The organism is Hymenobacter armeniacus (genome assembly GCF_014699055.1).
Lineage (GTDB): Bacteria > Bacteroidota > Bacteroidia > Cytophagales > Hymenobacteraceae > Hymenobacter > Hymenobacter armeniacus.
In genome coordinates, this window is the sequence record NZ_JACXAC010000001.1 from 56608 (window position 1) to 282489 (window position 225882).

General features: G+C 64.3%; 197 protein-coding genes and 1 riboswitch (2 of these 198 cut by a window edge). Of the genes, 97 read left to right on the forward strand and 100 right to left on the reverse strand.

Annotation, left to right across the window (positions count from 1 at the left end):
* Together IC234_RS00260 and IC234_RS00265 are read right to left on the reverse strand one after the other, a co-directional pair.
* Positions 1–542, reverse strand: partial view of a hypothetical protein gene (locus IC234_RS00260; RefSeq protein ID WP_190921833.1) — the start only. The gene continues 1192 nt to the left of window position 1, outside the view; only the first 542 of its 1734 coding nucleotides appear in the window; its start codon is at positions 540–542; the stop codon falls past the left edge of the window.
* A complete protein-coding gene (locus tag IC234_RS00265; protein WP_190921834.1) occupies positions 539–1111 on the reverse strand; it encodes an RNA polymerase sigma factor in 573 nt (190 codons plus the stop codon). Before IC234_RS00265 ends, IC234_RS00260 begins: the two co-directional genes overlap by 4 nt.
* A gap of 197 nt (positions 1112–1308) precedes the next feature.
* On the opposite strand from IC234_RS00265, the gene IC234_RS00270 reads away from it, so the two are divergent.
* The 3 genes from IC234_RS00270 to IC234_RS00280 all read left to right on the forward strand — a co-directional run bounded on the left by IC234_RS00270 (position 1309) and on the right by IC234_RS00280 (position 3120).
* Positions 1309–2109, forward strand: a complete 801-nt coding sequence (locus IC234_RS00270) for a PhzF family phenazine biosynthesis protein (RefSeq protein WP_190921835.1) — start codon at positions 1309–1311, stop codon at positions 2107–2109.
* A 69-nt stretch (positions 2110–2178) separates the two neighbouring features.
* On the forward strand, positions 2179–2646 hold the full coding sequence (locus IC234_RS00275; RefSeq protein WP_190921836.1) for a hypothetical protein: 468 nt from the start codon (positions 2179–2181) through the stop codon (positions 2644–2646).
* 3 nt (positions 2647–2649) lie between these two features.
* The gene (locus IC234_RS00280) at positions 2650–3120 is read left to right on the forward strand and encodes a hypothetical protein (RefSeq protein ID WP_190921837.1); all 471 of its coding nucleotides are present in this window, start codon (positions 2650–2652) and stop codon (positions 3118–3120) included.
* Between the two features lie 44 nt (positions 3121–3164).
* On the opposite strand, the gene ruvC is transcribed toward IC234_RS00280, so the two are convergent.
* On the reverse strand, positions 3165–3809 hold the full coding sequence (gene ruvC / locus IC234_RS00285) for a crossover junction endodeoxyribonuclease RuvC (protein ID WP_190921838.1): 645 nt from the start codon (positions 3807–3809) through the stop codon (positions 3165–3167).
* Between the two features lie 99 nt (positions 3810–3908).
* Here ruvC and IC234_RS00290 point away from each other — a divergent pair, with 99 nt between their 5' ends.
* The 6 genes from IC234_RS00290 (at position 3909) to IC234_RS00315 (ending at position 9650) form a co-directional block, all read left to right on the forward strand.
* Complete coding sequence (locus IC234_RS00290) at positions 3909–4913, forward strand: lysylphosphatidylglycerol synthase transmembrane domain-containing protein (RefSeq protein ID WP_190921839.1); 1005 nt, start codon at positions 3909–3911, stop codon at positions 4911–4913.
* Positions 4910–6139 (forward strand): glycosyltransferase, encoded by a 1230-nt coding sequence (locus IC234_RS00295; RefSeq protein ID WP_190921840.1) that lies wholly within the window; start codon positions 4910–4912, stop codon positions 6137–6139. The genes IC234_RS00290 and IC234_RS00295 overlap by 4 nt, the downstream gene beginning before the upstream one ends.
* Before the next feature lie 94 nt (positions 6140–6233).
* Positions 6234–6761 carry a cytochrome c gene (locus tag IC234_RS00300; RefSeq protein WP_223827410.1) on the forward strand — a complete coding sequence of 176 codons (528 nt, stop codon included), beginning with the start codon at positions 6234–6236 and terminating at the stop codon, positions 6759–6761.
* Positions 6762–6822: 61 nt separating this feature from the next.
* Positions 6823–7080 carry a hypothetical protein gene (locus IC234_RS00305; protein ID WP_190921841.1) on the forward strand — a complete coding sequence of 86 codons (258 nt, stop codon included), beginning with the start codon at positions 6823–6825 and terminating at the stop codon, positions 7078–7080.
* A 2-nt stretch (positions 7081–7082) separates the two neighbouring features.
* Positions 7083–8288 carry an ABC transporter permease gene (locus IC234_RS00310; RefSeq protein WP_190921842.1) on the forward strand — a complete coding sequence of 402 codons (1206 nt, stop codon included), beginning with the start codon at positions 7083–7085 and terminating at the stop codon, positions 8286–8288.
* 57 nt (positions 8289–8345) lie between these two features.
* On the forward strand, positions 8346–9650 hold the full coding sequence (locus IC234_RS00315) for a PP2C family protein-serine/threonine phosphatase (protein WP_223827411.1): 1305 nt from the start codon (positions 8346–8348) through the stop codon (positions 9648–9650).
* Between the two features lie 24 nt (positions 9651–9674).
* On the opposite strand, the gene IC234_RS00320 is transcribed toward IC234_RS00315, so the two are convergent.
* Complete coding sequence (locus tag IC234_RS00320; protein ID WP_223827412.1) at positions 9675–11138, reverse strand: O-antigen ligase family protein; 1464 nt, start codon at positions 11136–11138, stop codon at positions 9675–9677.
* Between the two features lie 29 nt (positions 11139–11167).
* The gene (locus IC234_RS00325) at positions 11168–12250 is read right to left on the reverse strand and encodes a GumC domain-containing protein (protein WP_190921844.1); all 1083 of its coding nucleotides are present in this window, start codon (positions 12248–12250) and stop codon (positions 11168–11170) included.
* A gap of 208 nt (positions 12251–12458) precedes the next feature.
* Between IC234_RS00325 and IC234_RS22100 the strand changes: the two genes are divergently transcribed.
* The 6 genes from IC234_RS22100 to IC234_RS00355 all read left to right on the forward strand — a co-directional run bounded on the left by IC234_RS22100 (position 12459) and on the right by IC234_RS00355 (position 18431).
* Positions 12459–13862, forward strand: a complete 1404-nt coding sequence (locus IC234_RS22100) for an oligosaccharide flippase family protein (protein ID WP_317173325.1) — start codon at positions 12459–12461, stop codon at positions 13860–13862.
* Between the two features lie 131 nt (positions 13863–13993).
* Complete coding sequence (locus IC234_RS00335) at positions 13994–15157, forward strand: glycosyltransferase family 4 protein (protein ID WP_190921846.1); 1164 nt, start codon at positions 13994–13996, stop codon at positions 15155–15157.
* A 100-nt stretch (positions 15158–15257) separates the two neighbouring features.
* The gene (locus tag IC234_RS00340; protein WP_190921847.1) at positions 15258–15800 is read left to right on the forward strand and encodes a hypothetical protein; all 543 of its coding nucleotides are present in this window, start codon (positions 15258–15260) and stop codon (positions 15798–15800) included.
* Positions 15800–16489: a polysaccharide deacetylase family protein gene (locus tag IC234_RS00345; protein ID WP_223827413.1), complete on the forward strand. Its 690-nt coding sequence runs from the start codon at positions 15800–15802 to the stop codon at positions 16487–16489. The genes IC234_RS00340 and IC234_RS00345 overlap by 1 nt, the downstream gene beginning before the upstream one ends.
* Entirely contained in the window at positions 16486–17592 is a 1107-nt protein-coding gene (locus IC234_RS00350) for a glycosyltransferase (protein WP_190921848.1), read from the forward strand. The genes IC234_RS00345 and IC234_RS00350 overlap by 4 nt, the downstream gene beginning before the upstream one ends.
* Before the next feature lie 71 nt (positions 17593–17663).
* Positions 17664–18431, forward strand: a complete 768-nt coding sequence (locus tag IC234_RS00355; protein ID WP_190921849.1) for a TatD family hydrolase — start codon at positions 17664–17666, stop codon at positions 18429–18431.
* Between the two features lie 60 nt (positions 18432–18491).
* Here IC234_RS00355 and IC234_RS00360 read toward each other — a convergent pair whose 3' ends face one another.
* The 4 genes from IC234_RS00360 to IC234_RS00375 all read right to left on the reverse strand — a co-directional run bounded on the left by IC234_RS00360 (position 18492) and on the right by IC234_RS00375 (position 23563).
* Entirely contained in the window at positions 18492–18851 is a 360-nt protein-coding gene (locus IC234_RS00360) for a hypothetical protein (RefSeq protein WP_190921850.1), read from the reverse strand.
* A gap of 64 nt (positions 18852–18915) precedes the next feature.
* Positions 18916–20217 (reverse strand): PAS domain-containing protein, encoded by a 1302-nt coding sequence (locus tag IC234_RS00365; protein ID WP_190921851.1) that lies wholly within the window; start codon positions 20215–20217, stop codon positions 18916–18918.
* 217 nt (positions 20218–20434) lie between these two features.
* A complete protein-coding gene (locus IC234_RS00370) occupies positions 20435–21115 on the reverse strand; it encodes a response regulator transcription factor (protein ID WP_190921852.1) in 681 nt (226 codons plus the stop codon).
* A 75-nt stretch (positions 21116–21190) separates the two neighbouring features.
* Complete coding sequence (locus IC234_RS00375; protein ID WP_190921853.1) at positions 21191–23563, reverse strand: SulP family inorganic anion transporter; 2373 nt, start codon at positions 23561–23563, stop codon at positions 21191–21193.
* Positions 23564–24266: 703 nt separating this feature from the next.
* On the opposite strand from IC234_RS00375, the gene IC234_RS00380 reads away from it, so the two are divergent.
* The 3 genes from IC234_RS00380 (at position 24267) to IC234_RS00390 (ending at position 28081) form a co-directional block, all read left to right on the forward strand.
* Positions 24267–26501 carry a TonB-dependent receptor gene (locus IC234_RS00380; protein ID WP_190921854.1) on the forward strand — a complete coding sequence of 745 codons (2235 nt, stop codon included), beginning with the start codon at positions 24267–24269 and terminating at the stop codon, positions 26499–26501.
* Positions 26502–26669: 168 nt separating this feature from the next.
* The gene (locus tag IC234_RS00385; protein WP_190921855.1) at positions 26670–26939 is read left to right on the forward strand and encodes a hypothetical protein; all 270 of its coding nucleotides are present in this window, start codon (positions 26670–26672) and stop codon (positions 26937–26939) included.
* Positions 26940–27049: 110 nt separating this feature from the next.
* Positions 27050–28081: a tripartite tricarboxylate transporter TctB family protein gene (locus IC234_RS00390; RefSeq protein ID WP_190921856.1), complete on the forward strand. Its 1032-nt coding sequence runs from the start codon at positions 27050–27052 to the stop codon at positions 28079–28081.
* A gap of 451 nt (positions 28082–28532) precedes the next feature.
* On the opposite strand, the gene IC234_RS00395 is transcribed toward IC234_RS00390, so the two are convergent.
* Positions 28533–29228: an outer membrane beta-barrel protein gene (locus IC234_RS00395; protein ID WP_190921857.1), complete on the reverse strand. Its 696-nt coding sequence runs from the start codon at positions 29226–29228 to the stop codon at positions 28533–28535.
* Between the two features lie 232 nt (positions 29229–29460).
* Here IC234_RS00395 and IC234_RS00400 point away from each other — a divergent pair, with 232 nt between their 5' ends.
* From IC234_RS00400 to IC234_RS00410, 3 genes are all read left to right on the forward strand, one after another.
* Positions 29461–30165, forward strand: a complete 705-nt coding sequence (locus IC234_RS00400) for a hypothetical protein (RefSeq protein ID WP_190921858.1) — start codon at positions 29461–29463, stop codon at positions 30163–30165.
* A gap of 69 nt (positions 30166–30234) precedes the next feature.
* Positions 30235–31347 carry a sensor histidine kinase gene (locus tag IC234_RS00405; protein WP_190921859.1) on the forward strand — a complete coding sequence of 371 codons (1113 nt, stop codon included), beginning with the start codon at positions 30235–30237 and terminating at the stop codon, positions 31345–31347.
* A 20-nt stretch (positions 31348–31367) separates the two neighbouring features.
* The gene (locus IC234_RS00410; protein ID WP_190921860.1) at positions 31368–32168 is read left to right on the forward strand and encodes a LytR/AlgR family response regulator transcription factor; all 801 of its coding nucleotides are present in this window, start codon (positions 31368–31370) and stop codon (positions 32166–32168) included.
* A 135-nt stretch (positions 32169–32303) separates the two neighbouring features.
* Here IC234_RS00410 and IC234_RS00415 read toward each other — a convergent pair whose 3' ends face one another.
* Genes IC234_RS00415 through IC234_RS00435 form a run of 5 tightly spaced genes read right to left on the reverse strand, consistent with a single transcriptional unit; the run spans position 32304 to position 36061 of the window.
* On the reverse strand, positions 32304–33104 hold the full coding sequence (locus tag IC234_RS00415) for a LytR/AlgR family response regulator transcription factor (RefSeq protein WP_190921861.1): 801 nt from the start codon (positions 33102–33104) through the stop codon (positions 32304–32306).
* Positions 33101–34153 carry a sensor histidine kinase gene (locus IC234_RS22015; RefSeq protein WP_190921862.1) on the reverse strand — a complete coding sequence of 351 codons (1053 nt, stop codon included), beginning with the start codon at positions 34151–34153 and terminating at the stop codon, positions 33101–33103. Before IC234_RS22015 ends, IC234_RS00415 begins: the two co-directional genes overlap by 4 nt.
* Positions 34154–34205: 52 nt before the next feature.
* Positions 34206–35063 carry a hypothetical protein gene (locus tag IC234_RS00425; protein ID WP_190921863.1) on the reverse strand — a complete coding sequence of 286 codons (858 nt, stop codon included), beginning with the start codon at positions 35061–35063 and terminating at the stop codon, positions 34206–34208.
* Between the two features lie 44 nt (positions 35064–35107).
* Positions 35108–35587, reverse strand: coding sequence for a DUF1772 domain-containing protein (locus IC234_RS00430; RefSeq protein ID WP_190921864.1), 480 nt, complete (start codon positions 35585–35587; stop codon positions 35108–35110).
* 33 nt (positions 35588–35620) lie between these two features.
* The gene (locus IC234_RS00435; protein ID WP_190921865.1) at positions 35621–36061 is read right to left on the reverse strand and encodes an ABA4-like family protein; all 441 of its coding nucleotides are present in this window, start codon (positions 36059–36061) and stop codon (positions 35621–35623) included.
* A gap of 184 nt (positions 36062–36245) precedes the next feature.
* On the opposite strand from IC234_RS00435, the gene IC234_RS00440 reads away from it, so the two are divergent.
* Together IC234_RS00440 and IC234_RS00445 are read left to right on the forward strand one after the other, a co-directional pair.
* Positions 36246–37652 carry a TlpA family protein disulfide reductase gene (locus IC234_RS00440; RefSeq protein ID WP_190921866.1) on the forward strand — a complete coding sequence of 469 codons (1407 nt, stop codon included), beginning with the start codon at positions 36246–36248 and terminating at the stop codon, positions 37650–37652.
* A 74-nt stretch (positions 37653–37726) separates the two neighbouring features.
* A complete protein-coding gene (locus IC234_RS00445; RefSeq protein ID WP_190921867.1) occupies positions 37727–38425 on the forward strand; it encodes a hypothetical protein in 699 nt (232 codons plus the stop codon).
* A gap of 24 nt (positions 38426–38449) precedes the next feature.
* On the opposite strand, the gene IC234_RS00450 is transcribed toward IC234_RS00445, so the two are convergent.
* Both IC234_RS00450 and IC234_RS00455 read right to left on the reverse strand, forming a co-directional pair.
* Positions 38450–39550, reverse strand: coding sequence for an AMP-binding protein (locus IC234_RS00450; protein ID WP_190921868.1), 1101 nt, complete (start codon positions 39548–39550; stop codon positions 38450–38452).
* Between the two features lie 61 nt (positions 39551–39611).
* On the reverse strand, positions 39612–40061 hold the full coding sequence (locus IC234_RS00455) for a hypothetical protein (RefSeq protein ID WP_190921869.1): 450 nt from the start codon (positions 40059–40061) through the stop codon (positions 39612–39614).
* Positions 40062–40170: 109 nt separating this feature from the next.
* On the opposite strand from IC234_RS00455, the gene IC234_RS00460 reads away from it, so the two are divergent.
* Positions 40171–40359, forward strand: coding sequence for a hypothetical protein (locus IC234_RS00460; RefSeq protein ID WP_190921870.1), 189 nt, complete (start codon positions 40171–40173; stop codon positions 40357–40359).
* Here the strand turns inward: IC234_RS00460 and IC234_RS00465 are convergent.
* The 5 genes from IC234_RS00465 to IC234_RS00485 all read right to left on the reverse strand — a co-directional run bounded on the left by IC234_RS00465 (position 40356) and on the right by IC234_RS00485 (position 45368).
* Complete coding sequence (locus IC234_RS00465) at positions 40356–40757, reverse strand: ribosomal maturation YjgA family protein (protein WP_190921871.1); 402 nt, start codon at positions 40755–40757, stop codon at positions 40356–40358. The genes IC234_RS00460 and IC234_RS00465 overlap by 4 nt on opposite strands.
* A 117-nt stretch (positions 40758–40874) precedes the next feature.
* Positions 40875–41699 carry a 1,4-dihydroxy-2-naphthoyl-CoA synthase gene (gene menB, locus IC234_RS00470; RefSeq protein ID WP_190921872.1) on the reverse strand — a complete coding sequence of 275 codons (825 nt, stop codon included), beginning with the start codon at positions 41697–41699 and terminating at the stop codon, positions 40875–40877.
* A gap of 19 nt (positions 41700–41718) precedes the next feature.
* Complete coding sequence (menD, locus tag IC234_RS00475; RefSeq protein ID WP_190921873.1) at positions 41719–43599, reverse strand: 2-succinyl-5-enolpyruvyl-6-hydroxy-3-cyclohexene-1-carboxylic-acid synthase; 1881 nt, start codon at positions 43597–43599, stop codon at positions 41719–41721.
* Positions 43600–43703: 104 nt separating this feature from the next.
* Positions 43704–44936 (reverse strand): chorismate-binding protein, encoded by a 1233-nt coding sequence (locus IC234_RS00480; protein ID WP_190921874.1) that lies wholly within the window; start codon positions 44934–44936, stop codon positions 43704–43706.
* On the reverse strand, positions 44937–45368 hold the full coding sequence (locus tag IC234_RS00485; RefSeq protein ID WP_190921875.1) for a hotdog fold thioesterase: 432 nt from the start codon (positions 45366–45368) through the stop codon (positions 44937–44939).
* 138 nt (positions 45369–45506) lie between these two features.
* Here IC234_RS00485 and IC234_RS00490 point away from each other — a divergent pair, with 138 nt between their 5' ends.
* From IC234_RS00490 to IC234_RS00505, 4 genes are all read left to right on the forward strand, one after another.
* Complete coding sequence (locus tag IC234_RS00490; protein WP_190921876.1) at positions 45507–46130, forward strand: histidine phosphatase family protein; 624 nt, start codon at positions 45507–45509, stop codon at positions 46128–46130.
* Positions 46131–46297: 167 nt separating this feature from the next.
* The gene (locus tag IC234_RS00495) at positions 46298–48013 is read left to right on the forward strand and encodes a pyruvate dehydrogenase complex dihydrolipoamide acetyltransferase (RefSeq protein WP_190921877.1); all 1716 of its coding nucleotides are present in this window, start codon (positions 46298–46300) and stop codon (positions 48011–48013) included.
* 111 nt (positions 48014–48124) lie between these two features.
* Positions 48125–48664 carry an ATP-dependent protease subunit HslV gene (hslV, locus tag IC234_RS00500; RefSeq protein WP_190921878.1) on the forward strand — a complete coding sequence of 180 codons (540 nt, stop codon included), beginning with the start codon at positions 48125–48127 and terminating at the stop codon, positions 48662–48664.
* Positions 48665–48754: 90 nt separating this feature from the next.
* Positions 48755–49726: a deoxyhypusine synthase family protein gene (locus IC234_RS00505; RefSeq protein WP_190921879.1), complete on the forward strand. Its 972-nt coding sequence runs from the start codon at positions 48755–48757 to the stop codon at positions 49724–49726.
* 101 nt (positions 49727–49827) lie between these two features.
* Here the strand turns inward: IC234_RS00505 and IC234_RS00510 are convergent, their stop codons facing one another.
* The 3 genes from IC234_RS00510 to IC234_RS00520 all read right to left on the reverse strand — a co-directional run bounded on the left by IC234_RS00510 (position 49828) and on the right by IC234_RS00520 (position 52735).
* Positions 49828–50208: a PH domain-containing protein gene (locus tag IC234_RS00510; protein WP_190921880.1), complete on the reverse strand. Its 381-nt coding sequence runs from the start codon at positions 50206–50208 to the stop codon at positions 49828–49830.
* A 163-nt stretch (positions 50209–50371) separates the two neighbouring features.
* The gene (locus IC234_RS00515) at positions 50372–51682 is read right to left on the reverse strand and encodes a cystathionine gamma-synthase family protein (RefSeq protein ID WP_190921881.1); all 1311 of its coding nucleotides are present in this window, start codon (positions 51680–51682) and stop codon (positions 50372–50374) included.
* A 123-nt stretch (positions 51683–51805) separates the two neighbouring features.
* Entirely contained in the window at positions 51806–52735 is a 930-nt protein-coding gene (locus tag IC234_RS00520; RefSeq protein ID WP_190921882.1) for a DUF3667 domain-containing protein, read from the reverse strand.
* A gap of 160 nt (positions 52736–52895) precedes the next feature.
* Between IC234_RS00520 and IC234_RS00525 the strand changes: the two genes are divergently transcribed.
* The gene (locus IC234_RS00525) at positions 52896–53420 is read left to right on the forward strand and encodes an SDR family oxidoreductase (protein WP_190922618.1); all 525 of its coding nucleotides are present in this window, start codon (positions 52896–52898) and stop codon (positions 53418–53420) included.
* Positions 53421–53553: 133 nt separating this feature from the next.
* On the opposite strand, the gene IC234_RS00530 is transcribed toward IC234_RS00525, so the two are convergent.
* From IC234_RS00530 to IC234_RS00545, 4 genes are all read right to left on the reverse strand, one after another.
* Complete coding sequence (locus tag IC234_RS00530) at positions 53554–53724, reverse strand: hypothetical protein (RefSeq protein WP_190921883.1); 171 nt, start codon at positions 53722–53724, stop codon at positions 53554–53556.
* 96 nt (positions 53725–53820) lie between these two features.
* A complete protein-coding gene (locus tag IC234_RS00535) occupies positions 53821–54279 on the reverse strand; it encodes a hypothetical protein (protein ID WP_190921884.1) in 459 nt (152 codons plus the stop codon).
* Positions 54280–54385: 106 nt separating this feature from the next.
* A complete protein-coding gene (locus IC234_RS00540; RefSeq protein ID WP_190921885.1) occupies positions 54386–54610 on the reverse strand; it encodes a hypothetical protein in 225 nt (74 codons plus the stop codon).
* Between the two features lie 47 nt (positions 54611–54657).
* Positions 54658–55575, reverse strand: coding sequence for a DUF58 domain-containing protein (locus IC234_RS00545; RefSeq protein ID WP_190921886.1), 918 nt, complete (start codon positions 55573–55575; stop codon positions 54658–54660).
* A 192-nt stretch (positions 55576–55767) separates the two neighbouring features.
* On the opposite strand from IC234_RS00545, the gene IC234_RS00550 reads away from it, so the two are divergent.
* From IC234_RS00550 to IC234_RS00560, 3 genes are all read left to right on the forward strand, one after another.
* On the forward strand, positions 55768–56136 hold the full coding sequence (locus IC234_RS00550; protein ID WP_190921887.1) for a DUF3276 family protein: 369 nt from the start codon (positions 55768–55770) through the stop codon (positions 56134–56136).
* Between the two features lie 166 nt (positions 56137–56302).
* Positions 56303–57403 (forward strand): redox-regulated ATPase YchF, encoded by a 1101-nt coding sequence (gene ychF / locus IC234_RS00555; protein WP_190921888.1) that lies wholly within the window; start codon positions 56303–56305, stop codon positions 57401–57403.
* 89 nt (positions 57404–57492) lie between these two features.
* Positions 57493–57942: a hypothetical protein gene (locus IC234_RS00560; RefSeq protein WP_190921889.1), complete on the forward strand. Its 450-nt coding sequence runs from the start codon at positions 57493–57495 to the stop codon at positions 57940–57942.
* A gap of 23 nt (positions 57943–57965) precedes the next feature.
* Here IC234_RS00560 and IC234_RS00565 read toward each other — a convergent pair whose 3' ends face one another.
* The 3 genes from IC234_RS00565 to IC234_RS00575 form a co-directional block, all read right to left on the reverse strand.
* Positions 57966–59426: a M48 family metalloprotease gene (locus tag IC234_RS00565; RefSeq protein WP_190921890.1), complete on the reverse strand. Its 1461-nt coding sequence runs from the start codon at positions 59424–59426 to the stop codon at positions 57966–57968.
* A 116-nt stretch (positions 59427–59542) separates the two neighbouring features.
* Complete coding sequence (locus IC234_RS00570; RefSeq protein WP_190921891.1) at positions 59543–61006, reverse strand: M48 family metalloprotease; 1464 nt, start codon at positions 61004–61006, stop codon at positions 59543–59545.
* Positions 61007–61113: 107 nt separating this feature from the next.
* Positions 61114–62448, reverse strand: a complete 1335-nt coding sequence (locus IC234_RS00575) for a type IX secretion system plug protein (RefSeq protein ID WP_190921892.1) — start codon at positions 62446–62448, stop codon at positions 61114–61116.
* A 485-nt stretch (positions 62449–62933) separates the two neighbouring features.
* Between IC234_RS00575 and IC234_RS00580 the strand changes: the two genes are divergently transcribed.
* Positions 62934–63248 (forward strand): MBT domain-containing protein, encoded by a 315-nt coding sequence (locus IC234_RS00580; protein ID WP_190921893.1) that lies wholly within the window; start codon positions 62934–62936, stop codon positions 63246–63248.
* 269 nt (positions 63249–63517) lie between these two features.
* Here IC234_RS00580 and abc-f read toward each other — a convergent pair whose 3' ends face one another.
* Together abc-f and IC234_RS00590 are read right to left on the reverse strand one after the other, a co-directional pair.
* Entirely contained in the window at positions 63518–65428 is a 1911-nt protein-coding gene (abc-f, locus tag IC234_RS00585; RefSeq protein ID WP_190921894.1) for a ribosomal protection-like ABC-F family protein, read from the reverse strand.
* 123 nt (positions 65429–65551) lie between these two features.
* Positions 65552–68239, reverse strand: coding sequence for a hypothetical protein (locus tag IC234_RS00590; protein ID WP_190921895.1), 2688 nt, complete (start codon positions 68237–68239; stop codon positions 65552–65554).
* Between the two features lie 169 nt (positions 68240–68408).
* On the opposite strand from IC234_RS00590, the gene IC234_RS00595 reads away from it, so the two are divergent.
* Together IC234_RS00595 and IC234_RS00600 are read left to right on the forward strand one after the other, a co-directional pair.
* Positions 68409–68966, forward strand: coding sequence for a DUF1572 family protein (locus tag IC234_RS00595; protein WP_190921896.1), 558 nt, complete (start codon positions 68409–68411; stop codon positions 68964–68966).
* Positions 68967–69034: 68 nt separating this feature from the next.
* A complete protein-coding gene (locus IC234_RS00600; RefSeq protein ID WP_190921897.1) occupies positions 69035–69583 on the forward strand; it encodes a 2'-5' RNA ligase family protein in 549 nt (182 codons plus the stop codon).
* A gap of 68 nt (positions 69584–69651) precedes the next feature.
* On the opposite strand, the gene IC234_RS00605 is transcribed toward IC234_RS00600, so the two are convergent.
* From IC234_RS00605 to IC234_RS00620, 4 genes are all read right to left on the reverse strand, one after another.
* Positions 69652–70287 carry a DNA-3-methyladenine glycosylase family protein gene (locus IC234_RS00605; RefSeq protein WP_190921898.1) on the reverse strand — a complete coding sequence of 212 codons (636 nt, stop codon included), beginning with the start codon at positions 70285–70287 and terminating at the stop codon, positions 69652–69654.
* A 30-nt stretch (positions 70288–70317) separates the two neighbouring features.
* A complete protein-coding gene (locus tag IC234_RS00610; RefSeq protein ID WP_190921899.1) occupies positions 70318–70974 on the reverse strand; it encodes a metallophosphoesterase family protein in 657 nt (218 codons plus the stop codon).
* 42 nt (positions 70975–71016) lie between these two features.
* Positions 71017–72309, reverse strand: a complete 1293-nt coding sequence (locus tag IC234_RS00615) for a cation:proton antiporter (RefSeq protein WP_190921900.1) — start codon at positions 72307–72309, stop codon at positions 71017–71019.
* Positions 72310–72373: 64 nt separating this feature from the next.
* Positions 72374–73417, reverse strand: a complete 1044-nt coding sequence (locus tag IC234_RS00620) for a threonine aldolase family protein (RefSeq protein ID WP_190921901.1) — start codon at positions 73415–73417, stop codon at positions 72374–72376.
* A 215-nt stretch (positions 73418–73632) separates the two neighbouring features.
* On the opposite strand from IC234_RS00620, the gene IC234_RS00625 reads away from it, so the two are divergent.
* Positions 73633–74007 (forward strand): hypothetical protein, encoded by a 375-nt coding sequence (locus IC234_RS00625; RefSeq protein ID WP_190922665.1) that lies wholly within the window; start codon positions 73633–73635, stop codon positions 74005–74007.
* 130 nt (positions 74008–74137) lie between these two features.
* Here IC234_RS00625 and IC234_RS00630 read toward each other — a convergent pair whose 3' ends face one another.
* Positions 74138–74641, reverse strand: a complete 504-nt coding sequence (locus IC234_RS00630; protein ID WP_190921902.1) for a metallophosphoesterase family protein — start codon at positions 74639–74641, stop codon at positions 74138–74140.
* 136 nt (positions 74642–74777) lie between these two features.
* On the opposite strand from IC234_RS00630, the gene IC234_RS00635 reads away from it, so the two are divergent.
* Both IC234_RS00635 and IC234_RS00640 read left to right on the forward strand, forming a co-directional pair.
* Entirely contained in the window at positions 74778–75482 is a 705-nt protein-coding gene (locus tag IC234_RS00635) for an NUDIX hydrolase (protein ID WP_190921903.1), read from the forward strand.
* A 58-nt stretch (positions 75483–75540) separates the two neighbouring features.
* The gene (locus IC234_RS00640) at positions 75541–75981 is read left to right on the forward strand and encodes a hypothetical protein (protein ID WP_223827414.1); all 441 of its coding nucleotides are present in this window, start codon (positions 75541–75543) and stop codon (positions 75979–75981) included.
* Positions 75982–75997: 16 nt separating this feature from the next.
* On the opposite strand, the gene coaD is transcribed toward IC234_RS00640, so the two are convergent.
* The 4 genes from coaD to IC234_RS00660 form a co-directional block, all read right to left on the reverse strand.
* Positions 75998–76465 (reverse strand): pantetheine-phosphate adenylyltransferase, encoded by a 468-nt coding sequence (gene coaD / locus IC234_RS00645; protein WP_190921905.1) that lies wholly within the window; start codon positions 76463–76465, stop codon positions 75998–76000.
* Between the two features lie 17 nt (positions 76466–76482).
* A complete protein-coding gene (locus tag IC234_RS00650) occupies positions 76483–77358 on the reverse strand; it encodes a DUF3822 family protein (protein ID WP_190921906.1) in 876 nt (291 codons plus the stop codon).
* 178 nt (positions 77359–77536) lie between these two features.
* Positions 77537–78040 carry an NUDIX domain-containing protein gene (locus IC234_RS00655; RefSeq protein ID WP_190921907.1) on the reverse strand — a complete coding sequence of 168 codons (504 nt, stop codon included), beginning with the start codon at positions 78038–78040 and terminating at the stop codon, positions 77537–77539.
* A gap of 120 nt (positions 78041–78160) precedes the next feature.
* Positions 78161–78745 (reverse strand): DUF4126 domain-containing protein, encoded by a 585-nt coding sequence (locus IC234_RS00660; RefSeq protein ID WP_190921908.1) that lies wholly within the window; start codon positions 78743–78745, stop codon positions 78161–78163.
* 215 nt (positions 78746–78960) lie between these two features.
* Here IC234_RS00660 and IC234_RS00665 point away from each other — a divergent pair, with 215 nt between their 5' ends.
* The 3 genes from IC234_RS00665 to IC234_RS00675 all read left to right on the forward strand — a co-directional run bounded on the left by IC234_RS00665 (position 78961) and on the right by IC234_RS00675 (position 81608).
* The gene (locus tag IC234_RS00665; RefSeq protein WP_317173302.1) at positions 78961–79404 is read left to right on the forward strand and encodes a PaaI family thioesterase; all 444 of its coding nucleotides are present in this window, start codon (positions 78961–78963) and stop codon (positions 79402–79404) included.
* Between the two features lie 46 nt (positions 79405–79450).
* Complete coding sequence (locus tag IC234_RS00670; protein ID WP_190921909.1) at positions 79451–80881, forward strand: ATP-dependent DNA helicase; 1431 nt, start codon at positions 79451–79453, stop codon at positions 80879–80881.
* A 196-nt stretch (positions 80882–81077) separates the two neighbouring features.
* Entirely contained in the window at positions 81078–81608 is a 531-nt protein-coding gene (locus IC234_RS00675; RefSeq protein ID WP_190921910.1) for a DUF1573 domain-containing protein, read from the forward strand.
* A 76-nt stretch (positions 81609–81684) separates the two neighbouring features.
* On the opposite strand, the gene IC234_RS00680 is transcribed toward IC234_RS00675, so the two are convergent.
* The 4 genes from IC234_RS00680 to IC234_RS00695 form a co-directional block, all read right to left on the reverse strand.
* A complete protein-coding gene (locus IC234_RS00680) occupies positions 81685–82062 on the reverse strand; it encodes a DUF423 domain-containing protein (RefSeq protein WP_190921911.1) in 378 nt (125 codons plus the stop codon).
* 62 nt (positions 82063–82124) lie between these two features.
* Positions 82125–83384 carry an aspartyl protease family protein gene (locus IC234_RS00685; protein ID WP_190921912.1) on the reverse strand — a complete coding sequence of 420 codons (1260 nt, stop codon included), beginning with the start codon at positions 83382–83384 and terminating at the stop codon, positions 82125–82127.
* A 66-nt stretch (positions 83385–83450) separates the two neighbouring features.
* Positions 83451–84521 (reverse strand): o-succinylbenzoate synthase, encoded by a 1071-nt coding sequence (locus IC234_RS00690; protein ID WP_190921913.1) that lies wholly within the window; start codon positions 84519–84521, stop codon positions 83451–83453.
* Positions 84522–84574: 53 nt separating this feature from the next.
* Complete coding sequence (locus IC234_RS00695; RefSeq protein ID WP_190921914.1) at positions 84575–84832, reverse strand: KGG domain-containing protein; 258 nt, start codon at positions 84830–84832, stop codon at positions 84575–84577.
* A 288-nt stretch (positions 84833–85120) separates the two neighbouring features.
* Between IC234_RS00695 and egtB the strand changes: the two genes are divergently transcribed.
* From egtB to IC234_RS00725, 6 genes are all read left to right on the forward strand, one after another.
* Complete coding sequence (gene egtB, locus IC234_RS00700) at positions 85121–86416, forward strand: ergothioneine biosynthesis protein EgtB (RefSeq protein ID WP_190921915.1); 1296 nt, start codon at positions 85121–85123, stop codon at positions 86414–86416.
* Between the two features lie 98 nt (positions 86417–86514).
* Positions 86515–87495, forward strand: coding sequence for an L-histidine N(alpha)-methyltransferase (gene egtD / locus IC234_RS00705; protein WP_190921916.1), 981 nt, complete (start codon positions 86515–86517; stop codon positions 87493–87495).
* 6 nt (positions 87496–87501) lie between these two features.
* Positions 87502–88632: a pyridoxal phosphate-dependent aminotransferase gene (locus tag IC234_RS00710; protein ID WP_190921917.1), complete on the forward strand. Its 1131-nt coding sequence runs from the start codon at positions 87502–87504 to the stop codon at positions 88630–88632.
* Positions 88633–88697: 65 nt separating this feature from the next.
* Positions 88698–90065 carry an MATE family efflux transporter gene (locus tag IC234_RS00715; RefSeq protein WP_190921918.1) on the forward strand — a complete coding sequence of 456 codons (1368 nt, stop codon included), beginning with the start codon at positions 88698–88700 and terminating at the stop codon, positions 90063–90065.
* A 114-nt stretch (positions 90066–90179) separates the two neighbouring features.
* Positions 90180–90749, forward strand: a complete 570-nt coding sequence (locus IC234_RS00720) for a DUF922 domain-containing protein (protein ID WP_190921919.1) — start codon at positions 90180–90182, stop codon at positions 90747–90749.
* 27 nt (positions 90750–90776) lie between these two features.
* A complete protein-coding gene (locus IC234_RS00725) occupies positions 90777–91121 on the forward strand; it encodes a tRNA-binding protein (RefSeq protein ID WP_190921920.1) in 345 nt (114 codons plus the stop codon).
* On the opposite strand, the gene IC234_RS00730 is transcribed toward IC234_RS00725, so the two are convergent.
* Positions 91114–91545 carry a DUF4296 domain-containing protein gene (locus tag IC234_RS00730; RefSeq protein WP_190921921.1) on the reverse strand — a complete coding sequence of 144 codons (432 nt, stop codon included), beginning with the start codon at positions 91543–91545 and terminating at the stop codon, positions 91114–91116. The genes IC234_RS00725 and IC234_RS00730 overlap by 8 nt on opposite strands.
* Positions 91546–91726: 181 nt before the next feature.
* Here IC234_RS00730 and IC234_RS00735 point away from each other — a divergent pair, with 181 nt between their 5' ends.
* From IC234_RS00735 to IC234_RS00780, 10 genes are all read left to right on the forward strand, one after another.
* Positions 91727–92617: a DUF58 domain-containing protein gene (locus IC234_RS00735; protein ID WP_190921922.1), complete on the forward strand. Its 891-nt coding sequence runs from the start codon at positions 91727–91729 to the stop codon at positions 92615–92617.
* 52 nt (positions 92618–92669) lie between these two features.
* Entirely contained in the window at positions 92670–93557 is an 888-nt protein-coding gene (locus IC234_RS00740) for a hypothetical protein (protein WP_190921923.1), read from the forward strand.
* 234 nt (positions 93558–93791) lie between these two features.
* Positions 93792–94814, forward strand: a complete 1023-nt coding sequence (locus tag IC234_RS00745; protein WP_223827415.1) for a vWA domain-containing protein — start codon at positions 93792–93794, stop codon at positions 94812–94814.
* 94 nt (positions 94815–94908) lie between these two features.
* A complete protein-coding gene (locus IC234_RS00750; protein WP_190921924.1) occupies positions 94909–95577 on the forward strand; it encodes a YggS family pyridoxal phosphate-dependent enzyme in 669 nt (222 codons plus the stop codon).
* A gap of 115 nt (positions 95578–95692) precedes the next feature.
* Positions 95693–96856: a lysophospholipid acyltransferase family protein gene (locus tag IC234_RS00755; RefSeq protein WP_190921925.1), complete on the forward strand. Its 1164-nt coding sequence runs from the start codon at positions 95693–95695 to the stop codon at positions 96854–96856.
* Positions 96857–96994: 138 nt separating this feature from the next.
* Positions 96995–97978, forward strand: coding sequence for an alpha/beta hydrolase (locus IC234_RS00760; RefSeq protein ID WP_190921926.1), 984 nt, complete (start codon positions 96995–96997; stop codon positions 97976–97978).
* Positions 97979–98220: 242 nt separating this feature from the next.
* Positions 98221–98706 (forward strand): phasin family protein, encoded by a 486-nt coding sequence (locus IC234_RS00765; protein ID WP_190921927.1) that lies wholly within the window; start codon positions 98221–98223, stop codon positions 98704–98706.
* A 116-nt stretch (positions 98707–98822) separates the two neighbouring features.
* Positions 98823–100505: an ABC1 kinase family protein gene (locus IC234_RS00770; RefSeq protein WP_190921928.1), complete on the forward strand. Its 1683-nt coding sequence runs from the start codon at positions 98823–98825 to the stop codon at positions 100503–100505.
* Between the two features lie 258 nt (positions 100506–100763).
* Entirely contained in the window at positions 100764–101855 is a 1092-nt protein-coding gene (locus IC234_RS00775) for a hypothetical protein (RefSeq protein ID WP_190921929.1), read from the forward strand.
* Between the two features lie 245 nt (positions 101856–102100).
* Positions 102101–104203: a hypothetical protein gene (locus IC234_RS00780; protein WP_190921930.1), complete on the forward strand. Its 2103-nt coding sequence runs from the start codon at positions 102101–102103 to the stop codon at positions 104201–104203.
* Between the two features lie 55 nt (positions 104204–104258).
* On the opposite strand, the gene IC234_RS00785 is transcribed toward IC234_RS00780, so the two are convergent.
* The 4 genes from IC234_RS00785 to hppD all read right to left on the reverse strand — a co-directional run bounded on the left by IC234_RS00785 (position 104259) and on the right by hppD (position 109164).
* Positions 104259–104651 carry a GxxExxY protein gene (locus tag IC234_RS00785; protein ID WP_317173303.1) on the reverse strand — a complete coding sequence of 131 codons (393 nt, stop codon included), beginning with the start codon at positions 104649–104651 and terminating at the stop codon, positions 104259–104261.
* 115 nt (positions 104652–104766) lie between these two features.
* A complete protein-coding gene (locus IC234_RS00790; RefSeq protein WP_190921931.1) occupies positions 104767–106503 on the reverse strand; it encodes a phospho-sugar mutase in 1737 nt (578 codons plus the stop codon).
* A 120-nt stretch (positions 106504–106623) separates the two neighbouring features.
* Positions 106624–107874, reverse strand: coding sequence for a T9SS type A sorting domain-containing protein (locus IC234_RS00795; protein WP_190921932.1), 1251 nt, complete (start codon positions 107872–107874; stop codon positions 106624–106626).
* Between the two features lie 156 nt (positions 107875–108030).
* A complete protein-coding gene (gene hppD, locus IC234_RS00800; protein ID WP_190921933.1) occupies positions 108031–109164 on the reverse strand; it encodes a 4-hydroxyphenylpyruvate dioxygenase in 1134 nt (377 codons plus the stop codon).
* Positions 109165–109333: 169 nt separating this feature from the next.
* Here hppD and IC234_RS00805 point away from each other — a divergent pair, with 169 nt between their 5' ends.
* The 4 genes from IC234_RS00805 (at position 109334) to IC234_RS00820 (ending at position 113999) form a co-directional block, all read left to right on the forward strand.
* Positions 109334–109720, forward strand: a complete 387-nt coding sequence (locus IC234_RS00805; RefSeq protein ID WP_190921934.1) for a hypothetical protein — start codon at positions 109334–109336, stop codon at positions 109718–109720.
* A 146-nt stretch (positions 109721–109866) separates the two neighbouring features.
* Positions 109867–110226 carry a DUF952 domain-containing protein gene (locus IC234_RS00810; protein ID WP_190921935.1) on the forward strand — a complete coding sequence of 120 codons (360 nt, stop codon included), beginning with the start codon at positions 109867–109869 and terminating at the stop codon, positions 110224–110226.
* Positions 110227–110305: 79 nt separating this feature from the next.
* Positions 110306–111148 (forward strand): hypothetical protein, encoded by an 843-nt coding sequence (locus IC234_RS00815; protein WP_190921936.1) that lies wholly within the window; start codon positions 110306–110308, stop codon positions 111146–111148.
* A gap of 277 nt (positions 111149–111425) precedes the next feature.
* A complete protein-coding gene (locus tag IC234_RS00820; protein ID WP_190921937.1) occupies positions 111426–113999 on the forward strand; it encodes a pectinesterase family protein in 2574 nt (857 codons plus the stop codon).
* Positions 114000–114145: 146 nt separating this feature from the next.
* Here IC234_RS00820 and IC234_RS00825 read toward each other — a convergent pair whose 3' ends face one another.
* Positions 114146–116065, reverse strand: a complete 1920-nt coding sequence (locus IC234_RS00825; RefSeq protein ID WP_190921938.1) for an ABC-F family ATP-binding cassette domain-containing protein — start codon at positions 116063–116065, stop codon at positions 114146–114148.
* Positions 116066–116224: 159 nt separating this feature from the next.
* Between IC234_RS00825 and IC234_RS00830 the strand changes: the two genes are divergently transcribed.
* Complete coding sequence (locus tag IC234_RS00830; RefSeq protein ID WP_190921939.1) at positions 116225–117121, forward strand: hypothetical protein; 897 nt, start codon at positions 116225–116227, stop codon at positions 117119–117121.
* A 124-nt stretch (positions 117122–117245) separates the two neighbouring features.
* Here the strand turns inward: IC234_RS00830 and IC234_RS00835 are convergent, their stop codons facing one another.
* The 3 genes from IC234_RS00835 to IC234_RS00845 all read right to left on the reverse strand — a co-directional run bounded on the left by IC234_RS00835 (position 117246) and on the right by IC234_RS00845 (position 123383).
* On the reverse strand, positions 117246–117794 hold the full coding sequence (locus IC234_RS00835) for a cupin domain-containing protein (RefSeq protein ID WP_190921940.1): 549 nt from the start codon (positions 117792–117794) through the stop codon (positions 117246–117248).
* A gap of 150 nt (positions 117795–117944) precedes the next feature.
* Positions 117945–120773, reverse strand: coding sequence for an alpha/beta hydrolase family protein (locus IC234_RS00840; protein ID WP_190921941.1), 2829 nt, complete (start codon positions 120771–120773; stop codon positions 117945–117947).
* Between the two features lie 48 nt (positions 120774–120821).
* Positions 120822–123383, reverse strand: a complete 2562-nt coding sequence (locus tag IC234_RS00845; RefSeq protein ID WP_317173305.1) for an ABC transporter permease — start codon at positions 123381–123383, stop codon at positions 120822–120824.
* 219 nt (positions 123384–123602) lie between these two features.
* Between IC234_RS00845 and IC234_RS00850 the strand changes: the two genes are divergently transcribed.
* Complete coding sequence (locus IC234_RS00850) at positions 123603–124568, forward strand: OmpA family protein (protein ID WP_190921942.1); 966 nt, start codon at positions 123603–123605, stop codon at positions 124566–124568.
* Between the two features lie 49 nt (positions 124569–124617).
* Here the strand turns inward: IC234_RS00850 and IC234_RS00855 are convergent, their stop codons facing one another.
* Positions 124618–125295: an ABC transporter ATP-binding protein gene (locus IC234_RS00855; protein ID WP_190921943.1), complete on the reverse strand. Its 678-nt coding sequence runs from the start codon at positions 125293–125295 to the stop codon at positions 124618–124620.
* A 195-nt stretch (positions 125296–125490) separates the two neighbouring features.
* On the opposite strand from IC234_RS00855, the gene IC234_RS00860 reads away from it, so the two are divergent.
* Entirely contained in the window at positions 125491–126186 is a 696-nt protein-coding gene (locus IC234_RS00860; protein WP_190921944.1) for an arylesterase, read from the forward strand.
* A 102-nt stretch (positions 126187–126288) separates the two neighbouring features.
* Here the strand turns inward: IC234_RS00860 and IC234_RS00865 are convergent, their stop codons facing one another.
* Positions 126289–126516, reverse strand: coding sequence for a hypothetical protein (locus tag IC234_RS00865; RefSeq protein WP_190921945.1), 228 nt, complete (start codon positions 126514–126516; stop codon positions 126289–126291).
* Between the two features lie 104 nt (positions 126517–126620).
* On the opposite strand from IC234_RS00865, the gene murI reads away from it, so the two are divergent.
* The 4 genes from murI (at position 126621) to pelA (ending at position 133554) form a co-directional block, all read left to right on the forward strand.
* Complete coding sequence (murI, locus tag IC234_RS00870) at positions 126621–127457, forward strand: glutamate racemase (protein WP_190921946.1); 837 nt, start codon at positions 126621–126623, stop codon at positions 127455–127457.
* 142 nt (positions 127458–127599) lie between these two features.
* Positions 127600–130746 (forward strand): IPT/TIG domain-containing protein, encoded by a 3147-nt coding sequence (locus tag IC234_RS00875; RefSeq protein WP_190921947.1) that lies wholly within the window; start codon positions 127600–127602, stop codon positions 130744–130746.
* Positions 130747–130951: 205 nt separating this feature from the next.
* Positions 130952–131308: a cupin domain-containing protein gene (locus IC234_RS00880; RefSeq protein ID WP_190921948.1), complete on the forward strand. Its 357-nt coding sequence runs from the start codon at positions 130952–130954 to the stop codon at positions 131306–131308.
* Between the two features lie 194 nt (positions 131309–131502).
* Positions 131503–133554: a pectate lyase gene (gene pelA / locus IC234_RS21665; RefSeq protein ID WP_223827416.1), complete on the forward strand. Its 2052-nt coding sequence runs from the start codon at positions 131503–131505 to the stop codon at positions 133552–133554.
* Positions 133555–133695: 141 nt separating this feature from the next.
* Here pelA and IC234_RS00895 read toward each other — a convergent pair whose 3' ends face one another.
* The 6 genes from IC234_RS00895 to IC234_RS00920 form a co-directional block, all read right to left on the reverse strand.
* The gene (locus IC234_RS00895) at positions 133696–135486 is read right to left on the reverse strand and encodes a hypothetical protein (protein ID WP_190921949.1); all 1791 of its coding nucleotides are present in this window, start codon (positions 135484–135486) and stop codon (positions 133696–133698) included.
* A 16-nt stretch (positions 135487–135502) separates the two neighbouring features.
* On the reverse strand, positions 135503–137728 hold the full coding sequence (locus IC234_RS00900; RefSeq protein WP_190921950.1) for a hypothetical protein: 2226 nt from the start codon (positions 137726–137728) through the stop codon (positions 135503–135505).
* A 29-nt stretch (positions 137729–137757) separates the two neighbouring features.
* Positions 137758–139386, reverse strand: coding sequence for a BatA domain-containing protein (locus tag IC234_RS00905; protein ID WP_190921951.1), 1629 nt, complete (start codon positions 139384–139386; stop codon positions 137758–137760).
* 75 nt (positions 139387–139461) lie between these two features.
* Positions 139462–140334: a DUF58 domain-containing protein gene (locus IC234_RS00910; protein WP_190921952.1), complete on the reverse strand. Its 873-nt coding sequence runs from the start codon at positions 140332–140334 to the stop codon at positions 139462–139464.
* Between the two features lie 74 nt (positions 140335–140408).
* The gene (locus IC234_RS00915; RefSeq protein ID WP_190921953.1) at positions 140409–141386 is read right to left on the reverse strand and encodes an AAA family ATPase; all 978 of its coding nucleotides are present in this window, start codon (positions 141384–141386) and stop codon (positions 140409–140411) included.
* A 148-nt stretch (positions 141387–141534) separates the two neighbouring features.
* A complete protein-coding gene (locus tag IC234_RS00920) occupies positions 141535–142158 on the reverse strand; it encodes a DUF4159 domain-containing protein (RefSeq protein WP_190921954.1) in 624 nt (207 codons plus the stop codon).
* Positions 142159–142318: 160 nt separating this feature from the next.
* Here IC234_RS00920 and IC234_RS00925 point away from each other — a divergent pair, with 160 nt between their 5' ends.
* Complete coding sequence (locus IC234_RS00925) at positions 142319–142948, forward strand: porin family protein (RefSeq protein ID WP_190921955.1); 630 nt, start codon at positions 142319–142321, stop codon at positions 142946–142948.
* 34 nt (positions 142949–142982) lie between these two features.
* On the opposite strand, the gene IC234_RS00930 is transcribed toward IC234_RS00925, so the two are convergent.
* The 8 genes from IC234_RS00930 to IC234_RS00965 form a co-directional block, all read right to left on the reverse strand.
* The gene (locus IC234_RS00930; RefSeq protein ID WP_190921956.1) at positions 142983–144317 is read right to left on the reverse strand and encodes a TldD/PmbA family protein; all 1335 of its coding nucleotides are present in this window, start codon (positions 144315–144317) and stop codon (positions 142983–142985) included.
* A 132-nt stretch (positions 144318–144449) separates the two neighbouring features.
* Entirely contained in the window at positions 144450–146102 is a 1653-nt protein-coding gene (locus tag IC234_RS00935; protein ID WP_190921957.1) for a TldD/PmbA family protein, read from the reverse strand.
* Between the two features lie 86 nt (positions 146103–146188).
* On the reverse strand, positions 146189–147508 hold the full coding sequence (locus tag IC234_RS00940) for a TldD/PmbA family protein (protein ID WP_190921958.1): 1320 nt from the start codon (positions 147506–147508) through the stop codon (positions 146189–146191).
* Positions 147509–147521: 13 nt separating this feature from the next.
* Positions 147522–149174 carry a TldD/PmbA family protein gene (locus IC234_RS00945; protein ID WP_190921959.1) on the reverse strand — a complete coding sequence of 551 codons (1653 nt, stop codon included), beginning with the start codon at positions 149172–149174 and terminating at the stop codon, positions 147522–147524.
* A gap of 225 nt (positions 149175–149399) precedes the next feature.
* Positions 149400–150215, reverse strand: coding sequence for a phosphatase PAP2 family protein (locus tag IC234_RS00950; protein WP_190921960.1), 816 nt, complete (start codon positions 150213–150215; stop codon positions 149400–149402).
* A 180-nt stretch (positions 150216–150395) separates the two neighbouring features.
* Positions 150396–151847, reverse strand: a complete 1452-nt coding sequence (locus tag IC234_RS00955; RefSeq protein ID WP_190921961.1) for an efflux transporter outer membrane subunit — start codon at positions 151845–151847, stop codon at positions 150396–150398.
* 144 nt (positions 151848–151991) lie between these two features.
* Entirely contained in the window at positions 151992–153182 is a 1191-nt protein-coding gene (locus tag IC234_RS00960) for an efflux RND transporter periplasmic adaptor subunit (protein WP_190921962.1), read from the reverse strand.
* Between the two features lie 85 nt (positions 153183–153267).
* Complete coding sequence (locus IC234_RS00965; protein ID WP_190921963.1) at positions 153268–156600, reverse strand: efflux RND transporter permease subunit; 3333 nt, start codon at positions 156598–156600, stop codon at positions 153268–153270.
* A 456-nt stretch (positions 156601–157056) separates the two neighbouring features.
* Here IC234_RS00965 and IC234_RS00970 point away from each other — a divergent pair, with 456 nt between their 5' ends.
* The 10 genes from IC234_RS00970 to IC234_RS01015 all read left to right on the forward strand — a co-directional run bounded on the left by IC234_RS00970 (position 157057) and on the right by IC234_RS01015 (position 170089).
* Positions 157057–157524: a DUF6799 domain-containing protein gene (locus tag IC234_RS00970; protein WP_190921964.1), complete on the forward strand. Its 468-nt coding sequence runs from the start codon at positions 157057–157059 to the stop codon at positions 157522–157524.
* 51 nt (positions 157525–157575) lie between these two features.
* Positions 157576–159498, forward strand: a complete 1923-nt coding sequence (locus tag IC234_RS00975; RefSeq protein WP_190921965.1) for a WG repeat-containing protein — start codon at positions 157576–157578, stop codon at positions 159496–159498.
* Positions 159499–159790: 292 nt separating this feature from the next.
* Positions 159791–161221, forward strand: a complete 1431-nt coding sequence (locus IC234_RS00980) for a CoA-acylating methylmalonate-semialdehyde dehydrogenase (RefSeq protein WP_317173306.1) — start codon at positions 159791–159793, stop codon at positions 161219–161221.
* 378 nt (positions 161222–161599) lie between these two features.
* Complete coding sequence (locus IC234_RS00985; protein ID WP_190921966.1) at positions 161600–162952, forward strand: aminotransferase class III-fold pyridoxal phosphate-dependent enzyme; 1353 nt, start codon at positions 161600–161602, stop codon at positions 162950–162952.
* 100 nt (positions 162953–163052) lie between these two features.
* Positions 163053–164426, forward strand: a complete 1374-nt coding sequence (gene hydA, locus IC234_RS00990; protein WP_190921967.1) for a dihydropyrimidinase — start codon at positions 163053–163055, stop codon at positions 164424–164426.
* Positions 164427–164657: 231 nt separating this feature from the next.
* Positions 164658–165524, forward strand: a complete 867-nt coding sequence (locus tag IC234_RS00995) for a nitrilase-related carbon-nitrogen hydrolase (protein ID WP_190921968.1) — start codon at positions 164658–164660, stop codon at positions 165522–165524.
* A 90-nt stretch (positions 165525–165614) separates the two neighbouring features.
* Positions 165615–166940, forward strand: a complete 1326-nt coding sequence (locus tag IC234_RS01000; RefSeq protein WP_190921969.1) for an FAD-dependent oxidoreductase — start codon at positions 165615–165617, stop codon at positions 166938–166940.
* Positions 166941–167075: 135 nt separating this feature from the next.
* Positions 167076–168470, forward strand: a complete 1395-nt coding sequence (gene preA, locus IC234_RS01005) for an NAD-dependent dihydropyrimidine dehydrogenase subunit PreA (RefSeq protein ID WP_190921970.1) — start codon at positions 167076–167078, stop codon at positions 168468–168470.
* Between the two features lie 294 nt (positions 168471–168764).
* Positions 168765–169028, forward strand: coding sequence for a neuropeptide-like protein 29 (locus tag IC234_RS01010; RefSeq protein ID WP_190921971.1), 264 nt, complete (start codon positions 168765–168767; stop codon positions 169026–169028).
* A 140-nt stretch (positions 169029–169168) separates the two neighbouring features.
* Positions 169169–170089, forward strand: coding sequence for a DUF6268 family outer membrane beta-barrel protein (locus IC234_RS01015; protein WP_190921972.1), 921 nt, complete (start codon positions 169169–169171; stop codon positions 170087–170089).
* Between the two features lie 11 nt (positions 170090–170100).
* On the opposite strand, the gene IC234_RS01020 is transcribed toward IC234_RS01015, so the two are convergent.
* Positions 170101–171279 carry an XdhC family protein gene (locus tag IC234_RS01020; protein ID WP_190921973.1) on the reverse strand — a complete coding sequence of 393 codons (1179 nt, stop codon included), beginning with the start codon at positions 171277–171279 and terminating at the stop codon, positions 170101–170103.
* Positions 171280–171402: 123 nt separating this feature from the next.
* Here IC234_RS01020 and IC234_RS01025 point away from each other — a divergent pair, with 123 nt between their 5' ends.
* Complete coding sequence (locus tag IC234_RS01025) at positions 171403–172272, forward strand: AraC family transcriptional regulator (RefSeq protein WP_190921974.1); 870 nt, start codon at positions 171403–171405, stop codon at positions 172270–172272.
* 103 nt (positions 172273–172375) lie between these two features.
* The gene (locus tag IC234_RS01030) at positions 172376–173260 is read left to right on the forward strand and encodes an NAD(P)H-binding protein (RefSeq protein ID WP_190921975.1); all 885 of its coding nucleotides are present in this window, start codon (positions 172376–172378) and stop codon (positions 173258–173260) included.
* 75 nt (positions 173261–173335) lie between these two features.
* Here IC234_RS01030 and IC234_RS01035 read toward each other — a convergent pair whose 3' ends face one another.
* The 3 genes from IC234_RS01035 to IC234_RS01045 are packed head-to-tail and all read right to left on the reverse strand — an operon-like array spanning position 173336 to position 177219.
* Positions 173336–175579, reverse strand: a complete 2244-nt coding sequence (locus IC234_RS01035) for a xanthine dehydrogenase family protein molybdopterin-binding subunit (protein WP_190921976.1) — start codon at positions 175577–175579, stop codon at positions 173336–173338.
* A complete protein-coding gene (locus IC234_RS01040; RefSeq protein ID WP_190921977.1) occupies positions 175576–176601 on the reverse strand; it encodes an FAD binding domain-containing protein in 1026 nt (341 codons plus the stop codon). The genes IC234_RS01035 and IC234_RS01040 overlap by 4 nt, the downstream gene beginning before the upstream one ends.
* 24 nt (positions 176602–176625) lie before the next feature.
* The gene (locus tag IC234_RS01045; protein WP_190921978.1) at positions 176626–177219 is read right to left on the reverse strand and encodes a (2Fe-2S)-binding protein; all 594 of its coding nucleotides are present in this window, start codon (positions 177217–177219) and stop codon (positions 176626–176628) included.
* Between the two features lie 348 nt (positions 177220–177567).
* On the opposite strand from IC234_RS01045, the gene IC234_RS01050 reads away from it, so the two are divergent.
* The 5 genes from IC234_RS01050 to IC234_RS01070 all read left to right on the forward strand — a co-directional run bounded on the left by IC234_RS01050 (position 177568) and on the right by IC234_RS01070 (position 182587).
* Positions 177568–177744 carry a hypothetical protein gene (locus tag IC234_RS01050; RefSeq protein ID WP_190921979.1) on the forward strand — a complete coding sequence of 59 codons (177 nt, stop codon included), beginning with the start codon at positions 177568–177570 and terminating at the stop codon, positions 177742–177744.
* Between the two features lie 59 nt (positions 177745–177803).
* The gene (locus IC234_RS01055; RefSeq protein ID WP_190921980.1) at positions 177804–178481 is read left to right on the forward strand and encodes a response regulator transcription factor; all 678 of its coding nucleotides are present in this window, start codon (positions 177804–177806) and stop codon (positions 178479–178481) included.
* A 123-nt stretch (positions 178482–178604) separates the two neighbouring features.
* Positions 178605–180014 (forward strand): sensor histidine kinase, encoded by a 1410-nt coding sequence (locus IC234_RS01060; protein ID WP_190921981.1) that lies wholly within the window; start codon positions 178605–178607, stop codon positions 180012–180014.
* Between the two features lie 156 nt (positions 180015–180170).
* Complete coding sequence (locus tag IC234_RS01065) at positions 180171–181802, forward strand: SulP family inorganic anion transporter (protein ID WP_190921982.1); 1632 nt, start codon at positions 180171–180173, stop codon at positions 181800–181802.
* An 89-nt stretch (positions 181803–181891) separates the two neighbouring features.
* The gene (locus IC234_RS01070; protein ID WP_190921983.1) at positions 181892–182587 is read left to right on the forward strand and encodes a carbonic anhydrase; all 696 of its coding nucleotides are present in this window, start codon (positions 181892–181894) and stop codon (positions 182585–182587) included.
* Positions 182588–182687: 100 nt separating this feature from the next.
* Here IC234_RS01070 and IC234_RS01075 read toward each other — a convergent pair whose 3' ends face one another.
* Positions 182688–185165 (reverse strand): M1 family aminopeptidase, encoded by a 2478-nt coding sequence (locus IC234_RS01075; RefSeq protein ID WP_190921984.1) that lies wholly within the window; start codon positions 185163–185165, stop codon positions 182688–182690.
* A 202-nt stretch (positions 185166–185367) separates the two neighbouring features.
* Between IC234_RS01075 and IC234_RS01080 the strand changes: the two genes are divergently transcribed.
* The 4 genes from IC234_RS01080 to IC234_RS01095 all read left to right on the forward strand — a co-directional run bounded on the left by IC234_RS01080 (position 185368) and on the right by IC234_RS01095 (position 191685).
* Positions 185368–187347: a TonB-dependent receptor plug domain-containing protein gene (locus IC234_RS01080; RefSeq protein WP_190921985.1), complete on the forward strand. Its 1980-nt coding sequence runs from the start codon at positions 185368–185370 to the stop codon at positions 187345–187347.
* Positions 187348–187450: 103 nt separating this feature from the next.
* Positions 187451–187543, forward strand: a riboswitch (SAM riboswitch).
* Positions 187544–187897: 354 nt separating this feature from the next.
* Complete coding sequence (locus IC234_RS01085; RefSeq protein WP_190921986.1) at positions 187898–188893, forward strand: ATP-grasp domain-containing protein; 996 nt, start codon at positions 187898–187900, stop codon at positions 188891–188893.
* Between the two features lie 140 nt (positions 188894–189033).
* Positions 189034–190053 (forward strand): LLM class flavin-dependent oxidoreductase, encoded by a 1020-nt coding sequence (locus IC234_RS01090; RefSeq protein WP_190921987.1) that lies wholly within the window; start codon positions 189034–189036, stop codon positions 190051–190053.
* A 177-nt stretch (positions 190054–190230) separates the two neighbouring features.
* Positions 190231–191685, forward strand: coding sequence for an amino acid permease (locus tag IC234_RS01095; protein WP_190921988.1), 1455 nt, complete (start codon positions 190231–190233; stop codon positions 191683–191685).
* A 62-nt stretch (positions 191686–191747) separates the two neighbouring features.
* On the opposite strand, the gene IC234_RS01100 is transcribed toward IC234_RS01095, so the two are convergent.
* Positions 191748–192215, reverse strand: coding sequence for a hypothetical protein (locus IC234_RS01100; RefSeq protein WP_190921989.1), 468 nt, complete (start codon positions 192213–192215; stop codon positions 191748–191750).
* Between the two features lie 401 nt (positions 192216–192616).
* On the opposite strand from IC234_RS01100, the gene IC234_RS01105 reads away from it, so the two are divergent.
* Positions 192617–193330, forward strand: a complete 714-nt coding sequence (locus IC234_RS01105) for a GAF domain-containing protein (RefSeq protein ID WP_190921990.1) — start codon at positions 192617–192619, stop codon at positions 193328–193330.
* Between the two features lie 137 nt (positions 193331–193467).
* The gene (locus IC234_RS01110) at positions 193468–196053 is read left to right on the forward strand and encodes a type IA DNA topoisomerase (protein WP_190921991.1); all 2586 of its coding nucleotides are present in this window, start codon (positions 193468–193470) and stop codon (positions 196051–196053) included.
* Positions 196054–196067: 14 nt separating this feature from the next.
* On the opposite strand, the gene IC234_RS01115 is transcribed toward IC234_RS01110, so the two are convergent.
* Both IC234_RS01115 and IC234_RS01120 read right to left on the reverse strand, forming a co-directional pair.
* The gene (locus IC234_RS01115; protein WP_190921992.1) at positions 196068–196892 is read right to left on the reverse strand and encodes a hypothetical protein; all 825 of its coding nucleotides are present in this window, start codon (positions 196890–196892) and stop codon (positions 196068–196070) included.
* Positions 196893–197201: 309 nt separating this feature from the next.
* Complete coding sequence (locus tag IC234_RS01120; RefSeq protein WP_190921993.1) at positions 197202–198704, reverse strand: SDR family oxidoreductase; 1503 nt, start codon at positions 198702–198704, stop codon at positions 197202–197204.
* A gap of 180 nt (positions 198705–198884) precedes the next feature.
* Between IC234_RS01120 and IC234_RS01125 the strand changes: the two genes are divergently transcribed.
* On the forward strand, positions 198885–199742 hold the full coding sequence (locus IC234_RS01125; RefSeq protein WP_190921994.1) for a DUF2911 domain-containing protein: 858 nt from the start codon (positions 198885–198887) through the stop codon (positions 199740–199742).
* A gap of 71 nt (positions 199743–199813) precedes the next feature.
* Here the strand turns inward: IC234_RS01125 and IC234_RS01130 are convergent, their stop codons facing one another.
* The 8 genes from IC234_RS01130 to IC234_RS01165 all read right to left on the reverse strand — a co-directional run bounded on the left by IC234_RS01130 (position 199814) and on the right by IC234_RS01165 (position 207260).
* Positions 199814–201535, reverse strand: a complete 1722-nt coding sequence (locus tag IC234_RS01130; RefSeq protein ID WP_190921995.1) for a T9SS type A sorting domain-containing protein — start codon at positions 201533–201535, stop codon at positions 199814–199816.
* A gap of 172 nt (positions 201536–201707) precedes the next feature.
* Positions 201708–202469: a slipin family protein gene (locus IC234_RS01135; RefSeq protein ID WP_190921996.1), complete on the reverse strand. Its 762-nt coding sequence runs from the start codon at positions 202467–202469 to the stop codon at positions 201708–201710.
* A 161-nt stretch (positions 202470–202630) separates the two neighbouring features.
* Positions 202631–203020: a hypothetical protein gene (locus tag IC234_RS01140; RefSeq protein ID WP_190921997.1), complete on the reverse strand. Its 390-nt coding sequence runs from the start codon at positions 203018–203020 to the stop codon at positions 202631–202633.
* 99 nt (positions 203021–203119) lie between these two features.
* On the reverse strand, positions 203120–204478 hold the full coding sequence (locus tag IC234_RS01145) for a M20/M25/M40 family metallo-hydrolase (RefSeq protein ID WP_190921998.1): 1359 nt from the start codon (positions 204476–204478) through the stop codon (positions 203120–203122).
* Between the two features lie 160 nt (positions 204479–204638).
* The gene (locus IC234_RS01150) at positions 204639–205571 is read right to left on the reverse strand and encodes an enhanced serine sensitivity protein SseB C-terminal domain-containing protein (RefSeq protein WP_190921999.1); all 933 of its coding nucleotides are present in this window, start codon (positions 205569–205571) and stop codon (positions 204639–204641) included.
* Between the two features lie 113 nt (positions 205572–205684).
* A complete protein-coding gene (locus IC234_RS01155) occupies positions 205685–206110 on the reverse strand; it encodes a c-type cytochrome (RefSeq protein WP_190922000.1) in 426 nt (141 codons plus the stop codon).
* Positions 206107–206802 (reverse strand): SCO family protein, encoded by a 696-nt coding sequence (locus IC234_RS01160; RefSeq protein WP_190922001.1) that lies wholly within the window; start codon positions 206800–206802, stop codon positions 206107–206109. Before IC234_RS01160 ends, IC234_RS01155 begins: the two co-directional genes overlap by 4 nt.
* Before the next feature lie 11 nt (positions 206803–206813).
* Positions 206814–207260 (reverse strand): hypothetical protein, encoded by a 447-nt coding sequence (locus tag IC234_RS01165; protein WP_190922002.1) that lies wholly within the window; start codon positions 207258–207260, stop codon positions 206814–206816.
* A 188-nt stretch (positions 207261–207448) separates the two neighbouring features.
* On the opposite strand from IC234_RS01165, the gene IC234_RS01170 reads away from it, so the two are divergent.
* A complete protein-coding gene (locus tag IC234_RS01170; RefSeq protein ID WP_190922003.1) occupies positions 207449–208438 on the forward strand; it encodes an aldo/keto reductase in 990 nt (329 codons plus the stop codon).
* Between the two features lie 152 nt (positions 208439–208590).
* Here the strand turns inward: IC234_RS01170 and IC234_RS01175 are convergent, their stop codons facing one another.
* On the reverse strand, positions 208591–210039 hold the full coding sequence (locus IC234_RS01175) for a diadenylate cyclase (protein WP_190922004.1): 1449 nt from the start codon (positions 210037–210039) through the stop codon (positions 208591–208593).
* A 193-nt stretch (positions 210040–210232) separates the two neighbouring features.
* Here IC234_RS01175 and IC234_RS01180 point away from each other — a divergent pair, with 193 nt between their 5' ends.
* The gene (locus IC234_RS01180) at positions 210233–210493 is read left to right on the forward strand and encodes a hypothetical protein (RefSeq protein ID WP_190922005.1); all 261 of its coding nucleotides are present in this window, start codon (positions 210233–210235) and stop codon (positions 210491–210493) included.
* Positions 210494–210554: 61 nt separating this feature from the next.
* On the opposite strand, the gene IC234_RS01185 is transcribed toward IC234_RS01180, so the two are convergent.
* Positions 210555–211775 (reverse strand): BaiN/RdsA family NAD(P)/FAD-dependent oxidoreductase, encoded by a 1221-nt coding sequence (locus IC234_RS01185; protein ID WP_190922006.1) that lies wholly within the window; start codon positions 211773–211775, stop codon positions 210555–210557.
* A gap of 114 nt (positions 211776–211889) precedes the next feature.
* Here IC234_RS01185 and IC234_RS01190 point away from each other — a divergent pair, with 114 nt between their 5' ends.
* Positions 211890–213083: a cation:proton antiporter domain-containing protein gene (locus IC234_RS01190; protein WP_190922007.1), complete on the forward strand. Its 1194-nt coding sequence runs from the start codon at positions 211890–211892 to the stop codon at positions 213081–213083.
* A gap of 18 nt (positions 213084–213101) precedes the next feature.
* Here the strand turns inward: IC234_RS01190 and IC234_RS01195 are convergent, their stop codons facing one another.
* From IC234_RS01195 to IC234_RS01215, 5 genes are all read right to left on the reverse strand, one after another.
* Positions 213102–214889 carry a chloride channel protein gene (locus IC234_RS01195; RefSeq protein WP_190922008.1) on the reverse strand — a complete coding sequence of 596 codons (1788 nt, stop codon included), beginning with the start codon at positions 214887–214889 and terminating at the stop codon, positions 213102–213104.
* A 186-nt stretch (positions 214890–215075) separates the two neighbouring features.
* Positions 215076–215618, reverse strand: coding sequence for a TetR/AcrR family transcriptional regulator (locus IC234_RS01200; protein WP_190922009.1), 543 nt, complete (start codon positions 215616–215618; stop codon positions 215076–215078).
* A gap of 504 nt (positions 215619–216122) precedes the next feature.
* Positions 216123–216581, reverse strand: a complete 459-nt coding sequence (locus IC234_RS01205) for a nucleoside deaminase (RefSeq protein WP_190922010.1) — start codon at positions 216579–216581, stop codon at positions 216123–216125.
* A gap of 163 nt (positions 216582–216744) precedes the next feature.
* Complete coding sequence (locus IC234_RS01210; RefSeq protein ID WP_190922011.1) at positions 216745–219747, reverse strand: PD-(D/E)XK nuclease family protein; 3003 nt, start codon at positions 219745–219747, stop codon at positions 216745–216747.
* Between the two features lie 113 nt (positions 219748–219860).
* Positions 219861–220316: a BLUF domain-containing protein gene (locus tag IC234_RS01215; RefSeq protein ID WP_190922012.1), complete on the reverse strand. Its 456-nt coding sequence runs from the start codon at positions 220314–220316 to the stop codon at positions 219861–219863.
* 210 nt (positions 220317–220526) lie between these two features.
* Here IC234_RS01215 and IC234_RS01220 point away from each other — a divergent pair, with 210 nt between their 5' ends.
* Complete coding sequence (locus IC234_RS01220; RefSeq protein WP_190922013.1) at positions 220527–221471, forward strand: DUF3078 domain-containing protein; 945 nt, start codon at positions 220527–220529, stop codon at positions 221469–221471.
* A gap of 11 nt (positions 221472–221482) precedes the next feature.
* Here IC234_RS01220 and IC234_RS01225 read toward each other — a convergent pair whose 3' ends face one another.
* The 5 genes from IC234_RS01225 to IC234_RS01245 form a co-directional block, all read right to left on the reverse strand.
* Positions 221483–222301: a polysaccharide deacetylase family protein gene (locus IC234_RS01225; protein ID WP_190922014.1), complete on the reverse strand. Its 819-nt coding sequence runs from the start codon at positions 222299–222301 to the stop codon at positions 221483–221485.
* 117 nt (positions 222302–222418) lie between these two features.
* Entirely contained in the window at positions 222419–223444 is a 1026-nt protein-coding gene (locus tag IC234_RS01230; protein ID WP_190922015.1) for a Gfo/Idh/MocA family protein, read from the reverse strand.
* On the reverse strand, positions 223441–223755 hold the full coding sequence (locus IC234_RS01235) for a hypothetical protein (protein WP_223827418.1): 315 nt from the start codon (positions 223753–223755) through the stop codon (positions 223441–223443). Before IC234_RS01235 ends, IC234_RS01230 begins: the two co-directional genes overlap by 4 nt.
* Positions 223756–223841: 86 nt before the next feature.
* Positions 223842–224984, reverse strand: coding sequence for a DegT/DnrJ/EryC1/StrS family aminotransferase (locus IC234_RS01240; protein WP_223827419.1), 1143 nt, complete (start codon positions 224982–224984; stop codon positions 223842–223844).
* A gap of 41 nt (positions 224985–225025) precedes the next feature.
* On the reverse strand, positions 225026–225882 hold the 3' portion of the coding sequence (locus IC234_RS01245) for a glycosyltransferase family 2 protein (RefSeq protein WP_190922017.1). It continues 37 nt past the right edge of the window; the window shows 857 of its 894 coding nt (coding positions 38–894); the start codon falls outside the window, past its right edge — the gene reads right to left on this strand; it ends in the stop codon at positions 225026–225028.

Sequence of the window (225882 nt, forward strand, 5' to 3'; positions counted from 1 at the left end):
ATAGCGCCGGAAGCGACTACCGCGCCAGTACTACCAGGTCCAGAAACCGGTCCGGTACCATCCCCAGCCACAGCATTCCTTGGCGTAGCCGTTCCCGGCGCCGCTTCCCCGGCCGCTGCAACGGCTGGAGTTGCGGACGTTGGCGCACTGGAAGAGGCTGCATCCGAAGCCGGCGCAACGCCCGCCACGGGCCCCTCGCTGGCTGAGCCTGAGCGCGCGGCATCGGGCGCCTGAGCAGTGCCCGGCTGCACTGTGGCCAGCTGGTTTTGCTGGTCGGCCCGCCTGGCCGCCTGCTGCGCCAGCTCGCGGCGCTGGCCCACGCGCCACCACTGCCAGCCGACCGTTCCCACCACGGCCAGTAGCAGGAGCAGCAGCGCGGCGGCCGTGCGTTTGTGGCTGCGCTTGCGCAGCTGGGGCGCGGCCACCGGCGGCGGAAGCTGCGCCCGAATGTTGGCCCACAGCGGCGCGGGCGGCTCCTGGCCGTGGTCGGCCAAGCGGCGGCGCAAGGCATCGTACAGGTCGTCGGGTTCGCGGTCGGTCATGGCAATTGGGGGTGATGGTGGGCCGCCAGGCGGGATTCGAGCAGGCGGCGGGCCCGGGCCAGCTGCGATTTGCTGGTGCCTTCGGCAATGCCCAGCAGTTCAGCAATTTCCTGGTGCGAGTAGCCCTCCACGGCGTAGAGGTTGAGCACCGTGCGGTAGCCGGGCGGCAGCGTGGCCAGCAGGGCCAGCAGGTCGTCGGCGGCCAGCTGCTCCACGGCCGAGGGCTCGGGGGCGGGCAGGTCGGCCGCTATTTCGTCCAGCGCCTCGCCGCTGGGGCCGGGGTGGCGCAGGCGGTGCTGCTCCAGGGCGTGCAGCGAGGTGGTGACGGCAATGCGCCGGGCCCAGGCTTCGAAGGGGCCCTGGCCGCGGTATTGGTCGAGGCGGGTGAAAATTTTAACGAACGTGTTTTGCAGGGCGTCCTCCGCTTCGGCCCGGTTGGGGCAATAGCGCAGGCACACGCCCATGAGGCCATAGGCGAGGCGTTGATAGAGCCGGTGCTGCGCGGCCGATTCGCCCCGCCGGCACGCCGCCAGCAAGGCCTCATCAACCGGGGCAAGGGAAGGCGGCATGCAGTAAAAGTGTGAAGACGCCGGGCTGTACAGCCCCCGGCATCTGAACCCATGACCGGCGGCCGGCCGGCGCGGTTGCGTGGCCCCTAAGTTATTTTGAAAAATTCACGCGCCGACGCCCCCGAACCATGCGGCCAAGCGCCCGCCGCCGTATTCTTGCCGCACCATTGCTGCCTCGCCTAACCTGCCCCCACGCCATGCGCTACTTCCACGTCGACGCCTTCGCCCAAACGCCCTTCACCGGCAACCCCGCCGGCGTGTGCCCGCTCGAAACTTTCCCGCCGGCCGCGCTCATGCAGCGCATCGCCGCCGAAAACAGCCTGGCCGAAACCGCCTTCATCGTGCCCCGCGCCAGCGCGCCGGCTGAGTACGACATCCGCTGGTTTACGCCGGCCGTGGAAATCGACTTGTGTGGCCACGCCACGCTGGCCTCGGCGCACGTGCTGTTCACGCACCTGGGCTTCTCGGAAGCGCAGGTCACCTTTCACAGCCAGAGCGGCCCTTTGCGGGTGGCCCGCGAAGCCAATGGCCGCCTCACCCTCGACTTCCCCTCGCGCCCGCCGCAGGAGCTGACCAGCCACCCCACCGGGCTGGCGGACGGCCTGCGCGCCACGCCGCTGCACGTGCTGGCCGCCCGCGACCTGCTCGTCGTCTTCAACACCGAAGCCGAAGTACTGGCCCTCCGACCCGACTACGCCCGCATTGCCGCGCTGGAGTACGTGGGCGTCATCGCCACCGCGCCCGGCAGCAATGGCATCGATTTCGTGTCGCGCTTTTTCGCACCCCGCGTGGGCGTGCCCGAAGACCCCGTGACGGGTTCAGCGCACAGCACGCTCATTCCCTACTGGGCCCAGAAGCTAGGCAAAACCGAATTAAGAGCCCGGCAGATTTCGCCTCGTGGCGGGGATTTATGGTGCCGTCTGCGCGGCGATAGGGTGGACATCGGCGGCTACGCGGTGACGTATGCGGCGGGGGCGCTGCTGGTGGAAAACCAGTAGAATTGGCCGTCGGTTGAGGTTCGGACCGTATGGTCTTAAGTTACAACGTTTGTGAAGACGACCTGAGCAATGAAGCCAGTTTTACCCCTGATTTTAATAGCCAACAATGCTGTTATTTTGGTGACGAAAGGTGATGATTTACGCACCGCATCGGCTCGGGAATTGCTGAGGAAAGACCCAATTAACGAGCGATTCTTCGACGCAAGCGGCAGACTGTGGGAGTCGGAAGTTCGTTCCGGTAGTTTCAAGCCTACGCTTTTAAATCGAATTCTGGCCCATACTTTCTACAACCCTACGCTGGAAGTAAGTCGGACTTGGAAACAAGCGGGGACTTACGCGCTGGAAGAGTTGAAGACGCAGATGCAGAACTGCATCGATAAAGACGATGACGTACTAACGCAGTGGGTTGACGCAACGTCGTTGAAAGCCAAATTAGAAAAATGCCGACAGTTTTCGGACATTGTTACCATGTTGTCGGCCTACGTATTTGAGCCGGACGAGGAAAAGATATGGCAGGAATTCCCGCTTGACGAATAGCCCATGAGCATGCTGGTAGACGTGAGAAGGTTCGGTCCTGAAACAATGCCGGAAGAGTTAGTCGAAGCTTCCAAAATCACCAGAAAATGGTTGAGGACGATTGACAATTTCGACCAGTATTTAAACGCCCGGACCCATCAACTTCCCAACGACCTGAACGCCACATTGCTGGCCGACTTTTTTGCATTCATTATAGATGAATTGAATTACCAGGAAATCCTCCACCAGTACTCGGCCAGGCTCTCGGAGAATCGAGAAAGCTTTGTGGTATTGCTGGTGGCGGCTGACCGGGATTGGTTGCTCCGGCAAGTGGCCCGACCCGATTTTCTTGCACGTTTCACCGCGTTTTTGGCGGACTTAAATGGGGAGTATTACGACTACCAAAGCGCTGAAATAGAAGAGGTAATTGCCGGCTTTGAGGCAATGCTTCGCCGCGTTGACGCACAGTCGGGGCTGGTGGTACGCATTGGCTAAGCCCTCAGACTACCAGAAGCTTGCAGCCGGCGTGCGCAAAGGGCTTACCCCTTCGCCGGCGCCTTCTTCTTCGCCACCCCCGTGCTCGCCCCCAGCCGCTCGGGGTTCTCGGCCAGGAACTTGCCCCAGCTTTTGCCGCCGCTCACGGTGGTGTTGTTGCCCTTCATGTAATGGTGGCAGAGGGCCACGGCCAGGGCGTCGGTGGCGTCTAGAAACTTGCTGGCTTCGGCGATGGGCGGCAGCTTCAGGGTCTGGCGCAGCATGTGGGCCACCTGCTCCTTGGTGGCCGAGCCCGAGCCGGTGACGGACTGCTTCACCTTGGTGGGGGCGTACTCCACGTAGGGAATCTGGCGGGAGAGGGCGGCGGCAATGGCCACGCCCTGGGCCCGGCCCAACTTCAACATGCTCTGTACGTTGACGCCGAAAAACGGGGCTTCGATGGCCAGCTCGTCGGGCAGGTACTCGTCGATGAGCTCCAGCATGCGGTCGAAAATCCGCTTTAGCTTTACGGCGTGATTCGACCCCAAGGCCTTCATATTGATAACGTCGTAGCACAGCACGTCGACCCGCTGGCCGCGCACCTCAATCAGGGCGTAGCCCATAATCTGGGTGCCGGGGTCGACGCCCAGAATGATTTTGGGCAGCAGGTCGAGGGCAGGAGCGGGGCGGGGGCGTTGGGGGGCAGGCATCTCTCACAAAGTTACGACCCCGGCCAGCCCGGGGCCGCCGCCGCGGCGCGGTCCCGCTCCAACGCAATACCGGGCCCGGAAGGTCCGCGCGGCCCAAACTTGCCAGAGCCCGCGCCCCGCCGTGCCCGGCAGTGGCGCCGGCTGGTGTTCTGGGGCAAAATTGGGGTCACGCTGCTCACGTTGGGGCTGCTGTACAACAGCATCTTCGCGGCGCCCGACACGGCCGCGGCCTGGCGGCAGCTGCTGGCCACCACGCTCAGCGGGGCCGGGCGCGGCCCGGTGCTGCTGGCCCTGGCGCTGGTGCCCCTCAACTGGGGCCTGGAGGCCTGGAAATGGTACCGCCTGGCCCGGCACCTAGAGCCCGTCACGTTTGGGCGCAGCTTCCGGGCGGTGCTGGTGGGCCTCACGCTGGGCTTTGCCACCCCCAACCGGGTGGGCGACTACGCCGGCCGCATCATCGAGCTCAAAAGCCGCCGCGTGAGTGCGCTGGGGGCTGTTTTTCTGGGGCGCTATTGCCAGCTGGTGGCCACGGTGCTGGCGGGCGTGGCGGGGTTGCTCTATTTTTTGCTTTCGTTTTACCTGCGCGGCTACCCGGCGGCGGGGCTGGGCGTGGTGGGGTCGGCGGTGCTGCTATGCGGGCTGGTGCTGGTGCCGCTGTACCGGTCGCGGCTGCTGCTGGCGGCGCTGGGGCTGTGGCGGCCGCTGCGGCGGTTTCGGCCGGCGCTGGCCATCATGCCCACCTACCCGGCGCGGGCGTTGCACGCGGTGTTGGCCATTTCGGGGCTGCGCTATGGGGTGTTTTGCGCGCAGTTTCTTCTGCTGCTCAGTGCCTACGGAGTGAGCTCGCCGCTGGGGTCGGGGCTGGCGGCGGTAGCAGGCACGTTTTTGCTGAAGTCGTTGGTGCCGTCGCTCAATGCGCTGGCCGACGTGGGCGTGCGGGAGCTGTCGGCCACGCACTTGTTTGGGCTGCTGGGGCAGCCGGCGCTGCCGGTGCTCTCGGCCAGCCTGAGCTTGTGGGTCATCAACATTGCCCTGCCCAGCGCGGCCGGCCTGCTGCTGGTGCCGGGCCTGCGGGTGCTGCGCGAGAAGCGCGCCGGCCGATGATGTGGGCAGAAATGGCGCTGTTGGCGCTGCCGCTGCTGTATGCGGCGCTCATGCTGTGGCTGCGCGGCGGCTGGGAGCAAAATTGGAAAAGGCAGAAGGCAGAAAGCACCAACGTGGCCGCGGCCAGCCCAGCCGCCGGGCGCGGCAATGGAGAAGCTCTTGCGCCCAGTGAAGCCCTTTTCTCAGTTGCTGCTGACGGGTTAACCGACCCGGCGCCGCTCTTCTCCGTGCTCATTGCCGCCCGCAACGAGGCTGCCACGCTACCCCAGCTGCTGCAGGATTTGGCCGCGCAAACGCTGCCAGTCGCCGCGTTCGAAGTCCTCATCGCCGACGACCATTCCACCGATGCCACGGCGGCCTTGGTTACAGCTGCCGCGGCCGAATCAAAATTCCGCTTGCGCCTTGTTTCGCTTGCCGAAGGCCAAACTGGCAAAAAAGCGGCCCTGCAGGCAGCACTGCAAACGGCCCGCGCCCCCTGGCTGGTGTGCACCGATGCCGACTGCCGCCTCGGCCCCCACTGGCTGGCCGCCTACGCCGCCGTGCTCCAGCGGCAGCCGCAAGCCAATTTCATCAGCGGGCCGGTGTTGCTCACGGGCCCCGCTACTTTTTTTAACGACCTCATGGGGCTGGAGTTTGCCGGGCTGGTGGGCGTGGGCGGGGCCTGCCTGGCCCGCCAGCAGCCCACCATGTGCAACGGCGCCAACCTGGCCTACCGCCGCGCCGCCTTCGAGGCCGTGGGCGGCTTCGCCGACAACGCCCACCTAGCCAGCGGCGACGACGAATTCCTGCTTCACAACATCCACCGGGCGTTTCCCGGCACGGCCCTTTTTCTGGCCGATGCCGCGGCCGTGGTGCGCACCGCCGCCCCGCCCACGCTGCGGGCGCTGCTGCGCCAGCGGGTGCGCTGGGCCAGCAAGTGGCGGTACTATCAAAGCCCCGCGTCGCGCCGCCTCGCCGTGCTGGTGCTGGGCGCCAACGTGGCGCTGGCCGCCGGGGTAGGAGTGGGGCTGGCATGGCCGGCGCTCTGGCCGTGGGTGCTGGCGGCCTGGGGGCTCAAGCTGGGCGCCGACGCGTGGTTTCTGGCCCCGGTGCTGCGGTTTCTGGGGCGGCAGAAATGGCTGTGGCTGCTGCTGCCGCTGCAAGTGCTGTACGCGCCGTATGCGCTGGCTGTAGGCGTGGCCGGCCTGCGCGGGGGCTACCAGTGGAAGGGGCGGGCCGTGAGGTAGTTAGCGGCCAAAGAAAAAGGCCGTAAAAAACTGCTTCGGGGGCCTTGGATGGTAAATTTGCCGCATATATATTCCACCTCAACCCCCGGTACTCATGCGGTTCAATTCGGTTGGTTTCGCCCTTTCGGTGGGCATGGCGTTGATTGTCGTGCTGATTGGTTTTACCCTGTTGAGCGCGGCCGGGCTGGCCGGGTTTTCGGCGCAGGACGCGTCGGTTGGCTTGACCGAAAATACCCCGGAAAATATGCCGAGCTGCGGCGTTGTCGATTCGGCAAACGCTTCGGTTGTGGTAGCGGCTTTGTCGCCGGACGAAGCCAAAATAGCTGCCGCGGGCGACGCCCTGTTCAAAAGCAATTGCGCGCAGTGCCACGCCGTGAACGAAGTAGTGGTGGGCCCCGCCCTGGCCGGCATCACCAAGCGCCGGCCCATCTCCTGGCTGATTCCGTGGGTGAAGAACTCCAGCAAAGTGGTGGCCAGCGGCGACGACTACGCGGTGGCGCTGTTCAACAAATTCAACAAGCAGCAGATGCCCTCGTTCAACTTGTCCGATAAAGAAATCAATTCCCTTATGGTTTATATCATCTGGGCAGAAGGCCAGTCGCCACAGGTAGCGGTAAATTAAAAGCGAAGCCGCCCGCCCGGCTTACATTTGCCCAACTACCTTCTCACGCCAGTTCCCATCCGTGACTGACCCCGAATTCGACCTCCTCGACGAGCTGTACTTCGTCACCCCGTTTAGCGCCTTGCTCCAGAAAACCGGCCTGCCGCCGGCCGAGCTCGAAGCCCAGCTGCGCAGCCTGTTGGAGCAAGGACTCATTCGCAGCTATTGGCCCGACGTCGACACCGAGCTGGCTTACGAAACCACCTCGTTCGGCGCCATCGCCCGCGACGCCTCCTACCTGGCCTCGAAGGAAGGCCTGCTGCAGCACAACACCCGCTAACCATGGCCGCAACGGCAGTGACGCCCGCTCCGGCCCCTGCGCCCAGCGCGGCCGCCGTGGCCCGGCCGCCGGGCTACTACGTGCGCCAGCGCCTGTGGCAAAACCGGCCCGCCGTGGCCGGCCTGGCCTTTATTGCGCTGTGCACGCTGGTGGCGCTGCTGGGCTACTGGATACTGCCCGACAACTCGCCCAACGCCAGCCACGGCTTCGTGCAGATTCAGAAAGAGCGGCCCGGCCTGCGCGTGCAACTGCTGCGCCAGCCCTTGCCCGACTCGGCCCGCAACTCGGCCGGCGCCGACAACCTCTTCGCCACCTGGCTGCACGGCCGTGAGCCCGACCTGCAGGAAACGCCCATTGGCGGGTATGAATTTTCGGGCGACTCCATCATCCTGAAGCCGCTGGGCCAGCACTCGGCCGAGGCGGGGCGCCCGCGCCGGCTGGCGCTGGTGGCCGTGACGGGCCACGCCGGCCCGCGCGCCGCCCTGCAGCAGGAAATCCGCGAAAAACACGTCGTCACGCGCAGCTACGTGCTGGGCACCGACAAAGCCGGTCGCGACGAGCTGAGCCGGCTGCTGCTGGGCACGCGCATTTCGCTAGGCATTGGATTGGTGGCGGTGCTCATTTCGCTGGCGCTGGGCATGGCCGTGGGGGCCGTGGCCGGCTACTTCGGCGGCTGGGTCGATTCGTTGCTGCTGGGGCTGATGACGGTGGTATGGAGCATTCCGGGTATCATGCTGGTTATCGCCATTTCCCTGGCGCTCGACAGCAAAGGCGTGTGGGTCAGCTTCGTAGCCGTGGGCCTCACCATGTGGGTCGACGTGGCCCGCGTGGTGCGCGGCCAGATGTTGAGCTTGCGCTCGGCCACTTTTGTGGAAGCCGGCCGCGTGCTGGGCCTGCCCACCTGGCGGCTCATTGCCCAGCATTTGCTGCCCAACATGCGCGGGCCACTCATCGTGCTGGCCACCAGCAACTTTGCGGCGGCTATTTTGCTCGAAGCCGGCCTGAGTTTCCTCGGGCTGGGCGTGCAGCCGCCCGCGCCCAGCTGGGGCCTCATGGTGAAGGAGGGCTACGACCTGCTGGGCACTGAAGCCGGCCTGTGGCTCACGCTGCTGCCCGGCACGGCCATTTCGCTGCTCGTGCTCAGCTTCAACCTGCTGGGCAACGGCCTGCGCGACGCCTACGACCCCAAAACGCCCGTGGCTGCTTAAGTTTGTAGCCCCGTTCGCCTTTCATGCGCGTTTCACACGGGGTGCTTACCTTGCTGTATGGCTTCCGCCCCTCTTTCTTCTGCTGAGCCCCTGGCCGATGCGTTGAGCACCCAGGTCGCCATGCGCGACGACCAAATCAAGCAGTTGCGCCGACAGCTGCTGCTCAAGCAGTTCGAGCTGGATACCGTGCTCGGCGTGGCCCACGACATGACCGCCCGCGACCACACCGTGGACGAGCTTTATCACATGCTGCGCCTCACCCTGCAGGGCCAGCGCAACGTGGTGCAGCTGCTGCTGTTTGCCCGCGAGGAACACGGCTTCCAGGTGCGCGTGGCCCTGGGCTGCGACCTCGCCGACGCCGAAAAGCTGGAGCTGACCCAGCACCTGTGCGACGGCGGCGTGACCCAGCCCCAGGCCGTGGAAGACCTGCACCTCGGCGAGGCCTGGGACCGGTACGAGCTGGTGATTCCAGTGCTGCGCCAGAAGCAGGTGGCGGCCTACGTGTTCGTGGGCGGCCTGCGCGACAACGAGGTGCGCCAGCAGCTCATTCCGTTCCTCGGCTCGCTGGCCAACACCCTGATTGGGGCCGTCGAAAACCGCCGCCTGCAGGCCCAGCGCGTGGCCGATGCCGCCGTGCGCAAAGAGATAGAAATTGCCCAGGAAGTGCAGGCCATGCTGTTTCCGCGCAGCCTGCCCAACGATGCGCACCTAGCCATCGAGCGCAGCTACGTGCCGCACACCGAAATCGGCGGCGACTACTACGACGTGGTCGAAATCGATGCCCACCGCCTGCTGCTGTGCGTGGCCGACGTGAGCGGCAAGGGCGTGCCGGCCTCGCTGCTCATGTCGAACTTCCAGGCCGGGCTGCGCACGCTGCTGCGCCAGGGCGTGGAGCTGGCCACCATCGTGCCGGAGCTCAACCACTTGCTGTTTCGCAACTCCGGCGGCGAGAAATTCATCACGGCTTTCCTGGGCATTTACGACCGCCGCACCCGCCGCCTGCAATACGTGAACGCCGGCCACAACGACCCGCTGCTGCTGCTCGACAACGGCACCGTGAACGCGCTTAAGCACGGCACCGTCATGCTCGGCATCATGGAAGAACTGCCCTTGCTGCGGGTGGGCGAAGTCGAGATTCCGCCGCATTCGCTGCTGCTGCTCTACACCGACGGCCTCACCGAAGTGTTTGACGCGCACAACAATGAGTTTGGCGAAGAGGGCGTGCTCGACGTGTTGCAGCGCAACCGCTACCTGCCGCTGCCCAAGCTGCACCAGGAACTGCTGCGCCGCATCAACGCCTTCAGCGCCCACGACGCGCAGTTTGCCGACGACGTGACCATTCTGAGCTGCCGGTTTAAGTAGCGCGAACCGCCGGTTCGTGCTTCGCTAGGCCCGCAATGCCGGTTGCTTGTCGTCTTCCGCTTCCGCCAGCCAGCTTTCGCTGCGAATGAGCAGGGCGATGCAGATGAAAAACACCGGCCCAATCTTGTCAACTTCCACCAACTCGTTCAGGGTGAGGTGGAACACGATGACCACCAGCGACAACGTGGCCGCCAGCACCACGCGCCGCACCTCGGGCTGCTGCTGCGAGCGGTGATACAGGCGCTCGGCTTTGAGCAAGGCCGTGGCAATGAAGATGACGAACAGCAAAAAGCCCGGGATGCCCTGCTCGGCCAACTGCAGCAGGAAATAGTTGTGCGTGGTCGACTTTTCGGGGTTGTCGCTCACGTAGGTGCGGAAGCTCTTCACCGTGTAGCGCTTATACTCGGGGTAGAACGTGGCGGCGCCGCTGCCCACCAGGGGCTTTTCGGCAATCATGCGGGCGGCCGCCACCCAGCGGTACACCCGCTCCATGCCCGACACGTCCTGCAGCTTGTAGGTGGCTTCGAGGTGCTTCTCGAAGTTTTTGCCGTTGAAGATGGTGCGCTCGTAGTTGGGCGCAAATTCCATGTAGTTGTCGCCCGAGGCAATGTGGGCCACGCTTATGGCCGTGGCGGCGGCCACCAGCACCAGCACCACCCGCGTGAGGCGCAGGCGCATCACCGCAAAATACAGCGCCGCAATGGGCAGCGACAAGATGGACGCCCGCGTGTAAGACGTGAGCAGGCCAAACAGCAGAATGCCCAGTGCCACCCGCCAGGCCAGTCGCGGCCCCGCCTTGGTGGCGGCGCGCTGCGCAAACCAGCAAAACGGAATCAGCAGCGCCAGCATGGTGGCGTAGATGACGTGGTTGCGGAAAAACGGGTGCAGCGCCCAGTTGATGTCGGCGAAGCTGAAGCCTTTGGTGGCGTGCCGGCTCACCACGTAGAGCACGCTCAGGCAGGCCCCGGCGGCGTAGAACCCGGCAAAGCGCCAGGCATTGGCCGGCCGGCGCACCATCAGCAGCGTGCCCAGCAGGAACGGGGTGAGGTACCACACCTTGGCCAGCAGGTACTTGATGGATTTGACCGAGTCGACGGAGAAAAAGCTGTCGACGGCCGTCCACAGCAGCATCAGGGCCAGGATGACGACCAGCGCGTTGAGCCACTCGCGGCGCGGAATCAGGCCGTTGGCGGCCCCCAGCAGCAGGCTCGCGCCCACGCAGCCCGTGAGGGCCAGCATGAGGGGCTCGGAGGGCACGTCCATGCTTAGGCCGCCAAACAGGCCGATTTCCTGGGAGAATGGCAGCAGGAAAAACAGTAAGTAGTATATGCAGCGCCATTCCACCAGGGCCACCAGCAGGGCCACGGCCAGCAAGGCCGGGAGCAGCAGCGCCGGCATGCTCAGCAGGGCCGCCCCGGCGCCGCCCAGCAGCAGCACGCCGATGAAAGCCATGAACAGTAGCTGCGGCCCGTCGAAAGACTGGCGCAAGCGGCTTAGCAGGTTGGGAACCGAGGGGGTCACGCCGGGCGGGCGGCGCTGGGCCGGTTGCGGCGGTAGAGCTCCAGCAGGGCGATGAACATCACCGACAGCACGAACGTGAGCACCACCGACCCCACCACAATCAGCCAGCGCACGGGCTTGATTTTCTTGGTGGCCGGGTAAGCCTTCTGCACCACGTAGATGCTCGAAAGGTGGCCCCGCAGGCTCAATTCGGCGGTTTCGAAGGCCGAGCGGGCGCCGATGAGGCGGCCCTGCAGGTCGGCCACGCGGGTCGTGAACATGCTCAGCGAGTCGGTGCCACGCACGTAGCTTTCCAGGTTGATGAGGTTGCCACCGTCGGCGCGGGTGAGGCCGCGCAACGCGCGCCGCAGGCCGGCCACGTCGCCGCCGCTGGCTTCGGCTTTGCGCAGGGCCGCCTCGGTTTCAATGAGCTGCTTCACCATGTAGCGGCCTTGCATTTCGAGGCCGAAGATGCCGTAGCGCTTGCGGGCGCCCACCAGCTCGCGGCGGCTGCGCTCGAAGCTGGTGCTCAGGTACTCGTAGCGCTGGCGGTATAAGTCAACCACCTTGCGGCGGTTTTCCAGCGTGAGCTGCTGGTTCACCGAGTCGATGGCCTGCACGAGGGCGTTGGCCACCTGCGCGGCCAGCTTTTTGTCTTTATCCATGAACGTGAGCTCGATGGCGTCGCGCTCGTTATGCACAATGGACAGGTTGTCGGAAAATTCCTTCAGCACGAAGTTGTCGGTCTTGTCATCGCCAGGCGCGCCGGCCTCATAGTGCCGATAGAGGTCGAACTTCCGGATGATGAGCTCGGCCACCGGTTGCGACTCGCCGATGGTGATGACGCGGTCCAAGTCCTCGGCCCGGCCGCTGAGCTCCAGCTTGTTGCGCAGCTGCGCGTTTTCTTCCAGCAGGCGGTCGGGGTCGGCGGTCTGGGGGTTGGTGGGAATGAAGATGGCGGTGGAGCGGTACACGTTGGGCAACAGCAGCGCCACCACAATGCTCACGACGGCGGCCAGCGCCACGGCCCCGGCCACTAAGTATTTCCAGCGGTTGATAATGGGCCCCAGGCCCACCAGCGAGAAAGAAGGTGCAGACATACAGAAAAGAAGGTGCCTACGTCCGTTCTTTAAAATGGGGTGGAAGAAGCGGGAGGGCGGCAGGCAAAGATAGCCGGAAAACGGCCCCGTCCGGCACGTTGCGCGGCCAGCCCGGCGCGGTGCGTAGCTTTGCGAGCCCGGCCCCGGGCGCCGGGTATTCTTTCCCGTCCTTAGCTACCTCGTCGGCATCAAACGGTTTTTTGGCAATATCAGCTTCGTCGTCCTGCTCAACCTGCTGGTGAAACCCGGCTGGGTGGTGGTCGAAAACCTGGTGCAGGACCGGCTCGGGCACGCCACGTTCGGGCTGGTCACGGCCCTCTCGGCCCTTACGCTGGTGGTGGCCGCCCTTTCCGACCTCGGCCTCACGCCCTACGCCGTGCAGCGCGTGGCCGCCGAGCCCCGCTTCATGGCCGAAACCTTCCCCACGCTGCTGCCCCTGCGCGGGGCCCTCAACTTTGTGGCGCTGGCGGCCATGGTGGGAGTGGGCTGGGTGCTGGGCTACCGGGGCATGGAACTGGTACTGCTCGGGGCCGTGGGCGGAGCCCTGCTGCTGGCCCAATATGGGCAGTTTTTGCGCGGCACCCTGCAGGCCCACCAGAAATTCAACACCGACGCCGTGCTCTCGGTGCTCGAAAAATTCGTGCTGCTCGGGGCCGTGCTTGTGCTCTTGCCCATCGGCCTCACGCTGCCCAACTACGTGGGCGCCCGGCTGGGCGCCGCGGCCTTCACCGCCGTGCTCACCTACGGGCTGATGACGCGCCTGTTTGGCCGCGTGAAGTACCGCTGGCAGGGCCCCGTGGCCCGCACCGCCCTGCGCGCCAGCCTGCCCTTCGCCCTCATGACGCTGCTGTACGGCGTAAACGAGCGCATCGACATGGTGATGCTCGAACGCCTGGCCTCGCCCACCGAGGCGGGCTACTACGCCGGCGCCTACCGCTGGGTCGACGCCGTGATGATGTACGCCTGGACGGTGCTGCCGCTGTTTTTTGCCAAGTTTGCCAGCGTGCCGAAGGATGCCGGCGCCCAGCGGCAGCTGCTCATGTTCGGGCAGCGCATCGTGACCTTGCCCATGCTGTTCATCGTGGCCTTCGTGCTGTTTAGGGGCGAGGTGGTGTTTTGGCAGTTCAGCCACAGCACCCCGGCCGAGGTGGCGCGCATGACGTTGTGCCTGAAAATATTGTTCCTCAACGTGCTGGTGCACGCCTTTTTCGCCATCTACAGCACCCTGCTCACCAGCACCACCCACGAGCGCGCCGTGAGCTGGCTGGTGGCCCTGAGCATCTTCCTCAACATTGGCCTGAACCTGTTTTTATTGCCCCGCTACGGCGCCGTGGCGGCCTCGCTCGACACGCTGCTGTGCGCCGTGGCCGTGTCGGGGGGCTATCTGGTGCTGGTGGTGCGGCGCACGGGCGTGGGCGTGCCGGTTCGGCTGTTGGCGCGGCTGCTGCTGGCCTTTGGGCTGCTGTGCGGCGCGTGGTACGGGCTCCAATACGGCCTGTATCTGCGCTGGTGGGTGGAGGCCGGCGTGATGGCCGCGGTGTTTGGGCTGATTGTGCTGGGCACCGGCCTGGTGCAGCGCAAAGAGATTGGGCAGTTGATTCCGAAACGATAAGCGGTTCACCGAAAAGGTCGTCATGCTCATCTTGCGTCCGCGCAGCCGAAGCATCTCTACCTTAGTACTATATAATTTACTTGCGCAGTAGAGCTGCTTCGGCTGCGCGAACGCAAGATGAGCATGACGTTTTGAATACTTTAGCCCAACCGCTTCACGTCGCCGTCAACACCCGTTTCCTGCTGCCGGGCGCCCACCTAGAGGGCATCGGGCGCTTCAGCTATGAGACGCTGAGCCGGCTGGTGGCCCGGCACCCGGAGGTCACGTTCCACTTTCTGTTCGACCGGGCGTTTGACGCGCGCTACCTGTTTGGGCCCAACGTGGTGCCGCACGTGCTGCGGCCGCCGGCCCGGCACCCGTTTTTGTTCGTGGCGTGGTTTGAGGGGGCGGTGGCGCTGTGGCTGGCCCGGCACCGCCCGGCCGCGTTCCTGAGCCCGGACGGGTTCACCACGCTGGCCACGGCGGTGCCGCGCGTCACGGTGATGCACGACCTAGCCTTCGAGCACTTTCCGCTCGACGTGGGCCTGCTGCAGCGCAAGTACTACCACTTTTTCATGCCGCGCTTTGCCCGCGCCTCGCAGCAGCTGGTGGCCGTGTCGGAAGCCACCAAGGCCGACCTCGTGCAGACCTACGGCATTCGGCCCGAGAAAATCAGCGTGGCCTACAACGCCCCGGCCGAGCTGTTTCGGCCCCAGCCGGAGGAGGCGCAGCGTGAGGTTCGGCGCCGGTTCAGCCACGGGCAGCCGTATTTCTTGTTCGTGGGCGCCCTGCAGCCGCGCAAAAACCTGGGCAACCTGCTGCGGGCCTTCGACCTGTTCAAGGACCAGCCGGGCACGGCCGAGGCCCAGCTGCTCATCGTGGGGCGCAAGGCCTGGAAAGCCGGGCCCATTCTGGAAGCCTACCAGCAGATGCGACATCAGTCGGCGGTGCATTTCACGGGCCGCGTGGCCGATGCCGAACTGGCCGGCCTGTACGCGGCGGCGCGGGCCACGGTGTACGTGCCGTATTTCGAAGGCTTTGGCATTCCCATCGTGGAGGCGCAAGCCAGCGGCTGCCCGGTGCTTACCTCCAACCTGAGCTCAATGCCCGAAGTGGCCGGGCCGGGCGGCGCCGAGCTCGTGGACCCGCACTCGCCGGCCAGCATTGCGGCCGGGCTGGCCCGCCTGTGGCCCGACGCCGGCCTGCGCCACCAGCTGGCGGCCCAGGGCCGGCAAAACCTGCGCCGCTTCTCGTGGAGCCGCAGCGCCGACGTGCTCTGGGAAGCCGTGTTGCAGGCCATCGGCAGGAAACAGTGAAGGATTGGTAATCAGAGAGACCCGCGCTTAAAATTTCCTTGGCTTTCCGGCCAATTGATTGACAGGCGCGCGCCTCTGCGCGTTACTTTTGTGGCTGCTTATGGCGCGTCTGCATTCCTACAACTTCACCCACGTGCTGCTGCCCCAGCTGGCCTGGCGGCGCCCTGGCTCGGTGCGCACCGAGCTGAGCGACCCCTTCCTGGCCCGGGAGCTGCTGCACTACGTGTGGGACAAAGCCGCCGAAAATCTGCCCGCCGCCGACAAAGTGGCGCCCCGCGGCCTGCGGCTAAGCTGGCACGAAGTGGCCGGCCGCGCCACGGCGCTGTTTCACCTGCCGCCGCCCCAGGCCACCATGGAGGCCTATTTCTCGGCGCTGGTGTACGAAGAAGACGAGCCCGCCGAAACCGAAGCCGAGGAAATCCGGCCCCGCTATTTCACCCTCGAAGCCACGCTGGGCCTGAGCGGCCCGGCCGGCGCGCCCACCGTGGTGAGCGAGTGGGTGGGCGAGGTGCACCGCCAGCTGGGGCGCGGCCCGGCCGCCGGCCAGCCCGGCACGGCCGCGGCGTTTTTGGCGGTGCTGGCGGCCGTGCTGGGGCCCTTGCCCGACACGGAGGTGCCCTTTATGCACATCGTGCGCTCCTGATGAAGATGGGTTCCCGGCTCGAAGCGGCGCTGCTCACGCGGCCTCCCCAACTGCTGCACGCCCTTTTTCCCGGCTGCGAGTGGACCGGGCCGCCCGCCACGCCCGCCGGCGGCCCGGCCATCTACCTGACCTTCGACGACGGCCCCATTCCCGAGGAAACGCCCTGGGTGCTTGAGCAGCTGGCCGAATACCAAGCGAAAGCAGCCTTTTTCTGCGTGGGCGAAAACCTGGGCCGCTACCCCGACATTGCCCGCAGCGCCCTGGGCGCCGGTCACCGCCTCGGCAACCACACGCACCGGCACCGCAGCGCCTGGAGCTTGTCGCGGGCTAACTACCTGGCCGAAGTGGCTGAATGCCAGGCCACCATCCAGGCGCTGATGACAGAGCACGGCGGAGCTGGCGAAAACGCGCCGGCGCCGCTGTTTCGCCCGCCCTACGGCCGGCTCACGCGGCCCTTGCTGCCGGTATTGCAGCAGCAGTATCGGGTCATCATGTGGTCGGTGCTCACCCGCGACTACGACCCCACCCTCGGCCCCGACGACTGCCTGCGCTACACGCTGGCCGCCGTGCGGCCCGGCGACGTGCTGGTGTTTCACGACAGCCGCAAGGCCAGCGCGCGGCTGCGCTTCGTGCTGCCGCGCGTGCTGGCGCACTTTGCCGAGTTGGGCTACCAATTTTTGGCGCCGTGAGCGGCTTGCTGCTGGGCTTTCTGCTGCTGTGGCTGCTGGGGCTGTGCGTTGCCGCCTGGCGGTTTGCTACCCGGCGCGGCGCGCAGCCGGCGGTGCCGCTCCCCAGGCCGCTGCCGCGGGTGAGCGTCCTCATTGCCGCCCGCGACGAGGAAGCGGCCCTGCCGCGCTGCCTGGCCAGTCTGCGCACCCTCAGCTACCCGGCCGAGCTGCTGGAAATACTGGTGGGCGACGACGCCAGCACCGACCGCACCGCCGAAGTAGCCGCGGCGGCCATGCGGGGCTTTGCGGGCCAGTTTCGCGTCATTCCCATCACCGAAAACCTGGGCCAGGCGCGTGGCAAAGCCAACGTGCTGGCCCACCTGGCCCGGCACGCCACCACCAGCTTTTTCTTCATCACCGACGCCGACATTCACTTGCCCGGCGGCTGGATAGAGGCGCTGCTGGGCCACGCGGCGACGGGCGTGGGCACCGTCACGGGCATCACGGCGGTGCGCGGGCCGCGGCTGTTTCATCGGCTGCAGGGCATCGATTGGCTGCTGTCGCTGAGCCTGGTGCAGGTGGTGAGCGAGCAGGGGCGCCCCGTGACGGCCATGGGCAACAACATGCTGGTGACGCGCGCCGCTTACGAAGCCGTTGGCGGCTACGAGGCCGTGCCCTTTTCCGTGACCGAAGACTACGCCCTGTTTCAGGCGGTGGTGGCGCGGGGCTTTGGCTTCCGGCACGTATTCAGCACCGAGGCGCGGGCCGATTCCTTGGCCATGCCGAACTGGGCGGGCTTGCTGCGCCAGCGCCGCCGCTGGCTGCGCGGCGTGGAGGCCCTGCCGCTGCGGCTGCGGCTGGAGCTGCTGTTCTTCAGTGGCTTCTGGCCGGCGCTGGCGGGGCTGGCGTGGGCGGCAGGCGTGGGCCCGGCGCTGGCGGTGTGGGGCACCAAAGTGCTGGTGCAGGGCGCGCTGGCGCACCTGGGGCACCGGCGGGCGGGCCTGCGCCTGGCGTGGTGGTGGTTGCCGCTGTTTGAATGTTACACGCTGGCGCTCACGTTCAGCCTGGTCGGCTTCCGCCTGTTTGGCGGCGCCGTGGTCTGGAAAGGGCGGCGCTATACCTGAATAAAATTGAAGGGTGCCGGACGTTACCACGCCATTTCCACTCATAATTTTTGACGCATAACCTCAATAATATGCACCTCACCGATTCGCACGCTCACCTTTATTCGGAACAGTTCAAGCCCGACCGCCTCGACGCCCTGCGCCGGGCTCAGGACGCGGGCGTGCGCACCATCGTGATGCCCAACGTCGACCACAGCAGCATCGACGCCATGCTGGAGCTGGAGGCGCAAGCCCCCGAAACCTGCTTTGCCATGATGGGCCTGCATCCGTGCTCGGTCACGCGCAGCTTCGAGCAGGATTTGTACGAAGTGGAGGCTTGGCTGGGGCGCCGGCCCTTTGCCGCCGTGGGCGAAGCCGGGCTCGATTTGTACTGGGACAAAACCCTGCTGGCCGAGCAGCAGGAAGCCCTTCGCATTCAGCTGGAAATGGCAAAAAAGCACCAGTTGCCAATCGTGCTGCACACCCGCGAGGCCTTTGCCGAAACTGCGGCGCTGGTGGAAGCCGCCCAGGACGGCACCCTGCGCGGGGTGTTTCACTGCTTCTCGGGCACGGCGGCGGAGGCCGAACGCGTCATCGGCCTGGGCTTTAAGCTGGGCATCGGCGGGGTGTCCACCTTCAAAAACGGCGGGGCCGACCAGTTTCTGCCGGGCATTGACTTGCAGCACCTGCTCCTCGAAACCGACTGCCCTTACCTGGCGCCCGTGCCGCACCGCGGCAAGCGCAACGAGCCGGCTTACCTGCCCCTGGTGCTGCGCCGCGTGGCCGCCCTGCTGGGCCGCCCCGAAGCCGAAGTGGCCGAAGCCACCACCCGCAACGCGGCCGAGCTGTTCAATCTGTAAGCAGCCAAGTAGCGTGCGGGATGGCCGTCATGCTTCGACAAGCGCAGCATGACGTTCTGGCTATGCCTGGGCCACGTCTTTTTCGAGGCGGTGGAGCAGGGTTTCGATGTGGTCGGCGTAGGAATTGATTTGGTCGAGGCCGGCGCGCGACTCCTCAATTTGGCCGCGGCTGTAGCGGGCGGCCAGGTCTTGGCCGGTTTGCAGCATTTGCTGGAGCACGCGCTCTATTTCGCGCACGTCGGAGTTGGCGCCCACGGCGGGCTTCACGGTGCTTTGAAGCCACTGGCCCAGCGGGTTGTCGCGCAGCGAAAACAACTCGGGCTCGGCCTCGCGTACCCCGTAGAGCACCGAGCGCAGCCGCGACTTAAACAACACCTGCTTCACGCGGGCTTGCTGAAAGTCGAAAGAGGAGAGGGCCATGCGGGGAGGGGTAAGCGAAATAAGAAGAAAAGGGAGCGGCCTCAGGCGGCCAGGCTAGGCGAGCCTAGTTGCCGGGGACGTCGTTGAGGCGCTCCAGGGCCTGGCGGGCCAGCACGAAATCGGTCACTTCGAAAGCAAAGACCATGATGCCGGCGGGTTGGTTGTTTTCGCGGAACTGCTGGTAAATGAAGTTGAAATAAGAGTCGCGCAACTCCTTGCTGGCGTCGCGCTCCAGCTGTATTTTCAACTCGTTGCCGAAGTAGGTTTCGCCGGTGCGGTACACGTTGTCGAGCAGGTCGATGAGGCCTAGCTCGCGCACCTCGGGCAGTACTTCTGCCACGCTGTGGCCCACCAGCTCGCGGTGCGGAAACAGCTGCTGGTACTGCGGGTTCACGAACTCGTAGCGGTGTTCGGGGCCGCGCAAGATGCAAATCATGGCCGGCGCCTGCATGAACAGGTTGTGGTAGGTCTCGCGCTGGTTTTCGGCCTTGCGGTACAGCGTGTGGGCCTGCTCCGAGAGCATGCCCTGTTGCTCGTTGGCCTGCAGCAGCTCCTGCACCATCTGGCGCTGCTCGTGGATGTCGGTGGCGCCGCCCACCCACATGCTGATGGTGCCGGCCGCGTCGCGGCGGGGCGTGGCGCGCACCAAAATCCAGCGGTACTGGCCGTCGTGGCGGCGCAGGCGGTATTCTACCTGGTACAGGTCGCCGGTGTCGACGGAGCGCTGCCAGGTGCTGAGCACGCGGCTGCGGTCGTCGGGGTGGATGCTGTCGACCCATTGCACGCCGATTTGCTTTTCCAGCGGGTGGCCCGTGAAGTCCAGCCAGCGCGAGTTGAAGTAGTCGCGCTGCCCCTGGGCGTCGGCGGTCCAGATGAGCACGGGCAGGTTTTCGAGCACGAAGCGGGTGCGGTCCTGCTCCTCGGCCAGCGCGGCCTGGGCCTTGGCGGCTTCCTGAGCAGCGCGTAGCTGCTCGGTCACGTTCTGGGTGCGCTGCAGGATGTACTGCAGCCGGCCCTGCTCGTCGAGCACGGGGTAGTGCGTGGCTTGCCAGTACATCTCCTCGAAGCCGCCGCCCTGCTCGGCGGGCTTGGCCAGGTCGTAGCGAATGACGGGCATGGCGTGGGGCTCCAGGTGCTGGCGCACGTGCTCGTGCGAGGCCGCGATGATGTCGCCCTGGTTCTGGTCGACGGACGGGTAGGCCTCGAACAGGGTGCGCCCCACGGCCTCCTCCCGCGATTTCAGCGACACGGCCACGTGGCCGTCGGTGTTGTCCAGAATGGTCGCGTCGGGCGCCATGAGCAGGAAATTGTCCGGCAGGGAACGGAACAAGCGCTGATAATCAACGGGCGTAGCGGAAGCAGTCATCGTAGCGGGCAGGGGCAGCCTGAGAGCAAAAGTGGACCGGCAGAAATGTGTGCCACATGAACTGCCGAAAAACGTACGTAAAGCTACCGTCTCCGAGCGGAATGCGCATTACTCCCCCGCGGTTTTTTGCTTTCCGACCCCGGCTAAACCCTGCGGCACCAACGCCGTTCGCGCTTTTGTTGTTGTGCTTGGCGCGGGCCCGCGGCCGGGGGGCGCGTCAGGCGGCGCGGTGCTCCAGCACGTAGCCCACGCCGTTGAGCGTATGGATGAGCTTGGGCGAGAAGTGCTTGTCGATTTTGCTGCGCAGGTAGCTCACGTACACGTCCACCACGTTGGTGCCGGTGTCGAAGGCCAGGTCCCACACCTTGCCCACAATTTCGGCCCGCGTGAGGGCGCGGCCCTGGTTGCTCATGAAGTATTCGAGCAGGGCCAGCTCGCGCACCGTGAGGTCGATGCGTTTTTCGCCGCGCTTCACCACTTTGCTGTGGCTGTGCAGCTCCAGGTCGGCCACTTTCAGCACCCGCTCGGCGGGCGTGGTGCCGAAGCGGCGGTGCAGGGCCCGCAGGCGCGCGGCCAGCTCCCGCACTTCGATGGGTTTCACGAGGTAGTCGTCGGCGCCGGCCTCAAAGCCCCGCAGCTTGTGGTGGGTGGCGGCCATGTCGGTGAGCATGAGCACGGGCAGCTTCTCGTATTCGCGCCGGATGCGGGCGCAGAGCTCGAAGCCGTCCATCTCGGGCAGGCGCACGTCGAGGATGACGGCCGAGTAGCGGGCCGTGGCCAGCATTTGCTGCGCGGCGGTGGCGTCGAGGGCCACAGCGGTTTGCATGCCGTAGGCTTCGAGGCCGCTGCGCAGGTAGGAAACGACAGGCAGTTCCTCTTCTACAATCAATACTTTCATCCCAAATCAGGCTAATTGGCCCGCGCCCGCAGGCCGCCGGCCGTGAAAATTCCGGGGAAAAGCGCGGCCCGCGGGCTACGGCACGCCCAGGGCGTCGTCGTTGTCGAAGGGCGGAATGGCGATGACGGCGCCCGGCCCGCCCGCGTGCACGGAGTAGATGGAGGGCGCCTGGTAGAGCTCGCCGGGCAGCTTGCGCAGGCCCTCGGGCACCACCTGGTAGCGGAAAATGGTGTCGTACTCGGCAAAATCCTTGCGCACGTCCACCTCCAGGTCGCGGATGGTGCCGCCGTGGATGTCGTAGACCCAGCCGTGCAGGTGCAGGGGCGCGCCGCGCCGGTGCGCCGCCTGCACGGCGGCGGTCTGGTGCAGGTTGTACACCTGCTCGATGACGTTGAGCTCGACCAGGCGGCGGTAGCGCTCGGGCTCGGTTTCGAGGCTGCCCAGCTCGTGCTGGTGGCGGTGCATCACCTCGCGCACGCTGTTGAGCCAGCTCGTGACCACGCCGGCCTCGGTGTTTTGCATGGCCGTTTTCACGCCCCGGCAGCCGTAGTGCCCGCACACGATGATGTGGCGAATCTGCAGGGTTTCGATGGCGTAGTGCAGCACCGAGAGCAGGTTCAGGTCGGTGCTCACCACCAGGTTGGCCACGTTGCGGTGCACAAACACCTTGCCCGGCGCCGTGCCTGTTATTTCGCTCACCGACACGTGGTTGTCGGAGCAGCCGATGAACAGGAACCGGGGCGCCTGCTGGGCCGCGGCCTCGAAAAAGCGCGGGTTGCGGCGCAGCTTCTCGGCCACCCAGTTGCGGTTGTTGTCGAAGAGCTTGTAGTAGGCCTCGAAGTCGGCTTCCTTGCCGCTCACGTGGGCCTGCTGGGCCACGGTTTGGGCGTAGTCGTCGCCGCGGCGCATGAAAATGAGGTCGATGTTGCGCTGGCGGGCCGTTTCGCGGTAGTTCTCGATGGCGTTTACCACGTCGCGGTCGATGAAGGCCGAGTTGGTCGCGTCGATTTCCACGGTCGAGTCGGCGGGCACGTCCTTCAGCACCGACAAAATGCTGGCCTTGTTCAGAAACGACACGTGCTCGCCCAGGCTGATGCGGGTGTGCTCCTGGCCCTGCACGGTGTAGCGCTGCGCAAAATGGGCGTTGCGGTGGGTTTCGCGCAGAATGAAAAACAGCCCCGCCAGCGCGCCAATGCCGATGCCGATGAGCAAGTCCGTCAGCAGGATGGCCACGATGGTGACCACGAAGGGCAGAAACTCGTTGAGCCCCGCCGCAAAGGTTTCGCGGAACACGCTCACCCGGGCCAGCTTGTAGCCGGTGATGAGCAGGATGGCCGCCAGCGCCGCCCACGGCACCAGGTTGAGCAGGCGGGGCAGCAGCAGCACGCTCAGCAGCAGGAAGGAGCTGTGCACCAGCGCCGCCAGCTTGGTGCGCCCGCCGGCGTTGATGCTCACCGAGCTGCGCACAATGACCGAGGTGAGCGGCAGGCCGCCCAGCAGGCCGCTCACCAGGTTGCCCACGCCCTGGGCCTTCAGCTCGCGGTTGGTGGGGGTTTTGCGCTGCAGCGGGTCCAGCTTGTCGGTGGCTTCGATGGAAAGCAGCGCTTCCACGCTGGCCACCAGCGCAATGGCCACGGCCGAGGTATACACGTTGGGGTTGGTGAGCTGCGAGAAATCGGGCAGCGTGAACAGGCCCGCAAATTCGGCCACGCTGCCCGGCACGGGCAGCTGCACCAGGTGCGAGCCCGACAAGGCAAAGGCCGGGTTCAGGGCCCGCGCCGCTTCGTTGAGCAGCACGCCCAGCACCACGGCCACCAGGGCCGCCGGAATTTTGGACAGCACCGGGTGGGCGCGCAGCCCCGGCCGCTCCCAGGCCAGCAGCACGGCCAGGCTGGCCGCCGCAATGGCCACGGCCGTGCCGTTTATCTGCCCGACGGCGTGCTCGACGAGGGCCGCAATGTTGCCGCCGGTCCACGGAAACAGGGCCAGCGACTCCACGGCGTCGAGGTCGTAGCCCAGCAGGTGGGGCAGCTGCTTCAGGATGAGGATGATGCCGATGGCCGCCAGCATGCCTTTGATGACCGAAGTGGGGATGAAATTGCTGATGAAGCCGGCCCGGGCTACGCCCAGCGCCACCTGCAGCAGGCCGGCCACGCAGATGGCCAGCTGCACGGCTTTGAAGGAGCCCAGCGCGCTCATGCTGCTCACCACCACCAGAATCAGCCCGGCTTCGGGTCCCGAAATGCTGACGGCCGAGCGGCTGAGCACGCCCACCACCAGCCCGCCCACAATGCCCGCGATGATGCCCGCAAACAGCGGCGCCCCCGAGGCCAGCGCAATGCCCAGGCACAGCGGCACGGCCACCAGAAACGACACCAGGCCACCCTGCACGTCACTTTTGAAATAGGAAAAATCCCAGTCGCGGGGAGGGGTGGGGGTGGTGGGCATAGGCTGGAAAAAAGGCAAAGCGGTGCCGGCACTGCCCGAAGGCAGCGAGGCGCAGGATACCGTGGTGAGAAAAGTGGCCGCTGGGAACTGGCGGGCCGAGCGGGGAAGAAGCTTCGGGCGAAAAAAAGACACGTCCGTCTGCCGTTGCAGACGACTAGCTTTCTACGACAAAGGTAGAAGCGGGGTCTACGGCCGGGATTAAAGCCGAATTATAAGTTTATTAGAAGCCGATTAAAGGTTTATTAAATTCTTTTAAGAATCGGCTAATGGGATTAAAACGCGGTTAAGTCCAAAACAATTGGGGTTTCGCCCGGGCCCGCTTCGTCGGTCCCGCCGCCCCCGACGTGGCGCCTCACCCCCGGCCCCTCTCCCAAGGGAGAGGGGAGCCGGACGATTTGCGTTAAAAGGCGCGAATGAAAAGTTAAAAAGGGACGTCTTGGGCCTCCGCGTGCTTTCGGCTCCGCTGTTTTTTAACCCCAAACCTTTGACTCTTAACTGAAGCCGCCTTGGCTCCCCTCTCCCTTGGGAGAGGGGCCGGGGGTGAGGCGCCACGTCGGGGGCGGCGGGACCGGCGGAAACCTCCTGAACGCCCAACCACCCGCTCCGACGGTTCAGCCCTCCGATACGACGCTTCGGCAACAGGAACTTGAGCCGGGGCGGGGCCGCCCGGCACCTTTGGACCAGTACTTACCCGCTGGCTCCCATGAAAACTTCGCTACTCTCGCTGCTGCTGCTGCTCAGCGCCCCCGCCGCTGCCCTGGCCCAAGCCGCACCCACCGAGGCTCGCCCCGCTGCCCACGCCGCCACCCAACTCTCCGGCACGGTGCGCGACGCCGATGGCCAGCCCTTGCCCGGCGTGAACGTGTTTCTGAAAACCACCTTCGACGGGGCCAGCACCGACTCGCTGGGCCGCTTCCGCTTCCGCACCGACCAGCCGGCCGGGCCGCTCACGCTGGTGGCCACCTTCGTCGGCTACGAGCCGCTGGAAGTGCCGGTGGTGCTGGGCCAGGGCGCCGTGGTGCTGCCCGGCCTCAAGCTGAAAGCCAGCCGCGCCGCCCTCGGCGACGTGGTGGTGACGGCCGGCGCCTTCGAGGCCAGCGACGAGAAACGGGCGGCCGTGCTCAAGCCCCTCGACATCGTGACCACGGCCGGCGCCCTCGGCGACATTGCCGGGGCGCTGAACTCGCTGCCCGGCACCACGCGGGTGGGGGAGGAAGGCAAGCTCTTTGTGCGCGGCGGGGCGGCTTCGGAAACCAAAACCTACCTCGACGGGCTGCCCGTGCAAACGCCCTACGGCGGCTCGGTGCCCAACGTGGCCGCGCGGGGGCGGTTTTCGCCCTTCCTTTTCAAAGGCACCGTGTTCAGCACGGGCGGCTACTCGGCCGAGTACGGGCAGGCCCTGAGCGCCGTGGTGGCCCTGAACTCGACCGACTTGGCGCCCGAAACCCAGACCAGCCTCTCGCTGATGAGCGTGGGCGGCAGCCTGGCCCGCACCCAGCGCTGGGCCCGCACCAGCCTGGCCCTCACCGCCGACTACACCAACCTGGCGCCCTACTTCAACCTGGTGCCCCAAACCTTTGGCTGGGAGAAAGCGCCCCAAAGCGCCGGCGGCTCGCTCAAGCTGGCCCACAAAGTAGGGGAGGCCGGCATGCTGAAAGTGTACGGCACCTACAGTCGCCAGCGCTTGGCCCTGCGCCAGCCCGACGCCAACCCCGAGTACGCTGCCGGCCACCCCGTGGCCCTGGCCAACGACAACGCCTACCTCAACGCCAGCTACCGCGCGCCGCTGCGCCGCGGCTGGAGCCTGAACACCGGCCTGGCCCTGACCCAGGACGACAACCGCGTGCGCCCCGATGCCCAGTCCGTGAGCGACCTCGACCGCTCCGCCGTGGCCCGGTTGGTGCTCACCAACGACTCGGCCAGCACCTGGTTCAACCTCAAAATGGGCCTCGAAGGCTACGCCCAGCGCTACCGCCAGCAGTACCAGGCGGCGGCCGAAACGGCCCCGCTGTTCCTGGGCGTGGACGAGCAGCGCGGCAGCGCCTTCCTGGAAAGCGAGCTGGTGCTGAGCCGCAAGCTGGCCGGCCGCGTGGGCCTGCGGGGCGAATACTCGGCCCTGCTGCACCGCTCCAACGCCGCCCCGCGCCTGGGCCTGGCCTACCAAACCGGCCCAAACAGCCAGCTCTCGGCCGCCTGGGGCTATTTCTACCAAAGCCCCACCACCGACCTGCTGCGCATCAGCCACGCGCTGCAGTTTGAGCGCGCCGAGCACCTGCTGCTCACCTACCAGCGCCAGGTGCAGCAGCGCACGCTGCGGGCCGAAATCTACCAGAAGAACTACGCCCAACTCACCACCTTCAGCGCCGCCCAGCCTTACAACCCGGCCACCTACCAGAACGCCGGCAGCGGCTACGCCCGGGGCCTCGACGTGCTGTTTCGGGACCGCACCACCTTCAAAAAGGCTGATTATTGGGTGAGCTACGGCTTCGTGGACACGCGCCGCCAGTTCCGGCAAGACCCCACCGTGGCCGTGCCCACCTTTGCGGCCCGGCACAACCTGAGCGCGGTGGGCAAGTATTGGGTGCAGCGCCTGCACACGCAATTCGGCTTCACCTACAGCTACGGCAGCGGCCGCCGCTACCACGACCCCAACCGGCCCGGCTACAACCAGGCCAGCCTGCCCAGCTACCAGGACCTGAGCTTCAACGCGAGCTACCTCACCAACTGGTTTGGCCAGTTCACCATCGTCTACGTGTCGGCCAGCAACGTGCTGGGGCGCAACAACGTGTACGGCTACAACTTCGCCAGCCAGCCCGACGCCAGCGGCCAGCTCCGCAGTGTGGCCGTGACGCCAGGGGCGCCGAGGATGCTGTTTGTGGGCGTGTTTATTTCCATCAACAAGAGCCGTAAAGTGGACCTGAACGAGCGGCCAGACTGAAGGGAGGGTGGCACGGACGGCCGCCTCACCCCCCTTCTAAACAATCCACTTCTAAACAATCCTCACCCGGCCGCAGAATTATATATCTCCCTTGTAAATAATTCCGCACCCCGCACCCCGCCCCCTGCACGAAGCCGACGCCGTTTTGCTTCCCTGCTGCGCACCGAGTTGGGCCTAACGGTCTCCCTTACCGGCAAACTGGCCCTCACGCAGGAGTGGAAGGCTTGGAGCACGGCCCTGGGCAAAGCCATTGGCTGCCCGCTCAGCCTGCCCGAGAAAGGGGTGTGGCAAGCGCACTTCGAGCAGCATAAGCAGCGCCATGCCGCCGCCCGCCACCGCCTGGCCCGGCTTGATGTCGACCTCGACCAGCTGGTGTACCGGCTTTACCAGTTCACGCCCGCCGAATGTGTGCTGGTGGATGGATTGGCCGGAGCGTAAAGGAGCATCAGGTGATGGTACTCCGGCTGCAAGTTGGAGTCGAATAGATGTAATTCTATATTCGCAACGGGTCGAGCCTGGGCAGACATTTCTTGGGCCGGACTTATGCAATGACGAATAGCCCTTCTACCGAGAAAAAGCGCATAAAATTGCAATTTTGGGTGGGCGCCGGCTTGGTGTGGCTGGGGATAGTGTTGCTCCTGCATCACTACACGATGATGGGCCCTTTAATTGATAAAGCTCTAGCGGATGCTGATAATTCAAGGCTTCAAGCTTGGGTGTTGCCCTTTTTTGTGATGTTCGCCGGAGGGATTGTGATTTTGAAGTGGGGCTTTGGACCCGCTAGCCCTCTTGTCTACGGACACGGCCCTACCTTCTGGTGGTTGACGGCGCTGCTGGCCGTGGTGGTATTCGGGTTTCACTTCGCCTTTACCCGGCTGGCGCTGCCGCACCTAGTCACGGCCTCCGCGGGCACTGCAGTTGAGGGGACCACTGCGGCCGCCGGGGTAAGCGTCAAAGACGCCGCCGAGACTATTGCCAGCTACCTGCAAGCCTTCGCGCTGGTGGCGGCCGGCGTGTATTTCGTTTACCGTATGTACACCGGCTGGTTCATTCTCAACCTGAGCTTGGAACTGGACCTCAAGCGCCACCCCCTCACCGAGCAGCACGACCTGCTTACCGTCACCATCAGGATGGAAAAGGGCAGCGTCGACACGCTATGGCTTACTCGGGTGGATTGCAACGTGATTGTCCTGAACGGGGAATACACCGTGGGCAGGACACCCACTCCAGAACCGGAAGTGGCGACCATGAATCCCCGCGTCGAAGAACTGATTCAAACTGTTGGGAAAAAAAAATCGTCGGTTCTGCAGCCTCATTTGCGCTATGAGCAGGCTCCCCCGGCCACAGAAGATGAACAAGTTAACCCCGAGGATTTTGCCTTGAACATCGCACCCGGCGAAAAATACAGCTACGCCAAGGCATTCCTAGTGCCCGTGGGCTGGGTTTGCCAAATTGAGGCCGTGGTAGCCGGCAAACGGCCACTGCTTGGAGGCAAGCGCCAAGCCCAATGGCGAGCCGTGGCCATATCGGAACCGCGGCCCCTCGAAAAAAAGACAAACGGAAGCCCTGCGGGGGCGTAGGCCATTTGCTAGATATGCCGAAACACCCTACAACTAGCGCAGGGTGTTTTTTGCTTAAGCGTTTTTTTCTTCATGGGTTGCTCATGGGGCGCTCCACCAAGTTTGCTGGTAGTCAGTTGGCGTGGGCACGCGCCCACTACGGCCTGCGCCAGCGCGAACTCGCCGACTTGCTCGGCGTGGCGGATTCGCTGGTGGACCACTTCTAAGCCGGCCGCCGCGCCAACCTGCAGCTGAGCAGTAGCGCCGTGAGCGGCGTCACGGCCTATATCGCCGATGTCGACCAAGTCGACACCCAACTGGCCACCCTCGACGCGGCCATTCAGGCCGTGACGGCCCGCAAAGCCGTCCTGCCCAGTAGGGTGTCCGCAGCCGAGCCTACCGTCCACAAACATGCGGCTGCCCCTATCGGAGGCAAACGCATGTTTGTGGGAAGCCAAGGGCGCTTTTAGAGTTATTTCCCAAACCGGTATTGCACGCCCAGCGCAGCGCTGCCGGTAAACTGATAGTAAGTACCCCAGTGCATGAGGTCGTGGTTGGTGGCGAAATCGAATTTGAGCCCAACATGCGGCGTGAGGCGGTAGCGCAGGCCCAGGCCGGCGGTCAGGAGCAGGTCGTCGAGCGCGCCTCGGTAGGAATAGGGGGCCGTTTGGAAGGTGCCCGATGAGTCGTCGCCCCCGGTGCCGCGGGAATAGTAGCTGCGGTGTATCAGCGTGAGTCCGCCCAGGGCATCGACCTGGAAGCGGTGCTCGGGCTTGCGGGTGAGGGTGTAGCGGGCCAGGGCCGACACGGAGGTGGTGCGCAGCGTGGTGGTGTTGGAATAGGCGTAGGTGTAGTAGGTAGGCCCGGGGCCACCCGCGTTGACAAAGTACTGGGCGTCGTAGGTGAAGGACTGGGTGCTGCCGCTGTAGGCCGCGCCCAGCTCCAGGGCTAGGCGCGGGCGCAGCTGGTAGCCCGCCGTGAGCTGCACCGGCACCCGGAAGCCGGTGTCGCCATTTCGACTGCTGAGCAGGTTCTGATAATTGCTGTGGTAGGCGGCCAGGCCCACGTAGAACCGGGGAGCGGCCGGGGCGGGCTCCGCACTTTGGGCGCGGCTGAGGAGGGGCGCGGCGAGTAGCAGGCCGCTGAGTGCAAGTCGGGGTAATGCCATAAGGGAAACAGTGGAAAGCTGTGGAATTGTCGGTGAGATGCCCGTAACGAACAAAGCGTTGCAAGTAAGGTGCGGAGTCGTTCATTATTTCTGCCGGCGGCCCTGCCCGGCTGTTCCGACGCTTCATCGGTCGCAATCGACGCTTCGGTAAGGAGAATTTTCGGGCGCTGGGCGGCGCGGCCACCTTTGAGCCATTCAATCAGGAAAACCTTCACCAACCCCCCCCGTCATCATGAAAACCGCCCTGCTCACCCTCGCCCTCGCCGCCGCCTCGCTTGCCGCTGTGGCCCAGACCCAGCCCGCGCCTGCCGCCACCGCCGCGCCGGCCGATGCCTACACCGCCATGCTGGGCGCCACCATTGCCGAGCAAAACGCCATCACCCAGAAGGCCGACCTGCCCGCCAACCTGGCCAAGCTGGAGCGCGCCGCCAGCGCCCGGCCCACCGACTGGCTGCCCCGCTACTACCAGGCCCGCGGCTACCTCAAAATGGCCTTCGGCGGCTCCGACAGCGACCAGGCCGACAAGCTCCTCGACCAAGCCGATGCCGCCCTGGCGCAAGCCAAAAAGCTGCCCGGCGCCGACCAGGCCGAAGTGCTGGTGCTGCAGGCCTACATCTACCAGGGCCGCATTCAGGCCGCGCCCATGACGCGCGGCGCCCTCTACACCGGCCGCGTGCACGAGGCCCTCGACCAGGCCCTCAAGCTCAGCCCCGACAACCCGCGCGCCTACCTCGTGCTGGCCAACGACCTGTACTACCGCCCGGCCATGTTCGGTGGCGGCGCCGAGAAGGCCAAGCCGCTGTATGAGAAAGCCAAGGCCTTGTTTGCCGCCTTCAAGCCCGCCACGGCCCTGAGCCCGAACTGGGGCGAGGCCACCGCCACGGCCACGCTGGCCCGCATCAACGGCACCGACACCACCACTGCGGCCACCAAATAGGCCCGGATGCCGGCGCGGACTCGCCGAGTCCGCGCCGCGCGTCTGCTGCCCCACTTATTCCTTACTTTGATGCCGGCTTTCTCCCTCTCCCTGCCCGTGGCCCAGTCCGACACCGTTCCGCAGTTTTCCAACGGCTACCTGCCCGTGCCCAGCTCCCGGGCCGGCATGTGGAAGGCGCTGCGCATCCTGCTGCTCATTTCCACGGTGCTCACGGTGCTGCTCAACCCGGGCTCGCTCACCGATGCCAAACGGCTGGCCATCACCTTCGCCATCACCCTGGCCTACAGCGGCGGGCTGTGGTTTGCGAACGGCTTTGCCGTGGACTGGCTCGACCGGCGCATCAAGTGGGCCGAGCGGCCGTTGCGGCGCCTGCTGCTCACGCTGGCGGTGTCGATGGGCGGGTCGGTGCTGGTCATCCTGCTCATTCAGGCCGTGTTTTTGGTGTCGATGGGCGAGTCGTTGCGGCTGCTGTGGCGCCCGCAGATGTACGGGCAGGTGCTGGTGCCGCTGGCCATCACGCTCATCATCTCGCTGTTCAACCACAGCCGCTCGTTTTTCGTGAACTGGCGCGAAGCCGCCGTGCGCGTCGAACGCCTCGAAAAGGAAACGGCCGTGGCCCGGCTCGACTCGCTGCGCCGGCAGGTCGACCCGCACTTTCTCTTCAATTCGCTCAACGCGCTGACGAGTTTGGTGGAAGAAAACGACCCCGCCCGGGCCGTGCGCTTCATCCGGCAGCTCTCGCAGGTGTACCGCTACGTGCTCGACAGCGAAAGCCAGGAGCTGGTGCCGCTGGCCGACGAGGTGAAGTTTGCCGAAAGCTACCTGTACCTGCAGAAAACCCGCCTCGGCGACGCCCTGGCCGTGGAAATGAACCTGCCGCCCGCCGCCCTGGCCGGTTTCTACGTGCCGCCCCTGGCCCTGCAGCTGCTGCTCGAAAACGTCATCAAGCACAACACCGCCTTCCAGGCCGACCCCTTGCGGGTGAGCGTCGGCCTCGACCCCACCGCCCAGGCCCTGACCGTGCGCAACACCCTGCGCCCGCGCCGCCTGGCCCCGGGCGAGTCGTCGGGGCTGGGGCTGAAAAACCTGGCCGCCCGCTACGCCTTCCTCACCAACCGGCCGCTGGTCGTGCAGCAGGAGCAGGGCGAGTTTGTGGTTTCTTTGCCGCTGCTGTTGCTGTGAACGGCCCCAATAACAACGTCATGCCCCTCCGCGCCCTGCTAGTCGAAGACGAACCCCTGGCCGCCCGCCGCTTGGCCGACCTGCTGGCCCGCCAGCCCGAACCCGTTCAAGTCCTCGGCACCGCCGAATCGGTGACGCAGGCCGTGGCCCTGCTTGCGAGCACCCAGCCCGCGCCCGACGTGCTGTTTCTCGACATTCATCTGGCCGACGGCCTGAGCTTTGAGCTGTTTGAGCGAACCGAGGTGCGCTGCCCCGTCATTTTCACCACCGCCTACGACCAATATGCGCTGCAAGCCTTCAAGGTGAACAGCGTGGACTACCTGCTCAAGCCCATCGACGAGGAAGAGCTGGCCGCCGCCGTGCGCAAGCTGCGCGAGCGCCTGCCCACGGCGCCGCAGCCGGCTCCCGCCCCGGCCTTCGACCCCGCCCTGCTGGCCCAACTGGTGCAGCAGATGCAGCAAACCCCGCCCGCCGCCAGCTACAAATCCCAGTTTGTGGTGCGCGTGGGCGAGCACCTCAAAGTGGTGCCCGTGGAGCAGATTGCCTACTTCTTCAGCCTCGAAAAAGCCACGTTTCTGCAAACCACCGAGGGCCGCAAGTTCGTGGTCGACTACACCATGGACCAGCTGGAGGGCCTGCTCGACCCGCGCCGCTTCTTCCGCCTCAACCGCGCCTACCTGGCCCAGCAGGCCGCCATTCACGACATCATTCACTACACCAACTCCCGGCTGCAAACGGTGCTCAAGCCCACCGCCCCCGATGCCCAGGTGCTGGTGAGCCGCGAAAAAGTGAACGTGTTCAAAAGCTGGCTGGACAGGTAGCTTTAGAGCGAAAAGAACGGTCATGCCGAGCGCAGCCGAGGCATCTTGTTTGGGATGGTATTCCTTTCGCTTGGGTTACTACCTCACGCGAGATGCCTCGGCTGCGCTCGGCATGACGGGCTTATTGCTAGTTGTCTACCCTTCCAGCCAGGCCTTCACGGCGCCGGCTTTCTCGCGGCTCACCAGCACTTCCTCGGCTGGGGCGGGGTGCAGCTCCACCAGCAGCTTGCCGCCAAAATGCGGGTGCAGGCGGCGCACGGCGGGCAAGTGGGCAATGACCTGGCGGTTGAGCCGAAAGAAGTGCGCCGGGTCGAGCAGGCTTTCGAGCTGCTCCAGGGTGTAGTCGAGCACGAAGCGGCGCCCGTCGGCGGCCACCAGCGTCACGGTCTCGTTGCGGCTGACGAACCAGGCCGCCTCGGCCACGGGCAGCGGCAGCAGCTGCTCGCCCTGGCGCACCAAAAACCGCGCTTTGTAGGGCCGGCCGGGGCGGGGCAGGGCGTCCAGGAGGCGCTCCAGGTTGGAGGAGGCCGGCGGAAGGGCGGCGCTGTCAGCTTTGGCCAAGTCCGGGGGCGGCGCAGCGCCGGGCCACTGGCGCAGCTTGGCCAGGGCCGCCTGCAGCTCGGCCAGCTTCACCGGCTTCAGCAAATACGCCACGCTGTTGGCCTGAAACGCCCGAATGGCATACGCATCGAACGCGGTGGTGAAAATGACCGGGCTGGGCACCACGGCCTGCTCCCAGATTTCGAGGCTGAGGCCGTCGGCCAGCTGCATGTCGCTGAGAATGAGGGTGGGCGCGGGGTTGGCGGCCAGCCAGGCCAGGGCGCTGCTCACGGTGTCGAGCACGGCCACCACCCGCGCTTCGGGCGCGGCCTGGGCCACGAGGCGCTGGAGGCGCTCGGCGGCCGGGTATTCGTCTTCGAGCAGCAGAATGGTCATGGCAGGCGGGGGGGCGGGGCGGGCAGCAAGGGCAGGTCTACCACAAAGGTGCCCCCGGCCGCGCGCGTTTCCACCGGCTGCGGGGCCCCCAGCAGGGCGTAGCGGCTGCGCACGTTGGCCAGGCCCGTGCCGGTGCCGGGCGCCAGGCCCGCGGTGCGGGGCCGCCACGTGTTCTCAACGTGCAGCGTGTCGGGCGCTTCGGGGGCGGCGCTGAGGCGCAGGTGCAGCGGGTGCTCGCGCGAGGCCACGTTGTGCTTCAGCGCATTTTCCACCAGCAGCTGCACGCTCAGGGGGGCCACGTGGCGGGCCAGCGCGGCCGGCGTTATCTGCGTTTCCACCACCAGGTTTTCCCGAAAGCGGGCTTTGTGCAGCTCCAGGTAGGTTTCGACGAAGGCCAGCTCCTCGGCCAGGGGCACCGTGGCGCGGCCCTGGGCCAGCAGCACGTAGCGGTACACGTCGGCCAGGTGCTCCACAAACTGCTGGGCCGGCACGTTGTCGGGCTCGATGAGCGCGGCCAGGGTGTTGAGGTTGTTGAACAGAAAATGCGGGTCGAGCTGGCCCTGCAGGGCGTCGAGCTGGGCCTGGGTAGAAGCGCGGGCCAGGTGGTCGGCGCGGTGCAGGTTGGCTTTCCACTGCTCGAAGAAGTACATGGCTTCGTAGAGCGTGAGCACGCCCACGGTGGGCACCAGGCTGAAACGAGTGCCCTGCCACAGCGCGGCCGGCGTGAGCGGAAAGTAGGCGGGCCGCAGCCAGTGCAGGGGCAGCGTGAGTACCACCGTGGCCGCCGACGTGACCAGCAGGGCCAGGCCGGCCAGCACCCAGAGGCGGCGCGGCGTTTGTTCGGGGCTGGGAAAGCGCTCGAGCAGCCACCGCCACAGCTGGTAGTTGCTCAGCCAATAGCCCGTGGTGAAATACAGCGAAATCAGCCAGCTCACCAGCACGTCAGCCCCGCTCTTGTCGGGTTGGCCCACAAGGCTGAAGGCCGTAATCACCGCGCTCAGCAGCGGAATGCCTAGGAGCACAAAACGGCGGTCATTGCGGCGGAGCATGGCGACAAGCGAAAGGCCGGCAAGTGCGGCGCGGGTAAAAATAGCCGGTTTGCTAGTGAGCGGCCCACAGCGGCCGCCCGGCCATTGCCAGGGCAAACGTGCCGGCCACCAGCGCGGCGTAGAGGGCGGCCCCCGTCCAGGTGAGCTGCGGTGCCCAGCGCGGCGCCCAGCTGCTCAGCAGCCAGCCCAGCAGGGGCAAGGCCTGCAGCGCGTGCATACCCAAGAAGTGCGCAATGCGCAGGTCGCCGGCGCGGGTGCTCCAGCCCAGGCCGGGCAGGCCGGGGCCGCCGTCGGGGGCGCCCACGGTGTGCTGCAGGTTGTGAATCATCATGCCACCCAGCACGCTGCCCACCAGAAACACCAGCAGCCCCAGGCGCACGCCCCACACGTAGCCCGCCGGCCCGTGCAGCGGGTGGCGCCACACCAGGTACAGGGCCCACACCGTCATCAGCGTGTTCACCAGAATAAAGATGCCCATCAAGCTGAAGAGCGCGCCATTCAGCGCCGAGTTGGTGTTGTAGTGCGAGGTGGTGCCGCGGGCGGCCTGCCCGAAAATCACGGCCTGCTCCACCAGCATGCTCACGGCCACGCCCCAGCTGAGGTAGAGCACGCTGCGTTGGGCGGCCTGCGGCAAATCGGCCAGCAGCCAGCCCAGCGTCCAGGTAAAGGCGATGATGGACAGCGAGAACTTCAGGGGTTTGAGCCAGGCCGGGGCGCCGGTCACCAAGCGGTGGTCGAGCAGCAGCCCGGCCACGGCCAGCACGGCCAGGGCCACGTTCAGCCAGCCGGTCCAGGAGAGCACGGGGTTCACGCGGTGCAGCACCCGCAGCGCCGAACCCACCGAGGTGAACACGGAATCCGCCGAAGCATCCGACGAAAAGAGCGAGGTTTGAAGCAGAGCAGTTTTCATGATGCGCAGTAAAAATGGAAAGTGAATCTGGAACCAGGGCCGCCTCAGCCAAGGGCGCGCAGCAGCGAGAAAGCGCGCAGTGCCGCCAGCCAGGCCAGCAGGTTGAGGGCCAGGCGCAGGTAGTTCAGCCGCAGCCACCAGCCAATGAGCCGGCTGGGGCTCGCCCCGGGGGCAGCGCGTTGCAGGCGCAGGGCGGTGGGAATGAAAAAGGCGAAGGTGCCCAGGCGCTCCAGCAGCGTGAGCAGGGCCGCGGCCAGCCACCAGGCGCGCAGCGGGGGCGGGGCCTGCCAGCTGGCCACCAGGCTCGCCAGGGTGAGCAAGGTGAGCGGCAGCGTGGTGACCATGCCCCAGAACCGGCGGCCCGTGTCGAGGTCGCGCATGGCGTCGCCGTTCACGGCGTAGCCCGTGGCCGTGCGGCCGAACCATTGCGGCAGCACAATGCGCGTTTCAAACAGGCCGGCGCCGGTGGCAAGGCCCAGGTTCACCACGAACAGCCACAGCAGAATTTCAGAAACAAGACTCATGGAGCGAAATGCAGGGGGACACAAGCAAAAAAATCAGGCCGCGACTTCGGCGGCGGGGTAGAATTGCCGCAGGCCGAAGTATAGCAGCAGCCCCACCGGCCCGAACAGAAACGTGAGCGCTAAGCAGGGAATCAGCAGCCCGTGGGGCACGCCGCGCCGCTGGGCGTCGCGCAGCTCCCAGGCCCCCGTCCACATGTCGAAGCAGAGGTAGTGCACCCAGCCCGCCAGCAGCGCCCACGGGTCGCGAAACAGCGCCGCTACCTCGGCCAGCGAGCCAAAGCCGCCTTCGTGGCCGTGCGGTCCCAGGTAGTGCGCCGTGATGAGCGCGGCGTAGACCAGGGCCAGCAGCAGGGGCAGGGCCCCGCTCAGCACCACGGCGCGGGTGCCGCGCCAGCGCGGGGCCAGCACCAGCAGGGCCCAGCCCAGCAGGGCCACGGGGTTGGCGAGGGAAAACAGGAAGTCGGGCGTGGGCATAAGCGGCTGATGAGTTGCAATAGCTGGCTCAAACTTACGTTTTGGCCGCGCCGCCCACCCGCGCAATCGGGGCGAAACGACGGATTTGGCGGGTCAGGCAGCCGTTGGGTAGGGGCGAAGCAACCCATTGCAAGCCGGCCGAATCCTACCTTTCCAATCCTTTTTCCATCGTCACGCTATTCGCATGCTCCTTTCTCTGCCCGCGCTGGCCATGGGCGCCGCGCTACGCCTGCTTCCCGCGCCACCTACCACGGCCACGCTCAGCGGCCACCTCGCCCACGCCCCGGCCGGCGATTCAATTCGGCTCGAATACCACCAGCACCTCTATCACCAGCGGGTGCGCACGGTGCTCAGCCCCGGCGGCGATTTCAAGGTGACGGTGCCGGATTTGAAAGGCATCACGGGCATTACGTTTTCCTATGCGGGCCAGCGCACCAGCCTCTACCTCGCCCCCGGCGATGATGTGCGCATGACGCTCGACTTCCCGAACTTCGACGAAAGCCTGCAGTACACCGGGCGCGGGGCCAATGCCAGCAACTACATGGCGCAGGCGCTATGGAAATTTGAGTTTAGCCCGGCCCGTGCGCCGCGCCCGGCGTCCACGGCCCGGCCCACGCTCGCCCAGATGCGGCAGGAAACCGACGACAACCGCCAGGCCCGGCGCAGCTTCCTGACCACGTTCGCCAAGGCCCACCCGCTGCCCGCCGATTTCGTGCGCGACCGCACCCTCGACATCGACCTGACCTGGGCCCACCGCCTGCTGCTGTATTCCGGGGGCTACCCCGCCATACCGGCCACGTATTTCGACTTTCTGCAGCAACTGCCCCTGAAAACATTTGACCAGTACCTCGGCGACCGGGGCCTCAACGGCAACATGGCCGTGATGAACTTTCTGACCAACTACAATTACCGCCTCGCGCCTTCGGGCAAACTCAGCACCGACCCCGCCGAATCCCGCCGGCACTACGCCCAGGCCCAGGCCGATTTTGGCCCCAGCACGGCCGCCCTCGACCGGGCCATGTACCAGTTCTACAGCTGGAAGCTCGATACCGACCTCGATGGCGTGCTAGCCGCTTATCCCACTTTCCGCACCCACAACCACGACTCCACCATGGCGCGCGACCTGCGCGTCCTCATCGGCCGGCAGCTGGCGGTGAAGGTGGGCAACCCGGCCCCGGCCTTCGCGCTGCTGAACCACGAGGGCAAAAACGTGTCGCTGGCGGAGCTGCGCGGCAAGGTTATCTACCTCGATTTCTGGGGGACGTGGTGCGGCCCGTGCATGCAGGAAATGCCCGCCAGCAACGAGCTCAAAAAGAAGTTTGAGGGGCGCGACGTGGCCTTCGTCTACATCTCGGTGCGCGACAAAGAAGACAAGTGGCAGCAGGTGCTGGCCGCCGAGCACCTCACCGGCCCCAACAGCATTCACCTGCGCAGTCCCGAGGGCGACGACGTGGCCAACCGCTACCAGGTAACGGGCTACCCCACCTATTGGCTCATCGGGCGCGATGGCCGCATCATCACCCGCTCGGCCCCGCGCCCCAGCGAAGGCCAGAAAGCCGCGGCTGCCATCACCGCCGAGTTGGCCCGATAACCACCGGCCGTCAACGCGGTTACTATCCGGCGGCGGCCGCCACCCGCTGGCCAGTTTTTACGTATTTGGCACCTATGTCTTTGTTTTACTATCTGTTGGGTGGGCTGCTGCTGACTGCGCCAGCGGCATTGGCCCGCCCACCCGCTGCCGTGCCCCGCGACACCATCAAGGGCCGGCCGGCTGTTCCGCGCCTGCCGCGCAACCGGTTTGTGGCGCAGTACGATTCGCGCTACTCCATCATCAACCACCACCTCACCACCATCAACGGCCTGAAGCTGGGCCTGGAGTTCAAGAGCCGTTTCCGCACCGGGGCGGCCATTTATTTCCTGAGCACCGGCGTGCCCACCCGCCAGGCCAAGCCCGACAACGCCGCCGAAGACGCCGACGCCCAGCTTCGTTTTCGCTACCTGGCCGCCTACGCCGGCTACGTGCTGCTCGAAAAGCCCCGCTGGGAAATCAGCGCCAACATGCAGTTGGGCATGGGCTCGGTGTACGTGCTCTACGAGGCCGACGACGGCGACCTCGACAAAACCCCGCGCGACTTTCTGGGCGTGGTAGAGCCCGCCCTGGCGGCGCAGTACCGGCTGCTGCACTGGGCCGGCTTCGGCACGGGGCTGGGGTGGCGGCAGCCAATGTTTGTGCCCCGCGCCGTGCAGAAAGAGCTCAACGGACCGGTGTTCTACCTGCGCGCCAACGTGTTTTTGGGCGAATTGGTGAAGGTGCTAAAGCAAAAGGACCCGCTTTTCTCGCAGGAAGGGCTGCGGCGCGACTAGCCCTGGGCAGTGGCCCTCGCCCGCCTACAAGCTGCGCAGGGTGCCTGCCCGGTCGAGCTTGCCCGTGGCCGTCATCCGGAATTCGGGCACGTAGCGCAGCTGCTTGGGCTGCTCGTAGCGGCCCAGGCGCTCGGCCAGCAGCGTTTGCAGCCGTTGTTCGGCCTTAGGCGCCAGGGCGGGGCCTTCGATGAAGGCCGTTACGGCCTGGCCGAGGCGCTCGTCGGGCTGCCCGGCCACGAAGCAGCGGCGCGACTCCCCGATTTCGGCCAGGGCCACGTCGAGCACCAGCTCCACTTTTTCGGCCGGCACCTTCACGCCACCCGAGTTTATCACAAAATCGGCCCGGCCCAGCCACTCGAAGGTGTGGGCGTCGAGCAGGTTCACCCGGTCGTTGGTGATGATGAGCTGGTCGTCGGTCACGTCGCCGCGCAGCGTGAGGCAGCCGCGCTCGTCCTGCCCCGCCGCAATGCCCGTGAACACCCGGAACGTGTGGCTGGCCTCGGGGCCGCTGAGGCGGCGCAGGGCCACGTGGGAGCAGGTTTCGGTCATGCCATAGGTGAGGTACACCGGCACGCGCAGCGGCTGCACCTCGTGCTGCAGGGTGGCATCGGCGGGCGCGCCGCCTATCAGAATGGCCTTCATCTGGTTGAGACGCGGGGCCAGGCCGGCGGCCAGCACGGCCTTCATCTGCAGGGGCACAAAGGCGGCGAAGTCGAATTCGGCCTCGGCCGCCACGTAGGCAAACGGGTTGGCGTGCGGCTCCACGATGGTCAGGTGCATGTTGCGCTCCAGGCCGCGCACCAGCATCATCATGCCGCCGATGTATTCGCAGTTGAGGCAGACCAGGGCGCGGTCGCCGGGGCCGAGGTCGAAGTAGTCGGCCGTGCGCCGGGCCGAGGCCTCTAGCTGCCGCCGCCGCAGCGTGATGGGCGTGGGCGTGCCCGTGCTGCCCGACGTGGTGAGGCCGAACTCCTGCGTGCCGCTCAGCCACTGCCGCACAAAATCCAGCACCTTGGCTTCGTAGCCATTCACCGGGGCATCGAGCTGGGCGGGGTATTGTTGGATGGCGGCGTAGGCGTATTCGCGGCCGTTGAGCAGGAGGGACGTGGGCAGGGCAGTGGTCATGCGGCAAAACTACTTGCGCGCCGCCGGCTGCCGCGGCACCCGGGCAGAACGTTGCCCGGCCTCAGCTCAGCAGCCACCGCTGGTAGGCGTGGGCCGAAGGCGCCAGCCGCCAGCCCAGGGCCAGCAGCATGGCCGCGCCGGCCGCCAGGTCGAACCACGAATGCGTGAAGGCGTAGGAGCCCAGCATGGGCAGCGCCACCAGCGCGGCCAGGCTGTTGCGCAGGAAAATGCGGCCCAGGTAAATGCGCAGGTTTTCTTCGGCGGGCCGGCGCAGGCTGGGGCGCATGCGCCGGTACAGGGCCACCAGCACCACGGCCAGGGCCGGCACCAGCGCCACCAGGCTCAGCAGGGCGGGCCAGGTAGCCAGCTGTGGCTCGGTGCTGGGCCCCGCGGCGGCGTGCGTGCCGGCTGCCAGCACCGCGCCCGCCATCAGCAGGCCCTGCACCGGGTAGTGCAGCCAGTGCACCCGGCGAACGTAGCGAATGGCGCGGTGGAAGTCGGCGTCGGTCATGGCGGTTGAGGGGGCGCCGCCGTGGGGGAGGCCGCCCCGGGCTGGGGCGAAACACTTGACTTTGCGGCAAATAATGGCTAATATAGGTTCTCCATCAAGCTCTTCCGCCATGAACTCCCACCCGCAAAGCCCGACCCCCGCCGCCCCGGTTTCCAACCCGCAGCCCCAGGCCCTCACGCCGGAGCAGCAGCAAGCCCGCGCCCAGGCCAAGGCCGAAAAAAAAGAGCGCAAGCACGAGCGCCTACGGTTTTTCTTTGGCTGGTGCGAGGGCTGCCGGGCCTTTGGGGAAGGGTTTTAGAGGGACGCCGGTCGCCCGGTCGGCTCGGCGGTGGGCGCGCGAAATCTTTCCACGGCGATGACGGCCACGAAGCCTGCCGCATACGTGAGCAGGTCGAGCCAGGAAAAAGCCGAGCCCAGCACCACCCGGGCCAAGGCCGAATGGTGCAGCCCCAGCCACCGCAACCAGTGAAAATATTGTCCTGCCTCCACCGCGCAGGCCACCAGCAGGGCCAGCCACGCCAGCGGCCACACGCCCGCCTTCAGCACGCTGCGCAACAGGCAATACACCAGCACCACCGCCAGCATATCGCCGACGTACGGCCGGACAACCGCGTCGTGCACGTAGCGCGCAATACCTATTTCAATCAGCAGCACGCCCACGCCCGCCCAGAAATAGCCTTTGCGAAACGTGAGCATGGGTCGGGGCCGTGGTAAGTGGGGCGGCCAGAGCGGCCGCGGCAAATGTAGTTTGCCCACAAAAAAAGGCCCGCACCGAAGTGCAGTCCTTTTTTCTGCATGAGTAATACCCCGCCGCTACGGGAATTTCGGGAATTTCGAGAAGTCCGGCTGGCGCTTTTCCATGTAGGCATTGCGGCCTTCCTTGGCTTCGTCGCTCAGGTAGTAGAGCAGCGTGGCGTTGCCGGCCAGCTCCTGAATGCCGGCCTGCCCGTCGAGCTCGGCGTTGAACGACGACTTGAGCATGCGCAGTGCCAGCGGGCTTTTTTGCAAAATCTTATGGCACCAGGCCACGGTGGTTTCTTCCAGCTGCTCCAGCGGCACCACCTTGTTTACCAGGCCCATGTCGAGGGCTTCCTGGGCGTTGTACTGGTCGCAGAGGAACCAGATTTCGCGGGCTTTTTTCTGGCCCACGATGCGCGCCAGGTAGGAGGCCCCGAAGCCGCCGTCGAACGAGCCCACGTTGGGGCCGGTCTGGCCGAAGCGGGCGTTTTCGGCCGCAATGGTCAGGTCGCACACCACGTGCAGCACGTGGCCGCCGCCAATGGCCCAGCCGGCCACCATGGCCACCACGGGCTTGGGAATGGAGCGGATTTGCTTCTGCAGGTCGAGCACGTTGAGGCGGGGCACGGCGTCGTCGCCCACGTAGCCGCCGTGGCCGCGCACGCTCTGGTCGCCGCCCGAGCAGAAGGCCCGGCCGCCCTCGCCGGTGAGCACCACCACGCCGATGTCGGTGCGGTCGCGGCAGATGTTCATGGCCTCAATCATCTCCTGCACCGTGAGCGGCGTGAAGGCGTTGTGCACCTGCGGCCGGTTGATGCTGATTTTGGCAATGCCGCCGTACTGCGTGAAGAGGATTTCTTTGAACTCCTTTATGGGCGTCCAGCTGATTTGTTCGGGCATGTTAGGTTCGCAGTTGGGGTTAAGAAAAAGCTTGTTTCACCGCGGCGCGGTATTGCTCAAAAAACGCCGCGTTGGTTTTAGAATCCGTGAAGACTTCCAGCACCGCCGCGCCGGTTTCGGCTGCAAAGAAAACCGGCAGCGCGGCTTCAAGTTCAGCAAATGCCGAAACCGGGAAGTAGCGCAGGTTAAAATCGCGCGCCGTGTTCTCGGCCGTGAGGCGCTGGCGGGTTTCGAAAAACTCGTCCAACTCCGGCTGCTGGCGCGGCCCGTCGATGATGCGGAAAATGCCCCCGCCGTGGTTGTTGAACAGCACCACCCGCAGGTTGGGCGTGGGGTAATTGTGCCAGAAGGCGTTGCGGTCGTAGAAAAACGCCACGTCGCCGGTGAGCAGCACCACCGGGCGGCCGGGCTGGGCCAGCGCCGCGCCCACGGCCGTGGAGGTGCAGCCGTCGATGCCGCTGGTGCCGCGGTTGGCAAACACCTCGATGTGCCGGCCGTGCGGCAGCCCCAATATGTTGGCGTAGCGCACGGCCATGCTGTTGGCCAGGTGCAGCGCGGTATAAATAGGCAGCGCGTTTAGGGCCAGTCGAAAGGCCGAAAACTCATTGAACTCTGGCATCGGCCGCGCAAAAAAGTCGGCCAGTAACTGGGTTGCGGCGGCATCGGCCTTGTGCCAGGCATCTCCCAGGCCGGCCGGCCACCCACCTGGCGGAACCGAGGACAACCAGTGCGTGGCACCGGTGGGCGTGCCCGATTCGGTGGAATTGGCCGAAATTTGAATAGCGTAACCGACCTGCTGCGGCACGTCGGCGGGCGGCAGCTCCGCCGTGGCCAGCGCCTGGAAGAACGTGGCTGGTTCCAAGCGAATGATTTTCGTGGTGCGCCGAAACGTGTCCGACGCCGGCCCGCTGGCTTGAACGTGCCAATGCTGCTGGGGGGCTGCACCGCGCAGAAATAGCTTAAGGGCTTTTGAAATCAACGACTGCCCAAATGTAATAAGCAAATCTGGCTGCAACGCGGCTTTTTCATCGGCCGACAAGCCCGCCAGAAACACATCATGCCGATGCAAAGCAAAATCGTAAGCGGGATTTTCGGCGGCCGAACCGTTCAGTATTTCATCATGCAAAAGGTCCTGTTCGCCGCTCACGTTGGCAATGACGTCGGCAATTACCGGGAAGCCATGCTCGGCGGAAAGCGTGCGCAGCGCAACTTCCAAGTCGGCATCGGCTCGGTGTTGGCCGGCCACAATCAGCACGCGGCCGGTGGCTTTGGCGTCCTGCAGTGCCCCTGGCAAGGAAATGCCCGCTGGAAAAGGGTAGTCCGTGTCGCGAATGATTTTCACGTCCTGCTCGTAGTGGGCCTCTTCGCCGGCTTTGGGGTAGAAGGGCTCGCGCAGCGGCACGTTCACTTGCACCGGGCCGGCGGGGTAGGTGCCGGCCAGGTTGATGGCCTCGTTCACCAGGCGCTCGGCGTGCCACTTGGCATCGGCGTGCGTGGTGTCCACGGGGAAATCAAACGCGCCCTTGGCGTGGCGGCCGTAGAGGTTTTGCTGCCGAATGGTTTGGCCGTCGAGCTGGTCTATCCACTCGGGCGGCCGGTCGGCGGTGAGCACCAGCAGCGGCACCTGCTGAAAAAACGCCTCGGCCACGGCCGGCGCGTAGTTCAGCCCCGCCGAGCCGGAGGTGCACACCAGCACCACCGGCCGCCGGGTGGCCTGCGCAATGCCCAGCCCAATGAAGGCCGCGGCGCGCTCATCGGGCACCACCCGCAGCCGGCCCGCAAACGCCGGGTGCCGGGCAAAAGCCAGCGTGAGCGGCGCCGAGCGCGAGCCGGGCGAAAGCACCACATCGGTAATGCCGTGGCGGGCGCAGATTTCGGCGATGTTGTAAACGGCCTGCATAAGGTCAGTTATCAGTTAATAGTTAGCAGTAAGCAGAGGTCAGCGGCAATTTGGCTAGCATGGAGCGGTATTTCTCCAACTGTTCACTGCTCACTAATAACTGTTCACTGTAATACCGTGGCTACGGTTTCCAGCTTCATTTCGGTTTCCTGCCACTCGCGCTCGGGGTCGGAGTCGACGGTGAGGCCGGTGCCGGCGTAGAGGATGGCTTCGTCGTCGCGCAACTGCAGGCAGCGCAGGTTCACGTAGAGGCGGGCCACGCCGGCGGCCCCCACGTTCACGGGGCCCAAGAAGCCGCTGTAGTAGGCGCGGTCGTAGCCTTCGTGCCGCTCAATGAAGTGCATGGCGGCCTGCTTGGGCATGCCACCCACCGCCGAGGTGGGGTGCAGCAGGCGCAGCATGTCGGTGCCCAGGTTGGGGAAGGGCACCTGGCGCAGGTTCACCTCAAAGTCGGTGCGCAGGTGCAGCAGCTGGCCGGCCACCACGGTGCGCGGGCCGGTTTCGTGGTACTCGCGCAGCCGCAGCTGCTTGAAGCAGCTCACGATGTAGCGGGCCACCAGGGCTTGCTCTTCGATTTCCTTTTGGCGCCAGATGGCCGTGCGCGGCGTCACCTCGGCCGTCACGGGCTGGGTGGCGGCCAGCGCCATGGTGTGAAAGGTGCCGTCGGCCGTCACTTCGGCCAGCACCTCGGGCGTGGCGCCCAGCCAGGTGCCCACGCCCGGCACGCTCACCAGCGACACAAACGCCCGCGGGTACTGTTCCGTGAGCTCCAGAAACGCCGCAAACGCATCGAAGCCGGCCGGCAGGGGCCGCCGCGCCGCGCGCGAAGTCACCACCTTCACCACTTCTTTGGCTTCGATGGCAGCCACGCCTTCTTCCACCAGATGCGTGTACTCGGCCTGGGTGGCGGGGTGGGGCGCGGGCTGGGGGCTGCGGTGCCAAGCCAGGTGCTCCAGGGGGGCGGCAGCCAGCCAGGCGGCCAGACCGGGGACGATGTAGCTGGCGGCGGGGGCCACCGTCACGGCGTCGGGCTCGGCCACGTCGTAGCGCACGTCGGCGGGCAGAAACAGGGCCGGGTTGTGGTCGGAGTCTCTAAAAGGAAAAAAGGCGAAGCCGGCCGGCGCCTGGGCGTCCAGGGCCGGGGGCAGGCCGGTGAAGGACGCTTCGAGGCTGCGCGCCACCAGCAGGCGCGGGTGCTCGGCGCCGGGCTCGCGCCACAAGGCCAGCGGCCGCCCGGTGCGCAGCGCACCCGCCGCCAGGTGCCGCAGCCGGGCTCGCGCGTCGAGGCCAGCCGCCGCGGCGGGCCAGCGCAATTGCCGAAGTTCGAGGGCCTGCATCTACGCTTGCTTTTCGCCGCCGGGCAGGTCAATCACGGCCATGGTGATGCGGCTGAGGCACACCAGCGCCCCGGTTTCTTCGTGCGTGATGCGGATTTCCCACACCTGCGTGCTGCGGCCCACGTGCACCGGCGTGGCGCGGCCGCGCACCCAGCCGTCGCGCACGCCCTTGAGGTGGTTGGCGTTGATTTCGAGGCCCACGCAAGCCTGTTTCGTGCGGTCGACGCGCAGGGCGGCGGCGATGCTGCCCAGCGTTTCGGCCAGGGCCACCGAAGCCCCGCCGTGCAGCAGGCCCATGGGCTGGTGGGTGCGGCCGTCCACGGGCATGCGGCCTTCGAGGGCGTCTTCCGACACGGCCGTGATTTCGATGCCAAGGGCGTGGGCCAGGTTGGGCCGCGAGTCCGTCCAGCGCTTCACTTCTTCCAGGGTCATGGGGCAGGGGCAAGGCTGCTCAAAAACGCAAAACGGCCTTCGAACAGCGGGTTGAGGGGTAGGGGGCCAACGGCCGGGGCTAAAACCCCGTACTTTGAACGATTGTTGACGGATTGTACCGCAAAACTACCACGCAACGTGAGGCCCCGGACCATCTTCCTGCTGCGCCACGGCCAGACCGATTTCAACGTGCGCGGCATCGTGCAGGGCAGCGGCGTCGATTCGAGCCTGAACGACACCGGCCGCCGCCAGGCCGCGCAGTTTTTCGCGGCCTACGGGCACGTGCCCTTCGATAAGGTGTATACCTCGGCCCTGCGCCGCACCCACGAGTCGGTGCAGCAGTTCCTCGACCTCGGCCTGCCCCACGAAGCCCATGCCGGCCTCAACGAGATAAGCTGGGGCGTGCGCGAGGGCACCCGCATCACGATGGAAGAAGACGCCGAGTACCGCCAGGTGCTGCACGACTGGGTGAACGGCCGCACCGATGCCCGCCTGACCGGCGGCGAAAGCCCCGACGAAGTAGCCGCCCGCCAGCGCCCCTTCATCGAACTGCTGAAGGCGCGCACCGACGAGCAAACTGTGCTGGTGTGCATGCACGGCCGCGCCATGCGGGTGATGCTGTGCCAACTGCTCAACTACCCGCTCAGCGCCATGGAGGGCTTCGAGCACAGCAACTTATGCCTGTACAAGCTGGAGTACACGGGCACAGTGTTTACGGTGAAGAATTTTCTGGACGTGGCACATTTGCAAGCCGCAGAGTAGAGAGCAAAATTGTTTCGCCAGGCATTGCACTGTCATCCTTGCGAAAGACTCGCGCATTGCCCGGCTAAAAACGAGCATTGTCGTACGGACACTCGCGAGACGCAAACATTGTCTGGCCAACTTTTCGGGCTAATTTTGGCCTCCTCAATCCAAGCGCGACAAATCTGATGGCCGAAATCATAAAAATGCCCAAAATGAGCGACACGATGACCGAAGGGACCATCGCGGCCTGGCTCAAAAAGGTGGGTGATAAAGTTAAATCCGGGGACATCCTGGCCGAAGTCGAGACCGACAAAGCCACCATGGAGCTGGAGAATTACGAAGACGGCACCCTGCTCTACATCGGCCCCAAGGAAAAAGAATCGGTGGCGGTCGATGGCATTCTGGCCATTGTGGGCAAGGAGGGTGAAGACTATTCGGCCCTGTTGTCGGGGGCTCAGGGCGGTGCTGCCGCGCCGGCTCCGGCCGCGGCGCCCGCGCCCGAGGCGCCCAAGGCCGAAGCCCCGGCGGCTCCTGCGCCGGCCCCGGTAGCCCCGGCGCCAGCGGCCACTCCCGCCGCCCCGGCCAATGGCAAAAAGGCCACCGTGGTGCGCATGCCCAAAATGAGCGACACGATGACCGAAGGCACCATTGCCGCCTGGTTGAAAAACGTGGGCGACAAAGTGAAATCGGGCGACGTGCTGGCTGAAGTCGAAACCGACAAAGCCACCATGGAATTAGAAAACTACGAAGACGGCACCCTGCTCTACACCGGCCCCAAAGCCGGCGAAGCCGTGGCCGTGGACGGCATTCTGGCCATCATTGGCGAAGAAGGCGCCGACATTCAGGCCCTGCTGGGCGGCCAGAGCGGCGGTGCCGCCGCCGAAGCTCCCGCACCCGCCGAAGCGGCTGCTCCGGCCCCGGCTGCTGCCCCCGCTGCCCCGGCCCAGCCAGCCGCGGCCGCGCCGTCGGCCAATGGCGGCCGCATCCTGGCCTCGCCGCTGGCCAAAAGCATTGCCAAAGAAAAAGGCATCAACCTAGCCCAGGTAGTGGGCTCCGGCGACAACGGCCGCATCGTGCAGCGCGACGTGGAGAACTTCCAGCCCGGTGCTGCTCCGGCCGCGCAGGCGGCTCCGGCCGCGGCCCCCGCCCCGGCTGCTGCCCCGCAGGCTGCCGCGCCCGCCGCCGCGTCGGCCCCGGCGTCCAGCGCCCCGGCTTCGACCGATGCCTACACCGACACGCCCGTGTCGCAGATGCGCAAGGTGATTGCCAAGCGTCTGTCCGAGAGCTTGTTCACGGCCCCGCATTTCTATCTCACGATGGAAATCAACATGGACAAGGCCATGGAAGCCCGCGTGAAGCTCAACGAACTGTCGCCGGTGAAGCTGAGCTTCAACGACCTGGTGCTGAAATCGGCGGCCATTGCGTTGCGTTCGCACCCCGCGGTGAACTCATCGTGGCTGGGCGACAAAATCCGCCAGAACAAGGTCATCAACATCGGCGTGGCCGTGGCCGTGGACGAAGGCTTGCTGGTGCCCGTGATTCGCAATGCCGACCAGAAAGGCCTCGCTACCATCGCCAACGAGGTGAAAGAGCTGGCCGGCAAAGCCAAGAGCAAGAAGCTGCAGCCGGCCGAGTGGGAGGGCAGCACCTTCACCATCTCGAACCTGGGCATGTTCGGCATCGACGAGTTCACCGCCATCATCAACCCGCCGGATGCCTGCATCCTGGCCGTGGGCGGCATCAAGCAAACCGCCATTGTGAAAGACGGCCAGCTGGCCATCGGCAACATCATGAAGGTGACCTTGAGCTGCGACCACCGCGTGGTGGACGGCGCTACCGGCGCGGCCTTCCTCCAGACGCTGAAAAGCCTGCTGGAAGACCCCATGCGCTTGATGATTTGATTTTTTGGTTGTCAGTTGCTAGTTGTCAGTTGTCAGGTCATCGTAAGCTGGCCCGGCAACTGACTTCTGCTTTTACCAACAACTGACAACCAGCAACTGACAACTAACCTTATGACCAGAATTCGCTCAACAACCGTCCTCGGCATCCGGCACAACGGCGAAATTGCCGTGGGCGCCGACGGCCAGGCCACCATGGACAAGCACGTGGCCAAAAACAACGTGCGCAAAATCCGCAAGCTGGGCGAGGGCAAGGTGGTAACCGGCTTTGCCGGCTCCACGGCCGATGCCTTCATGCTGCTCGACCGCTTCGAGGAGAAGCTGACCAGCTACGGCGGCAACCTCAAACGCGCCGCCATTGAGCTGGCCAAGGACTGGCGCAAAGACCAGTACTTGCGCAAGCTCGAAGCCATGATGGTGGTGGCCGACAAGGACGAGCTGCTCATCGTGAGCGGCACCGGCGACGTGCTGGAGCCCGACTCCGACGTGGCCGCCATCGGCTCCGGCGCCATGTATGCTCAAGCAGCCGCGCTGGCGCTCAAGAAACACGCGCCGCACCTCTCGGCCCGCCAGATGGTGGAAGAGGGCCTGCACATTGCGGCCGACATCTGCATCTACACCAATCATAATTTGATGATTGAGTCGCCGAGCTAGGCGAGCCGTATGAATAACCCGAACGTCATGCCTCGGTTACGCTCGGCATGACGTTCAACCCAATCTCGAAAACAACCCAATTCCCTCGCAATGCACATTACCAACTTCATCCGCCACCATTTCCGCCACTTCAACGCTGCTGCCCTCGTGGACGCGGCCGATGGCTACAACAAGCACCTCGCCGATGGCGGCAAGATGATGATAACCCTGGCCGGCGCCATGAGCACCGCCGAAATGGGCATCCAGCTGGCCGAGCTCATTCGGCAGGACAAGGTGCAGATTATCAGCTGCACCGGCGCCAACCTGGAAGAAGACATCTTCAACCTGGTGGCCCACGACTTCTACGAGCGGGTGCCGCACTACCGCGACCTTACCGCCGCCGACGAGCACGAGCTGCTGAAGCGCCACATGAACCGCGTGACCGATACCTGCATTCCGGAGGAGGAGGCCATGCGCCGCATCGAGCACACCGTGCTCAAGCACTGGGAGAAGGCCGACCAGGCCGGCGAGAGCTATTTCCCGCACGAATTCTTCTACCAAATTCTGAAGTCGGGCGACCTGGAGCAGTACTACCAGATTGACCCCAAAAACTCGTGGATGCTGGCCGCGGCCGAGAAAAACCTGCCCATCATCTGCCCCGGCTGGGAAGATTCCACCCTCGGCAACATCTACGCCGGCCACGTCATTTCGGGCGACATCAAGAACGTGCACACCATGAAGACGGGCATCCAGTACATGATGTACCTGGCCGACTGGTACACCAACACCGCTACGGAGGAAAGCAAAATCGGCTTCTTCCAGATTGGCGGCGGCATTGCCGGCGACTTCCCCATCTGCGTGGTGCCCATGCTGCACCAGGACTTGCAGCGCCACGACGTGCCGCTGTGGGGCTATTTCTGCCAGATTTCGGACTCGACGACCAGCTACGGCAGCTACTCCGGCGCCGTGCCCAACGAGAAAATCACCTGGGGCAAGCTGGGTGAGAAAACCCCGAAATTCATCATCGAATCGGACGCTACCATTGTGGCGCCGCTGGTGTTTGCCATCGTGCTGGGGCAGTAGGCTCTGGTTTCGGCATGCAGAAAAGGGCCTTTCCCATGCGGAAAGGCCCTTTTTGTTTGTAAGGTTTACAACGGGGCGAGCTTGCGCCCTGCGCAGCTCGGTTAGCCAAGTACGTGTTGGGCCAGCACGCGCTGCACGTCGTAAATGTTGACCTGGCTGTTGAATTTGCGCGTGATGCTGGGCAAGGTTTCGCTCGACACCCAGATTTTCAGCTCGGCATCCAGGTCGAGGTGGCCGGCGGTTTCGATGCTGAACCGGGAAATGCTTTTGTATGCCACCGAGAGGTACTCGGCTTTCTTGCCCGTCACGCCCTGCTTGTCCACCATAATCAGGCGTTTGTTGGTGAAGATGAACACGTCGCGCACCAGCTTAAAGCCAATTTCGATGGTTTCGCCGCTGGCCAGCAGCTGCCCGTATTCGTTGGTCAGGTCGGCGGGCTGAACGGTGCCTGCGTTCTCAAGAAGTCCAGAAAAGAAGCCCATGAATGTGAGGAGTGAAAAAGTGGATGAACGGCGGCAAAGGAAGCGAATCCAAGACATTCTCCTGCTTGGGAAATTCGGCAACAGGAGTGAATCAAAAGGAAACCCTGCCCGCGGTTGACCGGCAGGCAGGGTTTTGCGGGAATCATTCCTTCGACTGGCTGAGCTAGGCCATGACCAGCTCGGTAGCTTCCTGTGGCACCTCCACGGCCGCAAACGCCTGCTCCAAATCCAGCATCAAGTCGCGCGGGTCTTCCACGCCGATGCTGAGGCGTATCATTTGGGCGGTGATGCCCATCTCGGCCTGCTCGGGCACCGAGATGTCGGAGTGCGTCATGGTGGCGGGGTGCTCGGCCAGGCTTTCGGTGCCGCCCAGGCTAACGGCCAGTTTGATGAGGCGCAGGGCGTTGAGGAAGCGGAAGGCTTCGGGCTCGCCGCCCTTGATGTCGAAGGAAATCATGGAGCCGGGCGAGAGGCAGTGGCGGCGGTAGATGTCCTGCTGGGAGGGGCAATGCTCGAGGTGGGTGAGGTAGTAGGTGCGCGCCACCAGCGGGTGCTGGCGCAGCCAGTCGGCAATGGTGTGGGCCGACTGGGCGGCGCGCTCCATGCGCAGCTTCAGGGTTTCGAGGGAGCGCATGAGCATCCAGCCGGTGTTGGGGTCGCACATGGTGCCCATGAAGGTGCGCATGGCTTTAATCTCCTTCATGAGGGGCTTGCTGGCCAGGGCCGCGCCGGCGATGAGGTCGGAGTGGCCGCCCAGAAACTTGGTGGCCGAGTAGAGCACCACGTCGGCCCCGTGCTTGAGCGGGTGCTGGAAAACCGGGCCCAGGAAGGTGTTGTCGACCACCAGGCGGATGGGATTTTCCGGGGTGCCGTGCTGGCGGGCCAGGGCGGCGCAGGCTTCCAAATCCACGAGGTGGTTGGTGGGGTTGGCGGGCGTCTCCACAAAAATCATGGCCAGGCGGCCCTGCTCGATGCCGGCCACTTGGGCGGTGAGCTCCTCCGGGGTGGCGGTGGGGCGGAAGCCCACGGCGGTGATGCCGAACTTGGGCAGCACGTTCTTGAGGAAGAAATCGGAGCCGCCGTACACGGGCTCGGAGTGCAGCACCACGTCGCCGGGTTTCAGCAACGCCAAGAGCGTGGTGCTGATGGCGGCCATGCCGCTGGCGAAGCTGGCCGCTTCTTCGGCGCCGTCCCAGAGGGTGAGGCGGTGCTCCAGGATTTCGAGGCTGGGGTTGTTGAGGCGGGAGTAGATGAGGCCCATTTCCTCGTCGGGGTTGGCCTGGCGCAAGCCGTAGGCCAGCTCGAAGTAGGCCTTGCCCTGCTCGGCGCTGCTGAAGACGAAGGTAGACGTCTGGAAAATAGGAGGTTTGATGGCGCCCTCGCTCCAGGCGGGGGTGTAGCCGTAGCTCATCATCAAACTTTCGGGGCGCAGCGGTTGGCCGCCAATGTGGGCGTGGTCGTGGAGGGTGGGCATGAAATGGGGGTTGGGTGGGAGGGAAGATTAGGGCGGCGAAGGTAGGATTTTGTTTTGAGAGGCAACAAAAAGCCCGTCGCTGGGGCAGCGGCGGGCTTTGAGGATTCGGCAGCGGGAAGGGGGCTAGTGCGTGGCGGCCGTGCGCGGCGTTTTGGCCGGTCGCAGGTCCGGCCGCTCGTGGAGCACCTGCACCGTGAGCACGGCGATGCACACCACCGCCGCTACCAGCAGCACCCCGAGCTGCAGCAGCGAGATGCCCAGCGCCCGGCCGTAGCGCCGTGCCGCGGTGAAGGCGGGGGCGGCCAACAGCAGCTGCGCGTTCACCCAGAACGTGTACACCAGCGTTGGGATAAAAACCAGTTGCGAGGCCAGCCCCAGGAACGCCCGGTTGCCGGCCAGCAGCGCAGGCAGCATCACGGCCAGGTTGATGACGGTGAGGGTACCCCCCACGAAGCAATTGGCCAGCAGCACCTCGGCGTAGTTGTAGCCGGCCCGCCGTAGCAGCCACCACGCCACTAGGCTGTTGAGCGGCATGAGCACCAACTGCATTAGGTAAGGGTGCTTCACGGTGATGGAAAGGTAGCGGTCCATTACCACCGACATGAGCGCCTGCGGGGGGGCGCCCGCCGCGGTGGACTGCGCGGCCATCATGGCGTGTTGCAGGTCGAGTTGGAAGGCCGACATGACCAGCGCCGACAGGCCCACCAGCAGCAGCAGGTAGCTCACCGGCCGGAACTGCCGCGTGCGCTGCCCAGCCAAATACCCCCGGATGGTGAGGCCGGGGCGGGTCAGCAGTTGGTAAAACGTATACACCAGCCCCTTGTCGACGTGCCAGATGGAGTGGGGCAAGTCATGAAACAGCAGGTGTTTCAGGGTGATGCGGTGCGTGGCGGCCGCCTGTCCGCAGTGGGCGCAAAACCGGTCGGTGAGGGCCGTGCCGCAATCGAGGCAGTGCGTGGGGTGGGCGTGGCCGGCGGGCAGGGTGGGTGGGGCGGCTTCGGTGGCCGCCACGGCTACCCAGGTAGTCGTGATAGGAGCGGAAGTGAGTTCCATTTTTGCAGGTGGTAAGGCAGTAGGGTGATTCAAAATAAAGCACAAATGGCCGCTGGGGCAAGCACGGAGTGCGTGCAGATTTCGACCAGGCAGCGTATCTGAATGGGCAGGTGCAGGCCATCTGTCTTCATGAGCCTTTTTTGCACAAGTCAGCCGCACGCTGACAGAAACTTTCGGCACCGATAAGTTCAATTTCCTTATCAACAACGCCGGCACTGGCCTCTACGCGCCCTTTGCCGGAACCACCGAGGCGCAGTTCGACGAGGCCATGAACATGCACTTCAAGGGGCCCTTTTTTCTCACGCAACAGGCGCTGCCACTGCTGCGCGACGGCGGCCGCATCATCAACATTTCGTCGGGGCTCACGCGCATCATCAAGCCCAATTCCTCGGCCTACGCCAGCATGAAGGGCGCCATGGAGGTGCTGACCCGCTACCAGGCCAAAGAGCTGGGGGCCCGGGGCATCGCCGTCAACATGGTGGCGCCCGGGGCCATTGCCACCGACTTCGGCGGCGGCCGGGTGCGCGACAACCAGGAACTGCAAAACCACATTGTCTCGCTCACGGCGCTGGGCCGGGTAGGCCTGCCCGACGACATCGGCCCGGTGGTGGCTTTCCTCTGCACCGACGATGCCCGCTGGATAACCGCCCAGCGCCTGGAAGCGTCGGGCGGACAGGCTATTTAGCCCGTCCGTCGTTGGCCTCGCCGCTGTTTTGGCCTAGCGGCGAAGGCCGGCTCATCAGCAAAAAAGCCTTCCTGCGTTGGCGCGGGAAGGCTTTTTTGCTGATGGGTGACGGTAGAGAGGACCGCAGAATGGGCTACTGGCCCATTTTGCGGTGGCGGTAGGAGTCGACCTGCTGCCGCAACACGGCCAGCAGGCTGCCAAAGCGTTGCTGGGCTTCCTTTTTGCTTTCGAGCCGTTGCAGGCGCGTGTTTATCAAATCGGAAAAGTCCTCTACGGTGTAGGTACGTTTCGGCGCGGTAGGCACGGGGCGTGGGTCAATAGATTGCCGGGCAAAATAGCGGAAGGGCTGCGGCTGCGTATGCGCGCAGCCCTTCAAACTTAGCAGGTAAAACCCGAAAACCTAGAAACGGAATAGCGGCCGTTCCGGATTCCAGATGCCCCACGGAATCATAAGCAGCACCAGCAGCAGGGCCACGCCGAAGTAGAGCAGGGCTTTGCGATGCTTCTGGGTGCTGTCGGCGGTTTTCTTGACGGCGATGCGCCCCACCTGGGCCACGATGGCGGCCAGAATCATCACGACCACGTGCTCCATGCCGAAAAAGCGTTTGGTGGGGTCCTGCATCGCCCCGGCCTCCTTCATGGCCTTCAGGCCCCAGGGGCTCAGCCCAAAGTACAGCCCCAGGCCGATGAGGACCTGCAGCCACATGAAGCCCGAAAAAGCGGCGCTCATGCCGTTGTCGGCGCTCACAAAAGGCCGGCGGCCCGAGTAGCCCACGAAAGCGCGGTACACGGCGATGAGGCCGAAAATGACCACGAACCAGCGCGACCAGGAGTGCAGAGAGAGAAGGATTTGGTACATAAAGAGAGAAGAAGGGTGAACAAAACAGGCACAGCGCCGCCGCGAAAGTAGCGCCGGCAGCGGCCGTTTGCCTCAATTGGTGCCCGCAGGGCTGGCACTGCCCGGCTCAGGCCGCCGGTGGCCGCTGGCGCGCCGAAGCCTCCTGTTTTTCCTCGGCGGCCCGCTCGCGCATGGCCACAAACAGCGCCACAAACACCGAGAAAAACGGCACCACCATCCCAAACGCAAACCAGCGCCAGAACGAGCGGCCGTAGTTGTAGGCGATGTAGCCGGTGATGGGCGCAAACACCAGCAGCGAAACCGCGAAAACGAGAACGAAGCGAAGAAACACAGCTCAGGGTTGAATACGGAGTGCAAGCCCGGGGCCCGCCAGAATGTTTAGCGCACCTTGCCGCGCTTCACCAGGTAGGCGTAGAGCACTTTCTCAAACGGCTCGCGCACGTCGACGGGCACGAAATCGATGCGCAGCTGCCCGCAGCGCTGGGCCAGCTCCTGCTCGTAGGCCGTCATGGCGGCCCGGTACTGTTCCCGCACCTGCGAGGGCTGCAGCTTGATTTCCTGGCCGGTTTCCACGTCTTCAAAAATGTAGGGCCGCTCGGCAAAGTCGAAGTCGGCTTCGGTGGCGCGGTCCAGCACGTGGAAGAGCAGCACTTCGTGGTGCTGGTGCTTGAGGTGCTGCAGGGCGGCCAGGGCCGCTTCCTGCTCGGCCGCGCCGCGCCCCAGCATGTCGCTGAAAATGATGACCAAAGAGCGTTTCGGAATCTGTTGGGCAATGGCGTGCACGGTGCCGGCCACGTCGGTGCCGCGCCGGGTGGCGGGCACGGGCGGGCGCTCCAGCAACTGCTGCAGGGCCAGCAGCAGGGTGTGGCGGTGGGTGCTGGTGGAGCGCACCGGCGTCTGGAGCTCCACGGTGTCGGCGAAGGTGACCAAGCCCACGGCGTCGCGCTGGCGCGTGAGCAGGGTGGTGAGCGCCGCCGCGGCCAGAATGCTGAATTTCAGCTTGTCGTGGCCCGGCGCGGGGTAGTACATGCTGGGGCTCACGTCGAGCAGCAGGTGGGCGCGCAGATTGGTTTCCTCTTCGTAGCGCTTCACAAACAGCTTGTCGGTGCGGGCAAACACTTTCCAGTCGATGTGGCGCGTGCTTTCGCCGGGGTTGTAGAGGCGGTGCTCCGAAAACTCCACCGAAAAGCCGTGGTAGGGCGACTGGTGCAGGCCGGTAATGAACCCGTCGACCAGCTGGCGGGCCAGAAATTCGATGTTTTCGAAGGAGCGGATGGCGGCGAGGTCGATGGGCATGGGGTGGCAGGTGGGGGAGTGGGCCGTAAAGAACGTCATGCTTCGCCGTGCGCTGCACGGCGTTCCGTTGTCCCGCTCCTGATAGCAACACCCGGCGCGCCCCCGCCGTTTATCTTTACCGCACAATTCGTAAGTTGGCCGTCACAATCAACCATCGACGCTATTTCCCACCCATACCCCCAACCCATCCCTGTGGACGACCGTCACGACCAGGAAGAAATTTATTCCCAACGCATTAAAGCCGGCAAGCGCACGTATTTCTTCGACGTGAAAGCCACCCGCGGCCAGGACTACTACCTGACCATCACCGAAAGCAAGCGCCGCCAACACGGCGACGACTCGGTGAGCTACGAAAAGCACAAAATATTCCTCTACAAGGAAGATTTCCTCAAGTTTGTGGACGCCCTGCAGGACGCCGTCGACTACGTGCGCGAAGAATTGCTGACCCCCGAAGAGGTAGCCGAGCTCGACCGCCCGCGCGACTACGACGACCGGGACCAGCCCCGCCGCGATTTCGACCGCCCCGCCTTCGACCCCAACCGCAGCGACGACAGCTTCTAAATGGGTGATTAACGGGTAGTGGTTACCGGTTAATCTCTCTACCTTTTTTCAACGGCGCGAATGGATGAACGTCCGTTCGCGCCGTTTTGCTGTAGCAGCGTGCCGTACCTTTGCGGCCGAATGGGCTAATTCCTCATTCTTAATTCTTCATTATTAATTCGAAGCAATGGGCCTCCGCTGCGGTATCGTCGGCTTGCCAAACGTCGGCAAATCGACTCTTTTCAACGCTCTTTCTAACGCCAAGGCCGAATCGGCCAACTACCCGTTCTGCACCATCGAGCCCAACGTGGGCGTCATCACCGTGCCGGATGAGCGCCTGCAAATCCTCGAAGCGCTGGTGAACCCCAAGCGCGTGCTGCCCACCATCATCGAGTTCGTCGACATCGCCGGCCTCGTGAAGGGCGCCAGCAAGGGCGAGGGCCTGGGCAATAAATTCCTGGCCAACATCCGCGAAGTCGACGCCATCATCCACGTGGTGCGCTGCTTCGACGACCCCAACATCGTGCACGTGGCCGGCGGCGTCGACCCCGTCTTCGACAAAGACGTCATCGACACCGAGCTGCAGCTCAAGGACCTGGAGAGCGTGGAAAAGAAGCTGCAGAAGTCGGAGCGCAGCGCCAAAGCCGGCGACGCCGTGGCCAAGAAAGAAGTGGTGTCGCTCCAGAAATTCAAAGCCGCCCTGGAGGCCGGCCAGAACGCCCGCGCCGTGGCCGCTTCCGAAGACGACCTGGCCGCCATTGCCGACCTGCAACTGCTCACCGTCAAGCCCGTGATTTACGTGGCCAACGTGGACGAGGCCAGCATCGCCAGCAACGGCAACCACCACGTGGAGGCCCTGCGCGAGCACGTGAAAGCCGAAGGCGCCCAGGTGGTGCTGGTGTCGGCCGCCATCGAGGCCCAGATTGCCGAGATGGAAGACCCCGAGGAAAAAGCCATGTTCCTGGGCGAATACGGCCTCACCGAGTCGGGCCTGAACAAGCTCATCCGGGCCAGCTACGAGCTGCTGAACCTGATTACCTACTTCACTGCCGGCGTGCAGGAAGTACGGGCCTGGACCATCCACCGCGGCGACAAAGCGCCCGCCGCGGCCGGCGTCATCCACTCCGATTTCGAGAAGGGCTTCATCCGCGCCGAGGTTATCAAGCTACCCGATTACCAGGAATACAAAACCGAAGTAAAAATCAAAGAAGCCGGCAAAATGGCTGTGGAAGGCAAAGACTACGTGGTGCAGGACGGCGACATCATGCACTTCCGGTTTAACGTGTAGGTTGCGCAAGAAGGATTTTATTCTGACGGCGTGCATAATTTAAACGCCCCAACCGGTATTCGGTTGGGGCGTTTTTATGTGTTCAGCGAATGGGATTTAATATCAGCGTATGCGGCGGAGTTGATTCGGGTTGCGAAGGCAGTGATGTTTTCATCAATAGGTCTTACTACAATTTCGTCGCCAGCTACGACCTGTTTGAGGAAGAATCTGTGCTTGTAAAAGCAGGTGAATACGCTGGTTTGGACCTACATCCGCTAACCAACGTGGCTTACCTTGATGGTTTTGAGGAAGGCGACGAAGCAGAAGTTGAGCAAGACGTAGACAAACTGCTCACCCTTGTCAACGCATTCATAGCTAAGGTGAAGAGTGAACCAAGCATGATTGATAAAATCAATTATAAAGCCAAGGCCTTCCAATACAGCATGTGGAAGGACTATTTCCATTCCGGAGGGATATTGGAAGACCTTGAAGCCCTTTCACAAGCCTTAACCCACTACAAAAACGCAGGAGAAAGCAAAGTGTTTTTCGGGGTAGGCTAGTAGTGCTTGCCTGCCCCGAAAAATTATTTCCCCGCCACTTTAAACAACGTCCCCTTCGGCAACTGGTCGGTCGTTTTCATACCGTTGAGAATGGCCATTTCCTCGTAACGCTTGCTGGGGATGCCGTTGGCGGCCAGGGCGGAGGCCAGGGTGGTGTTGCTGGCCGCGGCTTTGATGCGGATGTGCTCGGGCTGGCGGTTCAGCTTGCTGGCGTCGGTGAGGCGGGCGTAGCCCTGGGCGGCGCGCTGGAACTGCGGCGCGTAAGTACCAAAGCTGGAAGCCGCGGCCAGGCCCACGAAGGCATACACGGTTTGGCCGTCCTGAATGAGCTGGGCCAGTACGTGGGCCGGTGTGCTCTGCTGGTCTGAAGCGGCCTGGTCGCCTTCAATCACCATGGCGGGGAAGCCGTTGATGGTGGTTTTCTGGGCCTGAGCCGATTGCAGGCCGATGGATTTGGCCAGCGACTGCGCGGCGGCGTCCAGGGTGCCGTTGCCGGCGCCGAGGAACACCAGCAGGGCTTTGCCGTTGGGCTCGGCCATCTGGAACTGCTGGGGCGAGTTCTGCGACTTCCAGCCCGAGGGGATGGGGAAGCGGAACTTCAGGTCGGGGTGGTAGAACACGCCGCCTTCCACGAAGCCCTGGCGCGGGTCTTCGCCGTAGTTCAGGCCCTCAATGGCTTTCAGGTACTGGTTGCGGTTCACGGCCAGGGCACGGCCGCCGGCCGCCTGCTTGGCTTGGGCGGCCAGGCCTTTCACGCGGGTGTAGCGGTCGGCCGAGTTGGGGTGGGTGCTCAGGAAGGTGGGGATGCTGCTGCCGCTCTGGGCCTCGGTGCGTGAGAGCGTCTGGAAGAAGTCAGCCATGTGGCTGGCGTCGTAGCCAATTTTGGTGGAGTACTTCACGCCCAGGGCGTCGGACTCGTTCTCGTCGTCGCGGCCGTACTTGAGCATGCCCAGGCCCACCACCTGCTGGGCCACGCCGCCCACCGACTGCATCACGCGCGGCGCCAGCACCGAGCCCAGTATCATGCCGATGCCGGCAATGGTACTGCGCGTTTGCTGCTTTTTGCCGTGCTGGGCGGTGATGTGGCCCAACTCGTGGCCGAGCACGCCGGCGAACTGGGCTTCGTCGTTGAAATACGCCATGATGCCGCGCGTGAAGTACACGTGGCCGTCGGGCGTGGCAAAGGCGTTGATGACGGGCGAGTCGACCACCGTGAAGCCGTAGTCGCCGGGGCGGTCCGAAATGGCCGTCATCTGCTTGCCCTTGGCGTCGATGAGGTTTTGCAGCGTGGCGCTGTTGTAGAGGCCAAACTGGGCAATAACGGCCGGGTCGGGCTTGGCGCCCTGCAGGGGCCGGGCGGCGGGGGTGCTGGGAGCGGCCGGCGTGCGCGCGGCCCAATCGGTGAGGCTCGAAGAGCTGGCCAGGGGCAGCAGGAGCAGAAGGGCGGCACCGGTGCGCAGCCCGCGGATAATGGGATTAGGCATGGGAAGAAAATTAACAAATGGAGCCGGCGCCAACGCGACAGCCGAGCTTGCAAACGCAGCAACATATATAGAGTTGCGCAGGCGGCCTGGCCCACTCAATCCAATAGTAATGCCACTTATTTGCCCACCACTTTGATGAGGGAGCCGGCGTTCACCTGCTCGTTGAGCTGCATGCCGTTGAGAATGGCCAGCTCTTCGAGGCGTTTTTCGGTCATGCCGTTGGTGGTGAGGGCCTGGCGCAGGTTGCTGCGCAGCTTCAGCTTCACGATGCGGATGCGCTCGGGCTGGCGGTTGAGCTTGTCGGGGTCGGTGAGGCGCTGGAAGCCTTCGGCTACGCTGCTGAACTGCGGCGCATAGGCGGGGAAGTCGGCCGGGGCCGCCACGCCCAGCAGCGCATACAGGCTTTTGCCGTCCTGAATGATGTGGCCCAGCACGCGTACGCCGGCCACCTGCTGGCCGGTTTGCGGGTCCTGCTGCACCTGGTCGGCCACAAACACCAGGGCCGGGAAGCCGTTGATGGCGGTGCGGCGCGGGGCTTCGCTGGCTTGCAGACTGAGCTGCTTGGCCACGGCCTGGGCGGCTTCCTCGGGGGTGGCGCCGGGGGCAGGCAGCAGGATAAGCAGGCCCTTGCCGGCCGGGTCGGCCATCTGAAACTGCGAGGGCGAGTTCTGCGACTTCCAGCCCGCCGGGATGGGGAAGCGAAATTTCAGCTCGGGGTGATAGAACACGCTGTTTTCGACGAAGCCCTGCTTGGGGTCTTCGCCGTACACTAGGCCGTCGATGAGGCGCAGGTACTGGTCGCGGTTCACGGCCAGCTTGGGGTTGCCGTTGGCCTGCTTCCATTGGTCGGCCAGCTGGTGCACGGTGTTGTACCGGTCTTCGGGGTTGGGGTGGGTGCTCAGGAAATCGGGGATGGCTTCGGCCTTCGACTGCTGCTGCTGGCGGGCCAAGGTCTGGAAGAAGTCGGCCATCTGGCTGGCGTCGTAGCCGATTTTGGACGAGTACTGCACGCCCAGTTCGTCGGACTGCCGCTCGTCGTCGCGCCCGAATTTCAGGAACAGCAGCTGCATGCCCTGCATGGCCTGCTCGCCAAACTGGGCCAGCCGGGGCGAGGCTATCATGGCGCCCATCAGGCCCACCTGGCCGATGATGGAATTGGTTTGCTGCTTGGCCGAGTGGCGGGCCGTGACGTGGCCGATTTCGTGGCCCAGCACCCCCGCAAACTGCGCTTCATTGTTGAAATGCGCCATGATGCCGCGCGTGAAGTACACGTAGCCGCCCGGGATGGCGAAGGCGTTGATGATGGGCGAGTCGACGACCCGAAACTGGTACTCGATGTTGGGGCGGTGCGACACGGCGCCCATCTTCTTGCCCTTCTCGTTGATGAAGGCCTGAATTTTTTTGTCGTCGTAGAGGCCCATCTGGGCCGTCACGGCGGGGTCCGACTGCTGGCCCATGGCCAGCTCCTGGCCTTCGGACACCAGCATGACCTCCTTTTTGCCCGTGACGGGATTGGTGGCGCAGCCGGCAACCCAGAGCAGGGCCGCCGCGCCCAGGGCGACAGGAAAACGTTGTTTCATGGGTGGGAATGGGTAAGGCGTGAGCGCAGCGGCCGGGCAGCGCCTGCGGAAGGGCTGGCGGCGTTAAGGGCTCAAACGCAGCCCACCCGGCGGGGTTATCCGGCGGCCTACTGGCGGCTGTTCATGCCCACGGTCTGGTAGCCAATGAGCAGGTCGGTGCGGGTGCCGGGCGGGCGGTAGTACACCAGCAAGTCGTACTGGTTTTCGGTTTGCTGGTGCGAGCCTTCGAAATACACTTCGTCGGGCGCCGCGCCGCGGGCGCCGGCCACGGCGAAATCGTAGTTGTAGTACCCTTGTTTGAGCAGGGCGTGGCCGGTGTAAAGCTGCTTGGCTTCGTCGTAGGCCAGCCGGAATTCGTCCTTGAGCTGCCAGTCGGTCATCGCCCCGAAGGCGTATACCGGGCCGGGGGCCAGCTGGTCGGCCTTCAGCTGAAAAGTCACGTCGAAATAGTCGGCATTGGTGGCGCCGTTGCCGTACTCGCGGCTCTCGAACACGCGCTGGCCATTGGCGTCCTGGTACTGGTTGTAGGCCAGCTTCTGGCGCGAGGTTTCGGGCTGCAGCTCCACGGCCGTGGGATTGGCGCGCGGGTCGACGTGCAGCACGCCCAAGCCCACGCTCTGCGCCGCGCGGGTGTCGAAGTAGCGGTACTCGCTCAGGCCCGGAAACGCGTTTTCGAAGTTGAAATACTGGTATTCGAGCCGGCGCTCGGCGTCGCGCACGAAGGTGGGGCGCAGGTTGACCTTGGCGTTGTCCCAACGGAAATTCTGGCGCAGTATCACCTTCACTTCGGCCGCCGGGTTCACCAGGTCCACGCCCGCGTAGCCGATGGCGAAGTCGAGCTGCTGCAGGGTGTAGCGCTCCTGCCCGCCCACCACAAAGCCGGGCTTGAGACCCACCTGCACCTGGTTTTCATACACCAGCAGCCGGCGCGACACCACCGGCGCGCCGCCGCTGTTTTGCACCACCAGCAGGTAGTTGCCGCTGATTTTGACGCCCGGCGCCCGCAGGCGGTAGTGGAAATACGGCACCTTGGTGCCCGTGCCCACCCGGTAGTCGGTGATGAGAAACTCGTTTATCTCGTTCAGAAACTGCATGTCGGTCAGCACCGAAGGCTGCCAGTCCACGTCGCAGTGAATGAGCTTGGCCGTGTAGCGCTGGCTCTGGCCGCCCAGCACGTCGAACTCCAACACAATGCCCTGACTCTGGCCCAGCGGCACCACCGGCGGCTGAAACACCTCGTTGGGCTGGCCCGTGCCCACGTAGCACTGCACGCTGCGCACGTCGGGCGAATAGGTGTAGTCCGAGTAGCGCAGGGTTTTGTCGGCGTAGTATTCCGGGGGCTTCTGGGTGCCGGCGCGGCCAGCGTTGGGGTCGGTGATGGGCGTGCCGAGCGGCACACAGGCAGTGGCCAGGAGGAGGGAGGCGAAGGGAAGGAAACGCATGAGGCGAAAGTACGGCGGTCCCACCCGTTGCTGCAGCAGCCGGTTGGGCAAAGCTGTTCATTGTATCGATACACGGCCTCTGTTGCAACCCCAGCGTCGAAAACGGGCGCGTGTTTCCGGCGGGCTGCACCATTCTGGTGCGGACCACGGAAAAATAGCGGGCAGACCCGGCACCGCTTACCGCGTTTCAGACGCATTGCTTCGGCTGCGCCCATCTGCTTATTCTCCCCAGCCTTAGTTTGAAAAAAGCTGAGTGAAATCGCCGAACGGGCAACGCTTTGTATCAACCGTGGGGGCTGGCCGAATTGTAGTGGCGGCCACTCATTGCCTTGAATGGCCGCAATAATTTTGCTGGCACGGCAGCCGGCTTTTAGCTTTGGCGCAAAGCCGACTAGCTTGGCTAGTAGTTGGCTTTCATGTCCCCATCGAGCTTCTCCGCTTTAGCGAGGCGCGATGCATATAAAGTACTTTTAATTTGCCTCCATATGCGCCTGCCCTTACTCCTTGTCTGCGCCCTGTCTTGTACTGCTGCGTTTGGCCAAGCCGGAAATTTTAAAACCGGCGAATTGGTAAGTGTAAATGCGTACGGCGTCTCGTTTGAAGCAACCGTCTTGGAAATTGCTCAGGGCAAATACAAGGTGCATTACGAAGACAGAGATTCACCCGATGAATGGGTGGCGGCTGATAAAATCACCAAGTTCAACGCCGGCAAAACCGCCGGGGGACCGGTCAGGGGCAAATACATCTGCAATTTGCTTTCGCCCACCGGGTGGTATTATTCCGGCACGTTTGAAATATGACAAAAGAACACCTACAAATACCTGACCGGGTTGAAGGGCACCGGCGCGTTCAAGTACGACGAAACCACTCGCAAAATTACCTGGCTCAGCGGCGACCTGAAAAGGCCAGGAATTTCCGGCGAATACACCAATCTGCTCCCGGACGGCCCCCGCATCACCCTAATTTTCCCGAAAGGAAAAAGGGTCGGTGATGTGCAGCAATGCATTTGCAAAGAGCTGTATAAATAGCCTCCAAACGGCCGTGCTTCCAACCCATGCCTGCGGCCTGCTTACACCTCCGCCAGCATTTCCCACCGGTCGTTTAGCTGCGCCAGCTCCTTTTTCACCTGCTCAAATTTCACCGTTGCGTCTTTTAGCTGCGACGCGTTTTCATAAATTTTGGGGTCGGCGAGCTGCTTTTCGTAGCCGGCCAATTCCTTTTCCAATACGTCGATTTTGGCTTCAACCTCGGCCAGCTCTTTCAGGGCTTTTTTCTGGTCGGGCGAAGAGGTTTTGGCGGGCGTGGCGTCGGCTTTTTTCTCCTCCTTGGGCTGGGGTTTGTTGGCCGAAGGCGAGGGCAGGCCGGCTTTTTTGGCGGCTTTCTCGCGGTCTTCCTGCCACTGCTCGTACTCCACGTAGGTGCCGGGGTATTCCTTCAGCTGGTAGTCTTCGATAAACCAGATTTTGGTGGCCACGTTTTCCACGAAGTACCGGTCGTGGCTGATGACGATGAACGTGCCCTCGTACTGCTCCAGGGCCTGGATGAGAATATTTACCGACACCATGTCCAGGTGGTTGGTCGGTTCGTCAAGCAGCAGGAAGTTGGCTTCCGAAATCAGGGTTTTGGCCAGGGCCACGCGGCTTTTCTCGCCGCCGCTCAGCACCTTAATTTTCTTGAAAACTTCCTCGCCCGTGAACAGGAAAGAGCCCAGCACCGAGCGCAATTCCATGTCGTTGCGCTTCGAGCCGGCCTCGCTCATCTCCTGCAAAATCTCGTTGTCGAGCGTCAGGCTTTCCAACTGGTGCTGGGCGTAGAACGACATAATCACGTTGTGGCCCAGCTGGTGCTTGCCCGCCGTGGGCGCCTCGGTGCCCGCCACCAGGCGCATGAGCGTCGATTTGCCCTTGCCGTTGGCCCCAATCAGCGCGATTTTGTCGCCGCGCTCGATGTGCACGTTGGTGTCGCGGAAAATCAGCTTCTGGTCGTACTTCTTCGTCACGTGCTCCATGCGGAGGATGTGGCGGCCGGGCTCGACTTTGAAGGTGAATTTCATGTTGATTTTGGCCGCGTCCTGGGCCACGTCCTCGATGCGCTCCAGCTTGTCCAGCGCCTTCACTCGGCTCTGGGCCTGCTTGGCCTTGCTGGCCTTGGCTTTGAAGCGCTCGATGAACCGCTCGGCCTGCCGAATCTGGGCCTGCTGGTTCTCAAAAGCGCCTTTCTGGATGGCGTTGCGCTCCTCTTTCTCTTCGAGGTAGTAGCTGTAGTTGCCGGCGTAAGGCACCAGTTTGCCGCCCAGCACTTCCACGGTGGTGTTAGTGGTGCGGTCGAGGAAGGCGCGGTCGTGGCTCACGATGATGACGGCGCCCTCGTAGTCGGCCAGGTAGTTCTCAATCCACTTAATGGAGGGCAAGTCCAAGTGGTTGGTGGGTTCGTCAAGGAGCAGGAGGGAGGGCTGCTGCAGCAGGATTTTGGCCAGCATCACGCGCATGCGCCAGCCCCCCGAGAAGCTTTTCAGCGGCTTCTGCAGGTCTTCGGTCGAGAAGCCCAGGCCTTCCAGAATTTCCTCGGCGCGGGCCTGCATGGTGTAGCCGCCCAGCGCCTCAAACCGTTCCTGCATGGTGGCCAGCTTGTCCACCAAGTCATCGGAATAGTCGGTTTCGAACTGCACCAGGATTTCGTCAATCTTCTTCTGCAATTCCAGCGCTTCCTCAAAGGCTTGCATGGCCACGTGCAGGATGCTCTCGTGCGTGTCGTAGCTCAGCAAGTCCTGGTTCAGGAAGCCCAGCGTCACGTCCTTGGCCATCGAAATCGAGCCGCCGTCGGCCTTGTACTCGCCCACCAGCAGGCGCAGCAAGGTCGATTTGCCGGTGCCGTTGAGGCCGATGAGGCCGATTTTGTCTTTGGGCTTGATGTGCAGACTCGCGTTGTCGTAGAGCGTGCGGGAGCCAAAGTGGAAGTCGAGGTCGGAAATGGAAATCATGGGGTCGGGGGTATTCAGGGGCAAAGGTACGGAACCCCGGCCCGGCGTTTTTCGCTCCCGCCCGATTTCTGCCCGCCTTTTCCGGTCGGACGGCTACGCCGTTGGACCGCGAGGGGGCTGGTGCTACTTCGGCAGCGGGGCCTCGTCCTTGCTCTCGCTCAGCTTCTGGGCCAGGGCCTGGGGCACGCCCACGTTGTCGAACAAGCCGCTCACCACGCCCTGCCGCCAGAGCGTGAACACCGAAAAGCGCGGCTCGCGGGTCGAAATCATCTTCCCGGTCACCAGCTCGCCGCGCTTGCGCGGGTTCTGGTCGCGGATGACAATGACGTTGACGGCCTTCGAGATGACGCGCTTGAGCAAGGGCTTCTTGATTTCTTCGTCTTTGTAGCCCAGCAGCCGCAGCTGCAGTCCCGAGTATTCGGCCCACATGGTGCCGGTGGTGCCCCGCCGGCTGGCCTGCATGTCGAAGCGGATGCGGTGCACGTCGCCTTTCTTAAACTCCACCAGCCGCGTGGGCACCGTCATGGAGTTCAGGATGTTGAACTGCCCGGCCCCGAACGTGCCCCACACGCGGTGCCGCCCCAGCGGGTCGAGCGTGTACATCGACACTTGGGCGTCGAGGCGGCACCGGTTTTGCAGGTACGTGGTGGCGCGGCCCGTGAGCGGCGTGGCCGGCGTTTGGCGCTTGGGGTCGTTGCTCAGGTTGAAGAAGCTGCCCGTGAAGCGGTTGATGCTCAAGGTTCCGGGCAGGGGCGTGAGGGGGCTGCGGTACCTCGTGGCAAGGGTGCCGCTCACGATGTCGAGCCGGCGCACGTCCACCGTCATGGGCAGGTTGCGCATTTCTTCGGGCGAAATCTTGGAGCGGTTCGGGTTGATGGGGCCGCGGCCGTCGGAGGCAATGCGCACTTCCGGCCGCTGCACCGTCACGCGGGCCACCCGCACATCGGCGCGCCGCACCAGTCCGGCAAATTCCAGCCCGCTGAAAGTCAGGGAAGGAATTTTCACGCGGACGGCGGGTACCTGGTAGCCCTTGTGCAGGTTCATGCCCACGGGCGAGTATTTGGGGACCAAAGCCATGTTCTCAAACCGAAACGTCTGGGCGTCGGTGTCGAGGCGGGCGCGCTGGCTGCTGGCCCGGTAATAGGGCGGGTCAAACGGCGCCGAAATGAGGCCGGAACTAGCCTTCCAGGCCCGCGCGTAGGCAATGCGCCGCGGTTCCAGCGCCGCCAGCGAGTCGATGCGGATGCCGCGTCCGGTCAGGTCTATGTCGTTGATTTCGGGCGAATGACGCAGGCCGCCAATCTGCAGGAAGCTGCGCCGGATGCGCAACTTGGCCAAATCGGTGCGCCGCACGGCTTTCGAGAGCAGCTTCCACACCGGCGGAGGCGCCTGTTTGGGCGGCGTGAAAATGAGCCGGGCGTTCTCTAACAGCAGCACCGATGCCCGCAGACGTCGCCGCCGCTGCACCTCGGCGGCATCGAAGCCGCGCAGGGCGAGGGTGGGCAGAGTCAGGTCGATGCGCACCGCACCGGGCGTGCCTTGGCCCGGCCCTGGCGGCCGCACGCGCACGGCGCGCAGGGCCAGCGTACCGGCCGAGGTCGACAGCTTTAGCCCGCCCACCTGCACGGCGTGGCCCGCCACCGTGGCGTTGCTGCGGCCCAGCCCCAGCGTCCAGGCCTTGGCAAAAAGCACCCGCCCGGCATTGGGAACGGTGCCGGAATCGACGCGAATGGCAGTTCCGGCCACCTCAATCGTGCGAATAACGGAACGCAGGGCCTCGTCTTTTACCTGCAAAAAGCCCTGGTGCACAACCAAATGTGCCAGGTCAAGCCTGCGGGCAAAAGTACCGAAACCGGCACCGCCCGCAGCTTTTTTAGCCGGGGGCACCACGGTCAGCCGCGGGGCCTGCAGCAGCAGCGAATCGGCGCGAAACGTGTGCTGGTGCAGCAGGCGGGCCGCGTTCAGCCCGGTGAGGCGCAGGCGGGGCATTGCCAGGCTCACGCGCGGCAGGTTGCCCGGCACGGCATTCCCGGGCTGTACTTCCACGGAATCAAGCTGAATTTCCTGGTCGGCGGTGGCCACTAGCAGGCCCTTGAGCTGCAGGCGGTGGCCTTGTGCCAGCCCCTGCGCCTGCTGCAGCTGCAGGCGCCAGGCGGTGGCGTAGGCCAAGCGTTGGGTATCGGCCGCGCCGGCGGGGCTAATGAGCAGGTCGTGCGCGCTCAGGTCGGCGCGGCGCAGGCGGGCGGCGGCCGGCGTGCCGGGCAGGTACTGCGCCTGCGTGTGCAGCAGACCGAGGTAGCCGATTTCCAGCCCTTTCAACTTGAGCGGCAACTGCTCGTGCAGGGGCTTGCCGGCGTTGCGGGTCGGGCGTCGGGCCAGGGCCAGCACCTGAATGGCCACCGAATCAAGCACGATGCTGTCGACGGGCACCACGGCTTTGCGCAGCAGCGCCAGCAGGCCCACGCCCGTAACGTTGAGGCGGGCGGCGTCGAGGCGCAGGCGCGGCAGGGTGTCGGCCACCTGGGCGGCGGGGCGCAGGCGCACGTTCTGCAGGCGCATGGCGCGCTGCCAGAGGCTGGTTTCCAGCGCCCCGATTTGCAGGCGGTACTGGCCGTGGGTTTGGGCAGATACCTGTTGTTCCAGCTGGCGGCGCAGCCAGGGGTCGAGGTAGTGCTGCACCACCAGCGCCGCGCCCAGCAGCAGCGCCACCACGCCCAGCAGCCACCACAGCCACTTCGGGGCCCGTGCGGGCGCGGCCGGGGTCGGCGTAGGCGACGCGGAAGAGGGAGCGGTAACGACGGTTTCGGGCACGAGAGCAGGGCAAAGGGTATCGTAACGCGAAAGGCGCCGGCGAGGATGAGCCGCGGCAGGCGAAGTCGATAAAGACCGGCATTTTGCCGACCGGTGCACTGAGAAGAATGCCGCAACGGCACCAGTTGTTTTGCACCATGGGCTGCCCGCGTGCTGTATTTTTGGCGCCATGGCTACTCCACTTGCTTCCGACGCGTTGGGCACGGCCGTACTGGCCACGGTGCGCCACGGCTTTCAGTCCTCCAAAAGCCTGGCCGACCGGGCGTTGGCCCAAATCTCCGACGCTGAGTGGCTGCACCGCCCTGCGCCCGGGGCCAACAGCGCCGCCGTCATTGTGCAGCACCTGGCCGGCAACCTGCGCTCGCGCTTCACCGATTTTCTGACTTCCGACGGCGAAAAACCAAACCGCCGGCGCGACCAGGAGTTTGAAGAGCCCGCCACGGTGGCGTCCATTGCCCCGCTGCGAGCCGAGTGGGAAGCTGCCTGGCGCGTCCTTTTCGACTTGCTCGACGCCCTGCAGCCCGCCGACCTGCTGCGCCCCGTCACCATTCGGGGCGAGGCGCACACGGTGCTGGCGGCCCTGCAGCGGCAGCTGACGCATTATGCCTACCACACGGGTCAGTTGGTGCAGCTGGCCAAGGGCCTGCGCGGCGCGGCGTTCCAGTCGTTGAGCATCCCGCGCGGGCAGAGTGAACAATTTAACCGGCAAATGCCCCAACACATTTAATGTCAACTGGTTTTCAACAATCGGCCGCGGTTTTCGGCGCGCCGCCGGCTTCCTCCGTACCTACTGCCATGCTTGCCATTACTTCGTTGCTCAGCCCGCCGCACGTGTCGCGCATCAACACCATCATCAAAAGCCTGGAAGAAAAGTTTGGCCTCGACGACGTGCAGGCCACCCTCGACCCGCACCTGACCTACCAGCTGGCCGGTGTCAAAAAGCTGAGCTCCCTGAAGAAAGTGCTGGCCGACGTGGCCGCCACCACCGAGCCGTTTCCGGCCTTCACCACGGGCCTGGGCGTGTTTCCGGGCGAGCGGCCGGTCATCTACATTCCCGTGCTGCGCTCCGATGCCCTCAACGCCCTGCACCGGCGCATCCGCGAAGCCACCGCGCCGCTCTGCCTGCGCACCGACAAGTTCAGCGGGCCCGACTGCTGGCTGCCGCACATCTCGCTGGCCCTGCACGACACCACCCCCGACCTGCTGGGCCCCGTGCTGGCCTACCTCAACCAGGAAACCTACAACCTCAAAATCATCATCGACAACCTCGCCATCCTGCGGCAGGAGGGCGAGCTGTTTGTGCGCGAGGAAGTGTTTGAAATGGGGGCCAAGGTGCTGGCGTAGTCAAGGCTTAAAAACCTGTCATTCTGAGCGCAGCGAAGGATGACAGGTTTGTTGTTGCTCAATCACCGCTACTCTGCCGTGGGCGGAATCTGGGTGCCGTTGTCCAGGCTCTGCCACAGGTATTTGCAGGCCAGGGTGCGGTAGGGGCGCCAGGCTTCGGCAATGGCGAGCATGCGCTTTTGCAGGGCGCGGCCGGTTTCTTCCAGGCCGTAGAGGCGGCGCATGGCGTTCTGCACGCCCAGGTCGCCTTCCGAAAACACGTCGGGCTGGTCGAGGGCAAACATTTGCAGCATCTGGGCCGTCCAGCGGCCCACGCCCCGAATGGCGGTGAGGTGCTGGGTAAAGGCTTCTTCGGAAAGGCCGGTGAGGTGGTCGTAGTCGAGCAGGCCCCGCTCGTTGTATTCGGCAATGGCCTTGAGGTAGCCGGCTTTCTGACGCGAGAGGCCCACGGCGCGCAGCTCGTCCTCGGTCAGGGCCAGCACTTCGCGCGGCTCGGGGTAGCCCTCCGGCGGAAACAGGCTCTGGAAGCGCTTCCAGATGGCCGCCGCGGCTTTGGTTGAAATCTGCTGGCTCACGATGGCGCGCAGCAGGGCCAGGTACAGGTCTTCGTGCGGGCGCGGGTGGATTTCGCGGCCCGCGGCAATCAGGGCGCCCAGCCGCGGGTCGGCGGCGGTGAGGTGTTCGATGGCGGCTTGGTTGAGCATCAACGGCAACGGAATGGTGGAAGTGGAAGACTACTCCAGCAGGTCTTCGGGGTGAACGGGAATCAGGATGATGTCGAGCGGCCGGCCGGTGGGGGAGAGGCGCACGCCCGTCAGGTTGCCGCCAAACACGGCGCCCGTGTCGATGTAGAGGGCGTTGGTGGCTTTGTCGAACTTGGGCTCGCCTTGGGGCATGGGCGTGTGGCCTACCACCTGCAGCTGGGGCAGGCGCCGGAGCGGCGTGCGGGTCCACAGCAGGCCGTCGGAGCTGTCGGGGTTGTAGGCCTGGTCGGAAGTGCCGATGCCGGCGTGGCTCACCAGCACGTGCTCGTTTTCCCAGAAAAGCGGGCGCTGTTCCAGCCAGAGCAAGTGCCAGGCCAGCAATTCGGGCCGGGCGCGGTATTGGTCGGCGGTGCTGCGGCCGCCCCAGCGCAACCAGCCGGGGTAGGGGCCATCGGGCCCGAAATGGTGCAGCAGGGCGTCCTCGTGGTTGCCCATGAGGAAGGTGGTCGAGTCCGGGTATTGTTCGCTCAGGCTGCGGGCCAGCTCCACCGTTTCCGGAATGTAGGCGCCCCGGTCCACCAGGTCGCCCACCTGAATCAGGAACTCGGTGGCGGGGTCCCAGCGCTTCAGCAGTTCCTGAAAGGTGTGGAAGCACCCGTGCACGTCGCCGATGATGAACAAATTCATAAGGTCAGAACGTCAGATGGGTGGTTTGGGTGCCGGGGCTCATCAGTGCGCTTTGGGGGCGACGGCGGCCCCGGTGGCCGGGCTCGGCTGGCCCACGCCCAGCCAGCGCACCAGCGGGCCAATGGTCAGCCCTTGCCCCACAATCGAAAACACCACAATCACATACGTCACGCCCACAATGAGCTCGCGCGGCATGGTGGGCGGCAGGCTCAGCGCCAGGGCCACCGAGAGGCCACCCCGCAGGCCGCCCCAGGTGAGCACGGCCACGCCGTGGTCGGAAGGCCGAAACGTGGGCATCAGCCGCAGAAACACCAGCGGCACCGACACGGCCACCCAGCGCGCCAGCAGCACCACCACAATGGCCGCCAGCCCCACCAGCACCGTGCGCCCCGGAATGTCGAGCACCAGCACTTCCAGCCCCATCAGCACAAACAGCAGCGCGTTCAGCACCTCGTCAATCAGCTCCCAAAACTTGTCCACGTAGTCCTGCGACTCGTTCGACATCACCCCGCGCTGGCGGCTGAAGTGGCCCACCAGCAGGCCCGCCATCACCATGGCCAGCGGCCCCGAGGTGTGCAGGCGGGCCGCCAGCGCCGTGCCGCCGGCCACCAGGGCCAGCGTCAGCAGCACCTCCACCTGGTAGTTGTCGATGGTGCGCAGCAGCCAGGCCGCGCCCAGCCCGAGGGCCGTGCCCAGGGCCAGGCCGCCCAGGGTTTCGCGGGCAAACACGGTCAGCGCGTGCCCCACCGTGAAGTCCTGCGGGCCCAGCAGGGCCACCTCCAGCGTCACCACAAACAGCACCACGCCCACGCCGTCGTTGAACAGCGACTCGCCCACGATTTTGGTTTCCAAGGACTTCGAGATGTTGGCTTTGGTCAGAATGCTGAGCACGGCAATGGGGTCGGTGGGCGAAATGAGCGCCCCAAACAGCAGGCAGTAGATGAAAGGCGTGGGCAGCCCGAACAGCGGCAGCAGAAAAAACATGGCCGTGGCCACCAGCACCGTGCTCACCGGCGTGCCGATGAGTGCCAGGGCGCCCACCGGCCAGCGCAGCTTGCCCAGCCGGCCCGCATCGACGTGAATGGCCCCCGCAAACAGCAGAAAGCCCAGCATCACCTGCATCACAATGCGGCTGAAATCGAGCTTGCCCACCACGCCGGCCAGCTGCAGCACGGGCTGCACGTCAAACTTGGCCAGCAGCACCAGCAGCAGCGACGCCGCCAGGCCCAGCACCATCAGCCCAATGGCCGGCGGCATGCGCAAAAAGCGGTGGTTGAGGTAGGCAAAGCCGGCAGCCGTGACGAGCAGCAGCGCCAACGCGTTGTATAAATCCATCAGCAGTAAGGTAAGTAAAGCCGCAGGCGCCCCGTCGGGGCGAGCGGCGCAACGGGCAACAACATCAACTGCCCAGCGCCCCCAGCGCCGCTTCCACGCGCGCCAGCATGGCATCGTCCACGTCCAGGTGCGTTACGAAGCGAATCCACTGCGGCCCAAAGCTGCTGGCCCGAATGCCCTGCCGCTCCAGCGCCGCCAGAAACTCGGCCGCGGGCTGGCTCTCGTGCAGCCGGAAGATGACGAGGTTGGTTTCGGGCGCCAGCACTTCGGCCACGTAGGGCTGGTCCTGCAGCACCGCCGCCAGGCGAGCGGCCCGCCGGTGGTCGTCGGCCAGGCGCGCCACGTTGTTTTCCAACGCGTAAATGCCCGCCGCGGCCAGGTAGCCGGCCTGCCGCCACCCGCCGCCCATCACCTTGCGGATGCGCTTGCACTTCTTAATAAACGCGGCCGAGCCCAGCAGCACCGAGCCCACCGGCGTGCCCATGCCCTTGGAAAGGCACACCGAAATCGAGTCGAACAACTGCCCGTAGTCCTCGCTGCGCTGCCCCGTGGCCACCAGCGCGTTGAAAATGCGGGCCCCGTCGAGGTGCCGGGCAATGCCGTGCCGCGTGGCCACGTCGCTGATGGCCCGCAGGTCGTCGAGCGAGTAGCAGGTGCCGCCGCCGCGGTTGTGCGTGTTTTCGAGCGAAATGAGGCTGGTGGTGGGGTAATGCACGTTTTCGGGCCGAATGGCGGCTTCCACTTGCGCTGCCGTCACGCGCCCGCGATGCCCCGGCAGCAGCGCCACCGAGGCGCCCGAGTGAAACGCAATGCCGCCCACTTCCCACAAATAAATGTGCGACGTTTGCTCGCAAATCACCTCGCTTAGCGGCTCGGTGTGGGCTTTGATGGCAATCTGGTTAGTCATGGTGCCCGAGGGGCAAAACAGGCCGGCTTCGAGGCCGAAGCGGGCGGCGGCCATTTCTTCGAGGCGGCGCACGGTGGGGTCTTCGTCGTACACGTCGTCGCCCACCGGGGCGGCAAACATGGCTTCCAGCATGGCCGGCGTGGGCCGCGTCACGGTATCGGAGCGCAGGTCGACAAGGGGAAGGGCAGAGGAAACGGTCATGGCAAAGAGTTAGACAGAAAAGCAGAGGTCGGAAAAAACGCGCTGGGTGGGCCACGCAGGCCCGCAGGCAAAAGTAGCCCCCAATCGGCCGGGCCGTTGCCGGGCCCCGAAAGCGCAGTAATCCAGCAAAATGCCTCATGGGCTTGCACTTTCAAAATGAAAGCCCTACTTTTGCCCTCCGTTTCGTAAGCTTAGACTTTAACCATCCCGGCACCATGTCCGTTACCCGCCTCAAGCGCAAGCACCGCAAGAACATTGCCCGCGCTAACAACAAGCAGCACATCATCAAGGAATTGCTCCGCACGCCCGTTCTGAAAAACGTGGACATCGAGGAGCTGAAGTCGCGCTTTGCCACCACCGGTGGCGTGGCCGGTGCCGTGGCTGCCGTGAAGAAAACCGCCACTGCCGCTGCCGAAAAGGTGAAAGAAGTGGTGGCCGACGCCGTTGAAACTGTGAAAGAGGCCGTAACGCCCGCCACCGACGAAACCGCCGCCAACGCCGAAGCTTTCGACGACGCCGAAGCCGTAACCAAGCCCGTGAACGAAGACGGCCAGGAAGGCGAGCACCCCAAGCCCGAAATCGCGCTCTAATACCGCCGCCCGTGCCGAGTGAGCGGAGCCATCCGGCCCGCGTTGCGCGGCCAGTGCCCCATAAGGTGAAAAGCCCCAGCTCTGCAAACGAGCCGGGGCTTTTTGGTTTGCGGGCCGCGCTGGGCCAGCGCTAGCTGGCCCGCTTGCCCAGCTCCACGGCCTGCAGGTCCACCACCCGCCCGGCTTCGATGCCGAAGCGCAGCAGCGTGCGCACTTGGTGGAAGCCGTGCCGTCCGGCCGCGCCCGGGTTCAGGTGCAGCAGGCCCAGCTTTTTATCCGGCATCACCCGCAAAATGTGGGAGTGGCCGGTGATGAACAGGCCCGGCCGTGCCTCGGCCAGCAGGGGCCGGGCGGCGGGCGCGTAGTGGCCCGGGTAGCCGCCAATGTGCGTAATTAGCACCCGAAGCCCTTCTATTTCAAAGCGTTGAACCAGGGGCTGGGTGCGGCGCACGTCCGTGCCGTCGATATTGCCGTACACGCCCCGAAAGCGCGGCGCTAAGGCCTGCAGTTCGTCCACCACGCGGGCATCGCCGAAGTCTCCGGCGTGCCAGATTTCGTCGCAGCCGCGCAGATGATGCGCGATTCGCTCGTCGAGGTAGCCGTGGGTGTCGGAAAGCAGGCCAATGCGTGTCATGGCGCAAAGATGCAGCGCTCCGGCAAATCGGCCGGGCCCCGTATCTTGCGCCCGCTGCCCAAAGCATTCCTCTCAATTTCTTTCTGATTTCGGCGGCCCCGTTGCCCGTTATCGTTTCCCCAAGCCGCTTTTTCCGATGAATATTTTCATCAACGACATTCCGCTGGTCATCAAAAAACTCAGCGAGAAAGTGTACAAGCACAAGTTCGACTTGGTGCTCAATCCCGACGATGACTTCACGTCGAAAGACTTGGTGGGCGACGTGCTGGTGAAAGACGCCGGCCCGCTGTTCATCGACCGCCTTCTGCGCCTGATGGAGGTGAAAAAGCTCAAAAAGCTTAAGTCGCTGACCATGCTGGTCAAAAAGAAAAAGCACGTCATCCTGCACCTGAAAGACCAGTTCAAAATTGCCAAAGCCGGCGGCGGATTGGTGGTGAAAGGCGACCAGGTGCTCATGATTTACCGCCTCGGCAAGTGGGACCTGCCCAAGGGCAAGCTCAAGAGCGACGAGGACACGGCCGCCGGCGCCTTGCGCGAGGTGGAAGAAGAAACCAACATCAAGCTCGAGCTGGGCGAAAAGCTGCCCAGCACCTGGCACAGCTACGCCTACAAAGGCAACAAGATGCTGAAAAAGACCAATTGGTACCTCATGAAGTGTCTCGACGACAGCCTCATGAAGCCCCAAACCGAAGAGTACATCGAGGAAGTGCGCTGGATGTCGCCGCAGGAGGCTCTGGCCAAACTCGAAGATTCCTATGCTTCCATTGCGCTGGTGGTGCGGTATTACCTCAGCCATATGACTGGGAAACAAGCCAAAGAGGCGTCCGCCACCGGAAAATAGCAGTATATTGCGGTCTATGCGACCGATTCTGGCAGGGCTATTGGCTACGGTAATGGGAATGGGCGCTTGTTCGGGCTCGCACGAGCCCCAGCGCGTCGTTGCGTCGCGCGCCCCGGCCGGCGGTCCTACCCAGCCGGGCGTCGACGTGCCCGCCTTGCTCAACCTCAGCATTGATGAGATGAACGCGCGGGTGGGACCGGCGCTGCCGCTGCCCACCGACTTTGTGGACCCCACCGTGACCGCCCAAAGCCAACGCAGCGGCGCTTTAGACTCAATGGCCCTGTTTCGGAGCCGCGGGCTGGCCATGATAGTGGCCTACGACCACCGGTCGCGGGAAGTGAACGACCTGTTGCTGCTGGGCAGCAACGAAAGCGACCTCATGAACCGCGCCCGCCTGCAGCTCGGTGCCGACCGCTACCTCGTGCTGCCGGTTTTCCAGGTGCGGCGGCCCACCCAACTGCTGGGCCTGCGCGTGCTGCCCGTGGCCCTCAATCAGTAGGCCGGTCGGGCAGGCATCAGCGGCCGAGCGGCGGCATGGGGTAGGGCAGAAAAGCATCCACGTTGCCCCCGAAGCGGTGAATGTCGCGGATGATGGTGCTGCTCACCGACCCCAGGGCGGGCGAGGTGAGCAAAAACACGGTTTCCAGGCCGGGATTGACGTGCTGGTTGCCGTAGGCAATGGGCTTTTCGTATTCGAAATCGGGGCTGTTGCGCAGGCCGCGCAGCAGGTAGCGGGCGCCCGTCTCGCGGGCAAATTCCGCGGTGAGGCCCTTGAACGTGCGCACCGATACGCGGGGCTCGTGCTCGAACACCCCTGCGATGAGGCCCACCATCTGCTCCACGGGCAGGTAGCGCTGCTTGCTGCTGTTGGTGCCAATGGCCACGATTACTTCGTCGAAAAGCTCCACGCCGCGGCGCACCACGTCGAGGTGCCCGTTGGTGAAGGGGTCGAAGGAGCCGGGGAAAATGGCAATGCGGGGCATGGAAATTAAGTTGGCGTTCAGCAGAAATGCAGGCTGAACAGGTCGAAATACCGGTACTCGAACACGTCGTTGAGGCGGTAGCTGTACTGCACGTTGCCGGGGCGCGGGCCAAAGCGCACGTTGCGCACGTAGGTGCGCAGCAGGCTGAAAATGGCCGAATCGGGCATGAGCTCGCCCCACACGGTCACCTCGTCCTGGTCGGGGTCGAGGTGCAGCTCCTGCATCACGAGGATGGTGTAGTACACCACGTCTTCAGCCGTGGTGCAGGAAAACACGTTGCAGTACTCCAGGTGCTGGCCCAGCACCACCAGCGTCAGCTCCTGCGGGCCGGGGTTGAGGTAGAGGCGGCGCGGGGCCGCGGCCCCGCGCTGGTGCACCAGGCCGGCCAGCAGGGCGCTGGTGTGGTGCAGCAGGCGGCCGCTGGCGCCGTGCGTGGCCGTCAGCCAGTCGGCCTGGCGCGCATCGGCGGCAAACACGTTCACCAGCTCCAGGCCCGGGTGGGTGGTGTGGCGTACGGTTTCGGTGGGAGAGGGGGCGTGGTGCAGGCGCAGGGCCGCTTCTTCGTCGCCGGGCCGAAACAGCGGGGCGGGCAGCAGCGTGAACCCACGGCCCGTGACGGCGAGGCGCACGGCGTTCCAGCCACGTTGGCCCAGGCAGTCGTGCTGCGCGGCCAGCGCGTCCAGCCCCCCCGCAGCCAGCGGATATTCTTCCAGCAGCACAAACTTGTGGCGCTCCACGTCGACGGCGGCCAGCTGCAGGCGCGTGGGGCTGGCCAGCAAGTACAGGTTGTAGGCCCCCAGATTGCCGGGGTCGAAGGTTTCGTCGCGCAGGCGCAGCAGGGCGCCGGACGTGGCCGCCGAAGCGGAGGAAGCAGAAGAAACGGAGGCAGGCACGAATTCGAAGCGAAACAGGCCCAGTGGCCGGGGCTAAAGATAACGCTTGAGTCGGTGAGGAAGGCAGAATGCGCGCGGAAGAATTGGGGGAAACCCCGTCATTCTGGGTGCAGCGAACGGCCGAGCCACGTTCGCACGAGTCGCGGAGGACAATGGCTGGCGCCACTGCCGTCCTGCCTCACACGAAGCGCACCTGCGGCACAAACACGTCGTCGGTGCTGAGAATGTGCTGCAACACGGGATGCACCTGGGCCGGGGGCAATTGCAGCAGCTGCCGCGGCGTGAGCCAGGCCAGGTCGACGAGCAGTTGCTGGTCGGTGGCGTGCTCGGGGTCGTGCCCGAGCTGGGGCTGGGCGGCGCCGTCGGCCAGCACTTCAAAAAACAGTTCCAGCGCCTGCAGCTTATCGGTGCTGAATTCGTGCAGGTGCAAAAAACGGCCTACCTGCACCGTGAGGCCGGTTTCTTCGTGAAACTCGCGGACGAGCGCCGCCTTCAGGCTTTCGCCAAACTGCCAGCCGCCGCCGGGCGGCGACCAGAATGGGGCGCCGTGGGGCAGCAGGCCCCGGTGGCCCGCCAGCAGCAGGGCCCCGTCGCGGAGCAGCAGCCCGCCAGTCCGCACCCGCACGCGGCCCGCATAAGCAGCCAGCAGGGCGTCGGGGGAGGAGGGAGAAGAATCAAACATGAGCGTGGGGTGGTGCGGGGCGCATCCGAGCGGCAGGAGCGTCTCCGTGTACGGCTAACGCCGACCAACCGACATTGTTTTGGACCTACTCTCAAAAATATTAAGCCCGACAGTGCGGCGCTAGGTGGTGTGGCGGCGCTGGCGCCACCGCCGCAGCCGGCTCAGAATGACGCCGACGAGCACCACCACCAATCCCGCGGCCAGCAACGGCAGCAGCAGCGTGAGCACGACGCCGCCCACGGCCACGGTGTTTTCCACGGTGGCGAGTACCGGGTTGGCCAGGCCGCCCGTGGTGGCCGTGGAGGCGCCGCGCAGCAGGGCCGTGCCGGACTGCACCAGGCCCGCCGTGCCGCCCCCCACCAGCACGCCCAGCGTCCAGCGCAGGGTGGGGTCGAGGTGGGGCAGGGCCGAAGTCATGAGAATGGTGCCGGCCACAAACGACGCCGGCGTGGTGAGCGTGTCGAGCAGGTGGTCGACCACCGGGAGGTAGTACCCGGCTATTTCCACCAGCGTGGCCACGGCCAGGGTGAGCAGCGCGGCCCGGCTACCGAGCCATTCAAACCCGCTGGCCGGCGCCAGGTAGCCGGTGCGGTACGCCACGCTGGCCGCCAGCAGCGGCACAAACACCCGGAAGCCGCTGCACGCCGACAGGCCCAAGCCTAGCGCGACTGCCACCGCATACTGCATTGCCGAAACGTGTTCCATTGTAGGGGCCGCAAAGGGGAAAGGGAAATAAACGCGCCGGGGCAGACCACCGGCCCCAGGCCAGTACCTTTGGCCTGCCAAAGCGCAAAGTGCGGCGTACGCCCTCGCAGAGCTGTTTTATAGTATTAACTAGTTCTAGTGTCAGTGCCAAAGTACAAGGCCGCACAAAACAAGGGCATTCCATTTTTCTTTCAAGCAAACATAGCTTTTTCTTCGTGTCAGTCCACCCTTCTGAAACTTCTGCCGCTGCCCAAGACCTTGAAGCCCGCATTCGCCGCAAGCTCACGCGCCAGCGGTTCATGCACCTCATCGGGGCCGATTTGACGGTGATAATCCCAGGGCGCGTCGAGGCCGAGCTGACCCTGGGCGAGCAGCACCAGCAGCAGCGCGGCTTCGCGCACGGCGGCCTCATCGCCACCATGGCCGATTTGGTGGCCGGTTTTGCCGGCGTCACCCTTATTCCGGACGATTACGGCCTGGTAACCTCCGACTTAAAGATTTCTTACCTGCACCCCGGCGTGGGCCAGAAATTAAAAGCCATCGGTTGGGTGTTGAAAGCCGGGCGCCGCCTCCAGTTCTGCGAAGCGGAAGTGTGGTGCGACGACCTGCTCATCGCCAAAGCCAGCGGCACGATGGTGGTGATTGAGCCGCAAGGCTGAGGCCTCTTTCCGCGGCCGGCGTTTCATTTTAGTAGTTAAAGCATCCATGCTCTCCCTCCGCACCCCCTCGGTCCGCGACTATTTCCCCTACGAACCCACCGAGGACCAAGCCCTGCTGTTCACGCAGCTCGACGCTTTTTTGAAAGACCAACTGCCGGGCCGCAAGATTTTTGTGCTGCGCGGCTACGCCGGCACCGGCAAAACCACCGTGGTGAGCGCCTTGGTGCAGTGGCTGCACAAGCTGCAGCGCAAGTACACGCTCATGGCGCCCACCGGCCGCGCCGCCAAGGTGATGGCGGGCTACGCCGGCGTGCCGGCCAGCACCATCCACAAGAAAATTTACCGCCAAACCTCCGGCGCGCCTTCCGAGCGGCTCAACTTCCAGCGCCAGCCCAACCGCGTGGAGCAAACGCTGTACATCGTGGACGAGGCCTCGATGATTTCGGACGAGAAAGCCTTCGGCGAAAACGGCCTGCTCGATGATTTGATGGGCTTCGTGTTTGAGAAAACCAGCAACAAGCTCCTGCTCATCGGCGACACGGCCCAGCTGCCGCCGGTGGGCCAGCTCCTGAGCCCGGCCCTCGACCCCGACTTGTTGGCACACCGCTTCCGGGCCACGGTGGGCAGCGTGGAGCTGCGCCAGGTAATGCGCCAAGCCCAGCAGTCGGGCATCCTGGTGAACGCCACCGAACTGCGCGAGGAGCTGCGCGAGGAGGCGCCCAACATCCAGCTGCACACCAAGGGCTTCCGCGACATTTTCAAGATGGGCGGCGACAAGCTGGAAGACGGCCTGCGCTGGGCTTACCGCAATTTTGGGCACGAAAACACCACCATCATCTGCCGCTCGAATCGCAACGCCAATCAGTACAACCAGCTCATCCGGCGGGCCTTGTTCGACGCCGAGGAGGAGATTGAGGGCGGCGACTACCTCATGGTGGTGCGCAACAACTACTTCTGGCTGCCCAAGGAATCGGAAATCGGCTTTTTGGCCAACGGCGACTTCCTGGAAATCCGCAAGGTCATTCGGCGCGAGGAGATGTACGGCTTTCATTTTGCGCAGGCTCACGTGCGCCTCGTGGACTACCCCGACGAGCCCGAGATTGAAGTGAAGCTGCTGCTCGACACGCTGCACACCGAAAGCCCCGCCCTGCCGTCGGACCGCAACAACGCCCTCTACCTGGCCGTGAGCGAAGATTACGCCCACCTCAAAACCAAGGCCGAGCGCTACAAGGAAATGCGCAAAGACCCGTACCTGAACGCCCTGCAAATCAAGTTCGCCTACGCCCTGACGTGCCACAAGGCGCAGGGCGGGCAGTGGCAGGCCGTGTTTGTCGACCACGGGTTTCTGAAGCCCGACGAGCCCTTGGCCGGCGAGTTTGCGCGCTGGTTGTACACGGCCATCACGCGGGCCTCGGAGCGGCTCTTTCTGCTCAATTTTCAGCAGAAGCTCATCAGCGACCCCGTGGAGGAAGAGTAGCCGTGGCCGGCATGGCCTCGCCGCGCGTGGTTTTGGGGGCCCGATGGAATGAAACCGTCCGGCTTCGGGTTCCTTCAACTTCATGGGTTCTTCAGGGGACGCGGCTAGTTTGGTCGTAAATTTGTGAGTCCCTGCGAAACCACTAAATTTGTTATAACCCAACCCTTCTCAACCAATCGTTAACAAGCCTCAACTCATGAAAAAAACCTTGCTCCTCGCCCTGAGCCTGACGGCTGCCGCCCTCTCGGCACAAGCCCAGGCCCCGGCCGCCAAAGCTGGCCAAACGGCCGGTCCCGCCATCACGTTCGAAGAGTCGAAGTATGACTTCGGTTCCGTGGTGCAGGGCGGTACCGTGGACCATACCTTCAAGTTCAAGAACACCGGCACCGCGCCCCTCATCATCTCCAACATCGGCGTGAGCTGCGGCTGCACCACCCCGGAGTGGACCAAAGAGCCCGTGGCACCCGGCAAAACCGGCACCATCTCGGCGCACTTCAACTCGACCGGCAAAATGGGCATGCAGAACAAAGTGCTGACCATTGAGTCGAACGCCACCGCCGGTGCCACCACCGTGTCGCTGGTAGGCGAAGTGAAAGACCCCACCGTGGCCTCGAACGCCGCTCCCGGCATGAAAGTAGAAGCTTCGGGCGGCGCCTCGGTGCGCACCGACGCCAAAAAAGTGAAAGAGAAAGCCGGCGACACCAAGGTGAAAGCCAAGGTGAAGTAAGCTTCGCGCTGAACAAAAAAGGGCGGCCCGCATCAGCGGGCCGCCCTTTTTTGTGCCCAACGGCCGGGCTGGATTTCTACAGCTCGCGCACGGCCAGCACCAGGCTCAGCCAGCCGGCCACAAACAGCAGCCCGCCGATGGGGGCCACCGCGCCCAGCTTGGTGATGCCCGTGAAGCACAGCGTGTAGAGCGAGCCGCTGAACAGCACAATGCCGCCCAGCCACAGCCAGCCGGTGGTGCCCAGGCTGCGCAGCTCGGGCCGGGCCGCCCACAGCACGCCCACGGCCAGCAGGGCCAGCACGTGGTAAAACTGATAGCGCACGGCCGTTTCGAAGGTGTCGAGGCGGCCGGCTTTGGCCAGCGTGTCGTGCAGGGCGTGGGCCCCGAAGGCACCAATGGCCACGCCCAAAGCACCAAACACGCCGGCGAGTTGCAACAGAAGTCGAGCAGTCATAATAAGTACAAAAAAGGTAAGCAGAACGAGCCGCAAAGGTACGCCGGGCTGCCGGCGCGGGCTCAGATTTGCCGCTTCAGGCGCAGCGACACGGTGTGGAGGTCGCCGTTTTGCCGGCGCAGCACCATAAAAAGGGAGCGGCCGTCTTCGGACCGCAGCATGCGGCTGAGCTGGGTGAGCGAAAAGCCCTCGGCGGGCAGGAAATTGATGCTGAGCAGCTCCTCGGTGGGTTCGATGCCGGCCACGTAGGCCGGCGAGTTGGGCTCGACGCGCAGCACCACGAAGCGGCGGTAGTCGGGGCCGGTGGCCAGCAGGTCGAGGCCGCACATGTCGTGCTCGAAGGGCTCGTTCAGGCGCACGTTGGGGCGCAGCAGCAGGCGCTGGTGCGGGTAGTCAATGACGAGGGAAAAGCGCTTGAGCAGCTCGTAGCCCACGTTGCCGTTGCGGGGCACGTCCACGCGGCGGTGCACGTCGGCCTCATCAGGGAACGAGGTAAGCACCGACCGGAGCTGGTGCCGGCCCAGCTGCAGGGACGGCACCCGGCCCAGGTAGCCGCGCACCACGCCGCCCAGGCCCTGGCCGAGCTCGGCAGGCAGGCGCCGGGCGGGGCCCCGCAGGCGCGGGTCCGAATCGGTTTCGAGCGAGAGAGCGTGGCTGGCGCCGGTGTCGAGCACCAGCTTCAGGTCCATGGTCAGCGAGTCGTTGAGCTGCACCGGGGCCGTGAAATAGGCCTTGCCTTTTTCCAGCTGCAGCGGCAGGCTGGACCAGCGCCGCCCTTTGGGGGCCTGGTAGGTGGCCGGGTCGCTCAGCACCATGTTGAGCTCTTCGGTGTGCAGGGCCACCACAAAGCTGCGAAACAGCTCGGAGCCCAGAATGCCGTGAATGGGCGTGCCCACGTAGCCCGAGAGGTTGAGCACGTCGCTTTCGAGCACCAGCGGGGCCAGGCAGGGGGCCTCCACGCCGCCGAGGGTCACGCGCACGTCGCTGGTCTGGTAGGCCATCAGGCCAATGTCGGAGCCGCCCGCGCCCACCACCCGGTACCGCTCGCCGTGCTTCAGGCCCAGCGAGTCGGCCACCTGGGGGGCCGTGATGATGGTGGTGGCCACGCCCGTGTCGAGCAGAAAGTTAAAAGGCCCTAGACCGTTGAGCTGGCAGCTCACCACCAGTAGGTTGCGCTGCACCTGGATGGGCACTTTGACTTCGTGCCGTTTGGGGTTGCGAAACACAAACGGCGCGGCGGCTGGCTGCGCGTGCGCAAGCTGGCCCATTTCCCCGCCAAAGACGAGGAAAACCACCAACCAGATGATGCGCGCAACCAGCATGGCCAAATAAGTGCTACCGAGGCGGTAAAGTAAGCGCAAAGACACGCCACCACCGCAACGGCCGCCTCAGCCCGGCAGCTCCCAGGTGCCGGCCGGGTCGTAGCGCAGCGCGCCGCCGCCAATGTGCAGGGGCGCCGCTACGTTGTTGTGGTAGAGCTGGCCCGTGCCCAGGCCCTGCGCAAAGCCGCGCACGTCGTATTCGCCCGTGAGCTGGGCCACGGCGTTGAGGCCGACGTTGGACTCCAGCGCCGACGTAATCCACCAGCCGATGCCGCGCGCCTCGGCCAGCGCAATCCAGCGGCGGGTGGCCGCGTGCCCGCCCAGCAGCGTGGGCTTGAGCACCACGTAGGCGGGGCGCACCGCGTCGAGCAGCGCGGCCTGGCGGGCGGGGTCTTCCACGCCGATGAGCTCTTCGTCGAGCGCAATGGGCAGGGGCGAGGTGCGGCACAGCTCGGCCAGGGCCGCCGGTTGGCCGGCCGCAATGGGCTGCTCGATGGAGTGAATGCCGAAGGCCGCCAACTGCGCCAGCTTGTGCGGGGCATCGGCCGGGGCAAAGGCGCCGTTGGCGTCCACGCGCAGCGTGAGGCGCTCGGGGCCGGCCGCGGCCCGGATTTCGGCCAGCAGATTCAGTTCTGTTGCAAAGTCCAGGCTGCCAATTTTAAGCTTCAGGCAGCGGTAGCCGGCGGCCAGCTTTTGCCGAATCTGCTCGCGCATGAACGGGGCGTCGCCCATCCACACCAGCCCGTTGATGGGCAGCGCGGCCTCGCCCCGGCTGAAGGCGTTGTCGTAGAGCTGCCGGCGGCCGCCGCGGGCCAGGTCGAGCAGGGCTGTTTCGAGGGCAAACACCAGCGACGGCAGCCCCGGGCCCACAAAACCCGGGGCCTCGGCCACGGCGAAGGCCGCAAACGCGCCGGCGTTGAACCGCTCGCAGAGCCGGGCCACGGCGGCCGGAAAATCCGGGCCGTATTCGGGGCTGAGGCCGGCCAGGGGCGCGGCCTCGCCCAGCCCCCCGGCGGCGGGGCGGGCGTCGTCGGTGAGGTGCAGGTACCAGGCCACGTGTTCGGCCAGCGCCCCGCGCGAGGTGCGGGCCGGAAAGTTGAAGCGCAGGGCGCGATGCAAAAAGCGGAGGCGAAGCATGCCGCAAAGATGCGCGACAAGCTTCGCCTCCGCAGTCGGAGAGTGCGTTGCTTTTACTTGGTGGCCGAGGCGTTGGTCTTGCCCCGGCGGCTCACCAGGCCGCCTTTGCGGCCGGCGTCGCGGGCTTCTTCGGTCGAGAAGCGGTGGCCGCGGCCGCTGGCGTGCGAGGCTTTGCCGCCTTCGCTGGCAATGCGGCGCTGGGTTTCGGGGCTCATGGCGGCAAAACCGCGACGGCTTTTGGTGCCCACGCGGTTGGCAGGGCGAGTGGCCGACTTGGTGGCGGCGGGGGCGGAAATGGAAGCTGTTGCCATAGTAGTGGTGTGAGAAAGCAGTGAATGAAAACAATTACCTGACGCAATGGTAGGAATTCATGCGTCGTAATCCTACCCTGATTCAAGGGTTTAGTTGTGATTTAGAGGGTAAAAACATATAAATACCACTTAGTACTGAGGAGCTTCTACGTAGTAATTGGCGGGGCCTGCGTGTTTATGTACGCCGTTGCGGCGAGTCGCCGCGGCCACATTTCGCCGGGGGGCTGCAACCTGAACGGTGCTACGCCGGTTAGTGGACCGGTGCCCTCCTGTGGGCGCCACCGCTTTATGCCCCAACTCGACGTTGCGCCGGTGGCCCCCGTGGCCACTTCCTGGCTGGCCCGCTACCACGCCGTGCGCGCCCAAAGCCAAGCCCTGTGCGCGCCCCTGCTGCCCGAAGACACGGTGGTGCAGCCCATGCTCGACGTGAGCCCGCCGAAGTGGCACCTGGCCCACACCACCTGGTTTTGGGAAACGTTCTTGTTGAAGGAGTACGCGCCCGGCTACCAGCTTTTTCACCCGGATTACGCCTTTCTGTTCAACTCCTATTACAATTCGCTGGGCTCGCGCGTGAACCGTGCCGACCGGGGCACGCTCTCGCGTCCGCCGCTGGCCGACGTGCTGGCCTACCGCGCCCACGTCGACGACGCCCTGAGCACGTTGCTGGACGAGCGCGCCGACGAGCTGCCCGCCGCGTTTTTTGAGTTGCTGGAGCTGGGCCTGCAGCACGAGCAGCAGCACCAGGAGCTGCTGGCCACCGACATCAAATACATTCTGAGCACCAGCCCGCTGGCGCCGGAGTACTTGCCCGCCACGCAGCTGCCGGCGCCTGCGGTGCACGCCGCGCCGGCGGCCTGGCTGCCAGTGCCCGGCGGCATCTACCGGGTTGGCTTTCAGGAGGAAGGGTTTTGCTTTGATAATGAGCTGGCTGCGCACGAGGTGCTGGTGGCGCCTTTCGAGCTACAAAACCGCTTGGTGACCAACGCCGAATACCTGGCCTTCATCGAAGCCGGGGGCTACCGCGACTTCCGCTACTGGATGGGGGAGGGCTGGGACCTGGCCCAGGCGCAGGGCTGGGAGGCCCCGCTGTATTGGGTGCAGAAAGACGGCCAGTGGCACCGCTTCACGCACCACGGCCTGCAGCCCGTGGACGGGGCCGCGCCGGTCACGCACGTCAGCTTCTACGAGGCCGACGCCTACGCCAACTGGGCCGGCGCCCGCCTGCCCACCGAAGCCGAGTGGGAAACCGCGGCCCGGCACTTTGGGGCCACGCCCGCCCGGGGCACCTGGCTTGAAAGCAGCCGCTTCGACCCCCAGCCGCTGCCCGCCGACGCGGACCCCGCGCAGTGCCACCAGCTGCTGGGCGACTGTTGGGAATGGACCTACTCGGCCTACCACGCCTACCCCGGCTACGTGCGCGCCGCCGGCGCCCTGGGCGAGTACAACGGCAAGTTCATGGTGAACCAGCTGGTGCTGCGCGGCGGCTCCTGCGCCACCCCGGAAAGCCACATTCGCGTGAGCTACCGCAATTTTTTCCACGCCGACAAGCGCTGGCAGTTCACCGGCATCCGGCTGGCCCGCTGAGGTAGTACGTGTTTCTTTAGGGCTTCCCTCAAGTGAGGGAGGCCCTTTTGTCCTCCTTGCCCGGCGTCGCCCGGGCGCCCTTGCAATCCTTCTGCTGCATGACCACTTCTTCTCTGTTGAATCCTTCCGTAGCCGAATTGGCGCAGCACGTGGCCGAAGGCCTACGCAAAACGCCCAAGGCCTTGTCGTCGATGTATTTCTACGACGACGCGGGCAGCCGCCTGTTCCAGCAAATCATGGACTTGCCGGAGTATTACCCCACGCGGGCCGAATTTGCCATCTTTCGGGAGCACGGCGCGGCGCTGGCGGCGGCCCTGAGCCCGGGGGCGGGCCAGGCGTTTTCGCTGGTTGAGCTGGGCGCCGGCGACGGGGCCAAGACCAAGCTGCTGCTACGCGAGCTGCTGGCCGCCGGCACCGAGTTCACCTACGCGCCGGTCGACATTTCTTCGGGGGCCATGGCGGGGCTGGTCGACACGTTGCGGCGTGAGCTGCCGGCCCTGCGCGTGGCGCCGGTGGTGGAGGACTACGCCACGGCCCTCACGCAGCTGCGCACCTGGCCCGGCAGCAAGGCGGTGCTGTTTCTGGGGTCCAACATCGGCAACTTCGGCCCCAACGAGCGGCTGAATTTCCTGCGCCAGCTGGCCGCGCCCCTCGCGCCCGCCGACCGCCTGCTCATCGGCTTCGACCTGCAGAAGGACCCGCGGCGCATCCGCGCCGCCTACGACGATGCCCAGGGCGTGACCGCCGCTTTCAACCTCAACCTGCTCACCCGCCTCAACCGCGAGCTGGGCGCCGATTTCGACCTTGCGCACTGGCAGCACTACACCGATTATAGCCCACTCACCGGCGCGGTGCGCTCTTTCCTGGTGAGCACCCGCGCCCAGCAAGTGCGCTTTGCGGCGCTGGACGAAACCGTTGCGTTTGCCGCCTGGGAGGTCATTCACACCGAAAATTCGTACAAATTCACGCCGGCGCAAATCGAGGCCCTGGCCGCCGAGGCCGGCCTGCTCGTGGTGCAAACCTTCACCGATGCCGCCGGCGACTTTGCTGATGTGGTGCTGGCCGCCCAGCCCGACTAACCTGCCATGAACACGCCCCTAGCGACGGTAAGCCTGGCCTCGGGCTACGGCCATTTTGCGGTGCCTGATGTGGCCCTGCACGCCGCCCATGCCGCCCTGGCCGCCGCCCACAGCCAGCATACGCCGCTGGATGTGGCGCCCCCCGCCGGCCGGCCCGAGCTGCGCGAAGCCCTGGCCCAGCGCTACCGCCAGCGCGGCGCCCCCGCCGTAGCGGCCGAGCAGGTGGTGGTGACCAGCGGCGCCAAAACCGCCCTTTTTGCCGTGCTGAGCGAAGTGCTGACGCCCGGCGACGACGTGCTGATGCCCACGCCCAATTGGTTCGGCTTTGTGGAACTGGTGCACCGGGCCGGCGGCGCGTTGCGCACGCTGCCCCTGTCGGCCGCCGGCGGGTACGCCCTCACGCCGGAGGCCCTGCGGGCCGCGCTCACGCCGGCCACCCGGCTGCTGCTGCTCAGCAACCCCAACAACCCCACCGGCCGCGTGTATTCGCGCGCCGAGTGGGCCGCGCTGCTGGCCGTGACCGCCGACTTTCCGGCGCTGTGGGTGCTCAGCGACGAGATTTACGAAGGCATCTGCTTCGGGGCCGAGCCCGTGCCCACGCTGCTGGCTTGGCCCGACCCGCACGGCCGGCACGTGGTGGTGAGCGGCTTCTCGAAGTCGCTGGCCCTGGCGGGCTGGGGCGTGGGCTGCCTAGTGGCGCCGCCCGAGCTGGCCCGCGCCGTCACGGCCCGGCTATTTGCCACGGGCGTGGCGGTGCCGGTGCCCAGCCAGGCCGCCGCCCTGGCCGCCACCCGCCACGCCGACGAAATCAGCCAGGCGCTGTGCGCGCAGCTGCGGCCCAACCGCGAGCGGCTGCTGGCTGCGCTGGCCGCATTGCCGGGCGCCCCAACAGTGGTGGCTCCGGAGGGCACGTACTACGTTTTTGCTGACTTTACCCGGTTTCTGGCGCCGGGCCTGCCCGCTGCCGAGGCCTCAGCACAGCTGGTGCGCCGGCTGGCGGAGGCGGGTGTGGAAGTGGTGGACGGCGCCAGCTGGGGCGCCGCGGGCTTCGTGCGGCTGTCCTATGCCGTGGCGCCCGAGGCGCTGGAGGTGGCGGTGCAGCGCATCGGCTCCGTGGTGGCGCCGGCGCAGGACTAGCCGCCGGTTTTCCGGGGCTTGGCGGCGGTCCCCGTACCTTTATCGGCCTGTTGAAGGCGAAAAATATGTTGCAGAATATCCGGCCGCACCTGCGGCCCACCTTGCTGTTGGCCTACCCCGTGGTGCTCTCCCAACTGGGGCACATCCTGGTGGGCTTTGTCGATTCGGTGCTGGTGGGGCGCACGGGCACGGTGCCGCTGGCGGCCGTGAGCCTGGGCGTGAGCAGCACCACGGTGCTCATGATACTGGGCATTGGCCTGAGCATGGGCAGCGTGCCGCTGGTGGCCTCGGCCCACGGGCGCCGCGACCTGCCCGACCTGGGCCGGCTGCTGGCCTCTTCGGTGTGGCTGAGCGCGCTGGCGGGCCTGCTGCTGGCCGGGGTGGGGCAGGTGGTGCCCTACCTGTTGCACTACCTGGGCCAGTCGCCGGAGGTAGAGGCCCTGGCCGCGCCGTGGGTGCGGGTCATCAGCTGGTCGCTGCTGCCACTGATGGTGTACCAGGGCTTCCGCGAGTTTGCCGAAGGCCTGGGGCTGACGCGGCAGGCCATGTGGCTGTCGGTGCTGGCCAACGTGGTGAACGCCCTGCTGTGCTACGCCCTGGTGTTTGGCCACTGGGGCGCGCCCCGCATGGGGCTGATGGGGTCGGCCTGGGCCACGCTCATTGCCCGCGTGCTGATGGCGGTGCTGATGGCGGCCTACGTGCTGCTGGCGCCGCGCCTGCACGAATACCGCGCCGCCGTGACGCGCTGGCTGCCCGACGCGGCTACGCTGCGCCGGCTCTTCGACATCGGCGCCCCCATCGGGGTGCAGATGGCGTTTGAGGTCGGGGCTTTTGCCGCTTCCGCCATCATGATAGGCTGGCTGGGCGCCACCACGCTGGCCGCGCACCAAGTGGCCATCAACCTGGCTTCCATTACCTACATGGCGGCCAGCGGCATTTCGGCGGCGGCCACCATTCGGGTGGGAAATCTGCTGGGGAGCGGGCAGCTGGCCGAGGCCCGGCAGGCCGGCTTTGCGGCCTACGTGCTGGGCTTTGCCTTTATGGGTGCGATGGGGCTGCTGTTTGTGGTGGCCCGGCACGTGGCGCCGCTCATGTACACCCACGACCCGGCCGTGGTGGCGCAGGCGGCTTCGTTGTTGCTCATCGCCGCGCTGTTTCAGGTGTCGGATGGCTTGCAGGTGGTGGGGCTGGGTGCCTTGCGCGGGCTGGAAGACGTGAAGGTGCCCTCGGTGGTGGCGCTGCTGGCGTATTGGGCCGTGGCGTTGCCGCTGGGCTATTTCCTGGGGTTCCGGCTGCACCTGGGCGCGCCGGGCGTGTGGACGGGCCTGCTGGTGGGCCTCAGCATTGTGGCCGGCGTGCTGCTGCTGCGCTTCCGCCGCGAAACCGCGCCCGGTGCTCCGCTGCCAGCGGCCGCGCGAGCCGCTGCGCCATAGCGCGGGAGGGAAAGCCAAGCGCAAGAGAAATTCAGAAAATAGGCTAATTTTAGCGCGGTCATTGGTTTAAATGCGCTGGCGCGCAGTTTAATTAGTACTTATCCATTATTTCCTATGTTCTCTTTTCTGACTTCGTTCCTAGTTGTGGCCAGCTGGCTGCAAGCGCCCGCCGCCAAGCCTGCACCCGCGGCCAAACCGGCCGCGGCGCTCATCGAATGGTCGGCCACGCGCCCGCTCACGGTGGCCGACTTTCTGGGCCGGCCCGGGCCTTCCGACCGGCTGGCCGCCCTCACCACTTCCGACCTGAAGGCCGACGCGGCCTGCCGCGACTTCGTGTTTTCGAGCACGGTGCACGCCACCTTCAACCCCAACACGTCCTGGATTCGCAACCCGGCCGCCATCACGCCCGCGCTGCTGCGCCACGAGCAGGTGCATTTCGACATCACGGAGGTCTACGCCCGCATCATGCGCCAGAAGCTGCTGGTGTTTGCGGCCAAAGCCAACTGCGAAAAGCTCCAGCCGGGCTTCAACAACGTCACCAAGCTGGTGTACGACCAGTGGGACCGGGAGCAAAACCGGTACGATGCCGAAACCAACCACGGCCTCAATACCGCCAAGCAGGACTATTGGGAGAAGCAAACCCAGATTAAGCTGGCCCAGCTCGCCACGTTTGCCTCGAAGTAGCCGGCGCTTTGCATAACCGTTCTTAAGATGTCTGCATCCGATTTAACCTGGGCCGAATTTGAGCGCGTGGACCTGCGCGTGGGCACCATCCTCGAAGCCCGCCCTTTTCCGGAGGCGCGCCGGCCGGCCTACCAGCTGCTCATTGACTTCGGCCCGGAAATCGGCCTGAAAAAGTCCAGCGCCCAAATCACGCACCACTACACGCCCGACACCCTGGTGGGCCGGCAAGTGCAGGCCGTGGTCAATTTTCCGCCCAAGCAGATTGGAAAATTTCGCTCCGAAGTGCTGGTGACGGGCTTTGCCGATGCCGACGGGCACATTGTGCTGGCCGCCGTGGCCGGCCCCGTGCCGAACGGCAGCCGCCTTATTTAGCCAGCGAGGCCGCGTTTTCGGGCAGGGCCTGGGTGGTGGGGGCCACGGGGCCCACTTTGGCGGGTTCCAGCTTTTCGGTTCGCTTGTTCAGCGTGTCGATGACGGCGCCGTAGATTTCGGACAGGTCCTTGCCGTGGATGCCGTAGTAGCGGTAGCTGCGCTGAAACGCCGAATCGGTTACCTCGCGGTTCCAGAGCAGGGCCTTGTGCTGGGCCTGGTACAGGGCGCGGGCTGAGTCCTGCGGCAGCCGGCTGTTTTCGACGCGCGCTTCGAGCACGTGCAGGTCGGCCAGCAAGCGTATCATTTGGTCTTTGGGCAACAGGTCGGCGGGCTTGGTCGGCTCTTCGGGGCGCTGGCAGCCGGGGCTGGCCAGTAGGAGCGGGGCCAGCAGCAGGCCCAGGCAGCGACGGCAGAAGGTTTTCACGGGCGCAAAGTTACGCCCGCGCCGTAGCTTCGCGGAAGGTTGACAGACTCAGCGGACGTCCTGCGCATCTGGCTTCCGCGCAGTCGAAGCAGCTCTAGCGCAGCAGTGGGTGAGGCATTGCGCGGCTGAGATGCTTCGACTGCGCGCCGCATGACCTTTTATGCCTCCTTCCGGCCCCTCTATGACCACCCCTCTCACCGACCTGGTGCGCCGCCTGCGCCACCTCGAAATCCGCATCCGCAAGGCGGTGGAGGCCCAGCTGCAGGGCGATTTCCACTCCGTGTTCAAGGGCACGGGCCTGGAATTCGACGACGTGCGCCTGTACCAGTACGGCGACGAAGTGCGCGCCATCGACTGGGCCGTGTCGAGCAAGGGCCACGGCACCTTCGTCAAAACCTACAAGGAGGAAAAGGAGCAGCAGGTGCTGGTGCTGCTCGACGTGAGCGCCTCCTTGGACGTGGGCGACGGCCAGCGCCGCAAGCTCGACGTGGCCCGCGACATCGCGGGGCTGCTGGCGCTGTCGGCGGCGCGGCAGGGCTCGGCCCTGGGCCTATTCGCTTTTTCCGACCAGAAGGAGCTGTATTTGCCGCCGGCCAAAGGCTCGCGGGCCGTGTATGCGCTCATCAACCGGCTGTTTTCGCTGGTGCCGGCCTCGCGGGGCACGGGCGTGGGCGCGGGCATCCGCCAAGCGCTGGGCCTGCTGAAGCGCCGCAGCCTGGTGGTGCTGATTTCGGACTTCATCGACGGCAGCTACGAGCGCGAGCTCACCATGCTGGCCCAGCGCCACGACCTGATAGTGGTGCAGCTGCGCGCCCCGCGCGAACGCCGTTTTCCGGCCCTGGGCATCATTCCGCTGCGCGACGCCGAAACCGGCCAGGTGCGCTGGGTCAACACCTCGTCGTCGGATTTTCGGGCCAGCATCGAGTCGGTGGCCGACCGCCAGGAAGCCGAGCTGGTGAACCTGTGCCGCCGCACTCGCACCGGTTTTCTGGCCCTGAGCACCGAAGGCGACTTCGTGCCGCAGCTCGTGAACTTGTTTCGCCACCGCCAACAGTCCGGTCGCCGTGGGTAAAGATTTTCGGTTCTCGAGAAGGGGCAGGCCGTCGTGCTTCGCGGCGCTTGGCATGATGGCATTCTTGGCATTCAGCACCGCTGTAATGGCCCAAACCGCGCCCTTGCCTGCACCCGAAGGCCGTTTTCTGAAGGCCACCGTGCTGGTGGGCGAGCCCCTGGACTACGAGCTGCGCTACGAGCACGCCCCCGACTTGGAAGTGGTGTTTCCGGACTCGCTGGCCCGCTTCGCGCCGTTTGAGTACGTGGGCAAAACCTATTTCCCCACGCGCACGCGCCGCGGCCGTAGCCTCGACCGCACCGTATACCACCTGCGCACCTTCCGCCTCGATTCGGTGCAAACCCTGGCCCTGCCGGTGGCCGTGCTCCAAGGCGACGATACGCTGAGCGTGCTGCCCCCGCCCAGCCGCGTGCGCCTGCGCCGCACCGCGCCCGTGGCCGCGGGCCAGCAGCTGCCGGCCTTGCGCCAAAACCTGGCGCTGGTGCCCGTGGAGCCGGTGTTTAATTATCCCTACTGGATTGCGGGAGCCTTGGCGGTGTTTCTGCTGCTGGCGGGCAGCGCGGCGCTGTTTCGGCGGCCCCTCACGCGGCGCTACCAGGCCTACAAGCTGCGCAAAAACCACGGCTACTTCCTGGCGCAGTTTGCGCGCCACGTCGAGCGGTTCGACTTGTCGCGCTCGGCCACCAACGTGGAGCGTGCCGTGGTGCTCTGGAAAAACTACCTCGCCGGCCTCGAAAACAGCGGCCTGAACTCCTTCACCACCCGCGAAATTGTGGCCTATTTCGAAAACGACGCCGACGTGCGCAAAGCCCTCACGGCCACCGACAAAGTGATTTATGGCAACCTGCAAAGCGAAGACGCCAAGGAGGTAGACCGCGCGTTTCAGCGCCTGCGAGGCTTTGCCGAGCGCCGGTACGCCTCGGTGGCCCAAGTAAGTTAGGCGAGATGGGGGAGGCGCCTCACGTTCGCCTCACCCCCTGACCCCCTCTCCCAAGGGAGAGGGAGCACCGGTCCTGCGCTTGCGTCTGGCTCCCCCTCTCCCTGAGGAGAGGGGGCCGGGGGGTGAGGCGAACGTGAGGCGCCCCGCCAGAACGAAGCAAGCCAGCTGCTTTGCGGCGCACTGCCTGCCGTTCTGGCGGCATGACGTTCTTTTGCGGTTCGTATTCCATTTCAATTGAACGACCTATTCAACCTTTTGCGCTACGCCACGCTGGCCAGCTACCAGTGGCAGCAGCCGCGCTTGCTGCTGCTCATGCTGGCCGTGCCGCTGCTGTTTGGGCTGCGGCGGGTGCTGGCGCGGCGCCGGCCGCGGGTGGGCGTGGCCTTTGCGCCCGGCGCGCGCCCGCGCGACTGGTCGGCGGCGCTGCGCTTTTTGCCCGATGTATTGCTGGGCTTTGCCCTGTGCTTTGGCATTGTGGCGCTGGCCCGGCCGCAGCGTACCGATGAGCGCGTGGAGCAGTCGGGCCGCGGCATCGACCTGGTGCTGGCCCTCGACGTGTCGGGCTCGATGGAAATCGAAGACCTGCGCCCCAACCGCCTCGAAGCCGCCAAGCGCATCGCCGCTGACTTCCTCAAAACCCGCGTGGGCGACCGCCTGGCCTTGGTGGCGTTTGCGGGCGATGCCTATTCACTGGCCCCCCTCACCACTGACTACGACCTGCTGCGCGAAGACCTGAGTGGCCTGAAAGTGGGCATGATAGCCAACGACGGTACCGCCATTGGCACGGCGCTGGGCGTGGCCACCAACCGCCTGCGCGAGTCCACGGCGCGCTCGCGGGTGTGCATCCTGCTTTCCGACGGCGAAAACAACGCCGGCAGCCTCGACCCGCTGCTGGCCGCGCAGCTGGCGCACGCTTTCGGCATCCGCATCTACACCATCGGGCTGGGCAAAGACGGTTTTGTGCCCTACGGCAAGGGCCCCGATGGCCAGCAGCGCTACGTGCAAACCCGCCTCGACGAAACCACCATGCGCCAGTTGGCCTCGGCCGCCGAAGGGCGGTTTTTTCGGGCCACCGACACGGCCGGGCTGCGCGAGGTGTTCAACCAAATCAACCGGCTCGAAAAGTCGGAAATCAAGCAGCTCCGCTTTCGCAACACCAAAGACTTCTACCGGCCCTACCTGTGGCTAAGCATCGCGCTGTGGCTGGCCTGGCTGGCCCTGAAAAGCACGTTTCTGAGCAACCCGCTGGAAGACTAAAAATTAGTGAGCAGTTAACAGTTAACAGTGAGCAGTGTCGCCCCGTCTGCTGCTGAATTGTTCACTGTTAACTGCTCACTGTTAACTGAAAAATATGTCCATCGCCGATAACATTCACCGCATCGAAACCGAATTAGCCGGCACCGCTGCTCGCCTTTGCGTCGTCACCAAAACGCACCCCGTCGAAAAGCTGCAAGAGGCGTACGACGCCGGCGCCCGCTGCTTTGGCGAAAACCGGCCCCAGGAAATGGCCGCCAAGCAGCCCCAGCTGCCCGCCGACGTGGAGTGGCACCTCATTGGCCAGCTGCAAACCAACAAGGTGAAGCTGCTGGCGCCCTTCGTGCACACCATCCAAAGCATCGACAGCTTGAAGCTGCTGCGGGAAATCGACAAGCACGCGGCCGCCAACAACCGCACCATCAACGGCCTGCTGCAATTCCACATCGCGCAGGAAGAGACCAAATCGGGTCTGACGCTGCCGGAAGCCGAGGAAATACTCAAATCAGAAGACTACAAGCAGCTGCGGCACGTGCGCCTGACCGGCGTGATGGGCGTGGCCACCTTCACCTCCGACGAGGCCCGGCTGCGGCAGGAGTTTCGGGAGCTGCGCGGCTACTTCGAGCGCCTGAAAGCTGCGTATTTCGCCTCTGAGCCCGCATTCCGCGAAATATCAATGGGCATGAGCGGCGACTACCGGCTGGCGGTGGAGGAGGGGAGCACCCTGGTGCGCGTGGGCAGCGCCATTTTCGGCAGCCGGGGCTAGCCGTGCCCCTGAGCCGCAACGCTCTCCGCCGGCTGCCGGAAACCACGCCGACGCAAGCGCAGCGGTAGAAATTCTCCTATCTTCCGTCCTCCGACTGCTGCCTTAATTCCCCCCAATGTCCACCGCTACCTCGTCTTCGCTGCCCCCGCCGGCCATTGCGGCCAACCAGCACATCTACGACGACTACTTTGAGGAAGACTTCACCCGGACGGTGGACGACAACATTCTGCAGCTGCTCGACCGCGTGTGGTTTCGCTCCGAGCTGGTGGGGTTCGAGAACTTTCCGCAGCGCAACCGCCCCGACCGGCCCCTGATTTTTGCTTCGAACCACTCGGGCATGGCTTTCCCCTGGGACGCCATGGTGGCGCTGTCGCACCTGTTTCGGCACCTACCCAAGCACGACTCGCTCAGCGACTTGCCGCGCCCGCTCTCGGCCCCGCTGCTTTCGCAAACGGCCCTGATGAACCCTTATCTGGTGAAAGACTTCTGGAAGAAATGCGGCTGCGTGGACGCCACGACGCTGAATTTCGAAACCATGATGTACTACCAAGACCATAACCTGATGCTGTACCCCGAGGGCGTGCCCGGCATCGGCAAAGGGTTCAACCGCAAGTACCAGCTGCAGCGCCTGGCCACCAGCATGGTGCGCCTGAGCCTGCAGCACGGCACCGACATTGTGCCCTTCTACACCATCAACGCCGAATACCTGAATCCCTACGCCTACAGCTGGGATTGGGTCAACAACCTGACCAAGAAAATCGGCATCCCGTTTTTGCCGCTCACGCTGCTGCTGCTGCTGGTGCTGGTGCAGCCCTGGGCATTCTACCTGGCGTTTCCGGCCAAGCTCATCTTCGTGATGGGCACCCGCATCCGCCCTTCTGACCTCACCGCCAAAACCACCGGCGAGCTCACCCGCGAAGACTACCTGGCCCTGAGCGAGCAAATCCGCCAGCAGATGCAGGCCGAGATGAACGCCGCCGTGGCCGCCTACGGCCAAAAACCCTACCGCTGGGGCGAGCTCTGGCAGCGCATGAAGGAAAACCGCCGGTTTTTCCCGTTCTTCCTGCCCTTTGCCTGGCCCGCCATGTTCACCGAATTTGAACGGCTGTATGTGAAAGAAGGCAAGCGCAATTTTCGGATGAAGCTCGACCAGCCCGGCGCCTGGTTGCGTATGCTGTGGCGCAACCCCATTACGCTGGCCTACTTCGTGCCTTTGCTCGGCTGGATTCCGCTGGCCATCAAAGGCTACCGGGGCAATAAACTGGGCCAAAAGCCGTAGTTGTTTTGTACGATGTAGAGACGCACACTTGCGTCTCATCGTTGAACGATAACCGTCCCACGCCCCATAACTGCGCGGCCGACTAGACGCAAATATGCGTCTCTACGCTTCCCATCCTCCTCTCCCAAATCCCACCCAATGCCCTCGTTTCAGCACTTACTGCTCAAGCAGCTCCTCACCGCGGCGGCCGCGCCACTGGCCCGCCGCAAGCCCAGCGTGGGCGCCATGCGCCTGGCCATGGAAGCGGGCTCGCTCTTCCAGTTCATGCCTTGGCACGTGCACCTGGAGAGCCTGAAGCTGGACAACCGCCTGGAAGCCGAGTGGCTGCGGCCGCGCGGCGCGCACCCCACGCGCGTGCTGCTCTATTTGCACGGCGGCGGCTACGTGCTGGGCTCGCTCAACACCCACCGCAGCCTGGTGGGGAGCCTGGCCCAGCGCAGCGGGCTCAACGTGCTCACCATCAACTACCGGAAGGCGCCCGACCACCCGTTTCCGGCGGCGCTCGACGATGCCAAGCGCGCCTACCGCTGGCTGCTGCGCCACGGCCACCAGCCGCACGACATTGCGGTGGCCGGCGACTCGGCCGGGGGAGGGCTGGCTTTGGCGCTGCTGCTGGCGCTGCGCAACGCCGGCGAGGCCCTGCCCGCCGCCGGCGTCGGCCTCTCGCCCTGGACCGACCTCAACCTGCCCATCACGGCCCTGCGCCGGGTAGCCCGCGAGGAAGGCCTGCTGCTCGAAGCCTTGCAAATGCGCACCTGGGGCCCGCTCTACGCCCGCAAAACGCCGCTCACGCACCCGCTGCTCTCGCCGCTGCAAGCCGACTTGCACGGGTTGCCGCCGCTGCTCATCCAGGTGTCCACGGCCGAAGTGCTGTACGACGACGCCCTGCGGTTTGCCGACAAAGCCCGGGCCGCGGGCGTGCCCGTCACGCTGCAGCCCTTTGATGGGCTGGTGCATTGGTGGCACTTGTTCTGGCGCATCGTGCCGGAAGCCCGCCAGGCGCTCGACCAGGTAGCCAGCTTTCTGGAGAAAACATGGGCCGCGCCCGAAGCCGAAAACAGCGCCACCGGCGGGCGCAGCCGCACCTTGCGCCCGCAGCCGCGCCGCCGGCTGGCGGCCTAGGCAGCGAGGAACCCGCGGCGCATTATCAGCAGCCGGAGCAGGGCTGAATGAGAAAAAATAGCGCTCAGCTAAATGATTTTGAGCACTTTTGCAGAAATACGGCGTACAAGACTCAACTATATTGCAGAGTGTTCGTAGGTTTGCACCAGAAATACTCGGCTTGCATACTACTTGTGGCCGTCAACTCGTTTTCCCTCAGTTGCTTCGCGTTTAACCCTTTCACTTCAATCCCCTTCAACCCCATGGAAGATTTGTTTAAAAAGTTCGTCAATGCCGGCGTCGGCTACATTGCTCAGGGCAGCAAGACGTTGCAATCCACCATTGAGAAGCTGGTGAAGGACAACAAGATGACCCAGGAGGAAGGCAAGAAAATCATCGACGACCTGATGAAGAGCGGCGAAACCAAGCGCGCCGAACTTGAAAAGCAGTTTCAGGGCCTGGCCGAGCGCGTGAAAAGCACCGTGGGCCTCGGCGACTCCAAGTTGAAAGCCAAGCCCGCCGCCAAAAAACCGGCCGCTAAATCGGCTTCGGCCGCCAAGCCGGCCAGCAGCGCCACCGCCAAAGCCGCTGGCGCCACCAAAAAGGCGGCCGACAAGGTGAGCGCCGCCGCTGGCTCGGCGCAGAAATCGGCCGCGGCCAAAGCCGGCGCGGCCGCCAAGCCGGCCGCGAAGAAGCCCGCCGCCAAAAAGCCCGCCGCGGCTTCGACCAACGGCGAAAGCCAGGCGTAAGCTCGTCGGTTGAAATTTGACAAAAGCCCCGTTTGCGTTTCGTGAACGGGGTTTTTCGTTGCTAATCCGGCGCTGGCCCGAGGAGCGGCCGGCCCAAAGCGCTACATTCGCTGTCGATGTTCAAAAACACGATTTCTAACCTGTCCCGGATTCGGCAAGTGGCCGAGGTGCTGCTGCGCTACGGCTTCGAGGACGTGGTGACCACCACGCCGCTGCGCCGCCTCGTGAGCCAGGCCCGCCGCCTCAACTGGCAGCGCGCCGACCGGCAGGTGTTCGAAACCACGCGCTGGGAGCGGGTGCGCCTCATCATTGAGGAGCTGGGGCCCACGTTCATCAAGCTGGCCCAGGCCATGAGCAACCGCGCCGACCTGCTGCCCGAGGCGCTGATTGACGAGTTTGAGAAGCTGCAAAGCAACGTGCCGCCCTTCGAGACGGCGCTGGCCCGCCAGATTATCGAGGAAGAGCTGGGCCGGCCGATTACGGAGGTATTCAGCGAGTTCGACGACACCACGCTGGGCTCGGCCAGCATCGGGCAGGTGCACCGGGCGCGGCTGCTCACGGGCGAGGAAGTGGTGGTGAAGGTGCAACGCCCCGGCGTGCGCGAAAAAGTGCGCTCCGACCTGGCCTTGCTGCACGAACTGGTGCGCCTGACCAGCGGCTTCCTGCAAAAGCAGGGCCTGGCCAACCCGCAGGACATCGTGGACGCCTTCGAGCGCAGCATGAGCAAGGAGCTGGACTACACCGCCGAAGCCCGCTCGATGGAGCAGTTTCGGAAGCTCTACGCCGACTACACCACGTTCTACATCCCGAAACCGTTTCGGGAGCTGAGCACGGCCCGCATCCTGGTGATTGAGTTCGTGAGCGGCTGCAAAATCACCGACAAGGCGCAGCTGCAGGAGTGGGGCCTGAGCCCCGAAGCCGTGGCTGAAAACGGCATGGACATCTACCTGACGCAGATTTTCGAGTTCGGGGTGTTCCACGCCGACCCGCACCCCGGCAACGTGCTGGTGCGGCCCGACGGCACGGTGGTGCTCATCGACTTTGGCATGGTGGGCCGCCTCACCAAGCAGCAGAAATACGCCTTTGCGGGCGTGTTCATCGGCATGGCGCGGCAGGACGCGCGCAGCATGGCCCTCAACTTCCGGCGCCTCGCCCTCACGGCCGAAATTCCGGACATGCGAGCGTTCGAGTCCGATTTGAGCCAGCTCATTGAGGACTTCGCCACGCTCGACGTGAAGGAAATGAGCATGAGCGACTTGGCCGACGCGCTCCAAACGGTCATTTATAACTACAAATTGCAGGTGCCGGGCGCGGTGTTTCTCATTCTGCGGGCGCTGGTGATTCTCGAGGGCATCGGCAAGGTGCTGCATCCCCGCTTCAACACCTTTGAGTTTGTGCGGCCCTACGGGGCCAAGATTATTCGGGAGCAGTACTCGCGGCAAAACCTGCTCAGCGAGGCCGAATACACGGGCACGCAGCTGCTGGCGCTGCTGCAAACGTTGCCGTCCGACGTGCGCCAGATTGTGCGCAAAATCAGCAAGGGTGAGCTGCGGCTGAAGTTCGAGCTGGTGGGTTACCAAACCCTGCTGCGCAAGGCCGACCAGCTCGTGAGCCGCACCATTCTGGCGCTGCTGAGCGTGGGCGGGCTGCTGTTTTCGGGCCTCTCGCTTGTGGGCCGCTATTCGCCCGACATGCCGTACCACCGCGGCGTGCCCGAAATAACCTGGTGGAGCTTGGGCGCCACGGGTTTCATGCTGCTGGTTTTGCTGCTGCTCGGCACCGGCCGGCGAGAGAAATAAGGCCGCAGGCAGCGATGACATCGAGGCAAAACTGCCATTAATCACGCCGCAGACGGACTCTTTGCTTCAACAGATAAAGTCCTTTATTTTATCAGTTTTAATGAAATTAATTACTGATAATTAATGTGTTACTACTAACAAAGCGGCGTTTGCTAAAGTCCTGAAAAATGGAATTTAACGTTGCCTGCCGGTTTGTTGGACTTCTACCTTTCCGCTGTCTGTCGCTAATGACAGAAGTTAATCCCAGCGGAAAACCCCATGAATACCGTTACCCTCGGAGCAGTCCAGCGCTATTGCGTTACTCTCTTTGCCTGCGCCCTGCTTAGCCCCGGCTTGTCCAGCGCCCAAGGGCGCGGCAAAGCGCCCGAGCAGCTCGCGGACGAGACCTATGACACCCAAAAACACCTGACCGTGGCCGTGACGAAGTTTACCGAGGCGCGTACGGCGCTGGCGGGCTTCATTCGGCAGCGCGCGGTGCGGGTGCAAAAGCAGGAAGAAACCCCGGAGCAGCTCATTGCCGAATTTGCCCTGCCCGCGCCGTACCTGCTGCCGCTCGATTCGCTGGCCGCGTCGCTGGGCTTTGTGGTTGAAAACAACGTGAATGCCCACGACCTCAGCGGCCGCACCGGCGAGCTTCGGGCCGAAGAAAAGCGCACCACCGACCAGATAGAGGGCATGCAGCAGCAATTGGCCAAAGGCACGGGCACCCCCGAAGAGCGCACCAGCCTGCGCCGCGACCTGGACCGCGCCACCGAACGCCTGCTGAGTGTGCGCGAGCAGCAGGCTTACATCGCCGGCCACGCCCGCCAGGCCTACGTCACGCTGCGCCTCTACGACGAAATCAGCTTCCCCACCGGCAACCGCCGCATCAGCTTCGTGAACATGCCGGGCGTGGAATACGCCTACCTGCACCTCGACAGCCCCAAAGCCGGGCTCACCGCCCCTGCCTATTCGGGGGTGGCCCTCAAGTACCTCGTCACGCGCGGCAAAAGCTATTTGAACGTGGGCATGTACCGCCCGGTGAGTGGCAACACCGGCGAAGAAGATTTCGTGAACGAGCTGTTTGTCATCAACTTCGGGCAGGATTTTTACCCGCGCAATTTCGGGCGCGGCCGGCGGCGCTACTTCAATCTCTACACCTGCTACCAGCTGGGCGGCTTCATCCTGAACCGCAACAATGACCGGGGCACCGAATTCATCCCCAACCTGAACCTGGGCGTAGGCGTCGAAATTTTTAAAAGCAAGCACGTGCTGCTCGACACCAAAGCCAGCTACTTTGTGCCGCTGCACGACCACAGCCGGGACCTGCGCGGCGTGCTGGGGCAGGCGGCGTTCAACTTCGTTTTCTGATAGGGAGTAGGGGGCAGGCGGGTAGAGACGCGTATTCGCGTCTTGGCGTCGAACGACCGACGTCTTGACCTGCTACCGCCCGTTTTTGTACTCGCTTCCGCAATTATTTGGCCTTGAAGCATTGTAGCCGCGCCGGGCGGGCCCGACCTTTGCGGCGTGGGCGCCATTTCTGCCCGCGTGCCTACATGTCTGCTTCGTTATTCGGCCGCGTAATTCTTGCCTTTTTTGGTATTTTACTGGGACTGATGCCACGCATTGCCACGGCCCAAACGGCCCCGACCGGCGCGCCTGTGCTGCGCGAAGCCAGCCTGCGCACCGACACGGCCGCCTACTCACTCAGCCGCAATACGGTGCTGGTGCAAGGCACGCCAACGCTCTACTTCTGGTTTCGGCGCGACGATGAGACGCTGGAGCTGCGCCTGTACCCGGCCAATACCGCCAACGCCAAGCCGCTGCGCCTGCGCCGCACGCCCGACTACCAGCAGCTCGATTCGCTGACCAAAGAAGCCGACGGCGCCTTCCGCACCCGGCTCAAATTTCAGAACCTGACCAGCAGCCAGTTTCTGCGGCTGGTGGTGGAGCAGGCCGCCGACTCGGCCGGGCGGGCGCCGCTGCGGCAGGTGGTGCCGCTGCTGCCGCTGGCGCGCACCTCGTTGGCCCTGCGCGTGACGGACAATGAACTGTTTGTAGGGGAGGAAAAGGTGTTTGAGCTCACCAGCTCCAACCCGCGCAACGTGCACGTGACGGGCGAATGGGTGCGCGGCCCTGAGTTCGACTACCGCCTGGTGGCCGAAAGCAACGGCATGCTGCGCCTGCACGTGCTGCCCAACCAGCTCGGCAACCGCACCCTGCAGCTCAAGCTGCAAACCGAGCGGCCCACGCTGCTGCCCGGCAACAAGCTCAGCTACCAGCTGCCGGTGCTGAAGCAGGAATTCAACGTGAAAGCCAGCCGCCTGCGCTTCCTCTCGCCCGACCAGCGCAGCGTGACCATGGACGACGTGAGCCGCCGGCGCGGCGTGGAGTTGATACTCGACAACGGCCGCAGCTTCGAGCTGCACCGCACTTATCGCATTGAAGACCAAGAGGAGCCAGGCGGGGCGCTCATTGCCGAAATCTACACCCGTCAGTACCTGAGCAACGACCGGGTGCTGTGCTATTTCCGCCCCTACAACACCCACCGCCAAACTGCCGGCTACCTCTACATCAAGGAAAACGACGCCCCGCGCTACCTCACCAACCTCGACATCACGCCCCAAACCGTGATTCGGAACGTGCAGGTGCTGCACCGCGGCGGCGAATGGACGCCCGGCCTGAGCGTGAGCCCCGGCGAAACCGTGGACGTGCGCCTCGAAGGCGAGGGCCTGCAAAAGGCGCGCGTGTCGTTCGAAGACCTGCCGGTCATTCCTTCCGATTCGTCGGTGCGGACCGACGCGCGGCTGGTGTACCGGGTGCGGGTGCCGGTGAATTTCGACAAGCGCAAGAGCACTATTTACAACCTGGGCCAGCCCACCGGCTATGCGCTCAGCGTGCGCGAGTTTCAGCGGCCGCACCCCTTGGATTTTGTGTCCGTCACTTACGGCGACGCGGCCCGGCAAATCACGAAGCTCAACGGCCCGGTGCTCTACGACGGCACCATTCGCGACGTGGTGTTTCAGTTCAATCCGGCGGGCATCGACCAGGGCGAGCAGCTGTTTGGCAAGCAGTTTCTGAGCTTCGAAATCCGCACCGTAAATGCCAAAGGTGATTTGGTGGAGCTGCGCAACATCGACAACGTGGTGATTTGCCCCGGCGACAATTCGCCCCGCGCCGCCTTCTACGCCGACAAGCAGTGCCGCACCGACCCGCTGAGCCTGAACTCCATCCTGAGCCGCAAAACCTACGACCTCGACGAGTGGAGCCGCATCCTGGTCACGGTGAAGCACCAGGCCAGCCAATACGGCGAACCCGGCTACACCCAAACCGTGGAGCTGGTGCTCAAGCGCCGCTACAAATTCGACATCGACGTGAGCTTCCCGGCCGGCCTGCTCACCCGCAAGGAGAAAGAAGATAAGTTCGGCGACCTGGGCGGCATCTCGCTGGCCACGCTGGCGCAGTTCAGCTTCTACAGCCCCAACAAAATCAACCGCTTGCGCCCCTACAAAATCGGTGCCGGCTTCGTGGCACTCAACGCCTTCAACCTCGGCAGCAGCACCGCCAACCGCGACTTGGGCGTCGTCATCCTCGGCTCGGTGTACCCCACGCGGCGCGAGGCCAAGTTTACGTTTCCGCTCTACCTGGGCGGCGGCTATTTGCTGGGCACCTCACAGTGGTTTTTCATGCTGGGGCCAGGCATTGGGGTTCGCCTGTAGCGCAAGGTTTCGCGAGGTTAAAAGAGGTTTCGCAAGGTTTGACGTGCACTTGGCTTCAAAGGCCATTGACGAGGCGAATGATGTGGTCGCGCAGGGAGGATACGTTAAAATTAATTAGTAGACCCAGCTTCAGCTGCGAAAGGTGCAGGTAATTAAGTAATTGTTTGCTGTGCATCGGGGCCAATTCCATCACGGATTTCAATTCGATGATGACTTTTTGTTCCACCAGTATATCCAGCCGAAAGCCTACTTCCAATCGGATGCCATCGTACACGACGGGTAGTGCAACCTGAGTTTCGACGAGTAATCCAAGCTTTCGCAACTCATGCGTCAACGCCGCCTCGTAGACTGACTCATATAAGCCGGGCCCCAAAGCAGTATGCACTTTAAAGGCTGACCGCATGACGTGCCCAGCAATTTCATTTTCGTGCATAATAAGCGTTGCCAAAACGTAATGGTGAAAAGGCGAAAACCAATTTGAATTAAACAGAAAAAAGAGGTCCCGTAAGGTCTGAATTAACATCAACCTCGCGAAACCTCTTTTAACCTTGCGAAACCTCGCGCTATTGCAGTTTCATATCCGCAATTATCGCCTGAATCTTTTCGTGCGCCAGCCGTTGCGCCAGGTCAAAATCGACGGCTGATTTCAGGGGCTGCTTCACGCTGAAATAGAACTTGATTTTGGGTTCGGTGCCGCTGGGGCGGGCCGAGATTTTGCTGCCGTCTTCGGTCAGGAACTGGAGCACGTTAGAGCTTTCCACGCCGGTGTCGGTGGCCAGGCCGGTGCGCAGGTCGTGGATGCGGCCGGTTTTGTAGTCGCGGATTTCCACCACTTTCAGGCCGGCGATTTGCTGCGGCGGATTGGCGCGCAGACTGGCCATCATCTCCTGGATTTCCTCGGCGCCACGCTGACCTTTTTTGGTGAGGGAAATCAGGTCTTCCACGTAGAGGCCGTACTGGGCGTACATTTCCACCATTTCCTGGTAGAGCGTTCGGCCCTTGTCTTTGGCCACGGCGGCCATTTCGGCCACCAGCGCGCAGGCCGAGATGGCGTCTTTGTCGCGCACAAAATCGCCGATGAGGAAGCCGTAGCTTTCCTCGCCGCCGCCGATGTACGTTTCGCGTCCTTCGAGGTCGCGGATGAGGCCGGCAATGTACTTGAAGCCGGTGAGCGTGCGGTAGCTCTTCACATTGTAGTGGCGGGCAATGTCGCCCAGCACTTCGCTCGTCACGATGGTGTAGACGATGTAGTCCTTCGGCGTGGCCTGCCCGGCGCGGTGGCGGGCCGATAGCAGGTAGTTGGTGAGCACGGCGGCCGTCTGGTTGCCGTTGAGCAGCACCCACTCGCCCTTGTCGTTTTTCACGCCCACGCCCACGCGGTCGGCGTCGGGGTCGGTGGCCAGCACGATGTCGGCGTTGGTGGCTTTGGCTTGGTCGAGCGCGAGTTGCATGGCGCTTTTCTCCTCCGGGTTCGGCGACTGCACGGTGGGGAAGTTGCCATCCGGCGTGGCCTGGGCTTCCACCACGTTCACGTTGGTGAAGCCAAACTCGCGCAGCAGGCCCGGCACCAGCGTGATGCCCGAGCCGTGGATGGGCGTGTACACGATGTTCAAATCGTGCTGCCGCTGAATGGCCGCGGGGTCGATGCTGAGCTGCTTGGCGGCGGCAAAATACCGGGCGTCCAAATCAGCGCCGATGCTGACGATTTTCGACGGGTCAGCCTCGAATTTTACCTCGCTGGGGCTGGTGATTTTGTTGACTTCGGCGATGATGTTCTGGTCGTGCGGCGCCACTACCTGCGAGCCGTCGTTCCAGTACACTTTGTAGCCGTTGTATTCCTTGGGGTTGTGCGAGGCCGTGATGACGCAGCCGCTCTGGCACTGCAGCTCCCGAATGGCAAACGACAGTTCCGGCGTGGGCCGCAGGGCTTCAAACAGGTACACCACGATGCCATTGGCCGAGAAAATGCCGGCCGCAATTTCGGCGAAGGTGCGGCTGTTGTTGCGGCTGTCGTGGGCGATGGCCACCTTGATTTGCTGGCCGGGGAAGCTCTGCAGCAAGTAGTTGCACAGGCCCTGCGTGGCCATGCCCAGCGTGTAGCGGTTCATGCGGTTCGAGCCCGGGCCCATGATGCCGCGCAGGCCGCCCGTACCAAACTCCAGGGTGCGGTAGAAGGCGTCGGTGAGCTGCTCGTCCTGGCCGCTGGCCTGCATCTGGCGGATGGCGGCCTGGGTGTCGGCGTCGTAATCGGGCGTGAGCCAGGTGTCGATGGTGTGCTGAACTTCGGGGGTGAGGGGCATGGGGAGAAAGAATAGGGATTGGTAAGCCGGAAACGGGCCGTAAAGGAAAGTGTTTTGCCGGAAACGGCATGCCGGTGCCGGGCTCATTTTTCCGGCGCCTGACATCCAGGCCGCGCGGAGCTAGCGAAGCTCGATTTTGCGCGAGAAGCTGCCGGCCGCGGAATTCACCTGCAACACGTACAAGCCCGCTGCCAGGCCCGCCACCGCCAGCTCCTGCGTGGAGCTGCCGGCCGGTAAGCGCCCGTGGGCCACGGCGCGGCCCTGCAGGTCGCGCAGCTCCAGGGCGAGGTCGTCGGCGAAACCACCGGCCCGCTCGATGCGCAGGGTGTGGCTGGCGGGGTTTGGCGCTACCGCAAACAAGCTGGCTTGCGCGGTGGCCGCGGCCGTGGGCACGGCCGGGGCCAGCCAGGGGCGCGTGTTCAGGGCATAGAGCCGCGCCGGAACCGTGACAAAGGAATTTACCTGCTCATTGGAGATAAACACGCGGTATTGGTCCACAAATGTCAGCCCCTCGGCCTGTCCGATGAACAGGGCATTGGGCAGCTCAATCCGGCGTTTGTTGCCCTTCAAATACTGCCCGCCCCGGAAGTCCGACAGCAGCCACAGGAACGTGGCGCCGGTGCTGGCGTTGTAGCCCAGCAGTGCCGCGCCGGTACCCGCGGGGTTGAGGTCGGCGGCCGTAATCAGCCCGTTCACGTTGAAGCTGCCCTTGAAATGCGCCACGTAGGTGCCGGGCTGCGCCGGGATGGTGTAGTACTTGGTGCGCAGGTCGGCCCAGTTCTTCGTGAACAGGTGCAGGGAATCGTTGGCGTAGAAAAACGCCTCGCAGTCGAAGTTGTGATTGTTAATGGCCGGGGTGAAAGTGGTTTGGTCGGGGTAGCTGAAGTTGATGGCTTGCGCCGTCACGGCCACCGAAGGCCCGGTGCCGATGTCGGCTTTGGCCACGCGCAGCACCCGCAAATCGCGCCGGTCGCCGTTGTTGTTGCCGAAGTCGCCCACGTAGAGGTACTGCGCATCGGTGGCCAGGTCTTCCCAATCAATGTTGATGGTGTTGGTGATGACGACGTGCTGCACCGCAGCGCCCGAGGTCGAATCAATCTTGTAGAAGCCGGGCGTGTTGTTGCTGTCGTTGTGGGTCCACAGGTTGCGGTCGGTGTATTGCAGCCCCGAGCTTTCGGGCACGGCGCTGCCCAGCGGCGTTTTGGTGATGAGCGGGGTGCTGGTGGTCGGATACAAGCACGAGCCGTCGTTGACGGTGGCGGCCGGGTTGTAGTTGGTGGCGCGCGGGTCGGTGCAGCCGCTTTGGGCCCGGGCCGTGAAGCAGGCCAGCGCCAGCAGCAGGAGCAGCGAATGAGTAGCGGTTTTTACCATACCAAAAGCACCGTTAAGTAGCCCCAAAAAAGAACGTCATGCTGAGCGCAGTCGAAGCATCTCTACCGCAATAGTAATGAATTACTTGCGCAATAGAGATGCTTCGACTGCGCTCAGCATGACGTTCATAAGTCACACCGAACGGGCTGCGAGAGCCTACAAGTTGCCCCGCAGCGCCTGCTCGCGCTCGATGCTCTCAAACAGCGCCTTGAAGTTGCCTTTGCCGAAGCTCTTGGCGCCTTTGCGCTGAATGATTTCGTAGAACACCGTGGGCCGGTCTTCCACGGGCTTGGTGAAAATCTGGAGCAAGTAGCCTTCCTCGTCGCGGTCCACCAGCAGGTTCAGGGCTTTCAACGATTCCAGGTCTTCGTCGATAGCGCCGATGCGCTCCAGCAGGTCTTCGTAGTAGGCGCCGGGCACCGTGAGGAATTCCACGCCGCGGCGGCGCAGCTCGGTCACGGTGGCGCGGATGTCCTTGGTGGCAATGGCGATGTGCTGCACGCCGGGCGAGTGGTAGTAGTCGAGGTACTCCTCAATCTGCGACTTCTTCTTGCCTTCGGCGGGCTCGTTGATGGGGAATTTCACGTAGCCGTTGCCGTTGGATACCACCTTCGACATGAGGGCCGAATATTCGGTCGAAATGTCTTCGTCGTCGAACGTGAGCAGGAGCTTGAAGCCCATCACGTCCTCGTAAAACTTCACCCACTGGTTCATTTCGCCCCAGCCCACGTTGCCCACGCAGTGGTCCACGTGCAGCAGGCCCACCGGGGCGCCCTGGGGCACGCCGCTGCTCTTGGCCACAAAGCCGGGCATGAACGGGCCCGTGTAGTTGGTGCGCTCCACGAAGGTGTGCACGCTCTCGCCGTAGGTGTAGATGCCCGAGAGCGTCACGCTGCCGTGCTCGTCCTCAATGGTGTAGGGCTCGAAGGCCGATTTGGCGCCGCGCTTGGTGGTTTCTTCCCACGACTTGCGGGCGTCGTCCACCCACAGGGCCATCACCTTCACGCCGTCGCCGTGCTGGGCCACGTGGCGCGTGATGTCGGAGTCGGGCAGGAGGGAGGTGGTGAGCACCAGCCGGATTTTGCCCTGCTGGAGCACGTAGCTGGCGCGGTCGCGCAGGCCGGTTTCGGGGCCGGCGTAGGCCACCAGCTCGAAGCCGAACGCGGCCTGGTAGTAGTAGGCCGACTGCTTGGCGTTGCCCACGTAGAATTCAACGAAGTCGGTGCCTTTGAGCGGGAGGAAGTCCTGGGCGGGCTGGGCCAGCACTTCGGGCGAGGTCATGGTTTGCATGGGCGCGGTTGAAAGGGAAATGGGTGGGGGATGAACGCAGTAAAAATACGGGTTTGATTGGTTATGCGCTCCATTTGGCGGATTGGCGGGCTGCGTCGGCCGCGGCGCCGCGCAGGTTTGGCAATTCATTCCCATTTTTGTGTCCAATCATCTGCCTTAGCGCCACCCAATGAATACCGAAGAACTGAACCGCGCCCTCGTGGCCCTGATTGAGAAGAAAGCCGAGCTGCACACCCTCACCTACGACGACGCCCGCTACGACGACGTGGAAGAAGCCCTGCACGACCTCGAAGACGACTTTAACGACGAGTACGGCGACTTCCTCGAAACGGCGCTCGACAAGGTGCACTCCGACCTGAAGTCGGACACCGACGTGCTGCTCCCCACCGCCTACCTGCCCAGCAACCCCAATTCGACGCCCTCGCCCAAAGAAGGCGTGTGGGTGGATTCCGAGAAATACCCCGGCAAAGAAGCTCGCATCACGCTGGTGCCCAACCCCGTGCGTATCATGTTGACCGTAGGCAAAAACGTGCAGCAGGAGCTCTGGAAAGCATAAGGCTGCCGGTTTCTTGACGAAAAACAGAACGTCATACGGAGCGCAGCCGAAGCCTCTCTACCACGCAACTAATTCATGCGTGCGGTAGAGGTGCTTCGGCTGCGCTCCGCATGACGTTCTGTTTTCACAATTCCAAATAGACCAATATGCTCTACCGCATTGCCGAGCCCGCCGACTGGGAGCACGCCCAGCAGACCGGCTTCTTTGCCAGCCCCGACCTCGCCGCCGAGGGCTTCATTCACTCCTCCGAGCAACATCAGATTCTGGAAACGGCCCGCCGCTACTACGCGGGCCGCACCGATTTGCTCTTGCTGGAATGGGACGAAGCGGCTCTGGCCGCGGCCGACGTGCGCGTCGAGCGCGAATGGGTGGCGAGCCGGCAGCAGCATTTTGCCCACGTGTTCGGCCCGGTGCCGCTGGCTGCCACTTGCCGCGTCTGGCCCCTTGAGACCAATCAAGGGGGAGAATTTCGGTTGCCGTTGGAGTTGCATTCGGCGGGCGAATAAATTTTTAAAGTCCGGTGCAACCCCCGCGCGGTGCGGCGCATCTTCCGCCCAGAAGCAAACCTCTAAAACGTTCCGTTTTATGCTGTCTCTCTACTTGCGACCGTTGCGCTGGCTGGCCTTGGTGGGGCTGGCCACGGCCTGCGCTCCCACCTACCAGCTGGGCTTGAAACCCGTCAAATCGACCGGCCTGTTTGCCGAGGGCCGCGAGCAGGCCCAGGCCGTGGCCGACAGCGTGGAAGTCCGGCTGAGCTTTGTGTGCTACGAGGCCAACCGGGTGGTGTTCGAGGCCGAGTACCGCAACCCCACGCGCCGCTCGCTGGTGGTCGACCCGGCCGCGTTTCAGTACGAAGCCAACCGCCTGCCGGCCCCCGCGGCCGAGCCCAAAGCCAAGCGCCCCAAGCCCCTGCCCGGCGCCGAAGTAACGGCCGCCGTGGCCGCCGCCAGCATGTCGCTGCCCTTGCCGCCGCTGCCGCCCCAGGCCGTGGCCGCCTTCGACCCCGAACCCGAAATCAGCGCCCTGAAGGCCAAAGCCGATAAGGAAGCCGAGAAGGCCTCTCGCTTCGACTGGCTGGGCCTAGGCCTGGCCGCTGCCAGCCTGGCCACCGACGTGGCCAGCATTGGCAAGCGCGAAACCGCGGCCCAATACCAGAACCGGGTGGCCATTCACGACGCGGCCGTGGCCTACAACGTGATTTCCAGCGCCACCAAAATCGAGCACGCCGTGGCCGCCGAGGTGCTGCAGCAGCGCGCCGCCCTGCTGCAGGACTACGCCCTGCGCAAAGTGACCCTGGAGCCCGGCCAGCAGGTGCGCGGCTACCTCTACTTCCCGCGCTACGACGCCGCCGACGGCTTCGTGCTGAAGGCCCCGGTGGGCAGCACCGTGGTGCCGCTGGAATTTGCGCAGGTGCGCACGCGGCAGTAAGCGTTAGGCCAGAATTCGATGGAAGGCCCTTGCAGCGATGCGAGGGCCTTTTTTTATGATTGAACTGAGCCGCCGGTAGGTTTCCGTAGCTGCTGCATGGGGCTGTGTAGGGTAGGGGCGCATGCGCGCGACATTCTGGGAACGTTGCCGGCAACGTTCCCGCTACTATTTATTCCATTTTGCATTGTTTCTATGAGCTCGGCCTTCACCTTTAGCCGCTGTCTTACGCCGCCATGGGCGGGGCAGGCTACTGGTTTTTAACCCAACGCTGTGCTATATGAAACAACGCTTTACGCTTTTGGCCTTGTTGCTGACCGCGCTGCTCCTGCTGGCGCAAGGCGCCCAGGCCCAGGCCTTCGACCTGGTAGTGGCCAAAGACGGTTCGGGCGCTTACCGGACGGTGCAGGCCGCCATCAACGCCGCTCCCACGGGGCGCACCACGGTTTTCACCATTTTTATCAAAAACGGCAAGTACCGGGAGAAACTGACGGTGCCCGCCAACAAGCCGTTTTTGCAATTCGTCGGGGAGAGCGTGGCGGGCACCGTGCTGACCTGGAACGACGCCAACACGCCCACGTTTCCGGGCAACTCGGCCAGCGTCATCATCAATGCTTCCGATGTCAGCGCGCTGAATATCACCTTCGAAAACTCGTACGGGGATGCGCCGCAAGGGCTGGCCATGTACATCACCGGCGACCGGGTGGCGTTTAAAAACTGCCGTTTCCTGGGCGGGCAAGACACCATGCAGCTCAACTCGCAGGCCGGCAACCGCAGCTATTTCAAAGAGTGCTACATCGATGGCGTAGTCGATTTCATTTTTGGCGCCGGCCGCGGGCTGTTTGAAAACTGCATCGTCTACCCGCGCACCCGGCGCGACGGCGGCAGCGGCGGCTATATCACCGCCGCCAATACCCAGCCGGGCCAGGCCTACGGGTTTGTGTTTCGCAATTGCACCATTCCGGAAAACCGGGGCACGACCACCTATACCCTGGGCCGGCCCTGGCAGAACGACCTGGGCTCGACGCCAACCGACCGCTCGGCCTCCCGGGTAGTGTGGCTGAACACCACCATGGGCAATTCCATCAAGCCCGCCGGCTGGCAGGTGTGGGACGCGGGCACGGTGACTAGCGTCATTCAGTACGCCGAGTACAAAAGCCGGGACTTTAGCGGCAACCTGGTGAATACCAGCCAGCGCGTGCCGTGGTCTTTTCAGCTCGCCGACGCCGACACGGTGAACTACACCCGCGCCGCCGTGCTGGGCAGCTGGGACCCCTGCACCGTGGTGCCCAACTTCTGCGGCCATCAGGACCCGGCCATTGCGGTGTCGAATTTCCGGGCCGTGAAAGGCAGTGGCCCGGCCCCGTCGGCCCTGACCTGGAACAGCAGCTGGCTGATTGCGGGCGTGCAGTACCAACTGTTCCGTAGCTCGGCGCGCCGCGGCACCTACACGCAGCTCTACAGCACCACCTCCTCGGTGGCCGCCAATATCAACTTTGGCACCACGGACCCCATTCCGTCGCCGGGCACGTCTTATTTCTACTACGTGCGGGCTTCCAAAACCGGCCTGGCCACGCACGTAACCGATACGTTGGAGATTTCGAGCACGCCCACCATTTTCACCTCGGGCACCACGCAGGCCTTTCTGCAGGGCGGCACGCCACCCTCTGCCGCCCAAAACCTGCTGGTGAGTGCCGAGAACCTGACGGGCGCCGTCACGGTGACGCCACCGGCCGGATTTGAGGTATCGGCGAACGGCGGGGCAACGTGGTTTGGTAGCGCCGCGCCACTCGCTTTGGCCCCCGGCAGCGCCGGCGCCGTGGCCAGCACCACCCTTAGCGTGCGCCTCAACGCGGCGGCCGTGGGCACCTACGGCGGCAATCTGACGCTGGCCAGCGCCGGGGCCGCCACGGTCAATGTGCCGGTATCGGGGCTGAAGCAGGCCGCGGCTTTGCCCCAATCGGTGGTGCTGCAGTGGTGGCCCATGGCCCGCAGCAGCCAGGACAGCGCCGCCGTGCGCGTGGCCGCGCTGCAAGTCAGCACGCCCACGCTGCGCAAGTTCGTGCTGTCCAGCGGTTCAGCGGCGGCCACCATCCCGCCGTATTCCCGCACCTACGGCCAGGCGTTTGCGCCCGTGGCCGACGGCGGCTGGACCACCGCCCTGGGCGGCAACGGCGGCAACCTGAACCGGACGTACTACGAGCAATTCACCATAGCCCCGAGCGGAGGCAGCGCCGTGCGGCTCGATTCGGTAGTATTCAACGCCTACGTTACGGGCTCGGTGAGCAACACCAAGCTGGCCGTGGTGTGGTCGCGCAGCGGTTTCGCCACCGACTCGGCCGACGTGACCGGGGGCAAAGGTCCCGGCGGCATTCTGCTCAGCTCGGCCAACGGCGGGTTCGCGACGCCCATTCTGACCACCAACACCAGCGCCGCTTACCGCCTTGCGCTGGCCGGCGCCACGGGCCTCACGCTGGCCGCTGGGCAGCGGCTCACGTTCCGCGTGTACTTCAGCTGCGGCTCCACCACGGTCACCACGCGCTTCGCCACCCTGAAAAACGTGCAGGCGAAGGGCGAAGCCAACCTGGTCAGCGGGGCGCGCCGTGCAGTGGCGCAGCCCCTCCAGCTCTACCCCAACCCCGCCACTGCCCAGTGCCTGGTGATGCACCCGGCCGCCAGCCGCGAGGCTAGTATTGCGGTGTATTCATCCCTGGGGCAGCGGGTAGCCACGGTGCCATGCGCGGCCGGGGCCCAGCAAACACTCCTCAATCTTACTTCCTTGGCGCCAGGCTTTTATGTAGTGCGATACACGGGTGATAATGAGCAGTTTGTCGTGCCTTTGCGCAAAGAGTAGCGCCCGGGTTCGTGCCGTGTGGCGGCGCGGTATAAGTGAAAAAGCAAAGTGGGGAATGCGCAAGCCAGCCGGCTTGTGCATTCCCCGCTTCCGGTTGAAGGGCATTTGAAAAAGCGGCTGGGATTGCAGCCGATGGCTCCGAGGAATTAGCCGAGGTCCGCCAGCTCCAGCCAGCGCAATTCTTTCTCCTCCAATTCTTCATTCAGGGCCGAGAGCCGGGCGCCCCAGGCCGCAAAGTCCTGCGGCGAGCCGCTGCCGCCGTTCAGCTTGGCGGTGATGTCCTGTTTCTCGGCTTCCAGCGCCGCCATGGCTTTTTCGAGCTGCTCGTACTCCTTTTTCTCGGCGAAGGTGGCGCGGCGCTTCTGCGGCGACGGGGCTACGGCGGTGCTCACGGCGGCCGGCGTGATGGCGGCTTTGGCGGCGGCGCGGGCGGCTTTGGCAGCTTTCTCTTCTTCAATCAGCGCGGCTTCGGCTTCGCGCTCGGCGAGGTACTCGCGGTAATCGGTGTAGTTGCCGGGGAAGTTGAGGACGGCCCCGCCGGGCTCCAGCACGAAGAGGTGCTCGGCGAGGTGGTCGAGGAAGTACCGGTCGTGGCTCACGATGAGCAGGCAGCCGGAGAAGTGCAGCAGGAAGTCTTCCAGGATGTTGAGCGTGCCCAGGTCGAGGTCGTTGGTGGGTTCGTCAAGAATCAGGAAGTTGGGGTTCTTGATGAGCACGCGCAGCAGCTGCAGGCGGCGCTTTTCGCCGCCGCTCAGCTTGCTCACCAGCGTGTACTGCTGGGCCGGCGGAAACAGGAACAAATTCAGGAACTGGCTGGCGGTGAGCACGTCGCCGTTGGCCAGCTCCACCACTTCGGCCACTTCCTTCACGATGTCGATGACGCGCTGCGAGGGGTCGAATTCCAGCTCGGTCTGGGTGTAGTAGCCAAACACGGTGGTCAGGCCAACGTCGATGGTGCCGGAGTCGGGCTGCAGCTTGCCGGTGAGCATGTTGAGCAGCGTAGACTTGCCCGCGCCATTCGGGCCCACGAGGCCGATGCGGTCCTTCTTCTTGAACACGTAGCTGAAATCATCCAGCACCACGTTGTCGCCGAAGCGTTTGTTCAAGTGGCTGGCTTCGATGATTTTGCCGCCCTGACGGGTGGTTTTCACGCTCAGCTCCACCTGCTGCTTGCTGAGGTTGGTGCTGGCCTTCTCTTTGGTGACGTAGAAGGCGTCGATGCGGGCTTTTTGCTTCGTGCCGCGCGCCTGGGGCATGCGGCGCATCCACTCCAATTCCTTCTTGAAGAGCTGGCGGGCCTTTTCTACTTCGGTGGCTTCGCGCATTTCGCGGTCGGCTTTTTTCTCCACGAAGTAGGCGTAGTTGCCTTGGTAGCGGTACACCTGGCCCTTGTCGAGCTCCACGATTTCGTTGGCCACCTTGTCGAGGAAGTACCGGTCGTGGGTCACCATCAGCAGGGTGAGGGTGGGGGAGGAGAGGCGATTTTCAAGCCACTCAATGGTGCTGAGGTCCAGGTGGTTGGTGGGCTCGTCGAGCAGCAGCACGTCGGGCTCTTCGATGAGGACGCGGGCCAGGGCCACGCGCTTGCGCTGCCCGCCCGAGAGCTGGGCCACGTTGCGGGTGAGCAAGTCGCCGAGGATGCCGAGGCGGCCGAGAATCTGCTGCACCTGGGCTTCGTAGTCCCAGGCGTTGAGGGCGTCCATGCGCTCAAGCACGCGCTGCAGGTCGTCGGATTTGTGGTTGGGGTCGTTCACGACGTGCTCGTACTCCTGAATGGCCTTGAGCGTGTCGTTTTGGCTGGCGAAGATGGTTTGCTCCACGCTCAGGCTTTCGTCGAACACGGGGTTCTGGCCCAGGTACGTCACGCGGATGCCTTTGCGCACGCTCACCTCGCCGGTGTCGGGGGCTTCGAGGCCGGCCAGCACCTTCATGAGGGTGGTTTTGCCGGTGCCGTTGATGCCCACAAAGGCCACGCGCTGGCCTTGGTTGAGGCCGAAGTTGAGGTCTTTAAACAGCCAGCGGTCGGCGTAATTCTTCGAGATGTTCTCGGCGGATAACAGGTTCATAGGCCGCAAAGGTACGGCCGGGGCGGGCGGGGTTGGGTTTGTATATCGGTTGGCAAAACAGCCGGCGGGCGAATCAATGCCTTCTCAGGCAATTTATAAAACCCTGTCACGTTGTTTTTCTATACAGGCTTATGTTTGCCTTTGCACAAAATCAACCACATGAAATTTCTACCCTTACTTGTCTGCCACCTGTTCCCTATCGTAAGTATTTACGCAAGAACGTCACCACTCACAGAAGTAGCTGATTCAAGTCTTTATTTCGGCAAAAAGCCTTTAGTAAAGTCAGTTAAATTAACCAGCTTCGAGCGTTATCAGTGGGACGCTAGTGTAGATGCATCCTTTATTCTACCCTCCTTTTATCAAGTATATGCTACTGGTTACTACGGAAATACTGCCTACGGTTACGGAAACGGCCTTAACGCCTACGGCTATGGGTCGGTGTATAACGGAGTATATACGTTCGCTAACACTCGCTCGACCCGGCTAATGTTTCGTAAGAATGAATCGGTCATGAATGCCACCAATATCCCGGTGCGCAAAGGGGCCTACCGGGCCCAACTTTATATAGGTGGAGGGTATTCGCAGACTTCGAAGGATTCTGTACAATTCAGTAACAACGTAGGTTCAGTAAACTATTATTTCCCCAAAAGCAATACGAGCTTCTCAATTGGAGTGGGGCTTGGTTATGAATGGCAGCACCAATTGGGTCGGTTTCAGCTAATTTATGGATACGACGTGTTTGCGCGCTACAACAGTGCTTCCGATACAGGAACTTTTCGCAACGGCCGAACTGCTCCTGATGCTACTTCTACAGACAACCATTCTTTTAGTGCCGGCGTGGCACCCTTGGCCGGCGTGAAATATTTTGTGAGTTCGCAATTTTCAATTTCATTCGAATCAACTTATTCCATTGGGTATTATAGCAGTTCATCAAGTTTCACTGGTCCTATCTATGGTGTGTTTGGCCGAAGCTATAAGGAGCAAGGCATTAGCTATGGTCTTACACCGTTGTCAGCTATCAACGCTACGTTTCACTTCGGGCAAACGAACCCCTAGCAGCATTTAATAAGTAATAAGTGGCGCGGATTTGCCGTTCCTTCCGCGGCGCCCGACACGCCCCGCCGCGGCGGGGGCGGCGGGGCGCACCGCCACCACGGGGCGTGGGTGAGCGCCCACAGCGCTACTCCGTGGTTTTGCCGTCGAACCGGGTTTCGTGCTGCTCGGCCTCCCGCTTGGTGGCCCGCACCACGCCGTCTTGGTGCTGCGGGGCGGCGTAGATAGTGTACAGTTTCAGGGCCTTGGTCGGGCTGGTGTTGATGACGTTGTGCGCAGTTCCGGCCGGCGCAATCACGGCGTCGCCGTCTCGCACCAGGTATTCGTGGCCGTTGACGACGCACTTGCCGGTACCCTCTTCGAAGCGGAAAAACTGGTCGGCGTTGGGGTGGGTTTCGCTGCCGATTTCCTCGCCGGGCTTCAGGCTCATGAGCACCAGCTGCAGGTGCTGGCCGGTGTAGCGCACGTGGCGGAAGTCGCGGTTGGCGCGGGTGTCCTGCTCGATATTGCTTTTGAAGCCCTGCTTGTGAGGCGGTGGGGTGCGCAGCACCGCGTTGCGGACGGGCGAAGCGGGCGGGATGCCGCCATTGGCTTCGCCGGATTTGGGTTGGTCCGAATCAGCGACGCACGCCGATAGGAAAGCCAGTAGCACGGGTGTTAAGAAGGTGGTTTTCATGGGCCAGGCATTGAGGTTGCAAACGCCCTCAATATGCGTTTAGGCCAATGCGTTGGGTATGCGCGGGGTCATGAAAACCACTGATTTTGCTTAGGGTGCGCGGCTTTGGCGTGTGCGCTGCCGGGGGTAGAGACGCAAGGTATTGCGTCTCTACATCCCGGCGCCCTTCGCCGGTTCCAAGCCCCAGTTGCGGCCTTTTTCCACGGCGGGCACGCCTTTTTCCAGCCACACGGGCGCGGGGGCGCCTTTCAGGTAATGGTCGAAGAACTGCAGCTCGCGAATGGAAATGTCCTTGCGGTTTTCGCGCTTCAAGAGGTTGTGGGCCTCGCCGTTGTATTGGAGCAGCCATACGGGCTTGCCCAGGCGGCGCAGGTCCGTAAACATCTCGATGCCCTGGTACCACGGCACGGCCCCGTCGGCGTCGTTGGCCATGATGACCACCGGCGTCTGCACCTTGGGTAGCGAGAAGAGCGGCGAGTTGCGGAGGTAGGCGTCCGTCTTTTCCCAGAGCGTGCCGCCGATGCGGCTTTGGGTGCGCTCGTACTGGAACTGCCGGCTCACGCCCGATTCCCAGCGGATGCCGCCGTAGGCCGAGGTCATGTTCACGACGGGCGCGCCGGCCCAGGCGGCGGCGTACAGGTTGGTTTGGGTGATGAGGTAGGCCACCTGGTAGCCGCCCCAGCTCTGGCCCTGAATGCCGAGGTGGGCACCGTCGACCCAGGGGTTTTTCTTCAGCGCTTCCACGCCCGAGTTCACGTATTCCACGGCTGAGGGGCCGGGCTCGCCCACGGTGTAGCTGATGTCGGGCGTGAAGACGAGGTAGCCGTTGCTGGCAAACATGGCGATGTCGAGGCGCGAAGGCGTGGGGGCCGGGGCCTGGTAGCGGTAGATGCCGTCGGACAGCTTTTCGTAGAAGTACGAAATCAGGGGGTACTTCTTCGCGGGGTCAAAGTTTTCGGGCTTGTAGAGCACGCCGGTGGCCTTGTGGCCCTGGGGCGTGGTCCAGTGCACCAGCTCGGCCGTGAACCAGTTGTAGTCCTGCTGCTGGGCGTTGATGGCGCTCAGCTTGGTCTCTTTGCGCAGGTCGGTGCTCACGTACACGTCGGCCGGCTGGCTCACGCTGGACTTGGTGTAGAGCAGCGTGCCGGCGTTTTTGGCCTGCATGAGGGGTGAGTAGCTCACGGGCCCTATGGCCACGAGTTGCGGCGCTTTGGTGCCGGCTATGGCTTTGCGGTAGTAGCCCCACTGCTTGGTTTCGGTATTTTGGGCCAGCAGTAGGAGCTCATCTTTGGGCTCGATGAACTTCTTTTTCTCCACCGGAATGCGGTAGCGGAAGGTCAGCTTGCCGGCGCGGCCCAGGCCATTGGTGAAGTTGACGGCGGCCCCGGTTTTGGGGTTGATTTTCCAGATGTCGTACCGGTCATACACCAGCACGGCCCCGTCGTTTTTGGTCCAGGCGGCCACGCCGTAGGGTTCGGGGTCGGTGGGCGAGTCGTTTTCTTCGTCGGTGAAGGAAACGGGGAGCTGGCCGGTCAGGTTGGTGGTGCGGCGGGTGGCCGCGGCGAAGGAAAACCAGGCCTTGGCCGCGTCGTCGTACCACAGGGCGTAGTCGCCGTTGGGCGACAGCTGAAACCGGCTTTTGAGGGCCTGCGGGTTGATGGCCACGCGCTGCCCGGTGGTGGTAGAAACCAGAAACGCCTGCCGGCGCGCGGCGCCTTCCCACTGCGCCGCAATACGCTTGGCCGTATCGGTGAGAGCCAACACGTACTCGGCGTTGGTGTTTTCGGCCAGGAAAGATTCACGCAGGTACTCGTCTTCGAGCTGAATAAACAGATTGCCGCGCTTGGGGTAGAGCACGGCCAGGTAATTGCGCTGCAGGTCCTTCTTCAGGTTTTTGAGCTGCGTGGGCTGCAGGTAGTCGTCCTTGTAGTTCCAGATGTCGAGCTTGGCGTGCTCAAACTCTACCAGCGAGGTGTCCTGCGGAATGGGGTCGGGGGCGGTGCCGAAAAACAGCTTCTCGCCGTTGTCGCTGAACTGAATTTTGCCAAAGCCGCTCGGCGACCAGTTGGCCTTCAGGGTCTTATCGCCCGGCCGCAGGATGATGGCGGCCGAGTCGATGGCGAAGTTGGTGTAGTACAGGCTGAACGGCTTCACCAGGGCCTTCTCGGGGTGCTTCTCGGCCGCGAAAGCCAGCTGCTTGCCGGCTTCGTCGAACGCCAGGTTTTTGTAGGTGCCCTTGCCGCTACTCAACTTCCGAAGGCTGCCGCCCGGCACGTCGAACGCATACAGGCCCGACTGCACGTCCTGGCTGCCTTTCGGGGCCAGCACGGCGAAGGCCACGCGGTTGCCCGGCTTGCTGATTTGGTAATCGGTCACGGCCGCAAACTCCCGGCTGCTGCCGGCCGGCAGGTTGAGCACGGTGAGAGGCGCGCCGGCTTTGTTGGCGTCGAGCAGGCCGTCGGTGAGCTTCTTGAGGGTGTCGGCCGGGGCTTTGGGCTTGGCGTCTTTCAGCACCGGCTTGTTGCCCAGGAAGGCCAGCACCGCAGCTTTTTCGGCCAGCTGCCACGACTTTACATTGGCATATTTCGTGAGCTTGCCGGTTTCGAGGGCATACACGCCCAGCGAATCTTTGGGCATGTCGTCGGGCTTTTTCTTTTTGATGCGCGCCTGCCGCACCAGCGCGTAGGGCGGCTTAATGGAAAACGCCACAAACCGGGAATCGGCCGAGAAAGCCGCCGAGTCGCCCCGGCCAATCTGGGCCAGCTGGCGGTTGCCGGCCGTTTTGATATACAAGGTGCCGTCGCCCTGCTGGGGCTTCACCTGGTAGAGCACAAACTTGCCGTTGTTGCTGATTTTGGGGTTGACGACGCTTTCCCACCGGTCGTAAACGGAATGGTCGAGCGGCTTTTTGGGCGTTTGCTGGGCCAGGGCGGGCACTTGGCAAACCAGCGCGGCAATGAATAGAACGGACTTGGGCATAGCTGGAAATGGGATTCTTCCCAAATATACCTCCAGCCCCCGCTGCCGTTAGCCCTCGGCCCGCAGCACTTCCAGCGGCGAGCGACGCAGCACCTCCCGGCTATTGAACAGCCCAATGGCCGCCGTGAGCACCGTGACCAGCGCGGCCAGGCCCAGCAGCGGCAGCAGCGCCGGCCCGAAGCTGGCACTGAACACCCACACCGCCAGCGCCCAGGCCGCCAGCAGCGCCAGCCCAATGCCCGCCAGCGCCGCCAGCAGGCCCAGCAGGCCGTATTCGACCAGCGTGATGCGCAGAATCTGGGCCCGGCTGGCGCCCAGCGTGCGCAGCAGCACGCTTTCGCGCACGCGCTGGTAGCGGCTGATGACCACCGAACTGCTGAGCACCAGCAAGCCGGTGAGGATGCTGAAGCCGGCCATGAAGCGGATGACGAAGGAAATTTTGCCGATGAGGTCGTCCAACGTCTGCAGAATCAGGGCCAGGTCGATGGCCGACACGTTGGGGAATTCCTGCACCAGCCGCTGCTGCACGGCCGCCAGCGCCGCCGTGTTGGGCGTGCGCGTGAGCAGCACCGTAAACTGCGGCGCCTGCTCCAGCACGCCCGCCGGAAACACCAGCAAAAAGCTGGGCTGCACCCGCGCCCGGTCAATCTCGCGGGTGCCGCCGATGACCACCCGCATGGGCGCGCCCTGCACGTTGAAGTCCAGCGTGTCGCCGAGCTTGAGCTTGGCGCGCTGCAGGTAGCCGGCTTCTACCGAAATGCGCGGGGTGCCGTCGGGGGCCAGGCCGGGCAGGGTGCCGTCCACCAGCTTTTCGGAAGAGTTGAGCGAGTCGCGGTACGTGACGCGGTACTCGCGGGTGAGGGCCCAGGGCGGGATGCCGGTGGTGGTGTCCTTTTTCAATTCGGCCACCGAGCGGCCGTTGATGGCCTTCAGGCTCATGGTCACGATGGGCACCCGCTGCAGCACGGGCAATTGTTGCGCCTTCAGCAAGTCCTCGACGCCGGCCCGCTGCTCGCGTTGGATGTCGAACAGCACCAGGTTGGGCTGCTGGCCCTGCCCGGCTATCTGCACACGGCCCAGCAGCAGGGCTTGGGTCAGGAAAAGCGTGGCCAGCAGGAAGGTGCCCAGGCCAATGGACGTGACCAGCGTGAGGGTTTGGTTTTGAGGTCGAAACAGGTTGGCCAGGCCCTGCCGCCACACGTAGCTCCAGCCGGTGGGGAAGAAGTTGCGCACCAGCTCCATTAGCAGGCGGCCCACGGCGCCCAAGGCCACCACCGCCACCAGCAGCCCCGCGCCGAAACCCAGCGCCGTCTTCCAGCTCTGGGTTTGCTGGTAGGCAAAGGCCAGAATGAACAAGCCAATGACGGCCATCACGAGTCCGCGCCACGCGTCGGGTTTTTCCGCCTCGTCTTCAAACGCCGTGCGCAGCACCCGCAGCGGCGACACCCGCCGCACGCTCAGCAGCGGCAGCAGGGCAAACAGCACCGCCATCAGCAAGCCCGTGGCCAGGCCGGTCAGCACGGCCGGCCACGAGACACTCACGGTGATGTCGACGGGCAAAAAGTCGCCCAGCACGCGCGGCAAGAGGCCCTGCACCGCTGCGCCCAACAGCGAGCCCAGCACCGCGCCCACCAGCCCCAGCCCCGCGGTTTGAATCAAATAAATGAGCAGCGCCTGCCGGCCGCTGGCGCCCAGGCAGCGCAGCACGGCCACGGCGGCCAGCTTTTCGCGCACATACAGGTTCACGGCGCTGGCCACGCCCACGCAGCCCAGCAGCAGCGCCACAAAGGCCACCAGGCTGAGGTAGCGGGTGAGGTCGGCGAAGGCACGGCCGGTTTGCTCCTGGCGGGTGGCCACGGTGTCGGCGTCGATGTCGGCCTTGTCGAGGCGGGTTTGCAGCGTTTTCACCACGGCCGCCACGTCGGTGCCCGGCGCAAATTGGTAGGAGCGCCGGTATTGCAAGCGGCTGCCGCGCTGCACCAGGCCCGTTTGGCGCACCAGCGCAAGCGGGATAAACACCGTGGGCGCCACCGCCGTGCTGATGCCCGACTGTCCCGGCGTCTTCAATACCCGCCCGATGATGAGCAGCCGCACCTTGCCCACCTGCACCGAGTCGCCCACCCGCGCCCCAAACTGGGCCAGCAGGGCATCGTCGACCAGCGCGCCCGGCGCGGTGCTGTCCTGCACGAAGCGTTGGGCGGCGGTGCGCGGCTCGGTCTGCCAGTCGCCGTAGAAAAAGCCGCCGTCGCGGGCGCGCACCTGCACCAGCCGCACACCCCGGTTGGGCCGAAACTCGACCATGGAGGCAAAGGCCACCTCGCGGGTGCGAGCCGTGCCCAGTTGGTTGAGCGTGGGCCGCAGCTCTTTGGAAAACCCTTTGCTGCCGGTCAGCACCAGGTCGGCCCCCAGCAGCTCCCGTGCCTGCCCGCTGATGCTGCTGGCCAGGTTGTCGCCAAAGGAATTGATGCCCACCAGCGCTGCGATGCCCAGAATGATGCTGGCCATGAACAGCAGCCGCCGCGCCCGGCTGCGGCGGCTGTCGCGCCAGGCCATGCGGAAAAGCCAGGGAAAAGCGGGGCGAGAAGCGGGAGGAGTGGGGGAGGGCGTCACGGGAAGGAATGTAAAATTGGGGGCGCGGCATGGCAGTCAGTGAAACCTGGGTTACCACTGCATCAGCGGAGGCATAGACGTAGAAAGTAGGCCAGTCACTTTAAGCAGCTGTTCCGACAACGGTAACGGCCTGCGCGAAGTTGGCCACTGAGGCTGTGCGTTATTTAGCGCCTAGTGAGTTGCTTAAGGCACAATGCCGCGAATAAATTCGGCCAGAAAATGAAATCAAGGGTACTGTTTTCGCAAATGATGGGTCGGGTGGGGTGTTGGCTAGCACTGTTTGCCGGTTTCGTTGGGTGCCATTCGGCGCGGGTAGTGCCGGCAATTAGCAGCGGCCAGCCGTCTGCCGGGGTTCAACTGCCGGAGAAGCCACTGGTTCGCGTGCAAGGCCATTTTTATGGTCCCCAAGACTCCTTAACGGTGGTTCCAGGGGTGGCAGTGGACTTTAGTTGCTGCGGAACTGATGCGGCGGTGCAGCACTGGCGCGACACCACCAAGGTCGATGGGTCGTACCGCGTGGCCATGCCTGCGGGCCGCACTTATCTGGTGGCCCTAAGCAAGGATGGTGAAAACATCGAAACACAGGAGTTTCCCGTGCCGGAATCAGCTACTGATTCAGTCGTTGTTAAGAATTTCTATCTGAATTATGATGGGCCCGAAAATCCGGAGCGTTGGTGGCCGAACATTTATTTCGCTATCCGGCGGTTTGACTTACAACCAACGAGCCTGACCACGATGGACAGCGTTATCCGGCGGTTGAATGCTACTCCCAATTCGGGTCTGCTGGTAGAAAGCCACGCCGAGCCTTTCGAGGTTCCTGGTGGCGAGCCCGACCCCGAACGGTATTTGCTGCGTCTCGGCTGGCGCCGGGCTGAGGCCGCCTATACCCATTTGCTGAGAAAAGGCATCTCGGAAAACCGGCTGGTCAGCTTTAGTTACGGTGCCAAGCGGCCCGCCGCACCCGACGACTCTCCTGAACATCGTCAACTCAACCGCCGGGTTGAATTCAAAACCGTAGGGCTTGAGTTCATCCCATCAAAGGAAGAGAAACTCCGGCTAAATGGCTTGTCAAAAACGCCCGCTCATCTAACCAAAACACCCGTCTCTAAGAACCTGAAGCAAGCGTCCGGCCGCCGCGCAGTTCCACCAAAGCCCGTTTCTTACCCAAGCAAGAGCCGCCGCTGAAAAGCGGCTTTAAGCATCAAAAGCTGCTGGCGATGCTATTGACCTAGCCTCAGCCCAGCACTTCCTCCACCACTTTGCCGCCGCGCAGCCGCAGCGTCCGCTGGGTTTTGGCGGCTAGCTCCAGGTCGTGGGTCACCAGCACAAGGGTGGTGCCGGCCTCGCGGTTTAGCTCGAACAATAAATCAACCACTCGCTCGCTGGTGTCGGGGTCGAGGTTGCCGGTGGGCTCGTCGGCGAAGAGCAGGGCGGGGCGGTTGGCGAAGGCGCGGGCCAGGCTCACGCGCTGCTGCTCGCCGCCCGAAAGCTGGGCCGGGTAGTGGTGCGCGCGGGCGGCCAGCCCCACGCGGTCGAGCAGGGCCAGGGCCGTTTGGGCGGCGCCGCGCTGGCCGCGCAGCTCCAGCGGCACCAGCACGTTTTCGAGGGCCGTGAGGGTGGGCAGCAGCTGGAAGTTCTGGAAGATGAAGCCCACGTGCTGGTTGCGCACGGCCGCCCGCTGGTCTTCACTCAGGTGGTCAAGCTGAATGCCGTTGAGCCACACGCTGCCCGCGGTGGCGCGGTCGAGGCCCGCGCAGAGGCCCAGCAGCGTGGTTTTGCCCGAGCCTGAAGGCCCCACGATGGCAAACGTGTCGCCGGCCTGCAGCTCGAAGCTGACGGCGTGCAGCACCGTGAGCTCGTGCCCGGCGCTGGGGTAGGTTTTGGTGAGGTTGTCGACGCGAAGAATGCTCATGCAGGGAAAGTCTAGGCAATATTTTTGGCGGCCAAACGTCGGCCGGGGGCGTTTCGCCGTTTGGTGGTCGGGGAGGGGCCGGCCCCCGGCCCGCACACGTAACCGGGCCACTCGCCGTTCGTTACGGGTAGCGAAGACGCATAGCCCTTCCCCATGTTTTGTAGTCCTTACGGCTTCCTGCCCAAAACGCTGTCCATGAATAGAGTTAGTTCCTCGTTTGCCGCCGCCTTTTTCGCCCTCGTGCTGGGGGCGTGCAATTCCAACCCGCCCGCCGAGCAAGCCACCGCCCCACGGGCCGCCGCCCAACGCCCCGGCGCCGAGGCCGCCACGCCCACGGGCAAAAAGCGCCTGCTGTTCTTCGGCAACAGCCTCACGGCCGGCTACGGCGTCGAACCCGAGCAGGCATTCCCGGGCCTGATTGGCCAGAAAATCGACTCGCTCAAGCTGGGGTACGAAGTCGTCAACGCCGGGCTGAGCGGCGAAACCACCGCCGGCGGGCTCAGCCGGGTGGGGTGGGTGTTGCGTCAGCCCGTCGACGTGTTTGTGCTGGAGCTGGGCGGCAACGACGGCCTGCGCGGGCTGCCGCTCACCGCCACCCGGCGCAACCTGCAGGGCATCATCGACACGGTGCGGCGCCGCAGCCCCAACGCCCAAATCGTGCTGGCCGGCATGCAGATACCGCCCAACCTGGGCGTCAGCTACGCGGCCGACTTCAAAGCCATTTACCAAGACCTGGCCACCAAAAACAACCTCGTCCTCATTCCGTTCCTACTAGATGGCGTGGGCGGCGACCGCAGCCTCAACCAGGCCGACGGCATTCACCCCACGCCGACGGGGCACCGCATTGTGGCGCGCACGGTGTGGGCGGTGCTACAGCCGCTGCTTCGATAGGGTAAGAGGGTATGGGGGTAGGAGGGTAGGAATTGATGCACAACAGCTGCCATACTTAGGATAACTCTTACCCTCACACACCCATACCCTCTTACCCTACTTTTATATCACCCGCAGGCCGTCCACGTTCACTTCGTCGCGCAGCAGCTCGAGGTTGCGGTAGGCGAGGGGCCGGCCGGCGTCGGTGCTGAGGTCGGGCAGGGCGGCGCGGGCGGCGTCGAGGGTGAGCTGGGTGAGCTTGCGGGCGCCGAGGTATATGGCCACGGGGCGGCCCTGGCGGGCGTCGTGCGCGGCCAGCGCGTGGTCGATTTCGGCCAGAATGGTGCTCATGGCAAAGATGTGAGCTGAAAAGTAGGCGGAAATATACCGAGATTTCCAAAAACCCACATGCCCGGGCCCCGCGGCGGCGTGGCGCGCCGGCCTACCTTTGCGCCATGACAACTGCTGCTTCTGCCTCGGCGCTGGCCGCCCGGCCCATTGGCATGTTCGACTCCGGCATCGGCGGCCTCACCGTGGCGCGGGCGGTGGCGCGGCGCCTGCCCCACGAGCGCATCGTGTACTTCGGCGACACCGCCCACCTGCCCTACGGCGACAAAAGCGCGGCCGCCATTCAGGCGTATTCCGTCAAGATTTGCGATTTGCTGCTGCGCCAGCATTGCAAGCTGATAATGATAGCCTGCAATTCGGCCTCGGCCGCGGCCTACGAGCTGGTGCGCGAGTACGTGGGCTCCAAAGCGCGGGTGCTGAACGTGATTGACCCGATTGTGGCGCACCTGGGCCGGGCCTACGCCGGCCGCCGCGTGGGCCTCATCGGCACCAAGCAAACGGTGAATTCCAACGTGTATAAAAAGAAGGTTGACGAGCTGGACGCCGGCGTCGACCTGCACTCGCTGGCCACGCCCTTGCTGGTGCCCATGATAGAGGAAGGCTTTTTCCGCAACTCCATCAGCGACGACATCATCGGCACGTATTTGAGCAACGCCGCGCTGGCCGACATCGACGCCCTGGTGCTGGCCTGCACGCACTACCCGCTCATCAAGGAGCAGATAGCCCGCTACTACGCCGGCCGCGTCGACGTGCTGGACGCTTCCGACGTGGTGGCCGCCGATGCCGAAGCCTACCTGGCGGCCCACGGCCTGCTGGCGCCCCCGGCCGCCGCGCCGCCCGCGCATCACTTCTACGTGTCGGATTTCACCCGCTCGTTTGAGGAAAGCACGCGCATCTTTTTCGAGCAGGAAGTGCACCTTGAACATTATCCGCTCTGGGAGTAATCACGGGCAACCATTTGCCCCGCCGCAAGGTCATTTTGGCGTAACTTTCCAGTGGCCGCGCCGGCCTACCTTTGCCGCCGGTACCCCTGCGTTTTCATCACTTCTTCATTTTCCTATTTCCGTTCACTTTTACTCCTTCTGTATGAAGCAATTCTTCGCTGGCAGGCTACTCAAGTGCCTGATGTTTCTGGTGTGCCTGTGGCCCATGCTGGGTTCCGCAGCCCCCTTCACTCCCGGTAACCTGGTGGTGGTGCGCGTAGGCGATGGCGGCGCGACGGCCCTCTCGCCCGCTGCCGCCCCCACCTTTCTACTAGAGTACACGCCGGCCGGTGTGCTGGTGCAAACCATCGCGCTGCCCACGGCCGCCGCTGGCAACAACAGCATTCTGACCAACACCGGCTCGTCGGGCTCTGATGCCCTGCTCACCCGCTCGGTGAACGGCGCTTACCTCGTGCTCACCGGCTACGACGCCGCCGTGGGCACCGCCTCTTTGTCTGGTACGGCCTCGGCCGCCAACAACCGCGTTATCGGCCGCATTGCCGCCGACGGCACCTTCGACACCAGCACCCGCCTGAGCGACGGCTTTAGCGGTGGCAACATCCGCTCGGCCGCTACCGTCGACGGCACCACGTTCTACGCCGTGGGCTCGACCGGCGGCGTGCGCTACGCTCCGCTGGGCAACCCGGCTTCCGGTACCAGCACCGTGGTGTCGGCGGTGCCTTCGAACAACCGCGGCGTGGGCATCTACAACGGCAACCTGTACGTGTCCTCGTCCACCACGACGGGCGGCAACTTCCTGGGCATTTCGCAGGTGGGCACCGGCCTGCCCACCGCCACCGGCACTACGACTACGCCGCTGCCGGGCTTTCCTAGCACCACGGGCCCCAGCCCCTACGGTTTTTACTTTGCTGACCTGAGCACCACCGTTCCCGGCGTGGATGTGGTGTACGTGGCCGACGACCGCACCACGGTAGACGGCGGCGTGCAGAAGTGGAGCCTGGTGGGCGGCACCTGGACGCTGAACGGCGTCATCACGGGCGCCACGGCCACCACGGCGGGCCCGGCCCTGCGCGGCCTCAACGGCAGCCTCATCGGCACCACGGTGAACCTGGCCACCAGCTCTTCGACCAACCTGTACTTCATCACCGACAACGCCGGCTACAACGCGGCGCCCAGCAACCTGGTGTTGCCCGCCTCCGTTGCCACGGCCGGCACCAACGCCAACTTCCGCGGCGTGGCCTTTGCGCCCGAGTCGACGGTGGCCGCGCCCACCATCACCAGCTTCACGCCCACCGCGGGCGGCCCCGGCGCTACCGTTACCATCACGGGCACTAACCTGATCGGCGCCACGGCCGTGACCCTGAACGGCGTGGCCATCACGGGTTTCACCGTGGTGAACGCCACCACCATCACCTTCACCGTGCCTGCCACGGCCACGTCCGGCACCATTGCCGTGACCACGCCCGGCGGCACCGTGACCAGCACCGGCACCTTCACGTTTAACGCGCCGGCCGCTGCGCCCACCATCACGAGCTTCACGCCCACCAGCGGCCCCGTGGGCACCACCGTCACCGTGACGGGCACCAACTTCACGGGCGCTACCGGCGCCACGCTCAACGGCACGGCCGTGACCAACTTCATGGTGATGAGCGCCACGTCGGTGATGTTTGACGTGCCCACGGGCGCTACCTCCGGCACCATTGCCGTGACCACGCCGGCCGGCACCGGCACCAGCACGGGCACCTTCACGGTGAGCGCCCCGGTGGTGACGCCGGTGATTTCGGGCCTCTCGCCCACGGCCCAGGTGGCCGGCGGCCCGGCCGTGACGCTCACGGTAACGGCCACGGGCATCACGCCCACCACCACCGTTAACTTCAACGGCATTTCTTACACCCAGACCAGCAGCACGGCCACGACCGTGACCGTGACCATCCCGGCTTCGGTGCTGGCCACGGCCGGCAGCTTCCCCGTGACGCTGACCAACTCGGCCGGTACTTCCAATGCCTTCACCTTCGTGGTGAGCAACCCCAGCACGGCTGGCGCTTTCGAAACCTTTGAGGCCGGCACCAAGACCAGCTACACCGCCGGCACCGTGACGCTGACCAGCGGCGTGTGGAACTTCGCCAATGCCCTTATCGGCGACTCGTTTGCCGACAAATTCAACGGGCTGAAGTCGGCCCGCCTGCGCACCGGCGGCGCCATCAGCATGAACTTTGACAAGCCCAACGGCGCGGGCACCATCATCATCAACTCGGCCCTGTACGGCACCGACACCGGCGCGTCGTTCCTGCTGGAAATTTCGACCGACGGCGGCACCACCTACACCACCGTGCCCGGTGCTCCGGCCGCCCTCACGGCCACGCTCACGCCCTACACCTTCGCGGTGAACCAGGCCGGCAACGTGCGCCTGCGCATCAGCAACACCGTGACGACTACGACGGCCACGGCGCCCCGCATCATCATCGACGACATCTCGATTTCGGATTTTGTGGCCCCCAACAACCCGGTGCCGGTTATCACGACCATCTCGCCGAACTCGGTGCAGGTGGGCTCCAACGCGACCATTACCCTCACGGGCACGGGTTTCACCAGCGCTTCGAGCGTTATTGTGACCGGGGCAACCATTCCGACCACGACCATTCCGAGCACGTTCGTGTCGGCTACGCAAATCACCGCTACGGTGCCCGCTGGCGCTCCGGCAGGCACCTACACCGTGACCGTGGTGAACCCCACGCCCGGCGGCGGAACTTCCAACGGCGTGACGTTCACGATTGTAACCCCGGTGCCCACCATCACCAGCTTCACGCCCACCACGGGCGGCCCCGGCACCACGGTGACCATCACGGGCACCAACCTGCTGGGCGCCACGGCGGTCCGCATCGGCTCTTTCAACGTGCCCAACTTCTCGGTGGTATCGGCCACGAGCATCACCTTCGTGGTACCCAGCGGCACGGGCAGCGTGACGGGCGTTATCACGGTGGTAACTCCCGGCGGCACGGCCACCAGCACCGGTTCGTTCAACCTGGTGTCGGCGGCGCTGGCCAGCCAGGCCCTGCCCGGCCTGCTCGTGTACCCGAACCCGGCTGCTGACCGCGTGACGGTGAGCCTGCCCTCGGCGGGCGCTGCTACGGTGGCCCTGCGCGACCTGGCCGGCCGCCTGGTGCTGGCGCCGGTGGCGCTTGGCGCCGACAAGCAGGTGCTGCTGCCCGTAGGCCTCGCGGCCGGCGTGTACATGCTGGAAGTGCGCCAGGGCGAGGTGTTCGCCGTGCGCCGCATCCAGAAGAACTAACGGTTCTGCACAGTTGCCCGGCCGTTGTTGGCTGGGCTGGTAGAGAAAAGCCCCCGCTGCTGCGGGGGCTTTTTTTGTGGCCGAAAGCCGGCTGCGGCATCGTTGTCGGGAACGATTGCGCAAGTAAAATGGGCGCAAGCTTTGGCCTGGGCGATAAATGGTCGGACTTTTAATAACCCAATTCACCCCTGCCCCCCGCGTAGCAATGACCACCGACGCCACTTTTGAATCCAGCAAGCCTTCGTTCGTGCCCGATGCCGGCGCCCAGTGGGAAACCACCGGCCCCGGCGTGCGCCGCAAGGTGCTGGCCCACGGCCCCGACCTGATGCTGACGCGCGTGGCCTTCGAAACCGGCGGCGTGGGCGCCCGGCACAACCATCTGCACGCCCAGCTGAGCTACGTGGAAAGCGGCTCCTTTGCCTACACCATTGCCGACGAGACGCAGACGCTGCGCGCCGGCGACAGCTGCTACGTGCCGCCGCTGGCCTGGCACGGCGTGGAGTGCCTGGAAGCCGGCGTGCTGGTGGACGCCTTTACCCCACGGCGCGACGATTTTCTGTAAGCAACGCCGCGGTCAAACGGCAAAGCCGTTGGCCCGGTCGTCATAGCACGCGAGGCGGCCGAACGGCAGCCGTTGAACGACATTTTTTATTAACAATCACGCCATTGCCGCCCGAACGGCGTGGCCTTCGACCGGGTTGGTGGTTTCGCCGCCGGACCGGTCCCCGAACCCCTTCGCCTACTTTTCTACGCCCCATGAAAACAACTGCCTTGCGCCTGCTGGGACTGGCGTTGCTCTTGCTGCTGAGCTTCTGGCTGCTGCCGGCCCGGGCCCAGACCGTGACCGTGGCCGCAGATGGCTCCGCGAATTTTCGGACCATCCAAGAGGCCATCAACAGCTTGCCGGCCACGGCTGCCCGGCCACGCACGGTGTACATCAAAAACGGCACTTACCGCGAGAAGGTGTACGTGGACGGCAAAGCCAACCTCGTGCTCAAGGGGCAAAGCGAAAGGGGCGTTGTCCTGACCTTTCCGCAGGCCCGCGACATGTGGCTGTGCGGCCCCGATGCCAAGGCCGACGACTGGGGCGTGGCCACCCTCAACCTGCGCAACAGCCCCGACATCACCCTCGAAAACCTGAGCGTGGTGAACAGCTACGGCTTCAACGCCGCCGGCGAGGTCACCATTGACTGCCCAACGGCGCCCGGCGGCCAGAAGAAAGTGAGTAAAAACGGCCACCAGATGGCCCTGCGGGCCCTCCCCGGCGCCACGCGCCTGATAGCGCGGCACTGCACCTTCCGGGCCCTGGGCGGCGACACGGTGAGCCCCTGGGACACGGAAGCTGGCGCCTACTATTTCAAGGACTGCACCATGGAGGGCGGCGTGGATTTTTACTGCCCCCGCGGCTGGGCCTACGCCGAAAACTGCCGTTTCATCTGCCATAGCAAGGAAGCGGCCATCTGGCACGACGGCTCGGGCAGCCGCGACTCGAAAACGGTGCTGCGCAACTGCTCCTTTGTTGGCGACGACGGCTTCAAGCTGGGGCGCTTCCACCGGGAGGCGCAGTTTTACCTGGTCGATTGCACCTTTGCCCGGAACATGGCCGATGCCGACATCTACCACGCCGTTTCGGGCCCCGGGCCCAAGCAGTGGGGCCGCCGCGTGTACTACGCCAACTGCCACCGCCAGGGCGGCGACTACGCTTGGCACCGCGACAACCTAGCCACCGTCGAGGGCGCGCCGAAGCCCAAAGACCTCACTGCCGCCTGGACCTTCGGCGGGCGCTGGAACCCGCTGACGGGCGCCGTGGCCGCAACGGCCCCCGGCGTGCCCGCCGCACAGCTCGACACCACGGCCGAAAAGATGCTGCTCTACCAGCGCGCCGTGGGCGGCTGGCCCAAGGCCTTGGGCGAAGTGAAAATCAACTACGCCGCCCGCCTGAGCGAGGGCGCCCGCGCGGGCTTGCTCGACAGCAAGAACCAGAACGATGCCACCATCGACAACGACGCCACCACCCGCGAAATCCACTACCTGCTCAAAGCCTTTCAGCACACCCACAACCCGGCCTACCGCCAGGGCGCCGAAAACGGCATCCGCTACCTGCTGAAAATGCAGTACCCCAACGGCGGCTTCCCGCAGTTTTACCCCGACCTGAGTGGCTACCGGCGCGAAATTACCTTCAACGACGACGCCATGATTCGGGCCCTGGGCGTGCTGCGCCGCGTGGCCCGCAAGGAGGAGCGCTACGCCCTGGTCGGCCCGGAGCTGGTGCCCCTGGCGCAGGCCGCCGTGGCCCGCGGCGTCGACTGCATCCTGAAAACGCAGGTACTCCAGAACGGTCGCCCCACCGCCTGGTGCGCCCAATACGACGAAGTGAGCCTGCTGCCCGCCAAAGCCCGCGCCTTCGAGCTGCCTTCGCTGAGCGGGGCGGAGTCGGTAGGCATCGTGCGCTTCCTAATGGACGAACCCGTCACGCCCGCCGTGAAGGCCTCCATCGAGGGGGCCGTGTCCTGGTTTGAGCAGGTGAAAATGCCGGGCTACGCGCTCAAGGAAATTGCCGCCCCGCAGGAGAAAACCCACCGCGACCGGGTGATTGTGCCGCAGCCCGGCGCCACCCTCTGGGCGCGGTTCTACGAGTTGGGCACCAACCGGCCCATCTACGTGGGGCGCGACAGCCAAGTGCATTACCAACTCAGCGAGATTGAAAACGAGCGCCGCGCCGGCTACGTGTACGCCAGCACCTGGCCGGCCGAACTGCTGCAGAAGGAATACCCCGCCTGGCAGAAACGAGTGGCCGCAGCCAAATAGGCAGTTTGGACGTGTATCTATAATGTAGAGACGCATATTTGCGTCTCGTTGTAAGCGCCGTAGAGGGTGCGTTTCCCTATTCAAGAAGGCGCCAGACGTTCAACGACGAGACGCAAATATGCGTCTCTATACAACCTCGCGCTACAGCTTTTCTTCCAGCCAAAGGTACCCGGCTGCCAGCAGAAACAGGGCGAAAAACCACCCCGCCGGCCAGGGCTGAGCCACAGTTTCACTTGCCACGGCCGCGCCGGGCGCCGCCATGGCTTGCTGAACCACTGCCAGTTGGCGTTCCTCTCGTTCCGGCCCAGCCCAGGCGCCGGCTGGGTACACGTAGAACGAATGCGTGACGCGCCCCGGACCAGTGAGCTTGTGCCAGCCCGGTGCCTGCGGCCAGAACTGGGCCGTGCTCCATTCGGGAAGGCGGGTGTCCTGGCGCAGCGCCAATCGGACAGTAGGCCCTGCTGAAAGAGCCCGAACGGTGGGCTGGCTTTTGGGAAAAGCAGCGGTGAGGTGCAGCAGCAGCGGCTGCTGCGGGCGCGGCCAGCGCGTGCCTACCTGCCAGGCGGCTTCGGTAGGAGCGGGGGGCCGGGCGGCCGTCAGCAGGCGGTTCCAATAGGAGCGGTAGAGGTCCGGGCGGCCTTGCAGCCCCCACGGGAAGGTTTCGGGCACCAGCGATACCGCCACAAATCCCAGCCCCACCCGCCGGTTGGCGGCGGCCACGGCCTGGCCCGGGCCGCTGGCCAACGGCTGCAGGCCGGCCGCGGGCCGCAGTTGGGCGGGCAGCGCCGCCCGGGCCCCGGCCGGCGCATCGGGCCAGGTGAGGGGCTGGGCCGAAGCCTGTGCGGCCGCCCGGGGCAACACCGCAAAATCAGTCCGCCCCGGCACGCTGCGCGGGAGCGGCCCCGCTTCGGCCACCACCAGCAGGCCGAGGCGCCCGGCCGTGATGGCGCCTTGCAGCGCGCCGGTTTCGGCGGGCGTCAGGGCTGCCAGGGTAGCGGCATCGGCCACCACGATGGCGTAGCGGGCCAGCAGGGCCGGCGTGAGACGGGCCAGGTCGGTGGCCGGCTGGTTCACGAAATCGGTTTGCACCAAGCCCCGGCTTACGGTGGTGCGCAAGGCCACGGGGTAATGCGTTTCGGCGAGGTAGTTTTTCAGGTACTTGAACTCAAACGACGGCGTGGCGGTGAGCAGCAGCACCGCGGGCAGCGGCGGCGTGGTCACTTCCAGGGGCACGGGCTCAGCCGCGAGCTGACGGCCGCCGCGGCGCAACTGTAGCTCGTACAAACTCAGCCCCCCTGTTTTGGGCTGGTAGCGCAGCCGGAAAGGCCCGCCGCCCGCCGGCACCCGCACCGAGTCGCGCACGGTGCCAGCCGCCAGCAGGCAGGCCCAGGCCGGGGCATCAGCCTTGGGCAACAAGGCCGTGCCTTCCACCCGCAGCACGTCGCCCAAGGGCAGCTTGCTTTCCCATAACGCGGTGCTGAACCCCGCCGCGGCCGCCTCCGGGTGCAGCCTGATGGGCATATTGCCCAGCATCGGCAGCTCGGCCGCCGCCAAGCCCCGCCCGATGACGTGCAAACCCTGCAGCTTGGGCTGCTGCTCGGCCAGGGTTAGCAAGGAGTTGAGTGGTCGGGTTTTGTTGGGAGCAGTCAAGTCGCCGTAGCGCCACACCGGCGTGCCAGCACCCAGCCGCCGGAGCAATTGCCGCAGCGTATCGGGCGAGTAGTTGGCCGTGAGCAGAATGGCCTGGCCGCGCGCCGCCGGCACCTGCCGCGTGGGCGGAAAGGCCGTGAGCCACAGCGCCTCGGCCGCTACCAGCCCCGCCAGCGCCCGCAGCATGCGCCGCCGATGCCCGCGCCAGGCTTGCGCCAGCAGCCCCAGGCCCAGCAGCACGCAAAACCCCAGCAAAACGTAATAGGCAGTAGATTGGGCCATGATAAATGGGGGCATGCTAGCGGCTTAACTCCTGGAAATAACGCCGGCCCAGCCGGTCGGGGGCAGCCGGCGGCACGGGCACGGGGCTGGGCGCGGCCAGCAGGTCGGTGAGGGCGCGCTCCACGGGCAGGCGGCAGTCGGGGCAGGTGGGGCGGCCGGCGCGCACGTCGGCCACCAGCTGGCGCAAGGCTTTGAGGGCCGGCAGATACAGCCCCGGCCGCTCCAGCGCCGCCCCGGCCAGCACCGAGCCAGCTTGCTCCAGCACCGGCGCCTCGGCCGGCCGGGCCTTGGTGCCGGGCGCGTGCGCCGCGAGCCAGCGCAGGGCGGCCCGCACCGCCGGCTGCGACACCGCGGCCGCTACCTGCTGCTGGCGGCGCGGGGCGGCCGCGCCCTTCAGCTCGCCGGTGAGGCGCAGGGTGGCTTCGGGCATGGGCGGCGGCGTGAAGCCGGCTTTCTTGACGAAGGCGCGGGTTTGCTGCTGCACCTGCTTCAGCAGGCGCAGGGCGCGGTATTCGTAGGGGCGGGCCGCCGCCAGCTGGCCGGTGCGCAGGCGCAGTTCGGCCGCCCACATCTCGTCGAGCACGGCGCGCAGCTTGGCTTTCACGGCGGGCTCCAGGAAGTCGGCGGTTTCGGCGTCGTCGTGCTTGTGCATGTAGGGGTCCATCAGCTCATCGGTTTCGGCCGTGGGCGAGGCTTTGGCCGAAGACGCCGCCAGGGGCGCGGCGTGGTCCTCGTGCGGGTGCTCGTCGGGGGCTTCGGCGGTGGGTGGGCCGGGGGCCTCTTCCTCTTCGGCAATGGGCGAGTGCGGCGCCGACCCCATGGCCTGCTCCGATTCTTCGCCCATAAACTTGCCGTAGCGCAGACGCAGCGTCTGCTGGTCGAAGCCCAGGGCGTTGGCGCGGCTGGCCACGGTGGCCGCGTCCAGCTTCGGCTTTTCGGCAATCAGCTTTTCGGTGTCGATGATGATTTGGCGCTGGCTGCGGAAGTAGGCGGGGGCCACCTTCACGCCCATGCCCACGTCGGCGGGGCTGTCGGCTACGGCGGTGTCCTGCCACTGCACCAGGTAGGCGTCGGTGCGGGAGGTGTGGCCGGCATTGTCGCGCGCCGTGAGGTAGAAGTACAGCTCATCGCCATAGGTGAGGCCCAGCCTGGGCAAGTTGAGTGCGCCGGTGAGGCTGGCCTGGGCCGCGCCGCCGCGCAGGGCCGCCGTCAGGTCGCGCCGCACCTCCCGAAACTTCACCGCCTCGCCCTGGCCCTGGGCCACGGTGATGACCATTTCGGCCCGGCTCAGGCCGTAGTCGTCGCGTGCGGTGGCGCGCACCGCTACTTCGGGCCGCTGGCCGTAGGCCTCCACCAGCGTGTAGGGCTTGGGGGTTTGAATGCGCAGCACCGGGGCCTGGTCGGCCCGCACGTCAATGGCGTAATCGTCGGACACGGTGCCGCCCAGCCGCAGCCGGTAGAGGGTGGAGGCGGTAAGCGTCAGCTCCGTGTAATACCGTCCCGGCTGCCCCGCTACCGGTTGCATCGGCTGCCGGAGCCGGCCAATTTCCAGCGTCGGTGCCAGCCGGCCCGCGCGGCTCACTCGCACCTGCCAGCGCACCCGCGACCCTTCCGGGCACTGAAAAGATGCCTGCGCCGGCCCGAACGCCGCCTGGCGGGTGTAGGCCGGCGGCGTCACCAGCAGTTGGGTTTCGGCGATGCGGGCGGGCGCTTGGCCCGCCACGGTGGCCTGCTTTTCGGAGAAATGTACCGCCACGGCACGGGGCGCGCGGCCCGCTTGCTTGGCGGGCCACCACCACGCTACAGCCGCAGCCAGTAGCAGCAGCCCGGTAGCCCAAACCGAGCGCCGGAACGAAACCGGAATGGTCAGCCGCCTTTCCTCCTGCAATACGTGCAGCCGCTGGCCCACCCGGCGCTGCTGAAACCGCTCCAGCAGGTTAAGCTCATCGGCCCCGCGCAGCAGCAGGCCGACGCTATCCTCCAGCTCCGGAAATTGGCGGTCGAGCCGGGCCGTTATCACGGCTGGGCGTAGGCGTCGCAACGGCCACAAGAGCCAGACCCCTATGCCCAAGCCGACGACGGCCGCTGCTGCCAGCATCCCGCGGCTGGCCGGCCAGCGTTGCGCCAGCAGCCCCAGCAGCAGGGCAGCCGCCACCGCTGGCAGCAGCACGGTCGCCGCCCGCCGCCACGCATAGCTATGCCGCACCGCGGCCAGCCGCTGGCGGGCTTGGGCACCAGTCATGCTGGCGGAAGCTGATTCTAAGGCCTGGCTCATAGCGGCGTGATAATGGCCCGTTTTTCCCGGCGGAAAGCCAGCAGGCGTTCGAGAGCGAATAAAAGTCCCGCGGCCAGCACCAGCCAGGGGCGCAAATCGGCCGCTTGGAAAGCAGTAGGCACTGAAGTCGTGGCCAAAGCCGCTCGCGGGCCGGCTTCGCTTCCGCGGGCAGCCGGCAGCTGCGCAGGGTCCAGCGCCCGCTGGTCGAGCGCCGCCAAGGCCTGGTCGGTTGCCGAGGTGGCCGCCACCTGAACATCGACCGGCGCCGGGCGCAAAAGCGCCAGCAGGCGGGCCGGCAAAGCTGGGTTGTCGGCCAGGTCGCTCCAGCCAGGGTTTAGACGGGTGTGCAGCCGGTACAGCGCCCCCTGGCCCAACGGCCGGACCGAAAGAACTGCCCGGCCCCGGCCATCGCGCCAGAGCGGCTGGTCGGCCGGCGCCGCGCCCTCGCCGTCGCGCCGGAGAATATGAACCGGCGCTTCGGTGGCCAGCTCCGGCACCAGCCGGGCGTCGTCGGCCACTCCCGGCGCGGCAGCTTCCTGCCAGACTTGCGCGCCGTTTTGCGCGGCCACGCGCCATTCCTCGGGCAGCGGCTCATCGGTCAGCCAAAACAGCCAGTCAGCGCCCGGGCGAGGTGGCACCGCGCTCAGCCGAATGGTTGGCGCCACCGCAAACCCCACCGCGGCGGCCCGCAGCGCTGCCTTCAGGTAGCGGGCCTCGGCTGCGTAGCCCGGCGCGGCATATAGCTCAATAACCAGCGGGGCCGCAGCAATGGTAGTCGCTGGGCCAACTCGCTCACCGTCAGCCGGCCGGGCCGGCACCAAGGCCGCCGGCTTGCCAGCGGTAGCTTGGTAGCGTAGCGGCGCCAGGCCCGGCACCCGAATTTTCTCACCGCTGCTCCGGGGCACACCTGCAGCGGCTCTCCGGAAAGTCGTCTGCAATTCCGTGCTGCGGCCAATGGTCAGGTACAGGCTGTCGCCGCGCTGAGTAGCGTCCTGCAGCCAGGCGGCGCTGGATAGGCTGGGCAGCGTCTGCCAGGTGATGCCGGAACGCAAGGCAGGGTGGGGGCCCTGCACGCTGCGTAGCGCCGCCGGCGTCAGCACGTACAAAGGCTGGCCGGCAAAGGCGTCGGCCGCCTGTTGCACGCGGGCCCAGCCGAAGCTGCCGGCCCGCGGCCCGGCGCTCAGCAAACGGGCGCTGTCGCGGGGCCCGGCCGCCTGGGCCCGCCACGCCGCCTCCGACATTTTGGGAAAGCCCGTCGTCAGCCAGCGCAGCCCGTAGCCCCGCCGCCGCAGCGAGTCCACCGTAGGCCGCAGGGTGGCCAGAGCGGGGTTGCCCAGCACCTCGGGGCTCAGCAGCACCTGGCCCCGGCCGCGCGGCCGCGCGCTTTGCCACACCGGGCCGGCCAGCGCCAGTGCCAGCACCGCCAGCAGCGCGGCCCGCAGCAGCAGCAGCCCAAGCTGCTCCAGCCTCAGGTTGCGCAGGCGGCGGTTGGCGCCCGCGGCCAGCCAGCGCAGGCTGCCCACCGGCACCTCGCGGCCCGGCCGGCGGTTCCACAAGTGGATGGCCACCGGCACCAGCAAGCCCAGCAAAGCCAGCAACGCAGAAGGGGTGAGCAGGGTGAGCAAGGCGAAAAGGGAAGGTGTAGAAGGTAGGAAAGTAGCGCTTGGCCAAACGGATTTCGGCCGAATCGGGGCCCATCGCTACGTGGCATTGCGGCGGCGCAGAAACTCGCGCATGGCGCCGTCCAGCGGTTGGGACGTATTGAGTAAGTGGTAATCGAATCCCTGACGGCGGGCGGTTTGGGCGGTTTCGCGCAGCCAGTGCTGCAGCTGTTGCAGGTAGGCCGCGCGCTGCTGGTCGGCATCAAGCTGAATGGTTTGGTTACTTTCTAAATCTCTGAAAGTAATCGGGCCTTTGTAGCTGAATGAAAGCTCGTTATGAGCTGCTGCATGCAGCAGCAAGACGTCGCCGCTCACGGCCCGCAGGCGGGTGAGCAGGGCTTGGATTTCGCCGGTTTCCTCGTACAGGTCGCTCACGCACACTGTGAGGGCCCGCTGCCGCCGGGCCGTGAGCGGGGCCAGGGTAGCCGCGTCGGGGAAGTGGCCGGCGGCCGTGGCCGTTTCGAGGGCGTGGTAGAGGCGCGGGAGCTGGCGGGCGTCGGCGCGGGGCGGCAAGTGGCGCAGGCCGGCAGGGCTTAGCACGGTCAGCCCCACGGCGTCGCCCTGCTGGGTGGCCAGGTAGGCCAGCGCGGCCAGCAGCAGCCGGGCATAGTCGAGCTTGGTGAGGCCGTTGTCGTCGCGGTGGTTCATGCTGGCGCTGGCGTCCAGCAGCAGGTGCACCGTCAGGCTGGTGTCGACCTCCGACTCGCGCAGGTAGTACCGGTCCGAGCGCGCCGCCAGGCGCCAGTCGAGGCGGCGCAGGTCGTCGCCGGGCTGGTAGGGGCGGTACTGGCTGAACTCCATGCCCGCGCCGTGGCGGCGACTGGCGTGCGCGCCGTTGAGGAAGCCCTCGGCCGCTTGCCGGGCGGCCAGGGACAAGTTGCGCAAGCCGTGCAGGAGTTCGGGAGACAGCATGAGGTAGCGCAAACTTTTAGTCCGCGAATCAGGGATTGAATGCAAAGACGCTTACTTGGGCCTGAAAGTCCGCGCTACACCTTCACTGCTTTCAGCAGCTCCGCCACAGCGTCGTCGGCCGTCAGGTTCTCCGCTTCGGCGTTGAAGTTGAGCAGCACCCGGTGGCGCAGCACGGGCGGCGCCAGCGTCCGGATGTCCTCCAGCGTGGCGGCAAAGCGGCCGTGCAACAGGGCCCGCGCCTTGGCGCAGAGGATGAGCGCCTGCCCGGCCCGCGGCCCCGCGCCCCAGCGTCCATACGCCTTAATAAAGGCCACTTCCGACGTGGCCGGCCGCGTGGCCCGCACCAGCCGGTTCACGAAGTCCATGAGCTCGGGGCTGAGGCTGACCTGCCGCACCAGCGCCTGCAGCGCCCGAATGTCGGCCCCGCCCAGCACTGGCGAAACCGGCTGCCCCGCCGCGCCCGTGGTGCCGCGCAGCACCGCCAGCTCCTCGTCGGCCGTGGGGTAGCCAATGCGCACATAGAGCAGAAACCGGTCAAGCTGGGCTTCGGGCAGCGGGTAAGTGCCGCTTTGCTCGATGGGGTTTTGGGTGGCCAGCAGGAAGAAGGGCTTGGGCAGCGCGTGCTCGGTACCGGCGTAGGTCACGTGGCCTTCCTGCATGGCTTCGAGCAAGGCGGCCTGCGTCTTGGGCGGCGTGCGGTTAATTTCATCGGCCAGCACCAGGCTGGCAAAAATGGGCCCGGGGTTGAACTTGAAGGAGCGGCGGCCCGTGCCGTGGTCTTCCTCCAGCACCTCGGTGCCCAGGATGTCGGTCGGCATCAGGTCGGGCGTGAACTGGATGCGGCGGAAGGGCAGGTCGGTGGCCGCCGCCAGGGTGCGCACCAGCAGCGTTTTGGCCAGGCCGGGCACGCCTTCGAGCAGGGCATGGCCGCCGGCCAGCAGGGCCACCAGCACTTCGTCGAGCACGGTTTCCTGGCCCACGATGACCTTGGCAATCTCGGCCTTAAGGACGGGCAGCTTGGCCAGGAGGGCGTTTACTTCTTGTTCGGTCATTCGGTTATCGGGAGAGGAAAAGGCACGTCATGCTGAGCGTAGCCGAAGCATCTTGCGTGTGGTAGTAATTCAATTTTCACAACATCTGTGATTTAGTGATGGCACGCGAGATGCTTCGGCTACGCTCAGCATGACGTTTGCCCGTCATTCACGTCAAGGCATACAGCAGGATGTTCACCCCAAACTTGGTGTTGTCTTCGGCCAGAAAGCGCTTGTTGCGAAAGTCGTAGTCCCACTCGCAGCCGTAGTCTTTGTTGGAATACAGCACGCCGATTCGGCCCTTGATTTCGATGGCTTTGAGGTAGTCGTGCACCAGGTCGTCGCCCCAGCCGTTCAGCTCAAAGCCGGTATTGGGCGGGCCGTCTTTGAAGGTGAAAAACTGCGAGTAAATCGGGTGGGTTTTGGGGATTTTCTTGAGGGCGCCGGCGCCGAAACACTGCCGCATCTGCTCCTCAAAGGAGCGGGCAAACAGGCCGTCGATGTCGTGGTTGCAGTCGTCCACAAACACGAAGCCACCGTTGCGCACGTACTGGGTAAAGTTCTGTTTTTCAGCGCTTGAAAACTGCACCAGCCGGTGGCCGCTCAGGTAGCAGAAAGGGTAGTTGAACAGCTCGGGGCTGTCAAGCGCCACCACTTTTTCCTTGGGGTCGACGGGCACGGTGGTGTACTGCACCAGCGAGTGCAGCAGGTTGGCGGGCATGCGCTCGTCCACCGCGTCCCAGTCGCCGGAGTGGTACTTCAGGCGCACAAAAGTGAAAGGGGCAGCGGGCACAGAATGCAGTAGCTGAAAAAGGGTGTAATGGACTGGCACTGAAGCCGGAGCGGAAAGGCCGCGCGCCAACAAGGAATAATTCCCACTCGTACTACGTTGGAAACAACCGCTGGTGGAATTCCATCGGCCCGTATTCTACGCTCTCGTTATGCATTTTGCTATGAAAAAGCTCCTCGTTATTGGTCTGTTAACCTTATTCATCACGCCCTTCGCGCACGCCCAGTTTGGGGTGAAGGGCGGCCTGAACGTGGCCGAGCTCACGGGTCGCGACGGCGAAAGCGCTTCGTACAAAGCCTTTTACCACGTTGGTGTCTTCTACCAAGCCCACTTGCTGGGGCCACTTTCCATTCAGCCCGAAGTGCAGTACTCGCTGCAGGGCGGCAATCTGAAATCGGCTTTCACCAACTACGACAGCCAGCTGCACTACCTCACGGTGCCCATCTTGGCCAAGCTCACCGTGGGGCCGGTCTTCGTAGAAGGCGGGCCGCAGTTTGGCGTGCTGCTCAATGCCGACCAGTCGGGCAACATGCAGGTGGGCCTGGCCGAAGACGGCACGCCCGCCTACGGCAACGTGTCGCGTCCGGCCACGGGCAGCTTCAAGCGCGGCGACTTCAGCCTGGTGGGCGGCGCCGGCCTCAAACTGGCTTCCAACTTCTCGCTGGGCGCCCGGCTGGTGGCCGGCCTCAACGACATCAACGACGTGCAGAACCTGTCCGGCATCAACGACCCGCGCCTGCAAAACCGCGTGTACCAGGTATACGCGGCCTTCCAGTTCGGCGGCGGGAAATAAGCAGCGTGGACTCGGTCCAGTCCACGCTGCGTTCTTATACCGCGTCGGAGAGGCTGGTGAAGGTGAAGTCCCGGATTTTGAGCGGCGGAATCAGATTGCCGCCCAGGCGCACCGGCTTGCCGATGGCTTCCAGGTTGTTGAGCATGATGACCGGGCTCTCGTTGAAGCGGAAGTTCTTGATGGGGAACTTGATTTGGCCGTTCTCGATGTAGAACGTGCCGTCGCGGGTCAGGCCGGTATACAGCAGCGTCTGCGGGTCGACGGGGCGGATGTACCACAGGCGAGTCACCAAGATGCCTTTGGCCGTGCCCTTGATGAGGTCGGCCGTGCTTTGGGTGCCGCCTTCCATTATCCAGCCGCCGGGCGGGGGCAGGTCCGGAATGCCGGCCTTCTGGGCCCAGTAGCGCGAGGAGTAGAGGTTCTTCACCACGCCCTTTTCAATCCAGGTCACGCGTTTTTGCGGGCGGCCGTCGCCGGCAAAGGTGATGTCCGGAATCTCGGCGTTCATCGGGTCCGAGTAAATCGTCACCCGCTCGTCGAACAGCTTTTCACCCTTCTTGTTGCCGCCGCCCTTCTTGCTCAGGAAGCTGCGGCCTTCGTCGGCTGAGCGCGCGTCGAGGCTGCCCATGAGCACGGCCATCAGCGAGGTGTCGACGTTGGAGAGCAGTGCGTTGGGCTCGAGAATGACGGTGTACTTGCCGGGCTCCAGCGCCTTGGCGTTGACCGACGACGACGCCTTTTCGGCCGCGATGCGGGTCAGCCGGGCCGCGTCGAACTTGCTGGCGTCGGTGTAGTCGGCGGCGGCGTAGCCCGAGCCTTTGCCGTCGGGCGTGCGCACCGTCACGCTAAACTCCACGTTGGTGTACTGCTGGTAGGCTTCGAGGCCCTTGCTGTTGCGCTTGGCCACGAAGCCCGCCATGTCTTCCAGAAAGCCGGCCGACGTCACCTTGCGCTGGTCGCAGAGCGCCGTGCTGGCGCCCACCTGCCGGGCCCGGTAGTCGGGGTCGATGGCGGCGGTGCTGGCCGCAAACGCCTTGGTGCTTTCGGTGTATTGCTGCGGGCCCAGCAGGGGCATGTACTCGGGGCTTTCGGGCGCGAGCTTGGCAATTTCTTCGGCCCGCTGCACGCAGCGGCGCAGGGTGGCGTCGTCGAACTCGTTGCAGGTGGCGGTGCCGCTTTTTTTGCCGAAGTAGCTCGTCACCACCAGCGACACGTTGTCGAGGGCGCCGGCCGTGCTGATGGTGTTGCGGGCCGAGCGCACGTTGCCGCCGGTTCGGCCGTTGAGGGTGGCGTCGCACTCGTCGGCCGTGCTAAAGCTCAACACCTTTTTGAGGATGGTCTGGGCTTCGTCTTTAGAAAGAATGGGCATGAGTTGATGTGCTGATTTGTTGATGAGGTTCAGGCCGTCATACTGAGCTTGTCGAAGCATCTCTCCCGCGCAAGTATTCAGTTACTTACCACAGGCGAGATGCTTCGCTGCGCTGTGCATGACGTTGAGGAGTTAGCCGAGTTTGCGGGCGGTGTTGATGACGTTGACGCCGTTGAAGCGCGTGGTGGCCGAGCCGTGGCTCACGGCCGAGCTTTGGGAGGGCTGGCCCTTGCCGTCGTTGAAGGCGCCGAACAAGCGGTAGTCGGACTCGTCGCAGATGGCGGCGCAGGAATTCCAGAACTCCTGCGTGTTGGCCTGGTAGGCCACGTCCTCGAGCATGCCCGTAATCTGGCCCTTCTCAATGGCGTAGAACACCTGCCCGCCGAACTGGAAGTTGTAGCGCTGCTGGTCGATGGAGAAGGAACCGTTGCCGGCGATGTAGATGCCCTTATCAACGCCTTTAATAAGCTCGTCGACGCTGAGCTTGGCCTTGCCGGGCTGCAGGCTCACGTTGGGCATGCGCTGGAACTGCACGTCCTGCCACGACTGCGAGTAGCAGCAGCCGTCCGATTCCTTCTGGCCCACGATGTGGGCCTGGTCGCGAATCTTTTCGTAGTCGACGAGTTTGCCGTCCTTGATGAGGTCCCAACGTTTGGTTTTGACGCCTTCGTCGTCGTAGCCCACGGCCCCGAGCGAGCCGGGCTGCAGCTTGTCGGCCACGATGTTGACCAGCTTCGAGCCGTAGGGGATGCCCTTGGCCTTCCACTCCAAGGTAGCAAAGCTGGTGCCGGCGTAGTTGGCCTCGTAGCCCAGCACGCGGTCGAGCTCCAGCGGGTGGCCCACCGATTCGTGGATGGTCAAGCCCAGGTGGTGGGGGTCCAGCACGAGGTCATATTTGCCCGGCGTCACGGACTTCGCCGTCAGCTTTTCCTTCACCTGTTTGGCCGCGGCGGCCACGTCTTCCAGCATGTCGTAGCTGTTCTTGTAGCCCACCACGTTCGAGCCCGCGGGGCCGGCTACCTTGTCGGCTGCCTTGGCCGAGAGGTATTCGTAGCCCAGGCCCATGGGCGAGCTCAGCGACTGCCGGGAGCGGAACTTGCCGCTGGCCCGGTCGATGGCCGTGACGCTGAACGTGGGGTAAATCCGGTGAATGTCCTGGTCGATGTAGGAACCGTCGGTGCTGGCAAAGTACTTCTGCTCGTTCACCTGGAACAGGGCCGAGTTAATGAAATTCACGCCCAGGTCCAGGGCTTTGGCGTTGACGCCCAGCAGCAAATCTACTTTGTCCTTAATCGGGACTTCAAACGCGTTTTGCTGGATGGGGGCTTTCCAGGCCACTTCGCCGTGGCCTTTTTCGGGCGCCAGCTGCACCTTCTCTTTTTGCACTTTCGAGTTGGCCTTGGCAATCTGCACGGCCAGCTGCGCGGCTTTCGCAATGCCGGCTTCGGTCACGGTGTTGGTGGCGGCAAAGCCCCAGGTGCCGTTGGCGATTACGCGCACGCCCACGCCGTAGCTCTCCGTGCTGGCGATGTTCTGCACCTGCTTCTCGCGGGTGAAGATGCCCTGGTTGAGGTAGCGGCCAATGCGCACGTCGGCGTAGGAGGCCCCGGCGGCTTTGGCCGCGTTCAGGCCGGCGTCGGCCAAGCGTTTTTTCTGGGCGGCATCGGCGCCCGGCTCCAGCAGGCGGGCCGGGTCCACAAGGTCGCCGGCGAAACCCGGAAAGCTGGGTAAGAACAGGGCGCCGGCCGCCAGGCCGGAAATTCCCACAAAGTCGCGACGTTTCATTGAAGGGTACTGAAGTGATGAAGGAGTGGCGAGCCGAAGCAGCGCAAGGCCCTGGCTAAAGTAGCGGTGAGAACCGACGGGTTGCTTTACACCGCGTCGGAGAGGCTGGTGAAGGTGAAGTCCCGGATTTTGAGCGGCGGCACCAGGCTGCCGCTCAGGCGCACCGGCTTGCCGAGGGCTTCCAGGTTGTTGAGCATGATGACCGGGCTTTCGTTGAAGCGGAAGTTTTTCACCGGAAACTTAATCTGCCCGTTCTCAATGTAAAACGTGCCGTCGCGGGTCAGGCCGGTGTACAGCAGCGTCTGCGGGTCGACGGCCCGAATGTAGTAGAGGCGCGTCACGAGAATGCCCTTGGCCGTGCCCTTGATGAGGTCGGCCGTGGTTTGGGTGCCGCCTTCCATTATCCAGCCGCCGGGGGGTGGAATGTCGGGGATGCCCGCTTTCTGGGCCCAGTAGCGCGAGGAGTACAGGTTTTTCACCACGCCTTTCTCCACCCAGGTCACTTTCTGTTGCGGCCGGCCATCGCCGGCAAAGGTCAGGTCGGGCACGTCGGGGTGGGTGGGGTCGGAGTAGATGGTCACCCGCTCGTCGAACACCTTGTCGCCCTTCTTGTTGCCGCCGCCTTTCTTGCTCAGAAAGCTGCGGCCCTCGTCGGCGTTGCGGGCATCCATGGCGCCCATCATGTTGTTGAGCAGGTCGATGGCCGCGGCCGGCTCCAGAATGACGGTGTACTTGCCCGGTTCCAGCGCCTTGGCGCCCACCGACGACGCCGCTTTGTCGGCAGCCACGCGGGTGAGGCGGGCGGCGTCGAACCGGGCCAGGTCGGAGTAGTTGGCAATGGCGTAGCCCGAGCCCGTGCCGTCGGGCGTGCGCACGGTGATGGAAAAGTCGACGCTGCTCAGCTTTTGGTACGCCTCCAGGCCCTTGCTGTTGCGCTTGGCCACGAAGCCCGACGAGTCGCTGAAAAACGCGGCCGACGACAGCTTGCGCTGGTCGCACAGCGCCATGCTGGCCCCAATCTGCTGGGCCCGGTAGTCGGGGGTGATGTCGGCGGTGCGCTGCACAAACGAGCCCGGCGAGGCCAGGTATTTCTGCGGACCCAGCAGGGGCACGTACTCCGGGCTTTCGGGCGCCAGCCGGGCAATTTCCTCGGCCCGCTGCACGCAGCGTTTCAGGCTGGCGTCGTCGAATTCGTTGCAGGTGGCCAGGCCGGTGCGCTTGCCGAAGCGCGACTGCACGGCCAGCGACACGTTGTCGGAGGCGCCGGCCGTGCTGATGGAGTTGCGGGCCGAGCGCACGTTGCCGGCGCTGCTGCCGTTGAGCGTCGCCTCGCACTCGTCGGCGGTGCTGAAGCTGAGTACTTTTTTCAGGATGTCCTGAGCCTCGGTTTGCGAGAGAAGGGCCATGTTATTGTAGCGGTTAGCCCAGCTTGCGGGCGGTGTTGATGACGTTGACGCCGTTGAAGCGCGTGGTGGCCGAGCCGTGGCTCACGGCCGATACCTGCGACGGTTGGCCTTTGCCATCGAAGAAAGAGCCGAAGAGTCGGTAGTCGGACTCGTCGCAGATGGCGGCGCAGGAATTCCAGAATTCCTGCGTGTTGGCCTGGTAGGCCACGTCCTCGAGCATGCCCGTAATCTGGCCCTTCTCAATGGCGTAGAACACCTGCCCGCCGAACTGGAAGTTGTAGCGCTGCTGGTCGATGGAGAAGGAACCGTTGCCGGCGATGTAGATGCCCTTATCAACGCCTTTAATAAGCTCGTCGACGCTGAGCTTGGCCTTGCCCGGCTGCAGGCTCACGTTGGGCATGCGCTGGAACTGCACCGAGTCCCAGGAATCGGCGTAGCAGCAGCCGTCGGATTCGGTTTGCCCCACGATGTGGGCCTGGTCGCGAATCTTCTCGTAGTCGACGAGCTTACCGTCCTTGATGAGGTCCCAACGTTTGGTTTTCACGCCCTCGTCGTCGTAGCCCACCGCGCCCAGGGAGCCGGGCTGCAGCTTGTCGGCCACGATGTTGACCAGCGGCGAGCCGTAGGGCAGGCCCTTGGCCTTCCACTCCAGCGTGGCGAAGCTCGTGCCGGCGTAGTTGGCCTCGTAGCCCAGCACGCGGTCCAATTCCAGCGGGTGGCCCACCGATTCGTGGATGGTCAGGCCCAGATGGTTCGGGTCCAGCACGAGGTCGTACTTGCCCGGCGTCACGGACTTCGCCGTCAGCTTCTCCTTCACCTGCTTGGCCGCCAGGGCGGCATCGGCCAGCATGTCGTAGCTGTTGCGGTAGCCCACGAGGCCGGTGCCGGCGGGGCCCGCAATTTTGTCGGCCTCTTTGGGCGTGAGGTACTCGTAGCCCAGGCCCATGGGGGCGCTCAGCGCGTCGCGCGAGCGGAACTTGCCGCTGGCCCGGTCGATGCTCGTGACCGAAAACGTGGGCCAGATGCGGTGCACGTCCTGGTCGATGTAGGAGCCGTCGGTGCTGGCGAAGTACTTCTGCTCATTGATTTGAAAGAGCGAGGAGTTCACGAAGCTGGCGCCGTTGTCGAGGGCCCGGGCGTTGGCGGCAAGCAGCAGCTCCACCTTTTGGGCCACTGGCACCTCAAAGGCATTTTGCTGAATGGGCGTCTTCCAGCTCACGTCGCCGTAGCCTTTTTGCGGAGCCAGCTGCACCTTCTCATTTTGCACCTTGGCGTTGGCTTTGGCAATGGCCACGGCCAGCTGGGCGGCTTTGGCCAAGCCGGCCTCGGTCACGGTATTGGTGGCGGCAAAGCCCCAGGTGCCGTTGGCAATCACCCGCACACCGGCCCCAAAGCTTTCTCCGCTGGCGATGTTCTGCACCTGCTTCTCGCGGGTAAAAATGCTTTGGTTGAGGTAGCGGCCGATGCGCACGTCGGCGTAGGAGGCCCCGGCGGCTTTGGCGGCGTTGAGGCCGGCATCGGCCAAGCGTTTTTTCTGGGCGGGGTCCAGGCCCGGTTCCAGCAGCCGGGCGGGGTCGACGGGCGTGACGCCCCGGCTGGGAAAGGCGGGCAAAAACAGGGCGCCGGCCGCCAGGCCGGTCAGTCCCACAAAGTCGCGTCGTTTCAAAGCAGCGTAATAATTCGGGAATAGCGAAAGGAGATTCGTAAAGATGGGCACAAATCTTAATGGAAAAGACAGCAACCTGCCCATTGCGTTGCGCAGTTGCCAAAAAAATACCAACATGGCCCTGCTTCGAACCCAACAGGCACAAAAAAGCCCTCGAAACGCCCGGCATCGCGGGTGGTTTCGGGGGCTTTTTCGTGCTAAAAATCAGCAGAGGGGAGCAGGAGCTTACTTGGTGGGGCGCCAACTGATGGTCATGCCCGGCGTGCCGTTGCCAAAGTAAGTGGGCGACAGTCCCACGTCGCGCCCGATGGACTTGCGGCCCCAGCGGTTGCGGTGGCTTAGGTAGGCCAAGTGGGCCGACAGGATGCCGAAGCCGGCGCCGGCCACCACGTCGCTCTGCCAGTGCTTGTCATTAATCATGCGCAGGGCGGCCACGCTCGTGGCAATGGTGTAGGCGCCGATGCCGTACCACTGGCTTTTGTCGCGAAACTCGGTGTGCACGATGCTGGCCGCCAGAAAGGCCTGCGCCGTGTGCCCCGACGGAAACGACAGGTTATCGGACCCGTCCGGCCGGGTTTCTTTGGCCAGGTATTTCACGGCAAACGTGGAAGCCAACATGATGGCCTCACCTTTGGCAATGATGAGCAGCGTATTGATGCGGTCGTTACGCGACTCTACGCCGGCCAGCGCCACGGCCGCCAGTTCAAAATAGGGGGCAATAATCAGCGTGTTGTCAAATCCGGTGCTCACGGGCCGGAACTGCTTCTGCACAAACTCCCGGTTTCGTTGGTTGACACCCGCGTCGCCCTGCGCCGTGATGGCGCCGTAGGTGATGAGCACCGCCGGGATGGCCACGGCTTTCACCAGCTTGCTTTTATACCAGGGCGCTTTTACGGCCGAAGAAACGCCGCCGGGGTTAGCGTATTTCTTAGTGGTGTCGGTGGCCGCCGGAGGCGCGGTGGGCACCTGCGCGAAGGCTGGGCCGATGCTGGCCGTCAGCAGAAAAAATGACGTGAGGAAGGAGAACAGTTGCGAGCGCATGAACAGAAGAAAGCGTAATGGAACGGAAGGTGCTACGGGCTTCTACGGAGAACGCAACATTAACGTAACATTGGCGGCATCGAAACCGAGGATTTTTACGCGCTGCTGCCGAAATGCACAAAAAAATGCCCCTGCTCAGCAAGCAGGGACATTGCTGAAGGCGCCGCCTACCTGAGGAGGCTACTCCCAGCCGCCGCCCAGGGCTCGCACCAGTGCTATGCTGGCGCCCAGCAGGTTGCTTTGGGCCTGGGTGAGCAGCGTGGCCGCATCCAGGGTTTGCCGGTCGGCGTCCACCACTTCAAAATAATTGGTGAGGCCGGCGCGGTAGCGCTCCTTGGTGAGGGCGCTGGCCAGGCGGGCGGCGCGCAGGGCCCGGCTGCGAGCCGCTACCTGGGCCTGGTACTGGCGCACGTCGGCCTGGCTGGTTTCCACTTCCTGAAACGCGGCCAGGGCGGCCTGCCGGTAGTCGGCCACCAGCGCGTCGGCTTCGGAGCGGGCCACTTGCTCGTTGGCGCGGTTGCGGCCGCCGTTGAACACGGGGATGCTCACGCCCCCGCCCACGTAGTAGGTGTAGCTGTCGGATATCCGGGCCAGGTCACCCAGCCGGGCGCTTTGCGGGCCCAGAAAGCCGTTCAGGCGCAGGGTGGGCAGGCGGGTGAGCTTGGCCACGTCGACGCGGGCGCTGGCGGCGGCCAGCCGGCGCTCGGCTTGCTGCAAATCGGGGCGGCGGGCCAGCAGCGCGGCGGGCAACGACGCAGGCACCGCCGGGACCGGCAGCGGCCCGGCCTGCGGCGGCAGCGCGTAGCTGCTGGCGGGCACGCCCAGCACCGTGGCCAGCGAGGCCTCCAGCCCCAGGCGCTGCCGCCGGGTTTCGGCCACGCTGGCGTCGATGTTGGCCAGCTCGGTTTCGGCGCGGTGCACGGCAATCTCGTTGTCGACCCCGGCCTGGAAGCGGGCGCGGGTGAGCTCCAGGCTGCGTTGGCGGTCGGCGCGCGCGGTATCGAGCACCTGCAATTGCGCATCAAGCCCGCGAATGCCGAAGTAGTAGGTGGCCGCATCGGCCGTGAGCGACAGCTGCACGGTGCGGCGGGTGGCTTCCTGCACCTGCGCATCGGCTTCGGCGGCCCGCACGCTGCTCCGGATGCGGCCCCACACGTCCACCTCGTAGCTGGCGTTCACGGGAATGTAGTACTGCGTCTGCACCACGCCCAGGTTGCTGGTGCCCAGCGCAAACGGCAGCGGCCGCGTGGCCGACAGCCGCGTGCGGTACACCTGCGGGTCCACCGTCACCAGCGGCGCGCGGTAGGAGTTGGCCACGCGCACGTTGGCGCGGGCGCTTTCTACGCGGGCCACGGCCGCTTGCAGGCTGTAGTTCTGGGCGGTGGCCTGCGCTTCCAGCGCCGTCAGGCCGGGGTCTTTGAACAGCGACCACCACGCACCAGGCGCCGGAGGCTGGTTCACGGTGGGCGGCGTGCTGCTGGCCACGGGCGCGGGTGGCGTGGCGGCCGTGAGGCTGTCGGCGGTGTTCTTCCAGGCCGTAGGCGTGGGCAGGCTGGGCGGTGCGTAGCTGGGCGGCCGCACGCAGCCCGCCAGCAGCAGCAAGGTTAGTAATGGGGAGAGGCGGAATGTCATTGCAAGGCAAGGTCAAAACTGGCGGTTATGCTGAGCTTGTCGAAGCATCTCGCGTGCGGCAACAATCAAGGCCGCATGCAACGAAGCGGTAGAGATGCTTCGACAAGCTCAGCATGACCGCACTTTCATAACTGATTACTAAGCCTATTTCACCGGCGACGACACCCGCGGGGCATCCGGGTCGTTGGGCCGAGGCTTGGGCGGGGGCGGGCCGGCCGGCTTGGCGGGCGGGGTGAAGGCTTTGGTTTGCACGGCCTCGCCTTCGGTCAGGGTTTCGGCGGGGTTGAGCACCAGCTGCTCGCCGCCTTTCAGGCCCTGCGCCACTTCCAGCTGCGAGCCAAAGTCGCGGCCCGTCACAATGGGCTGGTAGTGAATCTTGCCGGCTTGCACCGTGGCCACGCGGGCGTCGGTGCCGCCGGGCACCAGCGCATTGGCCGGGATGATGACGCTGGGGGCCGTGCGGGGCAAATGAAACCGCACCTGGGCGTAGCTGCCCGGCCGCAACTCGCCGCGGGCGTTGGGTACCTGTACTTCGGTGAGCAGCGTGCGGGTGCTGGCGTCGAGGGCGCCGGCGTCGCGCACCACCTTCGCTTTGAAGGCGCGGCCCGGAAACTCCGGCACGAGGTAATCGGCTTCGAGCCCGTTTTTGATGGCCGGCGCAAAGTTCTGCGGCACCTGCACGTAGGCGCGTAGCTTGTCGGTTTGCTCCACCTTATAGAGCTGCGAGCCGGGCGCGTTGCTGCTGCTCACCAGCGTGCCCACTTCCACGTTGCGCTGCGTCACGATGCCGCTAAACGGTGCCGTGATGCGCCGAAACGCCTGCTGCGCCAGCAACTGCTGCACGGCGGCCTGCTGGGCCGCGTACTGCGCCCGGGCCGCGTCGAGCTCCTGCTTGGAGATGGCGCCGGGCAGGGCCACGCCTGCCAGGCGGTTGTAGCTGGTGCGGGCCAGGCCCAGGTTGGCGCGGGCTTCGGCAATTTGCTGGTCGAGCTCGGGCGTGGTCACTTCGGCCAGCACCTGCCCGGCTTGCACGCGCTGGCCGATGTCGGCCGACCATGACTTCACGAACCCATTGGCGCGGGCGAATACGAAGGTTTCGCGGTTCGATTTGGTGTCGGCGGGCAGCGTGAGGGTGGTGGTATCGGGGGCAGCTTTGGCCGGGGCCACGGTCACGGTGGGGGAGGCGTTGGCTACCTGGCTGGCTTCGGCGTCGCGGGCTTTTTCCTGCTTGTGACGCGGCATGTAGCCCAACAGAAACAGCCCGCCGAAGACCACCAGCACGATGAGGATGAGCAGCCAGAACCGGCCGGAGCCGGAAGAGTTGGAATCAGACATTAGGAAGGGTCAAACAAAATTCTGGTCGTCATGCTGAGCGCAGTCGAAGCATGACGTTCGCGTACAAGTTCTTGGTAGCAAATTGTCAAGCCGCGGCATTCTGCACGGGCGCGGGCTTTTTGAGGTACGAAAACATAATGGGCACGAAAAACAGCGTGGTCACGGTGGCCAGCATCAGCCCGCCAATCACGGCGCGGCCCAGCGGGGCGTTTTGCTCGCCGCCCTCGCCCATGCCCAGCGACATGGGCAGCAGGCCGATAATCATGGCCAGGGCCGTCATCAGCACCGGGCGCAGGCGGGTGAAGCCGGCGTCCAGGGCCGCGTCGCGGGGCGAGAGGTCGGGTTCTTCTTCGCGCCGCTCGTTGGCGAAGGTGACCAGCAGAATGGAGTTGGCCGTGGCCACGCCGATGCACATGATGGCGCCCATCAGGGCCGGCACGCTCAGGGTGGTTTGCGTCACAAACAGCATCCACAAAATGCCCGCCAACGCGCCCGGCAGGGCCGTGATGATGATGAGCGGGTCCATCCAGCTCTGGAAGTTCACCACCATCAACAAGTACACCAGCACAATGGCGCCGGCCAGGCCCAGGCCCAGCCCGGCAAACGACGTGCGCATGGAATCGGCCTGCCCGCGCAGGGCCAGCGTGGTGCCTTTGGGCAGGTTCTTCTCGGCCTCGGCCAGGATTTTACGAATGTCCTTGCTTACACCGCCCAGGTCGCGGCCGCTCACGCTGGCGTACAGGTCCACGGTGCGCTGAATGTTGTAGTCCGACGCCACGGCCGTGGTTTGGCTGCGGCGAATGGTGGCAAAGCTGTTCAGCAGCTGGGCCTCCGGCTGGGTGGCGCTCGTCACGCCGATATTGCCGATTTCATCGAGCGTCGACAGCGCCCGCGGCGGCGTTTGCACGGCCACCGTGTAGCTCACGCCGGTGGTCGGGTTCAGCCACTGGTTGGGGTTGGTTTGGGTGCTGGAGGAGAGGCTCACCAGCACGTTGTTGGCGATGTCGCGCTGGGCCAGGCCGGCCTGCTGGGCCCGCACGCGGTCGATGTCGACGCGCAGCTGCGGCTGGTCAAAGGCCTGGTACACAAAAGCATCGACCACGCCCGGTACTTTGTTGATTTTGGCCCGCAGCTCGGCCGCAATTCGTCGGTTGGCCAGCTTGTCGCGGCCGGTCACCTGAATGTCGATGGGGGCGGGGAGGCCGAAGTTCAGCGTCTGGTTCACGATGTCGGCCGGCTGGAAGAAGATGGTCAAATCCGGCTGCTCCTTGCGCAGCCGCCGCCGGATTTCGTTGATGTAGTCGGCCGTGGGGCCGTGCTCTTCCTTCATGCTCACCAGGATTTCGCCGTCGCCGGCCCCGATGGTGGGGTTGTCGCTCAGCAGCAGGTTGATGGGAATCACCGGCAGGCCGATGTTGTCCAGCACCAGGTCCAGCTCCTCAGCTGGAATCACGCGGCGAATCACGCCTTCCACCTGCCGGAACCGCTCTTCCGTTTCTTCTACCCGCGTACCAGTGGGCACCCGCACGTGCAGCCGCAGCTGCCCGGCGTCCACCGTGGGGAAGAAGTTCTGGCCAATCAGCGGAAACAGCCCCAGCGAACCCACGAACAGCACCACAAAGGCCACCACTACCTTGGGCCGGTTGCTCAATGCCCAATCCAGCGCCTTGCCGTAGCCGGCCCGGAACTTCTCAAACCGGTGCTCAAAGGCCACGTGCAACTTCCAGACCCAAGTTTGGGTGATGCCGTCGGCTGATTTTCGCTCCTCGTCGGTGATGGGGTCTTCGGCTTCCTCTTCGGGCGTGCCGCTGGGATGGGCTTTTTCGTATTGCTCCCGCCGGATGCGTTCCAGGTCGCGCTCCACGTCGCTCACCGGCTGGCCGTTGCGCTGGTGCTGGCTGGGTAGGTCGGGCTCCTGCTGAGCGTGGTAAATGGGCAACTCCTTGCGCAGCAGGTACATGACCAGCGTGGGCACCAGCGTCCGGCTCAGAATATAAGAAGCCAGCATGGCGAAAATGACGGCCGTGGCCAGCGGCGCAAAAATGGCCGACGCCACCCCGCCCAGAAAAAACACCGGCACAAACACGATGCAGATGGCCAGCGTGGCCACCAGCGCCGGCGTGGCAATCTGCTGGGCCCCGTCCAGAATGCTGCGCTTGAGCAGCTTCTTCATGCCCATGTTGCGGTGGATGTTCTCTATTTCCACCGTGGCGTCGTCAACCAAGATGCCCACGGCCAAACTCAGGCCCCCCAGGGTCATGATGTTGAGCGTCTGGCCCAGGATATTCATCACAATGATGCTGACCAGAATACTGAGCGGAATGCTCGTGGCAATGATGAGCGTAGACCGCCACGAGCCCAGAAACAGCAGTATCATCAGCGCCGTGAGGGCCGCTGCAATGCAGGCCTCGATGATGACGCCCTTGATGCTGGCCCGCACAAAAAACGACTGGTCGAACAGCAGCTTGATGTTCAGGCCGGGGGGCGCGTTGGCCTGAATGGTGGGCAGCGCCTTTTTGATTTTCGAGATGATGTCGAGCGTGCTGGCCGCGCCGCTTTTCAGAATGGGGATGATGGCCGTGCGCCGCCCGTTCTGCCGCACGATGTTGGTTTGCACGGCCGCGCCCTCGTGCACAAAGGCCACGTCGCGGATGTACACCGGCGTGCCGTCGATGGTCTTCACCGGCAAGTCATTGAGCGTGGCAATGGCCTCGGGGCTGGAGTTCAGCTTCACGTCGTATTCCCGGTCGCCAATCTTGGCCGAGCCGGCCGGAATGATGAGGTTTTGCGCCAGCAAGGCGTTCACCACATCGTTGCCGCTCAGGTTTTTGCCGGCCAGCTTGTCGGGGTCCAGGTCCACCATAATTTGCTTGGGCTTGCCGCCGTTGGGCAGCAGCACCGAGGCGCCCTGCACCACCGCCAGCCCCGGCCGGATGAAGGCGTTGGCCGCGTCGAACAGGTCCGACTCGCCCAGCGTCTCGGAGCTGAGCGACACCTGCGAGATGGGCACGTTCGAGGCCGAGTAGCGAATAATCAGCGGCGGCGTGATGCCCGGCGGCAAGGCCCGCAGCAGCGTCTGGCTGATGGCCGTGACCTGGGCTACGCCCGCGTCGGGGTTGGTGCCGGGCTGGAAAAACACCTTAATCAGGCCCACGCCCTTGAGGCTTTGGCTTTCCTGGTGCTCCACGTTGTTCACGGTGGTGGTGATGGCCCGCTCCACCGGCACGATGATGCGCTGGTTCATTTCCTCGGGCGAAATGCCGGAATAGCCCCACACCACGCCCACCACCGGAATCGGAATGTCGGGAAAAATGTCCACCGCCATGCGCTGAATGGTCAACGCTCCGCCCACCAAAATCAGCAGCGCCATCACCACGAAGGTGTAGGGGCGCGCCAGCGCCAGTCTAACTATCCACATACTGCTACTTCTGCTAATGCTTGCGCGTCGCCATGGCCGCAAGGGTCTTCAACCGGATTTTGAAGAGAAATGTTGGCCTTCGGATGTGAAATTATCCCCCTTGAAACCGTTCAAACGGGTTTTCTCGACCAAAAGGGCCTAATTCATCGACTGAGGCGCTGCATTCCGATACCGACTATTTGCGCCCCCGCGGCCCAACTACTCACCTGGTCATTTCGGTATCGTTTGCAGTCGAAGGGGGCCATAGTAGCCTGAGCATTAGCTTGACGACAGTCGGGTTTGAGCGCAGGCTGATGGCTCGGTGTCGGCCGCTCTGGCCAGTGGCCGCACGGGGCGTGTGCCAACGCAGTGCTGCCAGAAAAGCCATTAAAAGCAGCCTGGCGCCGTATTTGTCGTATACGCGCAACCGGGCCGGCTTATATAGCTGCGCCGCCGGGCTTTTTCGGTTGTTTATCTATGTTGATGCGTACCCTCGGGCTTTGCGGGGCCTTATTGTTGTCGTTGGCCGCGCCGGCTCAGCAAGCAGGAAATAATGACGGCTTCCAGCGCCGCAATGGGCAGATGGTGGTGGTCCGCAACGGGCAGACCCGGCCCATGACGCGCGACGTGCATTTGCCCACCGGCGCTACCGTCACCAAAGACGGCTTCGTGGTGAGCCCCAGCGGCCAGCGAGCCGAGCTGCGCGAAGGCCAGGGCTGCGACCTGCGCGGCCGGCCGGTGGCCGTGCGTCAGTCCCCCAGCGGAAGCCTGACGTTGGGCGCACCCGCCGCCCCGGCCGCCGCGGTGCCCGCCGGGAATGCCCCCCGTAGCGTGCTCGCTGAGTTGTTTGGCGAAGGCAACAACCGCTATTTCAAGCACAAGAAGGCCAAGAAAAAACACGGTAAGGGCAAAGGCCACGGCCGCTGGAAAGGGGAAGACGACTAGCCCGGTTTTGCGGCCCGTTTCCCTTGCTTGCCCTTTTTGTTTCTGCATTTCATGGTTCACCATTTCCTAGCCAGTCCTTTTGCCGATGACGGCCGCGCCACTCAGTTCGCGGCTGTGCTCGCCGCCCTGCAGGCCGACCCCACCGATTCGCTGTTGCTGGGCAACCTGGTGCTGGAAGACGATGCCGCCCCCATCGACGCGCTGGTGGTGCGGCCGCACGGCATCACGGTATTGGTGCTGGTGCCCGCCGGCGGCCGGCTGGGCATGCCGGCCCTGGGCTACGGCCACTGGCAGCTGGGAGGCGCCCCCCTGGCCGGGGCTGAGGGTTTCGACAACCCGTTTGAGCAGTTTGTAGCCCAAAAAGCAGCCGTGGCGACTTGGCTGCGCGCCCGGTTTGGCGACGACCAGGTGAACCTTCATTTTATCAGCGGCGTGGTGCTGTTTGGCGCGCCGGTTGCGTATGCGCCCGACGTCGAGCCGGCCCTCAACGAGGCGCCGGCCTTGTTTCAGTTGCTGGGCGAGCCCGCCGACCTGCCACGCCGCCTGCGCCAGCTGTCCACGCCCGAAATCGACCTGAGCACCGCCGACCTGGCCGAGTGGGCCGCCGAGTGGGCCAGGTTTGCTGCCCTGGCGCCGTCGGAGCCGGCGCCAGGGGCCGCGCCGCCACGCCCGGCAGGTGCCGCTTCCCAGGTCGGTGAAGCCGGGCCTGTCGGCGGGTTCCTGAGCCAGAAAGCCCGGGCCTTGTGGAACTGGCTGGGGGCGGCCGACGTGCCCGACGAGGACCCGGCCTACGGCGCCTACGATGCCGCCACCGCTCGCCGCGAGGAAAAGCAGCGCCTTGAGGAGCTGCGCCGGCAAATGCAGGCCGACCTCAGCGGCCAGCTGCAGGCCCTGGAGGCCCGCGAAGCAGAGCGCGAGCGCAGCATTGCCCAGCTCCGAGCTCAGTTGGCCCAGGCCCCGACCGTGGCCGCCGACGCCACGGCGCTGGTGTCGCGGCTCAATGCCGAGACCCGCGAAAAGGCGGCCCTCGAAGCGGCCATGCAAGCCTCCCGGGCCGAATCGGCGGCGCGCAACCGCGAGCTGGACGCCAAGATTCAGCAGCTGAGCCAACTGCTGGAGCGGCTGAATACTCCCGCCACCACGCCGGCTGCGGCGCCCCAACCCGTAGGCGCCGCAGCACCCACGGGCCCGGCAACGCAGCCTTCGCAGCCAGCAGGGAAACAAACGGAAAGCTATTCTTTCCACAAGTGGCAAAAGCTGGCCAAAGGCTACTGGCTGCAGCTGTCGCGCGTGGTTCGCCAACGGCCCCGGGTTGCGGCTGTAGTTCTTTTATTGGGCGGAGTGGGGGCCTGGACATTAAGCCACCTCGGTGGTACTCCCCCCGTGCCCTTTCAGGAGAACGGGCGGTGGGGGTATGCCGATGCCCAGGGTAAGGCGGTTATCCCGGCCCGTTTCGCATCGGCCGGTCCTTTTCAGGCCGGGCGGGCTGTGGTGACTCGGGACGGGGCCTATGGCTTTCTCGACGAAGACGGCAAGGAAGTGGTGCCACCCGCTTACGATGCGCTGAACCCCTACGCCGGCGGCTACGCGCGCGCACGGGTTGGCGATGCCTATACGTATATCGATGAGGCCGGCGAGGAGTTCGACCACTACTACTTCAACGGGCTGGATTTCGCCGAAGGCCACGCCGCCGTGCTCGACCACCGCGGCTGGTACTACATCACCGGCCCCAAGGCGCCCGACAAGCCTGTGCTCTTCAAAGAAGCCTATTCCTTCGCCGACGGACTGGCCCGGGTGAAACTAGCCGACGGCTACACCTTCATCACTCCCGACTACCTCGACGACCCGCAGGAAGGCACCGCGCCTTTTGGTCGCTACGAGCTGGCTTCCGATTTTGCCGACGGAAAGGCCCGCGTCACGCAGCACGGCCGCAGCTTTCTGATTGATAAGCGCGGCGAAGAAATCGACGAATAAAATTATGGGGTGCCCAATGAGGCTCACCGAAAGAGTTCGTCGTGCCATGCTCACTGTTTGAAATTGCTGGAAACCAATGGCCAAGCCTCTCGTCTGGAATTGTCGCACACCTTGATTAACTTAACAGGCAGCTGGCCCGGTAAAGGCTTCTGGTAGGGGAGGAACAAAAATATTCTTCCGGAAACGATTGCGTCGTTGTTCCATCTCCTGCAAAACCCTTAGCTTGCGCCCCGCTTAACAATAAGGTAATATGGAAGTCCAGACTTTGAAGTATCCCGCCATACGCAATTTTGTGGCCGGCAAACCCCTCGAAAATGCCTCTACGTCTGCGATGGACGTATTTAGCCCCCTCACGGGCGAGTTGATTTCCACGGTGCCGCTGAGCGGGGCCGAGGCGCTGGATGCCGCCGTGCAGGCCGCCAAAGCCGCCTTCCCGTCATGGTCGGCTACGCCCATTAAAGAGCGGGTGCAGATTTTCTACCGCTACAAAACGCTGCTGGAGCGCGACATGAAAGCCCTGGCTGAGCTGGTGCGCGAGGAAAACGGCAAAACCATGGACGAGGCCCGCGCCGAAGTCGAAAAAGCCATTGAGCTGACCGAGTTTGCCTGCTCCATGCCGCAGCTCATTCAGGGCGAGTTTCTGGAAGTGAGCAAGGGCGTGGAAGCCCGCGCCGAGCGCAAGCCGCTGGGCGTGGTGGCCAGCATCGCCCCGTTCAATTTCCCCAATATGGTGCCCCACTGGACCATTCCGAACGCCATTGTGCTCGGCAACACCATGATTCTGAAGCCCTCGGAGCAAGTGCCGCTGAGCGCCGTCAAAATTGCCGAGCTACTGAAAGAAGCCGGCCTGCCCGATGGCGTGCTGAACGTGGTGAACGGCGACAAGGAAATCGTGGAAGCCATCTGCGACCACCCCGACATTCAGGCCGTGAGCTTCGTGGGCTCCACCAAAATTGCCAAAGTCGTTTACATCCGCGCCACCAGCAACCTCAAGCGCTGCGTGGCCCTCGGTGGCGCCAAAAACCACCTGATGGTACTTCCCGATGCCCACCTTGAAATGACGGCTTCCAACGTGGCTGCCAGCATGTCGGGCTGCGCGGGCCAGCGCTGCATGGCAGGCTCGACGATGGTGGGAGTGGGCCCCGTCGATGACATCGTAGCCAAAATTGTGGAGGAGGCGAAGAAAATTGTGGCCGGCCAGAACCTCGGCTCCGTCATCAGCAAAGAAGCCAAGGCGCGCATCGAGCAGCACATCACCGAAGCCGAAGCCGCTGGTGCCAAAGTCCTGCTCGACGGCCGCAACGCCGTTGTGCCCGGCCACGAAGACGGCTATTATGTAGGTGCCACCGTCATCGACTACGTGACGCCCGACATGCGCATTGCCCAGGAAGAAGTCTTCGGCCCGGTGCTCGCCATCATGCGCACCAACACGCTGGACGAGGCCCTGGCCATCGAAAACGCCAACCCCTACGGCAATGCCGCCGCCGTCTTCACCAGCAGCGGCAGCAGCGCCCGGTATGTAATGGACCACGCCAACGCCGGCATGATTGGCGTGAACATCGGCGTGCCCGTGCCCCGCGAGCCCTTCTCCTTCGGCGGCTGGAACGAGTCGAAATTTGGCGCCTGCGACATCACCGGCAAAAGCTCCATCGAATTCTGGACGCAGCTCAAGAAGACCACGACCAAGTGGAACCCCGAGTCGCGGGTGAACTGGATGAGCTAGAAAGGTCAAGAGAAGAGAAAGAACGTCATGCTGAGCGCAGCCGAAGCATCTCTACCGCGCAACGCGAATCAATCGATTGGATTTACTGCTGCAGTAGAGATGCTTCGGCTGCGCTCAGCATGACCTTCCTAGTGTGCTCCCCTCCTTTAATAAATAACAAACCCAACCAACACACACCACGAGAATTCCCACTCAACACGGCGCGATTCCGCCCGCCCCGTGGCGGAACGGAAGGCTTTTCTGAAGAGCGCACAATGCCCAAACAACTTGCCCGCACCGGGCCGCAGAGATAGAAGGCTGCCCAGTGTTTCGTAAGTTGTTGCGCCCAACGGAAAAGTCTTCCGCTTCCGTTTCCCCCAACCCGTTCCTTCGACCTTCATGGAAACCACCTTCGCCACCGACAAAGACCAAATCCTGCACGACAACCTCGACCACACGCTCTTCTCGTGGTCGAAGCAAACGGGCCTGAACCCCATCAATGCCGAGCGCGCCGAGGGCGTGTACGTGTACGACCGCGACGGCAAGCGCTACATCGACTTCTCGGCCCAACTCATGAACGTGAACATCGGCCACGGCGACCAGCGCGTGACCGAAGCCGTGGCCGCCCAGATGCGCGAGCTCAGCTACGTGTACCCCGGTATGATTACCAAGGCCCGCGGCGACCTCGGCAAGCGGCTGGCCGAAATCACCGCGCCTAACCTTACCAAGGCTTTTTTCACGCTGGGCGGGGCCGAATCGATTGAGAATGCCATCAAGCTGGCGCGGGTGTACACCGGCCGCCACAAGATTGTGTCGCTGTACCAGTCGTTTCACGGGGCCAGCTACGGCGCCATGAGCGTGGGCGGCGACCCCCGCAAGTTCGCCGTGGACAGCCAGGCCATGCCCGGCACCGTGCACGTCGAAAACCCCTATTTCTACCGCTGCCCCTGGTACTCCGAAACGCCCGAGCAGTGCGCCCAGCGCGCCGCCGACGCCATGGAGCGCATTATCGGCTACGAGAACCCCGGCAGTGTGGCGGCCATTGTGCTCGAAGGCGAGTCGGGCACGTCGGGCTGCATCAAGTACCCGCCCGGCTACTGGACGCGGGTGCGCGAAATCTGCGACAAGCACGGCATCCTGCTCATTGCCGACGAGGTGATGTCGGGCTTCGGCCGCACCGGTAAGTGGTTTGGCTCCGACCATCACAATGTCAAAATTGACATCATGTGCATGGCCAAAGGCATCACCGCCGGCTACCTGCCCCTGGGCGCGGTGATGGTGGACGAAAAAATCGCCAAGTCCTTCGACGATAAGCCGCTGCCGCTCGGCCTCACGTATTCGGCACATCCGGTTTCCTGCGCCGCCGCCGTGGCCGTGCTCGATATCTACGAGAGCGACAACCTGCTTGAAAACACCGTGGAAATGGGCAAGTACATGGACGAGCAAGTGGCCCAGCTCATGCGCCACCACCCCAGCATCGGCGATTGGCGCAACACCGGCCTCTTCGGCTGCCTGGAGCTGGTGAAAAACCGCGACACCAAAGAGCCGATGGCCCCCTGGAACGCCACGCCCGCCCAAATGGACATCATAAACCAAGTCGCCGCCAAAATCCGCGAGCTGGGCATGTACACCTTCGTGCGCTGGAACTACATTTTCATCTGCCCCCCGCTGACAATTAATAAGGAGGAGATTGACGAGGGTTTGGCGATTATTTCGGAGGCTCTGGAAATTGCGGACAAGTACGTGAATTAGCACGTAGCGCGGACTTTGCAGTCCGCGTCTCCGCCCTTTATAGCATCGTTCCACCTATTCGTTCCGGGACGCGGACTACAAAGTCCGCGCTACACTTCACATGTCCATTCTCCTCAAAAACGGCCGCGTCGTCACCGCCGATTCGGACGCCGTCTGCGATATTCTAATTGAAGGCGAAACCATCGTGTCCATCGGCCGCAACTTGTCGGCCGAGGGCGCGGAAGTGATTGACTGCACTGGCAAACTGGTGATGCCTGGCGGCATCGACCCGCACGTGCACCTCGAAATGCCTTTCATGGGTACTTTCAGCTCCGACACCTACGAAACCGGCACCCGCGCCGCCCTGCACGGCGGCACCACCACCGTCATCGATTTCATCCTGCAAAAGCAGGGCAACTCGCTGCGCTCGGCCTTTGAGGAGTGGAGCGGGCGCGCTACTGGCAACGCCGTGGGCGACTACAGCTTCCACATGGCCGTGACGGATTTCAACCCGAGCACCAAGGAGGAAATCAAGGACATGATTGCCGAGGGCATCACCTCCTTCAAAACTTTTATGGCTTACAAAGGCGCGCTCATGATTGATGACGCGCAGATGGTGGGCCTGATGCAGGAAGTGAAAAAGCACGGCGGCCTCGTGACGGCCCACGCCACTAACGGCGACATGATTGACACGCTCATCGCCCAGCACCGGGCGCAGGGCAAGCTCACGCCGCTCTACCACTACCTTTCCCAGCCCGAAGTGACCGAAGCCGAAGCCTCGGGCCGCTTCGCCGACATCGCCAACTACACGGGCGTGAATGCCTACATCGTGCACCTCACCTGCGAGGGCGCCCTAAACCAAGTGCGCCGCGCCACCGAGCGCAACCAGCGCGTGCTGGTCGAAACCTGCATTCAGTACCTGGTGCTCGATGCGTCGCTCTACGAGGATGAGGCCAACGGTGCGAAGTGGGTGATGTCGCCCCCTTTGCGTGAGAAAAAAGACCAGGCCACGCTCTGGGCCGGCATCAACCAGGGCCTTGTGAACGTGGTGGGTACCGACCATTGCCCCTTTATGTGGGAGCAGAAACTGATGGGCAAGGACGACTTCTCGAAGATTCCGAACGGGCACCCCGCCATTGAGCACCGCATGGAACTGCTGTTTTCGGAAGGCGTAAGCACCGGCAAAATCACGCCGCAGAAATTTGTGGAAGTCACCTCGACCAACCCCGCCAAAATCTTCGGTATGTTTCCGCGCAAAGGCACCATCAGCATCGGCGCCGACGCGGATTTGGTGATATTTGACCCGCAAAAAAAACACGCCATTTCGGCCAGTACGCACCACATGAACTGCGACTACTCGGCCTATGAAGGCTGGGAACTAACCGGCAAGATTGAAACTGTGCTACTTCGCGGTCAAGTAGCCGTCGATGCCGGCGAAACCAAGGTTTCGAAGGGCTACGGAAAGTTCGTCAAGCGCGGCAAAACGAACATTTAGGTCTGCGTCGGTCATTGCGAGTGGAGCGTAGCGCAGCGCGGCAATCCGTCCGGTCAAAACCACTCACTTTCTAAAGAGAAAAGCCCTGTTTTTTGTGTAACTTTTAGCCCTCTTTGGGTTACCTGCTCGAATTTAACTTCATCACATTTTTAAGCTTAGCGCTGAGAACAGGACGGATTGCTTCGTCGTGCCTCCTCGCAATGACAAGCTTCATTCCCACAACCAATTACAATGCCCAGAATTATTAAATCCGGCCTCATCCAGATGAGCTTGCCGATGACCGAAGGCGAAGGCACCATCGAGGAAATCAAGGAAGCCATGGTGCAGAAGCACATTCCGCTCATTGAAGAAGCCGGCCGCCAGGGCGTGCAGATTCTTTGTTTGCAGGAAATCTTCAACACCCCGTATTTCTGCCCCGGCCAGGACAAGGCCTGGTACGCCTCGGCCGAAGCCGTGCCCGGCCCGACTACGGACCGCATGGCCGAATACGCCAAGAAATACAACATGGTGATGATTGTGCCCGTGTACGAGCGCGAGTCGGCCGGCTTCCTCTACAACACGGCCGCCGTGATTGACGCCGACGGCACCTACCTCGGCAAGTACCGCAAAAACCACATCCCGCACACCACCGGCTTCTGGGAGAAGTTCTTCTTCAAGCCCGGCAACATGGGCTACCCCGTGTTCCAGACCAAATACGCCAAAGTGGGCGTGTACATCTGCTACGACCGCCACTTCCCCGACGGCGCCCGCATTCTGGGCCTAAACGGAGCCGAAATCGTGTACAATCCCTCGGCCACTGTGGCCGGCCTCTCGCAATACCTCTGGAAGCTGGAGCAGCCCGCGCACGCCGCCGCCAACGGCTATTTCATGGGCTGCATCAACCGCGTAGGCGAGGAGAAGCCCTGGAACCTGGGCCGCTTCTACGGCACCAGCTATTTCGTAGACCCGCGCGGCCAAATCATCGCGCAAGCCGATGAGTATAAAGACGAATTGCTGATTGCCGAATTCGACCTCGACATGATTGACGAGGTGCGCAATACCTGGCAATTCTTCCGCGACCGCCGCCCCGAAACCTACGAGAAACTGGTAGAACTGTAGGCGCTTGGCTAACCTAAAAACGGTCGTGCGAAGAATTGTCGGAGCATGACCGTTTTTTATTTCCTACTAATCTCGAATTAATCTGCCCCAATGGCTGAATTTTCTACACCCACCACTGAGCAGCAATTCGCGGAAAATTTCGCGCAATTGAAGCCGGTGATGAACCGCACCGAGGCGCTGTACGAGAGCTCCCGCTGCCTGTTTTGCTTCGATGCGCCGTGTATAAAAGCGTGCCCGTCGGGGATTGACATTCCGCAGTTTATCCGCCAGATAAACTCGGGCAACGACACTGGCGCGGCGCGCACCATTTACGAGGCTAATTATTTCGGTAATGCCTGCGGCAAAGTGTGCCCCACGGAAGTGCTCTGCGAAGGCGCCTGTGTGTACAACTTGCAGGAAGTGAAGCCGATTGAGATTGGCCGCTTGCAGAGCTACGCCACTACCAAGGCAATTAACAGCGGCAAACATTTGTTCGGCTCCGGCGCGGATAATGGCAAGAAGGTAGCTGTAATTGGGGCCGGTCCGGCGGGTATCTCCGCTGCGTGTGAATTGCGGGCGCTGGGCTATGGCGTCGATGTTTTCGAAGCCAAAGCGCAACCTTCAGGATTGACAGTGTACGGCGTTGCGCCCTACAAAATCACCAACGAAGAAACGCTGGCCGAAATGGCCTATCTGCAAGCGCAATTCGGCTATAATGTGCATTTTAATTCGGCTATTTCTTCGCGTGCGGAATTAAAAAAGCTGGAGGAAAAATACGACGCTATTTTCCTCGGAATTGGCCTCGGCAAAACCAACGAATTAGGTTTGCCCGGTGAGGATAAAATTAATTGCACCGGCGCAGTAGAGTTTATTGCCGAGTTGCGGCAGCATCACCACGAAGTAGCGGTGGGCCGCAAGGTAATTGTGCTTGGTGGCGGCAACACCGCCATGGACGCCGCCTCTGAATCTTCGCGCCTTGGGGCGGAAACCGTTCTTCTGGCTTACCGCCGAGCAAAGGAAGAAATGGGTGCTTACGAGTTCGAGTACGACTTGGCCAAAGGGGTAGGAGTGAGGGGTTTGTTCAACGTGGCGCCGGTGGAAATTACCGGTAATGGCTACGTCGCGGGTGTTAAATTCATTCGCACCGAAACCAAGGACGGCAAGGTGCAGGAAATTGCCGGCTCTGAATTCGTCGAGCCATGCGACATGGTCATTAAAGCCACGGGCCAAGCCAAGCAGACCGAATTTTTGAGCCTGATTCCCGGCTTGAAACTGGATGGCAAGGGCCGCATTCTTGCCAACGCGCACACTGGACAAACTTCCAATCCGAAGTACTTCGCTTCCGGCGATGCCTGGAATGGCGGTGCCGAAGTGGTGAACGCGGCGGCTGAAGCCAAGCTCACGGCGCGCGGTATTCACGCTTATTTGAGCAAGTAATTTTCTTTTCACGATACCAAAAAAGAACGTCATGCAGAGCGTAGCGAAGCATCTTTATCGCGCAAGTATTTAAATTACTCCCAAGGTAAAGATGCTTCGCTGCGCTCTGCATGACGTTCTAACAGAATATAGAATATGCCCGACCTATCCATAAATTTCGCCGGCATTAAATCGCCGAACCCGTTCTGGCTGGCTTCGGCCCCGCCCACCAATTCCGGCTACCAGGTGATGAAAGCCTTCGACGCCGGCTGGGGCGGCGCAGTGTGGAAAACGCTGGGCGTGCCCGTCGTGAACGTTTCGAGCCGCTACGGCGGCGTGAATTACCGCGACAAACGACTGGTGGGCTTCAACAACATCGAGCTGATTTCGGACCGGCCGCTCTCGCACAACCTGCGCGAGATTGAGGAAGTGAAAAAGCGCTTCCCCAACCACGCCGTCATCGCCTCGCTCATGGTGCAGAGCCGGCAGGAGTGGCACGACATCGTGCGCCAGAGCCAAGACGCCGGCGCCGACGGCTTTGAACTGAATTTTGGCTGCCCGCACGGCATGTGCGAGCGGGGCATGGGCTCGGCGGTAGGGCAGGAGCCCAAGGTGCTGCAGATGATAGTGGAATGGGTGATGGAAGTGGCCCAGAAGCCCGTCATTGTGAAGCTCACGCCCAACATCTCCGACATCACGGAGCCGGCCATGGCCGCCCGGCGCGGCGGGGCCGATGCCATTTCGCTCATCAACACCATTCAGAGCATCGTGGGCGTTGATTTGGATAAGTTCGCGCCGTACCCGATTGTGGACGGCAAGGGCACCAACGGCGGCTACTGCGGCCCGGCCGTGAAGCCCATTGCCCTGAACATGGTGAAAAACTGCGCCCAGCACCCCGATATCAAGCTGCCCATTTCGGGCATTGGTGGAATCGAGAACTGGCGCGATGCCGTGGAGCACATATTGCTGGGTGCCAGCTCGGTGCAGGTGTGCACGGCGGCCATGCACTTTGGCTTCGGCATTATTCGGGAGATGACGTCGGGCCTGGAGCAGTACATGGTGGAGAAGGGTTTCAACACCATCAATGACATGGTGGGTAAGGCGCTGCCCAACGTGCTGCACTGGGAAGACCTGAATATGAAGTACAAGGTGACGGCCAACATCAACGAGGACAAGTGCATTGGCTGCCAGCTGTGCTACACGGCCTGCGAGGACGGCGCCCACCAGGCCATCAAGCTGAACGCTGGCACCCGCGTGCCCGAAATCATCGAAGAAAACTGCGTGGGCTGCAACCTGTGCTCACTAGTCTGCCCCGTGGAGCAGTGCATCACGATGGAGCAAACCGATTCTGGAACCCAGCACCTCACCTGGAAGGAGCGCACCGAGGCCGGCGATATTCCGACCAAATTCGAAGACGAGAAAGCCGGCGGCCGCCACCACTGGGTGCCCGAGCCTGCGGCCGCATTGGGCAAGGAGCGTCACAAAACGCTGCCCGGCAAAGCACGCCTCTACTCGGGCGAAACCCAGGTGCCGGCCCAGGCCGAAGCATAAGTGCGCCAGCACTTGTAAACCTAAAAATATAATCAACAGAGAGGCCCCTTGGTAACGCGCCAAGGGGCTTTTGGCTTGATATGGGGGCGTTGGGTGGGCGTCCGTAGAGCAACAATGGAGTTGGGAACGGTTGGACTTGGCCCTTCGAAAACCACAACGGCAGGCGGAACAGGACCGTATGAGTAAAGTGCTTGTGGCTAGGGCAAACGCAACGGAAAAGTCAACTATTTCGCGCTGCCATTTGTCTGGTATACAAGTCAGATTTGTCATTCAACGTGCTCGCGCACCTTCGCCATGAAAACGAAATCAGTGATTTTTGCCTTGGGCCTGTGCTTGCTCCTGCTGAGCGGCTGCGTGGCTTCGGTGGGCACTGGCTACGACTACGGATACTACCCGCCGGCTCAGCCGTATTATCCTCGCCCGTACTATGCCCGCCCCTATTATTACACGCCCCGCCCCGCGGTGGTGGTGCCGGTTCGGCCGTATTACCGGGGCAGCTACCACGGTGGCTACCGCGGCGGCAATGGCTACCACGGTGGCTACGGACGACGCCGCTAACCGCGGCTAGCGCCCTGCAAAGTTGAAAGAGGCTGTTCGCTGACGAGGCGGACAGCCTCTTTTTTGTGCTGGCCAGTCAGAAAGACCGGATATGTGCGGCCGGGTGTTCGTTCTTTGGCAAAATCTTGAGTTTCGCTGGTATGAAGTTTTTTGACCGGGGGCTGCGGTGCCTGCCACTATTCTCGCTGGTGCTGGGCCTGCTGCACTGTGCCACGAGCCGCGCCCAGGGCTATGCGGAAGGCGTGGGCCTGAGCTACGAAGTGCTGCCCCTGAAGCTGAGCGGCCGTGAGGCCGCCTTCCGGGCCGATGTGTACCGGGCCAATGTCATTGTGCCCCTTGCCGTGTCGGCCGATAGCAGCCACGGCCTGCTGCTGGGGGCCAGCCTCGAAGCCCTTCGATTCAGCGGCGAACGGCCGGGCTTCGCCGTGAACAATGTGTATGGCTTTTCGCCGATTGTGGGCTACCGCCAACGCATTTCGCCCAGGCTGGAGCTAACCGCGCTGGCGCTGCCGGCGTTGAACTCTGACCTGCGCGACGTGCGCGCGGCCGACATCACCTGGGGCGGGGTGGGGCGGGCCACTTTTCGCTTCAACCCCCGCCGTGCGTATCGGCTCACGGTGGGCTACCGCCAGCAGTTTTATGGGCCGCAGTACGTCTTGCTGCTGGGCCTCGACTGGCGGCTGGGGCAGCGCTGGCGGCTGTTTGGCGACTTGCCCACCACGGTCAACGTCAGCTACGCGGCCGGGCCGCGCGTCAACGTGGGCTTCAACCTCAACGGTATCAACACGGCCTACCGCCTGCAGGAGCAAAACCGGTATTTTCAGTACTTGCAAGGGCACTACGGGCTGTTTGCCGAAACCTACCTGAGCCCCTACTGGGCCCTGCGGGCCACGGCCGCCTACGCCGTGACGCGGCGCCTGGAAGTGTACGCCCAGAACGACCAATGGCCCGCCACCATCGACTACATCGGGCTGGGGCAGGCGCCCACGCCGCTCAGCCCGCGCATCGCGAAGGGCCTGGCGTTTCGGCTGGCGCTGAGCTACCGGGTGCCCGCTCCGTAGGCTGGCGGCGCTTACGCAGCGAAATCGGCTGGTGTGGCGGCCTCTATGGTAGCCGCTGCAGCGGCGGGTTTCGGCGAGTCGGCGTGAATAGAGGCCGACGTATCGCGCAAGTGCTGCGGCTGGCGCCCGTTCCTAACGGCCTGAATCTCGGCCACAATGGCCAGCGCTATTTCTTCGGGCGTTTCGCCACCCAAACTCAGCCCAATGGGGCTGTGCAGCCGGTGGCCGAGCACATGGCGGCGCTCTGCTTCCGACAATTCCAACTCTTCTAGCAGGCGGCCGGCTTTGGCGCGCGGGCCCAGCAGCCCGACGTAGGGCGCGGCCGTGGGCAGCAGGGTTTGCAGCGCGGCCAGGTCGTAGGCGTAGTTGTGGCTCAGCAGCACGTGGTAGGCGGCGGCGTCGGGCTGCTGGGTTTCTAGCTCGCGCACGGGCACAACGCGCACCTCGGCTGCTTCCGGAAACCGGGCGGCGGTGGCCAGGTTTGGCCGGCCATCCACCACGGATACCTGCCAACCCAGCGACGCGGCCAGGCGCACCAGGGGCTGGGCGTCGTTGCCGGCGCCGTACACCACCAGCCGCAACGGCGGCGTCAGGATTTCCAGCAGGGCGCGCACGGGACCGGCGTCGGTCGCTACGTCCAGCACCCGCGACTGGCCCTGCGTCAGGGTGGCTTGCGCTGCCTGTGCCAGGGGCGCGGCCAGCAGGGGAGTGCCCCGCACCACGCCACCGGCCGATAGCAGCAGCCGTTGGCCCACGGCGGCCCGCAAGCCGTTGGCATCCGCCTCAAACACGGTGACCAGCACCGCCGGCTCCGGATGCTGAGCAAAGCCGCGCAGCAGCTCCATGGGGTTGTCGGGGGCGTTGAAATCCAGCGGTTCGAGCAGGATGCGCACCACGCCCTGGCAGCCGGGGCCCAGGCCGTGGCGCGGGTCGTCCTCGTCGCGGGTGTCGTACGTCACCAGCGCCGGCTCGCCCTGAAAAATGGCTCGGCGCGCCCGCTGGCGAGCATCGCCTTCCAGGCAGCCCCCGCTGATGGCGCCGGTCAGCTCGCCGTCTTCGGTGACGAGCATGCGGGCGCCGGGGCGGCGGTAGGCCGAGCCCAGCACCTCGACCACCGTGGCCAGCGCGCAGGGGCGGGCGGCGGCACGGTGGCGGTCGTAAGCAAGAAGGAGGCGTTGGAGTTCGGTCATTGCAAGCGGGTGGAGCCAGGAATACGCCTGGTGGCGGGGCTGGGTTATGAAAACCACTGGCCTGCGGAGGTGGTTTGGGCTGGCAGCAGGCCACCCGCCCAATGGCGGGTAATATTGCCTTTCATGAGCCTTAACATCCCCATCTATCAATTAAGCGCCCTGGCCGAGCCCGGTGAAAAGCCGGCGGCGGTGCTCTTTTTGGGGCCGGACTCCGCGCCGTCGCAACTGCCCATCCACCGGCCGTACCGCAGCAATTATTACAAGATTGGCTTGGTGCTGCGCGGCCGGGCCCGCCTGCAAGTCGACCTCGAAACCTACGAGCTGGGCCCCGGCTCGCTGATGGTGTTGTCGCCCTACGTCATCAAGCAGTGGCCTTCTTTCTCGGCTGATTTTGAAGGGCTGAGCATCTTTTTTACCCAGGAGTTTATCTCAGCCAGCAGCAGTCTGAACCTGAATTCGTTTGCCTTTTTCGAGCGGGATGCCCGACACGTGTTTCCGCTGACGCCCGCCCACGCCGAGGGCATCGGGGCGGTGCTGCGCAGCATTGGGCAGAAATACGCGGCGCCCCATGCCTACCGCGAGGAAATTCTGCGCAGCCTCATCCACATTCTGCTGCACGAAATCGCGCCCATCTACAGTGCCGGGCATGTTTCGGGAAGTGCCGTTCAAACGCGCAGTCAGCTCATTGCCGCTGAATTTAAGAAGCTGGCCAGCCGCCACTACGCCACCGAGCGCAGCCTGGCTTTCTACGCCGACAGGCTTTGCATCACGCCCAAGCACCTGGCCGAAACCGTGAAGGAAGTGACCGGCAAACGCGCCGTGGAGTGGCTGGCCGAAGCCGTGCTGCTCGAAGCCAACGTGCTGCTGCAAAACCCGGCCCTGAGCATTGCCCAGGTGGCCGATACCCTGCATTTTGCCGACCAGTCCACATTCGGCCGGTTTTTTAGAAACAACACCGGCGTTTCGCCGGCGGCCTTCCGGCAGCGGCTGTAGAAAGCCGTCACTTGCCCGGCCATGTGAGGCCTGCCGCACTTGGGCCCAATCTTCCCGCCGTTTGGCCCTTTCGCCGGCCTGCCGCCGGCCAGAGCTTTGCCCCATGAAAATCATCGTAACTGGTTCCCTCGGGAACATCAGCAAGCCCCTGGCCACCGAGCTGGTGCAGCAGGGCCACGCCGTCACCCTCATCAGCAGCAAGGCGGAGCGGCAGTCGGAAATTGAAGCTTTGGGCGCCACGGCCGCCATCGGCTCGGTCCACGACGTGGCGTTCCTCACCGCCACGTTCCGCGGCGCCGATGCCGTGTACCTGATGGTGCCCCCCAGCTTCGGCACGCCCGATTCGCGGGCGTACCATCAGCAAATCGGGCGCAGCTACGCCCAGGCCATTCGGGCGGCGGGAGTGCGGCGGGTGGTGCAGCTCAGCAGCTGGGGTGCGCACCTTTCAGAGGGCAACGGCGGCATTATCGGCACGCACGACGTGGAGGAAATTCTGGCCGAGCTGCCCGGCCTGGCCCTCACGCACCTGCGGGCCACCTCGTTCTATTACAACATGCTCAGCTTTATCGGCCTGATAAAAGCCCGGGGCATTATCGGCGTCAACTACGCCGCCGATACGCGGGTGGCCTTCGTGCACACGCAGGACATTGCCAGCGCCGCCGCCGATGAGCTGGCTGCCCCGGCCACGCCCGGCCGGCACGTGCGCTACGTGGCCAGCGACGAGCGGACGGCGAATGACGTGGCCCGCGTCCTCGGCGCCGCCATCGGCCGGCCCGACCTGCCCTGGGTGGCCTTCACCAACGAGCAGATGCAGGAAAACCTGGAACGCGTCGGCTTGCCTGCCACCCGGGCGACCGAAGTGGTCGACATTTACGCCAGCATCGGTAACGGCACGCTGGGCGAAGACTACGAGCAGCACAAGCCCCAACTGGGCCGGGTGAAGCTGGAGGATTTTGCCCAGGAATTTGCGGCGGCGTTTCAGGCCTAGAATTGATTAAAGATTCAAAAAAAAACGCCCCAAAACCTCACGGTTTCGGGGCGTTTTCTGTAGATATATTTTGATTTACAGCAGCTTGTCAATCGTGACGGGCAGGTCGCGCACGCGCTTGCCGGTGGCGTGGTAGATGGCGTTGGCCACGGCAGCGGCCACGCCCAGCAGGCCCACTTCGCCCAGGCCTTTCACGCCGAGCGGGTTCACCTTGTCGTCTTCCTCGCTTACAAACACCACGTCGATGTCGTGAATGTCGGCGTTCACCGGCACGTGGTATTCGGCGTAGTTATGGTTCATGTAGCGGCCGAAGCGGTGGTCCATCACCGATTCTTCCATGAGCGCGCTGCTGATGCCCCACACCACCGAGCCGAGCACCTGGCTGCGGGCCGTTTTAGGGTTGAGGATGCGGCCGGCGGCCACGGCGTTCACCACGCGCGTCACGTGCACGGTCATCAGCTCCGGGTCCACTTTCACTTCCACAAACACGGCGTTGTGGGCGTGCATGGAGTATTTGGGGGGCTTCAGCATTTCCAGCTTGGCCAGCACGGTGGAGTTTTCGGCTTCGATTTTGGGCTCGCCGCTGGCCTGCACGAGGTCGCGCAGCACCACGGCCTGGGTGTCGTCGGCGCGCAGGCGCAGCTGGCCGTTGGCGAACTCCACGTCCTCAATTTTGGCGTCTTTGAAAGCCGGGTGGTCCATTTGCTGGGCCTGTTTCAGCAGGGCTTCGCCGAGCTTGGAGCAAGCTTCTACCACCGAGTTGCCCACGGAAGCGGCCGTCCAGGAGCCGCCTTGCAGGGGCGACTGCGGCAGCGTGGTGTCGCCCAGCACAAAGGTCACGGCTTCGAGGGGCAGCCCCATACTCTGGGCCGCAATCTGCGTCATGATGGTGTAGGTGCCGGTGCCGATGTCGTTGGTACCGCTGCTCACGGTGAGGTGGCCGTCGGCGTCGAGGCTGGCTTTCACGGTGGCGGGCATCTTGGAGGCATCCCAGATGCCGCCGCCCATGCCCCAGCCCACCAATAGGTTGCCGTCCTTCATCGAGCCGGGCTCGGCGGTGCGCTTCTCCCAGCCAAATTTGGCCGCGCCCTCGGCGTAGCACTTGCGCAGGGCCTTGCTGGAGTAGGGGAGGTTCTGGGCCTGGTCGAAATCGGAATAGTTGCGGATGCGGAATTCGAGCGGGTCGAGGCCGGCGGCGTAGGCCATTTCGTCCATCGCAATTTCCAGGGCGATGGAGCCCGAGGCCGCGCCGGGCGCGCGCATGTCGAGCGGCGAAAACACGTCGAGCTTGCTCAGGCGGTAGCCCAGCTCCACGTTTTGGCAGTCGTAGAGCGTGCCGCTCCAGCCCACCACGTTTTCGGTGAAATCCTCAAACTGCGAGGTTTCGGCCACGGCCACGTGGTTGATGCCGGTGAGAGAGCCGTCGGCCGCCGTGGCCAGGGCCACGTGCTGCAGGGTTTCGGGCCGGTGGCCGAAGCTGAACATCTGCTCGCGGGTGAGCGATACGCGCACCGAGCGCTGCAGCTCCAGCGAGGCCAGCACCGCCAGAAACAGCTGGTACTGCGGCCGCAAGCCGGAGCCAAAGCCGCCGCCGGTGTACTTCGAAATCACCCGGGCCTGGTCCTTGCTCAGCCCGAAAATCTTCATCACGTACTGCTGGCTGTTGAAAGCGCCCTGCGTTTTGTCGTAGATGTTCAGGTTTTTATCGCCCAGCCACTCCACGGTGCTGGCAAACATTTCCATGGGATTGTGGTGCTGGGCGTGGTGCGAATACTGCGCTTCCATGTGGGCCACGCCCTCCTTCCAGCCCTTGCCGAAATTGCCGCGCGACTTAGGCGGCTTGTAGCCGGTTTTGCCCCGGCCGGGCTCGTAGGCCTCGTCGAGGTGCTTGGCCAGCTCGGTTTCGTGGGCCACCTCCTCGTACTCAATGTGCAGGATGGACGCCGCATAGCGGGCCAGCTCAAACGTGTCGGCCACCACCAGCGCCACGGGCTGCAGGCTGAATTTGATTTCGGCGTCGTGCAGCGGCCGGAAGGGCGAGCCGCCGGGCGCCACGTCGTCCTTGTAGCTGCGGTCGAGCCAAGCCAGCGAGGGCACGTTTTCGTGCGAGAAAACCTGGTGCACGCCCGGCAGCGCCAGCACCGGGGCGGCGTCAATTTTCGTGATTTTGCCTTTGGCAATCGGGCTGCTCACCACGTAGCCGTAGAGCAGGTTGGGCACGTTGAACTCGGCAGCGTATTTGGCGGTGCCGGCCACCTTCGCCGGGCCATCGACGCGGTTGGTGGGTTTGCCGATGTAGTCGGTGGTGTGGTGGCTCATGGGTTCGAGTTTTGGAAGGCGTCGGTGTCAACCAACTGATTCATTTCGGTGGCTTGCTTGAGGGCGCGCACGATGGCACGCTTGGCCAGCTCAATCTTAAACGTGTTGGCGCCGTAGCCTTTGGCCGGGGCCAGCACCTTGGCCGCCACGCGGCGGAATGTGTCGGCCGTGGCGGGCTGGCCCACGAGCATCGCCTCGGCCTCCTTGTCGCGCCAGGGCTTGTGGGCCACGCCGCCCAGCGCCAGGCGGGCATCTTTGATGGTGTCGCCGTCGAGCTCCAGGGCCGCGGCCACGCTCACCAGCGCAAAGGCGTAGCTGGTGCGGTCGCGCAGTTTCAGGTAGCTGAAATTCTTCTCGAAGCCCTTAGCGGGCAGGTCGAGGCCGGTGATGAGCTCGCCGGGCTCCAGGGTGTTGTCGCGCTCGGGCTGGTCGCCGGGCAGGCGGTGGAAATCCTCGAACTTGATGGTGCGCTCGCCGTTCGGCCCGCTCACGCGCACGGTGGTGTCGAGGGCGGCCAGGGCCACGCACATATCCGACGGGTGCGTGGCAATGCACTGGTCGCTGGTGCCCAGAATGCCGCACACGCGGTTGTAGCCGCCAATGGCCGAGCAGCCCGAGCCGGGCTCGCGCTTGTTGCAGGGCGTGGCCAGGTCGTAGAAATAGTAGCAGCGGGTGCGCTGCATGAGGTTGCCGCCGTCGGTGGCCATGTTGCGCAGCTGCGGGCTGGCCCCGGCCAAAATGGCCTGGTTCAGCAGCGGGTAGCGCTTTTCTACTTCGGGGTGCCAGGCGGTGTCGGCGTTGGTGGCGAGGGCGCCGAGGCGCAGGCCGCCGTCGGGCAGGTTCTCAATGGCGTCGAGGCCCAGCTTTTTGAGGCCGATGAGGTGCGTGGGCCGGGCCACGTTTTCCTTCATCAGGTCAATCAGGTTGGTGCCGCCGCCGATGTAGGCCGCGTCGTCGTGCGCGGCGTTAGCCTGCACGGCGTCCGCCACGGCCGTGGCTTGGGTGAAAGTGAAACTGTTCATTTTACTGAAATGAGGGGTGAAGGATTATTTCTTCGGCGGCTCAACCGGGGGCATGTCTTGGTTTGCCGCTCCGGCCGACCAGGCGTTGTCCTCAATGAGTAATCCTTCGTTGTTAAGCACTTCCATTACCGCGCTCAGGATATTCGAGTAGGCCCCGCAGCGGCAGACGTTGCCGCTCATCAGCTCGCGCACCTGGGCTTCGGTTTTGGCCTTGCCTTCGTTGAGAAGGCCCTGAGCCGAGCAAATCTGGCCCGGCGTGCAGTAGCCGCACTGGAAGGCGTCGTGGTCGATAAACGCCTGCTGCAGCGGGCTGAGCTTGTCCTCCGTGCCCAAGCCCTCAATGGTTTGGATGTGCGAATCCTCGTGCATCACGGCCAGCGACAGGCAGGAATTGATGCGTTTGCCGTCCACCAGCACCGTGCAGGCGCCGCACTGGCCGTGGTCGCAGCCTTTCTTGGTGCCCGTCAGGTCGAGATACTCGCGCAGGGCGTCGAGCAGGGTGGTCCAGGGCGCAATCTGGAGGGTGTGGGCCTGGCCATTGATGTTGAGGCGAACGGTCTGGGTGGGGGCCAGGGCCACCGGCGGGCGGCCGAGCGGCGCTTGGGTAACGTGGCTCATAACGTGGAAGTAAAGAAAGTGAGAGCCTGGAAAAAGCACTCGCAATCAGCGCATTCTACCCACGGCCGTATTTGGTATACGTGCCTTCGAGCCCATAATGTTGCTTGGCCTAGCCACCCGCCATGGTTTCGGGTGGCCCATATCGCGCTTGGGCCGCGCACTGTTGGCCAGGGCGAGGAAGGCAGAATTTGGGCTAATTCCCTCACCGAGAAGAACCCGCCGTTGGACCGGCAGAAAAGTATGCTCGGCTAGCCGAGTTTTTCGCCACAGCCAGGAAAAGGTAATTTCGGGATAAATAATTGGCTTTGGCCCCGTCGGTCGTTCCATTTCACCGTTGTTCCCTCCCCGATGCTCGCCAACTTTCAGCACCACTTTCGGTTTTACCTGGCGTTGATTCTTTCCGTCTTGCTGGCCGCCGGAGTGCGGCTGCAGGCCGCGCCGCTCGGGGCCGCCCCGCAGCCGGCCGAGCGCACTGCCAGCCCCGCCGCCGCAACCGAAACGTCCGGCCTTCCGGCTGCCCGCTAAGCTAGCCGGCGGCCGCGGGCCGCGCCGGAATTGCGGGCTAGGCCCTACCTTCCGGCCCCATGAAAATCCTTTTAGTTGAAGACGAGCCCTCCGTTGCGGCGTTTTTGCACCAGGGCCTCACCGAGCAGGAATACACCGTCGACCTAGCCTCTGATGGCCTTTTGGGCCTGCGCCGGGCCCAGTCCACGCGCTACGACTGCCTGATTCTGGACCAGATGCTGCCCGGCCTGAGCGGGCTGGAAGTGTGCCGCCAGGTGCGCGCCCACGACCCCGGCGTGCCCATTCTCATGCTCACGGCCCTGGGCGAAACGGACGACAAAATCCGCGGCCTCGACGCCGGTGCCGACGACTACCTCGTCAAGCCGTTTGCATTTGAAGAGCTGCTGGCCCGGCTGCGGGCGCTGGTGCGCCGCCGCACCGAAGCCCCCGCCCCCAAAGCCGTGCTGCACCTGGCCGACCTCAGCCTCGACCCCAGCGCCAAGCGCGTGGAGCGGGCGGGGCAGGCCATTCAGCTCACGGCCCGCGAGTTTTCGCTGCTGGAGTACCTGCTGCGCAACCAGGGCCGGGTGGTGTCGCGCGCCGATTTGCTGGAGCACGTTTGGGACATGAGCTTCGACACCGGCTCGAACGTGATTGACGTGTACATCAATTTTTTGCGCAAAAAAGTCGACAAAGGCTTCGAGCCCAAGCTCATTCACACGCTGGTGGGCATGGGCTACGTGATGAAAGTGGATTGATTTGCTGATGTTTTGATGTGCTGATGTGCTTTTTCGGCCTTGTGGCCGGGCAAAGGGGGCGTAATCGGAACATCGGTATCCGCATCAGCACATCAGCACATCACAAAACCAACCCATCAATCCATGTCCATTCGCCTTCGTCTGGCGCTGCAGTTCGGGCTGATTCTGGCCGTGATACTGCTCCTGTTTGCGCTGAGTGTCTACTTTGCCACGCTGCAGTCGCGGCGCGCGCTGTTCACCCAAAGCCTGTTTAAGCGCACGCTGGTGGTGGGGCACGCCTATGCCGAAGGCCAGCGCAACCAGCACGAAGGCAACCCGCCCGCGCTCTACCGCCGCTACCTGCGCCAGCTCTACCGCACCCTGCCCGACGAAGAAGGCCGCGTGTACGACCAAACCAACCGCCTGGTGTTTCGGGAAGGGCAGGGGGCGGCCAAGCCCGTGCCCATCGAGTGGCTGGCCGAGGTGCGCCGCAACGGCCGCGCCGTGCTCGAACCCGAAAAAAACTACCACGAAACCGTGGGCCTGCTCTACCGCGACCCGCGCCTGGGCCCGCTGGTGGTGGTGGCCTCGTCGGTAGATGAGGACAGCCGCCAGCAGCTGGGCGAACTGCGGCGCCTGCTGGTGCTGGGCTTATTGGCTGCCTTGGTGGTGATGGGCCTCGGGAGCTGGTTTTTTGCGGGCCGGGCCCTGCGGCCGCTGCGGCGCATGGTGCGCGAGGTCGACGGCATCACGGCCACCGACCTGAGCCAGCGCCTGACCCAGGGCGCGGGCAGCACCGACGAAATCGGCCACCTCACCCAACGCTTCAACCGCCTGCTCGACCGCCTGCAGGCGGCCTTTGCGGGCCAGCGCACGTTTGTGCGCGACGCCTCGCACGAGCTGCGCACGCCGCTCACGGCCCTCATCGGCGAGCTGGAAGTGGCGCTGCTGCAGGCCGAACGGCCCCCGGCCGAGTACCGCCGCGTGCTGCAAAGCACCCTCGACTCGGCCCGGCAGCTCAACCAGCTCACCAACGGCCTGCTTTCCATTGCGCGGGCGTCCGACGACCCCTCGCAGGTGCCCATGGCCGAAGTGCGGCTCGACGAGCTGCTGCTGCAGGCCCACGAGCAGCTGCTGCGCCGCCATTCCACCTGCCGCGTCGACCTCAATTTTGGCGATGGCGAAGACGCCAGCGCCTTTGTGGTGCACGGCAACGAAACGCTGCTGCTCTCGGCCGTGCTCAACGTGCTGGACAACGCCTGCAAGTTTTCGGCGGGCACGGGGCGGCCCGTCACGGCCACCCTCACCCGCACGGCTTCCCACCTGGCCCTGCTCGTGACGGACGAAGGCCCCGGCCTGCCGCCGGCCGACGTGCAGCAGGTATTCGTGCCGTTTTTCCGGGCGGCTTCGGCCCGTGGGGTGCCGGGGCACGGCATTGGGCTGCCGCTGGCGGCCCGCATCATGGCGCTGCACGGGGGCACGGTGCGCCTCGAAAGCGAGCCCGGCCACGGCACCCACGTGTGGCTGGAGTGGCCCCTGCCGCCGGGCAAATGAGGGCGTCGGCCTTTTAATGCCCTTTTAATTCGTCTTTAATTTCGTCTTAATAGCGGGCCCGTAACCTTGCGATGGATTCCGAAAAACAAGAAGCCGGTGCGTTTGCGCCACCGGCTTCTTGTTTTTTATCTAGTTCTATCGTTCAGGTTATCGCTCATGTCCCAGATTATTTCCACGCCCACCCGCACGGGTACCCCCATCGCTGCGCCGGCGCCTTCGGCCGCACCCGAGCCTGCCAAGGGCGTTTTTGGGACCATTGGCCAGGACGCGCCGGCGGGCCTGGTGGTATTCCTGGTGGCCTTGCCGCTGTGCTTGGGCATCTCGCTGGCCTCGGGCGCGCCGCTGCTGGCCGGCCTGGTCACGGGCATTGTGGGCGGCCTGGTGGTGAGCTGGCTGAGCGGCTCACAGCTGAGCGTGAGCGGCCCGGCCGCCGGCCTCACGGTGATAGTGCTGGGCGCCATTGCCTCGCTGGGCTCGTTTCAGGCGGTGATGGCGGCCACGGTGGTGGCCGGCGCTATGCAAATTCTGCTGGGCGTGGCCCGGGCGGGCGTCATCGGCCTGTATTTCCCGGCGGCCGTCATCCGCGGCATGCTCGCGGCCATTGGCCTGATTCTGATTCTGAAACAGATACCTCATTTCCTCGGCGCCGATACCGACTACTTTGAGGACATGGATTTCCTGCAGTTCAATGGCCTGAATACGTTCTCGGCCATTGGGGCGGCGGCCAAGGGGCTGAGCCCGGGCTCGGTGCTGGTGGGCTTCGTGTCGCTGGCCCTGCTGCTGCTCTGGGACACGGCCGCGCTGCGCCGCTTCAAGCTGGTGCAAAAAGTGCCGGCCGCCCTGGTGGTGGTGCTCACGTCCATCGGCATCAACCAACTGCTGCGTACCGTGGCGCCCGACATGCAGGTGCGCCCCGAACACCTCGTGAAGCTGCCCGTGGTGTCGTCGCTGAGCGAGCTGATGGCCCAGATGTCGTTTCCCGATTTTGGCGCCTTTGCCCGGCCCGCCACCTACGGCGTGGCCCTCACCATTGCCATCGTGGCTTCGCTCGAAAGCCTGCTGAGCGTGGAAGCCGTCGACAAGCTCGACCCGCACAAGCGCCGCACGCCCCCCAACCGCGAGCTGATGGCCCAGGGCGTGGGCAACGTCATCAGCGGCCTGCTGGGCGGCCTGCCCCTCACGGCCGTGATTGTGCGCTCGTCGGCCAACATCGCCGCGGGCGGCCAGAGCAAGCTGTCGGCCTTCATCCACGGCTTGCTGTTGCTGGCCAGCCTGCTGTTTCTGGGCTCGGTGCTGAACCTGATTCCGCTGTCGGCGCTGGCGGCGGTGCTGCTGCTGGTGGGCTTCAAGCTGACCAAGCCGGCGCTCTACCGCACGCAGTTCAAGCTGGGCTGGGCGCAGTTCATCCCCTTCATTGTCACCATCGTGGCCATCCTTTTCACCGACCTGCTGAAAGGCGTGGGCGTGGGCCTGGTGGTGGGCTTCTTCTTCATTCTGAAAGCCAACGCCGAACAAGCGTATTTCCTGAGCCGCGACACCCCCGACCACGAGCCCGGCACCCTGCACCTGCGCCTTTCCGAGCACGTGTCGTTTCTCAACAAGGCCAGCATCGTGAACACGCTGGAGGCCCTGCCCGCCGGCAGCCGCGTCATCCTCGACGGCAGCCAGTCGGCCGACATCGACCACGACGTGCTCGAAGCCATTGAGTCGTTTCGTCAGGTGGCGCCGGAGCGCCACGTCGAGCTGGAGTTGCGCGGCATACGCTCGGTGGCGGTGGGCAGCCATTAGGCCTTCGGGCCCCGCTTTTTTCTCCGTTTTCTTTTTAATTCCGTATCATCGTGCCAGCACGTTCGCTCATTTCAAAAAAGTCTCAACCCATGTCCGGAGTAGAGGAAATTCTTAGAAACAACCGCCAGTGGGTGGCGGATAAAAACGCCCAGGACCCCGACTTCTTCAAGCGCCTGGCCAACGGCCAGCATCCCAAGTACTTGTTCATCGGCTGCTCCGATTCGCGGGTGCCGGCCTCGGGCATCACCGGCACCGGCCCGGGCGAGATGTTCGTGCACCGCAACATCGCCAACATGGTGGTACACACCGACATGAACCTGCTCAGCGTACTGCAATACGCCGTGGAAGTGCTGGGCGTGAAAGACATCTTAGTAGTGGGCCACTACGGCTGCGGCGGCGTGGCCGCGGCGGCCAGCAACAAGCAATATGGCCTGATTGACAACTGGCTGACCAACATCCGCGACGTTATTCGCACCCACGAAACCGAGATTCTGCGCATCAAAGACGAGCAGCAGCGGGCCCGTCGCCTGGTGGAGCTCAACGTCATTGAACAGGTGCGCAACTTGGCCAAAACCAACATCATCCAGAACGCCATGCGCGGCGAAAACCCGCCCCGGCTGCACGGCCTAGTGTACGACATCGCCGACGGCGTGCTGAAAGACCTGCAGGTCGACAACTCCGCCGTATTCAGCGAGATGGAGCACATCTACGGCACCGAGTCGCCGGTGGAAGCCGAGGAGGAGGCCGCGCCCGCGCCCCAGTCCGAGCCGCAATCGGTAGCCTAACGTTACCCCCGTTTTCCTTTCCAAGCACCCACAAAAAAGCCTGCCGCACGTTGCGGCAGGCTTTTTTGTGGGCCAGCACGGCCGAAGCAGCGAAGAAGGGTTACTTCGCGGCTTCGATTTCGGCAATGGCTTTGTCGACCTGCTCCTTCGCCGTGGCGGCGTTGGCGCCTTTGGCCTTCTTGTCGGCAATGGCTTTCAACTGCTCGATGATGGGCTTGTCGGCGCCGTACATCTTGTACTTCACGCCCAGGCCTTTGAGGCGGCTGATGCCCTCCGCGAAGGCGGTGGCGTCGTCGAGGCGGCCGGTCATGGTGGCCAGGGGCTCTATCATGCCAAACTGGGCCTGGGGGCGGGCCGCGTCGAACTGGTCGCGCACGTAGGCCCACTCGGCCGCGCCGCCCCCCTGGGCGTAGGCCTGCATCACGGCTTGGTCGAGGGCCGCGTTGCCGTCGGTTTTCAACGCTTTGGCGCGGGCCAGGGCCTGCGCGGGCTGCACGGTGGCCAATCCCTTCAAGGCGGCGGCTTGCACGTTGTAGGACTGGCTGTTGAGGTTCTGGCTAAACCGCTTTTCGTCCTTCTTGTCTTTCAGCTGCGCCAGCGCGGCAAACATCTGGGCCCGCACGTTGGTGTTCGGCTCATTGGCAGCCAGCTTGCGCAAGGTCGGCGCGGCGGCTTTGGCCACGGTTTTGTCGTCCATTTTCAGCGCCTGCACGGCCACGCTGCGGATGCCGTAGAACTTGTCGTTGAGGGCCGCCAGCAGCACGGCGCGCGAAGCGGCGTTGGTGGTTTGGTCCTTGGCGGCGGCCGTTACAGCTTCGCGCCGGTCCACGAAAAGCGGGGCGTGGCTGTACTGGTAGGCAAATTCGGCGGCCGATTTGTTGTCGGTTTTGTTCCAGAGCAGCTTCTTGCGGGCGTCTACGTTCACCAGCTCGGGCTTGGCGGCGAGGGGCATGCTGAAGGTCTGAGTGGCTTCGGTCATGGTCACGGCCTGGTGAATGGCCTTGCCGCCCACGTAGTAGTCGATGGTGAACGGCAGCTGGAAGGGCGTGCCCGGCTGGGTCTGCTTCACCGTCACGGACTGCACTTTCTTGGCCGCGTCCCAGGCGTAGTCGATGGTCACGACGGGGTGGCCGGGCGAGTAGTACCACTGATTCCAGAACCAGTTCAAATCCTGGCCCGACACGGCCTCGAACGCCAAGCGCATCTGGTGCGCCTCGCCGTTGCCGAAGGCGTTGTCCTTGAGGTATTTCTGCAGGCCGGCGAAGAAGACGTCGTCGCCCAGATAGGTGCGCAGCATGTCCATGATGGCGCCGCCCTTCTGGTAGCTCACCAGGTCGAATACTTCCTCCTGCTGGTCGTAGTGAAAGCGCACGAGGGTTTTGGCGGCATCGCGCGGCGAGCTCAGGTAGCGGCGCAGGTAGGTGTGGTAGTGGGCGTCGGCGGCTTCCTGGCCGTACTTGTGCTCGGCGTAGAGGCCTTCCGAGAAGTCGGCCATCGTCTCGTTCACGGTGATGTTGGACCAGCTTTCGGCCGTCACGTAGTCGCCAAACCACTGGTGAAACAGCTCGTGCGCAATCACCGACTCGCTGCTGTACTGGCGGTCCAGCAGCTCGCGGTCGGTCATTTGCACCTGCTCGCCGTGCAGGGTGGCGGTGGTGTTTTCCATGGCGCCGCTCACGTAGTCGCGGGCCACAATCTGGCTGTATTTGTTCCACGGGTACTCCACGCCGAGGCGGTTGGAAAAGAACTCCAGCATGTCGGGCGTGTTGCCGAAAATCTGCTTGGCGAAGGGCGCATACTTGGGCTCGAGGTAATAATTCACCTCTTTGCCGCGCCAGGTGTCTTTGTAGATTTTGAAGTCGCCCACCGCCATCATAAACAGGTAGGGGGCGTGGGGCAGGTCCATTTTCCAGGTGTCGGTGCGCAGGCCGGGGCCGGCGGGCGTGCTGCTCACCAGCTTGCCGTTGCTGAGCGTGACGTACTTGGCGGGCACGGTCATCGAGATTTCCTCGGTGGTTTTTTGGTTGGGCCGGTCGATGGTGGGGAACCAGGCCGACGACCCCTCGGTCTCGCCCTGCGTCCAGATTTGCACCGGCTTGCCGGCCGTAGCTGAGTCGGGGTTGATGAAATACAGACCCTTGGCGTCGGTGATGGCGGCCGAGCCCTGCACTTTCAGCTCGTCGGGCTTGGCGGTGTAGTCGAGGTAAACGGTGTATTCTTCGCCCGGCTTGAAGGTGCGCCCCAGGTTGATGCGCAGGTTCATGCCGTCGGCGTAGTTGTACTTGAGCGCGGTTTGCTGGCCGCCGGTCACCAGGGCCACGGCCTTGATGTCCATGCCTTTGGCATCGAGGCGCAGCGAATCGGTGGGGTAGGCGTGGGGCTTGAGCGTGACCCACTCCTTGCCGTAGAGGTAGCGCTTGGCGTAGTCGAAGCGCACGTCGAGCTTGGTGTGCACCAGGTCGTTAATCTTGGTGGCCGAAGCACGGTAGGGCGATTCGGACTTGGCGCCGGGGGCCTGGGCATAGGCGGCGCTGGTGGCTACGAGGCCAAGCAGGCCCAGCAGAGAAAGATGTTTCATTCAGAGAACAGCGGTGAGTGAAAATGGGAGTTCGCGCGAAGGACCGGGCCGCGGCGTAGGAGTTGCTTGGCGCAGCCACGAAAGTAGCGTGGGCGCCGCGAGTCTGTGCCGCGATGCCGGGGCCGCGCTGCCGGGGCCGGGAGGGAACGGACGCGCCGAGCCGGGCGACAGTAAGTTTGTACCCTCATCAACCTCCTGCTTAATGCGACCAATTCGCTACGCTACGCCACTTTTCTGCTCATTTTTTGCCCTTAACTCGTTCGCCCAGACTGCCCCGGCCGACAGCGCCCGCAGCCTGCGCGAGGTGACGGTGTACGGCTCGCGCCTGAACCAAGTGGCTGGCCAGACGGGCCGCTACGTATCCGTAATTCCGGGCCGCACGCTGAGCCAGTACCCCGTGGCCTCGCTCGACGACTTGCTGCGCCTGCTGCCGGCACTGGAAGTGCAGAGCCGCGGTAATTTTGGCACCCAGGCCGACATCACCCTGCGCGGCTCCACCTTCAACCAGGTCCTGATTCTGCTGGACGGCATGCGGCTGAACGACCCGCTCACCGGCCATTTTGCGGGCTACTTTCCCATCACGCCGGCCGAGATTGAGCAGATTGAAGTGGTGCGCGGGCCGGGCGCGGCCCTCTACGGCCCCGACGCCGTGGGCGGCTTCGTCAACATCGTGACCAAAACCTTTGCCGCCACCCACCGCCCCGATGCCGTGGAGCTGGGCGGGACCTTCCTGGCCGGCGAATACGACCTGAAAAGCACCAACGCCGGCTTCTACGGCCAGGAAAAGGGGCTGCGCCTGGCCGGCGGCATCCTCAACAACACGGCCAGCGGCCAGCAGCTGAACCTGCCCGGCGGCGGGCGCAACGATTTTAAGCTCAATACCTACTCGCTATCGGGGGCTTACCAGATTAGCGAAAAGCTGAGCGCCGCTGCCCGCGCCAGTTTCGACCGGCGCGACTACAATGCCCAGAATTTCTACACCACCGCAGCCGGCGACCGGGCCCGCGAAACCACGGCGCGCGACTGGTACCAGGGCCAGCTGCGCTACGACTGGAACGCCCGCGCCCGCACCGAGCTGCAGCTGGTGAGCACCGCCAGCACCGACTACTACCTCTACACGCCCGCTTCGGTGGCCAGCAGCCACCTCATGCACTACCTCAACGTGCAGGGCCAGCACCAGCTCACCCTCTCGGACAAAGTGCGCCTGACCCTGGGCGGCCAGGCCGACCGCCGCGCCGTGCGCAGCAACGACCAGGGCCGCCACGCCGTGTGGCACCAGGGCGCTTTTGCCGTGGCCGGCCTCACCCCAACCCCGGGCCTGAGCCTGACGGCCGCCCTGCGCCTCGACCACGACCAAGCCTACGGCACCGAAGTGGTGCCCCAGCTCACGGCTAGCCAGCAGGTGGGGGAGAAGCTCACGGTGCGCGGCGCCGTGGGCCGGGCCATTCGGGCGGCCAATTTCACGGAGCAGTACTACTCGTCCATCCGGCCCGGCACGGTGCCCTCGGGCTTCAACATCGGCAACCCCAACCTCAGCGCGGAGCGCACCTGGAGCTACGAGGGCGGGTTCGATTTTCAGCCCCTGCCGGTGCTCACGCTGCGCGCCACTTACTTCAACCGCTACGGCCGCAACCTGATTGACTACGTGGGCCAGTCCGGCAGCCAAGTGATTGAGGCCACGGGCCTCACCAACCTCAACCCCGCCGCCACCTACCGGCTGGCCGAAAACCTGTTTGCCGTGACCACCCAGGGCCTGGAGCTGGAAGCCACCACCCGCGCCCAGCTCACGCCCCAGCTGCGGCTCGACGGCAGCCTGGGCTACACCTACACCCAGTTGGACGTGGCCGGCGACGTGGTGTCGCAATACCTGAGCAACGTGGCCAAGCAGCTGATTACCGGCAACGTGAGCCTGACGCACCGGCGCTTCAGCGTGGGCGTGGGGGGCGTGTACAAGCAGCGCGCCGGCCAGCGCACCACTCCCAGCGCCACCGTCAACGACGCGGAGCTGACGCCCAGCTACGTGGTGATAAACGGCCGCCTCGACGTGGCGCTGCTGCCCGGGCGCGTGTGGGTGGTAGGGCAGGCCCAGAACCTGTTTAATGCCCAATATTCCGACCTGCTGGGCGCTCAGATGCCCGGCCGCTGGCTAATGGCCGGCGTGCGACTAGCCCTGCGCAACTAGCGCGCACTACCTAACTCAAAAACAGCAGAAGCCCCCGATTTGGAACAAGTCGGGGGCTTCTGCTGTATCTTTGCCGTATCAATTCTTTCTCCCTGAAGGATTGTTTTTATACAGAGGCGCTGAGAGACAGGCTCTAAGACGCGCCGGCAACCACCCGCAACCGCGGGCACGGTGCCAATTCCTGACCATATAAAAACAAGTTGCCGTGGAAGCCCCCAACAACCAGCCCGTTTTTCTTGCCGCTTTTCGTGCCCGCGCCGCTGCCATGCGTTGCGTTGGCATGGCGTGTTGTTGCTGTTGTTGTCCGGCCTAACCCGCTGTAGTTTTTTCATCGCGGGTAGCCAAAGCTGAGTTCGGAGCAAGTTGGCTTCGCCGGGCCGCCGTGTGCGGCGTCCGGCCTGCCCGCCTCGGCGTTTCGGCCTCTTCCGACCCCGGCTCAGCGCCTTGCTCTGCGCAATTCCATTCCTGTCTCATGTCGGGCTTTGCCAGTTCACCACCTGCGTTGAGCAGCGTGCCCGCTTGCCTACGTTTCAACCCCGTCATTTCCATTATGTCTGCTGCTCAAAAGCCCATTGGCATCTACTTCGAACACCCCGAATGGTTCAAGCCGCTCTTCGCGGAACTGGACCGCCGCGGGCTGCCCTACGAGAAAATCGATGCCGCCCACCACCTCTTCAATCCTGCCGAAAAGGAAAGCCGCTACAGCCTCGTGGTCAACCGCATGAGCTCGTCGGCCTACCTGCGCGGGCACGGGCAGGGCATTTTTCACACGGCCGGCTACGCCACGCATTTGGAGCGCATTGGCACGCGCATCATCAACGGCTCGGCGGCCACGGCCATTGAGACGAACAAGGCCCGGCAGCTCTCGCTGTTCGAGTCGCTGGGGCTGAAGTACCCAAAGTCGTTTGTGATTAACCACGCCTCACGGGCTGTCGACGCCGCCCGCGAGCTGCGCTTTCCGGTGGTGGTGAAGGTGAACATCGGCGGCAGCGGCGCGGGCATCATCCGCTTCGACACGCCGGAAGGCCTGCAGGCCGCCGTCGACAACAACCAGATTGACCTCGGCATCGACCAGACCGCGCTGGTGCAGGAATACGTGACGCCCCGCGGCGGCCACATCCACCGCGTCGAAACGCTGGACGGCAAGTTTCTCTACGCCATGAAGGTGTACACCACCGGCGAAAGCTTCAACCTGTGCCCAGCCGAAATCTGCCAGATTCCGGAAGAGCAGTCGGCCGAATTCTGCCTGACCGAAGCGCCCAAGAAAGGCATCCAGGTGGAGGCCTTCACGCCGCCAGCCGAGGTGATTGCCGCCGTGGAGCGCATCGTGGCCGCCGCCAAAATTGACGTGGGCGGCATCGAATACTTGATTGACGACCGCACCGGCGACGTCCTGTTCTACGACATCAACGCCCTGTCCAACTTCGTGGCCGACGCCGTGAACGTGGTCGGCTTCGACCCCTACGCCCGGTTTGTGGACTACCTGGAGTCGCAGCTGCCCGCGGCGGCGCCGGCCGCCGTGCAGGCAGAACTGGCTACGGCTTAAGTCGCTTATCAGCAATCAAGAACGGTCATGCGGAGCGCAGTCGAAGCATCTCTACCGCTTCGTTGCAGCGAAGTTGACTTCTCACCAGGTAGAGATGCTTCGACTGCGCTCCGCACGATTGTTCATTATCGTTTTGTACCATGAAATTTGGATATTGGATGCCCATTTTTGGGGGCTGGCTGCGCAACGTTGAAGACGAGCAAATGCCCACCGACTGGAGCTACGTGAAGCAGCTGGCGCAGCGCAGCGAGGCCTGGGGCTACGACCTCACGCTGATTGCGGAATTGTACCTGAACGACATCAAGGGCACCGAAGCGCCCTCGCTGGAAGCCTGGAGCACGGCCGCCGCCCTGGCCGCCGTCACCGAGCAGCTGGAAATAATGGTGGCCGTGCGCCCCACCTTTCACAACCCCGCGCTGCTGGCCAAGCAGGCCGCCAACATCGACCTGATTGCGCCAGGCCGCCTGTCGCTCAACGTGGTGAGTAGCTGGTGGCGCGACGAGGCCACCAAGTACGGCCTGCACTTCGAGCAACACGACGACCGGTACGCCCGCACCAAAGAGTGGCTCGACGTGGTGACCAACGTGTGGAAGCAGGACCATTTCAGCTACCAGGGCAAGTACTACCAGGTGGCCGACAACATCCTGCAGCCCAAGCCGGCCAAGGCGCCGTTCCTATACGCCGGCGGCGAGTCGGAAGCGGCCAAAGACCTCATTTCGAGCCAGTGCGACGGCTACGTGATGCACGGCGACTCGCCGGAGCAGATTGGGGCCCGCATTGCCGACATGCGCCGCCGCCGCGAGCAGAAAGGCCTGCCGCCCATGAAGTTTGGCGTGGCCGGCTACACCGTGGTGCGCGAAACCGAACAGGCTGTGAAAAAGGAGCTCGACCGCATCACCAACGTGCAGGCCTCGGCCTCGGGCTACGGCAACTACCAGCAGTGGCTGGCCGGCACGCAGCTGGAGCAGCAGGTGTCGCTACAGGATTATTCGGTGTCGAACCGCGGCTTGCGCACGGGCCTCACCGGCACGCCCGCCCAGCTGCAGGACCGCATCGGGGCCTTCGAGCAGGTGGGCGTGGACTTCTTTCTGCTGCAAGCCAGCCCGCAATTGGAGGAAATGGAGCGGTTTTCCGAGTCGGTTATCCAGGTGCTGGCGTAAGCTGCTGCAAATGAAAAGAACGTCATGCAGAACGCAGCATTTTGCTCGCAGTCAATGCCTTCAATTGCGAAGGCCTCTTTGATTAGCGGCGGCGGGTAAGATGCTTCGCTGCGCTCTGCATGACATTCGATTATTCGTCATTTCAACGTGCCCTAACCGGCGCGTTTACCCATTTTCATGCTTAAAAAATCACTCGAGCTGCTTCGTGCCGAAGCGGCCGAAACGGGGGCTAATACCCTCAAACGCAGCCTTAACGGCATCAGCCTCATTGCCATCGGCATCGGCGTAATTATTGGAGCGGGGTTGTTTTCGCTCACCGGCATAGCCGCTGCCAACAACGCCGGACCGGCTGTGACGCTTTCTTTCGTGGTGGCGGCCGTGGGCTGCGCCTTTTCGGCGCTCTGCTACGCCGAGTTTGCGGCGCTGGTGCCCGTTTCGGGCTCGGCTTACACGTATTCGTATGCCACCATGGGCGAGCTGTTTGCCTGGATAATTGGCTGGGATTTGGTGCTTGAATACTCGGTGGGGGCGGCCACGGTGGCCATCAGCTGGTCGCAGTACCTCATCAAGTTTCTGGGCAAGTATGGGCTGCACATTCCGGCGCAACTGGTGATGTCGCCGTTTGAAAGTGCCAAGCTGGCCGATGGCAGCACGATTTCGGGGTTTGTGAACGTGCCGGCTATGCTCATTGTGCTGGCCATCACGGCCATTGTCACGCGCGGCACCAAAGGCTCGGCCTGGTTCAACGCGCTGGTGGTGGCCCTGAAGGTGGCGGTGGTGCTGGTGTTCATCGCACTGGGCTGGCAATACATCGCCCCTGCCAATTACCAACCATACATTCCGACTAATACCGGCACGTTTGGCGAGTTTGGCCTGAGCGGCATTCTGCGCGGGGCGGGCGTTATCTTCTTCGTGTTCATTGGCTTCGACATTGTGGCCACCATGGCCCAGGAAACCAAGAACCCACAGCGCAACATGCCCATCGGCATCCTCGGCTCCCTGGCGGTGTGCACGGTGTTGTTTGTGCTGTTTGGGCACGTGCTCACGGGCCTGGCCAACTACACCGAGTTCAAAAACAGCGCGGCCCCAGTGGCCATTGCCATCGAGAAGACGCCGTACGCCTGGCTGTCCTCAGCCGTGATTCTGGCCATTCTCGTGGGCTACACGTCCGTCATTCTGGTCGATTTGCTGGGCCAGTCGCGGGTGTTCTTTTCCATGTCGAAGGATGGGTTGCTGCCGCCGGTGTTTTCGCGCATCCACCCGAAGTTCAACACGCCGTTTCAGTCCAGCCTGCTGCTGGGGCTGTTCATTGCGCTGTTTGCGGGCTTTGTGCCCATTTCGGTGGTGGGCGAAATGACGAGCATCGGCACGCTGCTGGCCTTCGTGATGGTGTGCCTGGGCGTGCTCATCATGCGCCGCACCAACCCCGACGCCCCACGCTCGTTCCGCACGCCGTGGGTGCCGGTGGTGCCCATCCTGGGCATCGTGGTGTGCCTCGTGATGATGGCCTCCCTGCCCTGGGAAACGTGGCTGCGCCTCATTGTGTGGCTGGCGCTGGGCATGCTCATCTATTTCGGCTACGGCAAAAAGCACAGCAAGCTTCGCCTGGCGCAAACCGGCGCAACCAGGTAGCGGCACAGCCCGCGTCAATGCCAAAGCGTCAGGCAAATAACTCTGTTTGTCAGTTGCTTGCGTTAGTGCGTCGTGAGGCCGTTGGCATCCAGCTCGGCATCGTCGCGCACGCGGCTGAGGCTGCCTTCCAGGTCCACCACATCGTCGGCGGAGTCGCTCGTCGGCGCGGCCACGGCTTGCTTGTACACGTCCACGGCACCGCACTGGTCCAGCGCTTGGCGGGCGCGGTTCGCCTCCTCCTCGGTGGCGGCGTTCACAGTCACCACGGCGCTGTCGGCGCGGGCGGCGCTGATGTGGGCCTGGGCGTCGGCGTTTTCGTTGCCGGCAAACAGGTTGGTGAAGAAGCGGATGAAGCCCGTGCCCAGGGGCTCGGCGGGCGGGTCCGTTTCGGGCGTCAGGTGCGCGGCCCGCAGCGTGTCTTGGGTGGCCAGGTCCAAGGCAGAGCGTTGAAAGCCAGCGGCCAGCAATTGTTCAACGGCGCGTTGCGCTTCGGTAGCGGAGTGGAATAAGCCTACGACGGTGCGAGCCATGGAGCAAGGGAATGGGTGAAGGAAAAAAACGGCCGGTGTTCGGCAAAGAATGCCGGTTTGGTTTCTTAACGGCAATGCCTGGCCAAGGGATGAGGTCGCTGCCGCGTGCAGCTGATTTTCTTGGGCGGCCAGACGGAGGGCAACGGGCACGTTTGGGGTTTCTGCGATTGACTGGTTTTGAAGTGACCGTTGCAATTGCCTAAACAGTGTGCCCCACAAAGGAATACTGTATCAACTGCTTTAAATAGACGAGAAACATCGGCTTGGTGAGAGCCGTCGCTCACGGCCTAAACCGCGCCATTCGCTTGGCGTGGCTGGCGCCGGCCCCCCATTCATGCTATTTTGCACGACATTTGTCGCCTCGCTCATGCGGCACCCGTTTCGATTTTTTGGTTAAAATTTTGCAATACCCCGAACTCATTCCTTCCTACGAGCACCAGCGGCTAGCCGCTCTGCAGCCCTACCAAGTGTTGGGTACGCCCGGGCAGGCGTTGTTCAACGACTTCGTGGGCGTGGTGGCAAAGCTTTTCGACATGCCCATTGCGCTGGTGAGCCTGGTGCGAGCCGCCGATGTGGTTTTCATCGGCAACACGGGCCTGCCCGAAGCGCTGGTGGTAGACCGCGAGGACAGCATGTGTTCCGTGGCCATCCTCAACGACGACATCTCTCAATTCCCGGACATCGCCGCCGAGCCCTGCAATCTGGTCAACCCCTACGTGGCGCAACACCTGCAGCTGGGCTTCTACGCCGGCCAGGCCCTGCGGGCGCCCGATGGCATGGCCGTGGGCACCCTGTGCGTCATTGACCGGCGCCCCCGGCAACTCTCGGCCATGGAGCAGGCGCTGTTGAAAGAACTGGCCCAGGTGGCCCAGGAGCTGCTGCGCCTGCAAGCCGCCCAGGCTGCCGACCCGGCGCTCACGCCGGCGCTTCGCGCCCGCATCGATGTGCCGCTGCAGCAGTCGCTCACCCGCCTCAACACCCTGGCCGAGCTGCGCCAGTGGGAGCCTTCCGCCGACACCGAGGAGGCTCGCCGCTACAACGACTCGCGCCTGGAAGAAGCCCGCTACCTGGCCCTGACCTTGTTTCGCGAGCTGCAGGCCGTGCCCAGGCCGTAGGGCCGCCGCCGCTGCTGCCCCCGGGCCCCACCGGCGGGCGGCCGACGCGGTGGCAAAACGACCTTTTTAACACGTATTTTTGTTGATTCCCTACGCCGAAAAACCGTCGGCGCAGCTCCCAAATCAACCCGAATTCCGTGATAGTTTGCATTGCCGAAAAGCCCAGCGTCGCCCGTGAGATTGCCAACGTGCTGGGCGCCACCCGCCGCATGGACGGCTACATGGAAGGCAACGGCTACCAGGTGACCTGGACTTTCGGCCACTTCTGCCAGCTCAAGGAGCCCGACGACTACCAGCCCGAATGGAAGCGCTGGAGCCTGCACAACCTGCCCATGATTCCGGACACGTTCGGCATCAAGCTCATGCGGCGCGACGAGGGCGTGGTGAAGCAGTTTCACACCATCAAAAAGCTGGTGGACGAGGCCACCGAAGTCATCAACTGCGGCGACGCCGGGCAGGAAGGGGAGGTGATTCAGCGCTGGGTGCTGATGGAGGCCAAGTGCCGCAAGCCCGTGAAGCGCCTCTGGATTTCGTCGCTCACCGAAGAGGCCATCCGGCAGGGCTTCGCCAACCTGCGCGAGGCCAAGGAGTTCGACTCGCTGTACCAGGCCGGCAAGAGCCGCGCCGTGGGCGACTGGCTGCTGGGCCTGAACGCCACGCGCCTCTTCACGCTCAAATACACCACCTACCAAGACAAGCAGTTGCTGAGCATCGGGCGGGTACAAACGCCCACGCTGGCGTTGCTGGTGGAGCGCTGGCACGAAATCCAGAATTTCAAACCCGAGCCGTATTGGGTGCTGAAGACCGAATACCGGGGCACGCTCTTCAGCCACATGGCCGCGCCCGACAAGGCCAAGGACGCCGACGCCGCCCCCGATACCAAGAGCCGCCTGCGCGCCCTGGGCTATTTCGTGACCGAGGAAGAAGCCCGCGAAGCCCTGGAAGCCGTGCGGCCCGCCCCGCTGCGCGTGACCGATGTGGAGATTAAGAAAGGCCGCGAGTCGCCGCCGCGCCTCTTCGACCTGACCTCGCTGCAGGTGCAGTGCAACAACCAGTTGGGCCTTTCGGCCGAAGACACGCTGAAGATTGTGCAGGGCCTCTACGAGAAGAAGGCCGTGAGCTACCCACGCGTCGATACCACGTTTTTGCCCGACGACCAGTACGCCAAAATCCCCGGCATTCTGCGCGGCATTGGCTACGAGAGCCTGACGGGCCCGCTGCTGGCCGCCAAGATTCCGAAGACGCCCAAAGTCTTCAACAACAACAAAGTGACCGACCACCACGCCATCATCCCGACCGGTGCGGCCGGTCCCGGGGGCGGCATGGAAACCAGCGTCTACGACATCATTGCGCGCCGCTTCATTGCCGCCTTCTACCCCGATTGCGAGGTGAGCAACACCACCGTGCTGGCCGAAGCCGCCGAGCGCCCCTTCCGCGTGCGCGGCCGCCAGATTCTGAGCCCCGGCTGGCGCGTGGTGTACGGCGACCCCACCCAGCAAGCCGCGCCCAAGCCCGCGCCCGCCCCGGGAGCCGCCGGCGCGGCGGCCGAAGCCGATGACGACGCCGTGAGTACGGTGCTGCCCAACTTCGTGAAGGGCGAAAGCGGCCCCCACGACCCGCGCCTGGAAAGCAAGATGACCCAGCCGCCCAAGGATTACACCGAGGCCACGCTGCTGCGCGGCATGGAGACGGCCGGCCGCAACATCGACGACGAGGAGCTGCGCCAGGCTATGAAGGAAAACGGCATCGGCCGCCCCAGCACCCGCGCCGCCATTATTGAAACGCTGTTCAAGCGCAACTACATCCGGCGCGAGAAAAAGCGCATTGTGCCCACGCCGACCGGCGTGGAGTTGATTGGCCTGATTCGCAACCCTACGCTGAAATCGGCGGAGCTCACCGGCCAGTGGGAGCACAAGCTGCGCCAGATTGAGCGCGGCGAGCTGTCGTCGGAAGGCTTTTTGGGCGAGCTGTCGGGGCTGGTGCGCGAGATGGTGGCCGAAGTGAAAAACGACGGCCGCGGCCGCATGGTGACCTCCGGCAGCGCCGAGCTGGCCGTGCAGGCGGCCCAGAACGGCGGCGCCGTGGCCAGTGGCAAAGTGCCCGCCGGCATGACCGGCGGCCGCCCCGCCAAGCCCGGCGGCCCGGCCACGCTGCCCGGCGCCAACGGCCTCGGCTACTGCCCGGCCTGCAAAACCGGCCACGTGGTGCGCGGCAAAACTGCTTTCGGCTGCGTGCGCTTCCGCGAAGGCTGCACCTTTCGGCTGCCCATTGAGGTGCATGGCAAAAAGCTGAGCGACCCGCAGGTGAAAGCCCTGTTGGCCAAAGGCCGCACGCCCGTGATGAAAGGCTTTGTGGGCGCCGAAGGCCAGAAGTTCGACGCCGCCATCGGGCTCGATACCAGCTTCCAGCCCATGCTGCTGCAGGTGGCCGAAGCCAAGCCCGGTACCGCTCCTGACTCAGGCCTGATTCCGTGCCCCGTGTGCAAGCTGGGCACCATGCTCAAGGGCAAGGCGGCCTACGGGTGCTCGCGCTTCCGCGAAGACTGCCAGTTCCGCGTGGCGTTTGAGTGGGGCGGCAAGCAGCTCACCGAAACCCAACTGAAGCAGCTGCTGCGCAAGGGCGAAACCAGCGTCATCAAAGGCTTCGTTTCCAGCAAAACCGGCAAGAAGTACGACGCCGCGCTGAAGGTAGAAGACGGGCGCGTGGTGCCGGTGTTTGGGTAAGCGGCGGGGGTACATCAGGGTTGCGTCTGCGTTTTTAGCGGTATCTGGTAGTGCATCAGAATGCTTAGCTGGTAGTGCTGTTTGAAATTGGACGCCGCGTAGGGTTCGACCTGTAAGCCAGTGTGGCCTAGTGGAATATTGGCGCTGAGAAAACCCATGCCGTAGCGTGGCTCGTGTCGGGCCACCGCCAGGCCGACGAGCAGAAACCGGGCGTCATCGGCGCCCAGACCGCTGCCCAGGCTGAAGCGGGTGGTGTGGTTGCCCAGCGCCAATTGGCCCAACCCCGAATCAAACTGGGCAAACAAAACGCGCCGGACGCCAACCCACAGCTGGGCATCCGGCGCCAGCCACTCATTGTCGAGCGACGAATCGGCCAACACGGTGGCCGTGTAGCGCAGCTGGCCTAGGTGCAGACCCACGCGGTAGCCCACCGCCCACTTTTTCCGGCCGAAGCGCCCGGTCAGGTAGGGGTTGAAATCGTAGAGCCGGTTGCGGGTGCTGGCAGTGGTTGAATTGGCATCGAACGGCGCCTCAGGGGCCAAAGGCCGGAAGCCAACCTGTTGCTGACCAACCCGAATGCCTAGGCCGACGGTTTGCAGGCCCTGCGCCGACCAGGGCCGGAGTTGGTAGGCCACGCTACCACCGGCCAGCGCGTAGCGGTGGTAATACCCCACACGCCGAACCGAGTAGTTATTGCCGCAAAAAGTACACAGGAAGCTACTGCTGGTGCTCTCGTGAGTCACATCGTCCTGGTACTGGCCCTGCGTCGCTTCTATTGACATTACCAGTGAACGAGACTGCCCCATCGCCGGCGTTTCGGGCACGAGCGTCCACAGCATGAGCGTGGCCGCAATTGGAACGAATCGGGCGGAGCTGCCAACGATGAATGCGCGCAACCAATGGCCCAGCGAAGCGAGTCGAAGCGAAAGCAGGTCTGTGTCAATCATCTTGAAAGGCGTTTGGTGTTAATGCGAGCGAACGGCCAATCCGATAATCCGTTTTCAAACCAAACCTATCTGTTCGGCCCGGGAGAAGGCAACTCAATTTCTCTGGCTATAAGACTTTTCCATGCGTTTTTTGCAGATTTAAGTAGTTGGCAGCCAAAAGAATAGCCTCTTGCTTATTAGGCTTTGCAGGTCAATGAGTTTTCATGGCTCAACAAGCTGTGGCTGGGCTGCTGGCTCTGGCGCATTGTCCCTGTACCGCACGATGTTCCGCGCCATGCCCTTGAAAATGATGCCGTGGAAGGGCAGCACCGAGTACCAGTACAGGCGCCCGGCCAGGCCGCGCGGCCGGTAAGCGGCCAGCTGCTCTAGGGCATGGGTGCCGTCTTCCTGGTCAATTATTCTAAACTGCAGCCAGGCCTCGCCGGGCAGCTTCATCTCGGCGTAGAGCAGCAGGCGGCGGCTGGCTTTGTCGGCCACCAGCACGCGCCAGAAGTCGAGCGGGTCGCCGGCGCGCAGGCGCGAGGGCGAGCGGCGGCCCCGGCGCAGGCCCGGGCCGCCCACGGCCTTGTCCATCAGGCCCCGAATCTGCCAGAGCCAGTCGGTTTTGTACCAGCCCCGGTCGCCGCCAATGCGCCAGATGTTGTCGAGCACCTCACCCACGGGCCGCGTGAAAGGCACAAACTGGCGGTCGAAGAACATGCCGTTTTTCGGGATTTGAATGGCGTCCATGTAGTTCTGGCGCATGGTGCCCGAGCTGATGGCGTCGCTCCAGGAGCTCACCACCTCGTTTTGCTCGATGCGCTGGAAGGCCAGGGCCAGGGCGGCCCGGTAGCTCATGCACTCGTGCGGAACCACGGCGCCGATGCCCTTGGTCGGGTCGCACACGGTGTCGTTTTTGAGGCTTTCGACCAGGCTTTGGGCCAGCGAAAACGTGGTGCTCGTGACCAGGTACAGCCACCACGACGACAGCCGGGGCGTGAGCACGGGCACGGTCACTATCCAGCGCCGGTAGCCGCGCTCGGCGGCCAGGCCCAGCAGCATGTCGCGGTAGGCCAACACGTCGGGCCCGCCCACGTCGAAGGCCCGCCCGAAGCAGGCCGGGTTGTCGAGCACCGCCGTGAGGTAAAACATGATGTCGCGCACCCCAATGGGCTGGCAGCGCGAATTCAGCCAGCGCGGCGTCACCATCACGGGCAGCTTCTCCACCAGGTCGCGAATGATTTCGAACGACGCCGAGCCCGAGCCGATGATGATGCTGGCGCGCAGCACGGTGAGCTGCGCATTTTCGGCTTTGGCCAGCACCTTCTCCACCGCAAAGCGCGAGCGCAGATGCACGCTCAGGCCGTGGTCGTTGGCGATGCCCGAAAGGTAAATGACCTGCCGGGCGGCGGTGGTATTGAGCAGCTGCGTGAAATTGTGCGCCGACTGCTGCTCCAGCTGGAAGAAATTTTCGCTGCCGCCGCTCATGGAGTGCACCAGGTAATAGGCGGCGTCGATGTCGGTGGGCACGTCGGCCAGGGTGTCGGGCTTCAGCAGGTCGCCCTGCGCCACCGTCACGCGGGCCTGCAGCGCTTCGGGCAGGAGGTCGGCCAGCGAGAAGCGGCGGGCGTCGCGCACCAGGCACACCACGTCGTGGTCGGCGGCCAGCAGCGGCAGCAGGCGCTGGCCAATGTAGCCGGTGGCCCCGGTGAGCAGGATTTTCATAAGGCGAAGGGCAAGCGGAGTGAGAAGGGCAAGCGGAGTGAAATGCAGCAAGCGGGGGCACAGGCCCAACCAACCATGCTTTTAGCTGAACGGCAGAAAGGCCAGCTTGTTCGGCGCAGCCCCTGGCGGCGACGGGAGCAACCCCTGCATCCTCAGTACTTAATCGGCATCTTTGCGCGCATGAAACACTTCGCCGCATTCCTCGCCACGGCCCTGCTGCTGGCCACGGCCGCCCAGGCCCAGACCAAGCTCACGGCCCCGCCCCTGAGCCCCACTACGCGCATTCACCAAAACTTTTCCACCTCCTACATCGACCTCGCGTACTCGCGGCCGTCGCTGCGGGGGCGTACGGCCTTTGGCAGCCTTGTGCCCTTCGGCACGGTGTGGCGCACGGGGGCCAACACCATCACCAAAGTGCGCTTCGGCGAAGAAGTGAAAATCAACGGGCAAGCGGTGCCCGCCGGCGCCTACGCCCTGCTCACCATCCCCGACGCCAAGGAATGGACTTTCATCCTGAACCGCGACACCGCCCAGTGGGGCAGCTACGAGTACAAGCCGGCCCTCGACGTGCTGCGCGTGAAAGCCAAGCCCACCAAGCTGGCCGCGGCCGTCGAAACCATGTCCCTAACCGTGGAAAACCTGCGCCCCAACGCCGCCGACCTGGTGGTGAGCTGGGACCGCACCCAAGTGGCCCTGCCCATCACCGCCGACCCCGACCGCATGGTGATGGCCCAGATTGAGCAGGCCATGAAGAGCGAAAAGAAGCCCTACATCACCGCCGCTCAGTATTATTACAACACCGGCAAAGACCTCACGCCCGCCATCGGCTGGGTCGATGAGGCCATCAAGGCCAGCCCCAGCTACTACGGCTACTACTGGAAAGCCAAGCTGCTGCAGAAGCAGGGCAAAAACAAAGAAGCCATCGAAGCCGCCAATAAGTCGTTAGAATTGGTGAAGTCTGACAAAAACGAAGTGTCCAAGGCCGAATACACGCGCCTCAACCAAGAGGTGCTGGCCGCCGCTGGTGCCAAGAAATAGCTCGTGTCACTACACAAAAAAGCCTCGCCAAAAGATTGGCGGGGCTTTTTTGTGCGTTTCCCAGTCGAGCATCAGGGCTTCACCCAGCGGCCGCGCCACGGCTGGCCCGCCACAGTGGTTTCTACGAGGTAGAGCCCTGCCGCCAGCTGCGGGGCTTCCAGGGCCAGCGTTGCCTCGCCGGCGGGCGCGTTCGTGGTCAGCTCCAGCACCGTGCGGCCGGTCAGGTCGCGCACCTGCACGGCCAGGGTTTGGGCGTGGCGCAGCGTGAGGTGCAGGGCCGGCGCCGCGCCCGGGTTGGGGCTGATGCCCAGCGGCTGGGCAGCCGCCGCGCCGCGGGTGCCCAGCACGCCCAGCGCGCCGTTGTCGCTGATGGTTTGGGCGTACACGCCGTCATCCTGGCGCTGGTCGGCCCACACGTTCACCAGCTGGCCGTTGGCGAAGGGCAGAGTGGCAACGTTGAGTTTGGGGCTGGTTCCGGTGCTGAGCGCAATGATGCCGCTGCCCGTGGGGAAAGCCGACTGCCCCTGATAGTTGGTTTTGATGGCCCACAGGGCGCGGTTCACGGCGCTGGTGTTTTCGGTGTAGGTGATGATGAGGCCGGTGCCGGTGTCGCGCAGACTTTGGGCCGAGTAGTAGCTCGAACTCACGGCCTGCACGGGCACGCCGCTGGCACCCAGCTGGGCGGCGCCGGTGGCGGGGGAGAGGCGCTGCACCGTGAAGCCCGAATTGCTTTGGGCGCTGTTGAGCTCGTTCACCACCACCCATACTTCGTTGCGCGCGGGCACCCACTGCAGCGAGCCGCCAATGCGGGCCGTGGCCGTGCCCGTCAACACTTCGGTGCCGGTGGTGCCCCAGGGCTGGCTGCCGTCGGCCAGGATGCGCTGCGCATACATGTCGCCCAGGGTAGCGCTGGCCGGGTTGCCCGAGCCCAGCAGCACGTAGAAGCCGCCGCTGCCGTCGGGCACCAGCTCAGGGAAGGCCGCGAAGCCGATGGTTTTGTCGCTCACGCGCACCGGCGCGGCCCACACCGGCGCGCCCGTGGTGCTAAACCGCTGGGCGAAGACCGTGGACACGCCCAGCCCACTGCCGGTTTCTTCCACGTACTGCATCACCACGTCGTCGGCCCCGAAGGCGTTGGTGGTCATGGCCACGAAGCCGGGGCGGCTGTAGCGCTTCACGGGGTCTTGCACGCGCTGCACGCCGCCCAGGGCCGTGCCCGTGGGCGAAAGCTTCTGAAACGACACCCATTTGCTGGCGTGCGCCGCATTGGCTGTGCCGCTGGAATTCCACCCAATAACCACGTTGTTGCCGAACGTGACCCCAATGCTGGGCGACAACCCGGAGGTGGCGTCGGCATCAAGCAGCGGAATGCCGTTGGCGCCCCAGAGCTGCTGCCCGGTGGGCGAAATCTTGTAGGCCACGCACTGGTTGGCGCCCGAGCGGGTGTCCTGAAAGGCCAGGATGGCGTTGCCCAGGTTGTCGGTTTTGAGGTCGTAGCGGTAGAGGGCGGTGCCCTGGGGCTGGTTGCTCACCAGCAGGCCGGCAGCGCCCAGCTGGGGCCGCCCGTTCACGTCGAGCAACTGCAGGCGCATCTGGTAGTTGGTGGTGGCCACGGTTTCGAACCACGACACCCAGGTGCCGCCGTTCGGCGCCGGCGAAATGCGTGGCGTCACTTCGCCGGTGCCGGCCACGTCGCGCACGGCCAGGTTTTGCGCGGGGTTGGGGTTCCATTGCGCCCGAGCCGACAAGGCACCGAGCGCAAGGACCAGATACGGGAGTACAAATCGCTTCATAGAAAAGAGGGTTGGATAGAGTCAAAATAAAATTTGAATAGGTCAATATTGCTGAAAATAACGGCTTTGCCAATACGGGTGACCCAAACCTGAAACGCGGCTTTTCTGAGACCCACAAAAAAGCCGCGCCGCAACTGAATGCGGCGCGGCTTCCGGCTGATGACAAAGACGTTTACGGCTTCTCCTGCGTCACCATCTGCGTGAAGCTCTTGGCCGCGTTGGTGAACTCGGAGGGGATGAGCACCACCGTCGTGGTGTTGTTGTCGATGCCGATTTCCGAGAGCATCTGCATGCGGCGCAGCTCCAGCGCAATGGGGCTTTCTTCCATCTGCTTGGCGCCCTGCGTGAGCTTGATGGAGGCTTCCAATTCCGCCTCGGCCTTGATGATGCGGGCCCGCTTCTCGCGAATGGCCTCGGCCTCGCGGGCCATGGCCCGCTGCATGGACTCCGGAATTTCCACGTCCTTTATTTCGACCATCTCCACGCTCACGCCCCAGTTTTCGGTGGCCGCGTCCACAATCTGCAGCAGCGCGGAGTTGATTTGCTGGCGCTCGCGCAGCACCTCGTCGAGCTGGTGCTGCCCGATGATGTTGCGCAAGGCCGTGACCGACAGTTGATATACCGCCTGGTTGAAGTTGGCCACTTTAATGATGGCATCGGCCGGATTCACCACCCGAAACCACAGCACGGCGTTCACCTTGATGGTCACGCTGTCCTTCGTAATGGTTTCCTGCTGCTCCAAATCCACCGTTTTGGTGCGGATGTCGATGGTTTGCTGGCGCTCAAAAAACGGAATTATCCAGAACAGCCCCGGCCCGCGCGTGCCCACAAACCGGCCCAGCCGAAACACAATGGCCCGCTCGTATTCCTGCGCAATGCGCAGGCCGGATAGGAGGAGGGCAATAACAATGAGAACGATGACGAGCGGAGACATGACCGGTTGGGGTTGGTGAATTTTCAGAGGATGTATCGGCACAACCAACGAAGTATTACAACCGGTCAAGAGGCATCAGCACGCAATGCGCGAAAGTAAAATCAAAGCACATGTAGCGTTAGGCTCCGCTTTAATCAAGCGTTGTTGGATGAGATGTGTCGTCACTTGCTTAGCCGATAGACATCCTTATAGGAAGGGGCTTGCTTAATAATTTCCACCACATTGCCGCTCACATTCAAGTCGTATTCGTCACTCAGTATCAACGACCAATCAAAGTCTGCGGTCCAATAGCAAACGTTCGTGAATGTTATCTTTTTCCCATTCACGTCATAAGTGCCGCTGCAAAGCCCGGGGTACTTGGGAATCTGACTGTTGCCGCTCCATTTGCCTCCTGAAAAAGTGAGGCTCACCTGAGAAACTTGTCCGCCACCGCCTGACTGCCGCTGAAAAGTGCCGGTGTAAGTACCGTTTAAATCGGGAGTGGGAGTCGACTTCTGGCAGCTAGTTATTAGCAGCAGAAAACACACAGCAGAGAACAGTGAGAAGCGCATGGTCAGAGGCTTGGTTTCGTTGCCTGACCTGCGAGCGTAGCAAGTGGTTGCGCGCGCCTCACTATGTTTACGGAGACGCTCACTCGCTAATGGCCGCTCTTACCGCCCCACCACCGGCAGTACCGCCACGCTCTCGTGCCCGGCCGCATCAATGGCAGCCACGCCGAAAATGAAGTTGTCCTTGCTGATGGGCAGGTCGGCTGTGGTGCCGCTCACCGGGAAGCGCTGCTGCCACTGCGGGGCGCTGGTTTCGCGCACCAGCACCACGTAGCCGCTGGGCTTGGGGCCGCTGGCGGGCGCCTGCCAGCGCAGCTCGGTGCGGTTGGTGAGGTTGGCGGTGAGGACTTCGACCTTGGCCGGGGCGGCGGGTGCCAGCGCCAGCGCCGCCATAGTGGCGAGGTTGATGCCCGCATTGCGGCGCAGGTAGGCGTAGTCCACGCCTTCGGGCGTGTCGCCGTAGGCGCGGCCTTTTTCGGTGCGCAGGTCCTGGTGCTGGTGGGTGAAGTCCTCGTTCATCTCGGTGAAGCGGACGGCGGCAAAGCCCTGCTGGTTGAAGGGCGTGTGGTCGCCGCCGCGCAGGAAACGGTCGGGGCGGTACTCCAAGGCCACCTTGTGTCCGCGGCCGTAGAGCTGGGCCGTGCGCTGAATGTAGCGGGCCAGCTGGCGGCTGGGCGCGTCGTTTTCGGAGCTGAGCTGGCGGCGGATGCGGGCCTGCTCGGGCGTCTCATTAGCCGGCACGCCTTCGCTGAACACCCGCACCTGCGTGGCGTCGCTGATTTCGGGGTCGAAGCCGTGCGAGTTGCCCACGATGTCGTTGTTGAGCATCGCAATCAGGTTCCAGCCTTCTTTTTTGGCGCGCTCGGCCAGGTGGCCCGAGCCGTAGAGGCCCTGCTCTTCGCCCTGCACGGCCACAAACTTGAGAGTGCAGGGGAATTTCTGGCCGGCCAGCACGCGGGCCAGCTCCATCACCAGCACCGTGCCCGAGCCGTCGTCGTTGGCGCCGGGCGCGTCGGCGGTGGCGTTCATCACGTCGCTCACCCGCGAGTCGATGTGGCCGCTCACCAGAATCACGCGGGTGTCGGTGGGGTCGGTGCCGGGCAGGGTGGCCAGCACGTTGGCCATCAGCACGGGCTTGTTGATGCGGCGGCCGTCGGGCTTCACCGTGAAAGTGTCCATCTCGACGGTCATGCGGCCGCCACCGGCTTTGCTGTATTTCAGAAACTCGTCGCGCACCCAGTTGCGGGCCGCGCCGATGCCGCGCGTGGGGCTTTGCGTGTCGCTCAGCGTGTGGCGCGTGCCGAAGGAAACCAGCTTGCGAATGTCGGCCTCCAGGTTTTTGGCCGAGATTTCATCCACCAGCTTTTGGATTTTGGGGTCGGCCGGGGGCAGGAGCGAAGCTGGCTTGGTTTGGGCCAGGGCAACGAAGGGCGCGAGCAGGAAGAGCGAGGCGAGTTTCATGGAGGGAAGGTAGGACGTGGCTTGGGAATGGAAAGAAAAAAGAACGTCATGCTGAGCGCAGTCGAAGCATCTCTCCCGCGAGAGTAAACCGGTTACTTCCACGGGAGAGATGCTTCGACTGCGCTCAGCATGACGTTCTTGTCGCTAGCTGAACCGGTGGTTATCCTTTGCGATAGAAAGGCTCCACGGTGCGGAAGTACGGGTTCACGCCTTCCTCCGAGTTCGGGTCCAGCAGCATCAGGTCCACAAACTGGTAGGCGTTGGTCTGGCCTTGCAGCACGGGGCCCAGGTTCTGCATGAAGCTCGGGTCGGGGTTGTTGCTGATGAACGCCAGCAGCAGGCGCGGCACGTCGGGGTTGTCGGCGAGCTGCATCTGGGCCAGGTACACGCTGTCGATGTGCGGCTCGGTGGCGGCCCAGGCGGCAATGGCGTCGGCCACGGCCTGCGGGTATTCGGCGGGCTGGCTGAGCAGCACCTGCGCGTCGCCCCCGGCCGGCGAGAGCGGGCCGGTGAGCTGGCCCGACAGCAGCGCCGCCAGCTCGTCCTTGGGCAGCAGCTTGCCGGCGGGCGAGAAGGGGTTCAGCACACAGTCCTGGCCCTGCACCATCTGGAAAAACGCGTGGCCGGGCAGGCGCACGTAGCTCATGGGCGGGTGGTCCATGTCGCCGTCGGTGAGGCGCGGCACGGAGCTGAAAATGGGCAGTTTGCCGTCGTTCAGCACCTGCAGCTGGATTTCCTGGCCTTCGCTCAGCACCACTTCGCCGGGCTCGATGCCTTCCATCGGGGCGAGTATCATCAGGATTTCTTCCTGCAGCAGGGCCTGGTAGAAGGCCGGGCGGGCGTTTTCGTCGGTGGCGGCCAGCAGCAGAAGCTGCTCCAGCACGTTTTCGGGCTCGAAGGGCAGCGGCATCGGCTCCGGAATTTGGTATACCGGGGCGGGGGCCACGGGCTCGACCGGCGCCACGAACTTGGAGCCTTGGTAGCGGGGACCACCAGCAGGTTTTTCAGCGGGTGCGCTGCCGGGGTTGCCGGCAGGAGCGGGGGTAGCCGGGGTGTCGGCGGGTTTATTTTTCAGGAAGTCAAACAGGCCCATATCGGATAAGAATGCAAGTGAATTGGGGTGCAATCTACGGCGAAAAACGGGTTTGGCAGGGGCAAAACGCGGGAAAGCACTTGCTGGACACGACTGTTCTACACTTCAGGCCCTTACCGCCCCCGGCACGCCTCCAGCTGCTGCTCCACCTCCCGGATGGTGCGGGGCGAAGCGCTGTTGCCCCAGTGCGTTTCGATGAAATTGAGCAGGTTGGTGAGCTGGGCGGGGCTCAGGCCCTTTTCGCCGGGCATCACGTTGTGGTAGGCCACGCCGTTCACCACAATGACTTCCTTCTGGCCGTAGCGCAGCAGGCAGGGCAGCTCGGCGCGGTGGTCCACCAGGTAGTCGGCCCCGGCCAGGGGCGGAATCAGGCGGCCCAGGCCCTGGCCCTGTTCGCCGTGGCAGCCCGCACAGTGCTGGGAATACAGTTTCTCGCCCTGGTGGCGGTTGTTGCTGAAGCAGCTTTGCTGGAGCAGCGCCGCCAGCAGGGCCAGCGCCGCGCCCAACGCGCTGGCCGGCCGGGCAATGGCCCCCCTCATTGCCGGGCCAGGCCGGGCTTGCGGCTGTCGATTTCGGCCAGCAACACGGGCAGCTCCACCAGCAGGCGGTCCACCTCCTTGGGGTTGAGGCTGTCGTAGAGGCCGCGCACATGGCCCTGGTCGTCCACGAGGGCGAAGGTGCCGTTGTGGGCAAAGCCGCCGGGGGCCTGCTTGTCGGGGAGCGCCGCCGTAAAGTAGGCCTGGGCCAGCTGAAACACGGTGTCGCGCGCGGTGGGCTCGCCGTGGGCGCCGGTGGTGGCAAAGTGCCAGTTGCGGGCCGTGCCCACGCCCAGGCGCTCGGCGTAGTCGCGCAGCACCGGGATGGAGTCGTGGGCCGGGTCGATGGTGTGCGAGAGGAAGGCCAGCCGCTGCTGCTGGCCAAATTTCTTGTACACCTTCAGCATCTCGGCCTGCATTTTGGGGCAGATGCCGGGGCAGGTGGCGAAGAAGAAATCGGCCACGTAGGCGCGGCCGGCAAAGCTCTTATTGGTGAGCACCTGCCCGAACTGGTCGGTGAGGCGGAACGCGGGCACGGTGGCAAACACGGTGTCGGCCGGGCCGCCGTCGGCGCGGGGGCGCACGTCGCGCTCACCCATGATGGGCAACTTGACGGCTTCCTTCGGGGCCTCGGTGCAGGCGGTGGTGAGCAGGGCAGCCGCCAGCGAGGGCAGCAACAGCAGGCGTTTCAACATAACAAAGCAGGTTATTTAGAAGCGGGGGGCACGTCGCCGGCGGCGGGGTGCTCGGTGGTGAAGCGCTGGGCCGAGTCGAGGGTGGCGCGGTATTGCCGGCTCACGCCCGCCAGTATTTCCTGCTGTTGCCGGAAATAGGCCACGCGGGCCGCGGGGGCCGCCGTGGTGTCGGGGGCTTTGTACTGGTGCATCCAGTCCATCATGGCGGCATCGGCGGCCAGCAGGCCGTGGATGTAGGGCGCGGCGGCCTCGGTGTGGTAGCCCGAAAGCTTGGCCTTGTACTCGTAGAGCTTGCTGGTTTCGGCCATCAGCGAGTCGTGGCGGTTCATGAGGACCATTTCGGCGGCCGAAGCTTCGGAGGGGGCGCCCTGCTCGGCAATGGGCTGGTTGGGGGAGGAGCAGGCCGCAGCCAGGGCCACCAGGGCCAGCGGGAGGACGTTTTTCGGGGCGATGTTCACGGGGCAAAGGTACGGCCGGCGGGCGTGTGGCGCGGAACTGACGGCCGTAGGGAATGGAGGCGTAGTGCAAAAACGAAAGCCGCAAAAAACAAAATCAAAACCCCGGGCTAGCCGGTTTGAGATGCCCTTGCGTAGAGCCAGCAGGCGCTGCCTTCCCTACATCAACCACCAACTTTCCGTTTCGCTTTATGAAAACCCGCCAACTGGGCCGCTCCGGCCTCACCGTATCGGCCCTCGGCCTGGGCTGCATGGGCATGTCCGACTTTTACGCCGGCCAGGACGACGCCGAAAGCACCCGCACCCTGCACCGCGCCCTTGAGCTGGGCGTCACCTTTTTCGACACGGCCGACATGTACGGCCCCTTCAAAAACGAGGAGCTGCTGGGCCGCGCCTTCAAAGGCCAGCGCGGCCGCATCGTGCTGGCCACCAAATTCGGCATTCAGCGCGACCCCCACGACCCCACCAAGCGCGGCATCAACGGCCGGCCCGAGTACGTGAAAGCGGCCTGCGAAGCCAGTCTCAAGCGCCTCGGCACCGACTACATCGACCTCTACTACCAGCACCGCGTCGACCCGAACACGCCCATCGAGGAAACCGTGGGCGCCATGAGCCGGCTGGTGGAAGAAGGCAAAGTGCGCTACCTGGGCCTGAGCGAGGCCGCGCCCGCCACCGTGCGCCGGGCCGTGGCCGTGCACCCCATTGCCGCGCTGCAAACCGAATACTCGCTCTGGAGCCGTGAACCCGAAGACGAGATTCTGCCCGCCATGCGCGAGCTGGGCGTGGGCTTCGTGCCCTACTCGCCGCTGGGCCGCGGCTTCCTCACCGGCCAAATCAAAAAGTTTGAAGACCTGGCCGAGGACGACTACCGCCGCCACACGCCCCGCTTCCAGGGCGAAAACTTCCAGAAAAACCTCGACCTCGTGGCCCGCATCAACGACCTGGCCAAGCAAAAAAACTGCTCGGCTGGCCAGCTGGCCCTGGCTTGGGTGCTGGCCCAGGGCGACGACGTGGTGCCCATTCCCGGCACCAAACGCGTGAAGTACCTAGAAGAAAACCTGGGCGCGCTGGAAGTGCAGCTGAGCCAGGACGAACTCGCGCAGCTCGACGAGATTGCGCCCCAGGGCAAGGCTGCCGGCCTGCGCTACCCGGCCGCTATGATGGGCTCTGTGAACGGGTAAAAACTGTCAAATGTGACTGCTTTTTGATAACGAGTTGTACACCAAAAAACCCCCGGTTCTATCCCAGAACCGGGGCTTTTTACATTTTAAGATTGTCTGGTTTTGGCATATATGGAATGCCGCGGCCTGCGGCCCCGCAATGACCAAGAGGCCTAGCTCGGCAGCAGGTCAATCCAGCCGTCTTCGCTCACCACCACGGCCAGCATGGGGTACTTGCTGCTGTTGGCGTAGCGCAGGGCCGAATTGAAGCGGGCCCCGCGCGAAGAGTCGCCCTTGTCGGTGGCTAGCCCGTCGAGGATGGCGCCAATGGCGTGGCACATGCCGTTGGGCTCGATGAGCACGGCCCCGTCGATGTTGGTGACCAGGCGCAGCACCGAGGGCGTCATGATGCGCGGCACCACCCGGAAGCACTGCCGCGTGAGGCGCTGGGCCTCCTGCGCCGCGCCGGCCGTGATGACCAGAATGGTGCCGGTGGGCTGCGTGCTGGCCTTTTGGGCCAGGTCCCAGAGATAGTCGGTGCTGTCGGCGTCGAGGGTCGGAAACACGATGCGCACGATGCGGGCGAAGTTGTCGGCGGCCACGCGGCCCTGGGGCAGGCGCGGCGTGTTGCTCACCACGCGCATGAGGATGTGGCCGGCGTGGCTCATTTCCCAGCTGTAGTGGTTGGTGAAATGCACCGTCACCAGGGGCTCGTACTGCCCATCCGACTCCGGCACCAACTGGCCCAGCCCGAACACGTGCGAGGCGTCCGAAATCAGGGCCGTGTGGCCTTCGCTCAGCTCCAGCAGCTTTCGGATGGAGCGGTGGTCGCGCATGGGCACGGGCGTTTCCAGCGTGAGCACCGGCACGATGGCCGGGTGCAGGCGCCGGCTCACCAGCATGGTCCCGATGCCTTCGTCGCCCTCGTGGCGCAGGGCGGCCACGCCGTTGCAGGCATCGTAGAGGCCGTGGGTGCCCGCGGGGGCCACGCGCAGCATCAGCCGGCGGCCGGCCGAGCGCAGCAGCTCGTTGTAGTCGCGGTCGAGCACGGGCTGGTCGTTGTCTGCCGTATCGGCCTCGCGCAGCGCGCGGGCGCAGTCGTGCAGAAACTCCACCACCGTGGCGTGGGGCAGGTTGGCGGGCCGGGCGCTGGTGGCTTTGGGCAGCGAATAGTAGCCTTCGTAGCAGTCGGCCGAGAGCTGGAGCACCACCGTCACGAGGTAGCCTTGCAAGCTCACCGGCACCGAGCAGAACGAGCGGCGGTTTTCGTGCCGGCTGCGGGTGAGCTCGTGCAGCGTGGTTTCGGTGGCGCGGCACATCAGCTCGTACCAGTGCTGCTTCTCAAACCGGTCGTGGTCGTTGGGGTGCAGGTGGTACACCGAGCCTTGCGGGCCGGTGTCGGCTTCCAGGGCCGCGGCCCGGGTTTTCACTTCCCGGAAATCCTGCGGCTTGTAGCGCGCCGTGGGGGGTTCCACCACCACGGCATCGGGCTCGTCGGCCTCCTTGGCCGAGGCAAAACCGAGCAGAAAAATCTCCGGCCGCAGGTTGCGGTCGAGCAAGTTAAATACCCCCTCGGCAAAGAGTTGGGCCGAAACGCGAAACAGACTTTGGTGTTCCCACATGGGCAGATTCAAGACGGCCGGGCCTCGCTGCGGCCCCGACTTTAGGCCGAACTACGGAAAAAATGCGGGGATAGTGGTAGAACGAAACAAAATTCCTGTTTTCGTGCTTCATCCCCCGTTCAGAAATCCGTATCTTCGAACCAGCGCCGGCCCGCCGTCGGCGTTTTCCACCGCCCTTACGCACGCCCGGCCCATGCTCTTCGTCGACATGCTTTTTGTGATGGCGGTGGCCATTTCCTTCATCCCCATCCTCACCGGCTACTGTGCCCAGAGCCGGGGCCGCTCGTTCTGGCTGTGGTTTGCATTGGGCTGGCTGCTGCCGCTGGCCTCGTTTTTCCTGCTCTTCGCCCTCATCGCCCGCGAAGAGCTGGACCCCGGCCGTCGCCTGCTCGGCGAAGCCCGCCAGATTTTGCGCGAAGCCGAGGAAAAAGCCAAAGCGCTGGCTAAGGAATAGAGAAGGAGTAGTAGCTGTCATTGCGGGCGCCGCGCTCGCAACGACAAACGGCTTATCCCTGCTACAGCCTTGCCAAAATGCCCCGCGCCACCCACGCCCCGGTGCTGAAGCAGCCCTGCAGCAGGTAGCCGCCGGTGGGCGCTTCCCAGTCCAGCATTTCACCGGCCACGTAGGTGTCGGGGCGCTGCCGCAGCATCAGGAATTCATCAACGGCCGCGAAGCCGATGCCGCCGGCCGTGGAAATGGCTTCTTCCAGCGGCCGCAGCCCGGCTACGGGCAGTGGCACCGCAGTAAGCAAGGCGGCCAGGGCTTCGGCCGGGTAGGTGGCCACGTCGGGCGCCGTTTCGCGCAGCAGCGTGGGCACTGGCGCTCCCAGGTGCAGGGCTTTGCGCAGAAAATCGGGCAGCGAGGTGCCGCTGCGGCGCTGCTGGAGTTTATCCAGCAGCGCCGGCGCCGGCAAGTCGGGCTTCAAATTCAGAAACAGCGTGGCCCCGCCGGCGGCCTGCGCCTGCCGGACCTGCGGCGTAAGCGCATACACGGGCGTGCCCTCGATGCCGTATTCGGTCAGCAAGGCTTCGCCGCGCACCGGCGGGCCGTCGTTCACCCGCACACTGATGTTTTTGAGTGGGGCGCGGCCAACTTTCTGCTTGAAGAAATCCGACCAATTCACTTCTGCGCCGCAGTTGGCGGGGGCGAAGGGAGCCACGGGCACGCCAATTGCCTGCAGCAGTGGCACCCAGGCCCCGTCGGAGCCGGTTTTGGCCCAGCTGGCGCCGCCCAGGGCCAGCACGGTGGCGGCGGGGGCCAGGGTGGTATCCTGGCCGGTGGTTTCGTCGCGCAGGCGCAGGCCGTGGTCGCCCGCAAAGCCCAGCCAGCGGTGGCGGGTATGCAGCCCGACGCCCAGCTCCCGCAGCCGGGCCAGCCAGGCCCGCAGCAGCTCGGCCGGTTTGTGTGCCGCCACCGGGAAGATGCGCCCGCTGGTGCCCACGAAGGTTTTGATGCCCAAATCGGCGGCCCAGGCCCGCAGGTCGGCGGGCGAGAAATGCGCCAGCAGCTCCCGAAAACGGTGTGCTTGGGCGCCGTAGCGGCCCGCAAACCGGGCGGTTTCTTCGGCGTTGCTCAGGTTGAAGCCGCCATGCCCGGCCACCAGAAACTTGCGCCCCATCGTGGCCTGGGCCTCAAATACCTGCACGGCCAGCCCGGCCTCGGCTAGGCGCTGGGCGGCCATGAGGCCCGCCGGCCCGCCCCCGATTACGACGACTTCGCCGCGGCGCTTATGCATACAAAAAGAAGGTTGGAAAGGCCATGGCGCACCCCCGAAACGGGCCGCCAAGTTACGGCCCACGGGCGCTAGGGCTTAACCCCACCGCTGGCTCGCCCGTTAGCAAGCTCCTCTATGGGACCCTACACCATCCTCATCGGCCTGAGCCTGGCCGTGCTGCTTTCCTACGTGTTCGACCTGGCCGCGCGGGCCACCAAGGTGCCGTCGGTGCTCATGCTGCTGCTGGCCGGCATTGCCCTGAGCCAGGCCGCCGCTTATTGGGGAGGCGTGCCGGTGGCCGTGCCGCCGGTGCTGCTGCAGCTATTTGGCATTGTGGGGCTTATCCTGATTGTGCTGGAAGGCTCACTCGACCTGCGCCTCACCCGCGACAAGGCCCCGCTCATCCGGCGCTCGTTTCTGGCGGCGGTGCTCATCATGGGGGTGCAGGTGGCGGCCATTGCGGCGCTGCTGCATTTCTACGTGGGGGCCCGGTGGCAAAGCAGCCTGCTCAACGCCGTGCCGCTGGCCGTGGTGAGCAGCGCCGTGGCCATTCCCAGCGTGGCCGGCCTGGGCGGCGACAAACAGGAGTTCATCGTCTACGAAAGCACGTTTTCCGACATCGTGGGCATCATGCTGTTCAACTTCATTTTGCAGGACGACTTTGCGCAAGGCTGGTCCGTTGTCACGTTCGGGCGCGATGTACTGGCCGTGGCCGTGGTGGCGGTGCTCAGCACGGCGCTGCTGGCTTGGCTGCTGGGCCGCCTGCGCTCGCACGTCAAGTTTTTTCTGCTGTTTGCGTTTTTGGTGCTCATCTACAGCATCGCCAAAATGCTGCACCTCTCCTCCCTGGTGTTGGTGCTGGCCTTCGGGCTGGCCGTCAACAACGCCGACCAGCTGCTGCAGCACCCGCTGTTGCGCCGCTTTCTGCACCCCGAGCAGCTGGCCCGCGAACTGCATCAGCTCAAAAGCATCACCGCCGAGTCGGCGTTTCTTATTCGCACGTTCTTCTTTCTGCTGTTTGGCTACTCCATCACCCTGAGCAACTTAGCCAGCGTGAGCTTGCTGCTGCAAGGAGCTCTCATCGTGGGCGTGCTCACGCTGGTGCGCTACGTGTACCTGCGCTACGTGGCCCGCACCGACCTGGTGCCCGAGCTGTTCATTGCCCCCAAGGGCCTGATTTCGGTGCTGTTGTTCTACAGCATTCCGGCTCGTTTTCTGATAGGAGAAGTGAGCGAAAACATCCTTTTCGTGGTCATCCTGCTCACCGGCCTGCTCATGATGGTGGGCCTGCAGCTGGCGCGCAAAGCCCCGGAGCTCGGCGAGTATTGACGGGCAGGTGGCCAAAGCTCAGGCCTCGCTTTCCTGGATGAGCTGGCGCCGGTAGCGGGCCAGAATGTCGGTTTTGACGATGAAGCCCAGGTAGCGGCCGTCTTCTTCGCACACGGGCAGGGCCCAGAATTCGTGGCGGTCCAGCAGGCTCAGGGTGTGCTCCAGGTCGTCGTTGGGGCCCACCACGGCGGGGGCGGGCTTCATGAGCTCGCGCACGTGGGTGGTGGCATAGTGGGCGTCGTCGAACAGCGCGTCGCGCACCGAGTTCAGGCTCACCACGCCCAGCAACCGGCCGCCCGCGGCCACCACCGGAAACAAGTCGCGCGAGGAATGCCGGAAAATGTCGACCAGCTCGCCCAGCGTGGTGCTGGGCCGCACCGGAATAAAATCGGTCTTGAGCAGCTGGCGCGGGTCGAGCTGGGCCAGCAGGCCCCGGTCTTTGTTGGCGTACACGTCTACGCCCCGCGCCGTGAGCTTGCGCGTGTACACCGAGTAGGGCTCGAAGTACTTGGTGATGAGGTAGGAAGAGCTGGCCACCAGCATCAGCGGCACAAACAGGGCGTAGCCGCCCGTGATTTCGGCAATGAGGAAGATGGCCGTGAGCGGCGCGTGAATGACGCCCGCCAGCGTGCCGGCCATGCCCAGCACCACAAAGTGCACTTCCGGAATGTGCACCAGCCCGCTCAGGTTGATGATGCGGGCAAAGAAGAACCCGGCCAGCGCCCCCGCAAACAGCGACGAGCCGAACATGCCCCCGTTGCCGCCGCTGCCCACCGTGATGCTGGTGGCCACCACCTTCAGCAGCATGCTGAACAGCACGAGCACCAGCAGCAGCCAGGGGTTATTGTCCTGGTAAACCGAGAAAATGCTGCCGTCGGTGATGTGCTCGGGATGGCCGCGCAACAGCAATTCCACCGTGTTGTAGCCCTCGCCATAGAGAGTCGGAAACAGAAAAATGAGCCCGCCCAACGTGAGGCCGCCCAGCGCCACCTTGCTCCAGCGCAACCCCGGCCAGCGCTCAAAAAAATGTTCGGACCAGTGGTAAGTCCGAATCATATACACCGAGAAAAACGCCGTGAACAAGCCCAGCAGCACATAAAACGGCACCGCATCCACGGGCCAGCTCGTGGTAATGAGCACAAACGGCTGGCCCGCGTACAGCGCCTTCGACACCACCGTGGCCGTGGCCGACGAAATCAGCAGCGGAATGAAATACTGCGCCGGCAGCTCCAGCAGGATGGTTTCGACCGCAAACAGCACCCCGGCAATGGGGGAGTTGAAGATGGCCGCCACGCCCGCCGCCGCCCCGCAGCCCGTGAGCAGGCGCCGCCGCCGCCGGTCCAGGTGCAGCACCCGGCCGGCGTTGGAACCGATGGCCGAACCGGTGACGGAAATGGGGGCTTCGGTACCGGCCGAGCCGCCAAAGGTGACCGTGAGAAAAGCCGTCACCAATTGCGAATAGAGCTTGGAGCGCGGCACCACGCTGCCCTCGCGGGCCGTGTTGTAGATGATGGGGCCGATGCCCCGGCCCAGCTGCCCGCCCAGGAAAAACTTGGTAAACAGCACCGTGAGCGCAATGCCCACCACCGGGTAAATGGACAACGCAAACACCCGGCTGGGCTCCGAAATGCCGTTTTGGAGCATGGCCTGGCCCCAGCGCACCGATGTTTTGAGGAGTACGGCCGCCAGGCCCGCCGCCCCACCCACCAGCACGCTCAGGATGAGCATGTACATCCGTTCGCTGATGTGGCGGGCCCGCCAAACCAGCAGCGGGCGCAACAGTCGGTGAACGGCGTGGTGGGGCATAAGCGAGAGCGGGAAGTCAACGCAAAAGCATCAACGCAAAAAAAATGCCGGCAGATGAGAGGCGCGTGAAACCAACCATCGGCTTGCTGTCGGCAACGCAACGCCGGCGGCCCAAATTGTCAGGCCTCTGCTCAGGATTCGGATGCCGCGGCCGCGGGGTTGCTTCGCGCGGGCCTGGCGCCCGGGTCATTTCGCGGCCGGCACGCCCTGCAGGTAGGTGCGCTTCAGGTGCGCGCCGAGCTGTTGCAGGTTGGGGTCGTGCTCGTACAGCAGGTTGCGCCACAGGCTCTGAATGAGCAGCAGCAGCAGCTGCGTGGTCATGTCGGGGCTGGGGGTGCCCAAGTCGGTGAAGGCCTGCTTGAGCAGGCTGTCAATCGGGCTCATGAAGCGCTGGAAGTACTTCTGCACCAGCGGGCGGTTGAACTCCTTGTCCTGCATCTTCCAGAAGTCGGGCTCATCGTGCACCAGCTTGTAGGGCAGGTCGATGACGTTTTCGACCAGCACGCGCGGGTTTTTCTCCGTCAGAATGCCGCGATTGGCTTCCACAATGCGCCGAAAGCCCTGCTTGATGAGGTATTCAAACAGCTTCTCCTTGCTCAGAAAATACTTAAACAGCAGCGCTTCCGACACTCCGGCGCCCTTGGCAATGAGCAGGGTGGAGGTGCTGTCGTAGCCCCGTTCTCCGAAAAGCTGCAGGGCCGCCTGCTCAATTTTGGAATGACTGGTCATAGCCCAACCGAATATAAATAAACCGCCAAAAATCAGTCCCAGGGCCGTTTACGGTCCCATCTCGGTGGCAAGATAGGGCCCGCGGCAGGCATTTAGGGCGCACGGGCACGCAGAGACTGCGCGAATTGGCCAAAAAGTAAACCCGTCCGTGCCATTCGCACGGCGCTCGAGGTGCTTTGCCGGAAACGCGCCACTGGCCCAAAACAATACAGCCGGTTAAATCGAAGCGCGTTCGACTTAACCGGCTGTAACGTGTTGAACTCCGCATGCCGTAGCTCCTAGGACGGAGGCCCGAACGGATTCAACCATTGTTTTCCCAGGTGGGGTGGGATACACCTGGCGAAAGAGGACGTGGGAATTGGCTGCTCGGTCAACTTTATGACTGATAGCGCAACAAAGGTAGGTGAGGAGTTGCTAAGGCCATATAAGTGTTAGCTCACTATTGGTAAGCAAACACTCACTCGCCTTTTTATCAGCGCACTAAATTTCCGCTATCGAGCTAGCCTATAGCTCCATAATGTCCTCGTTCCACAGGATGGGCTCGGCTTCGATGAACTCGTTCATCATATCCACGCACTCCTGCAGGTCGAGGTCGACCACTTCCACGCCGTGGCTTTCCAGGAAAGCACGCGACTCGCCGAAGGTGCGGCTCTCGCCCACCATCACCTTCGGGATTTTGAACTGCACGATGGTGCCGGCGCACATGTAGCAGGGCATGAGGGTGGTGTAGATGACGGTGTCGCGGTAGCTGCGCTGGCGGCCGGCGTTGGTGAGGCAGTCCATCTCGCCGTGCTTGATGGCGCTGTCTTCCTGCACGCGCTTGTTGTGGCCTTGGCCGATGATTTTGCCGTCGCGCACGAGCACCGAGCCGATGGGAATGCCCCCTTGTGAACGGCCCAGGCGGGCTTCGTCGATGGCGGCTTGCATGAATTCGTCTTTGCCAGTGGGGTTTTGGTTGGTCATGGGATGGGTGTTGTTATTGGGTAAATGAGAAAGGAGACTGTCAGCCAGAGGGGAGCGAAGGACTTTCTCACGCCTGCTTTACCTGTTGCAAGTTGTTCTTTGGTGAGAAGGACCTTCGACCTCGCTTGATTCGCGACAGCTCAGGCTGACAAAACAGAAAGCACTACCGTGCGCAAATGCCCTTGTAGGGGCAATGCTCGCACTTAGTGAAGTCGTCGGTTTTGCGGATGGGCTCGGTGGGGTCGAGGATGCGCAGCACAATTTTACGCACCAGTTCTTCGGACGCGGCCACGAACTCCTGACCGCCGTCGGTGATGAAGCTGAGGTCGGCGGAGAGCAGGCCTTCGTCGATGTTGCGCAGGGAGAGGATGGCGGTTTCGGCCGTTTCGCGCTGGGCGGTGTGGGCCAGCATGAGGCGGTAGAGCCAGAGCTGGCGCACTTTGTCGGCACTGGAGGAGGCTTCGAGCAGCAGGCGCTCGGTGGCTTCGGCGGGGCTGAGGCGGTCGCGGTAGCCGCGCAGCTGCAGGTCGTTGCGCTTCACCAGGCCCGATTTGTAGTCGACCACGCGCAGGCGGCCGTCGGGCAGCTCGTCCACGCGGTCGGCGAAGCCGAACAGGCGCACGGCCAGCGGCTCCGGCTGGCCCGGCACATCCACGAAGACGGTGGCCGCCAATTCCTTTTCCAACCCAAACAAGCGGATGGGCAGCAGGCCGGGCTGCTCGGTCAGGCTTTCGAGCAGGCGCACCACGAGGCGCGTGGCCACCTGGCCGTACACGTGGTTGAGGCCTTCGTCGGCGCGGGCGTGCTTTTCGGTTTCTTCCTGGCGCAGGGCCTTTTGCACTTCGTGCGGGGCCTGCCGGATGAGCTCCGGAATGTCGTCGGCCGTGATGGAGCGCGCCTCCTGGGCGAAGGGCTGCATGAGGTTTTCCAAGGCCTCGTGCACCATGGTGCCGAAGCTGCTGGCTTCCAGAGTTTCCTCCACGGCGTCGTTTTCGTGGAAGCGGGCCACTTTCGAGAAATAGAAGCGCAGCGAGCAGGCCAGAAAATCGTTGAGGCGCGAGGGCGAAATGTTGCGTTCCAGCACGCCGCGCAGGGCGGCCAGCATCTCGGGGTCCTTTTCCAGAATGAGGTCGCCTTCGTAAGGATTGGCGCCCACTTCGGCGTCCGGGCCGGCCACCGAAACCGTCAGGTCTTCCAGCGTGAGCTGCGGGTTTTGGGGCAGCAGGTCGTTTTCCAGCTGCAGCAGAAAGCGGCTGCGCTCGCCGCTTTTCATGCCCTCGGCGCCGGGCAGCACGTGCACCAGGTCGACGCGCTGGGCGCGCTGGAGCAGGCGCCAGAAATTGTACGCCGTGATGGCTTCGGCGTCGGCGTAGGTGGGCAGCTTAAACTCGGTGAGGACGTCGTAGGGGAAGAGCGACTGCTGCTTTTTGGGCGCCGGCAGCACGCCTTCGTTGCAGCTGAGGATGATGAGGTGGTCGAAATCCAGCGCCCGGGTTTCCAGCAAGCCCATCACCTGCACTTCGGCCAGGGGCTCGCCGGAAAAGGGCAAGCGGGTGCGGCCCATCTGCTCGTACAAAAACCGGCGGAACGAGCGCACCGACAGCCGCTGCTCGCGGCAGTCGAAGGCCGAGTCGAGCTGCTTGACGAGCGTATAAAACAGGTAGAGGTATTCGGCCTCGATGCCGCCCTGCTGGTCGGCGTACACCTGTTTCAGTAAGTCGATGAGCGTGTTGCAGGCGGCAATGATGTCGTCGCAGTTATCCCAGGTTTTGAACAGCGCCTCCACGATGGGGTGATGCGCGCCGAGCCGCAGCAGCTCCTCGGCCGGCAGCAGCACGGCGTTGAGGCGCACGATTTCGCGGCAAATCTGGTCGAGCACGCCGTGGTACTGGGGCTGGTCGGCCTGGCGGTCCTGCCACTGCTGGTAGCGGCGCAGGAAGGGGTGGCTCAGTAGCTTGGTGACGGCCAGGTGATGGTAGCGCGGCACGCCGTAGCCGGTTTCGGGGCTGCCCTCGCGGATGCCGGTGAGGTGCACCTCAAACAGCAAATCGACCAAATTGAACAGCGGCGTGGCCTGGAAGCTCAGGCCCATGGTCACGTTGTAGTCGGGCACCTCGTCGGGCGGCAGGCCGTGCAGCACCGGCAGGAGCAGGGTTTCGTCGGGCAGCACCACGGCCACGGTGGCGTCGGGGTATTGGCGGCGGGCTTCGGCCAGGAGCTGGCCGGCCAGCTTGCCCTGCATGCTGGGGTTGGCCACGCCGAGGTAGCGCACGTGCCGGGGCCGGCCGCGCAGCCACTCCACGCCGCCGCCGAAGTTGTCGAGCGGCAGCTGCCACTTCTCAAAGTAGCGGCGCAGGTGCTGGCCGGCGCGGTTGGGCGAGTCTTTCTCGAGGTAAAACGGGTCGGCGTCGAAGCGCACTTCGGCCCGCCCGGCGGTGAGGAGCAAGCGAATGAGCTTCTCCTCGGAGCGCGACAAGTTGCCGAGGCCCACGAACACGTGCCGGGCTACTTCGGGCGCCGCCGGGTCCTGGATGGTTTTTTCCAGTTTTTCCACGGCCAGGCGGTAGGCCAGGCCGGGGTAGGCGAGGTGGTTGGCCTTCATGCGCCGCTGCAGTTCGCGGTACACTTGCTCCAGCTGGTCCCAGAAGCTGAAGGAGTGCGCGGCGGCGCGGCTTTTCTCGGGCAGGGCTTCGAGGTCCCAGCGCTCCAGGGCCTTGGCCTGGCTCAGGTATTCGAACACCTTGCGGGTGGGGGCGAGGTTCTGGTCGAGGTTGGAGAAGTCGCTCAGCAGCAGCCCGGCCCAGCCCACAAACTGGTCGAAATCGAGGTGCGGGTCAATGCGTTTGAGGATGTCGTAGAGCAGCAGCTGCAGGGCAATGGGCTCTTCCACCTGCACGCCGGCCAGCTCCACCATGTAGTCTTCCATGGCGGCCACGCGCGGGGCCCACAGCGGGGCGCCCACGGGCAGGTTCACGGCCAGCTCGTTCTTCAGATACACCACGGCGCGGCGCGTGGGCACCACCACCACAATGTCGGACAGCTCATCGAGCGGGCCGGAGCCGTAGCGGTCCAGCAGCTCGCGGGCCACGGTGGCGAGGAAGGAGGCAGGCGCGGCAGCGGGCGCCGTGGGGGCAGAAAAAACGTCGGAAGCAGGGCGGGAAGGCATCGGGGTAAAGATACCAAGACAGCAGCGCGAACGGTGCAGTTCGCGGGCTGGCACGTGCACCTTCGGAAATTTCCCAACAGTCCTGCCCTCGGTAAACTCCTGGCGCTGGCGTGCTAAAGCGGCTGCTCCAATTCGGCAGCCGTTTCGCCCCAGGCCACAAAATCGTGTAGAATCGCCAGCAATTCGGGGCACGTGTGGGGCCGCGGGATGAGCAGCGCCGGCGTATCGGGGGGCACGGGGCTCAGCAGGCGGCGCAGGTCGGCGGGTTGCGCCGGCCGGAACCCCATCGACCACCCCCCGAACACGCGTTTGCGGTTGGCCGCCTCGCCCAGCACCTGGCAGTTGAAATGGCGCGGGTCCAAGGCAATGCGGTTGTGGTAGAGGTGGCGCACCGCGTCGTACTCGCCTTCCAGTGCTTGCACAAACCGCCCGTCGGGCGTGAGCAGCAACAGCCCCGTGATGCCATGCTCCCGGTTGTAGCGCCTCGCTTGCTCCAACAGCGCCGACAATTCCCGCGGCTCGAAGGGCACCAGCGCCTGGCTTTGATACACGAGTTGATGCAAAGCCATGGGGCGAATGTTTAAGAACGGCAAGCAGGGCGGCGACCGGCTTCGGGCCCGAAGCAAACCCTGCCCCGATGCGCAACGCATATTGCTACTCAAAAGAATAGTGCAGTTACTACGTATAAAAATAGACTCCGTTATCGGCACCGGTCCGCGGCCGGATACTGCTTTCTGTATGGCCAAGCTTACTTTGCCGCCACACTCACTCCTGCATTCATGAAAACACGTCTTCTCCTGCCGCTGGTCGCCCTGTGCGGCACCCTATCGGTGCGGGCCCAAACCACGCCCACCGTCATTCCGGACCCCGCGCCCACGGCGCCCGCGCCCGACCCGCTTTGGCGCAAGTCGCTCAAAACCGGCCTGGGGCTGAACGAGGCCCTGCTGAGCAGCAACTGGCGCGGCGGCGGCGTCAACACCATCGGCTTCAACGCCCTGGCCAACGCCCGCGCCAACCGCAAAAGCGGCGCCCACAGCTTCGACAACGAAGCCGATTTCCTCTTTGCCTTCTCCGAAACCAAGGGCCTGGGCTACCGCAAAGGCCAAGACCGCCTCTACCTCGACACCAAATACGGCTGGGCCATGAGCACAAAGTGGGACATGTTCGTGTCGCTGAACCTGCTTTCGCAGTTTGCCCCCGGCTACAAGTACGATAAGGATGCCAACGGCGACGAGCGCGCCCGGCAAGTGTCCGATTTTTTTGCGCCGGCGTTTCTCACCGCCGCGTATGGGTTCGAGTACCGCCCCGCTCCTTATTTCCACTTGCGCCTGGCGCCCTTTGCGCCGCGCCTGACCGTCGTGAACCGCGCCGACAGGTTTGTGGACGTCCTCGGCGACACGCCCTACGGCGTGAACCCCGGCCACAGCACGCGCTGGGAAATCCTGGCTGCCCAAATTCTGGCCGAACTCGACCGCAACATCAGCCCCAACGTCAACCTGAAAGCGCGTTACCTGCTGTTTGCCAACTACAGAAACATCAACCCCCAGGAAATCGACCACCGCCTCGACGTGGGCCTCACCGCCAAAGTGGGCAAGTACGTGAACGTGGCCCTCAACGGCATTGCCCTCTACGACTACGACCAAGACGGCGCGGTGCAATTTTCGCAGGGCCTCACCCTCGGGGTGGCGTATTCGGTGCAGAATTTCGTGGACGCGAAGAAATAAGGCCGCTGCACTTATTTCTGGGTGACCACGGCCATCGCTGCCGAAAAGGTGAGTACCGAATATTCGGCTTCGTGAGCTTTCAAATACGCCAAGAATTCCCGGTGAACATTGCTCGAAACCTTAAAAATCTGCCCGCCCACGCCGTGGAATTGGTACACGCCCATGCCGTGGGCCTGTTTTGTTTTTTCGGCGAAGGCAATCAGTTCGGGCAGCGTGGTGCCGGGCTCCACCAACCAACTGGGCACCTGCATGGGGTTTAAGGTCGCAAAGTTGGTGACGATGCTGGTGCGGTCGCCACCGCCCCGCCCGAATTTCACGAGGCCGCTGCGCTGCACGCTGGGGAGGTAATCGACCGACCCGATGAGGGTGTTGTTGCACGGGTACGCAAAGGCGCGGGCGCGGCGGGCGGGGTCCAGCAGGGCCAGCAAGGCGTTCTGGGTTCGGATTTCTTCCAGAATGCGGGGCACGGTGTAGGTCTCAATGGCCACGGTTTTCGTCCAGCCCAGCTTTTCTGGGCACGGATGGAACAGGGTGTGGTTGGCCAGCTCGTGGCCGTGCGCGGCGGCGGCCCGCCAGCCCACCACGGCGGCCGGAGGCTCCCCAATCACCTCCGTGGGCGAAGAGCCGGCGATGGCGTTTAGAAAGAACGTGGCTTTTAACCCCGCCGAATCGAGCTGGGGCAGGGCCGTGGTGAGCTGGGTGTCCAGCCCATCATCGTACGTCAAGCAAATAATGGCTTTGCGGGGTTTGGTGGCCTTGCTCGGTTGTGCCCACGCGCTGGCGTGCCACAAGGTCAGCACCACAATTTTCACCATTATTCTAGCTTGCATATCCGAATATATTATAATTTTTCAGGATAGCGGTGCTGGCCCTCTGTATGGGTTTGCCACGGGCGCGCGTAGGTTGTGGCTCTTCACAAGAAGGATGTGACGTCGTGACGCCACGTGCTACCGCAGCGCGTAAATCCGCTCAATTATTTCCACCACTTTCAGGCCTTCCAGCGCATTGGTGGTGGCGGTGCTGCGGCGCTGCACGGTGTCCACCACGTTTTCGATGACCTGCACGTGGTTGGCGGCCGAGCCTTGGAAGGCGCCGTAGTTATTGGCCGGGTTGGTAGGCGCCAGTTCGGGCATGTGGTATCCTTCAATGTGGCAGTAGTCCACCTTGTCCATGTACTGGCCGGCGATGCGCAGGCTGCCGCGCTCGGCCACCACGGTAAGGGAGCTTTCGAGGTTGCGGTCCCACACGGCGGTGCTGTAGCTGAGCGTGCCGCTGCCGCCGCGCACGAGGTCGAAGGTGACGAGGCCGCTGTCTTCAAACTCGGTCAGGCCCGCGTGGGTGAAGTCGCGGAAGCGGGCCGCAATGTTGGTGATGTCGCCAAACACCCAGTACAGCAAATCGACGAAATGGCTGAACTGGGTGAACAAAGTGCCGCCGTCGAGCGCCTGCGTGCCTTTCCAACCACCGGGGCGGTAGTAGCGCGCGTCGCGGTTCCAGAAGCAGTTCAGCTGCACCAGAAACACCTGGCCCAGCCGGCCCTCGTCCACTATCTGCTTGAGCCAGGCGGCCGGGGGCGAGTAGCGGTTCTGCATCACCCCAAACACCAGCCGGCCGGTTTGCAGGGCCGTGTGCACGATGGTTTCGGCGTCGGCTTTGTGCAGCGCAATGGGCTTTTCGATGACCACGTGCAGGCCGTGGCGCAGGCCGGCCACCGCCTGCGGGGCGTGCAGCCCGTTGGGCGTGGCCACGGTGAGGACATCGGCCGCGGGGCCGTTATGCAGGTAGGCTTCGAGCGAGGTGAAAAAGGGCACGCCCGGAAACTCCGTCGCCAGGCCGGGCTGCAGGTCGGCGCGGATGTCAATCAGGGCTGCCAGTTCGGCTCCGTCGTGGCGCGAAACCAGCGCCGCGTGGCGGCGGCCAATGTGGCCCACACCGCTAATGGCAAAACGGACGGGCTGAGCCGATTTATTCAAGGTATCCAAAATACGTAAATCAACAGTGCGGCCGGTAAGAACGCCGCTGCGAAGCTAAGGATACTCCATGCACTGGCCTCTTTTTTATGCGGTTTCCGCCGAACCAAGCCCGCCTGCCACGAGCAAAGCACGAACTGGTAAATCGTTGTGAGCAAGGCAAAGAATAATGCCACTGACTCGCCGGTTGCACAACGATATGTTTCGCCTGCCGGAGGCACGTAGCTGTAGAATGCTGAATAGTAAATCCAGCCGCACAAGGAGGCAAACGCAACCAGCAGCAGCAGCTGACCAATCAGCAATTTTCCGGCCATGCGCTGCAACCAGCGAAACCCTGTATTAGTCACCATTTTATAGTTAATGCCTGCTTAAGCGGAATAGTCACCTGCTCGTGCAGCCACTAAAACCCACCTATTACTTCAGCAACATACGTCACCTGCTCTTCCGTCAGCAGCGGGTGAATCGGCAGCGACAGCACCGTGCCACATAGGTTTTCAGCAACCGGAAACTGCCCCGCCCGGTAGCCCAGGTAGGCATACGCCGGCTGCGCATGCACCGGCAGCGGGTAGTATATCATGGTCGGCACGCCGCAGCCGCTGAGGAAATGCTGCAACTCGTCGCGTCGTTCGGGTTCGTTCACCTGAATGGTGTACTGGTGGAAAACGTGCGTGCTGCGTGGGTCACGGGCCGGAATGGTGAGGCCCGGCACGCCGGCCAGGGCCGCGTCGTAGCGGGCGGCCACGGCCTGGCGGGCGGCGGTGTTAGCGGGCAGCTGCCGCAGCTTCACGCGCAGCAGGGCCGCTTGCAGGGTGTCGAGGCGGGAGTTGAGGCCGATGCGCTGGTGGTGGTACTTGCGGCTCTGGCCGTGGTTGGCCAGCTGCCGGAGCAGGGCGGCGCGGGCGGTGTCGCGGGTGAGCAGGGCGCCGCCGTCGCCGAGGCAGCCCAGGTTTTTGGAAGGGAAAAAGGAGGTCGTGCCCACTTCGCCTACCGCGCCAGCAAATGCCGTCTCGCCGCTGGCAAACCGAAACGTGGCGCCAATGGCCTGGGCGTTGTCCTCAATCAGGGCCACGCCGTGACGCGTGGAAATGGCCTTCAAGGCCTCCAAATCGGCACATTGCCCGAACAAGTGCACCGCCACGATGGCGCCCGTACGCGGCGTAAGGGCGGCTTCCACCGCCGCCGGGTCGATGTTGAAGGTATCGGGCCGCACGTCAACCAGCACGGGTTTCAGGCCCAGCAATGCCGCTGCTTCCAGCGTGGCCACGTAGGTGAAGGCCGGCACAATGACTTCGGCTCCCGCGGGCAGCTCCAGGCTCAGCAGGGCCAGCGTGAGGGCGTCGGTGCCGTTGGCGCAGGGCACGACGTGGGCGCCGCCCAGGTACTCGCCCAGCTCGGCCGCAAACGTGGCCACCGCCGGCCCCTGAATAAACGCCGCCGACGCCATCACCTCCCGCAAGGCCTCGTCGAGGGCCGGTTGCAGGGCGGCGTGCTCGGCAGCCAAATTGAGCAGGTGAATGGGGGCGGGCGGGGCGGGAAGTATCAAAGCGGCGCAGAAAACGGGGCCGCCAAAGATACTGGGCAAACTCAGGCCAGCTCGCGCAGCAGCCAGTGCAGCTTCAGCAGGTCGAAGAGGCGCAGGCTGGGGGCCGCCGTCAGCAGCTGGCGGCGCAGCGCTGGCGCTGCCGCTGCCAAGGCTGCCCGGGCCGCCCTGGCCAGGTGCAGCCGCTGCAGGCGCAGGGCCGTTTGCAACAGGCGGGAGTCGGTGCCCAAGCCTTTTTGCTGATGTACCTGGGCGAGGTTGCGCACCGCCTGTTCGCTTTTATGCAGGAAAACCGCGGCCGGTTCCAGCCCTTCGTGCAGCACGGGGTTGTCGAGGTGGCGCACCGGCACGCCGGCCGCGGCCAGCGCCTCGCCAAACTGCGTGTCTTCGTGCCCGTAGCCGGTCAGCTGTTCATCGAGCGGGTATTGCCGGAAAACGTCGGCTTGAATCAACGCGTTGTTGATTGTCAGCTGCTGGTAGGGCTGCGCTTGGCGCCCGGAAGCCGCCCGCGCTTCGCGGGCCCGGCCGTAATGCCAGCGCAGGCGCAGGGCGGGGTCGGCCGGCGGCGCAGCCCGGTAGCTGGTGCCGCCGATGAGCACCGGCGCCTGCGCGCGGGCCGCGGCGTAGCGCGCCAGAAACCGGCTGTCCGGCAATGAGCTGTCGTTGTCGAGCAGCAGCAGCCATTCGTGCTGGGCGGCGGCCGCCAGCTGGTTGCGAATGGCGGCGCGGCCCACGTTGCGCGGCAGTTCCTGGTAGTGCACCCCCGCGTGCGCGCCAAGCAGTCGATTGGCCTCGCGAAATTTCGGGTGGGAGCCGTCGTCCAACAGCAGAATTTCGACCGGGCCGGGCCAGTCGTGCCGCTGCGCCCGAAGCGAATTCACCAGCGCACCCACTTCCCAGT

What these genes read in the sequence shown, in the direction of transcription:
- IC234_RS00430 (WP_190921864.1), bottom strand. Translation starts at nt 35,587, where the DNA reads ATGAGTCTTGTTTCTGAAATTCTGCTGTGGCTGTTCGTGGTGAACCTG.
- IC234_RS00455 (WP_190921869.1), bottom strand. Translation starts at nt 40,061, where the DNA reads ATGACCGACGCCGACTTCCACCGCGCCATTCGCTACGTTCGCCGGGTG.
- IC234_RS01210 (WP_190922011.1), bottom strand. Translation starts at nt 219,747, where the DNA reads ATGCCTTCCCGCCCTGCTTCCGACGTTTTTTCTGCCCCCACGGCGCCC.
- abc-f (WP_190921894.1), bottom strand. Translation starts at nt 65,428, where the DNA reads ATGATTTCCATTTCCGACCTCGACTTCCACTTTGGCTCCCGCACGCTC.
- IC234_RS00820 (WP_190921937.1), top strand. Translation starts at nt 111,426, where the DNA reads ATGAAACAACGCTTTACGCTTTTGGCCTTGTTGCTGACCGCGCTGCTC.
- IC234_RS00325 (WP_190921844.1), bottom strand. Translation starts at nt 12,250, where the DNA reads ATGTCTGCACCTTCTTTCTCGCTGGTGGGCCTGGGGCCCATTATCAAC.
- IC234_RS01235 (WP_223827418.1), bottom strand. Translation starts at nt 223,755, where the DNA reads ATGGCCGGAAAATTGCTGATTGGTCAGCTGCTGCTGCTGGTTGCGTTT.
- IC234_RS00510 (WP_190921880.1), bottom strand. Translation starts at nt 50,208, where the DNA reads ATGGGCTTCTTTTCTGGACTTCTTGAGAACGCAGGCACCGTTCAGCCC.
- IC234_RS01180 (WP_190922005.1), top strand. Translation starts at nt 210,233, where the DNA reads ATGCTCTTCGTCGACATGCTTTTTGTGATGGCGGTGGCCATTTCCTTC.
- IC234_RS01010 (WP_190921971.1), top strand. Translation starts at nt 168,765, where the DNA reads ATGAAAACGAAATCAGTGATTTTTGCCTTGGGCCTGTGCTTGCTCCTG.
- IC234_RS00815 (WP_190921936.1), top strand. Translation starts at nt 110,306, where the DNA reads ATGCTGTCTCTCTACTTGCGACCGTTGCGCTGGCTGGCCTTGGTGGGG.
- IC234_RS01030 (WP_190921975.1), top strand. Translation starts at nt 172,376, where the DNA reads ATGAAAATCATCGTAACTGGTTCCCTCGGGAACATCAGCAAGCCCCTG.
- murI (WP_190921946.1), top strand. Translation starts at nt 126,621, where the DNA reads ATGACAACTGCTGCTTCTGCCTCGGCGCTGGCCGCCCGGCCCATTGGC.
- IC234_RS00580 (WP_190921893.1), top strand. Translation starts at nt 62,934, where the DNA reads ATGCGCCTGCCCTTACTCCTTGTCTGCGCCCTGTCTTGTACTGCTGCG.
- IC234_RS00270 (WP_190921835.1), top strand. Translation starts at nt 1,309, where the DNA reads ATGCGCTACTTCCACGTCGACGCCTTCGCCCAAACGCCCTTCACCGGC.
- IC234_RS00685 (WP_190921912.1), bottom strand. Translation starts at nt 83,384, where the DNA reads ATGCTGGTTGCGCGCATCATCTGGTTGGTGGTTTTCCTCGTCTTTGGC.
- IC234_RS01155 (WP_190922000.1), bottom strand. Translation starts at nt 206,110, where the DNA reads ATGAGGGGGGCCATTGCCCGGCCGGCCAGCGCGTTGGGCGCGGCGCTG.
- IC234_RS00620 (WP_190921901.1), bottom strand. Translation starts at nt 73,417, where the DNA reads ATGACCGTTTCCTCTGCCCTTCCCCTTGTCGACCTGCGCTCCGATACC.
- IC234_RS00610 (WP_190921899.1), bottom strand. Translation starts at nt 70,974, where the DNA reads ATGAATTTGTTCATCATCGGCGACGTGCACGGGTGCTTCCACACCTTT.
- IC234_RS00950 (WP_190921960.1), bottom strand. Translation starts at nt 150,215, where the DNA reads ATGCGCTCGCAACTGTTCTCCTTCCTCACGTCATTTTTTCTGCTGACG.
- IC234_RS00835 (WP_190921940.1), bottom strand. Translation starts at nt 117,794, where the DNA reads ATGAAAACCACCTTCTTAACACCCGTGCTACTGGCTTTCCTATCGGCG.
- IC234_RS00425 (WP_190921863.1), bottom strand. Translation starts at nt 35,063, where the DNA reads ATGAAAACTGCTCTGCTTCAAACCTCGCTCTTTTCGTCGGATGCTTCG.
- IC234_RS01130 (WP_190921995.1), bottom strand. Translation starts at nt 201,535, where the DNA reads ATGAAGCGATTTGTACTCCCGTATCTGGTCCTTGCGCTCGGTGCCTTG.
- IC234_RS00300 (WP_223827410.1), top strand. Translation starts at nt 6,234, where the DNA reads ATGCGGTTCAATTCGGTTGGTTTCGCCCTTTCGGTGGGCATGGCGTTG.
- IC234_RS00720 (WP_190921919.1), top strand. Translation starts at nt 90,180, where the DNA reads ATGTTCTCTTTTCTGACTTCGTTCCTAGTTGTGGCCAGCTGGCTGCAA.
- IC234_RS01025 (WP_190921974.1), top strand. Translation starts at nt 171,403, where the DNA reads ATGAGCCTTAACATCCCCATCTATCAATTAAGCGCCCTGGCCGAGCCC.
- IC234_RS00680 (WP_190921911.1), bottom strand. Translation starts at nt 82,062, where the DNA reads ATGACTGCTCGACTTCTGTTGCAACTCGCCGGCGTGTTTGGTGCTTTG.
- IC234_RS01050 (WP_190921979.1), top strand. Translation starts at nt 177,568, where the DNA reads ATGCTCGCCAACTTTCAGCACCACTTTCGGTTTTACCTGGCGTTGATT.
- IC234_RS00725 (WP_190921920.1), top strand. Translation starts at nt 90,777, where the DNA reads ATGTCTGCATCCGATTTAACCTGGGCCGAATTTGAGCGCGTGGACCTG.
- IC234_RS01190 (WP_190922007.1), top strand. Translation starts at nt 211,890, where the DNA reads ATGGGACCCTACACCATCCTCATCGGCCTGAGCCTGGCCGTGCTGCTT.
- IC234_RS01075 (WP_190921984.1), bottom strand. Translation starts at nt 185,165, where the DNA reads ATGAAACATCTTTCTCTGCTGGGCCTGCTTGGCCTCGTAGCCACCAGC.
- ruvC (WP_190921838.1), bottom strand. Translation starts at nt 3,809, where the DNA reads ATGCCTGCCCCCCAACGCCCCCGCCCCGCTCCTGCCCTCGACCTGCTG.
- IC234_RS00760 (WP_190921926.1), top strand. Translation starts at nt 96,995, where the DNA reads ATGCCCTCGTTTCAGCACTTACTGCTCAAGCAGCTCCTCACCGCGGCG.
- IC234_RS01175 (WP_190922004.1), bottom strand. Translation starts at nt 210,039, where the DNA reads ATGTGGGAACACCAAAGTCTGTTTCGCGTTTCGGCCCAACTCTTTGCC.
- IC234_RS01115 (WP_190921992.1), bottom strand. Translation starts at nt 196,892, where the DNA reads ATGCTGTGGACGCTCGTGCCCGAAACGCCGGCGATGGGGCAGTCTCGT.
- IC234_RS00995 (WP_190921968.1), top strand. Translation starts at nt 164,658, where the DNA reads ATGCCCAGAATTATTAAATCCGGCCTCATCCAGATGAGCTTGCCGATG.
- IC234_RS00740 (WP_190921923.1), top strand. Translation starts at nt 92,670, where the DNA reads ATGATGGCATTCTTGGCATTCAGCACCGCTGTAATGGCCCAAACCGCG.
- IC234_RS01205 (WP_190922010.1), bottom strand. Translation starts at nt 216,581, where the DNA reads ATGACCAACCAAAACCCCACTGGCAAAGACGAATTCATGCAAGCCGCC.
- IC234_RS01150 (WP_190921999.1), bottom strand. Translation starts at nt 205,571, where the DNA reads ATGGGCCTGTTTGACTTCCTGAAAAATAAACCCGCCGACACCCCGGCT.
- IC234_RS00410 (WP_190921860.1), top strand. Translation starts at nt 31,368, where the DNA reads ATGCCCCTCCGCGCCCTGCTAGTCGAAGACGAACCCCTGGCCGCCCGC.
- IC234_RS00840 (WP_190921941.1), bottom strand. Translation starts at nt 120,773, where the DNA reads ATGCCCAAGTCCGTTCTATTCATTGCCGCGCTGGTTTGCCAAGTGCCC.
- pelA (WP_223827416.1), top strand. Translation starts at nt 131,503, where the DNA reads ATGAAAACAACTGCCTTGCGCCTGCTGGGACTGGCGTTGCTCTTGCTG.
- IC234_RS00775 (WP_190921929.1), top strand. Translation starts at nt 100,764, where the DNA reads ATGAATACCGTTACCCTCGGAGCAGTCCAGCGCTATTGCGTTACTCTC.
- IC234_RS00295 (WP_190921840.1), top strand. Translation starts at nt 4,910, where the DNA reads ATGATGTGGGCAGAAATGGCGCTGTTGGCGCTGCCGCTGCTGTATGCG.
- IC234_RS00935 (WP_190921957.1), bottom strand. Translation starts at nt 146,102, where the DNA reads ATGAAACGTCGCGACTTTGTGGGAATTTCCGGCCTGGCGGCCGGCGCC.
- IC234_RS00565 (WP_190921890.1), bottom strand. Translation starts at nt 59,426, where the DNA reads ATGCCTAATCCCATTATCCGCGGGCTGCGCACCGGTGCCGCCCTTCTG.
- IC234_RS00265 (WP_190921834.1), bottom strand. Translation starts at nt 1,111, where the DNA reads ATGCCGCCTTCCCTTGCCCCGGTTGATGAGGCCTTGCTGGCGGCGTGC.
- IC234_RS00395 (WP_190921857.1), bottom strand. Translation starts at nt 29,228, where the DNA reads ATGGCATTACCCCGACTTGCACTCAGCGGCCTGCTACTCGCCGCGCCC.
- IC234_RS00770 (WP_190921928.1), top strand. Translation starts at nt 98,823, where the DNA reads ATGTTCAAAAACACGATTTCTAACCTGTCCCGGATTCGGCAAGTGGCC.
- IC234_RS01000 (WP_190921969.1), top strand. Translation starts at nt 165,615, where the DNA reads ATGGCTGAATTTTCTACACCCACCACTGAGCAGCAATTCGCGGAAAAT.
- menD (WP_190921873.1), bottom strand. Translation starts at nt 43,599, where the DNA reads ATGCAGGCCGTTTACAACATCGCCGAAATCTGCGCCCGCCACGGCATT.
- IC234_RS00345 (WP_223827413.1), top strand. Translation starts at nt 15,800, where the DNA reads ATGAAGATGGGTTCCCGGCTCGAAGCGGCGCTGCTCACGCGGCCTCCC.
- IC234_RS00390 (WP_190921856.1), top strand. Translation starts at nt 27,050, where the DNA reads ATGACGAATAGCCCTTCTACCGAGAAAAAGCGCATAAAATTGCAATTT.
- IC234_RS01015 (WP_190921972.1), top strand. Translation starts at nt 169,169, where the DNA reads ATGAAGTTTTTTGACCGGGGGCTGCGGTGCCTGCCACTATTCTCGCTG.
- IC234_RS00440 (WP_190921866.1), top strand. Translation starts at nt 36,246, where the DNA reads ATGCTCCTTTCTCTGCCCGCGCTGGCCATGGGCGCCGCGCTACGCCTG.
- IC234_RS00780 (WP_190921930.1), top strand. Translation starts at nt 102,101, where the DNA reads ATGCCACGCATTGCCACGGCCCAAACGGCCCCGACCGGCGCGCCTGTG.
- IC234_RS00485 (WP_190921875.1), bottom strand. Translation starts at nt 45,368, where the DNA reads ATGACCCTGGAAGAAGTGAAGCGCTGGACGGACTCGCGGCCCAACCTG.
- IC234_RS00445 (WP_190921867.1), top strand. Translation starts at nt 37,727, where the DNA reads ATGTCTTTGTTTTACTATCTGTTGGGTGGGCTGCTGCTGACTGCGCCA.
- IC234_RS00405 (WP_190921859.1), top strand. Translation starts at nt 30,235, where the DNA reads ATGCCGGCTTTCTCCCTCTCCCTGCCCGTGGCCCAGTCCGACACCGTT.
- IC234_RS01095 (WP_190921988.1), top strand. Translation starts at nt 190,231, where the DNA reads ATGCTTAAAAAATCACTCGAGCTGCTTCGTGCCGAAGCGGCCGAAACG.
- IC234_RS00515 (WP_190921881.1), bottom strand. Translation starts at nt 51,682, where the DNA reads ATGCCCACCCTCCACGACCACGCCCACATTGGCGGCCAACCGCTGCGC.
- IC234_RS00790 (WP_190921931.1), bottom strand. Translation starts at nt 106,503, where the DNA reads ATGCCCCTCACCCCCGAAGTTCAGCACACCATCGACACCTGGCTCACG.
- IC234_RS00710 (WP_190921917.1), top strand. Translation starts at nt 87,502, where the DNA reads ATGAACACGCCCCTAGCGACGGTAAGCCTGGCCTCGGGCTACGGCCAT.
- IC234_RS01035 (WP_190921976.1), bottom strand. Translation starts at nt 175,579, where the DNA reads ATGAGCCACCACACCACCGACTACATCGGCAAACCCACCAACCGCGTC.
- IC234_RS00750 (WP_190921924.1), top strand. Translation starts at nt 94,909, where the DNA reads ATGTCCATCGCCGATAACATTCACCGCATCGAAACCGAATTAGCCGGC.
- IC234_RS00875 (WP_190921947.1), top strand. Translation starts at nt 127,600, where the DNA reads ATGAAGCAATTCTTCGCTGGCAGGCTACTCAAGTGCCTGATGTTTCTG.
- IC234_RS00575 (WP_190921892.1), bottom strand. Translation starts at nt 62,448, where the DNA reads ATGCGTTTCCTTCCCTTCGCCTCCCTCCTCCTGGCCACTGCCTGTGTG.
- IC234_RS01080 (WP_190921985.1), top strand. Translation starts at nt 185,368, where the DNA reads ATGCGACCAATTCGCTACGCTACGCCACTTTTCTGCTCATTTTTTGCC.
- IC234_RS00545 (WP_190921886.1), bottom strand. Translation starts at nt 55,575, where the DNA reads ATGCCCATCGACCTCGCCGCCATCCGCTCCTTCGAAAACATCGAATTT.
- IC234_RS00360 (WP_190921850.1), bottom strand. Translation starts at nt 18,851, where the DNA reads ATGGCCCTCTCCTCTTTCGACTTTCAGCAAGCCCGCGTGAAGCAGGTG.
- IC234_RS00615 (WP_190921900.1), bottom strand. Translation starts at nt 72,309, where the DNA reads ATGGATTTATACAACGCGTTGGCGCTGCTGCTCGTCACGGCTGCCGGC.
- IC234_RS00695 (WP_190921914.1), bottom strand. Translation starts at nt 84,832, where the DNA reads ATGGCAACAGCTTCCATTTCCGCCCCCGCCGCCACCAAGTCGGCCACT.
- IC234_RS01135 (WP_190921996.1), bottom strand. Translation starts at nt 202,469, where the DNA reads ATGTCTCCGCTCGTCATCGTTCTCATTGTTATTGCCCTCCTCCTATCC.
- IC234_RS01195 (WP_190922008.1), bottom strand. Translation starts at nt 214,889, where the DNA reads ATGCCCCACCACGCCGTTCACCGACTGTTGCGCCCGCTGCTGGTTTGG.
- hslV (WP_190921878.1), top strand. Translation starts at nt 48,125, where the DNA reads ATGACCAGAATTCGCTCAACAACCGTCCTCGGCATCCGGCACAACGGC.
- IC234_RS00315 (WP_223827411.1), top strand. Translation starts at nt 8,346, where the DNA reads ATGGCTTCCGCCCCTCTTTCTTCTGCTGAGCCCCTGGCCGATGCGTTG.
- menB (WP_190921872.1), bottom strand. Translation starts at nt 41,699, where the DNA reads ATGCCCGAACAAATCAGCTGGACGCCCATAAAGGAGTTCAAAGAAATC.
- IC234_RS00375 (WP_190921853.1), bottom strand. Translation starts at nt 23,563, where the DNA reads ATGCCCACCACCCCCACCCCTCCCCGCGACTGGGATTTTTCCTATTTC.
- IC234_RS01160 (WP_190922001.1), bottom strand. Translation starts at nt 206,802, where the DNA reads ATGTTGAAACGCCTGCTGTTGCTGCCCTCGCTGGCGGCTGCCCTGCTC.
- IC234_RS01170 (WP_190922003.1), top strand. Translation starts at nt 207,449, where the DNA reads ATGAAAACCCGCCAACTGGGCCGCTCCGGCCTCACCGTATCGGCCCTC.
- IC234_RS00505 (WP_190921879.1), top strand. Translation starts at nt 48,755, where the DNA reads ATGCACATTACCAACTTCATCCGCCACCATTTCCGCCACTTCAACGCT.
- hppD (WP_190921933.1), bottom strand. Translation starts at nt 109,164, where the DNA reads ATGCAAACCATGACCTCGCCCGAAGTGCTGGCCCAGCCCGCCCAGGAC.
- IC234_RS01085 (WP_190921986.1), top strand. Translation starts at nt 187,898, where the DNA reads ATGTCTGCTGCTCAAAAGCCCATTGGCATCTACTTCGAACACCCCGAA.
- IC234_RS00955 (WP_190921961.1), bottom strand. Translation starts at nt 151,847, where the DNA reads ATGACATTCCGCCTCTCCCCATTACTAACCTTGCTGCTGCTGGCGGGC.
- IC234_RS01090 (WP_190921987.1), top strand. Translation starts at nt 189,034, where the DNA reads ATGAAATTTGGATATTGGATGCCCATTTTTGGGGGCTGGCTGCGCAAC.
- IC234_RS01120 (WP_190921993.1), bottom strand. Translation starts at nt 198,704, where the DNA reads ATGAAAATCCTGCTCACCGGGGCCACCGGCTACATTGGCCAGCGCCTG.
- IC234_RS00595 (WP_190921896.1), top strand. Translation starts at nt 68,409, where the DNA reads ATGGCTACTCCACTTGCTTCCGACGCGTTGGGCACGGCCGTACTGGCC.
- IC234_RS01215 (WP_190922012.1), bottom strand. Translation starts at nt 220,316, where the DNA reads ATGGCTTTGCATCAACTCGTGTATCAAAGCCAGGCGCTGGTGCCCTTC.
- IC234_RS00640 (WP_223827414.1), top strand. Translation starts at nt 75,541, where the DNA reads ATGGGCGCTTGTTCGGGCTCGCACGAGCCCCAGCGCGTCGTTGCGTCG.
- IC234_RS00865 (WP_190921945.1), bottom strand. Translation starts at nt 126,516, where the DNA reads ATGAGCACCATTCTGGCCGAAATCGACCACGCGCTGGCCGCGCACGAC.
- IC234_RS00630 (WP_190921902.1), bottom strand. Translation starts at nt 74,641, where the DNA reads ATGACACGCATTGGCCTGCTTTCCGACACCCACGGCTACCTCGACGAG.
- coaD (WP_190921905.1), bottom strand. Translation starts at nt 76,465, where the DNA reads ATGCCCCGCATTGCCATTTTCCCCGGCTCCTTCGACCCCTTCACCAAC.
- IC234_RS00480 (WP_190921874.1), bottom strand. Translation starts at nt 44,936, where the DNA reads ATGCAGGCCCTCGAACTTCGGCAATTGCGCTGGCCCGCCGCGGCGGCT.
- egtD (WP_190921916.1), top strand. Translation starts at nt 86,515, where the DNA reads ATGACCACTTCTTCTCTGTTGAATCCTTCCGTAGCCGAATTGGCGCAG.
- ychF (WP_190921888.1), top strand. Translation starts at nt 56,303, where the DNA reads ATGGGCCTCCGCTGCGGTATCGTCGGCTTGCCAAACGTCGGCAAATCG.
- IC234_RS00860 (WP_190921944.1), top strand. Translation starts at nt 125,491, where the DNA reads ATGAATAGAGTTAGTTCCTCGTTTGCCGCCGCCTTTTTCGCCCTCGTG.
- IC234_RS01040 (WP_190921977.1), bottom strand. Translation starts at nt 176,601, where the DNA reads ATGAACAGTTTCACTTTCACCCAAGCCACGGCCGTGGCGGACGCCGTG.
- IC234_RS01020 (WP_190921973.1), bottom strand. Translation starts at nt 171,279, where the DNA reads ATGACCGAACTCCAACGCCTCCTTCTTGCTTACGACCGCCACCGTGCC.
- IC234_RS00415 (WP_190921861.1), bottom strand. Translation starts at nt 33,104, where the DNA reads ATGACCATTCTGCTGCTCGAAGACGAATACCCGGCCGCCGAGCGCCTC.
- IC234_RS00450 (WP_190921868.1), bottom strand. Translation starts at nt 39,550, where the DNA reads ATGACCACTGCCCTGCCCACGTCCCTCCTGCTCAACGGCCGCGAATAC.
- IC234_RS00370 (WP_190921852.1), bottom strand. Translation starts at nt 21,115, where the DNA reads ATGAAAGTATTGATTGTAGAAGAGGAACTGCCTGTCGTTTCCTACCTG.
- IC234_RS01060 (WP_190921981.1), top strand. Translation starts at nt 178,605, where the DNA reads ATGTCCATTCGCCTTCGTCTGGCGCTGCAGTTCGGGCTGATTCTGGCC.
- IC234_RS00985 (WP_190921966.1), top strand. Translation starts at nt 161,600, where the DNA reads ATGGAAACCACCTTCGCCACCGACAAAGACCAAATCCTGCACGACAAC.
- IC234_RS00460 (WP_190921870.1), top strand. Translation starts at nt 40,171, where the DNA reads ATGAACTCCCACCCGCAAAGCCCGACCCCCGCCGCCCCGGTTTCCAAC.
- IC234_RS01045 (WP_190921978.1), bottom strand. Translation starts at nt 177,219, where the DNA reads ATGAGCCACGTTACCCAAGCGCCGCTCGGCCGCCCGCCGGTGGCCCTG.
- IC234_RS00280 (WP_190921837.1), top strand. Translation starts at nt 2,650, where the DNA reads ATGAGCATGCTGGTAGACGTGAGAAGGTTCGGTCCTGAAACAATGCCG.
- IC234_RS01070 (WP_190921983.1), top strand. Translation starts at nt 181,892, where the DNA reads ATGTCCGGAGTAGAGGAAATTCTTAGAAACAACCGCCAGTGGGTGGCG.
- IC234_RS01145 (WP_190921998.1), bottom strand. Translation starts at nt 204,478, where the DNA reads ATGAAACTCGCCTCGCTCTTCCTGCTCGCGCCCTTCGTTGCCCTGGCC.
- IC234_RS00925 (WP_190921955.1), top strand. Translation starts at nt 142,319, where the DNA reads ATGAAAAAGCTCCTCGTTATTGGTCTGTTAACCTTATTCATCACGCCC.
- IC234_RS00810 (WP_190921935.1), top strand. Translation starts at nt 109,867, where the DNA reads ATGCTCTACCGCATTGCCGAGCCCGCCGACTGGGAGCACGCCCAGCAG.
- IC234_RS00795 (WP_190921932.1), bottom strand. Translation starts at nt 107,874, where the DNA reads ATGGTAAAAACCGCTACTCATTCGCTGCTCCTGCTGCTGGCGCTGGCC.
- IC234_RS00975 (WP_190921965.1), top strand. Translation starts at nt 157,576, where the DNA reads ATGGTTCACCATTTCCTAGCCAGTCCTTTTGCCGATGACGGCCGCGCC.
- IC234_RS00755 (WP_190921925.1), top strand. Translation starts at nt 95,693, where the DNA reads ATGTCCACCGCTACCTCGTCTTCGCTGCCCCCGCCGGCCATTGCGGCC.
- IC234_RS00560 (WP_190921889.1), top strand. Translation starts at nt 57,493, where the DNA reads ATGGGATTTAATATCAGCGTATGCGGCGGAGTTGATTCGGGTTGCGAA.
- IC234_RS00365 (WP_190921851.1), bottom strand. Translation starts at nt 20,217, where the DNA reads ATGACTGCTTCCGCTACGCCCGTTGATTATCAGCGCTTGTTCCGTTCC.
- IC234_RS01065 (WP_190921982.1), top strand. Translation starts at nt 180,171, where the DNA reads ATGTCCCAGATTATTTCCACGCCCACCCGCACGGGTACCCCCATCGCT.
- IC234_RS01185 (WP_190922006.1), bottom strand. Translation starts at nt 211,775, where the DNA reads ATGCATAAGCGCCGCGGCGAAGTCGTCGTAATCGGGGGCGGGCCGGCG.
- IC234_RS00940 (WP_190921958.1), bottom strand. Translation starts at nt 147,508, where the DNA reads ATGGCCCTTCTCTCGCAAACCGAGGCTCAGGACATCCTGAAAAAAGTA.
- IC234_RS00635 (WP_190921903.1), top strand. Translation starts at nt 74,778, where the DNA reads ATGAATATTTTCATCAACGACATTCCGCTGGTCATCAAAAAACTCAGC.
- egtB (WP_190921915.1), top strand. Translation starts at nt 85,121, where the DNA reads ATGCCCCAACTCGACGTTGCGCCGGTGGCCCCCGTGGCCACTTCCTGG.
- IC234_RS00850 (WP_190921942.1), top strand. Translation starts at nt 123,603, where the DNA reads ATGAAATCAAGGGTACTGTTTTCGCAAATGATGGGTCGGGTGGGGTGT.
- IC234_RS00605 (WP_190921898.1), bottom strand. Translation starts at nt 70,287, where the DNA reads ATGCTCAACCAAGCCGCCATCGAACACCTCACCGCCGCCGACCCGCGG.
- IC234_RS00670 (WP_190921909.1), top strand. Translation starts at nt 79,451, where the DNA reads ATGCTCTCCCTCCGCACCCCCTCGGTCCGCGACTATTTCCCCTACGAA.
- IC234_RS00520 (WP_190921882.1), bottom strand. Translation starts at nt 52,735, where the DNA reads ATGGAACTCACTTCCGCTCCTATCACGACTACCTGGGTAGCCGTGGCG.
- IC234_RS00660 (WP_190921908.1), bottom strand. Translation starts at nt 78,745, where the DNA reads ATGGAACACGTTTCGGCAATGCAGTATGCGGTGGCAGTCGCGCTAGGC.
- IC234_RS00900 (WP_190921950.1), bottom strand. Translation starts at nt 137,728, where the DNA reads ATGACTGGTGCCCAAGCCCGCCAGCGGCTGGCCGCGGTGCGGCATAGC.
- IC234_RS00675 (WP_190921910.1), top strand. Translation starts at nt 81,078, where the DNA reads ATGAAAAAAACCTTGCTCCTCGCCCTGAGCCTGACGGCTGCCGCCCTC.
- IC234_RS00960 (WP_190921962.1), bottom strand. Translation starts at nt 153,182, where the DNA reads ATGTCTGATTCCAACTCTTCCGGCTCCGGCCGGTTCTGGCTGCTCATC.
- IC234_RS00600 (WP_190921897.1), top strand. Translation starts at nt 69,035, where the DNA reads ATGCTTGCCATTACTTCGTTGCTCAGCCCGCCGCACGTGTCGCGCATC.
- IC234_RS00400 (WP_190921858.1), top strand. Translation starts at nt 29,461, where the DNA reads ATGAAAACCGCCCTGCTCACCCTCGCCCTCGCCGCCGCCTCGCTTGCC.
- IC234_RS00910 (WP_190921952.1), bottom strand. Translation starts at nt 140,334, where the DNA reads ATGCTGTCTCCCGAACTCCTGCACGGCTTGCGCAACTTGTCCCTGGCC.
- IC234_RS01220 (WP_190922013.1), top strand. Translation starts at nt 220,527, where the DNA reads ATGAAAACACGTCTTCTCCTGCCGCTGGTCGCCCTGTGCGGCACCCTA.
- IC234_RS00805 (WP_190921934.1), top strand. Translation starts at nt 109,334, where the DNA reads ATGAATACCGAAGAACTGAACCGCGCCCTCGTGGCCCTGATTGAGAAG.
- hydA (WP_190921967.1), top strand. Translation starts at nt 163,053, where the DNA reads ATGTCCATTCTCCTCAAAAACGGCCGCGTCGTCACCGCCGATTCGGAC.
- IC234_RS00535 (WP_190921884.1), bottom strand. Translation starts at nt 54,279, where the DNA reads ATGTACCAAATCCTTCTCTCTCTGCACTCCTGGTCGCGCTGGTTCGTG.
- IC234_RS00915 (WP_190921953.1), bottom strand. Translation starts at nt 141,386, where the DNA reads ATGACCGAACAAGAAGTAAACGCCCTCCTGGCCAAGCTGCCCGTCCTT.
- IC234_RS00855 (WP_190921943.1), bottom strand. Translation starts at nt 125,295, where the DNA reads ATGAGCATTCTTCGCGTCGACAACCTCACCAAAACCTACCCCAGCGCC.
- IC234_RS00895 (WP_190921949.1), bottom strand. Translation starts at nt 135,486, where the DNA reads ATGGCCCAATCTACTGCCTATTACGTTTTGCTGGGGTTTTGCGTGCTG.
- IC234_RS00735 (WP_190921922.1), top strand. Translation starts at nt 91,727, where the DNA reads ATGACCACCCCTCTCACCGACCTGGTGCGCCGCCTGCGCCACCTCGAA.
- IC234_RS00435 (WP_190921865.1), bottom strand. Translation starts at nt 36,061, where the DNA reads ATGCCCACGCCCGACTTCCTGTTTTCCCTCGCCAACCCCGTGGCCCTG.
- IC234_RS01100 (WP_190921989.1), bottom strand. Translation starts at nt 192,215, where the DNA reads ATGGCTCGCACCGTCGTAGGCTTATTCCACTCCGCTACCGAAGCGCAA.
- IC234_RS00930 (WP_190921956.1), bottom strand. Translation starts at nt 144,317, where the DNA reads ATGCCCATTCTTTCTAAAGACGAAGCCCAGACCATCCTCAAAAAGGTG.
- IC234_RS00340 (WP_190921847.1), top strand. Translation starts at nt 15,258, where the DNA reads ATGGCGCGTCTGCATTCCTACAACTTCACCCACGTGCTGCTGCCCCAG.
- IC234_RS22015 (WP_190921862.1), bottom strand. Translation starts at nt 34,153, where the DNA reads ATGCTCCGCCGCAATGACCGCCGTTTTGTGCTCCTAGGCATTCCGCTG.
- IC234_RS00465 (WP_190921871.1), bottom strand. Translation starts at nt 40,757, where the DNA reads ATGCTCACGTTTCGCAAAGGCTATTTCTGGGCGGGCGTGGGCGTGCTG.
- IC234_RS01225 (WP_190922014.1), bottom strand. Translation starts at nt 222,301, where the DNA reads ATGCAAGCTAGAATAATGGTGAAAATTGTGGTGCTGACCTTGTGGCAC.
- IC234_RS01125 (WP_190921994.1), top strand. Translation starts at nt 198,885, where the DNA reads ATGAAACACTTCGCCGCATTCCTCGCCACGGCCCTGCTGCTGGCCACG.
- IC234_RS00830 (WP_190921939.1), top strand. Translation starts at nt 116,225, where the DNA reads ATGAAATTTCTACCCTTACTTGTCTGCCACCTGTTCCCTATCGTAAGT.
- IC234_RS01055 (WP_190921980.1), top strand. Translation starts at nt 177,804, where the DNA reads ATGAAAATCCTTTTAGTTGAAGACGAGCCCTCCGTTGCGGCGTTTTTG.
- IC234_RS01140 (WP_190921997.1), bottom strand. Translation starts at nt 203,020, where the DNA reads ATGCGCTTCTCACTGTTCTCTGCTGTGTGTTTTCTGCTGCTAATAACT.
- IC234_RS00655 (WP_190921907.1), bottom strand. Translation starts at nt 78,040, where the DNA reads ATGTTTGATTCTTCTCCCTCCTCCCCCGACGCCCTGCTGGCTGCTTAT.
- IC234_RS00965 (WP_190921963.1), bottom strand. Translation starts at nt 156,600, where the DNA reads ATGTGGATAGTTAGACTGGCGCTGGCGCGCCCCTACACCTTCGTGGTG.
- IC234_RS00690 (WP_190921913.1), bottom strand. Translation starts at nt 84,521, where the DNA reads ATGCTTCGCCTCCGCTTTTTGCATCGCGCCCTGCGCTTCAACTTTCCG.
- IC234_RS00970 (WP_190921964.1), top strand. Translation starts at nt 157,057, where the DNA reads ATGTTGATGCGTACCCTCGGGCTTTGCGGGGCCTTATTGTTGTCGTTG.
- IC234_RS00310 (WP_190921842.1), top strand. Translation starts at nt 7,083, where the DNA reads ATGGCCGCAACGGCAGTGACGCCCGCTCCGGCCCCTGCGCCCAGCGCG.
- IC234_RS00765 (WP_190921927.1), top strand. Translation starts at nt 98,221, where the DNA reads ATGGAAGATTTGTTTAAAAAGTTCGTCAATGCCGGCGTCGGCTACATT.
- preA (WP_190921970.1), top strand. Translation starts at nt 167,076, where the DNA reads ATGCCCGACCTATCCATAAATTTCGCCGGCATTAAATCGCCGAACCCG.
- IC234_RS00880 (WP_190921948.1), top strand. Translation starts at nt 130,952, where the DNA reads ATGACCACCGACGCCACTTTTGAATCCAGCAAGCCTTCGTTCGTGCCC.
- IC234_RS00355 (WP_190921849.1), top strand. Translation starts at nt 17,664, where the DNA reads ATGCACCTCACCGATTCGCACGCTCACCTTTATTCGGAACAGTTCAAG.
- IC234_RS00570 (WP_190921891.1), bottom strand. Translation starts at nt 61,006, where the DNA reads ATGAAACAACGTTTTCCTGTCGCCCTGGGCGCGGCGGCCCTGCTCTGG.
- IC234_RS00495 (WP_190921877.1), top strand. Translation starts at nt 46,298, where the DNA reads ATGGCCGAAATCATAAAAATGCCCAAAATGAGCGACACGATGACCGAA.
- IC234_RS00275 (WP_190921836.1), top strand. Translation starts at nt 2,179, where the DNA reads ATGAAGCCAGTTTTACCCCTGATTTTAATAGCCAACAATGCTGTTATT.
- IC234_RS00825 (WP_190921938.1), bottom strand. Translation starts at nt 116,065, where the DNA reads ATGAACCTGTTATCCGCCGAGAACATCTCGAAGAATTACGCCGACCGC.
- IC234_RS00380 (WP_190921854.1), top strand. Translation starts at nt 24,267, where the DNA reads ATGAAAACTTCGCTACTCTCGCTGCTGCTGCTGCTCAGCGCCCCCGCC.
- IC234_RS00625 (WP_190922665.1), top strand. Translation starts at nt 73,633, where the DNA reads ATGTCCGTTACCCGCCTCAAGCGCAAGCACCGCAAGAACATTGCCCGC.
- IC234_RS01200 (WP_190922009.1), bottom strand. Translation starts at nt 215,618, where the DNA reads ATGACCAGTCATTCCAAAATTGAGCAGGCGGCCCTGCAGCTTTTCGGA.
- IC234_RS00715 (WP_190921918.1), top strand. Translation starts at nt 88,698, where the DNA reads ATGTTGCAGAATATCCGGCCGCACCTGCGGCCCACCTTGCTGTTGGCC.